The following is a 230686-nucleotide window of genomic DNA, read 5'->3' as shown; positions in this document are numbered from 1 at the left end:
TTAAAAGGAACATTAACTGAAGGAGAATAAAAATCTTCATTAGATATTTCATTAATTTTTTTATTAACCGAATCTTCTTTTAAAAATATTTGCTGATTTTCATTTATATTGTTAATTAAATTATTAACATCATTTTCCATCGTTTGTTTAAATGAATATTTAAAATTAAAACTAGAAAACATTTTTGCTTTGACATTATTATATGTTATTATTGTTGATACAAATAATATTTTCCCATTTGCTACATAAATATCATTAATATTTTCATAAGTAAATGTATCTTCATAAGTGAATAAATTGTTTTTATCAGTAATAAAAATATCACTTTTTTTAACTTCAAAAGCATTTCTGTCTAAAGCACTTTGCTTAATTTGGATATTTCCTATTTGCTTATTATTATAAGCATTTTGCAAAATTATCTCATCTCGTTCAATGTGTTCTTCTATTTTTTTATTAATGTTATTAATTATTTTATCATTTGATAATTGATCGTGTGTAATTGAATGATTTAAATTATTAATAATGGAATTTATTTTTTCTAATTCAGATGGATTAGTTTGTTTATCATTAACTTTATAGTCTATATTATATTGAGGGAAATTGCTAGAATTATTTAATCATTCAGGATTTAAAATATATTTTTGTTCTACTTCACTTAATAAATTAGTAATAATTTCCTCTTTTTCTTGAATAGAAAGAGTATTAATTAGTTTTTTTTCTTGAATATAATAATTATCTTTGTTTATAATTTCTAAATAATTATTAATTAAATTTTTTAAACTAGTTTCAATAATATTAAAATTTAAAATTAAAATATCATAATATCTAATTTTTTCCGATTCTTGTTGAGTTGGATAAACTGTTTTTAATTCATTAGCAAGTTTTTGATTAATTGTTTGCTTAATTTTTTGATTAATTTCCTCAATTTTAGCTAATGATTGAGTTTTTAAATCATCATATGAATTAGCATAGGAAACAAATGTTGCTGGCGCTATTATAGCTATTGGAAGATTTATTAAAGGTAAATAGCCAATTTTTTTAATTAATTTCTTGTTCTTTATTTTCATTTTTTAAAACCAATTTGTTTCCTTTCATCATTTTTAAAATTACTAATTCATTTTCTAATTTATTTTTATCAATTAATTCCTTTGCTGTTAATCCTAATTTGGATTTTCATAAAAAATATCTATAATCTTTTTTTAATGATTTTATTTTTTTAATCATTGATTTTCAATTAAGATCATTTTTAGTTTTAACATAAATTGTTTCTACCGATTCTATCACATTAATTTTAATTATTTTTTCTGAACTAGATGCATAAATTTTTTTAGCAAGCAAATAAACTGGTTTTTGCTTTTTGTCTTTAAAACTTATTTTTAAAATTGCTTGCTCTAAAATTGAAATTTGATTTTTTAAAAAAATAAAATTCAATTTTTCGTTTTCTAAAACCAGAGTTAAATAAGCATCATTGTAAGCGATTTTTTTACTATTTGGCAAATAAAATTCAATTTTAAAAAAATTATTTTTGTTTTTATTTTTAATTCAAAAAAATTTATTCATTTTCATTTTCACCTTTTATAGTTTGTGATAAAAGCATAATCTCTTCGGTTAATTCTTGTCTTTTTTGCTCATTTATTTCTTTTTTAAATTCCTTGATTTTCTCATCAAGTTCATTTAATAATTTAATTTGAGATAGCAATTTTTGTTTTAATTTAAAAAAGTGCGATTCTTCAACCAATGATGGAATTAAAGAAAATAAATAAATGGAAAAATATGAATTGATAGAATCTGCAACAGCGGGGAAAAAAATTTTTTTACTAAAATCTTCGTTTTCTAATTTAAAGGAAGAAGAATTTGGTATTAATTGCATTTTTTCCATCGGCAAAATGGTAATTTGATTATTTTTTGAACGGTTAGTATTTAAAACAAAAATAACTTCATTTACTTCTCGTTTTAAATATAGTTGATAAACTAATGCATAAATTTCATTAGCAATATTTTTCCGATCTCTTTCATTTGTGGAAAAAATAATATTAAAATTATTATCTTTAGCAAATTTAATTGCTTCATCTCCTGAAACAAATAATAAATCATTTTTGGCTACTTGGTTTTTTAAATTGTGATTTATCTGATTATAATTAACTCCTTTAATTTTAATATCTTCAGATAAATAAATTCACAATTTTTTTTGATTTTTTTTAGAACTGAGAAACTCAGAATTTAATTTATATTTTTCTTTTAAATACAAAAATGCGTCGCGAATTTTTAATGAATAATTCAATTTTTGCTCAAAATCTTTATTTACTAGCGAAATTTCTGAAATTGTTTTTAATTTTGAAATATTTGTCAGTGATTTTAAACTTTCAAACATTTGCAAACTATTTTCAATTTTACTCATTAGATAATTTTAACCACTTTTTCATTGAAAAACACTTTAAAAACATCTTCTTTTTGCTTGTAAATGAGCAAACCATCGGCAAGTAAAAAAATGTTTTCTTGATTAAGAATATCAAAAATCATTTTTTTAACTATTGGAATTAAATTATTAAATTTTTTATTATTTTCATTTTCATCTAAATAAAATGTCTTTGAAACATTTACTTCTCTGCCCTTGATTACGGGATAAACAATTTTATTATTTTTTAATCATATAATTGAAAAAGAACCAAAATTTATTTCTATATTATTTTTTATACATTTTTCAAATTCATTTTTAAGTTCTTTTCATGAAGGATCATCATATTTTAAATTTAAAAATAATTTAACATTATTTTCAATATCATTTAAGGAATAAACATTATATGATTTTAAAAAATTATTATAATTATCAGTCACGGAATATAAATGTCTATCTTGTTTTAAAATTTTTTTAATCTTTTTTAAATTATCAGTTTTAAAAAACATATTGAGTTCCTTTCTTTAAATATTTAATAATCATAAATTGTTTAACTATTGAAATTAGTAAAAATAATAAAATAATAGCAATAATAATTGTGAAAAATATTACTTCAATATTTAATAATTCATTAACAACTCAAAATAGTCCATTACTTTTTAAATAAATAACCATCGAATTAGCAATAATTACTAAAGTAATAAAAATTTTAATGAAGGTATTTTCCATTTTTGAAATTTTAGGATTTTTGTATAAAAATAAACCAATGATAATAAATGAACAAATATCAACCACTAATAAATTTACATCAGTAATTGATAAATTAATATCATTATTTTGTGAACTTTTAAAATCAAAAATAACTCTGATTAAATAGAAGGCAATTCAAATTAAAAATAGTGATGTAATCATAATAATCGTTTTCATTTGAACTGAAGCAAAAATATTTTTTGCAAATAAACTATTGATAATTGAAATAATTGTTACAATTGCTGAAAAAATAATAAAAAATGTATTAAATTGATTATATGTAAATTTATCTTTTAAAACAATTAAAAATCATAAAATAGTTGATAATAAACTAGTGAGCGAAATTCATAAATACATTTTATATAAATCACTAATTTTTTTACCGGGCTCTCAAAAATTAATAAAACTGATAATAAATGGATATAATGTCCAACTAAAAATTAATATTATTAAAATTTTAGCAACAGTAATTCAAAACGATCATTTAAATAGGAAAAAATTAATCAATGGATGAGTATATATATTTTCATTAAAAATAAAAGTATATTTATAAATTCAAAAGTATATTGAAAAAAATAAAACAAAATATAATAGTTTACTTACGGTTGAAATAATACTTCATTTTGATTTAAATTTTATTTTAATATTATGTTGTTCACTTGTTGTTAATAAATAAATATTAAAGCCTAAATTAACTAAAAGAAAAAATAAAATGTATGGTCAAAGTCAAAAAACATTTAAAACCAGTTGTTTAACTTCCGTTTGCCTATTTTCTTTTGTTAAATAAAAATTAGAAAAAAAATAAAAAAATAATGAAAATAGCAAAAAAGAAACAAATCATATTAAATAATAATAAATTTTTAACATCTGTTCCTGAATATTGACATATGCTTTAAATAAAAAGTAATAAGATAAAGAATTAATAATTATATATTCAATTGTAAAACTTATTTTAGCATTATCAAAAAGAGATTGATTAGCATTATGAACATATTGACTATCAATTGTTAAAAAAGTAGTTAAATTATAAGCAAAGAAAAATAAAATTACAATTCATTTTAAAACAAAAGAAATAACTCTTTGTTTTTTAAAAACATCGAAATTGACATTTTTATGAAATAAAACTTGTTTTTTAAAAAATAAATTCATAATTAATCTCAATAAGATTTTTTAATTGGAAAATTTTTTGTTAATTCTAAAACTTGTTTTTTTAACCCTTTTAATATTGACTTATTATCCTTATTTTTTAGTGCTTGATCAATAATCAAAGCTAGTTTTTTAAATTCTTTTTCTTTAAAACCCCTTGATGTCATAGCGGCTGTTCCTAATCTAACGCCAGAAGTAACAAAAGGCGATTCTTGATCATTAGGAATTGTGTTTTTATTAACGGTAATATTAATTTGTTGTAAAATCGACGAAGCATCTTTTCCAGTTACATTGTAAGATTTTTTAACATTAATTGTAAATAAGTGATTATCAGTTCCGCCCGAAACTATTTCTGCACCAAAATTTTGAAATTCTTTTGCAAATGCTTTAGAGTTTATAACTATTTGCTTACCATATTCTTTAAAAAATGGTTGTAATGTTTCGTTAAAAGCAACGGCTTTACCCGCAATAGAGTGAAATAACGGTCCGCCTTGATAACCTGGAAAAACTCAGCGATTAACTTTATTAGCAATTTCATCAATATTGGTCATTATAATCCCCCCGCGAGCTCCTCTTAATGTTTTATGAGTAGTCGAAGTGATTATATGAGCATATTCTACTGGGGATGGATGTACTCCTGCAGCAATTAAACCGGCTATATGGGCTATATCCGCCATTAAATACGCTCCCACTTCATCAGCTATTTGACGAAATTTTTTAAAATCAATCGTTCTAGAATAAGCTGAATAACCACAAATAATTAAATTTGGTTTAATTTCTTTTGCTAATTTTAAAATATTATCGTAATTTAACAAACCCCTTTCATCCACATCGTATGAAAATGACTGATAAAATTTTCCTGAAAAATTAATTCCATAACCGTGAGTTAAATGTCCTCCTGATGAAAGTGACATCCCCATAATTTTTCCATTTGGCTCAACCAAAGCAGCAATTGCCGCCGCGTTAGCGGTGGAACCAGAATAGGGTTGAACATTTGCATATTTTACATTAAAAATTTTTTTTAGCCTTTCGATTGCTAAATTTTCAACTTTATCAACATTTTCACAACCATCATAATATCTTTTTCCCGGATATCCTTCACCATATTTGTTTGTTAAAATACTTCCCGTTACTTTCATAACCTCTTCTGATGCATAATTTTCCGATGCAATTAATTCAATGTGATTCTTCTGCCTTGTCAATTCGTTGTTAATTGCATTTTCTATTTTTTTATCTTTTAATTTTATTTTTTTATACATACTTCTCCTTAATAAATAATATAAATTATAATATTTTTTAAAATTATTAATAATATAAAAATAGAATATTTAAATTTATTTAATGTTATGACAGAAAAATTATCTTTTAAATATTTAAAATCATATTTTTATAAAAAATTTGTCTTAAAAAAGGATTAATAAAAATAGCGACAACCTTTTTTAAATTGATCGCTATTTAAATTTAATTTTCATATTTTAATTTATTTTATAGTTCATTATTGATATCTTTTTTCTTCCAATCAAACAATGTTTTGATCGTTTTCTAGTAATTTAAATGCTTCATCTTTTTCTATTCTTTTTACTTCAAATTGATCTTTTGATTTTGATTTAGGTATTAAAAATAATTGCATTATCGGATCTCCGAAATCAACAGCAGGAACAATTAAATCTGCTTTAAATACAGAAGAATCAGTTTCCAATAGAAAAATCTTATCATTTTCCATTTTTAGAGCAAAAACCGATTGTTGATTTTGTCGTTCGATAAATCAATTGGTTGAAGTAAAGTAAATTAATACATTATAATCATCTCAAAAGTTAGATTTTAATTTAGCTATTTTATTTAATTCATCAATTCAAAAATTGCTTGATTTTTTAAATTGATTCATTTTTTCTTTAAAAGTATTTTCATTTTTTACTAAATAAAAACAATAACGACCATTTTTTCAACATTCACTTTTTTCTATAAAGTCATTTTCTTTTGTGTTTTCTTTTAAATAAATAGCTGAATTTTCCTCGTTTTGCTTTTTCTTTAATTCTTGTTGAAATTTTTCAAAAGCTATTCGATTTTCTTTTACCATTTTTTCTTTTTCTGATATTTGTGGTTCATCTGATTGAATTTGCTGAATTTGGTAATTGCAAGAAGTTAAAAAGGCTATTAAAGAAACGGGCATAATTAAAAAGATTTTTTTAAATTTATTTTTCATATCTTTTTTCTTTCAATCAAACAATGTTTTGATCGTTTTCTAGTAATTTAAATGCTTCATCTTTTTCTATTCTTTTTACTTCAAATTGATCTTTTGATTTTGATTTAGGTATTAAAAATAATTGCATCATTGGATCTCCTAAATAAACATCAGGAGCAATTAAATCTGCTTTAAATACAGAAGAATCGGTTTCCAATAGAAAAATCTTATCATCATTTTCCATTTTTAAAGCAAAAACTGATTGTTGATTTTGTCGTTCGATAAATCAATTAGTTAAACTAAAATAAATTAATACATTATAATCATCTCAAAAGTTAGATTTTAATTTAGCTATTTTATTTAATTCATCAATTCAAAAATTGCTTGATTTTTTAAATTGATTCATTTTTTCTTTAAAAGTATTTTCATTTTTTACTAAATAAAAACAACTGCTTTGTTTATTTCAACATTTACTTTTTTCTATAAAGTCATTTTCTTTTGTGTTTTCTTTTAAATAAATAGCTGAATTTTCCTCGTTTTGCTTTTTCTTTAATTCTTGTTGAAATTTTTTAAAAGCTATTCGATTTTCTTTTACCATTTTTTCTTCTTCTGATATTTGTGGTTCATCTGATTGAATTTGCTGAATTTGGTAATTGCAAGAAGTTAAAAAGGCTATTAAAGAAACGGGCATAATTAAAAAGTTTTTTTTAAATTTATTTTTCATATCTTTTTTCTTCCAATCAAACAATGTTTTGATCGTTTTCTAGTAATTTAAATGCTTCATCTTTTTCTATTTTTTTTACTTCAAATTGATCTTTTGATTTTGATTTAGGTATTAAAAATAATTGCATTATCGGATCTCCGAAATAAACATCAGGAATTTTTAAATCTGCTTCAAATACAGAAGAATCAGTTTCCAATAGAAAAATCTTATCATTTTCTATTTTTAGAGCAAAAACCGATTGTTGATTTTGTCATTCGATAAATAAATTGGTTGAAGTAAAGTAAATTAATACATTATAATCATCTCAAAAGTTAGATTTTAATTTAGCTATTTTATTTAATTCATCAATTCAAAAATTGCTTGATTTTTTAAATTGATTCATTTTTTCTTTAAAAGTATTTTCATTTTTTACTAAATAAAAACAATAACGACCATTTTTTCAACATTCACTTTTTTCTATAAAGTCATTTTCTTTTGTGTTTTCTTTTAAATAAATAGCTGAATTTTCCTCGTTTTGCTTTTTCTTTAATTCTTGTTGAAATTTTTCAAAAGCTATTCGATTTTCTTCTGCCATTTTTTCTTCTTCAGATATTTGTGGTTCATCTGATTGAATTTGCTGAATTTGGTAATTGCAAGAAGTTAAAAAGGCTATTAAAGAAACGGGCATAATTAAAAAGATTTTTTTAAATTTATTTTTCATAGTCATTATTCCACCAAATAGCTAAAAGAAAGAATATCATTTACTGATTGATTAAATAAAATATTTTGATATTTAACAACTTTAATTCTATAAATGCCACTTTTTTCAACTTTTTCATTAATTAAATCAACATTAGAATTGTATGAAAAGGTTTTTGAAACAACTTCTCATTTATTATTATTTTTATATTCTAAAATTAAATCGTAATCAGTAAAAAATTTATTTTTTTGTAATTCTAATATTTTGTTAAAAGTAAGTTTCTGTCCATCTAAATGATTGTCTTTTCAGTTTGTTTTTTCTAAAATTTTATCTTTCATTCACCAAAGTAATCAATTAGCTCAAGAAGGAATTACCTCTGGTTCTTTCAATAATCCAGCATTAAAAGTTCAAGATGCTGCCGCTTTTATATTTTGATCTTTTAGTAAATATAATTCATCGGTTTGAAACACAGTTTGATTACTTATGTTTTTATCTATTTCTATTGTTTTAGTGTTGCTAGATGCTAATAACATTTTTTCAAAATCAACCATTCCAGTACCGACTTTATTATGTAAACCATTTCTATTTAAATTATTATCTTTATATTGACTACTTAAGTAGGAAGAAACGGCTAAAATAGATTTTATAGCAGTTAATCTATCTCGATCATTATTAATATGTTCTTTTTCTTTTAATAAAAGCGATATTATGCCTGTTACAAGCGGGGCAGAATAACTTGTTCCATTTTGAAAACCATTTTCTGTTTTATAATATTCTCCAGGTGCTACAACAAGCGGTTTTGGCAATTCGTTATATTTTTGGAACTTTTGTCAATTTGAAAAATCAGATATTAAATAATCTTTTTTTAAATTTGTTGAACCTACTACAATTGAATTGAAGCTGATTTTATCACCATTTATTCATTCATTTTTTTCAGCAGGTTTATTTTGTCCATTACCTGCTGAAAAAACATTAATAACACCATATTTTCTTGACAAATAATCTAAAAATAAAACATTATCATTATAATCGTCATAATCTCCTTTAGGTCCGTAACTATGATTTATTATTCTAACGCCATTATCAATAACCATTCATTCTAGCTTTTTAATTCATTCATTACTATTTAAATGTCCAGTAAAATAAATTTCAGCATTTTTATCAACACCAGAAATTCCGCCTATTATTTTAGTAACATTGGTTCCGTGAGAATTTTTCATATATGTTTCATTGTTGTAAATATTTATTCAATTTTTTTTAAAAAAGTTAGAAGTATTAATATTTTTATTTGCTCATTCCATTATTCCTATTTTTCCTTCTCTTCCATTTAAATTAATGTCTTTTTTATTTACATAATTATAAACATTTACTATTTTAAAATGCTCTTTATAAATATCTTTTTGACTTCAATCAATTTTTTCTTCTTCTTTATATTTATTATGGTTATAACTACTATAAAGATCGTTACCAGGTGGCAAAGTTATTGGAACTTCTTCGATTGGGATCATTCTATTTGGTTGATTTTTTGGAAAATTATTTTCATATACTTTTACTTTCCCCACAAAATCAAACATATTTAATTTTGCTAAATTATCAGCTTTTCTATCCCAGTCTTTAAATGTTAGTCAAATAACCGGTGATAATCTGCTATAGTCTATTTCAGTTACATCATATAAATTACCTTTTAAATAATTAGCAAACTCTTGATTTAAAAATTTAAAAAATTTTACATCTTCTTCAATTGTTTTAAAATTATAAATTTGATATTTTAAATGAATTTCCATTTTATATTGAATTTTATCAGTAACATTAGTTTGTGTTTGATTATTAGAAGCAAAACTAATGTTACTAAAAATTGGAATTATTGGTAATAAACTACTTGTTAGAAAAATTTTCTTTTTTATTTTTTTCATAGTATCTCCACTTATATTTAATTTTATATTTAAAAATAATAATTTTATTTTTTAGCTCATTTTAAATAAGTGCACTAGTTGATGAATTATTTGCAGAAGAGCTTGATTTTTTAATAAATGTATCTAATTCATTAAAGTTTCATAAACCATTAGTATCTTTAGTTAATAATTCAACTAACGGCATTGCTTGTTCAACTTCATCACCTGATTGATATCAAAATCCAGATAGTGTTTCATATACCTCTTGGTAAAAATATCCTTCAATTAATGCCTTTTCAATTGAAAATAATAATCTTGAAATTCTCAATTTATAAATTTTAAATGAAGCTTCTTCCAATTGGTTTTTAAAATCATATGTTTCGTATTTTTTAGGCTGTTCACCAAATGTTGTTTTGCTTGCTAGAGTATAAAAGTTTTTGATTATTCTTTGTTTTAGTGAAAGTAATTTTTCCTGAATTTCTCTATCTTTTTCAGAAAGTGTGAATGTACGAATAAGTGGCGGTTTTAAATTGGAAATATAAAAACTATCTTTAGAAGTATTTACTCGAACTCCTACTTCATTAGTTTTAGTATTAGACACATCATCAACTTTAGAATATGAATAATAACTAGCTGGGAAAATAACTTCTAAATTAGCAATTTGTTTTTTATCTTGATAATTATTTTGATCAGTTTTAACTGGACTTACATATGGTTTTAAAATAATAAATGGTTTAAAGGATCTTGCTTGAGTTCTTATTTGTTCTAAAAGTGCATTTAAAGTATCAATATCATATAAAGAATTTAATAAAAATTCATAACCAACCGCTATTTCTTTTGTAGCTATATCTACATTAGGATTATCTACAAGTTCATTAACTCATTTAAGTGCATCTTTTTTAATTTTATCTGCCCGTTTTTTTAATTCAGGAAGTAAATTATTATCAAGCACATTTTCTAATTGGGCGAAATTTTTATTGGCATTTTCTATCGCTGTTACAACTTTTTCTTTATCAGTTTTTTTGCTTATTTGTTCGCTAACTAATAATAATTTTGCTTTAAATGCACTAATTTGTTGTTCATTTGGATTGCTATTATCACTTTTGATTTTATTGAGAATTTGTTGATATTCTTCAACTGATTTATTTTCTAGTAATTCTTTAGAGATTTTTACTTGTTCACTTTCACTTAAAATTGAAAGATAAATATTTAATTTATTTTTTATATTAAATAATTCTTTTTGATCTAAAAGTGCTTTTTCTTGATCATCAACAGCTTTAGCTCCCGACATTTCTCTAGCGAAATAAAGTAGGTCATAGTAAGTTGTCATTTCTTCTAGTTTTACTAAATAAGTTTTCTTTCTAGATTCATTACTAAAGGTATTAATAAGATTTTTGATTTCTTCTTTTTTATTATTAAATGAATTTGCATCAGCACTATTAACATCAGCTTTTAAATCATTTTCAAATTGAGCAATTTCATTTTGAGATTTTAGTGCTTCTAATTTAACAAATCATTTTTCTTGATAATTAGAATGTAAAAATTCTTTTAAATTATTTTTTAGATCATTTTTGATTTTACTTAATGCTTCTTGAACTTTTAAACCAAAATCTTTAACTTCTTGTCATTTATTAGAAATTTTTAACTGCAACAATTGACCTTTTAATTCATCTTTTGTAAATTGATCATTAAAAGTAGATTCAATTAATTTTACTTTCTCATCATATAATGCTTCATTTTCTTTATTTTCTTTTTCTTTATCAGTTTCTCCCGGAGTTTTTGTACCATTTAATTCATCTGGTTTATTTGTATCAGTTTTTGCAACCGTATTACCACAGGATGATACTATTAAAGGTAAAGCAAAACTAGTAGATAAAATTATAGGAAGAATAACTTTTTTCTTTTTCATATTATCAATTTCCTTTCATTCATTTTTTTACTTCCTCATTAGTTCCCAAAACAAAATGATCATCGTTAATTTTTACTCATTCTGGTTGATTATTTTCAGAATATTTGTGCATATTAATATTATAAACATAACCTATTAAACTGCCTTTTTTACTTTTAATAGAAGGTACAGCTCCTAATAAACTTCTTGTATAAGGATGTAAACTATTTTTCATAATTTCTTCAGTTTTTCCAACTTCTAAAATTCTTCCTTTATTCATAACTGCAATTCGATCAGAAATATATTCAACCATTCTTAAATCATGTGCAATAAATAAAATTGTTAAATTATATTTTTCTTTTAAATCATTAAAAATGTTAACAACTTGAGCTTGAATGGAAACGTCAAGCGCTGAAATAGGTTCATCCGCCACTAGAAGCTGAGGTCTTAAAACAACAGCACGAGATATTCCGATTCTTTGTTGCTGTCCTCCGGAAAATTCTAGTGGATAACGACTTAAAACTGTTTCATCTAATCCTACCGATTTTAAAATTTCTCTAACTAATAATTTTCGACAATCTTTTTCACTTAATTTATTTTCTATTAGTCTTTGTTCTTTTTCTTTTTCTAACATTAAAACAAGTTCATTTAAATTATTTTCTTGAAGTTTTTCTAATAAATTTTCATACAGCGCATTAAAAGCGACATTTTCGTTAGTGAAAATTTTTTCATCCAATTCTTTTTCATATTGTCCAAAAAAACTGGCATTTTTTTCAAGATCTTGTTTTAAAACATCGTATAAATTATTTTTTACAACTTGATCAAAATTCAATAAATAAATTTCTTTAGAATTTTTAGTATTCATCAATCCTTCAGAAACGATTTTTTCAACATTTGCATGAGGATTTAATGAATTGGCAGGATCTTGAAAAATCATTTGTACTTTATTTACTAAAAAATTTTCAATTTCTTTATACTCTTTTAACTTATTTCCCATTTTTAGGCCACGAGATAATTTTTTTGGAAGAGTTTTATCTAGTAATTTAATTTCCCCAAAACTATAAGGTACTAACCCCACTAAAGTTTTACCAATAGTGCTTTTTCCAGAACCCGATTCACCTACTAGTCCTAGAACTTCTCCTTTATAAATATTTAAATTTATATCAGATACTGCTCTAAATTTTTTAAATCCCGAACCATATGAAATGTCAACATTTTTCATTTGTACCAAAATTTCTTCATTGTTTTTTGGTCTTAACATCTCAGATGTACCTTTTAAATCTCTTCTAGTTATAACTTTTGTTCGAAAAGGAAATTTCTTTACAACATATTGAAATTCATCATATTGATAACTATCTTGACTATTAACATCATTATCAAAATTTAAATTTTCATTTTCACAATTTTGAGAAAAATTATCTTGATGTTTATTTTTCATTATTATCTAAATATTCCTTTCATAATTTTTCTATAACTTTTGGCGGATTATATTCAGGTGCTTGTTCATCTAATAATGCCGATTTAACACGATGAGTTTCTGAAATATAATAAAAATCAGGTTCAATTTCAAAATCTCTTCCAAGTGCATAGTCATTTCTAACTGCAAAAGCATCACCTTTAATATCATTTAAATTTGATGGTACACTTCCGCGAATTGTTAATAATCTTGAACCATAATTTAAATCAGGCATACTAGAAATTAAACCTCAAGTATAAGGGTGCTGAGGATAATTTAAAATTTCTTGGGCTGTTCCCTCTTCAATTATTTGACCTGCATACATAATGGAAATATAATCTGCAATAGAAGCAACTACTCCTAAATCGTGAGTAATAAACACTATTGATAATTTTAATTTATTTTGCAAGTTTTTAATAACATCTAATACAAGTGCTTGCACAGTTGGATCTAAAGCTGTTGTCGGTTCGTCCATAACTAATATTTTTGGTTTTAAAGCAACAATAGCAGCTATAACAACCCTTTGAATCATTCCTCCCGACATTTCGTGAGGATATAATTTCATAACTGCTTCTGGATCGTTAATTTTTGTTAATTTTAAAAAGGAAACTGCTCTTAAATATGCTTCTTTTCGATTTTTAACGACTTTATTAATAAGCATTCCTTCCATAATTTGTTTTCCAACTTTCATTGTCGGATTTAATGTAGACATTGGATTTTGAAATACAGCCGAAACAACTCTTCCTCTGTATTTAGATTTTTCTCAATCTCTTAAAGAAAATTTTTCAACATTATTATTATAAAGTTTAATTTCACCGCTATCGATAACTGCATTATCTCCTGTTAGCCCATAAAATAAAGAAGTTATAACTGATTTACCAGAACCCGATTCACCGATAATAGCATGAACTTTTCCTTCATATATTTTTAAAGATGTTCCTCTTAAAACCTTATTTTTTTGTCCCGGAACTGCTGGATTAGTAAATGATAAATGAATATCATCAATTTGAGCAACAATTTTTAATTTGCTTCCATCGCTAAAAGTTTGATATTGAACATTTTCCTCGAATTTTTGCCAATCAAATAATGACTTATTTTTTTTATTTTTTAATAGCAAGTGATTTTTTTTATGAACTTTACAATTTTTTTTCCATCTTTTATATCTTGAACGGATGATTTTTACATCTTGTCTTGGTTTACTAAATTGTTTTATCATATTTTCCTATCTTTGTCTTCTTAATGCATCTTGTACACTAGAACCAATTAATTGAACACTTGCTGTTATTAAAATTAAAAATGATGAAGGTACAAATACATATCTTAAATATGTAGGGAAGATTTTTTGCCCTTCAGAAATTAAATTACCTAATGTTGGAACATCTTCAATTGCTAATCCAATAAATGATAATGATGTTTCTGATAAAACGACACCAGGAATTGTAAATACCAATTGGGTAATTAAAATGGGTAAAATTACAGGAATGTAATTTTTTAAGATTTTATATGTTGGAGTTCCTAAAACTTTCGATGCAGAAACTCATTCAAAGTTTTTCGCTCTTTTTACTTGAGCACGAATTTGATTAGCCATTCCAATTCAGGAAGTTAGCGATAAAGCTAGGGCAATTACTCAAAATGTTGGGCTAACAATAATAGTAATTAAAATCAAAATAATAATTGTTGGTACAACTGAAAGAATTTTTATTAAAAATGTCATTACTTTGTCAAATTTATTAAATTGACCCATCATAATTCCGATTGTTAGTCCGATAATAACTTCAATAAATGTTACGACAAAAGCCAATGATAAAGAATATCTTAATCCATGTCATAATCTCGCTCAATAATCTCTACCTAAATCATCAGTTCCTAAAATATGATAAACATTATTAGAATCAGTTTGATTAAAAATTAATGAACGATTATCCGAATCGGTTGTATTAGGGTTTTGAGTAAAAAATGGAATAAAAAGTGCTAGGATAAAAATAGTTAAAATTATTACAAATCCTAAAACTCCTCAAAAATTATTTGAATAACGATAAACAAATTCTTTAAACTGTTTTTGTTGCGGTTTCATTTGTGAATCGGTGTGATAATCAAATGTTTTGCCAACTATTTTTCACGCTTGATATTGAAAGGGTTGCAAAATAGGATTTGGAGCCATTCATGCTGTTTGACGATCGATTTGATCTTCTAAAAGTAAATTTTCTTCTTTTTTATCTTTTTTTCTTGAACGTTTAGCCATTAATCTATGCCCCCTTTCTTCTTATTCTTGGATCAATTATTTCATATAAAATATCTCTAGCTGCATATGAAACAATTGTTAATAAAGAAAAGATTATTATTAAAAATAAAATTACATTATAATCTTTTGTTTGAATTGCTTGTAATAGTGTTGCTCCCGATCCTGGTATAAAAAATATTTGTTCTATAAAAATACTTCCTATAAATGAACCAAAAACAACTGCTGGGAAAAATGTTGCTATTGGAAATAGCGATGGTTTAAGTGCATGTTTTCACACAAAAACACTTTTTTTCAATCCTTTTAAGTATGCAAATTTTGCATGAACAGAATTTAATTCACGATTTAATTCTGTTCTAATATATTTAATATAAACGATTATGCTTCCTAATGAAAGTGCTAATCCAGGTAATATATAAGTCAATAAATCTCCGCTATTAAAAATATAAGGTAAGTTGATTAATCTTCCTAGAAAAACTAAAATTAAAGCAAAGACAATTGAAGGAATTGATGAAAATATCGAAACTAAAACGGTTGAAACATTATCAACAACTCCATTAGGATTTTTTCCTACTCATATTCCTAAAGGAATTCCAATTCCCACTGTTAAACAAATGGAAAAAATTCCTACTAAAAATGATTTATAAAATCTAATTCAGATAAATGAATTAATTTCTTGTCCTGGAAATAGTGAAAGTGATATTCCAAAATTTCCTTGAAATATACCAGCTAAATAATTTAAATACCTTTGAAATAATGGAAGATCAAGCCCATATTTACTTTCAACAGCTTTTCTAGCCGCTTCATCTAAGCCTGCTGTTAAAGTATTAGAACCCGGAACTGCATTGATTAAAAAGAATGTAATTGTGATAACAATTAGTCCTATAATGAAAAATTCAACAATTATTTTAAACAATCTTCACAAAGTTTTTATAAATGGCGAATCAAAACTTAATAATTTTTCTTTAAAAGATAAATCAGTCGTTCTTTTATTAGAAAATGAAACTAAATTATCATCATAATAATGTTTTTTTGTTAAATTTGATTTAATTAATTGCATTTTTATTTAACCTTTCTTGGCAATCCAGCTTTAGGTGGATTTGTCACATCATATGCATATTGAAGCGCAAATCTATATAAGCCATCAACACCACCAACTCTTGAAATTTCTCAGTTTGTATCTACTTCCATTAATGGAACAACAATTGCTGAATCTCTAATTACTTTTTCTAATTGACCAATTAAAACCATTACTATTTCTTCGTTTCATCCTAGTTTTGATTCACTAGATGAAAAGTTAGCTGAGAAAAAGGAGTTGATTCTATCTGTGTAATTAGTTAATGATTCATCTTTTTTTACTAATGCTAATTCAATGAATTTTTCTCATAAATTAATATTAGTTCTTTTTTCTGGTTTAACTAAATCTTCAAAATTTAAACGATTAGCTGTATCTCTTGTTAAATCAGCAATTTCTTTTACTGAATAATTATTAGTTACATAATTTATATAAGCTTTTTTAATTCTTCCTAATTTAATATTGCTATTATTAGTTACTAAATATTCAATTATTAACCGAATAAATGATGAATTATATATTTTAGCATTTTTAGTAACTAATTTATTAGTTAAATCATTTAATATTAAAGTAATGAAATTTCCTAAATCATAACTTGATTGACTTTTAATAATTTCATCATATTTAGCTTTTCATTCACTATTTTCATTAATTGCATTTTCAATTTCTTTTATATATTCACTTAATACTTGTGTTTCTGTAACTGGTTTATTATCTAATAAAGTTTTTTCTAAAACTAACGAAGCTACATAATCACCATATGTATATGAACCAACGGGATTATCTTTAAATCCAATTGTTTTTCTTGTTAAACTATCAATTTCATCTCTTTTGAAAAAGACAGCAACATTATCATGAGCACTTGCTCCTCCAAGTTTATCGTAATTTTGATAAATAATGTCATATTTACCTTCTTCAATAAAACTTGCATAAGTATTTTCTGGTAAAGATTTTGTTTCTAAAATAACAAATCCATCAAACGCTTTATCTAATGCTTCTTTTAAAAATGTTCCCGCTTTTTTATGTTCATCTGTAGAATTATTTAAAAATTTTAAAGTAACATTTTGTAAATCAGGATATTTAGCTTTAAATCTTTCAATGTAAAATTTAGCTGTTTCTACATCATATGATAAATCTCTTCTTGAAGTTTTTTCAAATGTAAATGCTTTAGAAGTATGTTGTAAAAAGTCATAGTTTTGTAAAACAAATTCTTTATTATTTTTCGCTTTTGTTTTCATACTTTCAAAATAAAGTTCTAAATTAGTTCCATCAGAAGTTTTATATTGACCATATGATGTTCATGTTGTTACAGGAAAGGAAAAATCTCATCCAACAAATTTTAAAACATCTGAACGATTAACTGCATAGTAAATAGCATTTCTTAAATCCTGATCTTGTAAATAACTTGAGCCATTTGTTTCAAAATCTAAATTAAAACCAAAAGCTAATGTTCCATATCCTTGATTTTTATTTAAATAATCACGATAACTAGGATCTGCTCAATAGCTATTTAATTTATTTGCAGGGATATATGTTTGAGAAATATATCCATCTTCAAAAAATGTAGCATTGGTGTTTTTATCACTTGAGAAAAAGATTTTAATTTTATTCGATATGGTATTTACAGCATCAAAATAATCGTGTTCTTTATGTAAAATAATTTGCCCTTGCGGTCCTAAAACTAATTCTTCAGGATTAATTTTAAATGGTCCACCTGTTAAAAAATTAGATGCAGAAGTTCCAAAATTATCAAATCCTCCCGCTTCTGTTTCGATATATTTACGATTTACTGGATATAAACTAGTAAGTACATGAGAAACTAAATAAGAAATTCCTGGAGTTTTATTTTTATCAAAAATTAGTGTAAATGAATTTTCGGAATTAGCTAAAGTATTATAAGCGGTAACAATTTTTTTCTTACCATCTACTTCTTTTACTTCATATTTTTGATAAGGATTTTTAAAAGCATTGGGTACTAATTTAATAACCTTACCTTTATCTTCCTCTTTTTCTTTAATTGTAAAGTTTTGTACTTCTGTTGCATCAATTTTAAAATTAACATTTTCTTTTCAATTTAAATTATCATTAATTAATTTATTAGAATAATCTAAAAATAATTGTCCTGTAAAAAAACCAAAATTTAATGCCGCATTTTTAATTTCATTAACTTCTTCAATATCAATTGGTTTGTTATTTGCATCAAAAGTTTGTGATTGTCATACCTTTTCACTTGGATCTTGAATATAATCATTTTTTTCATCATTTAAAATGTATTTTCTTCGTCCTCAAGGATTAACATAGTTTTTATTAAATTTAGCCGAATAGGCTTTTTGTGCATCAACAAATCTTTCAGCTGATTCAATTCCTCATTTTTTAATTTCATCTAATTTTTGCGAACCGTTATTTAAATCTAAAATATATTCTAAATAATCTCTTAAATCTTGAGCGCTCATAAAATCTTTATTACTTCATTGATTTAATTGCGCATTTACAAATCCAGTAACTGCACTGTAATTATTTTGATTTTTAGGGTTTCTAAAAGCAAACATTGTTGTCGATTCATTTCCTTCTCCGATAGTTGGACTTGCTAGTCCACCTGTTAAATTAAATGCATCAAAATCATAAAACGAACTACTTGTCATTCCATATCCATCTTCTTTAGCTAATTCGCCTTCAAATGTTCTAAAAAAGTCGCTAAATGCACTGGATTCTACACCGTTTTCATCTTTAGGAATTTGCGATTCCATTAAAGAAAATTTTATTGATTTTTTACCTAATAGTGATTTTAAACTACTACTTGGTCCGTTTTTTATATATGGATCAACTAATGAAGGTAAAATTTTATCCATTGATTTATATTTAACATAATTTAAATTATTAATTGGATCAGTTGCTAAACCAAAATCATAATCTACTTTTGCCTTTGAATCAACAGCAGTACAAGAAGCGAATGTAAAAATAGATAAAGGAACTATTCCTAAACCTGTAAATAAAATAACTTTTTTATTTCTTTTTTTCATTTATTCTCCTATCCTGTAATGTTAAATTGATAATCAATTTTTAACACTGCTTTTTCCTCGATTTTATCTTCTTTTTTAAATTCTGTTTTTTCTAAAGTTATTGGAGCTTGTAAATCGGTTTTTCCATTTTCTGAAATAAATTTTAAATCCCCCATTGACATATTTTTAACAAAATTATCATTTTCATCAACAAATTCTACTAAATAATTATGTTTTGGTTTTAGTAAAGCATCACGATATTTAGCCATAATTTCATAATCTGACACTCATGATGAATAACCAAAATCAGCAAGAGTTACTTTTGAATTTGGATCTCCCAATTTTGAAAGATAAAATAGATTATTTGTTCCTTGACTATTAATTTTTAGATATTTAACTTCATTTGTATTTAAATCAGTAAATTTAATCTTTTTAATTTTAGCAAGTTCTTCTGTTTTCATAAATCCATAAAATGCAACAGCATCTTTTTCTTTATTTCTAAATATTCCTGAAATATCACGCGAACCCACACCGAAGGTTTTTAGTTGAGAAACGAAAAACGCTTTAGCTCTTGTATTGATTTTTTTGCCATCTAAATCGGTCAATCTAATTGAATCATCTTTATAGTCATTTCCATCTTTATCATATAATTCCATACCAATAATTTCTTTTTGTGAAATATCTTTAAAATATCCATTATTTTTAGTCATAAAACGACCGAAATAACTTGATTGCAATCTAAAATTACGAGTATTAGCTATTTTTTTATTGTAAAATGCTCCATAAACTTCTTTTCTTATTTTAGAAACTTCATCATTTCTCTTTTTAATTGCTTCATTATATAAATCAAATGCTGTTTTTTCAAGTTCTAGATATTTGGCTTTTTCTATTGGATCATTAGTTTCTCTACCTTTTTTAAGCATACTTTGATGATAGTCTTTTGCTTCTTTAATATTATTATCATGTTCTTTATAAGTATTTCATGATTTTCTTAAAAATTCATCTGTTTTGGAAGCTTTTATTGCTAAATCAATAGATTGAGAAACGGCATTAATATCATTTTTTCTACTATTTCAAATTTCTAATTTAGTTGCATCGACTATATAATCCAGTCCTGAATTAGCTTCTGATAAATTACTAATAAATTCGGGTAAATTTCCAAAAGGTTTTGTATTAGGAACATATGTTGTAATTACATAGTCTCTTGTTAATGTTTCTGCAAAATTAAAAATATAATCAGTAAATTTATCTGCCAATTGCGATTCAACTCTAGTACTATTGTAATTAATAATATCACTTGATGGTCTTCCATCTGAGAAGAATGGCATTACAAAATTTTCAAAAAGTGGTTCAAATATTTTTCCCTGATCTTTTATTACAACTAAATTACCGATACTTCTCATTAAATCTTGACCACCAACATACTCTTTAAATTCATCAGTATAATTTTCTTTTCCCACAATTGATGTTAAATAATTTACTAAAACATTATTTTGTAATTGTTCAACATCAAATTTAGCAGTTTTTTGATCTTCTGGCAAGGCATTAACATCGTAAACTAAAGAATTTTTAAAAATATCAGAGTGAATGTCAATTCCGTATTGTTGAGAAAAAATGGCTTGGTTTTTAACTAAATCTTTTAATGGATTAAAGTTTTTAACAGCTATAAAATAATCTGATTTAACAAATCTTGCCATAATTTCATTAGCAATTTCTTGATCTCCGCTATTTACTAAATTTTTAATAGCTTGAGTTTCAAAATGTGAATCTAAAACAGAATTTTTAAATTTTTCAAAGTTAAATTTCGATTTTACATAGTTAATATCCCAATCAAAAGATGCATATTGATTTCCATTAGCATCGGATATAACTTTTGTTCTTGTTGCTTTAGAATAATCAACAGAACCAAATTCATATAATTTTGAAAGATTATCAAATGTTAGCCCATTTAAATTATCTGCAAATGATTTATAAAGGGAATTATCATTAAATTTATCATCAAGATTATAACCAATTTTAGAAACATTAAACACATATCTTTGTTTATTAGTGGTATATGTAGCATTTTGCCCAGTTAAAAAATTGGTATTTCCGTCACTTGCTAATAACCTTATGTGAAGGTATAAATCATTAGGTTTAATAACTTGATTTTGCTCATTATAAATAACAAAATTAGCTCTTTTTGCAGGTAAATTATTTCCATATGTTAAAGAAGGAACATTAGCAGCGGATATTCCTAATCCTTCAAATAAAAATGTTAAATTAGGATTGATTTGCAGATCTCCAGGATTTCCAAAACCAAGTTGATTACCTACTGATTTAATTTGTGAATTAATAGAATCATTTATTGCATAACCGGCATTTAATAAATAAGCTTCTTTCTTTTTAGGGAAAAAGTAACTTTCAGCAATATTAAGAGTTTGGCCATTTAAATTAACAAATTCTAAAGTTGTTCCGTTATTTGCAACTTCTATAAATCCACTATATCTGTTATTTTGATATTCTAAAACTTGATTAAATCAAGCGTTTCACATTGTTGCCAATTGAACTGCTAAATTGTTAGATGAAATAGCAGTAAATTCATTAGATGTACGATAAACTGTATTGCCACTATTTCAAATTAAATTTAATTGAGGATAATGTTCAAAAACTTTTGATCTATTTAATAAATTATTAGCAAGTCCTTGTTTAACATTATCAAATGCTGAAAATGGTATTTTAAAGTAGGTAGATGGTTCTCCTCCCATAAAAGTTTCTCTATTATTTCATCCACTTTGTCCAAAAGTTAAATCACTTAGTGAAGAAATTGCGTTTGAAATAGTTTCAATTTTTTTATCTTTATATTTTGCTAAATCTTCATCTAATAATTGTTGATTTTCATTACTATATAATGGGACATTGACAATAGGAGAATTGTCTTTATTGAAAAAATTATTTTTAACTACTTTATTTTTATCTACAACAACATTTGGTTGCTGGTTTTCGGAATTACTTTCTTCTTTAGTTCCGTATTCTAAGAAATTAATTTTTGATAAAGTATTATTAGTGTTTCATTCGGCTTTATCATTAAATTTATTTCCCTTACCATCTTCTAAAAATTCAAGAATTTTTTTAAGATCACTATTTTCTAGTTGATAAATTACACTTTCACTACCATCAGCATTTTTAACTGTCTTTTTGACAAATAATTTATTAGGACCAAAAATTTGTGGATTTAATGTTCCTGAATTTTCGTCAAGTGAATTTGCAATAAATAAATCTCCTAAATTTACATTTCTTAATTGAGCAGCCTCTTTTAAGCCGTCAAAAGTTTGTAAAAATCTTCTCCTTTTATTAGCTAAAGTTGTATGTAAAATATTACCTTTTCTATCTAATGAACCTCAAATATCTTCTTCACTTTCAATAACAGTTTGTCCATCTTTTGTAATGAATTTAAATCTTATGAATTTTCCATCAGGAGTTGGAATTCCATTAACAGATACTCTTTCAAAATCTAAATTGGTACGAGCTAATAAATAATTTCTAACAGCATTTTCAGCATAAAATGAATTTTCAGCAATTCCTGCACGAACATTCATTCCTCCAATTACAACCCCTTGATCACCAGTATTTCAAGCATTAGCTTGATCTAATGTTAAATGGTGTCCATATTCATGGGCTGCAACATATCTTAAAAAGTCGGTTGAAATTCCTTCGAAATTATCAATTGTAGCAGCCAATAATAAAGGAAGTCCAATTCTATCATCTTCACTAAATCCACGATATTGACCATCCACTAATTCATATTCATAATATCCTTTATCGTTAATTTTTTTCTCTAAATGCGGACCTTGCTGAACTTTTAATAAGTGCGGGAATTTTTTAACTACTTTTTCAATTAGACCATTATAAACTTCATATAAAACTTGATAGGATCTAGTTGCTAATCCTTCTAATTTATTACCATTTTCATCTTTTAAATTAGGATTTTCCTGACTGAAATTCAATGTTACTGGAGTAATTGCTCCGTTATATCCAAGCGCTTCTTTTAATTCAAAAAATTGATCATTTTGCTCGCTAGTCATTGATTTTGAATCAAATGAAAATTCTTTAACAGTTTTATTATCTTGTGATTGCGATTCTAATACTAGTTTTAAAATACCATCAACTACATCAATTGATTTAACTGAATATTCTTTTAATTTATCTTTTTCAGTTTGTGATAATTGATCATATGATTTAAAGACATTAAGATTTTCCAATGCTGCTGATTTAGATTTGAAAAATCTTTTTTCTTTTTCATTTTCATAATAGAACAATTTTTTATTTTCATAAAATTTAACCCCATAAAAATCTAAAAAGTGAACCATTTTAGCATTTAAATCAGTTTTTAAAATTGAATAAGTTAAATTTCAATTTTCTGTCGCATCAGCTTCGTTCATTTTAAAAGAAACTTCATAAGTTTTATTATTTACTACTGGTTTATCTTTATCTTCATCTAAAAGTAAAGTCAATGTCAGTGCTGGAGCACTACCTGCAGAACTGGAAACATTAGTAATTGTACCTTTTTTAAATTCAGAAAACGGATATAATTTTTTATCAACTTTATATTTTTCAAGTATTTCATTATATAATTTTTCATCAGCATTTTCAGGAAGTAATAATGTACCCTTACCGTTTTCTTTTTCAGTTTTATTAACTCACATTAAATATTTTTTATTAATTAGTGATTGAGGATTAATTAATTCTAAAAATGAATTGTTGGTTTCATTGTAATGATTTTTTATAACCGAAGAAACAGGAAGATCTTTTAAAAATTGATCTAACACTTCCTTGCTTTGCAGATCAGAAAATGCTTTTGTTGCTAATGAATCAACGGCATTTCCTTCTCCTCCTAATTGTGAATAAATAGGAAGTGATCCAAAAAATGCATCTGGAAAGAATTTTATTTCGCTAACTTCTTTATGTTCGGTAGAATGTGAACCTAATGTTATGGAATTACCATTTTGCTCAACACCAGGAACTAATCTAAAAGTATCAAGAGTTAATAAATCCGGCCCTCATGAAACATTATCAAAAAACCATTTAGTAAATTCGACAAATTCTTTCGGTTTAACTGCTAGAACATATTCGTTGTAAAAGTTAAATGAACCATATTTTACTTCTAAATAAAAACTTTCTTGATATTTTTCATAGTATTTAGCAAAAAAATCATCAAAATTATATTTTGTTTTTTCATCATCTAAAAATCAAAACTCACTTCCTTGTTCATTAATTTTAGCAACCGCTTTTTCCTTTAATGGATCAACAATAGAAATAATTGGTTGTAACTTCCCGTTTTCATCTCTTATTTTAGAAAAATCATTTGATTTAGCTTCGTTTGATAATCCCGATAATTTACCGTGAACTGCATCGGAATTATTTGCGTATAAAAACATCGAACCAATAGCAGCACCAGAACCAACGACAATTATTCCTGCTGAAATTAATAATTTAGCTGTAAGACTTAATTTCTTTTTTACCATAGTTACCTTTCTTATTTTTTATAATATTTTTAAAATAAAAAATCTTTTATTAAACTTAGATTTTTACCTAATTTTAATAAAAGATTTTTTATGTTTCTAATATTATTTTAAATTAAATTTATCATTAAATTTAAAGACTAGGCAAAAAACAAAATACATCATTTTTAATAATGGTATTAAAAATGTTTCTATTGATTCAAATCATTCTAGAAAATGTATTTTGCATTTTTTTCCTTTCTTTTTATAAATTTAATACATCTATTTTACCATAATTTTCCTTAATTTAATTTTTTTAAACAAAAATAGGGTAAAAAATATTTTTTAATTAAATTTTAAAAACAAAATATTAAATTACTATATTTGAATTATTGATTTTATTTAAAATTTAATATTTAAATTGTATCATATTTTTTATATTAATCTAAAAAAATATTTTTAAATTTTAAAATTAAAAGTTTTTTCTATTAACTACAAAAAATTTAACTATAAATTTTAAAAAAGAAACTAAAATTATTTTATGAAAAAAGAATATACAATAGATGAATTAAAAGTCATTTTTAAAAAAGTTTTTGAAATCAAATCCAGAAAGGAAGAGGAAGAAAAACTTTCCTGCGGTTTTAAAAAATCATTTTATCATTTTAAAAGTTATAATCAGAAAACAAAAATTATTAATTACATCGCAAGTGAAAGCGATGATCCTAATAATGAAAATGTATTTTTTTATAATATGGAAATTTCGATCGATGATCTTTTAAAAATGGAAAATGAATAAAAAAAAATGGTGGAGATGCCGGGAGTTGAACCCGGGTCCACACATAAACTCATTTAGCATTTTACAGTTTATTTAATTTTAAATTAGTAAATATAAATATAAAATTAACAAAATTTTTTCTATTTACCTAACAAAATTTCTTTAGATATAAGTTAGATCAATCTAAAATAGCCTTATAACAACAAAAATATTAACTAAGACGATTAATATTCTCGACTAGCTTCATATTAAGCGAATGCTAGATTTGCTGAGTTTGAATTAGCTAACATATTAAATGTTGCTAATTCTTTTTTATTTGATTTTCCGTTTAAAGAAAGCCTAGTAATAATTATGGTCTATCACACCACTGAGCTCTAAAATCATTTATATATGTCGAATCCCTTACACCCCCGCTTAATATTTATATTTTACCAAATTTTATTTATATTTTAAAAAAGTATGGTGGTATAATAAAAACGAATGTAAATTATAAAGTAAAAACTCTGAAATAGTTTTATAAAATGAGTTAAAAAAAGTGCGAAAGGTAAAACTATGTCATTTTCCAAGCAAAAAGAAATAAAAGAATATATAAAAGCTAAAAAAACTTTAAAGCCCAGAGAAATTGAAAGAAAGTTTGATTTAACAAAAAGTACTACTAGAAGATATTTGGTAAAACTGGAAGATGAAGGTTTTATTAAAAGACCTTTTGGTGAAGTTGTTTTAAATCAAAAAGGAAACTACATTGATAAATTAGCAGTTGAAGAAGTTAAAGTAAATGTCGAAGTTAAAAAAGAAATTGCAAAAACTGCATCAGTTTTTGCAAAAGATTATATAAACGTTTATGTTGATGGTGGTTCAAGTTGCTTTTACTTATTAGAATATTTGGATTTATCAACTAATGTTTATACAAATTCCATTTATAATGCAATGCATGCTATTGATTTAGGTTTTCAAAATGTTAATATAATTGGTGGAAAAATTAAAATCAAAAGTTTATCAACTCTTAATACTGATTTAAGATCATTGGAAAATTTAAAATTTCAAATTGCATTTTTAGGTGTAAACGGAATAGATGAAGACGGTAATTTAACAACAACTCAAGTTGAACAAGGTTCGATGAAAAATTATATTGCTCAACATTCAGATTTAGTTGTAGTTTTAGCAACCAAAGAGAAATTTGGTTATGGAACATTTTATAATTTTACTCCTAAAAATAAAACAGTTTTAGTTGTAACAGATTATGAGAAAAAGAAAGAGTTTGAGCAACTAAATTTAATAAGAATCAAGATGAAAGAGGAACAAAATGGAAGAAATTAATAAATTAAAAAAATTACAAGCTAGTTTACAAGTGTTTTATCAAAAAATTAACAATATTCATTGAAATATTAAAGGACTAGAATTTTTTGAAATTCACGAAATAACTGATAAATTAAAAGATGATGTTTTAAATTTTGTTGATGAAGTAGCTGAAAAAATAGTTATGAAAGATGAACTAGCAATCGGTTCTTATTCTGAAATATTAAAATATTCGTTTTTAAAAGAAATGGAATCGAAATACTTTGATTATAAAATTGCTATTTTTTCGATAGTTGAAGATTTAAATCAATTATTAACATTTGTTGAAGATGAAAATTGAAGTGCAAGAGTACAACCGATTTTAGATGAATTGTTGACATCTTTTGATAAGTGAAAATGACAATTTTCAGCACTTGCTAAGTAAATAATAATAAAATTATATATTTTTCTTTTAAAAAAGTTTTTTTATTGTAAAATATTAATACTTTATTAATTATTTATCAATTAAATAAAATAAATTTAAATAAAATTATTAAATAGGAGGGAAATATGGCTATAGTACCAAAGAGAAAAACTTCTAAACAACGTAAACGCAAAAGAAGAACTCACGATGCATTACCAGTACAAAATTTAGTAAAATGTTCAAATTGTTCTAACGGAATTCAACAACATAGAGTATGTAAATTCTGTGGTTTCTATAAAGGACAAAAAGTTCAAGGGTTTACAGCATTAAACGATTAAAATAATTTTAGTTAAAGTAAAATTCGATTAATAAATCGCTAAAAAACGGTTTTTAGTGATTTTTTTATGACTTTTACTTAAAAAGTTTTATAATTATATTGCTAGGAATATTGTTAAATGGGGTATGATACATTATTTCTAGCAAAAACACAATATATTTGAAATCGTTGTTATTATAGTCGTTCTATTATGTAAAATTTATGCTTATTTTAAAAAATTATTAGTTTTATATATTTAAAAAACTCTCTTTTGTTCGTGTGGTTACTAGTTATTTTTCATTTAAACACACTTTGTGATAGAAAAATCTTTAATATAGTTTGTAATAAAATTTAATATCTAAAATTATAAAGATTCATATCCTCCTTTCTGATAAAATCAACTTTTAGGAGACTTTTATTATTTTGTGTATTAAATAATAAAAATACACAATAAAATTGCGCAATTATATCCACTGCATTAATAATTAATGTAGTGGTTTTTTATTAAATAAAAATTATTGACTTAAATAAGTTATTTTATTACTTTTATTAAAATAAATAATATAATTTAAATAGTATGTATGAAAATAAAAAAAACATTTTAAATTTTTGTAATGAAACCCATTACAAATTTCGATTTTTAAAAGAATTTAAGGAAATTTTAAATTTAGCACAAAAAGAATTTAATATTAAAAAAAATATTAGTGTTGATTTATTGTTAACAGATAATGAAAATATTAAACAAATATCAAATACATACAGAAATAAAAATAAACCTACTGACATTTTATCATTCCCAACTGATTGAAATCAATTAAATTTTTTGGATATTTTACCAATAGGAGAAATTATTATTTCGTATGAAAAAGTCAAAGAGCAAGCAAAAGAATATGGACATTCTATAAAAAGGGAATATTGTTATTTATTTGCTCACGGTATTGCTCATTTATTTGGTTTTGATCACTTAACAAAAGAAGAAGAAGATAAAATGAATTATTATGTAGATAATATAATGAAAAAAATGGAGATTAATAGATAATGCACAAAAAATTACAAGAACTTTTAAAAAATTCTTATTCACCATATTCAAAATTCCCTGTAGCAGCTATTGTTGTAGATAAAAATGGCAAAGAATGAAAGGGAGTGAATGTAGAAAACGCAGCTTATCCTTCGGGTTTATGTGCGGAAAGAAGTGCTCTTTTTGGAGCGATTTCTCATGGATTTAAACCAATGGAAATAGTAGAAATTCATATAATTTCTAAAAAAGAAGAGTATATTTCTCCTTGTGCCGGATGTAGACAAGTTATGACAGAATTTATGCCTGAAGATGCTAAAGTTATTCAATATAAATATAATAGTGGTGAATATAGAACTAATACAATTTCACAAATGGTGCCATTTCCTATAAAAATGGTGGATATTAAATAATGAAAGTTTGCTTTGTTTCGATTATAGGAAGACCAAATGTTGGTAAATCTTCACTTTTAAATGAAATTTTAAACTATAATTTATCAATTGTAACAGACACACCTCAAACTACAAGAGATCAAATTAATGGCATTTATAATGAAGATAATTATCAAATTGTTTTCATTGATACTCCAGGAATTCACAAAAGCAAGCAAAAGCTTGGCGAGTTTTTAAATCATAACTCATATGAATCTCTTAAAAATGCGGACTTAATTTTATTTTTACAACCGGCTAATGAAAAAATTGCTAAAGGCGATTTAATGATTATCGATAAAATTAAATCATTTAAAAATAAAATTGCCATTATTACTAAAGTGGATTTAGAACCTAATATGGAAAAATTAACTGAAAAATCACAAGAATTAAAAAAACTGGGATTTGATTTAATTCTAGGAACATCTACTTCTAATAAACTAAGAAATACTGTTGATGAATTGATAGATGAAATTAAAAAATATACATACGAATCAGAACCTTTTTACTTAACAGATGATATAACTGATAAAAGTATGCGGTTTTTAGCTAAAGAAATTATAAGAAAAAATGCTATTAATTTATTAAAAGACGAATTGCCACACAATATTGCTGTTATGATTGATGATTTTATCGAATATGAAAATCATATGGAAATATCTTGTACAATTTATGTTTCAAAAGATTCGCAAAAGGGAATTTTAATAGGAAAAAATGGAACAATGATTAAAAAAATTGGAATGAATTCTCGAAAAGAACTTGAGCAAGCATTTTATAGTAAAATAATTTTAAACACTCATATTAAAGTAAGTAAAAATTGAAATAATGACGAAAAACAAATAAAAAAAATGGGGTATTAAAATTAAAAAAAGTATTAAGCATCTTTATTTTAAGGATGTTTTTTTTATTATTTAAAATCATAAATCTTTAGGAAAAATCGCATGTTTTTCCTAAATTTTTCCATTTTTTGACAAAAATAGCAAAAATATTACTACAGTTACTGAAAAAGAAGCATTAAAAGGTCTTCGAAAATTTAAAAAAATTGAGTGAAAAATTTTAGAAAATAGTCAAATAAAATATATAATTATTGGAGAAGGGAGTGAAATGAAAGAAGAGAGAAATAGAAAGAAAAAAATTACACTTGAGCAAGTTTATGATCTTGTTGTAAATATGCAAGTTGTACTTTTGGATGTGCAAAAACAAACAAACGAAAATTCTAAGGATATTAAGATTCTTAAAGATGTTCAACAAAAACAAGGCGAAGAAATTAAGAAAATAAATATTAGACTAGATAAAATAGAAGAAACTCAAGTTAAACAAGGGAAGGACATTCAAGAAATTAAAAAAGTTCAAACACAACACAACCAAAATATTGAAAAAATAAATATTAGACTAGATAAAATAGAAGAAACTCAAGTTAAACAAGGGAAGGACATTCAAGAAATTAAAACTGTTCTAAATCAACATAGTCATGACATTAAAGAAATTAAAGAAGATGTAAAAATGCTAAAATCTTTTCACGAAGAAGATATAAAAAAATACAAAAATAATAAAGATAATAAATAATTTAGATATTTAAAAAAATAAAATCGACTTTTTAAAATAAATAAAGTCGATTTTTATTATTTATAAATTTATTCATTTAAATTTTAATAAATAAAAAAACATCTTTTTAGATGTTTAAAATATTAATTATTATTTTTAATTTTTAAATGATTAATTACTAATTTTGTATTTCCATTATATGTTGAAGGTAATTTAAAATTAAATTCATAATGTTCTGGAACTACCTTTTCTTCACCTTGCTCTGTAATTGTTGTCTTTTCGATAAATTTTGATTTTCCAATTAATAAAATGGTAGGTTCATTTTCGTTTTTTGGACTTCCATCTTCATTGACTTCGACAAGAATTAATTCAAAACTTTGATTTGGATTTAAAATTTTATTATTTTCACTTTTTATAAACGCTTTATAAATGAGTCATCCATCTTTGAATTTAGGTTCTGAAAAAGTTAATTGTAAATTTTCAAATCCTTCATCATTAATTGTGTAAGTCAATGATTTATCACTTTCTTGACTTCAATTTACTACTCTATTTTGTCCCTGAGTGTTTAAATAATTTCTTTCTGCAGGTTTATTAACTTTATTTTTACTATTTTCGCTCATTTTCTCAAGCAATTTTAAATTATTAATATGTTGCTCTCTAGTTAATTTAGGAACAGGTTTTATAAATGTACTTTCTTCTCTTTTTTCTTGACTATCACTTTTAATTTCTTGAGGAGCCTGTACATTATTTTCCTTTAAATTATCATTTTTTTGAATTTCATCTTCTTTTTGCTGATTGCTATTTTCTGCAGTTGTACTAGTATAATTTTCACTTGAATCTACAACTGGTGAGTTTGGATCACCTGTTTTTTCTACTGTTTGAACAGTGCTAGCAATTGGATTGATTGTTGGTGTTTTATTAGTTGAATTTAAATTATTTTCATTGCTTTTTGCTTGATTATCACTTTTTTGTATCACATTTTCACCACAAGAAATAAAAGATAATAAGGGCAACGAAAAACTTGTTAATAATAATTTTAACTTTATTGATTTTTTCATTGTAATCTCCTAATTAATATGATTTATTTTTATTTAATTCCTAATTCTTTATCTGTTGGAATATTTAAATTTGATCCGACATAACTAAAAATTTCTGGACTTTGATTAATGTACTCTCCATTAATAATTCTTATAACCGATTCGACTGTATCTTGTAATGAAACAAAAACCCCTTTTTCCTTTGTGAAATGTTCAGTCATAAAGAAATTTTGTGAAAAAAAGTTTTCCAGTTGTAAAGCTTTTTTTACGATTTTTTTGTTTTCTTCATCAAGTTCATCAAATCCTAAAATTAAAATAACATCTTCTAGATCTTTATAAGTTTTTAATATTCTTTTAACCTCAATTATTGCATCAAAATGTTTTTTTCCAATTATTTTTTCATTGACTGAATTTGATGAACTAATTAAAGGATCGAAAGCTGGAAAAATATTTTTTGCCGCTTGCGATCTTGATAAAACTAAATTACCATCTAAATGGTTGAAAACAGCCACGGCACTTGGGTCGCTTATATCATCCATTGGTAAAAAAACAGTTTGAAATGATGTAATTCCAGCATTATTATTTTTAAATAATCTTTCTTCTACATTGGCCACATCACTTTCTAATGTTGATTGATAACCACCAACAGATGGTTTTTTACCAAGTGATGCACTAACTTCATTTTCCGCTTGAACAAAACGATAAATATTATCTATAAAAAGTAATACATCTCTTTTTTCAATATCTCTCAAATATTCAGCAGCAGTTATTCCTATTGGGACGATCGACATTCTCGCCCCCGGTGATTCGTTCATTTTTGAAATATACATAGAAGATTTTTTCATTAAATTAGAATTTTCTAATTCGTTAAATAATTCTATTCCTTCTCTTGACCGCTCTCCGGAACCGATAAAAATATTTGATGTTTTTTCGTTGTTTTTATTGATATTAAAAATCATTTCTTTCATTAAAACAGTTTTACCAACTCCAGCTCCACCGAATATTCCTAATTTATATCCTTTAATAATTGGCATAAAAAAGTCAATTGCCTTAATTCCTGTTTCAATAATTTCAATTTTTGAATCTAAAACTCTTTCATTATTAATAGTAGAATTCATTTCTACGTATTTTAATGATGGATTTCTATTTTCTAATAATGGTTTTCCTTCAAAACTATAAATATTATTATGAGATGTAACTCCGACAGGAACCATAAAACTTTTGTTTGTATTAAATACTAATTCATTAATTTTAATTTCTTTATAGGCATAAATAACAGTTGCACGAATTATTTTGTCATTTACTAATCTTTTTACCAATAAAAAGGTTTTTCCATCATGCAAAGTTAAAATTGTATTTATTTTTGGCAAATTACTAATAAATTCAACTTCAACTACATCAGTTCAAAATTTTATTATTTTTCCGTTCATTATTTATCCCCTGTTAATTTTAATAATTTATCCATATCTTCTTTTTTAAAATCAATGAACTCATGATCCACTTTAATATTTCAATTTAAATTTAAAGCATTTGAATATTGTAATAAAGCATATGAGAAAAAGTTTTTCACAATATTTTCGTCATATTGAAAATTATTTTGAATTTTTTGAAAAATATCATTTGCTTGTTGATTATTATCAATTAAAATATTTAAAAACATCATTGCTTTTTGTTCATTTTTAACATTTTTCAATGTTCCTCATAAAATTAATTTTGACATTAGTAAAACAAATCTAGGTGAATAAAGTGAATAACCTCTTTGTAAAAACATTTTTTCAATCATCTCACCTTTATAAAGTAAGTTTGTAGTTTCTTTATTAAAATCAAAATCTAATAATGCTAATTTTAAATGTCTTTTATATGCTCTAAAAATTTTTCCTATTTCTCCCGCTACTTTAGTTATTGTTTTTGATTGCACCGAACTACCTGTTCTTGAAACTGATAAATCTATATCAATTGCAGGCAATTTACCACTATCAAATAAATCTGAACTTGTAATAATTTGTCCATCAGTAATGGAAATAATATTAGAAGAGATTAAACTAGTAATGTCGCCATCAATAGTTTTTAATATAGGTAAAGCTGTTATAGTTTTTCTATCTTTAAAAGAACCTGCTCTTTCTAACAAGGAAGAATGAGCGAAAAAAATATCTCCCGGCATCGCTTCTTTTCCAACTGGTTTATCTGTTAATAAAGCCATTTCTCTAAAAATATTTGCATGTTTAGTTAAATCATCGAAAATAATTAATACATCGTCTTTTTTCGATAAATTTTCCGCATGTGCCATACCGATGTAAGGTGCTAAATACTGTTCATAGGCACTTGTTGCTGGAGCATCAATAATTATTGTGTTATTTAAAGCGTTAAATTCTTTTAATGTTTGATATAAACGTGATAAATCTTCTCGTTTTTGCCCAATGGCTACATAAATACATTTAATGTTATTTTTCGCTTGATTTAAAATTGTATTAACAACTAAATGTGTTTTTCCTGTTTGACGATCGCCGATAATTAATTGTCTTTGTCCTTTTCCGATAGGAATTAATAAATCAATAGAAGTAATTCCGGTATAAAGTTGTTCATTTAATGTTTTAACTTTCATTAGTTCATGAACAGTACCAAAAATTTTGGCACTATTTTCAATAATTTGATCACTAACTCTTTCTTTATTTGGAAAAATAATATTTCCATTAATATCAATTATTTTTCCAAAATGTAATTTGCTAGTAAATACATTATTTTCAACGTGTAATTCCTTAATTTCATCACCAATTTTTAAATTTTCAACTATTTTACTATTTGCTAATAAAAATGCCTTATCTTCAGTTGCACTAAGAACCATCATTTTTGATCCTAAAACATTTTCAACATAAAAATTTTGTCTTTGTCGATAGTCATATTTACCAGTCACTTCAACTACATAGTCAAAAATTGCACTAATTTTTGGATTGTTGTTATTCATATTATATTCCTCCTATTATTCCTAAAGCTAAAAGTGCAATTGCTAAAACAATTACTACTGCTGATAATAAAATAATTGCTAAATTTGTTTTTAATAGAGAATTATTTTTATTTTTTTTGTTTTTTAAATAATTATTTGTAGATAAAGAAATTCCGATTAATGAAGCGGTTGCTAAAATCGAACTTAAAATAACTAAAAATAAATTTTGACTTTTTTTCTCACTTTTTAAATAATCATGTGCAAGTTGATATTGAGCTAAAAAGTTTTTTTCTTGTGTTTCTTGCATTTCTTTTTCTTCAGTTGGTTGTTCATTAGTTAATAAATCTCTTAAAACTGAAAATTGACCGCTTATTTTTGTTAATAAATTTATATATTCATCATATCAACTTAAAATATTGAAAGTTTTGGCATTTGCTAATTTAATAATTAAAGAAATGTCTTTATCTAGTGTATTAACAAGTTTATTAATTATTACTAAATCAGCATTATATTTTGCAAATTTTTCTTGTAATTTATTTAAATTTCCCTCTTTTTTCAGTATTTCTTTATAAGCATTTAAACTTTCTTGATATGCTTCTGGTAAATAAGAAAATAAAGGCATAAACTTAATTCTACTTGCTTTTAAACTTACTAATAATTGCGCATCTAAAATATCTGTTAAATTAGAAATTTGATTATCATTAATTTCTTTATCAGCAATATTTTTTATGCCTTGATTAATAATGTTTGATTGTTTAGAAACAAAATTTTGAGTGTAATATAAATCTTTTGAAATTACTCCGATTAATTCACTTAATTTTGTTTTAATATTTTGATTTTGCAATTTATCAAAATCCAATTTTTCATCTAATTGAACTGCTTTATATAATTTAGTAAATTGGTTTTTAATAGATGAAACATAATTTTCATAAACTTTTTGAAAATTATAATTAGTATCAGTTGTCAAATATGTTTTATAAAGACGAAAAATTTCTGGATCATTTACATCCTGAATTTTAACTGTTCCTAAAAAATTATTATTCTCGGTTTTTTCAATGCTAGTAATTGAATATTTATATCTAGTATTAATTGGATTATTAAAAAAGAAAAATAGTTCACTATCAGGAGAAGATTCAAATAAAACTAAAATTTCATCTAAAGATCTATTAACATATTTTGCTAAAAACTCCGGTTGTAAAGGCGGAAGTTTTTCGATAAATGTTTTTGTATCAAATGGTTCACCTGGATTTGTGAGTTTATCTAATTCATCAAATTCAGGCAATTTATCAATTTTATCTTCTGGTTTTTGATTGTTATTTTGACTTGGTTCTTCTTCATCAATGGTTTTATTTTGTTCTAAATCAAATGCGGTATATCTATCTTTGTATCTACTTTGAATATATTCATCTCATGATTTAAAATTTTCAGGCGGATTAGAAACCAAGGCACTAATACTAGTTCCGTCATTTTTGCTAATTGTTTCTGGATCTAAAAAGATTTTTTCATTAATTTTAGGAATATCATTTTCATTATAAATTATTGAATAAAGTTGTTCTTTTAACGAATCTTGATATTTACTAATAAACGTTTCAATTTCCGATTTAGTAAAAACATTTTTTTCTTCGCTAGATACTTCTTGCCTTCCACCATCACCTAAAAGGGGTAAATAATTTGTTAATTGATCATTTTCATCAAAAATAACATCGTTATATTCTTTATTTTGAAAAACGACTTTCCCTTTTTTATAATTTTCTTTAAGCGAAAAAACATTGGGAAAAATAACATTAAAATTATATGCATTAGGATTTGCAATAATTTTTTCTTTATTTGTTTTTAAATAGTTACTTAAAATTTCTAAATAATAATTTTTTTCCAATTTAGTTTTAAATTCTAATTCATTATTATTTTTTAACTTCAATTTCTCTTCTTCTAATTTTGCAAGTACATCATTAATTGCTAAATCAAAAATGAGCTTTATTTTTTCGTCCTTTATTTTTGCAAAGGTGTCAAATTCTGGACTTTTTTCTTTCTTTTTGTTAGCTGAATTATTATTGTCATTATTATTATTATTATTTGGTGTTTCTACATCAGCACTTATAAATATTGGCAATACCGAAATAGGAGTTAATAAAGAAAGTGAACTAATAATTTTTTTGCCTTTAGTTTTCATTTCACTCCTTTTCTATTAATTTAAATTCATTAATTAATTCTTGTTTATATTTGTTTGTAATTAATTGACTTTTAACTATTAAATCATCTAATTTAGTTTTTAATTTGCTATTTCACTTAATATCTGTTAATTTTTCATTAATTTTCTTTATATTTTCATCATCAAATTTTGTTTTTTTACTTTCTTGATAAATATTTTTTAAATTTAATGAATTGATAAATACTTTATTATTTAAAATGATCATATTACAGTTTTCAAGAAAAATATAACTTATTTGTTTTGAAGTGGTATCTGTAATTTTTATTAAAATATTTTCAAAACTCACTAGCGAATCTTGCTCTAGAGAAACTCATTTAAATTCTTCTTTTAAATAAAATTCAATGTGACTTTTTCAAAAATTAAATTTAAAATTATTTATAAATCTAATTTCTATATGAAATAATTGTTTATTAATATTTTTCATATTACTTTTTCGCCTCATTTGTTAATGAAAAAGATTTATTGTTTCTAGTGAGCATAACGATTTCTTCAATTTCCTTTTCTCTTTTAATTCTTGTTATTTTTTTTGAAACACTTAAAATTTGCTCATCTAAATCTTTTAAAATTTTATTAGTTTTTACTAAACTGTTTTTAGCATTATAAAAACCAGATTCAATAATTAGTGATTGAACAATATTTTCAATATAAATATTAGTACTAGTTTCAAGATATTGAGAAATATTAGGATAAATGTTGAAATTATAATATTTATTAACATCTAAATTTTTTAATGAAAATTTTTGACTATCAAAATTATTCATCGGCAAGATTGTAAATGGCTCATTAAAACTTTTATTGGAATTAATTACAAACTTAATTTTAGAATATCTTTCTTCTTTATATAAAAATTTGATAATCGCTGATAATGTTTTAACTAAATTAACATCATTTAAATTGAGTTTTTTAACTATATTTAAATTATTTGATGTAAAAAAATCATTTGCTTTTTCACCTAAGGCAATAAAATCTATTTTATTTTTTTTACTATTTTCAAGCATTAATTTTTCATATCTACTATATGAATCGGTTGCGTATTTTTGTTCTTCTTTTAAATAAATTCATAATTCTTTATTTGAATTTATTTTAATTAATTTATGAAGTTTTTGCAATAAATTAATGTTTAATTTACTAAAATTTTGTTCAATAAATTCATTTTGAATGTGATATTTTTCATCAAGTTGTTTAATAATTTCCTTTACTGAAAGGGCATTATTAACAAAAAAGTTTAATTGTTGATTTAATTTCATAATTGAAATTAATAAAATGTTTTTTTCGCTATTAACTTTTAAATGAATTTTTTGTAAATTATTTTTTTTCTGGATTATTTTTTTTAAGTGCATAATTAATTGATTTGACTAATGTTGCTTTTGCTAAAAAGTAATTTAGGCAGTTTAAAATCTTGAAAATTATAAATAATTAATCCAGGAAAAAGTTCAATGTAACAATTTTTATTTAAAAGTTCTTGAATTTGAAAATTTAACTTTTCATAAAAAACTGTCTTTTTATTAAAATTAACTGATTGATTGTTAGAACTGATTTTATCAGTGGTTATAGGAACTAAAAATTTATGTCCATATTTTGGATCAACATTATATGAAATAACAAAATTTTGAAAAATAATTTCTTCTTTTTTCTTTAATGCTTGCTCAAATTCTTTTGCATATTCAAGAATTTCTTGTGATTTAAATCCTAAACTACTTTTTAATAAAACGGTTGCCATAAATTTATCATATTTAATAAAAAGATTGCTATTTCTTACATCTTCATATCTTTTGTACAAATCAAAAAAAGGAAACATTAAAGAATTTTCTTCTTTTTTCTTTTTAGATAAAAACCATTTAAATTTTTTCATTATTTTTTATTTTTCCTTTCTTAGAAATTTGTATTTTTTTGAAATCTATTTTTAATAAAATTATTGATAATTCTATAAAAATACTAATAATTGACAATATAGTAAGTGAAATGATTAAAATTAAAAATAAATCATATGTTGATAAATTTTCATTGATTGCTAATAAATGATAATTATCATTCGAAACTAAAATTAAAATTAATGATTCGATAAATAAAAAGCTTATTAATAAACTTAAAAAGATAAAAACAAAAAATATTTTATAAAAATCAATTTTTTTATTTTTCTTAAAATAAAAGAATATTGCAGTTATTGAAAATAATGAATTAAATAATAAAAGTAAATTTTGTTCTTTTTGATAATATAAATATTTACTGAAAACAAATAACGAACTTCACATTATTAATAAAACTATTAAAAAATATAAATTTTTCATTAATTGATTTTTAATTTTAATTTTTTCAATATAAAAACTTATTATATAAATTGCGGTTATTAATAAACTTAAAATAATTTGACTAATAATAATGCTTATTGTAAAACTATCAACATTGTCAATTGTTTTATAAAAACCTCTTTCACTAGAAATAATAATTATAAATCAAAGTAAAATTGTAGTTAATATAAAAGTTAAAACAACTAATAAATTTTTAAAATATTTAAGAGCATTTTCCTTTTTAAATAAAAAGAGAATACGAGAATTGTTTGCAAAAATAAATAAAACTGAAACGATTAAAACTGAAAAAATAATTACTAAAATATTTTTATAATTTTTAACAGGAAATAACTGCTGTAAATAATTATAAAATTCTCCTTGATTTAAAATTGTGCTAATTTGACCTTCTTTTTCAATTAAATTTCAAAAAATTAAAGCAAAAAATAGAAATAAAATAGCTTGACTGCTAGTTGAAAACGCTAAAGAAATTCAGTGATTTTCTTTTAATTTATTTTTATTTTTTTTACTAAAATAAAAGTAGAAACTATAACTTATATTAATTAAAATTATTATTAATAAAATAAAAGTTAAGCCAAAATATTTATAAACTAAATTAGGATCATTTATTGCATTATTAAATTCTTTATATGGATTAAATGCAAAAAACAAAATAAAAGAAGTTATTGTCAATAAATAATAAAGAAAATACCAAGGTAAGTAAATTTTAACAATTTCCCTTTTAAAATTTAGTTCAAAATAATTTTTAATCAACGAATAAAAGAACGTGAAAAATAAAATTACCGTTTTTGTCATTAATAAAAAATTAAATTGCCTTGTAATTGGTAAATTAAAATTAAAAAGTAATTGTGCCCCTTGATCGTGGCCTAACAAGGTAAAATTTTTAAATAAAAGGATAAAAAATAGTCCAATAGTTAATGAAAATAAAAGATTATATTTTAGTAGCAAAAACATTTTATTAGTTATTTTAATGTTTTTTCAACTAAAAAATCTAGCTAGCTGATGGTGTTGAATTGCCATTTTGTTCCTTTTGAGTTTCATTAGTAAATTTAAATTCTTCCGGAATTTCATTTACACCATTTGGAAATAAATTAGTTTTAAAACTGCTATTTGATTGATATTGAGACAATAATGCTTGACGATAGGAAGTTTTTTGATCTTTACCACCGCCGTAAATTAAATCATATTGTGGTAAATTATATGTTCCTAATGCCCCTTTATAATCATAACCTTCTGATCTAAATGCTACAGCTAATCCAGTTCTTGCAGTTGAATTAGCAGCATGATAAACTGCCACTAGCTCATTATTTTGATTTCTAACAGACGAACCCGATGCTCCTCCTCCTGGCGCATAATGTTTAGGTAAATAAGCAAGTCCAGAAGCAATAAATTTCGTTCCATCAGGAGCGGTGTGAAGATCTTTACCTAATCTATGAACAGCATAAAATTCATCAGTTACCCCCGGCTTATCGGTGTAAGTACGATATCCAATTTGATAAGATAGATAGTTACCTTGATTAATTTCTTTTTCACTGAAATTAATAAAGTTGTTTGTTACTGGATCGACTTTAATTGCATCATAAAATTTACGATCAGCATTTGTTCATAAACTAAATTCCATTCCGTATTTTCCAGCTTCAATTTGATCGGCATCAGCATACATATCTAGAAGGTAATCACTTTTTGAAGCTGGATAACCAACGATGTATAAATCATCTCCATTATAAGTTTCATTTTTATTTAATGGACGATCAATTTGACTGTAATTTTTTAAATATGAAGTTTTTAAAAATTTAATATGTTTATCTGTTTCGGTTGCATAATCATTTGTAATTAACTTAACTAAATCTTCTCTATTTTCAGTTTTAAATTTATCAGCTCATTCATAATGTTTACTTGATTTAGCTACATCGGCGCTAATAGATTCTTTTGCTGGTTTGCTAAAATCAATTTCAATTACTGCAAAATCTACAAATTCTTCATTGTCTTTAAATTTTTCTTTTTGCTCAGTTGCTAAAAAGTCGCTTGGTTTAGAATTTAAATAATCTTTTCCTGAATAAATTGTTTTGATCATTGGATCTCCTAGATTATTTTGGAATGTGAATCTAGTGAAATTTTCATCAAAACCAACTACTTTAAATTTAGTTCTAATTCCAGCATCTTTATTTAATCTAGCGATTGAAAAACTTCTTGTTTTATTAGTAATAGCTTCTGCAACATGGACATTGGTTCCAAAATATCATTTAGTTGGATATTTTCCATTTTCAGGTTTTTCAAAGTCCATAATTCACATTGTTCCTGAAGTTGAAGTTGATGTTTTTTCCTCTTCAGATAATGTGTTAGTAAAAAGAACTTGGAATGTTTGCAATGCTGCATCTTTTCATTTTTGATTTACTAAATATCTTGGAACTCCTTTAATTTGTCATTGATCTCTTCCTACTGCATCAACTCAAGATGGGCCTTTTACAACTTCTGGACGATCATTTAATAAAAGACCTTCAACTTTACCTTCTTTATATGTTGGTAAAGTAAATCCCTTTAATTTAGCATCATCATATGAATCGATTTTTGCTTCTTTAGCTAGTTCATCATATTTTTTCTTTTCTTCTTCGCTTATTTTTAATTCTGTTCTTATATCGTTAATATCAAATGGCTTATCGAAAGTAAATTGTCTTTTTAGTGTTTCAACATAATCTTTATTATCGCTTTCAAATCTTTGTAATTGATTTGCTTTTATATATTTTTCTAAAGTATTCTCTTGAAGTTCTTGAACATTTTCAATCGGAATGCTTCCTGAACTATCGGTATTAAACGGATTATGATTAAAACCTTCAACAAGATAATTTTTAGTTATTTTAACTTGTGGATTATCTTTTAATCAAAATTCTAACGTAAATGTTCCTTTACCATGAAGATTAGAAACATTTAAATTATTTTCTTTTTCTCTTTCTGGGATTAAAGCGATTATTTTACTATCGATTTTATCAGAATTTTCTCCCTCTAATTGATATTCCATTTTTGATGTTGCTAAATTTAATTCAGTAAAATAAGTTTCACTTTTAGGAACTGGTATTCCAAATGAATTACTAAATTTTCAAGAATCATCTTTAATAGTAATTTTTTCTATTATTTCACTTAATTTTTTAGTATCAGATTTTTCTTTATCTTCAAAAATTTCAGAAGCTTTTTCATTGCTTTTACTTTCATTACAAGAAAGCAAAAGTGGAATGGGAAGTAAAATTGTACTATTTAATAGCAAAAATTTCTTTGTTTTTTTCATTTTTTCCTTTCCTATAGAAAATCTATAGCACTATCTGATGTATCATATTGAACATTTTTACCAAGACTTTTTAGTTGATTATAAAGGGCGCTATCTCCTTTATTAACTAGAAAAACAGTATTTGATCCAAAATTCCCATCATTAAAATTTAATAAAATATCTAAATTCCTAATTCCTTCACTATTAATTGTTTTGGTTTGCTTAGTTGAAACAATTTTAATTTTTTTAGTTTCAGAACCATTACTAAATATTATTTTACTTCTTGGCATCTGTGGCATAGTAGTATCTAAGACAGTAAATTGAGCATTATTTAATTCATCTGTATCTAATTCATATGTTCCACCTGAATTAAATAACACAATTCTTTTTAATTTTCTTGAACCATTTTGAGGTTTTTCAATGTCATTAAATTGTAATCCTCTTAATGTTTTTAACGAAGGAACTCTACTTAAATCAATTCCAATTGGATAACTATTTCCCTTTTCTTCATAATCTGGATTAACACCACCACCAAATGAACCTTGGAAAATTCCTTCATTATTTCTAACTCAATATGCCATTCTTAAACCGGCATTTATTCTATCAAGATTTTTGTTAGCGCCAACATCCGATTCTTCAAATGCAAGTGAATCGAAAACAATTCTTCCAGGAACTGGTTTTCCATAATTTACACCCGATGTATAATCAACTGTATTAACTCAAGCAACATTTTTTAAAGCTCAAGGGTTAATACTTCATTGATCAGATAATTGATCTCCTGTAGATAAAAGTGAAAGTTCGTCAATTTTTTTATTTTCAAGAGCAATTAATGCTGAAGTATTTTTACTTTCAAAAAATAGTTCTAGTTGTGGTAAATGCTCAGGCAGTTCTTTAAAAATTTCATAAAATCTTTGATTTGCATCTTTTGAACCGATATTTCTAAATCTATATGTAGTAATTTCTAAATTATTTTCTTTAGCTTGTTTTATAAATTTCAATGTTTTTGCATATCCAGAAGCATTTGCCATATCAATTTCAACAACTATTCCTTGATTTCTTTTTCCTTCAATTGGTTCATTTCTAGTTAATTCGCTAATTGTAAATCCGTCAGCTTTTGAAATGTTATAATTCTGAAATCTTTGATCAGAAGTAATGTCCTTAGCGGTTCAACCATCATAAACACCCTTTCCGATATTAGCTGGATATCTTCCTCTGTAACCAGAATTACCAAAAACCCTTTTTTCTGAATTATCTTTAATTAAACGTGCTTGAACTGTGTTTAACAATGGCGAATATGATCAAGAACCTAAATTTCCATTTTCGTCAACATAAATATTTTGATTATCAGGTTCAATAACTTTTCCTTCAGCTAAAAACTCTAATACTTCAGGTCTTAAAGTTGTAAATTTACTTTGATCAATATAAGCAATTATTTTAGCTCATCTTACTTCATCTTCCTTAATTGGTTTTAATTCACTATAATAAATTTTTTTACCCTCATCAGTTAAAAATTCATAAACCTTATCACCATTTTGTAATAGTCTTTTATATTTTTGCAATAAATATGGTCAATAAAATTGTTGAACTTTTAAAAAGTCTTTTAGATCCTCAGGTTTCATTTTCTTATACTCATTTAAAGTATTTTGTCAAGCTCCTGCTGTTAAAATAGAAAGTCCTTTTACTGAATTGGCAGTATTTTGTTTAATAACTTCTTCTGTAACTTCAATTGAAACAACTTCAGAAATAACTTGAGCACGATACTCTTCTCTATTAGTAATTCCTTTGTCAATGTCATTTTGACTTTGAACTCTTTCTTTCGGTCTTTTTACAATTGCCTTAACAGTTAAATTACCAAATTTTAAATACTCAATGTTTCCATCACCTAAATTAGGCGAAGGATTTGGTTTAGGTTCAGGAGTGGGCTCGGGTGTTGGAGCAGTTTCTAAAACAGGAGGTGGAGGAGTTAGTTCTTCTGGTTGAACTTCTTCGAATTTAGGACTTGGAGCGGTTTCTTTAACTAGTGTTTCTTTCTTTTCCTCTGGTTTTTGCACTTCCTCTTTTTCTACCGGCTTTTCAACATTAATTTGTTTATTATCTTCAACTTTTTCTTCCTTTTTAATTTCCTGCTGATTATTATCACGGCTAGAGATAAAACCATCACTAAAATCTAAATTATTTTTAGCATTTAACTTAATTGTATTATCTTTAAGTAATTTCGATTTATCAACACTATTTTCGCTACTTGTAGTAGCAAAATAAAGTAATGATGAAACAGATGCTGGCACAACAGCAGCAATAGCAATTGTTCCAATCATCTTTCTATTTTTAGATTTTTTTAAAAAATGCTTCATATTAATCTCCCTCGGTAGTTATTAATAGATATTAAAGATTATACTTTTTTTTTTTTTTTTTTATAGCAAGAAAAAACGAAATATATTTATTTTTTTAAAAAAAATAATAAAAAAAACATACATTTTAGCCAAATGTATGTCATTTAGTAGTTTTAAAATACATTTTAAAATGTATATTTTTCAATTTTATCGTTTTCAACAACAACAAAATTATCACCCTCAACAGCCCCATATGGTATTAATGCTTCTTTTGCTTTAAGAGGATCTTGCTTAATTTCTTCAAATAATGAAAGTGAATTTAATGAAGTAAATACTGATGATGTTACCCCGAATCCGCCAATCATTTTTTCGTTTTCTAAAATACCAATAATTGCTGTATTTGGTCTAAATTTAGCAACCATTTTTAATAACTCACCTGTTCTTGATAAAACAATAGCATATTTAATATTTTCATCCATTGTCAAATGTGCTAATTTATGAGCGATTAATGCTCTTTTACCAACTGATGTATTAGTAATTGTTGCTAGTTGAACTTTGTAAAATAGTTTATTATAAAATTCTGATTCCGCTCTTTTGCTGATTGTTGCCATAACTTGAACTGATTCAAGTGGGAAATTTCCTTGTGCAGATTCACCAGATAACATTGTTGCATCAGCACCAAGTTCAACCGCTCAATAAACATCAGTAACTTCTGCTCTTGTTGGTTGTGGAGAATTTTCCATTGAATCAAGCATTTGTGTTGCTACAATTACTGGTTTTCCAGCTAATCTACATTTTCTAATAATATTTTTTTCATGATATGGCACATCTTGATAAGGAATTTCTAATCCTAAATCCCCTCTAGCAATCATAATACCATCAGATGCTTCTATAATTTCATCAATTCTTTCAATTCCTACATGGGATTCAATTTTAGAAATAATTTGAATGTGTGAACCACCATTTTCATTTAATAATTGTCTTAATTCATGAACATTAGCTGCAGAATTTACAAATGAAGCCGCTATGTAATTAACACCTTTTTCAATTCCGAATTTAACATCATTAATATCTTTTTCAGCTAAAAATGGTAATGAAAATTCAACACCTGGTAAATTAATTCTTTTATTTGATTTTAGTTTATGAGAGTTAGTTACTCTAACTACAACCTTCCCTTCTTCCACTGATTCAACAACTGATTGTAATTTTCCATCATCAAATAGAACTCTATCACCAACTTGTAAATCTCTATCCATTTCATATGAAACAGAAAATTCGGTTTTTGTTCCGTAAAAATTAGCAAAAGCTTCTGCGCTTGTTCAAATTGTAACTTCTGAATTTGCTTCAATAACTTGTGCACCATCAGTCATTTTTCCTACTCTAATTTCTGGACCTTTAGTATCAAGTAAAATAGAAACTGGAATTCCTAGTTCTTTAGAAACTCTTTTAGCATTTTCGAATTTAGCATTTTGCTCTTCAAAATCACCATGAGAAAAATTAGCTCTAATAGTTGTTACACCATTTTCAACTAATTTTTTTAATAATTCATAGTCCTGAGTTGAAGGACCAATTGTTGCTATAATTTTTGATCTTTTATCTGTTATATTCACCGTTTTCTCCTTATTAGACTTAATTTTTATATAAGGTTTATATACTTATAAATTTTACTATTTTTTTAATTTTTTCATTGAAAAAAAAGAAATATTTAAAAAAATAAAATAAAGCCATTTTTTGGTTTTATTTTTAACTTTTTGTTGTAATTATGTATTTTGTTTTAATTTCTGAATTCAAGCTTTCACCTACTGGTGCAATGAATTTATAATTAATTTCATAAATTTCTTCTTTTAAAGTATTTTCATCAGGCTCTAAACCATAAATTGTTTGAGTTTTTTGCTGAGATTTATATATATTTTTAGCTAATTTTGAGTAATTAGAAGTTGTTTCAGTTAAAATGTTTTCTAATAGCGGATCATCTTTTAAAATTTCACCGTTTTTATTTAATAAAACATTATATCCTTCTTCTTCATCTGAATTAGTTTCTTTAACAACTGTTAGTGCATCATTAAAATAAAATTTTTCAAAATATTCATATGAAGATTTAAATGAAGGAGTGTAATTAACAAAATCAAAGTTAGCTAAATTTGGTAAACTTTCAAAATTTAAAATATATGCTCTACCTTTTTCTTCAACTAATCGATCATCTTTTTGCACATAATTATATTTAACATTTTCTGCCGATTCAAAAATTAATTGATTAAGAGTGTAATCTTCACCTTTGTAGATATTTTCATATAAATCATCTAATAATTGATTTGCCAACTCATCATCAATGTTTTTAGTAATAATTCATCCGTCTAATAAAGTTAAATTATTTTTTGGTCTAATGATTTTAATACTTGTACCATCTTCGATATAATCAAAATTATCATTTCCATTTAATGCATCTAAAGCATCTCCATTATAAATAAATCCAACTTCTTGTTTTACTCCAATATCAATTAAAGCTGTTAAAAGTTCTAATCCTGAACTTTTAACAGAATTGACTGCAGTATCCGATAATGGTTTTCCTGATGTTTGTTCCACTAATTCTAAAAATTTTTGAATTTGTTCTTGATAATTTTGTTTATCAACTATTCCTGTATATCCATTATTAGTAAAATTAGGATTATTAACTAATTCACTTCCTGCTAGTAAATTGTCTCTCATCGCTTCGGTTCATTCAAAATATTTATAACCATTTTCTCTTAAGGTTTTACCAATAGAAACTAAATCTTGTTTTGTAAATTTAATTCCTTTTTCACGAATTGTTTCTTTTTTTTCTTCACTTCAAGAAGCAATTGAATCTTTTAATGGTTTATTACCATCACCATAATTTGCATCACCAACAGTGTATGCAATAACTTTATCTTGTATATAATAAGGAATTGTAAATTCTCAAAGTTGATCTTGAATTCCATCATTATCAATATCAATAATTCCTTTATTTTTATCACCTAAAATATACATAAATTGATTGTAATTATCTAAATGATCTAATGTTTCTTTTCTTAATAATTTAGCAATTGCTGCTCTTCGTTTTTCTAAATTTTCTTGAGCACTTAAATTTTCATCATTACTAAATTCTTTTGATAAACTTTCATTAGCTTTAAATAAACGAGCAAAATCTACTTTTCTAATTAATTCTTTTTGAGCCATTCTAACAATTTGAAAATCTGAGCCAACTCCACCCACTACACGACTATCTTCAATTGCTTTAGAAAATTCGGATACATCTCCAAATTCTTTGTAGTCAAAATGTTTTTCAATTCCTGATTTTGAGGACTCTGAAATATAGTTTTGATAGTTCATTATTACAGGTTTAAATTTGTTATTTAATTTAATGTGACTAACAACCGCAACAGTTGGAACGATAATAGCTGCCGAACCTGCTAAAGTTCATAATGCTTTTTTAGACATTGCCATTTTTCACTCCTTTTTTGCTTCTATATGTTTTATAAGAAATATAAGCTATATTTCCAACAATAGTTACAACTAACATAATTGCTCCAAGTGCTAGTGCTCAAGTTTTAAATGTTCCTTGATACAATTCAACTCCAATTGTAGAAGTGTTGGAAGTAATTCTTGTTATGATAAAATCATCAAAAGATAAAAAAGTTACAATAACAAAGACAAAAACAATTGCCGGTATCATGTATGTTAAATAAATTTTAAATCATGTTTTTATTTTTCCATATCCTAGATCTTGCGAAGCTTCAAATAAATTTTTAGAAAATTTTTCGCTTCTTGGAAACATTAACATAATTCCATAAGGCAATGTCATTGTAACATGAGAAACAATTGCTCGAATCATTCCTTCATCAGTTGCTCTTAAAACTCCAAAAAGAGTTGTTAGTAAAATTGCTAATGAAATTGCAGTAATAATATCAGGATTAATTAATGGAATATTAGAAGTAGAATTAACATAACTTTTTACTGACTTATTTTTTTGTTTTCATAAAGCGAAAACGGTAATTAATGAAATAATAATTACAATTATCGAAGTTGAAATGGCAATAATGAATGAATTAGCTAGTGCTAGTAATTTTCCTTGAGTTTTTAAATCTTCATAACCTTTTCAACTAAAAGTATTTCAAGTAGTAGAAATTAAATCTTTATCTGATGGTTTGTTGAAAGAATAAACTAGTCCAAAAAATATTGGAATGTAAAAAATAATTAAAATGATTCAAATATAGCTTTTTCTAATTATTTCATTTTTCTTAAAAAATTCTATTATCTTAGACATTTTTAACTCCTTTCAATTTTAAAATTAAAATAGGAAAGAAATAAACTATAGCATAAATACCCAACATAACTAAAATAGTAATTAAAACAAGTGAAGACGATCTTGCTAAATCAAATGGATTTGATGGATTAGCATTTAAATTAATTAAATTACCAATAAGTTGATTTTGACCTCCGTTTGGTAGCAATTTATCAGAAATAATAATTGAAGTTGCCGCCATTAAAAAGACAAGAGCAATTCCTGAAAAAATCGCTTTTAATCCATATGGTAAAACCACTTTAAATAATGTTTGTAATCTGTTATAACCCAAATCTGCTGATGCTTCTAAAATATTTTTAGGCATATCTTTAAATACAGTATATAAAGGGATAATCATAAATGGTAAATTTAAAAATACCAATCCCACTAACATAAATCAATAACTATTTAAACTTGCTTCATCAAACATTGTTACAAAAAGCGCTCTTAAAGAAAATGTTTTAGCTATTGTAAAAATAATTAATGGAGAAACTATTAAAGAAATTGAATAAATTTTAAATGCTCTGGATTTGGAAGTTGAAACATAAAATGCATAAGGCAAGGCTATAATTAAACAAATTAATGCCGTTACTAAACCAATTGAAACCGATCTTCACATTATAATTCAAGTTCCAGGTTGTTTAATTAATAAATAATTATCAAAAATCTCTTCTTCATCAGTTTTTAATGGAGAAACTGCTTTAACCAAAAGTAAAACCATTGGCAGTAAAATAAAAATAATGGAAAAAATAATATAAACTAATGAAAGCGATAATCTTGGATTTAAATTAACTTTCGCCTTAGAAATAAGTTTATTTATCATCGCCTGTAAATCCTTTACGATCCTTTTTCATTAAATGTAAAGACGATTTAGTTCAATGAATATAAACTTCTTCACCTAATTCAAAATTTTCAGTTGTTTCTGCTAATATTATTTTTTCTCCCACTTTAACATCGATAAAGTAATATGATCCTTTATAAACGCTTTTAATAACTTTTCCATGATAGTGGCTTTTTGCATTTCTAGATAAAATAATGTCTTCAGGTCTTACTAGACCATCTAATTTTTCATTTTCTTCAAATTCAGTATGAATTGTTTCAATCATATGATTTAAAATTTTAACTCTACCAGGTTGAACAAATTCAGCATCGAAAAAGTTTGCATCACCGATAAAATTAGCAACTCATTTATTTACTGGATAGTCATAAATGAATTTTGGAGAATCATATTGTTCAACTTCACCGTCTCTAATAACCGCAATTTTATCAGAAAGTTCAAGTGCCTCATCTTGATCATGAGTAACAAAAACGAATGTAATTCCTAATTTTTTTTGTACCGATCTTAATAATTGTTGCATTCTTTGACGAATTTTAGCATCAAGTGCAGAAAGTGGTTCATCTAATAATAAAATTTCAGGTTCAATAACTAATGAACGTGCTAGTGCTACTCTTTGTTTCATCCCACCAGAAAGTTCGTTAATGTTTTTGTTCTCATTGCCTTCTAAACCAACGATTTTAATAATATTTTGAACTTCTTCTTCCATTTCTTTTTTAGTAATTTTTCTAGTTAAATGAATTTTTTCAAAATGTTCAATTTTAGAATTTACATAATTTTCTCAATATGAGTATTTAAAATCAGAATCATCCAATCATTTTTGAATTTTAGCTCTTTTAATTTTGGATAATTGTTGTTCGTTTAATTTTTCAGTATATTCCTCTTGTTGTTTATCTAACAATTCCATTTTTTCTTTAGCTTTTTGAGTCCATTTTTCAACATTTAATTCAAGTTTTTTTAAAACTGTTTCTTTAATATCGTTTTTAGGATAACGTTTTAATCTTAATCCATATTTAATATTTCCTGAAACTGTTAAATGCGAAAATAAAGCATAATCTTGAAAAATGGTTGATACATCCCTTTTATTAGCAGGAAGATCTTTAATATCAAGTCCGTTGAATTTGATTTCACCTCTAGTTGTTCATTCAAATCCACCAATTAATCTTAAAATTGTAGTTTTTCCAGATCCTGATGGTCCTAAAAGTGTTACAAAATCACCTTTTTTAATTTTTAAATTAACATTATTTAAAACCTTTTTTGTCCCAAACTCTTTATCTACATCAACTAATTCAATAAGAGTTTTCTGTTTTTCTATTTTCATTTTAATAATAAAACCCTTCTATATTTTTTAAGTTGTAAATACCTCATTATTTAAAGGAAAAAAATCCTTCTCTAATGAAGAAAAACGGGGAAATTATCAAATAAATGTTGAGAAGTTTCAGTTGGAATAAAACTTAAATCTGCATAAACTAAACTAATTAGTTTATACAATTTTATTCTAAAACTTCCTGTTCTTAAAAATTTCATAGAGTAATTTTACCAAAATTACAAAAAATATTAATAAAATTTTTGATTTTTTATTTATGAAATAAATAGCTAAATAATTTGAATAAATAAAATAGCAAAAATTAACTAATTTTATAAAAATTTAAATTTTATTTATTAAAAAAACCAACATAAATGCTTATTATGTTGGTTATAATAAATATTTTATTCTACTTCGCCAAAATAGAGGTGAGGATATTTTCATCCAAATTTTAAAAGATCGCTTGATTTCATTGAAAGTACATCTTCTCAAGTTGGCATATTTAATTTATAATTACTTTTTTCAATTGTTATTAATGACTTTTTAACAAGGTCATAATGATTTCATGAATTAGTATTTTCATTATAAGTTTGAGCCATAATTGTTTTTTTATCAGGTAGAGAAATTGAATAAGTATTTCTTACACTTTCAACTCATTTAATAAAATCGATTTTATTTTTTCATCAATCCATTAAAGAATCATCGAAAGTTAATATTTCTCTTCTTGAAGGTAAATTAATATCTTGATAGCTGTTTTCTACTATATTAATTAATTCAATTTTTTCTTTTAATTTAACAAAATCGCTTACATACTTGAACTCTTCTATTTCTGAAATATTAGGTAAATAACTTTTATCACCAGTTTGATCCATAACATCAAGTAATTGAGCTTTTTCTTTTCAACCGCCCACTCCTCCTGAAGATATAATAGATTTTCTTTTTGGTCAGTTAGTTTTATTATCTACTGTTTGCATAAATTCTAATAATTCGATTTTTTGTTTTCACAATTTGAATTTTTCATCTTTAAAAGTCATTATTTCTTTATAAGTTGGTAAATCTGCTTTATCTTGGATTTTATCTAAAGTAAGTAGTATATTTAGTCTTGAAACTCAATTAATAATAATTTTTTCAACTTCTTTATATTTCATATTTTTAAATTTATAAGCAGAAGGGTGCATTATATCTTGATAATTGATAATTATAGAATTTAATACTTCATTATAAGCATCTCAATAATTTGCAATAAGATTTAGCTTTTTAACACTTTCTTCATCATTTGCTTCCATAATTTCTTTTATTGTAGGATAGTTTACTTGCTGTTTATATTTAGACTTTTCTATATTAATAATTGCTTTTAATTTATTTTCTAGTAAAAAAACTTCTTTAGATCCGTCTAGTAATAAAATTTGATTAATATTTGGTAAAAGTGATTTATCTTGGATTAGATTCATTAATTGCATTATTTCAACTCGACTTTCTTCTCAAGACATACTTTCTAAGTTTATAACATTATTTCATGCTAATTCATCGATTTGATTTGCTATACCAAAATCTATTAAATATAATTTTTCTTCTAGATAATTTAATTTCACATAATTTAAATTTAATATTTCTTGTCAAGTAGGTAATTTAGATTTATCTTTATAATTGCTAATAAATTTTAGAAATTCAATTTTTTCTTCCATTGAATACAATTGTTCAAAATTTAAGTCATAAATTTCTTGTAAACTTGGTAAATAACTTTTATCACTTTGACTTATTACAAATTCTAAAAGAAGTTTCATATTATCTAATGATACAGGAGTTAATTTTAATACCTTATCTCAATCAATAAAATCTATTTCAGATTTTGAATTAGCAAATCTTAAAAATTTAATTTTACTATCTACATTTTTCAGTTTACTAAAGTTTAGAGTTAATACTTGCTGTCAGGTTAATAATTTAGATTTGTCATTTTCTTTAATGATAAAGTCTAACATAGCAATTTTTAAATCAATTGGATGTAATTGATTTGGATTTAAATTAGATATTTGCTCTAAAGTTGGAAGTGAATTTTTATCACTTTGATTTAAAACAAATTCAAAAAGAAGTTTCATATCATTTAAAGAACTAGAATCGAAATTTATTACATTATCTCAATTAACAGAAGTGATTTCTGTTTTTGAGTTAAGAAATTGCATAAATTCAATTTTGTCATTAGTGTTTTTTAATTCTTGTGAAGTTAAATTTAACACTTGTTCTAATGATGGTAATTTCGTTCTATCTTCTTGATTAATAACAAATTCTAAAAGAGTTTTCATTTTTTCTAATGTTATAGAATCGAAATTAAATATTTTATTTCAATCAACAGAAATGATTTCTGTTTTTGAGTTGGCAAATTGCATAAACTCTATTTTATTAGTTAAATTTTCTAATTGCCCTCAAGTAAAATTCATCACCTGTTCTCAAGTAGGTAGTTTAATTTTATTATCTTGTTCAACAATAAATTCTAATAAAGTAATTTTAGAATTTAGATTTTCTAATTGTTCTGTAGTTAAATTAAATACTTGTTCTAGTGAAGGTAAATAATCTTGATCTTTTTGTTTTAAAATAAACTCTAATAAACTGTTAGTTCTTAATAATTTATTAATTTCTAAATTTAAAATTTGTTCTAAATTAGGTAAATTAGTTTGATTTTCTTCATTTAAAATAAGCTCCAAAAAGTATTTTCTAGTTTTTAAATTATATAATTGTGAAAAATCAAAATCAAAGATTTTTCTTCAAGTAATGGATGGAGAATTATCTTCTTTTCTATTTAAAAATTTTAAAAAAAGAATTTTATCATCTAAATTTCATAGTTGACTATAAGTTAAGTTCATTATATCTAATCAAGTTGGTAATTTACTTTTATCTTCTTGAGTAATGATAAATTCTAATAAAGTAATTCTAGAATCTAAATCTTCAAATTGTTTTGGTGTTAAATTAATTATTTCAGATCAATTTGGCAATTCTATTTTATAGTTCTGGTTAATAACAAATTCTAATAAAGTTATTTTAGAATTTAAATAACTTAATTGATCCAAACTTAAACTCATTATATCCGATCAAGTAGGTAATTTAGTTTTATCATTTTGTTTGTTGATAAATTTTAATAAAGCAATTTTATAATTTAGATTTAATAATTGATCGGAATTTAAATTCATTATATCAGATCAAGTTGGTAATTTACTTTTTTCTTCTTGAGTAATAACAAAATTTAAAACTCGAATTTTTAATTGAATTTCTGATAATTGCTCTGTAGTTAAACTAAATACTTGTTCAAAAGTTGGTAAATTGCTTTTATCTGTTTGATTAATGATAAATTCTAAAAGAAGTTTCATATTATCTAATGAACTAGAATCTAAATTAAAGATTTTATTTCATTCAACAGAAATGATTTCTGTTTTTGAGTTAATAAATTGCATGAATTTGATTTTATTATTTAAATTATTTAATTGATCAGAAGTTAAATTCATGACATTAACTCAAGTAGGTAATTTAGTTTTATCATTTTGTTTATTAATAAATTCTAGTAAAGTAGTTTTAGAATTTAGATTTTCTAACTGATTTGAAGTTAAATTAAATACTTGTTTTAATGAAGGTAAATTGCTTTTATCGTTTTGTCTGGAAATGAATTTTAATAAATAGTCAATTTTTAGTAGTTTATCAGAATTTAAATTTAATATTTGTTCTAAATTTGGTAAATTGCTTTGATTTTTTTGATTTAAAATAAGATTTAACAATTGTTTTCTTGTTTCTAAATTATCTAGTTGAGAAAAATTAAAATCAAAGATTTTTCCTCAATTCATAGATTGTGATTGATCTTCTTTTCTGTTGAAAAATTTTAGAAAAAGCATTTTAACATCTAAATTATTTAGTTGATCGGAAGTTAAATTCATTATATCAGATCAAATTGGTAATTTACTTTTTTCTTCTTGAGTAATAACGAAATTTAAAACTTGAATTTTTAATTGAATTTCTGATAATTGCTCTGTAGTTAAACTAAATACTTGTTCAAAAGTTGGTAAATTGCTTTTATCTGTTTGATTAATGATAAATTCTAAAAGAAGTTTCATATTATCTAATGAACTAGAATCTAAATTAAAGATTTTATTTCATTCAACAGAAATGATTTCTGTTTTTGAGTTAATAAATTGCATGAATTTGATTTTATTATTTAAATTATTTAATTGATCAGAAGTTAAATTCATGACATTAACTCAAGTAGGTAATTTAGTTTTATCATTTTGTTTGTTAATAAATTCTAGTAAAGTAGTTTTAGAATTTAGATTTTCTAACTGATTTGAAGTTAAATTAAATACTTGTTCTAATGAAGGTAAATTACTTTTGTCATTTTGTCTGGAAATGAATTTTAATAAATAGTCAATTTTTAGTAGTTTATCAGAATTTAAATTTAATATTTGTTCTAAATTTGGTAAATTGTTTTGATTTTTTTGATTTAAAATAAGATTTAACAATTGTTTTCTTGTTTCTAAATTATCTAGTTGAGAAAAATTAAAATCAAAGATTTTTCCTCAATTCATAGATTGTGATTGATCTTCTTTTCTGTTGAAAAATTTTAGAAAAAGCATTTTAACATCTAAATTATTTAGTTGATCAGAATTTAAATTCATTATATCAGGCCAAGTTGGTAATTTACTTTTATCTCCTTGAGTAATAACAAAATTTAAAATATAAGTTTTTAACTGTATTTCTGATAATTGCTCTGTAGTTAAACTAAATACTTGTTCAAAAGTTGGTAAATTGCTTTTATCTGTTTGATTAATGATAAATTCTAAAAGAAGTTTCATATTATCTAATGAACTAGAATCTAAATTAAAGATTTTATTTCATTCAACAGAAATGATTTCTGTTTTTGAGTTAATAAATTGCATGAATTTGATTTTATTATTTAAATTATTTAATTGATCAGAAGTTAAATTCATGACATTAACTCAAGTAGGTAATTTAGTTTTATCATTTTGTTTGTTAATAAATTCTAGTAAAGTAGTTTTAGAATTTAGATTTTCTAACTGATTTGAAGTTAAATTAAATACTTGTTCTAATGAAGGTAAATTGCTTTTATCGTTTTGTCTGGAAATGAATTTTAATAAATAGTCAATTTTTAGTAGTTTATCAGAATTTAAATTTAATATTTGTTCTAAATTTGGTAAATTGTTTTGATTATCTTGATTTAAAATGAGATTTAACAATTGTTTTCTTGTTTCTAAATTATCTAATTGAGAAAAATCAAAATTAAATACTTCTTTTCGAGTAATTGATTGTGATTGATCTTCTTTTCGATTTAAAAATTTTAGAAAAAGGATTTTATCATCTAAGTTATTTAGTTGAACTCAATTTAAATCCATTATATCTGATCAAGTTGGCAATTTAACTTTATCTTCTTGATTAATAATAAAATTTAAAACTTGGGTTTTTAATTGAATTTCTGATAATTGCTCTGTAGTTAAACTAAATACTTGTTCAAAAGTTGGTAAATTGCTTTTATCTGTTTGATTAATGATAAATTCTAAAAGAAGTTTCATATTATCTAATGAATTAGAATCTAAATTAAAGATTTTATTTCATTCAACAGAAATGATTTCTGTTTTTGAGTTAATAAATTGCATGAATTTGATTTTATTATTTAAATTATTTAATTGATCAGAAGTTAAATTCATGACATTAACTCAAGTAGGTAATTTAGTTTTATCATTTTGTTTATTAATAAATTCTAGTAAAGTAGTTTTAGAATTTAGATTTTCTAACTGATTTGAAGTTAAATTAAATACTTGTTCTAATGAAGGTAAATTGCTTTTATCGTTTTGTCTGGAAATGAATTTTAATAAATAGTCAATTTTTAGTAGTTTATCAGAATTTAAATTTAATATTTGTTCTAAATTTGGTAAATTGTTTTGATTATCTTGATTTAAAATGAGATTTAACAATTGTTTTCTTGTTTCTAAATTATCTAATTGAGAAAAATCAAAATTAAATACTTCTTTTCAAGTAATTGATTGTGATTGATCTTCTTTTCGATTTAAAAATTTTAGAAAAAGGATTTTATCATCTAAGTTATTTAGTTGATCAGAACTTAAACTCATTATTTCAGATCAAGTTGGTAATTTACTTTTTCTTCTTGAGTAATAACAAAATTTAAAACTCGAATTTTTAATTGAATTTCTGATAATTGCTCTGTAGTTAAACTAAATACTTGTTCAAAAGTTGGTAAATTGCTTTTATCTGTTTGATTAATGATAAATTCTAAAAGAAGTTTCATATTATCTAATGAATTAGAATCTAAATTAAAGATTTTATTTCATTCAACAGAAATGATTTCTGTTTTTGAGTTAATAAATTGCATGAATTTGATTTTATTATTTAAATTATTTAATTGATCAGAAGTTAAATTCATGACATTAACTCAAGTAGGTAATTTAGTTTTATCATTTTGTTTATTAATAAATTCTAGTAAAGTAGTTTTAGAATTTAGATTTTCTAACTGATTTGAAGTTAAATTAAATACTTGTTCTAATGAAGGTAAATTGCTTTTATCGTTTTGTCTGGAAATGAATTTTAATAAATAGTCAATTTTTAGTAGTTTATCAGAATTTAAATTTAATATTTGTTCTAAATTTGGTAAATTGTTTTGATTATCTTGATTTAAAATGAGATTTAACAATTGTTTTCTTGTTTCTAAATTATCTAATTGAGAAAAATCAAAATTAAATACTTCTTTTCAAGTAATTGATTGTGATTGATCTTCTTTTCGATTTAAAAATTTTAGAAAAAGGATTTTATCATCTAAGTTATTTAGTTGAACTCAATTTAAATCCATTATATCTGATCAAGTTGGCAATTTAACTTTATCTTCTTGATTAATAATAAAATTTAAAACTTGGGTTTTTAATCTTGCATTATTTAGATATGAAGAATCGAAATTTAATATTTGCTCAATTGTAGGAAGTGAACTTTTATCTTTTTGATCTATAACAAATTCTAAAATAGTTTCCATATCTTCTAAATAATTAGAATCTAATGCAAATACTTTGCTTCAATTAACAAAAGTTATTTGAGATTTTGAATTAACAAATTTCATAAACTGTATTTTGATATCTGGATCTATTAATTGATGAAATTGAAAGTTCATCACCTGTTCTCAAGTTGGCAGTTTACTTTTATCACTTTGATCTTTTATATAATCTAAAATTTTGATTTTATATTCTATTCTTGATAATTGATATGGATTTAAATTTAATATTTGTTCTAAATTTGGTAAATAATTATTATTACTATTATTATCAAAAACAAAATTTAAAAGTTTTGTCATATTTTTTAAAGATTCAGAATCTAGATCTATAATTTTTTCTCAAACAGTAGTTGTTGTATTTTTTATAGAATTAACAAATTTAATTAATTCTATTTTTTTCTTTAAATTTTCAGATTGATAATAAGTGAAATTAAAAATTTCTTCCGCTGTTGGTCAATCATTTTTATTATTTGATTCCTGTTTGTTAATAAATCTTATAAAATCAATTTTAACTTTAGTTATTTCAGTTTCATTCTTATCTATTTGATAAATTCGTTCAGTATTAATGTTATAAATTTTTTTCTCTTCCTGTAAATAGATTCAATCTAATATTTCAATTTTATCTAATCAATTTTGTACTTCTGATTCATCAAAATTAATCACTTCCTTAAAACTAGGCAATTTACTTTGATTTGTTTTATCTAAAATTCATTTTATTATTTTCGCTTTATTCTCTCATAATTCAACTTTTTGATAATTCATTTTATTAATTTTAGATCAAGTTGGTAAATCAGAAACAAAATCTATATCTAAAAGTGAGTTTATTAATTTTTCATAATCAGATCATCTGTAATAATCTTCTGATTTCATGTTAAAAACTTCTTCTCATGTTGGCAGAGAATTAAATGCTAAAGATTCATAAGCTGAGCCTTGCGAAATTAATCTTAAAATTGCCTTTTGAGTAGAAAAATAATGTGTTATTTTTAAATCCATAACGTCATTTCAACTAGGCATTTTAGGGCTACCCATTTTCTTATTAACAATAATATCTAGAAGTTCAATTTTTTTAGTTTCCCATTGTTCTAATTGGTGGGATTTTAAAGATAAAATTTGTTCAATAGTTGGTAAAAAATGACTTCACTTTTGTTTGGTTAGTCAATTAATAATTTCAAATATTTTTGCAAATTTATTTAATTGATCACTATCCATTTTATTAATTTCTTCTCAAGTAGGTAAATCTTTAATTCCATTTAAAGTAATTAATACATCAAAAATTTTATCTTTTTCGTCATAGTAATATTCAAGTTTAAGATTATGAATTAAATAAATTTCATCTTCACTTGCTAAAAATAGTTTAAATTTTAAACGATCTATTCACTCTTGTGATACATTTATTTCAAAATTTAAAATATCTTCTCTAATAGGTAAATTTGATTTATCTTCTGATTTAGATACTAATTTTAATAAAAATAGTCTATTGTATCATTTATCTATTCTTTCATCGTTCATTTGAAAAACTTCTGCTACCGTAGGAAAGTCCGTCTTATCAATATTATTAGAAATCAGCGCTAATAATTCAACTATTTTTTTAGTTTTTTCAAACTCTTTTCTATTCATTTTCAAAATGTTTTTAACATTTGGAAATTCATAAGTTTGCTTTTCAATAAAACTAATTAATGTAATTTTAGAATTTCAGTTTTTTAATTGTGAAAAATTCATTTCATTAATCTGTTGTTCGGTAGGAATTCATTCTTTATTTTCTTGCGAATTAATTCAACTTATTAATTCGCTTTTCATTTCCGAAAAACTTTTATCTTCAACTAAAACATTTGAACTTTCATATGGCTTAACAGGTTGTTTTTGCTTATCATCATCTGCTGCTTTTTCAACTTCATCTATTAATTTATTAAGCATTTTTTCATCATTATCTTCATTACAGGAAATTGTTGTTAAAACACCTGCAACTGATGCAGAAATTGCAAATGTTTTAAATATAATTTTCTTTTTTATTTTTTTACTTTTTATCTTCATATTTAAATTTTAATTAAAATATGTTCTTAGCCAAAAAAAAAAAAAAAAGTGCGGTTTTTCCAGTTTTTTTCGCTGGTTTTTTCAAAATATTTTTTTAGAAAAATAAATAAAATTTTTCTAGAGAAAAAAACAAAATCTATTATTACAATTTATAGATTATTAATTAAAATTTATAATGATTTTATAAACTTAAATTTCAAACAAAAAATATTCGGTTTTAGAAAAAAAGAATCTGAATTATTCCAGATTCTTTTTGCATTTATATTTGTTATTTATAAAGTTTTTCTTCTGATGCATTAACTACATCTTGAAATTCCGCTCCTGAATTAGCTAGTACATAAGCAGCAAAACAATTTTCAACAATTGCTCCTTTACTTACGTGGATTTTTTTATTATTTACCATTAAAGCGATTGACGAAGCTGCTAATGTTGCGCTTCCTAAATCACTGAAAATAAAGATTTCATTTATGTGATCGTTATTTTCAATGATTTTTAATATTTCCATTGGTTCAGTTCCAATTTCTTGTCCGGAATTAATACCTCCAATTGCCTCGATTTTAATAAAATTTTCATCAATATCCATCATTTTTATTAAATATTCTTTAATAGTTTTTGCTAATTGATAATAATGACTAATAATTATAAATAATTTTTGCATTATAGTAAAACTTTAATAATATTTTCTAAAATAATTTTACTGCTATATGATCCAGGGTCAATTGTTCCTAGTGATCTTTCTTTTAAATAAGAAGCACGTCCTTTAGTAGCTTGCATATCTTTAGTTTTTTCTACTAAAATAGCTATTTTTTCTAAAAGTTGCTCTTTTAATTTTAAAGAATTTTGCTCAGTTAAAGAAAATTGATTAACAAAATCTGCAAGTGGTTTTCACACATCAAACATTGTTTTTTCATTTTCATTTACTTTTCCAAGCATTTGTAATGTGCTAACAAAACTATTAATTAAAATTTTTAGTTCATTAAATGAAAATTCAGTTACATTTTTTAAATTAGTTGATGCATTTATAAATGACATTCCATATAATGGTCCTGATGCACCACCTACTTTTGCCATCAATGTTCTTCCTACTAACATTAAATATTCACTAATTGATAAATTATTGCTATTAATATTTAAAACTTCAGTAAAACCTCTGACAATATTAAAGCCGTGATCTCCATCACCAATTTGTTGATCTAGTTGTGAAATATAATCTTCATCTTTTTCTAAATCTTTTTTAATATTTTGAAAAATTGTTTCTAATTCGCTAATTGTTATTTTCAACTTTTAACCTCAGTTGGTTCCATTAATAATTCTTTTAATTCATCATCTAGTTTTAATAATGAAATGGAAATTCCTTGCATTTCTAATGAAGTCATAAAATTACCCACATTAGATGTATAAACATTAACATTTTTTTCTTTTAAGTAATTATGAGCATCATTTGCAACGATAAATAATTCCATTTCAGGTGTTCCACCTAAACCATTAATCATTAATGCAACTTCTGAATTTTGATAATTATAATCTTTTAAAATTAAATCTAGCATTTCTTGTACTATTAATTTACTTGATTTAATTGCTTCTCTTTTAATTCCTGGTTCACCATGAATACCTAAACCAAATTCAATTGTATTTTCATCTAATTCAAAAGATTTTTTTCCAGTTGTTGGAATATAAATAGAATTTAATGATATTCCAAAAGTTCGAACATTTTCAATGACTTTTTCAGCAACTCTTTTAACTTCAGAAAGTGAAGCGCCTTTTTGTGCCATTGCACCAGCGATTTTATGAACATAAATAGTTCCGGCAATTCCTCTTCTACCAATTGTTCAAGTAGAATTTTCTACCGCAACATCATCATCTACTAAAACAGTTTCAACTTGTTTATTGTTTGCACTTGCTAATTGTGCTGCAATTTCAAAATTTAATTTATCACCAGTATAATTTTTAATAATTAATAAAGTTCCAGCATTTGAATTTAAATGATTAATTGCTGCTTCAACTTGATCTGGAGTAGGTGATGTAAATACTTCTCCAGCAACAGCTGCACTCAACATTCCTTGACCAACAAACCCCATATGGGCAGGTTCATGTCCAGAACCACCACCTGAAATTAATGCGACTTTATTTTTATCATATTTTGTATCATAAATAACATTAAAATTATCAACTCTTTTTACACTTTTATTTGTTTTTAAAATTCCTTGAATCATTTCTTCAATGATATTATTTTTATCGTTAATTAATTTTTTCATTTTAACTTCTTGTATTTGTATTAAATTATATTAAAGCAAATCCGCCAATGATTGCCCCTGCAACTAATGGAGAAACAACTGGAATTCATGAATATCCTCAATTTGCTCCAACAAATTCTTCTTTTCTACTTTTTAGTACAGTTAATTCCATTAATCAGTAAATAATTCTAGGTCCTAAATCACGAGCCGGATTCAATGCATAACCTGTTGATGAACCTAATGACATACCTAATCCAACAATTAATAGTGTTACAGGAATTGGTCCTAACTGTGATAATGAAGTAACATTAGCTCCTTTAGAAGTGGCGAAAATTAAACCAATTAATGTTAGTGTAGCAACTAATTCATATGAAAAGTTAAATATAGTTGCTTTTTCTTTGTTAGCAAAAGCAGGACCTGTACAGTGATTTCCTCTAACTGTTGCTAAATCAGTTTCTTTAATGTGTTTTCAGTTAATGAAATTTAAAATAATTTGTCCAGCAAATGCTCCTAAAAATTGAAATGGAATAAATGCTAAATGATATGCATCTTTATTAGCTATTGCACTAAATACTGATACGGCAGGATTTAAATGACCAAATCCTCCTAATGATGCTGAAACAATTACTCCCATACAAACAGCAATTCCTCAACCGAAGGTAATTACAACTCATTTTCCAGGTTGATTACCAAACATTCTTTTTGCTGATGTTGCATAACCAACACCATTACCTAATAAAATTAAAACTAGTGTCCCTAAAAATTCGGACAATAATAATAAACTATCCATAATTTCTCCTATTCAATATCTTTAGTTCAATTTAAAGTTTTTTTAACAGCAGTGTTTCATCCTTTAATTAATTTATCAATTTCAGCTTGTGATAATTGTGGTTCAAATACTTTATTGCTACTATTAATTTTTTTAAGTTCTTCAACATCTTTTCAATATCCTACAGCTAATCCTGCTAAATATGAAGCACCTAGTGCAGTAGTTTCAATATTTGATGGTCTTTCAACTTTTAAATTAGAAATTGACGATTGAAATTGCATTAAATAATTTGAATTTGATGCACCACCATCTACTTTTAATAAAATAATTGGTTTTTCTAAATCTTTTTCCATCGCTTTAATTAAATCATTAGATTGATAAGCAATTGAATCTAATGTTGCTTTAATTAAATGTTCTCTTTTAGTACCTCTTTCAAGTCCAAAAATTGCTCCCCTAGAATATGAATCTCAATATGGTGCTCCTAATCCTGTAAATGAAGGAACCACATAAACTCTTTGATCATCTTTTACTAATGAAGCGAAAAAATCTGATTCAGCTGCATTATATAAAATTCTTATTGAATCTCTTAATCATTGTAATGCAGCTCCAGCAACAAAAACTGATCCTTCTAATGCATAAACAACTTTTTCTTTACCTAATTTTCAAGCAATTGTTGTTAATAGTTTATTTTTACTTTTTACTGCTGTTGTTCCTGTATTAACTAAAGTAAAACATCCAGTTCCATATGTATTTTTAACCATCCCAACTTCAGTACACAATTGTCCAAATAATGCTGATTGTTGATCACCTGCTACTCCTGTAATTGGAACTTTACCAACAGCTTTATTTGATCAATAATGAGGACTTACATATCCATAATGTTCAGAAGATGCTTTAACTTCTGGAAGTATTTCTCTTGGAATTTCTAATAAATCTAAAATTTCTTGATCTCAATCTAAAGTGTGAATATTATATAAAAGAGTTCTTGAAGCATTTGAAACATCGGTAGCATGAACTTTACCATCAGTTAATTTTCACATTAATCAAGTATCAATAGTTCCTGCTAGTAATTTATGTTCTTTTAATTTTTGCTGTGCTTCTGGAACATTTTTTAAAATTCATCTAATTTTTGTTCCACTAAAATATGGATTAATAATCAATCCTGTTTTATCAGCAATTTTTTCTGCTAAACCAGATTGAGATGTTAAAGTTTCACAATATTCAGAAGTTCTACGATCTTGTCAAACAATTGCATTATAAACTGGTAGTCCAGTTTCTTTATCTCATAAAACAACTGTTTCCCTTTGGTTTGTAATTCCTAAACCTACAATATCAGTTGATTTAATTTTAGCTTTATGTTTTGCGCTTTGCATTGTTGAAAGTTGAGTATTTCAAATTTCTAATGGATCGTGCTCAACTCAACCTGAATTAGGGAAATATTGTGTAAATTCTGTTTGACTGCTTGCAACAATATTTCCGCCGTGATCAACTACTAAAGAACGACAAGAAGTTGTTCCTGAATCAAGTGTAATAATGTATTTATCTTTCATTTCACTCCTTAAAATCTAACTTTGTATTTTGCATTGTAATTTGGATTTTTTTCTAATTTTAATCCAGCTTTTTCTACCAATTTTGCAATTTCAATCGCAATTGCTGGTGCTGATGCCAGTGCTGGTGATTGCATTCCTGCTGCATTAATGAATTTAACATTTTCTTTTGCTGATCTAATAACAAAATCATTTGTTTCTATATCAATTGGACGAGAACCTGCTAAAGTAATTTCAGTTTTTTCCAATCTAATTGATGGAATAATTTCTTTTCCAATTTCACCGATTAAATCAAATTTTTCTTTTGTCACTAATCTAGTATCTTCTTTAGCAACATTTTCTTGAGCGGTTGGGCCAACTAAAACACGACCGTCAAGCATTGGTGCAACAATTACACCTTTTCCATGAATAGTGGGAACTTTAAAACAAATAGAATTTACAATTCCAGCTTCTGATCTTGATAAAATTCGATACTCTCCACGTCTAGTTGTTTGTTTAAAATCACCATATCCAGCTTTTTCTGCTAAAACATCTGCATAATGACCTGCTGCATTAATTACTACATTTGCTTGAATTTTTTCATTTGATTTTAATGTAATTGTAAATTCATTTTTTTCGTATTTAATATCAGTTACTTCACTATTATTTTTTAGCTCTACACCATTTTGCTCACTTGCTCCTAAAAATGCATAAGTTGCTCGAACCGGTTCAATCGCTCATGAACTTGTACATAATAAAGCTCCAACAACATTAGGATTAACATTGGGCTCTCTTTTTAAAACTTCTTCCTTTGAAATAATTTTTAAAAACTCTTTTGGAACTTTATTAGTCAACCCTCTTTCATAAAGCATATGAACATGTTCCATTTCTTTTTCGTTAAATGCTAAAATCAACGAATCAACTTGTGCTTTAGGAAAATCTAAATCTTGAAAAATTTTTTCTCTTCAAAGTTGATTACCTAAAACATTTAATTTCGCTTCGATTTTACCAGGATCTGGATCAAATCCTCCGTGAATTGCCCCTGAATTTCCCTTTGAAGTTTCATCAGCATACACGGGATTTTTTTCTAATAAAAGTGTTTTTAATTTATATTGTGATAATTCATAGGCGATGGAAGCTCCGATAATTCCTCCACCAATAATTACTATATCGTATTTATGTTTCTGCATCTTCCTCCTAAATTTTATTTATAAGTAAATTCTACGAACAAAAAAAAAAAAAAAACAAGTAAAAAAAATGAAATTTGAATAAATTGCCATTAAAATGGTTCAATTTATTCTTTTTATTATGAATGATTTGAACTATTTTTCGTTAAAAGTAGTTCAAATTAGTTCATTTAGTAAATTTTATATAGTTCTCTTTATAAGTTTAAGTTTAATAAATTAACTAAAATATAAATAATTTTACATTTTTTATTTAAATAAATGATTTTGATGAAACAGTTTTCGTTTTTAACATTTTAAATAAAAAAATCCTATTTTATAATAGAATAGAAAAATTTATCATAAATTTTCGTTAGTCAATTTTCTTAAATTTCATAACCAATTGAAATTGATTTTAATGTAAAAATAATTAATATTTTCTGCATTTAATGATAATTTTTTTAGGAAAAATCGCCTGTTTTTCCCAAATTTTTCCATTTTTTAACAAAAGTGGCAAAAAATTGACATTATATGTGGAGGTTTGTATGAAAAATAATAAAACTTTAGTTTCATTAAAAGAAGCAACTAAAATTATTAAACAATATGAAAAACATCAATGTAAAATCGATTTTAAAGATGAAAAAAAGTGTAGAATTATAATGGAAGGAGAAAAATTGAAAGCACAAGATACTAACGAGAAAAAAATCACACTTAAATCTTTATATAATTTAGTTCTTAATATGCAAAATGTGCTTTTGGATGTTCAAAAACAAACTAATGAAAATTCTGCTGATATTAAAGAAATTAAGGTTGTTCAAGCAGAGCATAGTAAAATTTTGCAAGAACACAGCCAAGATATCAAGGAAATAAAAGTTATTCAAGCACAACACAGCCAAGATATTAAAGAAATCAAAGTTGTTTTAGCAGAACACAGTAGAATTTTGCAAGAACATAGCCAAGATATTAAAGAAATTAAAGCTGTTCAAGCAGAACACAGCCAGGATATCAAAGAAATTAAAGAAGACATTAAAATGTTAAAATCTTTCCACGAAGACGATATTAAAAAATATAAAGATAAAAAGTAATTTAAAATTGATACATTGATTTTTATAAAATAAATGCTTTTTTATAGCAAAATAAAAATAAATTGACTGATAGTTTTTCTTCAGTCAATTTTTCTTAAATTTCATAGCGAATTAAAATTGATTTTAATGTAAAAATAATTAATATTTTCTGCATTTAATGATAATTTTTTTAGGAAAAATCGCCTGTTTTTCCAAAATTTTTCCATTTTTTAACATAAATGGCAAAAAAATGACATTATATGTGGAGGTTTGTATGAAAAATAATAAAACTTTAGTTTCATTAAAAGAAGCAACAAAAATAATTAAGCAATATGAAAAACATCAATGTAAAATCGATTTTAAAGACGAAAAAAAGTGTAGAATTATAATGGAAGGAGAAAAATTAAAAATGCAAGAAACTAACGAGAAAAAAATCACACTTAAATCTTTATATAACTTAGTTCTTAATATGCAAAATGTACTTTTAGATGTGCAAAAACAAACTAACGAAAATTCTGCAGATATTAAAGAAATCAAGATTGTTCAAGCAGAGCATAGTAAAATTTTGCAAGAACACAACCAAGATATTAAAGAAATCAAAGTTGTTTTAGCAGAACATAGTCAAGACATTAAGGAGATTAAAATCGTTCAAGCAGAGCATAGTAAAATTTTGCAAGAACACAGTCAGGATATCAAAGAAATTAAAGAAGACATTAAAATGTTAAAATCTTTCCACAAAGATGATATTAAAAAATATAAAGATAAAAAGTAATTTAAAATTAATACATTGATTTTTATAAAATAAACGCTTATTTTATAGGGAAATAAAAAATGACTGGCATTTTTTATCAGTCATTTTTTTAAATGTTATGATAAATTCATACTAATTATTAAATTTTAAATACATAAAATATTACTAAAAATTTTAAAATAAGTTTTATTTTTTTAAAAAAAATAGCATTAATTAATATGCTAATAATTTTATACTATTCATTTTCCTTACTTTTTTGTTTAGGTTTATATACTTTTTTATTGCCAAAATATTTCAATTCCGGATCTTCTTTCATATAACGACATTCAGGAAATGAAGAACAACCAATAAATCTTTGTCCTGTTTTTTTATTATAACGATAAACAAGTGGTGCATTATTAAAAGGACAATCTTCATTTACTTGTTCTAATTCTAAAGCTGTTTTTGATAAATTTTCTGCTGATTCATTTACTGAATTTTGAAAATTCATTCAAAAATCTTCCATAATTTGTTTATAATTAGCTTTTCCATCTGCTATTAAATCTAATTTTTCCTCTGTGGAAGCAGTGTATTTTTCATTAATAATTTTAGGAGTTGCCTCAAGTAATTTATTTAAAACTATTTTTCCAAATTCAGTTGGTTTTAGAGCTTTATTAATAGTTTCAACATAAAATCTGTCTTTTATAATATTAACAGTGGATGCAAATGTTGAAGGTCTTCCTACTTTAATTTCATCTAATGCTTCAATTAAACTACCTTCATTATATCTACTTGGAGGTTGAGTTTCTTTTGCATATGAATTATATTTTTCTATAGAAATTAAATCACCTTTTTGGTAAACTGGTAACTCTTTTTCATTTTCATAACCAGTTAAAATATGATAACCATCAAAAACAATTGTCGATCCAGTTAATTTAAATTTATGATTGTTATTATTACATTCATATCTTAAAATTTTTCTGATTGGCACAGCCATAATTGCTTGTAAAGTGGTGTAATAAATAATAGAATAAATTTTTGATTCTATTGCTGATAAATTATATTTTGCTTCAGCCATTGCAGGAGTTAAATTACAATCAGTAGGTCTAATAGCTTCGTGAGCATCTTGATCACCAGCAATTCCTTTAATTGTTGTTGATAAATATTTTTCACCGTATTTTGATTTTATATATTTTTGTGCTTGTTTAATAAAAGTTTCACTTAATCTAGTTGAATCGGTTCTTGGATATGAAATTAGTCCTTGATCGCCAAAACCTTCATATAGTTTTTGTAAAACACTTTGGACACTAGAAGCTGCTAATCCAGATTTTTTAAATAAAACTGATTGTTTTAATGGCTCAATTTTTGGATCTGCTTTTGTTGTCGTTTTAACATCATCAACAACTAGATCGCCTTTTAATTCGCTCATTATTTTATCAATATCTTCTGGACTTACTCATTCAGAATTATTATGAAACTTTTTATCTTTATTAAAATAATTAAATATTAATTTATCTTTTGAAAGCGCTTCGATTGTAAAATATTGAACTGGAATAAAATTTTCAATTTCTGTTTCACGATCGATCACTAACTTTAAAGCAACAGATTGTACTCTTCCTGCAGAAGGTTGCACAGGGGAGTTAACTATTTTAGAATTTAACAAATTAGAAAGTCTAAATCCGATAATTCGATCTAACATTCTTCGAGATTTTTGTGCATTTACTAAATTATCATCAATTTTTAAAGGTTTAGAAATTGCATTTTTAATTGCTTCTTCAGTAATTTCATTGTATTTAATTCTTTTATATTTATCATTAATTTTTAAAATATCAACTAAATTAGCTCCGATCGCCTCACCTTCACGGTCGGGGTCAGTTGCAATATAAATTTCATCTGCTTCTTTGGATGCATCTTTTAATTCTTTGATAATTCTCTTTTTGGAAGGATCTTCTTTATATAAAGGTTCTCAATTTTCTAAATCAATACCAAAACCATATTCGCCACTTGTTCTTAACTCAACTATGTGTCCCACAGATGCTAAAACATCATAGTTTTCACCTAAATATTTTTTTATACTTTCAATTTTATTAGGCGATTCGACTATAACTAATTTTTTCATATGCTATAAATTATACAAAAATTAACTAAATTTTATAAATCATTAAATTCTTTTTTGTTAAAAATTCCGATATATGGTAAATTTCTCAGTTTTTCTTTTACATCTAATCCAAAGCCAACTAAAAATTCATCAGGTACATCAATTCCGTATTTATCGGCATTAAAATTATTTTTTCTACCACTTTGTTTATTTAACAAAGTCAATGTTTTTAAACTTTTAGGTTTTTTAGCATTTAATAAATTGACAACTTTTTCAATTGTAATACCCGAATCGATTATATCTTCAATTATTAATACATCTTTATTATAAATATCATATGCTAAATCCATTATTACTTTAACTGATCCAGAAGATTCTTGCATTCCATCATACGATGAAAGTGTCATAAAATCAATAATATGATCTACCTTTACATCTTTTATTAACTGAGCTAAAAAAGGAATAGAACCTTTTAAAAGTCCTACTATTACCAAATCATTTGAATTTTTATAAGTTTCATTAACTCACTGAGCAAGTTCATAAATTACTTTTTCAATATATGCTCTATCATATAAAATTTTAGTTATTCTTTTATCTTGTTCCATTTTTCCTCCTAAATTAAACAAAAATTAGGAAACTGTCCTAATTTTTTTATTTTATTTATTTTTTTGTTGCAGAAGCCACTTGTGCAGCAACTTCAGCTGCAAAATCGCTTTCTTCTTTAGTAATTCCTTCACCAACCTCAAAACGAACTGCATCAATTAAAGCTAATTTTTTAGATTTTAAATATTCACTAACTTTAAATGCTGAATCCATTACAAATTCTTGTAATTCTAAAACATTTTTAGCAAGTTCTTTTTCAACTCTTCCTTTAACCATCATTTCTTTAATTTTTTCTGGTTTGGAAGCATTTTTTGGATCGTTTTCAATTTCAGATTTAATTTCGCTAGTTAATTTAGTTAATTCTTGTTCTGATACTTGCGAAACTAAAGCATATTCAGGATTCATAGCAGCAACATGCATTGAAACATTTCTTGCAGTTTCCGCATCTTTTCCTTCAACTAAAACTAATGATGCCACTCTTCCGTTTGTATGAACATATGCACCAACACTTTGATTATCTGATAAACTAACTTTTTTAACTCTTCTAAATGCGATTTTTTCCCCAATTGTTGCAGTTGCATCTACTGTGAGTTCTTCAATTGTTTTACCATTTTCATCTTTTAATGCAAGTGCTTGTTCGTTTGTAGTAAAATCATTTACTAATAAAATTTTTCCAATTTTATTTACTAATTCAACAAATTGATTATTTTGGGCAACAAAATCAGTTTCTGAATTAACCTCGAAAATTACAGCTCCTTTTTCGTCGGCAACAGCTGATACTAATCCTTCAGCAGCGATTCTTCCAGCTTTTTTAGCTGCTTTTGCTTTTCCATTTTCTTGTAATCAAGCAATCGCTTTTTCAACATTTCAATCAGAAGATTCAAGAGCTTTTTTACAGTCGACCATTGGAGCATCTGTTCTTTCTCTTAATTCTTTAATTAAAGCCATTGTATTTGGTTTTTGCATAATTACTCCTTATTTACTTTCTTTTGTTTCTTTTACTTTTTCTTTTACTTCTTTTGCTTCTTTATTTACTTTATTTTTATTGTTGTCTCTGTTTGAGTTATAAAAATTTCTTTTTGATTGATTTGAAAATTATTTTTTCTCTTTTTCAGGATCTTCAGGTAAAACAACTTTAGCATCTTCTTGATAAGCAAATTGTGCTTTTCCGTTTTTAGCTGTAACAATAGCGTCAGCTAAAATTGTTATAATTAATGTTAATGATTTAACAGAATCGTCGTTTGCAGGAATTCCAAAATCAACTAATGTTGGATCAACATCTGTATCAATAATACCAATAACTTTAATTCCTTTTTTACGAGCTTCTTTAACCGCGATAATATCAGCTTTAGGATCAGCAATAATCATAACTTGCGGAAGTTGTTTCATATTTCTAATACCATTTAAATTTTTATGTAATTTTTCTAGTTCTTTAGTTTTTAAAACACCTTCTTTTTTTGTATAACCTTCAAAATTAGTTTCAGCTAATTTTTCTAAATCTTGCATTTCTCTAACTCTAGAGAAAATTGTTCTACTATTTGTTAATGTTCCACCTAATCATCTTTCTGAAACAAAAACTGAATTCGTTCTTAAAGCTTGTTCTTCAATAACTTTTTTAGCTTGTCTTTTTGTACCAACAAAAATAAATGATGCTCCTTTAGAAGCAAATTTTTGAATTAATTTATAAGCAAATTCTAATGCTTTTTGAGTTTTTAAAATGTCAATAATATGTGTACCCATTTTTTTTGTATGAATATATGGTTTCATTTTTGGGTTTCATTGAGAAGCTTTATGTCCAAAATATGTACCTGCTTCTAATAATTTTTGCTTAGAAACTATTTCTTTTTCTGCTGAACTAGTTTCTTTTGCTAATAATTCTTCGTTTTTTTCTGTCATGTTTTTCCTTTTTATTTTGTATTTGTTATTCTTCCTATAGTTTCTAACAATCAGCACCCTTCTCAGGCACACCCAATTGAATTCACTATAGTGCTTTTTATAAAATTTATATATAAATTGTATCATTTTTATTTTAAATAACAAATATTCTTATTTAATTAATAATTTTGTAATTAAAATTTAATAAAAAAGTAGAAATCGCAAAATTTCTACTTAAATTATTAAATATTGTAATTATGGAGTGATATTTTTAATTGGTGTTATTTTTATCATAACATCATCATAATTTCTTTCATCAACTAAAACAGGGAATACTTTATTGTTAAAATCGAATGCTTGAGATCATAAACCGATAAATCTTACGGTTTTTCCAACCGGAATTTCTTCATCGTCTTTAATATTTAATGTTGATGGTTTTAAATAGAATGTATTTGTATTTCCATAAATTTGAACACCATCTCCGTTTTTATCTCCTGCAAAATATAATGTACCAGTACTTTGATCAATAAACACTGCATAAACATAATGTCAATAAGAACCGGTTCCATTATTAACACTTGATTGTTGGGTTCCATAATTTACAGTAAATTGATTAGTATTTGGATCGAAAGATGTTTTTACTATTCTAAAATAATCATTATTTCTATCAGTGTGATTATTAAGTGATCCGGGTCTTTCTATAACATTTATTTTACCATCTTTGCTGGATACAACACCCTTAATCGCATTTAACGAAACACCTCTACCTGAAACAGTATTACTATTTCCTGTAATTCCGTCTAAAGTTGGATGAGTTGGGTTAACATACATATAATTTTGATCTCTTAATTTATCAGCTAATAAAGTAATACCATCACTTGTATCGGATATATTCGAATTAGAATTGTGAGTTGGAATTTGCATTATTAAGGCTGAAAATTCATCAGGATTAATTCTCAATAATCTTCCTGCTAAATTGTTATTATTCATTACTGCTGAATCATCAAATCTAAAAAAGATTGAAAAATTAACATAATTTTGATCAGAAGTTTCTCTTTTTACAGAAATTCTATCAACTGATGGATTTAATTCCCTTCAAATTCTGCCGTTTTGAAAAAAGGAATGGTCTTGTTTTAAATAGAAGTTAGATAATGTTTTTTGATGTCTTTTATCTCAATATTCACCAACAAATGCACCATCAGAATTATCTCCGATTTTAGTTCCATTACTATTTTTTTTGAAATTATCGCTTCCAAATGCTTCAATTGTTTGGAAGGTAAAGTGAGTTGGATATGGACTGTTAGTTCGATCTCAAGTATTTGCTGAATTAAATGGACCGTTATTAATTGGTGTATCAGCAAGGACTCTCATCGGATCATAAACTCTTAGCGCTATACCTAATCAATTATTTCCACTATATCTTGGATAAGAAATTTCATCAACAATTAATTGTGCTTTTAATAAACTATTTAACTCATTACCTTTTTCATCAACCGAAACGCTAAATTGTTTTGCTACAGTATTATCAGTTTTTTCCATATATGTAATATTAGAAAAACTAAATGAAAATTCTTTTCCAATATATTCTTTAATATCTCTAGTTGCAAATTCAACAATTAAATTCGGATCGTTGCTTCCTGGTTTTTCTTGTTTTAATCTTATTGCTCTAGAATCAATTGTACCTTGACTCACAATTGTTTCAGTTCCTTGAGCATCAAATTGTTTTTGTTTTCAATTAATAGAAACATTTCAATTACTTATTGTTGCTCAATGTAAAGAATTTTTTGGATCGTTAAATGTAAATCTAAATTTATTAATATATGCATATTCATTGTTAGTACCATCAACTGTTAATTCGTTAGTTGTTAATTTTTCAGATTTTAATGGACTAATAGTGGAAATTGTTGGTTGTTTTCTTAAAGTTGAAAACTGATTATTTCCCGTTAAGTTGAATGTAACTCTTTCATATGCTTCTGATAAATCTTTAACAGCAATAATTCGATAATTTGTTCCTGGCTTTAAATTTTCATATCTACCTAAAATAAACTCAAAATTATGTTTATTTTGCTCGTCGATTTTAATATTAACTGCCGAAGTTTTTAATTCTCCAGTAGGAACTGAAGTATAATCTAACTCTTGATAAACTAAATTTAAAGTTTTACCTACTAAAATGTCATTAATTTCAGGATTTGCGCTGAATTTTACCCTTGAAATTAAATAATCATCTTGATAGTTATAACCTAAATCTCCAGTATCTTGATTACCATCATATACTTGTTGAATATAAGTTAAATCAATATTGCTAATTTTAGTTCTAAAACTTTTACTTGTTTCATATTTTTGACCTTGATCAAATAAATGAGAAAAGGCGATTTGCTCATTACTATCAGCATCGGTCAATGCTTGAATTTCATATTCGGTATTTTTTTGTAAACCAGTAATATTAAATTCAACTTTTGCATCGTTTGTTTTTATTTGAGTAACTTCGTGTGCTAAAGGATTAGCTTTATTTTTTTCAACAACTCTAATTTTTACACGTCTATTATTTAAATAATTACCCATATCAACGAAACTAACAGTAACTTTATGGTGATTTTCACTAACTGGCGTATTAGTAATTGTTGCTACTTGAGCTTTAGTATAGAAACTGTTATTTTTTTGTTGTAAATGGCTTGGTTCAACACTTACAAAGGCAGGTAATACAGTTATTCCAATAATTTCATATTGCATTCCGCCTTCTAAATTATTTAAAGTGAAAATAGCATTTTTATCATTATATTGAACATTAGAAATTTCACTTTTAAAAATTCTTCCAGAACCATCTTTTGGACTATAAATAATTCAAGCACGCTGATTATGACGAATAAATTCATCATTAAATGGAACAGTAACTGTTGCTGAACTGGCACTAATATTAGAATAACTAATATTTTCAGTTTCTCTTAAATATGTTTTTTCAATAAAGGCATTAAATTCCATTTGATTATTATCAGATTGCACATCTTGATTAAAGTTAATATTACTATTATTTGAAGTTCTTCTAATTCATTGAATTCGATATTTAAATCCTGGATATAAATCAGCAAAATTGAAAATAATTTTGGAACTATTGTTATTATTATCGACAACAACATTTGCAGTTGCTGTAGTTGCATGTAAATAACCTAAAGAAACAATTTGATCAGTTGTAATAACTGAAACTCTTAATTGTTCATTATCTGTTAAATTTAAGTTTGTATTATCAAAATTTACTTCCATAGTTGCACGAGAGTTATTTCCATTTTGAACATCATATGGATTAGTAATAACATGTTCATTAGAAATGGTAGAAATTCTAGAAACAGCTGCTTGAGTATTAACTAGTGCTGCTGGTTGATCGTTATTTAATAAAACAGCTGAAATATAATTATTTTCATTTGCTTTAGTAAAAATTACTTCAGTTATTTTATAACTTTCTCCCCCTTTTAAATTAGAAACATCAAATACAGCTTGTTTATTAGAAATTGTTTTAGCATTTGGATATGAAACAATTTCGCTAATTGTATTTTTTGTTGTATATTTAATATTTACATTTCATCCATCATTTAAAAAATCATCATACTGTCCAAAATTTAAAGTAAATTGTCCTGTTGTTGCTTGTGCATCAACATTTGATGTTATTGTTACATCAGCAGTTTGGAAACTTGTTCTAAATCTTTTATTAGTTTCATCATCATTTTCACTAGTAAAATTGTATGTTTGATTATTAAATGAAACAGAAACTATTTCATATTCTGTATTTTTTAATAAATTGTCTAAATCGACAGTAAAGCCCTTATTATTATTATTATTATTATTATACACAAAGGAATGGGTTAATAAGGTTGCATCATTAACCTTTTTATAAGTTAAAATTCCTTGTTCATTTGCATTAATAGTATTGTTTTTATCAATTAATTCAATGTTTAAACTAGCAGTTTTTTCAATTGAAGTATCAGCAATAACTGTTCCTAAAGCTGCTTTGGTTTTAAAAGTTAAATCTAAATTTTCTTTGAATTTAACTTTTACATGGTTATCAGCAATTATTCCACTTTCACTTTCAGTTAAACTAACAATTGAATAAATATCTCCTGCTTTTAAATCAGTTAAATTAAAAGTAACTTGATAGTTATTATTAACATTTTGCACAGTTGCTGCTTGACTTTTAAATAAAGCACCAGTGGTATTAGATGAATAAGTTAAATATAACTGCTTTGCACTTACATTAGGGGTAACTGTCGAAGCTCCTGCCATAAACTTATCTACTGCATCAAAGCCTAAAGTAACAGTTGCACTTTCCGCTTCTAATGTAGTATTTAATGTTTTGGATGTAACTGTTGCATTTTTGTATGTAGTACTAAATGTTTTTTGCTCTTGAGTTACTTGAGCATCAAAAGGCATTTGGTTATTATTTAATAAAACTTTTTTGATTTTATAAGTTTGTGCTTTTTCTAAATTATTTAAATAGATAATTGCTTCTGAATCTTCAGGATTTTTAGCAATTGTCATATTAACTGGATCACTAGTAATTTCAACATCCGATCCATCAACTGTATAAACGATTTTAGTTTCTAGTCCAAGATATGTTTGGGAAATGTCGCTAATTTTTACTACTACTTGAGCACTTTGATCTTCGCTAGTAGTTTCAATTGATTTAACATCAGGAACTGTTGAAAAGTATTTATCAGCAATTGCGATTGTATCACTTAAATAAATTCTTACATTATAAGGGTTATTAGGATTAACATTAGAGGAATTGAAATTATCATTTTTAAAAGTAACGGTTGCAATTTCATATGAACCTTGAGTAAAATTATCTTGATTTACTGTAAAACTAAAATCAGCTTTTAATTTATTTTCATTTTGCACATAAGTTACAGTTGCATCTTTAGTTAAAATATTCTCTTGTCCTTTTAAACGATAATTTAAAGTTATTTGATTATAAGAATCTAAATAATTTTTATTTTCTAGATCAAAATATAGTGAAAAATTAACCTGATTAGTTGTTGAAACTTTATTAGAAATTTCACTAACTGTTAATTTTTTAGGAATTACTTTAAATCTTTTTTGATTATCATCAACTGAATCTTCTCATTCTAGAGCAACATCTTGATTATTTTTCACTAGTGTTAAACTAGTAATTTTATAATCAACAAATTCTTCTAAATCGTTTAAAACAAATATTGCTTTATTTAAATTTATAGTTGAAGGAGTGGAAGTAAAAACAGTGTTTGGTTGATTTTCTTTAATATAAGAAATTTTTAATGATTGTTGATCAGTTGTTGATTTTAAATCTTTTAAATCAACTTCAACTGTTCATTTTTTCTCTAGTTCGTGTTTATAATTTCTTATTGCTCGTCCAGTTGGTAAGGTATTAAATTCTTTATTATTTGTAGCACTTAAAGCATTATAAACAATAATATTATCAATTAATTCTTTTAAAATTCTAATATTAGCCCCATGGCCTAAATTATTTAAATTATATGTATAAGTTACTCAATTACCTTCTACAATGGCATTAGCTGGATCTGAAATAGTATTACTTTGATGATCGCTGCTACGATATTCAATTTTCATTGGCACATTATTTTCTACTAAGAAAATATTTTCTGATTTAGAAAATTTTAATTTTACTGTTCCAGAATTATTAGTAATATTAGAATATTCTAATTCACTTAATGATGCAGTTTTAGGTACGACAGTAAATTCTTTAGTTGTTCCTAAACTATCATTTCATACTAAATCAGTTTCAACATTTTGATCGTTTAAATAAGTAATTCTACTAATTACATAAGTTTTATTTCTAACTAGATTTTGATTAATATTAAAATCTACAGTTGAAAAATTAACTCTGGCACTAGTGCTAAATACTTGTTGATCATTAGTTTTTTCATAATAATAAAGTTTTAGTTCTTTATTATCAAAAGAATCAGGATCAGAAGATCCTGATAGTGGATCTTTTAAAATAACATTAACTTTATAATTTAATTCAGTAACTGCAAATGGTGAAATTGCCGAAATTTCAGGATTAGTTACAATTCTTTTATCATTGTCGCTTATTGAATTATCAAATACAGTTTTGTTGATTGAAGTGCTAACAACTTCGTTAATTGAATAAACCGATCCTGCTTCAAGACCATTTAAATTAAATGTGGCAGAAACTTCTTTTGTTGGACCGTTATTTGTTACAACATAATTAGCTGTGGTCTGCTGAATGTCATTCGATCCTTGTTTTCTTCATTTTAAAACAACTTGTTGACCTTCTAAAAAGCTATCACTTTCTGGTAAAGTAATTTTAACAGTTGCACTATTGTTAGTTGAACTAGTAGTAATTGTTTGCACACTAACAGTTGTTGGAACTAATGTAAATTGCTTGCTTTGAGCAGTAACTGATGTTTTTTCAGTTATTACATTATTAAATGTATTTCCTGATGCATCATCAGGAATTTTAATATTTTCAATTACATATGATCCTGATTTAACTAAGTTAGTTAAATTAAATACTACTTGTCCATTATTAATAGTTGCAACATCTGATTCTATTACATTATTACTATTAGCTAATTTATAAAATAATTTAGCATTATAGTTATTTTTAACTCTTGGTAAATCAGTTAATGATACAACAACTTTAACACTAGTATCTGAAGTTTGAAAAATTTGATAATTATCTACAACTGTGTCAGTGTAAAATATTCTTTGAGTTAAAGTTTGATTTAATACAGGTTTATAATCACCAATTTCAAAATCAATAATTTCATAACGATTACCAGGCAGTAAATTATTAATATTTACAGTTGCTTGATTATTATTAATTACAACTCCGGGTCTTATTTCTTTAATTTCAGTTGAATCTAAACTTCGATATTTTAATACAACTGTTTGTCCGTTAACAAAAGCATCTTTATCATCAAATTTTAATGTTATATTAGCATTATCATTTTGCTTATTAATTACAAGCTCTTTAACTGTTACTGAACTAGCTTGAGTTTGGAAAAAGGAATTTTGATCTAATATTTTCCGTTTTTCAACATCATTTTCTCAAGCAATTGGTTGATCGTTAGTAGTTTTAACACTAACAACCTTCATTTTTTTAGCTTTAGGTAAATCTTTAATGTTAAATACATATAAACCAGTATTGGAATTTGCACTTGTTGAATAAATTTTACCAATTGGATTATTATTTTGATCAACTTCTTGTAATTCGATTTTTAATTCTTGATTTATTATTTCTCTTTGTGAATCGTTAAATCTAGCATAAATGGTTGCTGATGCTTCTTCTAAAGTTTCAATTTCTAAAGAAGCTAAAGTCGCTAGTGTTGAAAAACTTTTTTGCTCTTCAGTTAAGTTAGTTAAATAAACAGTAATTGGTTTATTGTCAATTAATTCGATTGTATCATTATCTTTAGTTTTTAAATCAAAACCAGTTATATAATATGTTGAACCATCTTGTAAATTATTTAAATTAAATGTATATTTTTTAGAAGTTGAATCAATAACTGCTTCTACTTCTAAATCAACTGGATCAACTTGTCCTCTTAAACGATATTTCATTTTTAAAGGGAAATTGTGTTTAAACATCGCTTGATCTAAATCATTAAATGTAACTTCTAAACTAGCACTAGAAGTGGTTTTTTGCACTTGATTAATATTTAAAACATTGGCAGTATCGAAAGTAGTTCAAAATGTTTTATTTGCTTCGGTAATTGAGTGATTGAAAGTAAGGGCTGAAGCAACACTATTTTCTATTACTTCAACTTTTTCAATTACATATTTACTTACTTTATTTAAATTGGTTAAATCAAAAATTGCTTTATTGTTAATATTATCGACTAAAGAACTTTCAAGTGTTTGCTCACCTGTGTCATTAGTTGTTTTATATGTTAATTTTAATTGTTTATTAGTAAATTCATTTGATGCATCAGCTAAAGCAACAATTACTCTTGCTTCTCGCTCTTGAATATTATCAAATTCAATGGCTTTAATACCGTTTTTAGTAGCAAAAACTTTATTTATTTCTTGAATTGTAGTTGGATTATAGTCGATTTTCGGTAGTGGTTTACCGCTATTATCATTAGCATTTCTTTTAATTTCTAAGCTATGAATAATATATTTTGTACCAATTTCTAAATTATCAAAACTATAATTTACTGTTGATTGATCGTTAATAACCGCTTCTTTAACATCGTTTGAAACAATTGATGAGCCTAATTTACGATATTTTAAAATTAATGTTGAATTATTAACAAAACTAGATTGACTATCAAATTGTAAAGTTAAATTAGCTTGTGTAATCGAAATTGGTGTGAAAGAAATATTATTAACTAATGCTAAATTAGCAGTAGTGAAAAATCTTCTTTTTTCTTCAGTTATTAATGGTGAAACAGTTAATAATTCACTGTCATTATTGGAATTAAGATGATTTTCTACACTTACAGATTTAATTTCATAAACTTTACTTTGAACTAAATCTCTTAAATTAAATGTGGCAAAATTATTTTTAATAGTTGAACTTGCAACTTTAAGTTCATTAGTTGGATCTTCAACATCAACATATTTAATTGTTACTGTTTTATTTTCAAATGATAAATCATTATCATATCCATTTTTAAATACTAGCGATAAATCAACTGAAGTATCATCACCTTTATAAAAAATGTCATTTAATGTTGCTTTAGTAATAAATCTTCTTTTAATTCCATCCATTAAAGAAGAGAATTTTAGTTGTAAACTGTTTTCAACAATATTTTTACTTGGATCATCATCTAATGTTATTTCATTAACATTATATATTGTTCCTCCTGATAAATTATTAACAGTAAATTGAGCGAAAATTCTTTCACCCTCTTTTTGGATAACAACTCCATCATTTTGCTTATCAGGAACAATATTTTCAACATTTGTTCCAGCTTCAGAATAATTCAATCTCACTTTTCGATTTACTAAAAAATCTTGTGATTTAGCAAAATCAACAGTAATTAAAGTGCTATTTTCACTTGTTTTTTCTATATCATAATTAATATCATCGATAATAACATTAGAAATAGTTGGAATAAAGTGCTTTTGACTTTCTTGGAAAGTTTCTTTATATTTAAATGGAACTTTTTCATTATTTATTTCTGTTCCAATTTCAGTAATTGAATAATCAACTAGCCCCTTTAAATTTAACAAGTTAAATCTTGCATAATTTCCTACTATATCAGCAAAAGCAACTTGAGTTTCGCTTTCATTATCAGGTTTATATTTTAAATAAGCAATTTTATTGTTTTCTGTCATTAAATCATCTTTTAATTTAACTACAATATATGCTGATTTTTCAGCCTCGGTATTAACAGAAATATTTTCAACAACCGCTTTAGTTGAAAATGCTCATTTATCAGGAGTTTCCCTGCCGATAGAAATTTGAACAATTTCTGATGCAATTGCTAAATCAGGAGAGTACATATTAATAATTTCATAGGAAGTTCCCGGTGATAATTGATTTAAGTTTAATGATGCTTTATATACATCAACTTCCTGATTATTTAATAATTCTTTTGCTTTAACAATTTGAATTTTTTTCATAAGCGGTTGTTTATAACTTATTGATTGATCTAAATTCTTAACTCTTTCAGCAAAATAAACATCGATAAATTTATTTTCAATGTCTTGGTCTTTTTTATCAAAGTAAAAATCAAGATCTAATGAAGTTTCTTTAACATTTAAAACATTCATTTTCTCTAAAGTACTTTGAATAATTGGTGTTCTAAATTCGTTATTTACCTTTTTATTTATGTCAATTAAACGATTGTTAACAATTATTTTATCGACAAAATAATCGACATTTCTTTCAAGATTATCAAAAGTAGCATCTAAAGAAATTACCGATTGTTTTTTTGCCACTTTATCTAATTCGCTTGTTAATTTAATTGTTGATTTAACTTTATGTTCCACTGATTGATCAGCTACTTTTTTAATAATAACTTCGGCTTCTTGATCCTTTAATGCCATTTCTTCATCGGCAAAAGTCATTTTAAGATTTGCTTGTTTTTGATTAAATTCATAATTAATGGAATTTACTTCTGGTTTGGTGATGATAAAAGAAGAGTTTTTATGAATATCGAAGGTGAAATTTACCTTTTTTAAGTCTAAAATTTGAAATGTATAAATCTTACCAGCTTCAAGATTTTTTAAATCAATTGAATAAGATTTTTTATTTGCATTATATTTAACAGTTTGAGTATCAAAAATTCGATTTGAAAAATGTTCTAAAATATTAATATTTAAATCGGGTTTATTTTCAAGCGATTCACGAGCAACATTAGACATTGAATTATAATCTAATTTAAAATCAATTGTTGCTCCGTTTTCAAAAATATTAGTACTTTGAAACTCTTCCACTTTAATTAATTCATTTTTTTCAAACTTATTTAATAAAAGCGGAATTAAACCGAGCGATGTTCCTAATGCAGAACCGAATGTCGCTCCTAATATTAATCCTTTTTTATTTTTTGCTTTCTTCATATGTCTTCCTTTATTTTATGTAAGTAATTTCTTGATATGCATTTTCTAACTGATATCAATTAAAAAAGTAAATGTGTTCCGCTAAATGACCGATATCTTGTGAATATGGTGTCCCAAATACTCCAACAAATCTTAATTTTTCATTATTTTCTGGTTTTTGATCGTCTGGAATTGAATTAGTAGTTAAATCGAATGTATATTGCATATATGATGGAACAAATTTTTGAGAACCACCAGGTTGAGGATGATATTGACCATAAACTTCGTGGTTTAAAATATCAACACCTTTTCCATCTGAACCACCAAAAATAAATAAATCACCTTTTTGGTTAATAAACATTGCAAATAATTGAATTGGCGCAGAAGTGATTCTTTGAATAATATTTGTATCATTTTCACTTTGTTTTGGTAAATGAACTTGAACAAGATATTTTTTGTTATCTTTTGTTATTTCAGAATTTCATAGTCCTATTGCACTATTATCTACATCACCATTTTCAGCTCTAATTACTGGTGCAGGTCCAATTTCAAATCTTTGTTCTTTACCACTTGTAAATTGAGGAGATGTGGCTGAACCTAAAAAGTTTTTTCCACCACCGGTTATTGTTTGAGTTTGATAAACTTCTCATGTTTTAGCAGTATTTCTTGCAAATAAAACATTTTGATTTTTAATTTTTAGTCTATCTAAATCCAATTTTATGATTTTAGATACTAAAAAGTTGGTTTTTGCTGAGTTGATGTGAATTTTTACTTCAACATAATCTTGATCCGATGGATCTCTTTTAATAAAAGTAACATCACGAACTAAGTGATTTGAAATGTTGTATCAATCGGCATCATTTGTAAATTTTCATTTAGCAACATTAGGTAATAATAATTTAGGATCTGCACCTGTATTTGCTCCATAAGTTGGTGATACTTGATCGTCTTTATCTGCAAATGTAAAGCCTTCTTCTCATTTAGTAAGTTGATCTAGTTTTTCTCATTCAGGTGTTCCTTGTTGTGGAGCCGCTGCATTAAAGTTATATGATCAACCTCAATTTTCTAAATAATTATTATTGTTAAGACCTTTTCCAGATCTTCCTCCACCTTTACCTTTTAAATTTAAAATCGATCTTTTAGCATCAACTTCAAAATAAAAGCCATCTGTTCCTAGTTTTTGAATTGTACGAGTACCGCTATCAACAACACCATCACCGTTATAGTCGAATCCTCCATATCTTTCACCCATATCTTGTAATTTTCTTCTTGGATCATAAACTCTCATTGTTCATTCAAAGTCAAATCCTGTTGAAAGAATTCCGTTTACTGAATCAATTAAAAAGTCTTGAGCAATAGTTACAATTAATTTATTAGTATTAGTTGCTGCAACATTGGGATCTCCTTTAACTGTTACTACTGCAGTTTCAACACTGATTGTTCTATCTAAATCATTAAAGTATGTAAATTTATTAACAGCTAATTCATTATCATTTTTCATAAGTTTTTTAACATCACCTTTAATGTCAAAAAATACTTTTGTTTTTCCTTGTGCATCATCTCTTTCAGCACGACGATTAATATAAGTAAATGTTCCTTTATTATGATTTAATACTTCAAATTCTCAGTCATTAATTAAGTTAGTATTAACAATGTATTTTGGATCATTAAATGTTAATTCAACAGTTGATAGATAACTATCTTCTAATCCTTCAGGATTTGTTGTTGATAAAATTCTTACTGATTCAATTTCCGGTTGAGTTACTCTTGTTTCAAAATACTGCGAGTCGGGATTGGTATTAACTAAAATTGATGATACTGCATAATTAATTGCGCTTGAATCTGGTTCAGATACTAAATTTACTACTTGATATTTTTTAGCACTAGATACTTCAGGTTGATTTAAAGTAAATTCAACATATGCTTTATTTTGATTATCAAGCATAATAGTTGCTACTGTTGTTGAAATTTGCTCTTGTGCATTATTATTACCAACTTCTTTATATTTTAATTTTACTTGCTTATTTTGTAAATATTTATCAACATTATCAAAAGTTAATTTAATTTTAGCGGAAGTTGTAGTTGATTCTAATTGACTAATAGTATCAATAGTTGCACTATTTCCTAAAGTGGTAAATTGTTTTTTACTCTCAGCACTAGTTGTGAAATTTAATTCTTTATTATCAATTGTAATAGTATTAATACTATAAGTAGTTTCTTTATCTAAATTTAGGGCAACAAATGAAAATGAACGATTTCCTTCAACAATTGCATTATATGTTTCACTTGTTCCATTAATTGTAATATTAACATTTTTTGAAACACTTCTTTTTAAATCATTATCTTGTAATTGAACAGTAATTGTTGCAAATTGTTCACTAGTAGTAATTCTAATATCAGAAACAATAGAATATGAATGGAAAATTTTATGAACTGCTGGATCAATTGAAATAACTGATGCTTTAGCTGGAGCAGAAACATTGACATTGACTATTCTTTCAATAATATATGATTTTCCATCTTCAATGTTGCTACTTAAATCAAAAGTAGCAGATCCGCCAGTTACAGTTGCACTGCTTTTTAATTCTGCGCCAGTTGGTCTATTTTGATCATCTAATAAACGATAGTAAATTTCTAATTCGCGATTGTTCATATACACATCATCGCTAATAAATGATGCTGTAACTAAAACGGAATTATTAACTTGTGGCTTACTTGGTCCATTAACTACAAAAGTTAGACCATTAACATGTGAAGTTTCACCGATGGTTTTAAATTTATTTTCATCAGGTGTTACAGTCGCTTTTCATTCATATAATTTTGAATTAACATTTAAATTTAAAACTTTATATTCAATTTCTTTTTCTAAATTGTTTACAACAAATTCAATTGAATTATCAGCAACATTAAAATTGCCATCAGAAACAAATGTTAATAATGAATTAGCATCACTGATTTTTGAAATACTTACAATTGCATTTGAATTTGTTAAATTAGAAATATCTCCATTTAAAGTTACTTTTATTCGCATTGAAGTTTCACTAATATTAGTTGCCTGGATTCTATCAATTACTGCTCTTGTATTAAATGATTTTATAACACCGTTTTTATATAAAGCACTACTTGAACTTGAATCTGGAGTATTTCCGCTTCTTGATGAACCGCTAAAAGTGAAGTTAGTAATTTCATATAAACTTGCATCTTTTAAATTATTTATAGTAAATTCAATTTTTTTCGATTGAGGATTTACATATAAATTATTAAATGTTTGACTTTCATTAGAATTTGCTTTAGTGATTGTAACACTAGCACTACGATTAGTTCTTAAAATATTTTCATTAGCAGCCACTAGTGAAACAAGTACTTTATATGAACTTTTTGATTGTTCAATAAATTCAATATTAGAAACAGTAACTTTATTTCCTTTTGTATCAAATGCTTCAACTGTATTTACTCCACCATAATAAACTGGCGATCTAAATACAGCTTTGTCATCAATGAAGGTATTGTGAATTTCATATCTTGCTTGTTTTTGCAATTTAACTCTAAATTCCACACGATAAAGTGTTTCTATATTATTATCTAATTTTCTTACAGTAGTTGCATCAAAATTTTCATAAACATTAGAAATCAAGTTAAATAAAGCAATTTGAATTTTATTTTTATCCATTGCTGTTAAATCTTCTGTAGTACGATATGTTGCATAAATTAATGCATTAAAGCCGTCTTCATCCTCATCTTGATCACCACGACCAGGATCAACATAATAATCGATAACTGATGCTGGTGTAACAAAGAATTTTTGCTCAGCAGTTATTGAAGGATTTCAATTAATTGCTATATTTCCTTGCTGATCTGGTTTAGCCATTTCTACCGATTCAATTTGGTATTTAGATCCTAATATTAGTCCTTTGAAATTAGCATTTGTTTGGAAAACACCATTATTAAATGTACTTGTGTGTAATTGTTTATGAGTTGCATTTGAATCGTTGTTAATTGCATCTCCAGTTGCTGGATCAACTAATCCTTGAAGTTCAAATTGTACAGTTGAACCTCTAACGATAATATCAGTTGAATCTTTTAATGATACAACGATGCTTTGAGTATTGGCTGTATCATAATTTGACTCAATTCTTTTATATGTAAGTTTAAGAGCTTTATTATTCATAAACGAATCGACATTACTATCGAAAGTGAAAGTAACAAGCATTTTAGTTTTTGAATCATCTGCTCATTTATATGTCATTGAAGTAATGGTTGCTGATGATGGAACTGTTCTAAATGATTTATCACTTTCACTAATAGAACTAGCATAATCTAAAAAGGCAGCTGTTGGTCTTTCAATGGAAATTCCTAAAACAGAATATGGTACATCTTTTGCTAAATTAGTTAAATTAAAACTAACATTAAATGATGAGTCAATATTTAATTCACTTTCTTGTTGTAAAATCTCATTTGTTTCTGAATTTAAATAAGTAATAAATGCTTTTTTAGATTGTAATGTACTATCTTGACTATCTAAAGTAACTGTAGCAGTTAAAGAATTTTCAGTTTTATTAGAATAGCTAATTCCATTAATAATTGAAGCAGTTGAAAAAGTTGTTGGACTAATTGTAATATTTGTTCTAGTATCAACATTATCTTCAGATTTTACCTCGATACTATTAATTGTATATGTTTTACCATAAGTTAATTGCGAACCATTAGTAATAGTATCATTTGATAAAATAAATTGCGCCGCTCCTTGAGAATCGATTGTTACATCATTAGATACAAATTGCTTATTATCACCTGAAAAATTCATTTTAATGCGTTTATTTAATAAATATCAATCAACAATTGGATCAAATAATACTTCCACTACTACCCGATCTTTTGTAAAATCAATTACCCGAATTTCTTTTACAGTAGCACTTGAGGCGGTGGTTTTAAATAAACGTTGCTCTTCAGTTAATGTTGATGCAAGCGGAACATCAGCGCCACCCACTTCAACTCTTTCTAATACATAAGTGTTAAATTTATCAAATACTGGTGCTGATGAAATATTATTAAATGATGAACCATTAGCAATTCTTGCTGAATGAGTGAAAACAAACGATTTTCCTGTTTCTTTAGAAATAAAATATGATTTAATTTCTTGATTTTCTAACGATCTAGAATCATCATTTAAACTAACGGTGTAATTATAAAGAACTTGATCGCCTGTTTGTCCATAAATAATCGATTTTACAACCGGAGCTGTTGCAAACTTTTTATTAATTGTTTGAGGAATTTTAACATTTACATTATCAATGTTAATTGAATGAATTTCAAAACCGTCTCCTTCAGGTAAATTATCTAAATGGAAAATTGCCGAATTGCTTTCACTATCAATTACTTGAGCAACTTGAGTAGTAATTAGTTGATCAGGGGTTTTTAAATTTTTATAAGTAATTGTCGCACTTTTATTAGCTAAATATGAATCTTTAATTTTATTAAATCCAATTGCTAAATCTAAACTGGTTGTAGTTCTAGTTGTTGGCGAAACATCGATTAAAACAACTTCCGCTGTATTTGCAACGGTTGTAAAATTATTAACTTTTGATTCCTGATTGCCATCACCAAATGAATCGCTTAAATTAATGGTTTGATATTGACCACTATCATCTTGTACTTGCACTTCGTGGAGTACATATTTAGTAATTTTTTCAAGATTATCTAAATTAAAAGTAACACGATTATTATTTACAGTTGCACTAGCACTTTTTGTAGTTCCGTTAAATTCGGAAATAAATTTAATAATTGCATTTTTGTTTTCAAATGAATTGTTAGGATTTTGATTTTTAAATTCAACATTTACAGTAGCACTAGTTTCACCAATATCATTAATACTCATTTTATCAACAACAGCAAAAGTGTTGAAAGTTGTTTGATAATTTTCAATTGTTTGTACACCATCAATTGCTAAATTAGTAATATTAAAATTAGTTCCTTCTTCTAAATTATTTAAATTAAAATTAGCAACTAATGCTCCTTGATTTCTGGTGATTAACACAGTTTCAGTAGCGCTGACTGTTTGATTATTTTTTTGATACTGATAAGTAATTGTAGCATTTTTGTTTTCCAAATATCAATCTTGATCAGAGAAAACATAAGATAAATTAGCACTATTATTAGTTACATTTTCTATATATTTATTAGTAATTGCAACATTTGTTGCTGTAGTAGTAAATTCTTTAACTAACGATTCTAAAATAGCAACTGTTTCATAAACATCATTTGCTTTTTCAACTTTTATAGATATTAATTTATAAGTAGTTAATTTATCTAAATCACTTAACTGTAAACTTATAGAATTATTTTCAATTACTTTATTAGGTGTTAGTGTTTTAGAATTAATTTCGGTTGTTGCTTTAGTTTTATCATTAATTAAAGTAATTAAAAAGTGTTTATTATTATATTGATTTTGCACATCTCCAAAACCAATTTCCATTGTAGCACTAGTTTCACCGATATTTTTAAATTCAATTTTATTTACAAGCGGAGCTGTAAAAAAGTATTTTGAATCATTATTAATAGAACCTGCAAAATCTAAGGCAATATTTTGGTTTTGTTCATTTGTTGCACTAATATTAGTGATATTAAATTTACTTCCCGGTGGTAAATTATCTATTTTAAATCTTAAATTACTATTATGATCAACTGTTGCTTGTACTGTGTGAGTTTCAAGAGTATCGGCATTTTGATACTCTAAAGTCACAGTTTTGTTGTTCATAAATGAATCAACATATGGATCAAATGCCATTTCAAAAGCAACTGAATTTTTTGAATTGCTTATTTGGTTAAAGCCAATAATTGTTGCACTAGATGCTGCTGTTTTAAAGCTGTTATTATCTTCACTAAAATCATTTGCTCTTTTAATAAATTCATTATTTATTGATACTTTTTCAATTGTATAAATATTATCTTTTTCTAAATTTGCTAAATTAACAGTAAAAGTTTTATTATTTAATTGACTTGTAGTAACTGTTGTATTATAAACTTGACTAACGCCATTATTTGATAAATAATAAATTGCTACAGGCACATTAGCATTTGTATCTGTAAATAACTGATCATTTTTAGTAGTTAAATTAACTTGCACATCAGCTGAATTTTGCTTAATATTTTTAAAAGCAAAACTATTAATTACTGGTTTTGTAAAAAATGATAAATTATTTTTTATTTGATCGTTAAAAGTAAAATTATAATTTTCATTATTATTATCAAGCACTTCAATGTTTGTTATAGTATATGAAGATGCTTCATTTAAATCAGTTAAATTATAATTAATTTCACCAGTATCATCAATAGTAGTAGTAAATGATTTTACTACTGGATTAGGTTCTAAATTTTCTTGATAATAAACTTTTACTTGTTTATTTATTAAAATAATATCTGTTTTTAAATCGAAATTTAAATTAACATTAGCACTATTGTAACTAATATTATTAACTGTTGCATTTGCTACTTCAAAATTTTGTGCTAAGGTAGTAAATGTAGTGTCATTTCTTCCTAAAATATCTTTTTTATAGAAAGTGGAGATGTCAGGATATAGCTGAATATCAGTAATTTGATATTGTCCACCTTTTACTAAATTAGTTAAAGTAAATTCAACTTCATTATTTTCATTAATTGTAACCAGCTCTGTTGATGCAGGTGAAAGATTTAAATTTAAAGAATTATAAAAAATCTTAGCTTGTCTGTTTGTTCTAGAATTTTGATTATTTAAATTATCATAAATTAAACTATTAGTTAAATCTAAAAATTTCACTTTAACTTTAATGCTTGTTTCGCTTTTATCAGAATAACTAATTTGATCGATTTTTAAAAAAGTTGTAAATTGCTTATCTTCTTCACTGTTTGTTACAATTTGTAAATTAACATTAGCAAATTGCGAATCTAGATTTTGATTTTTATCTGCAAATTCTAAAGAAATTAATTGATATTTAGTTCCTGAATCTAATGGTTGAATTGATTGTTGTTCTTGATCTTCGTCCTGAGAATTTGGATCTTTAATTACAATATTATCTCCACCTAATTTAAAATTAACATAATTACTTTCGGCAGTGGCACTAACACTGTAAATTTCTTCTGAATTAGGAACGATTTTACGATATTTTAAAACTAATTTATGTCCATTAATAAAATCATTATCAGGATCATAAACAAAATTTGCTGTTGCTGAATTGTGATTTGCAACAATATGACCTTGTAAAAATAAATTAGCTTTAGAAATTGGTGTAGTAAATGATCTAGAACTTTCTTGACTAGTAAAATCATTAAATTCTAAAGTTTGTTCTTTTTCTAAATTATCTGCTTTTCAAATAGTTATTTTATTGATTAAATAATCTTTTCCTTGTAATAAACCTTTAACATCAAATGACGCTGTATAAATATTTGCATCATTATCTTTTTTAACTACTTTTGTTCTAGTAACAGCAACATTTGGCTTATTTGGATTATTAATTTCTAAAGAAATATAAGAATTTTCGATGTTATCCTTATTTTCTTGATTAATAATTTCAACTTTTACTTTTGCACTAATGCTATCAACATCTTTAATTTCTATTGAACTTACTGCAACTGGTGTATTTAATAATAATTGATCTTTATTAAGTTTTTCATTGAATTCTACTATTGCATCTTCAATTTCAAATCCAACAATTTCATAAATACTTCCTGATTTTAAATTAGTTAATTCAAAATCTGCAACACTATTTTTAATAAGTGATTCTTTTATTAAAATTTCGTCATTATCTTTTAGTTTATATTTTAGTATTACTTTTCTTTCTTTATTATTTAAAAGATCATCAATTATTTCACCATTTTTTTTACTAAAAATAATTGATGTATTAATTTTATTGCTTTGAGCAACATAATTAATGCTAGAAACAAAAATTGGTGTTTTAGGAGTTGCTAATTTTTCCTCTCCTGTAAATATATCTTTTGAAATTGATGAATCTCATGGAATAGTAACTGGACTGTCATTTACCACTCCATTATTTTCTGCTGAATTAATATAAGAAACAGTTTCAATTAAATAATTTCTTGATGGAAGTAAATTTTCAAGAACAAAAACTGACTCACCATTTTTAATTAGTGAGCGTTGACTTACTGTTTCTTGATTTTTCACTACATTACCATTACCATCATCAGTTAAATAATAGTATTTTATTTCTGCTTGTCTGTTTTCTAATGATTTAACATCATCAGCAAATTTTACTTTTACTTCTTTTTCTGAAGGACTTAAAGTTTTAAAGTCAAATGATAAAACATTTGCCTTTGTATGCATAATTTGTTTGTTTTCGTTTAAAATTTTGAATTTTTTAAATTCATCTTCCGAAACTACATCAACTTTATATTTTTGTCCTGCTTTTAATTTATTAACTAAATCAGATTCAAATTCTCATTTTCTTAATCCTGAAACATATTTGGCAAATCCAGTTTGCACAATTTTTTCATTTTCAGAATTTGGATTTTCTAAAATGTTAACTTTAATCTGTTTTTTTTCTAAATCAAATGATTGTTTATCACTGAATTCAAATGAAAAAGCCAAACTAGTATCAGTAGTTTTATCATTATTCTGGTTAATGTCTAAAATTTCATAATATTGAATGGTTTTTCAGTTTCGTAAAATAAACGGAATAATTGTAGCGGAACCGATTGCAGCTCCTGTTATCCCTAAAGTTATTATTGCGATTAATTTTCTTATTTTTTTGCTTTTCCTTTTTTGCATATTTATTCCTAATAAAATATTTTTGTTTTATAATTGTATCTATTTTTTAGTATAAAAAATGCCGAAAAAGCAAAAGATGCAAAACACCTTTTTTTTTTTTTTTTTAGCACTATTTGCTTTTTTGCTTTGAAAAAAATAAAAATATGATATATAAAAACTATTTTAATAATTGCCAAAATGCATTTATTAAAAATTTTTATTTTGTTTTATATTATATTGTCTATATGATATCAAATTAATTTTAAATTTATTTATTTTCCTTTAAAATAACTAATTTTCTTCATTCTAGTAATATATTATTTGTTTTTTGTAAATAATATTGATATTTTTTATCAGAATTTAAAATGTAATTAAATAAATAATCTAGAATGACTAAGTGTGAAATTTTTGATGAAAGAGGGACTAAATTTTCCAAATTAGAAATTTTTGAATAAATTATTTTAATATCAATTAAATTAGCAAAAATGTTTTCATAATTAGAAGTAATAACAATTGTTTTTGCACCTAATTCTTTAGCTTTATGAATGGCAAAATGAATTTCATTGTTATTAAAATTATTTGATAAACAAATTACTACATCATCTTTTTCAATTGTTCCTAAAAGTGGAAAAATTGAGTGAAAATCCATATCAAAAATTGAATGAATTGATATTTTTTTTAAATTTACAGCAAATTCAGACATTATTTTTGCACTAGTTCCTAAAGCAAAAAGAAAAACTTTATTTGCTTTTTTAATATATGATGTCGCTAATTTAATTTTAAAAATATTTTCTTTTGAAAGCGCTGAATTAACAGCATATTTTTGTGTTTCATAAATATTTAAAAAACCCTTTTCATTTTTTAGATGATCAATAGAATTTTCTAAAAATTCAATTTCTTTAATTCTTTTATTAATATAAATAGTTAATAATTTATATGAATTAAAGCCATATTTTTTTGCAAATCTTGAAATTGAAGCTTCAGAACAATAAATAATTTGTGACAATTCCTTTTGTGAAAAATCAAATTCTTTTTCATGAAAAAGATTTATAAAATCTAAAATTCTTTTTTCTACATTAGTTAATGAATTAATTCTCTTTAATATATTGTTATCCATAGCAAAATTATAAACAATTTGAAAATTAATTGAAAGAAAATGTCAAAATTATATTAAATATCTTTCAAAAATTGTAAAATATGATTGGATAATAATGGAGGTTTTATGAAATATTCTCAAAGTGTTTGTGCATTAAATTTATATTCATCGCTAAATATTATCGATGAATTAGTTGCAAGCGGAATGAAATTTATTCATATCGATTTTATGGATAGCTTCTATGTTGAAAATTTTGGATTTTCTTATGAAATGGCTGAATTTTTAATTAATAGATATCCTGAAATTAATTTTGATGCTCATTTAATGGTTAAAAAACCGCTTAGATTAATTGAAAAATTACAAAATATAGGTTTTAAAACAATTTTTTTACCAGCAAACGAAATTAATCAAAATGATTTTATAAATACATCTAAAAATTATCCAAATTTATCTTTTGGAATAATGCTTGAAGCTAAAAATAATCCACAAGATTATAAAAACTTAATAATAAATTCTAAAAAAATACTTTTAATGACTATTAATAAAATAGGCGGAACTGGAGTTCAATTAGATCAAAAATTATTTGAAAAAGTTAAAGAAATTAAAAATATTAATCAACATATAACAATTTATTCAGATGGTGGCTTAAGAGTTAATAATTCTGATTTATTTTACAACAATGAAATTGATATAGCAGTTGGCGGTTCGATTATATTTTCATTTGAAAATCCAAAATCTTTTTATAAATGATGGAAAGAAAAATATGATTCTTAAAATTGCAATAATTTCTCTTTCTTCGGTTTTGGGTTTGATTTTAGTTGGTGTTCTCATTTGAAGATTATATGACTTTTTATCAAAAAAAGACACACAAAAACAAAGTACTAAAGTCGGTTATATTAGCAAAAAAACTATTGAAAAGCTAAATTTTTTAAATTCATTGACTAATGAAAAAATTTTAATTAATATATTAGTTAAAAATAATTTTGCAAAGAAAAAATTTTCACTTTTTTCAGGTATTGCTATTAATCAAGAAAAGGTTTATGTACTTTCCGATATTATCAGTAGTAGTAAAGATAATCAATTACTTATTAATTCTAAAGGAGCTTTTTGAATTAATGAGAAAAAAAGGAAAAAAATTGATAATTGAGAAACCCAATGGCTAGAAGAGCAAAAAAGATGAATTGAAAAAAGATTTAATAAAAATTTTGAGATTTTTATTTTAGTGGATGAAAATATTAAAAAGGACAACATTAAAAATGAAAGCGAATTTAAAGCAGTTAATATTTATGAATTAAATGAAATTTTAAATTCCAAAAAAGAAAAGAATTTTGTGCCTGAAAAAGTAATTCAAATTTTTACAAAAAATAATGTTTTTAAAGAAAGAAAATAATGTTTGAAATAAAATTTAATTATTGAGGAATCGCTGCATTAGTTTTACTATTAATAATTCAATTATTTTTATATTTTATCATTAGAGAAAACATAAAAATAAAGTATTTAAAAGTAAATTTAAATTGCAAAATTAAACCACTATCTGTCGTTAGAAATACTTTAAAAAAGGAATTTAATAAAGATTTTTACCTTAATAGTAAAAAAAACTATTTTTCTAAAAATATAAATTTTAAAAAAGCAACTTTAATAATTGATACAAATTCAATTGACGATTCTATTTTTTCTACTGTTAACCTTTTATATTTAAATAAAACTATTAACAGTAAATTTATTAAAAAAGAAACACTAATATTTATTTGAAAAATTGTTTTTGTATCTTTAATAACTATAATCTTTTGTTTTATTACACTTAATTTATGAATTATTGCAATGGCAATAATCATCTTACTATTAATTGTTATTTTTATTGAATTTCTATTAACTTACAAAAGCGAAAAGCAAAACTATATTTTGCTAAAAAATTATTTTATTGAAAATTTTTATGATCAAAATTTAAAATTAATTTTAAAATATGCAAAATATAAAAGATTTTATTTGTTTGAAAAATATTTATTTTTTTATGTACAAATAATTAAAGATCTTGTTATTTTATTTAAAAATTGAGGTAATAATGAATAAAACAGAAAGTGAATTAAAAGAAATACTTAATTATAAATATAAATTTGAAATTGAGTATTTAAATAAACTAACTTATGAACAATTACAAGAATTATATGATCAAAAAGAAAAGGAAGAAATTGCACTTGCAAAAAATCCAAATAAATTTTGATACATTAAATCCTTGCCCGTTCCTAAAGAAGTAAAAACAAAAACTTCTTCTAAGGCAGGAATTTGAGTTTTTGTTGCCTTTTGTTTAGTTTTATTATCAGTTTTTATTATATTTATGGTCTTAGCTTTTTGGAATTAGAAAGGAAAAATGAAATTATTTGATGAAAATATGATGCAATGAGTTGAAAATCCAAAAGATTGAAAAGAAGTTGTTCATCAAGCTGTTCAATTACTAGTTGAAAATAATAAAGCAACTTGGGAATTAGAACAAAAAATTTATGAATCAACAGAATTATTTGGTGCTTATTATGTTTTAGAAAAGGGAATAGCATTGGTTCATGGTCCTGCAGGCGATCATTGTAAACAAGCTGCAACATCAACTTTAATATTAAATAAAGAAATTGAATTTAATAATCAAGAGGATAAAACAGCTAGAATTATCGTTACTTTATCAGCGCCCGATGCTAATACTCATTTATCTTTAATTCAGCAATTTGGACATTATTTTATGAATGATGAATTTAAACAAAAAGCATTAAAAGTTAAAAGTTTAGAAGAATTTTTAGCATTAATTAAAAATTATGAGGTTTAAATATGAATATTAAATGTGTATGTGGTTCAGGATTGGGTTCATCTTTATTATTAGAAATGAATGTTAAATCCGTTTTGGATAAATTGAAAATTCAATATGATTCTGTAGAGCACACAAATATTTCTTCATTTTCCAAAAATGGAGTTGATTACGTTGTAGTAGGTGCCGATGTTGCACCTGCACTGGATTTTCCTAAAGAAAGAATGATTGTATTATTAAACATCTTATCTAAAGATGAATTAGAAACAAAAATTAAAGAAATTATTAAAAAATAAAGGAGTTAAAATGGATTTTCTAAATTGAATGTTAGAATTTTTAAAATCATTTGTCGGAACTCCAGCCCTATTGGTTGGAATGTTCACAATGATTGGGGCATTAATTTTGAAAAAGAAATTTTCCCAAGTTATTATTAGTTCCTTTAAAGTAACAGTTGGATTTTTAATTATGGGCGCTGGTGCTGGTGCACTAGTAGGTTCATTAAATAAATTCCAACCATTATTTAAAGAAGCTTATAATTTGGATGGAATTATTCCAAATAATGATGGTTTTGCAGGAATGCTTGCATCAGGACTTCCAAGAATAGCAACATTAGGTTCATTAATTATGCTATTAGGAATGATCGCTAATTTAGTATTAGCTGCAACATCAAGATTTAAATATGTATATTTATCAGGTCATGTTCTTTATTATACATCTTTAATGCTTTCAGCAGTAATGTATGTAATGGGATTTAATTTTGAAAACAATATAGGCGATTTTGTTATGGCATTAATAGCAGGAGCAGGAATGCTATCGATTTATATGGTAATTTCTCCTGCGGTTCAACAAAGATATATGAAACAAATTATCGGTTCTGATGAAATTGCTTTAGGTCATACAGGAGGATTTGGATATGCACTTTCAGGATTAATTGGTGAAGGAATATCCAAAATTTCTAAAAAAAGAATTTTATCAACAGAAGAAATAAAATTCCCACAAGCTTTATACTTTTTCAGAAACACTCTTGTTTCTATTTCGATAACTGTATTTGTATTTTATTTATTTGCATTTTTACCTTCCGGTATTAAATATGAAATGGGTAAAATTGCTAAAGGAACAGAAGCTGCTATGATTCTTTCTGATGGAAACTGAATTATAACAATGATTGTTCAAGCATTTACATTTACCGCCGGAGTAGAAATAGTTTTATCAGGGGTTAGATTATTTGTTGGTGAACTAGTTCCGATGTTTAAAGGATTTAGTGATAAATTAATTAAAAACTCAAAAGTAGCAGTTGACTGTCCTGTGGTATTCCCTTATGCACCAAATGCAGTAGTAATTGGATTTATTTCTTCATTTGTGGCTGGAATAATTGGGATGTTTATTACTATTGGTTTAGGATATGGAAAATTAATTCCAGCAGTTATTTTACCTGGGTTAGTACCACACTTTTTCTTAGGAGCAACAGCTGGAGTATTTGGAAATGCCAAAGGTGGAATTTGAGGTGCAATAGTTGGACCATTTGTTGGTGGAATTATTATTACATTTGTGCCAGTATTTTTTGCTTTAGGTAAATGAACACCTGTTGAAGGAAGTCAATTGGCAATATTAGCACAAGAAAAAGGTCAAACATTAAATTTAAATTCCTTAAATTGAGGAGATACAGATTATTTCATTGGATTTATTCCAGGAATTATTGGATTAATTCCAAAGGCAGGAAAATATCTTGCACTTGCTTTAATTTTAGTTGCATATATTGGATTAATTATTGATGGAATTGTTGCAAATATTTTAAAGAAAAATAAAAAACTTAAAGCATAATGTCATTAAAAAAAGAAAATAAATTAAAATTAATATCAGCAATGCGTGGCATTGCTCTTGATTCCATCAACAAAGCTAAACAAGGGCACATCGGAATGGCATTAGGTGCTAGTGAAATTTTTTACTCTTTAATTTGTGAAAATTTAAAATTTACTGAAAAAGAGCCAAAATGAATTAATAGAGATCGCTTTGTTTTATCTGCAGGACATGGTTCGATGGGAATGTATGCTGCATACCATTTTATGAATTTACTTTCTGTAGAAGATATGAAAAATCACAAAGAATTTAATTCCAAAACTCCCTCGCATCCTGAAATTGATAAACTTAATTTAGTTGATGCATCTACTGGACCATTAGGGCAAGGAATAGCGATGGCGGTAGGAATGGCGATAAGTCAAAAATATTTAGCAAACAAATATAATAAAGACCGCTTGGAAATCATTGACCATAATGTTTTTGTACTCTGTGGCGATGGCGATTTACAAGAAGGTGTAGCACTAGAAGCAATTCAATTAGCTGGTACTCAAAGATTAGGCAAATTAATTATTATTCATGATTATAATAATATGCAAATCGATTCTAAAGCCGATGAAGTTAACAATCTAGATTTTGAAAAATATTTTAAAGCGCATAATTTTACAACTATTATTTTAAAATCCAATGATATTGACGAAATAAATAAAGCAATAAAACAAGCTAGATTAAGAACAAAACCAACTTATATTCAAATTCCTACAACAATCGCTTATAAAACAAAAATGCAAAATTCTTCCAAAGGACATAATGGAATATTAAATGAGCAAGATACAATTGAATATAAAAAATCTCTTAAATTAACCGATTTAAATCCGTTTGAATATTCAAAAGATTTTTATCAACTGGGTAAATATTGACTAAATAAAAAAGAAATATTTTTTTCACGTTGAAAATCAAAAATGGATAAATATCGTAAAGCATATCCTGAATTAGCAAACGAAATTGAGCAATTAAAAAACAAACAATATAATTTTGATTTTAGCAATTTTAAATTTAATCAAACAAATGTTGCAACAAGAAATTATATTGGCGAAATTATGAATTACATTGATAATAATTTTAAATTTGTAATGGGAGGATCTGCTGATCTTCGAGCGGCAACAAAAGTAGGATTTGATAAAGATTTTAAAAATATTAAATACGGAATTAGAGAATTTGCAATGAGTGCTATTAATAATGGAATCTATCTTGATAGCAACATTAAAACAATCGGTTCAACATTTTTAGTTTTTTCAGATTATGCAAAGGCAGCATTAAGATTGGGAGCATTAATGGAAATTCCATCAATTTCTATTTTTACTCACGATTCATATCAAGTTGGAGGAGACGGACCAACACATCAACCAATTGAACAATTGACATCATTGCGTTCCATTCCGAATTACTTAGTTTTAAGACCGGCTGACGAAAATGAAATGTTAAATGCATTTAAATATGCATTAAATTCTAAAACAACACCGGTAGCTATTATTGCTTGTCGTCAAGAACTAAAATCTTATAATTTACAAAAAACTGAATTTAAAGCTGCATATTTTATTAAAAATAGAGATAATTTCGATATTTCAATTTTAGCATCAGGATCTGAAGTGCAACTAGCAGAACAAGTTGCTAATGAGCTAGAAAAAGAAAACATTATTGCTAATGTGATATCGGTTCCAGCACTACAATTATTAGTAAATGATCAAAAATTAGTTTTAGATTTAAAATTAGATTTAAAACCAATGTTTGCCATTGAGGCATCAAACGATCATCTTTGATACAAATTATCTAAATATAATAAATTTGATGCATATTTAGCTAAAGATTTTGGGCATTCAGCTCCTGGACAGTTTGTATACGAGCACAACGGCTTTAATAAAAATAATTTAGTTAATTTAGTTAAAGAATTTTTAAAAAAATAATTTATATAAAAAAATGAATCTCTTATGGGATTCATTTTTTATAAAATTTAATAGTAAAAATAGTGAATTTTTAATTAAAATTAACATAAATTTATTTAAAATTTAACAAAATTAACCGACAAGAAAATGCTGGTCAATTTATTTTATTTTCTTATAAAAGAAGTATTTTATAAAAATCAATGTATTAATTTTAAATTACTTTTTATCTTTATATTTTTTAATATCATCTTCGTGGAAAGATTTTAACATTTTAATGTCTTCTTTCATTTCTTTGATATCCTGGCTGTGCTCTTGTAAAATTTTACTGTGTTGTGCTTGAACGGTTTTAATCTCCTTGATATCTTGGCTGTGCTCTTGCAAAATTCTACTATGCTCCGCTTGAACGGTTTTAATCTCCTTGATATCTTGGCTGTGCTCTTGCAAAATTCTACTATGCTCCGCTTGAACAATTTTGATTTCTTTAATATCCGCAGAATTTTCATTAGTTTGTTTTTGCACATCCAAAAGCACAATTTGCATATTAAGAACTAAATTATATAAAGATTTAAGTGTGATTTTTTTCTCACTAGTTTCCTGCATTTTCAATTTTTCTCCTTCCATTATAATTCTACACTTTTTTTCATCTTTAAAATCAATTTTACATTGATGTTTTTCATATTGTTTAATAATTTTAGTTGCTTCTTTTAATGAAACTAAAGTTTTATTATTATTCATACAAACCTCCACATATAATGTCAATTTTTTGCCACTTTTGTCAAAAAATGGAAAAATTTGGGAAAAACAGGAGATTTTTCCTAAAAAAATGACTATTATATGCTGAAAGTAAAAATTATTTTTGCATTAAAAATAATTTAAATTTATCTTAAAATTTAATAAAAATTGTAGAGGAAATTTAACATATACAATACTTTTTTCAATAATTTTTTAATATAAAAAGCATTTTGTATGTCCTATCCAATTAAAAAATATTAAAATTTTGAATTTTTTTCATCGATCATCTGTTTTTTATTAAATATTTAAAATATAAATTTATAATATTTTTGTAAATAAAAAACAAAAAGGAGAATTTAAAATGTTAAAAGATGTTACAAAAGCAACATTAGCTGATGAAATTAAAAAAGGGAAGGGTTTACAATTATTAAATTTCCACGCGACTTGATGTGGTGTATGTAAAATGCTTTCACCTGTATTAAAAGAAGTATCAGAAAAATTAAATTTAGATGTTTATAAAGTAGATGTCGATCATGATGAAGAATTCGCAAAAGAAATGGGCGTTAGTGGAACTCCAACTACATTCGTATATAAAGATGGAAAATTAGCAACAAAATTTGTTGGATATAGAGCATTAGAACAAATTAAAGAACTATTAGAAACATTACCTGAAGTTTCGGAAGGATCAAGTTGTTCTAAATCTGAATCTTCTTGTTCATCTAAACCTTCTTGTTCAAAAGAAGAAAAAGCATGTTCTAAAGCAGAATCAACATGCGCTTCAAAATCAAGTTGTTCAAAAGAAGAAAAAGTTTGTCCTAAAACAGGTTTAAGTTGTTCTAAATCAGAATCATCTTGTTCAAAAAATGAAAAAGTATGTTCAAAATCTGAATCAACATGCGCTTCAAAATCAAGTTGTTCAAAAGAAGAAAAAGTTTGTCCTAAAACAGGTTTAAGTTATTCTAAATCAGAATCATCTTGTTCATCTAAACCTTCTTGTTCAAAAGAAGAAAAAACATGTTCTAAATAAATTTTTAAATTAAAATCAGCACATAAATGCTGATTTTTTTATTTTTTTAAAACTTTAATTTACTTAATTTTGGTCAAATACCAATAGAAGCACATTTAAATCCTGTATGAATTAAAACTGTAGCGGAAGAAATTTGATCTTTTTCTATTTTTGCTTTATATTCGTTTAATGCTTTTTGAGCTTCATTAAACATTTCTAAATCACCAGCATATGAAAATTTAAATTCATAATTTTCTAAATAAGATAATCCGCCAATGAATTCAATTAATTTCTCAATAACTTTTTCGTATGATCCTTTTAATGTTCTTTTTAATCCTCCAAAACTTATTCCTTCTTGACTTACTTTTAATAATGGAATTAATTTAAAAGAATTTAAAAGAATTTTTTTCATTCCAGTTAATCTTCCTCCTCTTATTAAAGAAGTTAAATCTTTAACAATTAAATAATTCAAACTTTTTTCATTAACTTGTTTTACAAATTTTATAAGTTCATCAATAGTTTTACCTTCTGCAGCTTTTTTTACTAAAAATTTACTAATTTCTAAAGCTTGGTCGGCGAAAAAATGATTATCAACTAATTTAAATTTATCGCCATATTTTTTAGATTCAACCATTACTGTTTGAAAAGTTGAAGAAAGGGCGGAAGATGTTAATAAAACTATTACATTTTCGTACTCTTTTGACATTTGTTCTAAACGTTCTTCAATTGTTGCGAGAGATGGTAAAGAAGTTTTTGTTTCTTCACTAGTTTTAACCAATTCAGAAATTTCTTTATTCGACAATTCTGAGCCGTTGTCTATATAGTCTTTTCCGTCAATTGAAAATTGCAAAGGAATCATTTCAAAACCATTTGCTTTAATCTCTTTTTCGGAAATACCACCGAACGAATCTAATAAAATTCCTATTTTTTTCATAATGTTAAATTATATAACAAATGCATAATTTTTTTCTAAAAAAAAAAAAAAAAAGCAGTCAATCTGCTCTACTTTTTTATTGTTATTTAATAAGAAAATGATATTTACAGCCAATTTTTTCTAATACTTTTTGATCTTTTTTCATATCAGTTTCATAAATTAATGTTATATTGTTTGCTTTTGATATTTCATACAAAGATTCTAATGATAATAAAATTTTATCTTTATTTAGATTATCTGTAAGTTCTTTACTAATGATTAAAAAATTAGGTGTCATATTTCTTATTGCTGAAAATAAATTTTCGTTAATTGTTTTTAAAGAAAACCCTCAACGTTCTAATTTTCTTTCACTAGTTTCACTAATGCTTAAACATTCTTCAGTGAATTTTAAATAATCATTAGTCATAACAATTAAATTTGATAATTGAGTGTTTAATTTTTCAAAGTTTTTTAAAACAGATGAATCATCTAAAAATAAAAAATCTGTTTTTGTGCTATTTTCACTATATTGTCAAAATAATTTTTCAATTATTTTATTTTTCTCTTCACTAGTCAAATATAAAAATATTTGTTCATCAATATTAGCAGTAATAATTTGACCAATTTTCTGGTTATTTTTTTTAATTAATGAAAAAATATAAGGAACTTGCTCATTATTAATTAAGTTTCGATATTTATCTTTATTTGAATTATAAATTTCCAATTCATTGGCATAATCAACAAAAAAGGGAGTTGAAATATCGAAAACTGTTTTAGTTTGTTTTGATTTTCATAATGAAAAATTAATTATTTTATTAATTTTACTAATAAAATTTTTATCATTATCTTTTTCAGAAATGATTATCGCCTGTTCATTAAAAAAGAAGTTATTTTTAAATTTTTTAAATTTATTTAATAATCATTTTTTGTAAAAAATTAATGTTTTTTTATCTTTATTATTAAACACAAAAATTAACTTGTCTTTTTCATAATAAATTTCTTTAATTAATAGTAAAAGAGATAAATTTTGAGTAAATAAAATTTCCATTAATTTCCTTATTCCTTTTTCACTATTAAAATGTTCTTTGAGCGAAAATGCATAAAACATTAAAAAATTTTTAGTAACTTTCATATTTGACAAACTTTTAATTTTGATTTTATTTGCTAAATTATGAAAAACTTTAATATTGTTAGGAATATAATTATTTTTATAAATAACTAATGTTTTTTCTTCTTCGCCAGTAAAAATGAAATTGTATTTCTTTTCAACTGATTTTTGATTATGTTTTTCAATTATTGATATTTCAAGATTACTATGATCTCAATTTTTAAAATTATTAGATAATTTTTTACGATCTTTTTTAGAAATTATTTCTAAAAATTGATTTATTTGTATTCAGTTTCCTGAATAAATATTTGGTTTATTTTTAAAAATAATTAGGGCACTATCATAATATTTAGAATCCATCATTCTAATTCGATTTAACTCTTGATCATAAAGCATGGGAACAATAATTGAATTATTTTTTTTAAGTTTTTTGATAATAAATAAATAATAAATAAAACATAAAGTTGTTAGCAAAATGAATATCATAATTAAAATGGTTAGTAAAATTATTCCATCATTTTCTAGTTGCATTTTTCTCCCTTAAATTAATTTATCTTTTCAATTGATTTATGATTTTTCATTATATTTTTAACTTCATTTGTTTTATAAAACTTAATTGTGGCAACTTCATCATTTATTTCTAAAACAATCCCTTCACCAAAAACAATATGATTAATAATGTCTCCAACAATTAGTGGAGAATTAGCATTTTCGTGTTTATAATTTAATTTACCTTCAGGATTTAATCTTGTAAAATTCAATAATTTCTCTGATTTTATCCCCATTTCAGAAACAAATCTCGAAGTTTGAGAACGAGTACCTAAATCAAAGTAATTTCCTCCCGAATCAGAAATAAATAATCTTTCTTTCGCCCTAGTTATAGCTACATATGCTAATCTTCTTTCTTCCTCAAGCCCCTCACTTTGAATAACACTTTTTTTACTTGGAAAAATTCCTTCAACCATTCCTACTAAAAAAACATTTTGAAATTCCAATCCCTTAGCACTATGGATTGTCATTAATGTAACTACTGAATTTAAAGAATTTTCATTAGAATCTTCATACATCAATGCAACTTCATTTAAATAATCAGTTAAATTTAATTCAGCATTTTTCGATTCTTTACTTTTTAAACTCTCATAAAAGCTAGCAATATTAACTTGTGCATCGTTTTTTTCAATTGGATTTTTAATTGATTGTAAATATTTGATTTTATCTAAAAATTTTTCTAAAACTAAAGAAATGGAATTTTTATTTTTAATCATCTTTCTTGCTCAATTAATATTATTTAAAAAATCAACCAATTCTTTTTTAATAGAATGACTTAAAGGTAGTTCAACAAAATCTTTTGAATTTTTATAGTCTTTTAAATTTACAAAATAATCGATTAAAGCATCAAATAAATTCATTTGCTTTTGATTTGCAAAATCGATCATTTTTTGCACGGCAACTGGACCAATTTTTCTTGAAGGCACATTAATAATTCTCATTAAACCAATTGTTGAACCATCATTAATAACTTTTAAATAAGAAATGACATCTTTAATAACTTTTTTATCAAAAAACTTTTGCCCACCGACTATTTGATAAGGAATATTTTCTTTAATTAATGCCTCTTCAAATTCTCTTGAATAAAAATTAGAACGATAAATAATTGCAATATTTTTTAACTGAACCTTTTTCTTTTTTAAATTGTTAATTTGAGTAACGACTCATCGTGCCTCTGCTTCAATATTAAAAGCATGAAAAAATTCGATTTCTTGCTCTCCCTCAATTTCAGTAAATAATTTTTTTGGCAATCTTTGTTTATTATGTTCAATTAAAGAATTGGCTGCAGATAAAATAATGTTAGTTGATCTATAATTTCTTTCTAATGTTACAGTAATTGCTCCTGGATAATATTTATCGAAATTTAAAATTAATTGAGGATCAGCTCCACGTCAAGTATAAATAGTTTGATCTGGATCGCCAACAATTGTTAAAATAGCACCATTGGAAGTTAAAATTTTAATTATTTCAAATTGTAAATCTGAAGTATCTTGAAATTCATCAACTAGAATTCTTGAATATTTTTTGCTTCATTTTTCCCTAACGCTAGGAAATTCCCGAAAAATTTTAACAGTAAAAATCATAAGATCATCAAAATCTAATGCTTTAATTTCTTCTAATTTTTTACAATATAAATCATAAACAGAATAAATAGTTTGATATTCTTCCTCTAATTCTTGTTCATTAATATCTTCTGGTTTTTTTTCTAAATTTTTTCATTTAGAAATATAATCTAAAACCGTTGAATAACTGAGATCTCGACTGGTTATATTTAATTTACGATAAATATTTTCTAAAATATTTTTTTGATCAGAAGGATCTAAAATATCGAAATTGGAAGAATAATCTTCTAATTTATTAATTTCTCTTCTTAAAATAAAATTACAAAGTGAATGGAAAGTGGAAATCATTGTATTTTTAGCTTTAATACCGACTAAATCAAAAATTCTTTCTTTCATTTCGTTTGTAGCTTTATTAGTAAAAGTAACTGCTAAAATTTTTTCAGCTTTAGCAATTCCGTTTTCAATAATATAAGCAATTTTTTTAGTTAAAACTCCCGTTTTACCACTTCCAGCACCAGCAATTATTCTTAAATGATTTTCATTAGCAACAACCGCTGCTTTTTGTTGAGCATTTAAATTTAATAATATTTTATTATTGATTTCATTTTTCATAATTATCTTCCTCTTCTTGCTGCCAAATTATGATTTCTCAATTTAAATTTTCGGGAGCTAAATTTATATCCACTTTTTTAACTTCTTGATTTTTATTTAAATAAACAGTTCTTGTTTCAGAATATAAATCAATTATTGAAATTTTAGTTTTAGAAAAACAAGTTAACATTAAAATCATTTCAATAATAATATTTAAATTCGCAATTGATAAAACTGTTCCAACTAAAAATTTTTCTAATGAATTAAATGTTTCAATTTCATTAATTTTATTTTTTAAAAGATTTTTATTTTCGATTAATTTTGATGCCAATGATGGCTGAATAAAAATTAAGAAAATAAAAAGAAAAATAATTCAGTTAATTGAAAAACACAATTCTTTTTTTAAAATATTGTTAAAAAAACTTTTTTTATTTTTAGTTGTACTTAATGAAATTACTTTAAGTCGCAATATTCATTTTCCAATTGTATAACCATTTGTGAAATATTGCATCATGACTTGTAATAAAAATATTAAAATGGCATTAATAAAAAATCAAATATAATAAAGTATCTGATAGTATTTTCCATCATCAATAACATAAAACAAAAACCACGTTATAAATAACGAGATACATAAAAAAATTATGGCATCAATAATTCCTGAAAGGGTTCTAATTCAAAAACCGGCTATTTTTTTCAATTAAAATTTTCCTTGTAATGAGTTTCATTTTGATGGTGGTAAAGAATTTGTTACTAATTTACTTTCATCAGTATTTAAAAATATATATTTATTAACTGATGTAATTAAATTAAATTCTTCTTTTCTCATAATTTTAAGTTTATCGTAGTATTTTAAAACTAGTGGAGAAAATTGTTCTTGATGTCTTAATAATCTTTTTAAAAGCGATTTTTTAGTTACTCCTAAAATTGTTGGAACAAATACTTGTAAATGAAATAATTTAGCATATGCTATTTCTTCTAAAAAATCTGGTTTATTTTCTTTTGTAAAAATTTCGATGTTTTTTCAATCTCTAATTATTTGAGTTGGATTATTAATGCTAATGTCATTATTTCATTCATTAACAATCACTTCATCGATATAAACATAAGTTTGAAAATATAAAATGGTTTTATAAACAATGTCAATTAAATATTTGGTATTAGCATCTTTAAAAGTTTTATTTTTAATTATTTCAATAAATTTTTTACGGTTATAAAATTTATTGAAAATTGTCGGAAAGGTAAATGCTACAACTTTTTTATCTTCTTGAATATTAAAAAGTTGTTTTTCCTCTATTCTTTTTCGAGGTTCTAATTTAAAAAATCCTTTAAACTTAGGTTTAAACTCCAAAATATCAGGAGTATATTCTTTTTCATATTCTAAAAATTTTTGAACAAACACATCCTTTAAATTTGTTTCAGGATAAACAACGATAAAATATTGACCAGTTGCTAAATGAAGCATCTTAAAAATATTTTTCACTACACTTTGCCTTCTTGTATTAAAAATAACTTTTAAACGGTTTTCAAAAATATTTTTATATTGTTCTAATAAGTTCATTTCATCTGTTGATGGAGTATTAACAGTAATCAAAACTTCATAATCATCATATTTTTGCAATAAACAAGAATCTAAAAGCGATTTTAGTTCGTTTTTTTGATTATAAGAAGGTACAATAATAGAAAGTTTCATTTTTCTCCTTTTACATTTTTAAATTATTTGGTGTTCTAGGAAATGGAATAACATCACGGATATTATCAACCCCTGTAACATACATAATTAATCTTTCAAATCCTAGTCCAAAACCTGCCGATCCCGAATCGCCAAATCTTCTTAAATCTAAATATCATTTTAAATCATCAGCCGGAATTGAAAGTTCATTAATTCGATTTAATAATTTATCATATCTCGATTCTCTTTGTGAACCACCAATTAATTCACCTATTCCTGGAACTAGTAAATCAAAAGCAGCCACTGTTTTATTATCATCATTTTGATACATATAAAATGCTTTAAAATCCTTTGGATAATTAATAACAGCAACTGGACCATTAAACAATTTTTCAGCAAGATATTTTTCATGTTCTGTTGCTAAATCCAAACCAAATTCAATGTTTTTTTCTTCGAATGTATCTTTAACTTTTTTAAGTTCTTCAATTGCTTGTTTATAATCAATGATTGATAATTTTTTATTTAAAAATAAATTTAATTTTTCTCTTAAATTACTGTCATAATTTTTTTCTAAAAAGTCAAATTCCAATTTGTTAACTACTAATGTTTTAGAAATAACTTCTTTAAGCATTTGATCAGCAAGTAAAATAATGTCATTTAATTTATAAAATGCAACTTCTGGCTCAACCATTCAAAATTCAGCTGCATGTTTTTTAGTATGTGATTTTTCAGCTCTAAAAGTTGGTGCAAAAGTATAAACTTTTTGCATTCCAATTGCATATGCTTCAGCATGCAATTGTCCTGTAACTCCTAAAGTGGCTTTTTTGCCAAAAAAATGTTCTTTACTTTCATCATCAACAACGAATGTCTCTCCAGCACCTTCACCATCGTTTGATGTAATAATTGGTGAAGAGACATATAAAAAATTATTTTTAGCGAAAAAGTTATGTATTTCTAAAGCTAAAGTTGAACGAATTAGCATTACCGCTTTAATTAATCTGGTTCTATGCCTTAAATGCGGAATTTCTCTCAAAACTTCCATTGAAATTTCTTTCTTTTGAATTGGAAAATCTTCATCAGTATTTTTTAAAAGTTCAAATGAAATAGCGTGTAATTCAACACTTTGTTTAGCATCAGGGGTGTATTTTAATAATCCGGTAATTGAAATAGATGCACCTTCTCTTGCTTTATCAACAATTTCCAAATCAATATTCTCTTTTTTAAGAACTACTTGTAAATTAGCCACTGTGGAACCATCATTTAATTCTAAAAATTTAATGTTTAAATTTCCTCTTAAACTAAAAATTCATCCGCTAATTGAAATTTTTTGTCCATCATAGTCATTTGCATTTAAAATTATTTGTTTAATTGTCATAATAAATAACCTCTTTATATTTTATATATAAATTTTACTATAAAATCAAAATTTAAAATTTTAAATTTATAAAATGGCATAATTTGAATTATTTACCTTATTAAAGTAAATTAAAGCTAAATTTTATAAAAAAATAAAAAACGGATTTATCGAAAAAGATAATCCGTTTTTTGATTTTAATTTAGTATTTTAACCTTCATTAAAATTCTTTTATTACATAATTCATTTCTATTTGTTGCATGAACAACTGCAGTTGCATGACATTTGGCATGAACATTTTGAACATGTGTTCATTGAGCATTTTTTATGTTCCATAAGCACCTCCTATTTTTTGTTCAAAATAATTATATATAATTTAAATTGATAAATATACAAATATGTAAAAATTGTAAAATTTAATTTTTTTTCATTTTTGAGCTAAAAAAATATAAAAAAATCATTTTTTTGTTATATAATACACCTTTTTTTAAAATTAATAAAAAAAATGCAATTACTTTGCATTTTTCATTGAGCGCATAACTGCTTTAATTTGTGTTTCGGATGCTTTTCTTCCCATTTGTAAAAACATTGCTCTAATCATTTTTTCATTAATTGGCGGATTTTCTTTTAATTGCTTTTCAAACATTTTTTTCGAAACTATCATTCCAATAATTCCTCCAGCAATAAATAAAATGATAGCTACTGCTATTACAATTCCAATTCATCCGCCTAAACCTACTCCACCAGCTTCGTGCACGATATTTTGGGTTGTTTCATTAAAATTTTTTAACATTTTTCTCCAATCTTAAATAATTATACTTTATTTTAAAGTTAATACTATTAAATTTTCAATATGATATGTTTTAGGAAACATATTGAAAATTTCAATATAATCAATTTGATAATATTGTTTTAATTTAGCTAAATCACTAGCTTGAGTCGCTACATTACAAGATAAATAAATAATTTTATTAGGCAATAATCTTATTAACTGATTTAAAACCTCTTTTTTCAATCCTGTGCGATCAGGATCGACAACAACTGTGGATTTTAATTCTTTTTCTCTTGCTAAAAATTTCGATACTTCTTCATTAACAATTTTTAAGTTATTTAAATTATTTATTTTTTTGTTATAAAGTGCATCTTTATATGAATTTTTATTTATTTCAACTGCTATTACTTTTTGTGCCTTTTTAGTTAAAAAACTACTAATTGTTGCTATTCCTGCATATAAATCGTAAACAACTTGTTCATCTTCATCAATAAAATCTAAAATTTTTTGATAAATTTTTAATGCTACTTCTTTATTAACTTGATAAAATGAACCAATGGATACTTTAAAAACCAAATCTTCCATTTGATCATATGTATATAAATTATCAGTTTTTTTGCCTTCAATTAAAGTGTTTAGTTTTCTAATTATAATTTTGCCTTTTTTATCTGTTTTAGGAATAATATCAGTTAACAAAAAGTCATTTAAATAGTATATTTCATTAGAATTTTTCTTTTTTAATCCGCCATCAAATAAAGTAATTTTATTTCTATAGCGATATTCTTTTTCCCCTTGAAAATAATTAATATTTTTATCTTCTAAATCAATTTTAGCAATTTGTTTGAAAATTGATTTTAAAGTATAAATTTTATATTCCTTTTCTGCTTGCAAATTCATATGCATTAGTTCATATCCGCCAATAAATTGATAATTTTCTGGTAAATTATCAATTCTATTATTAGATTTTTCAATAATTTTTACAGCAGTTCCTTTATAATAATTTTTTTCTTGGCTAATCACTTTAAATTCTACAATTTCATTTAATATTGTAAAAGGCAAATAAATTGGTTTATGATTATAAATTCCAACCCCTTCACCCTTTTGATTATAAAATAAAATTTTAGTTAAATTTTGCATTCACTTTTTCCTTGATTTCTTGAATAATTAAATCTTTATTAATTAATCAATTAAGTTTTTTGATTTTCATCAATTGGTATCCGCTAGTTTTTAAATAGTTATTTTTATCTTTAAATAAAATATATTCTTCATAACTAGAATAATTTGAATAATCATCTAGTAAAAATCCAAGTAAATAATTATCAAATTGATCAACAATTGCTAAATCGATTTTTTTACTTCCAATTGAATAATTAGTAATTGTTTTTAGTGAATAATTTTCAAAAAAGTCGCTATTATTTAATACTTTTGCAATTTCAAGTGCAAATTCAGAAACAGGAATATCTTTTCGTTTCTTTTTCACTGCTTCATTTTCTAAAGTTAAATAATTTGTCTTTTCTTGATTAGATAATTCTAAAAACAATAATCAGTTTCTAAATAATAAAATATCATCATTAACATTTCAAGTTTCTATTTCTTCAGCTTTAATTGATTTAATAACAATGATTTTATCTCTAGCACGAGAAATAGCAACATTTAATGCATTTTTACCACCTGGTCTAGAAACATATGTATTATATAATGAAGTGGTTTTATCATAAGTTACTGAAACAATTAATAAATCTGCTTCATCCCCTTGAATATTTTCAATATTTTTTAATAATACTTTTTCACTATTAATTGCTTCTTCCAATTCTGTATGATTATGAAAAATTAAATTTTCAATAAGTTCACGTTGCGGAGTGTTAAAAGTTAAAAGAATAATTTTATTATAATCATTTAAATTTTCTTTTAACTTTTCAATTGCAAATTCTGCTTCAACTTTATTTGATTTATCTTCTCATTTTCCATCTACTTGAAATACTTCAATTGGATCAATTTTATTAGCATTAAATTTATCTATAACATCAAGTTGCGACTCATAAAAATGTTTAGAAGAAAAAGTCATTAGTGCAGCAGAATTAGAACGATAATTTTTATCTAATAAAATACTGTAAACACCTTTAAAAACAGCATAATTTAAAATTGATTCAATATTTCCCAGTTCAATATCTTCAACATCACTACGAACCGAAAACCAATTTGTAGGTTGCATTTGTTTATCATCTCCAGCTAAAACTTTGATTTTACCTAAATATAAAATAGGGAAGGCTTTTTCAATAAAAATTTGCGATGATTCATCTAAAATTACATAATCAAATTCATTTTTATTTCACTTACTTAATTCTGTATCAACAGAAGAAATGATTATAGGAAAAAGTTCTTTAATAATTTTTTCATGTTCTAAAACAAATTTATAAGGATCGCGATGTTTTGTTCTAGCAGCTATTACAAATTTAAAATAAAGTTTTTTCATTTCTTTATCAAAATTATCAATTTTTTTAAATAATCTATAAAAAACAAAGTTTCTAATTGAATCTTCGTCGCTAACTTCAACCTTTTGATCTTTAAAAACAAATTCATAAAAATCATTAATATCTTTTAAGCTATCTAAAGAAATATTTTCAATTTTCTCTGTTATGGTATAAATATCACCTTTAAAATTGGCTAAATCATTAAAAATTATTTGTGCATCATTTTCAGTTTCAGGACTAAATTTTATAAATAATTTTTTTAATGGATTAATTTTTTTGTTAAGCTGAGATTCTAAAATAGCAAATTTTAGTTTTTTCATATTTTTAGGAATATTTTCAGCTTGCAAATGAATATTTTTGCTTAATTTATAAATTGATTCAATTGTTTTAATGGAAAAATTTTCAATATTTCTTTTTAAATAAGAATAACTATCTAAAATTTGTTCGTAATTTTCTAAATTATGAAATTTATTAAAAATGTCAATATATTGTTTTTCATCATCATAAATTACTTTTAGTGGCTCAGGATTTGCATCTTTTTGGAAATTTTCCAAAATCTCAATCAATTTAATTATCGGTTCATAAAAAGCCGATTTATTCATACTATTATCATTTAAAATAAATAAACAGAAAATTGATAGTTTATTCATACGACTTTTTAAAACATCTAAAGCCGCTTTTTTCTGAGAAACAACTAAGCCAGTTTTATTAAAGAAAATAATATTAGCAATAATGTTGGAAATTGTTTGAGATTTACCTGTTCCAGGTGGGCCTCATATAATTGTATTTTGTGTCATTGCTGAAACTGTTGCTTTATCTTGAGAAAAATTAGTTTTATTAATTTTTACAAAGTTAAATCTTTTTTCAAAAATAATATCATGAATTCTTTTGCGGTATTTATTTTTATTAAATTCCACTTCTAAAATCTCATCTAATTCATCATTTTCAATGATTTTTTCCATTATTTTTCTTTGGTGACTTCCAAATGAATTGAAAATTCCAAGCACCATTCCTTCATGAAATTGAATTCCTGTATTTATTTCATTTTCATTAATTTTTCGACAGTTGTTTTTAAAAGTCTTGATATTATAATTTGGTCAAACTTCTTTAATTGTTTTTTCCAATTCTCTTATAGAATAATTGGAAACATCGATGTCAATTTCAAATAAAAATCCAGCTTTTTCTAAAACTCAAACAAGTTTTTCATTAATTTTAATTTCTCCATCAGAAAATAAATATGCTTGTGAATTACTAATTTCAATGTTAACTTCTTTAAAAAATAAAGGAGCAAAGATTTTTCTTTTTTCAATTTCAACTGAAACAAAAAGCATTCCAATTTGCATTGGTCAAATATTTCTTTCACTATTAATATTTTTTGCTCTTGCTAAATATTTTTTTCACTTATAGTTATTTTTTTGAAACTTTTCTTGAAAATCATCAGAAATCTTTTTAATTTCGTTTTCAAAATCTAATTCTAAGCGTTTTTTATCTTCTTCAGTTAAAAAATGATTATGATTAGTGAAAAGGGTTTCTAATTCTTCAATGTTTTGTGCTTTTTTAACTTCCTTAGCAAGTTTTTTTAAATTCGCTTCTGCTAAAGGAATTTTAAATCTAGGGTTGTTATAAAGTTTTTCAAAACTTTTTTCATCTATTAAACGATATATATCAATAAAATCAAAATTATTTATATTAACAAATAATGAAGTATCAAATTTATCAATATAAAATAAATTATCTAAAATTCTTTTATAATTTTGTTTATTTTTTTTAGCTAATTCAAAATTTGTTTCCATATACTATTTTTCCAACTTTCTTTTTACTTCATTTGCTAAATGTTCTGCAACATTACCAACGATAATTTCAATATATTTGCTTGATACTAATGTTCCAGAAATTCCCTTCATATTTTGAACTTCATTAGCATTAACTTTTTTACTATCATTTAAATATAATTTAACTCTTTTATGTGAATTGGTTAAACTATCAATGTTTGTTTTTCCACCTAAATTTTCAATTAATTTATCTAAATCAACAACCATTTTAGTTGTTTTTGAAAGTTCATTTTCCTTATTATTTTTCGCTTTTTGCTTTCAGTATATTCATATAAATCCTAATGTGATTATAGTTAAAAAAACTATTAATATTTTATCTTTATTTTTCATTATTTCTCCTTGTGTTTTTCTAAAAGTACATATAGCATTACTCTTTTTATTCTGCTTGAAGTATAACGTCTAGAAGTGCATATTTCAACAAATTCTTCATAACTTTTTGCATCAATATTTTTTTTAAATAAATTTTCCATACCTTCTGAAATCATCGGATTTTTCGAAAGTTCACTGGCAGGTGTTTCTCTAACGATTTTTTGAAATTTCGCATAGTAATTTTCAATTCTATCAGGAAGAAAATTAAATTTCATTGGTGTATATTCGCTAACATCTTGGTTGGCAAAAATCATTTTTCTAATCAAAGAAGCTGAAGCAAATTGATTATTTGTTTCTTGAGAATGATAGGCAACTGTTCTTTTTAAAGTAAAGGGAGTAATTTTATAATTATTAAAAACTATTGCCTTTACATATTCTAAACCTAAAATATCATTGGGATAGATGATTTTTTCTCCCGTTAGTTCCGAAAGAGCTTTAGAACTAGCATTAGGAAATGAAAATCCATTTTTTAAATTTGCTTTTAATAATTTGTTGTAAACTTGCTCATTAAAATAAATTGTTTCAGCTATTTTAATTAAATTATTAACATCATTGCTTTCGCTACCAAAAATAATTTTATCAATTTTTAAATCGTTAATTATTTTTAGTGCGCCTGATGCAAAAATGTGTGCAGCCTGAGTTGCATATTCAAAAGGAAGTTCAACAACATAATCAGCACCATATTCTAGTGCTATTTTTTTTCTCTGTTCGAAACTAGCGACTGCCATTTCGCCTCTTTGAACATATTTTCCAGATAAAATTACAAAAATTTTATCATTAGGAAAATTTTTTTTAACATATTCCAGTTGATAAATATGACCATTATGAAATGGGTTGTATTCCGCTATTATTGCTATTGCCATAATTTAATTTTATTAAATTAATAAAAAAAGCAGAATAAATTTTTTATTTTTTTTATTCCACTTTTGATGTATTAAATAATCCTGTTGTTTCAATTACCGGTTCAAGTGATATTCATATTTTAGGATCTATTTGTTTTAAATGTCTTAAAATCGGCTTTACTTCCAATAAAAGCGTTATTGTTTGTACTTTATAAATATCATTTCCTGTATATCCTGAAGTTCCTTTTCAAATACTATATGAATGTCAATAGTTAATATTTTTTAAATGTGCAGAAATTTTTTCTGGTTCAGTTGTATAAATTGAAATGCAAACTTTTTTATATTTAGGATAAATTATATTCACTATTGAAGAGGTCATAAAAATATAAATTAAAGTTGATATTAATTGAACACCAAATAATCGATAAATTTTACCACTACCAATATTAAATGCACCTAGTGAACCAAAAATTATCAACGAAGAAAAGGCAATTGAAATTGAAATAATAAACAAAAGTCTACCTATTGGTTTTTTCTTTTTAGTAGAATAAAAATAAGAAACAATATCAGTTCCACCTGTTGAGCCTCCGAATTTTCAAGCTATGCCAATTGAAAAACCAACTAAAATTGAACCTAGTACAGAATAATAAATTATTGGTAATAGATCGTCATTTGCGAGTAAAACTTGATCAATATTTCATGATGATTTTATAGATATATGATAAACAAAGAAATTATGAATATTTCCTCATTCTCCTATTGGTATCATAAAAAATAATGCTCACAAATTTTGAAAAATAATTCATAAAAGTGTTAAATACAAAAAACTTTTTTTAATTTTTTTTCAAAAAATAATAAACATAGGTAAATTAAGTCCAAAATACATTAAAGTAAAATATGGAGCCGTTGAAGGGGCGATATAAGTAATAAGTGTTGGAATAGCTGTTAAACCCGAAGGAATGGTTTTGGATTGAAATAAAACAATAGAAATTCCAAAAGAAAAAATAAATGACGAAATAAGCATCATAAAAATTGAAAATGGTCTTTTTTTAATTATTTCAATTAAATTTTTTGGCTGATTTTGATTTTCAATATTAATTATTTCTTTAGAAATTGCATCGAAATTTATTTTTTTCCCAAATTTTAAATTTTTCTCTCTTTTTTTAAGTTCTTTTATCTCTGAACAATCTTTTTGACAATTTTCTTTATTTTCCATAGTAACTCTCTTTTGCTGATATAAAATAAAATTTTATATTATTTTGTTTTAAATATATTCAAAAAAGTTAAAAAAAAATAAAATTTAATATTTTGATATTTATTAAACATTTTTAATTATTTTTTAAAAATTTTGCTTTTATATATTTGAAAAATTTTATATATTTAAATAACAAGATTTTTAAAATAGGAGGGATAAATGATTATAGGAATAAGCGGAATGATTAGTAGTGGAAAAAGTACATTAACTACTAATTTAGTAAAAAAATTTGACAATTCTGAAATGCTTTTAGAATTTAACGAAAACGATGAAGTTTTCAATACATTTTTAAGGTGATTTTATGAGCAAAAAGAAAATTTAACCATTGGTTTTCAAACATATATTATCGAAAACCATTCAAGTATTTTTGTTAAAAAAATTAGCGAATTTCACGAAAAAAACAAAAAAAACAAAGTAAAGGGACACTTTTTTTTAGATCGTTTTTCTTTAGAACATTATATATTTGCTAAGATAAATTTGGCACATAAAGAAGAAAAATATATGAGAGCATATGATTTAGCTTTCAAAGAGCTTATAACAGAAAGTGAATTACCTGATTTAGCAATTTTTCTTGATTTAAATTTTGAAACATTTAAAAAACGCTTTTTTAAAAGAGATCGTTCTGTTGAGACTGATAATTGAGAAAAAAATAAAAATTATTTTGAAACTTTATATAAAAATTACAAAAGCATTTTTATTCAATTATGTAAAGATTACAATTTAAAATATGAAATAATTGATACTAACAATTTAACTGAAGAACAAGTGCAAAAAGAAGCGGAAAAAATTATCAATTATTATGCAAGCAAAAACGAAACTAATAATTAAACTAAATTAATAAAAAATAGACCGTTTATTTTAGATGGTCTATTTTTTTAATTGTTTAATGAGCGTGATTGTGATAATGAGATCCATTTTCATTATCTATATTAATATTATTATTTATTATTTTTATATCACTTTCATATAAATTAAATGAAAGTAAAAGTAAAGTTATTATCATTGCCAAAGCTAAAAAAATTAATGTCAAATATCACTCTTTTTTTGATTTATTTCTTAAATGAATAAATTCATAAATAAATTCAGTAATTACAACAAAAACTAATATCGTTCCTGCTGTTGATTTAATTAAAGGAATTAATCATCAACCAGAATTTATAATTGAATTTAAAAATGCACCAATAAACATTGATAAAATAAATAATGATACAATTGATAGATTATAAATAATTGCTCTTTGTTTTGATTGTTTATATTGAATTTGCCGGTAATAAATTATTAATAGTTCAACTAGCAAGAGAAAATTGAATGTAATCAATAAACTAATGTTCATTGATTTATTTACTGATACATTAGCAATAATTGTCCCTAAAATAAAACCAGAAATTATTTTATAACAACCAAATAATAAAACTGTTAATACTGATGATTTATTTTTTGTTATCTGATCATTATTTTTTTGTAAATTGCTTTTTTTATTTAATATAAATTTTAAATAAATAAATCTAATTAAAAACATTAATATAATTCCAAATAATGAACCGCTTGCAACAATAATCATTATTATAAATTGTTCTAATGAACTATTATTTGTAAATAACTGATTTTTATGAATAACAAATTCTAAATCAAAATAACTATCTTTTAAAAAACCAACCGTAGCAACAATTAATAACATTCCTGAACTAATTGCATATAAATAAATATTGGATGTGTTTTTGATTTTAGGTTTAATAATTATTATTAAAAAAAATAAACACATTGGAATTATTAATAAGATGGTTGAAAAAATTAACAAGTTTATAAAAACAGTTAAATAGTAATTATTTGCAAAATCTTCTAATTTATAAAACATACTTTCCTTTCTACAAATTTCTAAATTCTACCATCAAATAATTTAATCAATAGCCATTACTTTTAGTTAAAATTTCAAAATTTTCCATTGAACTAGTAATAGCGATTTCAATTGTTTGCTGAGAATAAATGTTGCTGCTTGTGTGATACATAATGTTATGTCTAATTTCTTGAAATGGCTTTAAAAAAATCTTTTTATTAGCTGATGTGGTTCAAATTTCATTAGGAATAGAAATAATTTTTATATCTGTGACTTGATCATTTTTATCTTTAATTAGCTTAAAACTTAAACTTGTGAAAAAATAATCATTTAAACGAATGTAAAAACTTCCAATTTCTGATGAATGATGATCGTTCATTATTTCAATTGAATCTGCTTCTTTAGTGAGTTTACTAAATTTTTCAAAACCTGAAAAATTATGTTCAATTTTCTTTTTATTATCCAAAAATTCTTGAGAGTGCTGTCATTTACTATTTGTTTTTTCAATAATTTGATTTAAAGAATCATTAACATTTAAATATTGGTATGAAAATTGGTGTAAGTTAGTAAAATATCAATATCATTTTTCTTTTAAAAATTCATTAAAATCGTGTCATTGTTTAGAATTAAAAATTTCATTTAAATTTTCAGTTGTTGGTTGATTTTGATATTGTCGTAATTTTCAATTAAAATCATTAGCAATTTTTGTTAAAAACATTCTTTGTTCATTATCGATTGTTTGTTTATCTTTAAATTCACGAATATATTGTTGATTATTATTAAAAATAGTGTTAATAAAGCTATTAAGAGTAATTTTTTCTTGCTTACGAATAATATTATCTTTAAAAATAACTTCCTTTTCATTTACAAAATTGTAAGAAGAGCAACTAGTAGTTATTATTGATAAAAAACTAGCACAAGTGGCATTTGTTATTAAAAATAGTTTAAATTTATTTTTCATAATTTTTTTTATGCTCTTTCAATTTTTGAAAATAAAACTCTTCTAAATTACTATTTTTTAAAAAAGGACCTGAATAAATAATATCTCCTAGATGAATAATTGTTACATAATCAACAAATCTACTAATTTCAAATAATTCATGAGTTGAAATAAAAATGGTGTTTCCTAGCTCTTTATAACTATTTAAAATTTCAAATAATTCCCTTCTTGCTAAAGGATCTAAATTGGCTGTCGGCTCATCCATAATTAAAATTTTAGGATCGTTAATTATTGACTGTGATAATAACACTTTCTTCTTTTGTCCGCTAGAAAAATTAAATGGCTTTAAATCTTTTAATTTTTCTAATTTAAATTGTTTTATTAATTTATCGACCTTTTCACTTGCTTCTTGCTTATTATAATTTAATAGTGCAAATGCATATAAATAATCTCAAGTAGTGAAAAATGGTGGAAATTTAGGATGTTCGGGAATATAACCAATTAAAGATTTGGCACTTGCATTTGTATTTAAAATACCGTTAATTAAAATCTCGCCTTGAAATTTTGAATAAGCATTAACAAGCGATTTGATCGTAGTGGTTTTTCCAGAACCATTTGAACCTATAAAAGCATGAAATTTGCCTTCATAAATATCAAAACTAATATTTTTTATTCCTGATTTTTGATCATTATACAATTTAGTTAAATTTTTAATTTCTACAATTTTTTTCATTATTTAAAATCCTTATTTTTATAAATATAATAGACAACTATTGCTAAAATTATAGTAATTGATGATCAAAAAATAACTAAATTGTAATTGGCTAATGTATCAACATTTCTTTCAATTTGATAAACATTTGAAACTTTTGCAAATAATTGAACATTATCATCAGAAATTAATTTTACCCTTGCTTTTAAGTTATTATCAATTCCCGAATCGTTTGTTCCTTGCATCGTTTCAGGAACAATTGCTTCTAGTGTTGGAATATAAGCGCTATAACCACCAATTTGATAATTTCTAATTTCTCCATCCGCCATTGATATAGGAACTAAAAATCTTTGTTGTTGATATTGATTATTTGAATTTAAATTATTTGCATTTACTAACGATTTAAATAATTGCGAATTGGCATCAAAATAAAAAATATAATAGAAAATTGCTGTATAAATGTAAATTTGCTTTTCATAATCTAAAATATTAATTTCAGAATTAAATAATTGTTTATTTGCTAAATCAACTAAAAAGGTTAAAGTTTTAATTTCAGCTTTTATTAAATCAATAAACTGACTATAACTTAAATTATTATCTAAATTATTTTCAACTATTTTTTTAATTTGTAAATCAAAATTTGAATTTCTAATAATTCAATCAATAATTGGTCATTTTAATTTACCAGCAAAATCTTGTACAGAAGTAAAACCGTAAGAATCTTGTGGTAAACTAGTTTTGGTTTCAGCTTTTTCTCAAGCATAAATAATGTCGTTAGTTGCTCAATTTTCTTGAGCATAATTAACATTATCAGTAATTAAAGGAGCATTTGGAACTAAATAAAAAGTTCCGTTTTTATCTTGAAATTGATTTAACATTGAATTTTTTGTTAGTTTATAAGTATATCTTGTATCATCATTTTTAGAATAATTAATAATATTATTTAAAAAATGAGAAGCAACTATTTTTTTATGATTAAAATAATCGGTTCCATAATTAGAATTTAAAATTCCAAAGGCATATGGAGCACTTGTTCAACCCAGAATTTGTGAAGCAATTGCATTATTTTTAGTTGAATTAAAATAATTATTTAAATTATTTTCAAATTCTAATAATTTCTTTTCTCGCTTTTCTTTTTCGCCTATTTGATCATTATTAATATTAAATAAATTTGAAGTTTCATCACGAGAGACAATTAAATATGAATCATTCATTTTCTTTGTTGCAAAAGCATAAGGTTTTATTTCATGAAAATTATTATTTAAATGTTTTGAAAAACTATTGATAGTAGTTTGCGAAAAATAACTAGAAAAATTTCCTATTAATAATAATGGTGTAAAAATTAAGCTTGTAAAAGCAATGGCAAACCGACGTGATACTTTGGAAGCGATAATTGCAGCTATTAATGCAAAAAGCATAAAGCAAAGAAAATTTGTTATCAACGAACTAAAACTAATAATTAAATATAAAGATGAATCTATTATCTTAATGGAAGTTAATAATCCTAAAATAAAACTGAAGAAAATAACTATACAGTTAATAAAAGAGAAAATCAGTAAAACCAAAATTCTAGAAAAAATGATTTTTTGCCTTGAAATTGATTTAGAACTAAATAAAAGTTCTAATCCCTCGCTTTCCATACTTTTAAAAATGGTAATTGCTAAATTACTTCCATATACAGAACTAGCAAATAAAGAAAAGAAAATTGGTGCAATTAAAAATAATTTTGCTTGTTCTTGGCTATTAGCGATTTTAACTAGCATTGTTAAAATCATCATTATTAGTAAAACTACAATTAAAAAAGAAAAGGTAAATTTCTTTTTTAATAAATAAAATCATAGAAACTTAAAAAAATTTCATTTATTTTGATACTTCATCTTCTTCCTTTCATAAAAATCCTGCAATATAATATGGAATTAAATTTCCATATTCACCTTCAATAACATATCTTTTTCTTTGTGATAAATTTTCTACTGCATAACTATCAATATCAAATAAAGTAAAATAACGAGCAATATCAGCTAAAGCAAAAGTTTGTAGTTTTTTATTTTCAACATTTTGTAATACATAAATCTTTTTATTATCCATAAAAGTCATTTTTCTTACTATTTCATTAGTTTCGCTATCTAATTTTTGTGTCATTGTTAAAGTAAATAAACGGTTATTTACTTTAAGATAAAATATTTTATTAAAATATTTATAATCAAAATTAAAATTATCAAATCTTATATTTTTTCGATCCTCTAAACTATTTATTTCCTTATTATTAACCATAAATGGACTAACTTGAGATTTACCATTTTCATCTTCATAAGAGCGAGCTATAGTAAAAATTAATAAATCGTCAATTTTATTAGAATTAATTTTAGTAGTTCAAGGAACAAATGTTGAATATTTTAACCCAAAATCTCCACCTGTACCTACTTCTAAATCTGCTGTTCCAATAAACTCAAAATAATGCAATAAATATAACATCGTTAATCAGTTTTGATCTAATAAATCTAAAAAAGCATCTTTAAAATATTTATTTAACACATTTCGATTTTTCTTTTTATTAAATAAAGAAAAAATTAAATTATCTGTCGGAAAACTTGATGATTTAGGAATGCTATAATAGTTAAGAACTTTCACAAACTCTTTAACTGTTTTATTTACTTTTTCATCATCATAAATCTGATCATAAATAAATTGTTCTTTTTCCTTTTTTAATTCCGCTTCAGTTTTATTAATATAAGGACTATAAGCAAAATATTGATTTAATATTGTCTGAATATAATCTTGTTTTATAAACTCATTTTTATCTAATATATTTATTTTTTTGACATTATCATCAGTTTTTTCATAAACATTTTCATTTTTTAAATTAACTTTTTCATTTACTTTTACCGAACTTAAAACATAAGTTAAAATGTTGCCGTTTTTCTCTGTAAATTCTTGATAATTTTCTTGTGATTTATAAGCATTAGCAAAATCTTTTAATTTTACTTGTTTATTAATTGTCTGGTTTTTTGATACAACATAAATAGTTGGTTCAAAATAAGAAATTGCATCTTCTTTGTCTTGGCCTTCAATTTGATAATTTATAAATAATTCCTGATTTAAACAAACAATTGTTCCATCGCTATATTTAACTCAAATTTTACGATGATTAACTTTTTCTTTTTTTTCATCAATTAATTCAACATCAATATTATCAATATAATAATCTATTACTTGTGTGCTTAATTGATCTGAAATAATCAATTTTTCATTAGGATAAACTTCTTGAAATAATTTATTTGGATCAACCATAGGATCGCTATGTCTGAAAAAGCCAATTCAGTTAAACAAGTTTCGATGTTTTAACATAAAGTATCAATTTTTTACAATAAAATTTTTAAATTGCTTATAAGCATCACGATTATCTTGTTTACTAATTTTTTTATCAACATAAAGTCTGATATTTTTATCTAAATAAAAATTAACTCCGTTAAAATAATAAAAGTAGTATAAAAATGATGAAACATCATATTGAAAAAGATGTTCAAATCTTTCTTGAGAACTAATAAAACTTATTACTTCTTTTTTAAATTCCTCGTAATTAGAAATTTTGCGATTAAATGATAAAAAATCTGCACTAAGCTGATTAGTTAAATCACTTTTAAATAAATTTTGCGATTTTTTAACATCGATATTATTAATGATTTGTGAATTTTTTATAATTGTACTTTCATTATTTTGATTATCGCAAGCAATAAAATTTAGCGATAATGAAAATAATGCCATTGCTGTACAAAATATTTTTTTATTCATTGTTTCTTTCTACTTACAAAATAATATATTTGTAATTTTAATTTTATAAATTGGATAAAAACTAGCAAAATGATCAACTAAAATAACTTTAATTAAAGCAAAAATACCATTTAAAAAATGGCTTTTTTATAAAAAATATTAAATATTTAAAAATTTGATTAACTAAATTTGACGATTTAAGATTCATTAATCATAACTTTCTACATAATTTTATAAAATTATTTTAGTAATATTTATCATTTTATTAATTACTAGTATTAATATTATACACATTTTTATTGTTTTTTTAAAAAAAATAGTTATTGCTAGTTAAAAATTAAGAATTGGCCTTTTGATAAATTATAGAAATTTAAGTATTTTTAAATGAACTAAATATTTTTGAATAGATTTTATTTTTAATATCAATTACATTAGTTTTTATCAATTTTTAACTTTTTGATAATTGTTATCTTTTCCTTTAATTTTTTAAATATTAATTTTTAGATTAAAAAAACACCAAAAGGTGTTTAATAATTTTTAATATCATTTTTAGATACTAAAGTTTTTTGATAATCTTCATACATATTAACTAATTCTTCAAATGATTTATTTAATAATTCATCTTGAGTTCAATTATGAGTTTGAAGCATTTTTTGTATATATATTTCTCTTCTTTCTGTTTGTGATTTATCAACTAAACTAGCATCACTTTTTAAGAACTTAATATTAAATAGGTTTTTTCTTTTAGTAAATACATCATTTTCTTTATCTACTCAAACATATTCTTCTAATCATTTTTCAAGTTCGCTAATCGCTTGCTCTCTGCTCATATTTAAATCTCAAATATCGTCGGTATTGTATTTTACAGTTAGAGCAATTTCTAAACCATCTTTATTTAAGTGGCTATAGTCAAAAAAGTGTTCTTTTTGTTCTTTCATTATTAAAATAGCAAATTCTTGATTATTGGTTAATGATATTTTAACATCGTCTGCTAGGCTAAATAATGCACCAATTCTAGCCATTTCATAAAATTTGTTAAATGTTAATACAGAATCGTTGTTTTTATAAGTTTTATCATTAAAAAATGGAAAATCTAGTGAAAATTTAGGAACTTCAGGGTCGTTTTTAGGATTATAAAGTGGATCATATCTTTTCTTTGATTTAATATACTCTTGTGTTGGTTTGTATGTTTTTTCTTTATTATTAATAAATTGCCTTGAAAATTCAGAATTGTCTAATTCACTAGTGCTTATTGATAGGGCGGGGTATAAAAACGGATTTAAAATATTAGTATATATACCAAATTGTCATAAACCTCCAAAATTTTTTATATTTTTAATTTGTTCATCTAACAATAGTGTATTATCTCACTCAAAAGTAGTGAATATTTTCAGCCATTCATCCAGTTCATTTTTGGGTTTTAAAATAGGATTTAATAGTTCTTTAAATAAATTAAATCAACCTTTAATTGAATTATGAACTGTTTTTACATATCTATAAAATAAAGGTAACTCTGCTTTTTTCATAATGAAATTTTGATTTTTCAAACTAGCTATTTTACTTTCATAATCCGGATCACGTTCTGAATGTCATTCAATTCTTTCATCGATGTTGTCTTTATTAAGAAACATTCTATCATAATCGTTCATTATAGAATCGAAGGCAGATGAGTCTGCTTTTCATATATTTTTATCTTTCATATCTTGATTAAATTTTTCTGTCAGTTTTTTAAACTCTAAATTTACTCTATCTATGTCAAAAACATCATCCAATTCGTTTCTATTGCCTTCATAATTAAAATAATTTTTTAACGTAAAGTTAGTAATTTCACTATCTTTTGGATTTACTGAAGTGCTATTATTTCGTTTATATTTTTCCACTTCTTTTTTATATGCTAAAATCGGAAGATTATAAATTCAAGCAACTAATTTTCCTAAATTTTCGTTAGTTTTAGAATTAAATCTTGGAATGTCATAGAAAGATAAATCATCATAAACTCCATATTTACTATCAACTTGTTTTTCTACTTCTGTATCGCTTGGATTTTCAGGTTCTAAACCGTTTGGATTAGTAGATGCACTTGGCTCTGATTTAGAATTATTCGGTTTTTCTGGTTCAGGATCTAATTTTCTCTTTTTGATTTCATTATTACTTATTGCCTTATTACAAGAAATAACTGATAAAGGCAATAATAATACCGGAAGTGAAAATAAAATTTTTGCTTTTTTCATTAAACTCCTTATGTTAATTTATATATAAAAATTATATCATTATATTTGTGTGAAAATTTTATTAAAAATTTAATTAAAAATAAAAAAAACACCAAAAGGTGATCATTGGTAGATGAAAATCTATGGTATCACCTTTTTTAAGGTTGCTTATAAAAATTATAGCATCTTTTTAAAAATAAACCAAATATTTTTTAAGAAATTTTGTTTTTTAATAATAATTACTGATTTTTATTGCTATTTGGCTTCTATATTGTTAAATGCTCAATTGTTAATTTGGTTTTTTTGGTAAATATTAGATTTTTTACATTGTTTTAGATTTTTTGTTGCTAGTTAAAGTTATTGCTCTAATTTTTCATTGTTTTATTGGCTTTTATAATGCTTAATGGTTGTTTAATAGTTTGGCTTTTTAATAAATAATAATGTATATTTTAGTTTTGGTAAATAAATTTGTCATTTTTAGTAAATTTTTTAACCGTCAGTTTAAATAATTGCTTATTTTGCTTCTTAAATGCCTTAAAAATGCTTGCTTTTATGATAGTTTGTTAGAGAATTTCTTCTCTGTCAGTGTTTTCATCCTATCAATTAAGGCATAAAAAAGTTTTTTCATTTCTTTAATGAAAGTTTTTATTATTTAGTGATGATAGTTTGCTAAAGAACTTCTTGATTGATAGATGATAGTTTGTTAGAGAACTTCTTTATTTTTAGATGATTTATATAAAGTATAAATCCCAAAGTATTTATACTTTATTCTATACTGACCAATCACTGGACTTATATTAAATAACGAATGTTTTTTCTGATTTGTATTTTAGAAAAAAGAACTAAAGAGCACCAAGATCTCGCAAATCCCAAGCATTTAACTTTTTTATTTTTTATTATAGTTATCACTCAGTGCTTCTTAAAATTATTATAGCACAATATTTTTCAGTTTTTATTTTTTTATTAAATATTTTCACGACAAAATATTAAATATTGGCGAAAAAGATTGAAAATGGCGAGAATAATGCTGATAAATGTTAGATAAAAATATAAGTATTATTTGGCTTTTCGTTTAATTTTAAAATTGCTCTTGCAGTTTTTTGTGAAAAAGTAGAAAATCTTTTAATTATAAATTTTTTTAAATAGTGCGACACACTAATTTCTGTGTGTGTTCCTTGATAACCGTTTTTTGGTAAGTAATTTTCGGTTTTTAAATCATTTTTTATTAAATAATTGATTAATTTTTTTATTTGTGTAGTTTTTTGCTCTGACAATAATGCACCAGCATTTGATAAAATGTTTTCCAATAACTCAATTACTTCTTGAAATTTAAATTCTAGAACTAATTTTTTTATATTCTTTCATAAATTTAATATTCAATTTTCTTTCGGCTTTTTAAGTTCTTCTTTATTGCTTTTATATTTATTTCAATAATAACCTAAAACTTTATTACCGTTTGCTAAAATGTGATAAATATCTGTTATGTATGTAGCATCTAAACCTTTTGCTATTCTTTTAATTCAACTTGCTCCATCACCCATAACTAGAATTTTAAAATTTTTATTACCATATTTTTCTTTTATCACATTTTTAGTTATTTCAATTAATTCTTTTACTGAATGACATTTTTTGTCTTTGTGCTCTATCTTCAATAATAAGTGATAAATTTTTCATTTCTCTTTTTCATTTAAACCAGTGGAAATAACTAACATACGATGTTTAAATTTTATTTTCCGATTATTCTTTTTCAAAGATAAAAAAGTATCATCTAAATTAATGTAAAGTATGTTTTTATCTTTACTTTCTTCAATGAAATTCTTTTCTTTTACTTGTTCTGCTTTAGTTTTTACTAAATTTATTATATAAGTTCTTGAAACATCAAATTTTGATGCTAGTTCGGTTGCAGAAATGCCTTTTATAACTCAATTAACAAGAAGTTTTTGCAAATCAACTTCTATTTGATAATTTCTATTTTTTAAGTAAAAATCATTTTCAAATTGCTTTGTTTCAATTTTACCATCTTCATTTATTCTTTGATATTTAGTAATTTTAAAAACTAAAAGTCCAAAAATCGTTTTTAATTTTCTTTCAATTTTCTTTTGAACTCTTCATTTATCTTTGCGATATTCGCCTTTAAGACGATATTCTTCATCTTCTTTTTCTATTTTCTCTTTCATTGACTTTAATCAATATGAGTTATTTAAATCGTCAGATTCATAAAAATTCATTTTTTCTTCCTTTTCTTTTTCTTTAAATATTATATCTTTCATATAATTTATTTACATCACTTCAATTTTAAAAAGCAAAAAAAGCCACTATAAATAACTTTTATTAATATTTTTTGTATTTTTTATAAAAATAAAAATTCAATGATTATTTTTTAACTATGTAATTAATTTTTCTGCTAAATTCCTTTTAAATTTATTAAATGTCATATTTTTTATAAAAAAACACCCATAAAAGGTGTTTTCATTTATTAAATTAATAGTTATTTATAGTTTGGCAAGATTTTTCATACATCTAACATATTTTTTCAAGAACCTTTTTCATTTCTTTCAAATATTTTAGGAAGTTCGTTAATATCTTCATTAATGATAGCATTATTAATTTCTTCTAAAATTCTTTTTCTTTCTTCTTTTGACATTTCTTCCATAATTTCTCCTTTTTATATTATTATAATTCAATTAAAAAATAAATTAAAATTCTTGTGTTTTATTTAATTTTTGATAAAATGCTTTTTTTATTTGTTGTCCTTTCTTAAAAGGTTTTTTTATTGTATTTTGAATCCTCTTTTATTTCTAAATATTCTTCAACGATTTCATATTTATCATTTTTCATATCGTTGTTTGTAATTATTTTGCCAACTTTTTTCATATCATAATTATTTTTTCACGAATGCAAATTATGTGATAAAACTATCAATTGTTTTTTTAGTAAATTTGCCCATACTTTCTCAAATAAAAACATATAATCTACTAATTTGCTATTTAAATTAAAATCTTTAACAATATTATGTTTGATTTCCTTCTGGTCGCTTTTTTCAACATCATCTATTGTTCAATATGTTTGAAATCTTGATAGTTCTATAATTAAAGGACCGTAATGATATGCTCTAATTTCATTAGAAAATAAAGCAATGTTAAATTTTTTTAAAATGGCTCAATGAGTAAAAAACAGCATTTTTTGTTGTCAAGTTCTTAATTCTTTATCTTTAAAATTCCTATTTTTACAAAATTGTAAAAAATAAGGAAATAAATCTTCTGCTAATATTGATTCAAAACTTTCCATTTTTTAACAACTCCTTTTAAATTATTTAATATCTAAATATTTTTCTAAAATATCTAGATTATCTTCCTTCATTTTATTGTTTGTGATTGTTTTGCCAACACTGTTTTCATCATAAATATCTTTTCAAGAATTTAATTGATGTGCTAAAATTACCAACTCCTCTCTTGTTAAATTTCCGAGTTTATTTCAAACAGATAAAATGTAATCAATGATTTTATCTTCAATGTTAAATTTATCGCTTAATTCCCTTTTTATTTTGCTTTCTGTAGTTTTTTCAATATCTTCACTTTTAAAAACAGTATATTTTTGTTTTCAAAACACTTCTAGAATGTTTGTTCCAAAATAAAATGCTTTAAATTCTTCTTTAAATAGTGAAATATCAAATTTCTTTAAAACTGCTCAGTGAGTAAAAAACAGCATTTTCTGCTGTCAAGTAAGCAAATTTCAGTCCTTAAACTTTTTTAAATTACAATATTTTAAAAAAGTTTCAAAAAACAATAAAGCAGATATTGGTTTAAATTTGTTCATTTTAATTTCTCCTTTTACATCGTTATTTTAATTCAATTAAAAAATAAATTAAAATTCTTGTATTTTAATTAAATTTTGATAAAATACTTTCATTTTTTATTTAAATAATAAAATATGTTTTTATTACTATTTTTTCTTTATGTTTAGTTTAATTAATTGTTGATTTTTGAATAAAAAAACACCAAAAGGTGTTTAATAATCAACAACATTTTTTGTCTGTTGTCTTCTTTGATAATCTTCATACAATTTAATTAATTCGCTAAATGTTTTATTTTCCAATTCTTTTGCACTTCAATTTTTACTATTAATCATTTTTTGTTTATATGCTTTTTCTCTTTCTTCTAATGTTTTGTCTTTAATGACAGTATCATAATGTGAAGAATCTAATTCTCGCCTATCAGTTTGACTATTTGTTGTATAAAATCTATCAGTTTTTAAAAATTTGATGTTAAATAAATCTTTTCTTTTAGTATAAATACCTCTTTTTTTATCAACTCAAACATATTGTTCAAATCAATTTTCTAATTCTATTAATGCTTCTTTTCTAGTCATATTTAAATCTCAAATATTGTTGGTGTTATATGGAATTGTTGTGGCAATAACATTACCGTTTTTATCTAAATGACTATAGTTGAAAAAATGTTCTTTAGAAATTTCTCTTAATTTTTCATTTTCTAAAAAATCACCGTTAATATATTTTTTTCGGGAGGTTCCTTCTGGATTTGCAACCTTATTAAATAACAATCCAATTCTAGCCATTTCATAAAATTTGTTAAATGTTAATACTGAATCATTTTTTGGGTATTTTTTATCACTAAAAAATGGTAAATCTAAAGTAAAAGTATTGGTTGTTCCGAATATACTACTGATTTTATCATCATTTAATTCTCTAGAAGTTTTTCTATTATTATTAATAAATTGTTCTGAAAAACCGTATTCTAATAATTCTGGCTCTGCCAATGTTACTGCGGGATAAAGAGTTGGATTTAAAATATCGGTAAAACTATAAAAATGTCAAAGATCTTTAAAATTGTTAATTTTATCTGCTTGTTCTTCCAAAGTTAATTTTTCATCTCATTTATAAGGAATATTTTTTTCATATCAACTATTTGGATCTTCTTTTTTAATTGGATTTATTAATTTGCTAAAACTAATATATCAATTATCAATAGTTTTTTTTAGTTGCTTAACATAGTTAAAAAATAAAGGTTCTGCTAGTTCTTTCATTAATACTTGTCCAAATATTTTCATTTCCATTATTTTATAATATGCATCCGTTCCTTTTTCGGCTTCAATTTTTGATTCATCAAATTCATTAAGATTAACAAACATTCTATTTAAATCTTTAACGACATTTTTAAATGTCGGAGCATCGCCGATGCCTAAATTGCTTTCTCTCATTTGACGATTAAATTCATCAACGGCTTCATTAAATTTTTTATCTACATTATCAATATCAAATGATTTTTTTAACATTCTTTCATTTCTACTATCAGAAAAGAAAATATTAAAGTATTTATTCGGAATTGAAACATATTGTCCATCAAGTGATATTGATTTTTCTCTTTCATAATCTTCTAAAGATTGTTTATATGATAAAACTGGAAAATTATAAATTCAAGCCATTAATCTTCCTAAATTTTCTTTAGTTTTAGCATTGAATTGAGGGGTTTGAAAATATGTTAAATCATCATAAACTCCATAATTTGAATCACTTTGTTCAATTGGTTGGTTAACATTATTTCCAGGTTCTTCCTCAATTGGAGAAACTTTTGGTTTAGGTTCTTCGGGCTTGGGATTATATTTTCCATTAAAACCACCTGGTCTATTTCCGTTATGGTTTAATCTAATAGAACAAGAAATTACTGATAAGGGCAATAATAAAGCGGGAAGGGAAAATAAAATTTTTGTTTTTTTCATCAAACTCCTTTTGTTAATTTTTATATAAAAAAATCGTTCAAAAATTAGAACGACCTCTTTGTTCGTTGGCGAATTTACAAAATCGCTTAAGGCTGGCTCAACTTTTAAAGAGTTAGTAGTAACTTAATCTACTATTATATTCTAACACATTTTTATATTTTTCAAAGAAAAATACACCTAAAGGTGTATTAAAAGGTTTTAAAATATAAAAATACAATATTTTTAAAGTAATTTATGAACTAAAATGAAAGAAGTTTAATGAGATATTTAAGTGATAATAAAAAAATAAAAATGATAAAATAAAAGATAAATTTTAAAAAATATTGTATAATTATATTGTAATGTGCTAGCCCTTTGGGGTTAGTTTTTTTATATTATTTTTCTTCGTCTAATATATAACACATATCCACCATAAGAAGAAAAAGTTATAGTTATTAATAAAACACCAGAAATTAAAAGAATATTGCTTGTTTTTTTTAAATCGTCTAATGATTCAAGTGCCGATTTTATTTGTTCTCCATCGTTTGTTTTATTATTCTTTCCTTTATAGAAAGGAGAATGAATAATGTTTAACAAATCATTAGTTATAGTAATTTTGGCACTTCCTTTAAATTTTCTTCCATCCGATAATTCTTTCATTTTAGGAATTAATGTTGCAACAATCGAATTTAAAGTTTTAGGTTTTAATAGAGCATCTATAATATCTTCTTCTTTTTCAATTTCAATCAATTCTTTTATGTCATTATTTCCAAAATATTTAGTTGTTTGTTTTACTAATTCTCTAAAAATTTCATCTTTTAATATTTGTTTATCAATAATTTCTTTAAACGAAATTGTTTTAAATATCATTTTAGAAAAATCAGTTTCTGCAATTTCTGTTGGATTTATTGATGAATTTTCATTTTTATCATCATCGTCATTTTGATTTTTACTTTTTTGAAAATCTTCGTTTTCTTTTTTCTTATGTTCAGGTGATTCATTTACATCTAACATATTATTAGTTACATTAACAGTTGTATAACCTATAAATTTTTTATCATCAGATAACTTTTCAAATTTAGGTTTAATAATCAGTTTTTCAACATTTAGTGATAGTTCTTTTACTAAAGAATTAAGAATTTTGTCAAAATTTTCAATTTCAATTAAATTCGATACATTATTATTTCCAAAATATTTTTCAAATTGCTTTTGTAAATTTTCGTAAATTTTAATTGATAATTCTTTTTTGTTTGTTAATTTTTTGAAAAACATATCTTCTAATTTCATTTTAGAAAAATCAGTTTCAGTAATTTGAGATGTATCTATATTTGATCCATCCCCATTATCATCACTTCCGTTTCCACCATTTCCGTTATCTCCATTTCCACCGTTTCCGTTTCCGTTGCTTCCGTTTCCGCCGTTTCCATTTCCACCATTTCCATCTTCTCCATTCCCGCCGTTTCCGTTATCTCCGTTTCCATTTCCACCATTTCCATCTTCTCCATTCCCGCCGTTTCCGTTATCTCCGTTTCCATTTCCACCGTTTCCATCATCGCCATTTCCGTTTCCACCACTTCCGTTTCCGTTGTTTCCGTCTTCTCCATTTCCACCGTTTCCGTTATCTCCGTTTCCGTTTCCATTGCTTCCGTTTCCATCATCGCCATTTCCGTTTCCACCACTTCCGTTTCCGTCGTTTCCGTTATCTCCGTTTCCGTTTCCACCACTTCCATTTCCGCCACTTCCGTTTCCGTCGTTTCCGTCGTCTCCATTTCCACTGTTTCCGTTATTTTTATCTTTTTCATTATTGTTTTCTTCAACTTTATAAGGATTTTCGTTTGTAGAAACTTTTAATTCTAAATAAACAGTGTATTCTTTGTCGTTGAATTCTAAACTACTAATAATTTTTTTTCTAAAATTAAATGTTAATATTGCTCTTTGATTTTCATTTGATTTTTGTTCAAGTTTATTAACTCTAGCACTATAAATTTCTAAATTTTCATATGTTAAATCATCAAAAAAATTATTGTCTTTATTATTTAAATCTTGTATGGTAATTACTTCTTTATTTTTTCAATAAAAATCATTGATTTTATTTGTATTAACTTTCGGATTAAATAATTCGCTTTCTTTCATTCAATTACCCGAAATTGTAATTGTTTTAGTATTTAAGTGAATAAAATTACTTTTTGTAGAAAAATTAAAATGAATTTTATCATCAATATTTTCTGATTGATTAAAACTATTTATTTTAAAATCTTCATTAATTTTTTGATTAAATAAAATTAAAGACAATTTATAGTTGTTATTAAATGTATTAGAAGTTAATAAATTGTCATTTAAATTTGATAAAAATATTTTAATTTTAGAATTTAAACTATTTTCTTGTTGATTTTCCGCGGTTTTTTGACTTTCTAAATAATTAATTAAAATATTTCTATTTTTAAGAGTGTTATCAATTTCTTTAATTGCTCATTCTAAAAGTTTAATATAAGTTTTATTACTGTTATTTGATTTGGATTTTAAATTTTCTAAATTCCCACCTAATAATGATTTTAATATTGCTTGAGGTTGAGAAAGTAATAACATTTGAGAAACCAAATCACCTTCTTGATTATCAATTAATAATTGAAAGGTATTTAAGTTAATAAAATCATTTTTTATTAATTCAATAGCATCTTTTGCTTTTTGATTTAATTGCTTTATTAATTTATTAATTATTTCAGTTTCACTTTCAAATTCAATGTTTAAATCAATATATTCAGAGTAAGGAAAAGAAACAAATTCTTTTAATTTTTCTCGATATTTATTTTTAGTTTCTTTATCAATTGGATAAGGATTATATTCCATAAAATTTTTTACATCTTTTCAACTAACAATTGGCAAAACATCAACCAATGAAGTTTCTAATGTTGCAAAGGCATAAAATTCTTTTCAATAATTTAAAATTTCATCATAAGAAAGTATTTTGGCAATATTTACATCTAAATTATATTTAGTTTTTAAAAATACTAATAATTGCTTTCCTCAATAATGGTCTCATAAAGGAGTGATATTATCTTTTAAATAAACAAAGTTAGAATTTTCTTTAATTGATTTAGAAAAAAATTCATCATTAATTTTAATATTTTGTCCGTTATTTTTTTTAATATAAACTAATTTATGTTTTGCTTGCCCATCATCTCTATTTGCTACTATTTTAAAAAGTCCCGCATCTCCGATGACATTTTCTTTATTTTTATAAAAATTTAAATTATTACTATAAAATTCTTGTTTATCCCATTCTTTGGTTTTTTCATTATATTTTCAAACATCAAAGCGATTAATTCCATCACTTAATTCTAATTTTATTCCCCCATAAACAACATGTGCTTCATAAATATTTGTAATTTCATAAACATTATGTGTTTGATTTAATGTTTTAATTTCCCTTTTTTCTCCTTGAGCATTTAAAGGATTAAATAAAATAAATTGATTATTATGATTATAAATTAATTTTAAAGTGGCTTTATTTCCTTTTTCAATTGGCACTCTAATTTCATCAGTTAATATTACATATTCTAAGTTAGTTCCCGTTTGACTATTAATAAATGGATTATATTTTGGATTAGGAATTCTATTTTTATTTTTATCTAAAATATAATTACCTTTAGGATCTTTTAAAAATTGTTCTATAATTTCTCTTTGCTCGGGATTTTCGTTTGGATTTCAAGCAAAAAATTTGACATTAAATAAAATGTCTTTTTGCGATTGAATTAATATTTTTTTTCTAAATACAGTTTCCGTTGCTTTAGTTTGAGCATCAAATTTTTTCACCTCTATTAAATAAAGATTGATATTTTGATATTGATTTAATGTTTTTTCATATTCCTTTTTTAACTCTTCATCATTTGTTAATTTATACTTTTTTTCCACATCTAATAATTTTGCCAATAATGTATTTGTTTTAGGATCATTGAATTTATCTTTAAATTGATATTTATAAATATTGTTATAAATCGGAATTGCTTCATTATTAATATATAAAATTTCGTTTTTTTCTTTAGGAGAGAAAAATTCAAGTGTTGGGAAATTATAGTAAATATCAATTTCTTCAATTACTTTTTCATTTTCAACCATAAATTCTCTTGTTATTTTGGTGGGAACTTCACTTTGAAGTGGACTATATTCAGTTGAATTTGTTTTATCAATATAAGAACTTGGTTTAATTTTTAATCTTTTTTCAATTTTATAATCAACAAAATTATCAATTCTTTCATAATTTATTCTATCAAACACTATAATTGAAGAATTATTACCATTAATATCAATATAATTGAATTTTAAAATGGAAGTGTTATCACTATCATTATTTTCAAATTTTGCATTAATATTTAATTCATTATTTTCACTAACAAATTGTTTAATTTCCTCTTGTTTTTCTAAAATAACTTTATAATTAGATTTTTTATCTAGTATTTTAGTTTTATCAAATGCATCTACAAAATTGGTTTCTGAATTATAACTTATTGTTCCGCCCGGTGTTATTCAACCATTTTCAACTAAACTTAATTTTAATTTATTTAAATTTTCAATTAATTCTTGATTTTTAGCATTTAAATCATTAATTTCTTGTTGTTTAAGTTTTTTTATTTCAGAAAAATCTCAATCAAAACTTATTTTTACTTTAAAGGCAGTAATTCTTGAATCAAAATGTGCTTCATCTTTTCAATAATTTACAAATTTAAAATTAACATCAATATTTAAATTTTTAATTTTAACTATTTTATTAGCATTTTCATTTGTTTTACTTGATATAAATTCCAATTGTTTTTTATAACTTTCAATTATTTTCTTTTTAATTTCTTCTCCAATTTTTTTTGATTTTTGATTTTTTAAAATTGAATAATTTTTATCATAGTTAAAAATATTATTTTCCAAAACATTCATATCATACAATATATCAGATATATTTCATTCTTTATTTTTAATATCTTTAATTTTCGTATTTCTATCTTGCAAATTTATAGAAGAATTATAAAGTTTTATGTCTAAATTATCAATTCACTGATTTAAATCTTTTTCATTTTTAATGACTTTTTCATAATCGGGTTTTTCATACTTTGCTCATTTTCCATCATCTGCTTTATATGTTTTGTGACCAAATTTATAATTTATTGTTTGTTCTGGTTTAAGAGATAAAAAGTTTTTCCAGTTTTTTGTTGAAGTTTTTCATAAATTTTTATTTGCCCCAAATCAACCGTTAGAATCATTTTGTTTTTCTTTTGATAAATTAACATCATCAGAATAGTCCAAAATACTAAGATTTTCCTCAAATGATCCATAATTATAATTTTGACCTCAAGCATAAATCTCTTTTGGTCTATTGACAGTTTCTATTCCATCAATTGTAAATTTCATCATAGGTAAAAAATTTTCATTATTTTTTCATCTTTGGTCTTTTGAATTATTTTCTTTAATTCCAGATTGAAATACAAAACCATCTGTTGAAATGAAAGTTTCAGCTTCTGCAGAAAAACCTATTTTATTATTTGTATTAATATTTATGTCGCTTTTGTCTTTAGGAAGTTGCTCTAATCATTTTGGATCGTTTATTAAATATGAATAATTACTATTATTTGATGAATTTGTTGTTGAATTATTAATTTCGGTTTTTTCTTCATCGCTTGCAAAATTATATTTAAAATCAAAATTTATTGATAAATTAAATTGGGTTTTCGAATTCTGATAACTTTCAATTATTTCAATATTATCAAATTCAATATTTTTTATATTTTCTGTATGTTTAAAAATTGATAAAAATTCAATTGGCAATTCATTTAAACCTAATTCTTGGACTGATGATGGCAAATTGTCGCTATGAGCAAAAAGTTCGTTAAAATCATCAAAATCGTAAATTTCATTTGAATTTAAGTCAGTGAAAAAATCTTTTAAATCCTTTTTTATTGTATTAATTAATTGTCTTTTTTGATTATCGTTTAAGTTTTTATCAAAAGTTGATAAATATGTAGTAAAATTTATTTTTTCAATTTTCTTGCCATTTTTATCTGTGTTAGATAAACTATTTTTTTTCAAAAATTCATCAATAGGAGCAAGTGATTTTTTTAATTTCAATGGTAATTGATTTTTTGAACCGTCTTTTATATTTATATAATTAAGGTCGAATGATATTTTTAAATTTTTTTTACTATTATCTATTTTTGATTCGATAATGAGATTATTAAATTTAACATTTTTTATTATATTGTTAGTAAATAATTTTGGTAAAATGAATGTCTGAAAAATTTTATTTAATTCTGAATTTCATTTTCATTTTTCGTTTCAATTATCAGACATAAATTCTTGATTAAAGTGCATATTTTTAATATCGGTAAAGATTTTATTATATTTATATTTTGCATCTTCAATTAAATCATTATTAGATAATGAAACATAATGATTAATTTTGATATTTTCATTTGTTTCTACTTTATTATTAACATTATTTATTGGATTTGAATTATTAATATTTATTTCATCTATTTCATAACTACACTTTATATGAATTAAATCTATTATTTTTTCAGGTTCTTTTTCGTGAAATATATCCTCTTGGCGATAAATTTCTTCAGTGGAATATGTAAATTCAAAATTAATAGTTTTAAAAAATTGAGTTTCACTTATTTTTTTCTTCAAATTATCAAGAATTTTAGTTTTTACTGATTTATTAATTATAAAATTTTCAAGTTGTTTTTCCAATTTATTCATCGTTATATTTTCATAACTTTTTGTTTTAACATTGTCAGAAAAAGAATTAAATATTTTTTCGCTATATTCAATTCGGTTAATTTCAAATTTTCCTGATATAACTTCATTATTACTATTAGCACTTATAAAAAATGGCAAAGTAAAAACTATTGGTATTGTTGATAATAGCAAGTGAAATTTAGTTTTTCTTTTCATAATCCTCCTTAATTTGTTTTATTGTTGATATTTTAATTTTCAAGTTCATTTGTTGTTTTAAAATGTAATTTAGCAATTTTATCTAATTTATTAAAACCGTAGATTTTTAAAAACTTTTGGGCAGCCACTTTAACATTAGCACTTGCACCTAGAGGGAAATTAAATTTTCACAGTTGCTCTTGTTCTTTCATTTTTTCTAGTAAAAAATCTCTTGCTAAAATGGAAGCACAAGCAACTTCTAAATACTTATCTTCGCTATGAATTTCTAATGTTAAAGGTGAATTAATTTTTTTAACTTTATATAAATTATTTGATGCTAATTTTTCCATATAAAGTAAAATTGTTTTTTCGGTGGAAAATTGGTCAATTACTATTTCATCAACTAGTAAATTTTCTTCCATATAATTAATATTTTGCAAATGAATTAACATTTTTAATTCATTAGCATTTAATTTTTTATTTAATTTATTATATTCTTGTTGTGATAAATAACTGATTTTATAAATGCAATATTCTTTTAATTTTTGGGCAAGGTTTTTAATTGTATAATCAGAAAGTTTTTTTGAATCTTTGATATTTAATTCTTTAATTATAGCTAAATTTGATTTAGGAATATAAACAGCACAAGCGACAATTGGTGTTAAATAATCGCCAGTGCCCACTTCATCACAACCAACCCTTTTAACAGTGTGTTGTTTATTCATTTTGCTCCTTTATTTGTATTTAAAATTTTTTAATATCTTCTTTAATTCTTTCGGGAAAAGAAAGTTGCTCGGTTTTTATTTTTGTATCTTCTTTGAAATTAAAAGAATTTGGCTCACGAAGAAGTTCTTTTATATATTCTGATAGTTGATAATCACCCAATTTATCAAATTCTTTAGCAATTAAATATGCTTCATTTTTAAAATTTAAATCATCTTTTTCAGAGTAGTATTTTATTAAATTAATTATGTTGCCTTTTTTCATTTTGTTCCTTTTTTTGTGTGTTTTTAGAACTTAAGTAAGTTTTCATCTTCATTTAATTCATCTTCTGTTTCTTCAATTATTTGCTTTAATTTTTGTATATGCTCTTGTAAAAGGTTGTTTGAATTTTCTTTTATATAGTTATATAAAATTAATTTCGTTTCTATTATATTTCACATTAAATAATATTCATCGTTTTCAGTAATTCTGTATATAAGGGAAATATATTGAACATCATCATTTTTATCAATTAATTTATATAAAGTTTTAGTTAAAAACTTTTTAGCATTATAGTTTAAATTTGAACTAGTAAATCCAATACCATAATCATTATAATCTGTATGTTTATGAATATAATTGGCACCTTCAAGTTTATGTTGATAAAGAATTTTTTAATTTCTTCAACTGTTCAATAAGATAATTTATTGTCATTATAAAATCGTCATTTATCAAAATCTAATACTTTATCATAAAGATTGTTTTCAATCATATAATGCTTAATTTTTTCCACAAGTCAATTTTTTTCTTTTTTAATAAAACTTTTATCTTCATCTTCTAGTTTTGCAAGAGTTATAAATTCTTTTATTTTGTCAATATATTTTTGCTTTAATAAACTTTGTTTTCAAGTTAAAAATAATGTTAAATGCTCTGAAAAAGATGAAATTTCTCATTTATCTCAAGATTGCTTTAATTTCATACTTTTAAGTAAATTTTTATAACAATCATTTTTATAACTTCAATTTTTTATTGAATAATTACTAATGTTTTTAACAAAATCAATTCCCGATAACTTTTTAGTTATTTGATAAAAATTGAAAAAGATTTTTTCTCTATTTAAAAAAACAGTTTTTGATTTTTTATAATTAAAATAAGATGTAAGATTTTCAATGCGGGCTTTATAATACTTTACACTTTTAATGGGACTATTATCATAAAAATCTCAATAGACAGTTTTTAAATCTTTTTTATCTTCAAGATAATTAAAAAATTGATAATAAACTGCTGATTTAATATTATTTTTAACTGTTTGTTGCTGTAAAATATCTTCCATATTTTTTCCTTACTGCTGTTTTTTAATCTAATATTTGCTTTAATAAGTTATTTTTTTGTTAATGTTCCAACTGATTATTGTTCATATTAATAATTTCCTCTAATAGTTTAATTTTTCCCTTTCAATGTTTTAATTGACTATCATTCATATTGATTATTTGCTCTCAAGTTGGCAAGTTAGTTTTATCATTTTGTTCTAAAATTAATTCTAGTAATAAATATTTTTTTAATAAACTTGGCAATGGAATATTTTTTGTATTAAAAGCAAGAATTTGCTTTCTAATTGGTAAATTAGTTTTATTTTCTTGTTGTAAAACTAGATTTAATAAATTTAATTTCCATTGTCAATAAAATAATTGATTATTATTCATATTAAAAATCTGCTCTCAAGTTGGTAAATTAGTTTCATCTTCTTGTTCTAAAATTGATTTTAGTAATTTGGCCTTTGTAACTCAAGATTTTAATTGTTTTTTACTTAAATTAAAAATCTGCTTTTTAGTTGGTAAATTCTTTTTATTATTTTGGTCTAATAAAAAATTTAATAGATAAAATTTATTTACTCAATTCAACAATTGATTTTCGTTCATATTAAAAATCTGCTCTCTAGTAGGTAAATTACTTTTATCTTTTTGCTCTAAAATTAATTTTAATAGTTCAACTTTTCATTCTTCATCTATATTAAAAATTTGCTCTCAAGTTAGCGAGTTAGTTTTGTCTTTTTGCTTTAAAATTATTTTTAGTAAATCAATTTTAAATTTTCAATGATTTAATTGATTATCATTCATATTGATAATTTGCTCTCTGGTTGGCAAATTACTTTGCTTTGGCTTTAAATCTTCAATTTTTTTAACCATAATGTAATATTCCTTTATATGTTTAAATAAAATAGTTTTTTATTTTAAAAATCAATAATTATGTTTTTTAAGAACTTAACATTTGCTTTAATAATTCAATTTTTAAATTTAAATTATTTAATTGATTATCGTTCATATTAAAAATCTGTTTTCAAGTTGGTAAATTGCTTTTATCTTCTTGATTAATGACAAATTCTAATAATTCGATTTTAATATATAAACAAAATAATTGATTACTATCCATATCAAAAATCTGCTCTCTAGTAGGTAAATTATTTTTGTCTTTTTGCTTTAAAACAAATTTTAATAACTCAATTTTGTCATTTCAACTACTTATTTGATTATTATTCATATTTAAAATTTGCTCTTTATTAGGTAAATCGGTTTTGTCTTTTTGCTTTGAAATTAGTTTTATTAAATCTAACTTTTTTTGCCAATTATACAATTTATCAATATCCATATCAAAAATCTGCTCTCAAGTTGGTAAATTGCTTTTATCTTTTTGTTTAATGGTAAATTTTAATAAGTTAGTTTTTTTATATAAATAAGATAATTGATTATTATTCATATTAAGAATTTGCTTTTTAGTAGGCAAATTAGTTTTGTCTTTTTGTTTTGAAATTAATTTTAAGATTTCTATTTTGTCATTTAAATTCAATATTTTAGTATAATCCATATCAAAAATCTGCTCTCAAGTTGGTAAATCAGTTTTATCATCTAACTCTACAATCAATTTTAATAAATCAAGTTTTAGAAAAAAGCAGTTTAATTGATTTTCACTCATATTAAAAATCTGCTTTTTAGTAGGTAAATAAAAATTATTTTTATACTTTAAAACAAATTCTCATATTCGTTTTTTGATTATTAATTTATTTATTTCTCTTTCGTCCATATCAAAAATCTGTTTTCAAGTTAATGAACTAATTTGTTTATTTTCTAAATTATTAAATTCTTTTATCATAATGCAATATTCCTTTATATTTTTAAATATTTTTTATCTTCACTACTGATTTTAAGAACTTAACATTTGCTTTAATAATTCAATTTTTAAATTTAAATTATTTAATTGATTATCGTTCATATCAAGAATTTGTTTTGTAGTTGGTAAATCAGTTTTATTATTTTGATTTAAAACAAATTTTAATAACTGAATTTTTCTATTTCAATTATTTATTTGACTATCATCCATATTTAAAATTTGCTTTTTAGTAGGCAAATCAGTTTTATCATTTTGCTTTGAAATTAATTTCAATAAATCTAATTTTTCTAGCAAGTTATGCAATTTATCAATATCCATATCAAAAATCTGTTTTCAAGTTGGTAAATCAGTTTTATCATCTAACTTTACAATCAAGTTTAATAAATCAAGTTTTATGTTAAAATCCTCTAATTGGTTGTCATTTATATTAAGAATTTGCTTTCTAGTTGGTAAATTAGTTTTATCTTTTTGATTTCAAACAAATTCTAGTAATTCAATTTTGTCGCTTCAATTATTTATTTGATATTCATCCATATTTAAAATTTGTTTTTTAGTAGGTAAATCAGTTTTATCTTCTTGTTTTAAAATTGATTTTAGTAATCAATATTTTTCATATAAATTTGATAATTGATTATTTTCCATATCAAAAATCTGCTCTCAAGTTGGTAAATCAGTTTTATCATCTAACTCTGCAATTAATTCTAAAAATTCAAGTTTTGGAAAGAGATTATTTAATTGATTATCATTCATATCAAAAATCTGTTTTCAAGATGGTAAATTGCTTTTATCTTTTTGTTTAATAGTGAATTTTAATAAATTAGTTTTTTTATATAAATAAGATAATTGATTATCATTTATATTAAGAATCTGCTTTTTAGTTGGTAAATTACTTTTGTCTTTTTGCTCTAAAATGAACTTCAATAAATCTAATTTATCTAGTCAATTATGCAGTTTATCAATATTCATATTCAAAATCTGCTCTCAAGTTGGTAAATTGATTTTATCTTTTTGTTTAATGACAAATTTAAATAATTTAGTTTTTTCATATAAGTGTTTCATTTGACTATCATAGATATTTAAAATTTGCTTTTTAGTAGGTAAATTACTTTTATCTTTTTGCTCTAAAATGAACTTTAATAAATCTAATTTATCTCATCATTTATACAATTTATCAAAGTCCATATCAAAAATCTGTTTTCAAGTTGGTAAATCAGTTTTATCATCTAACTCTGCAATTAATTTTAATAAATCAAGTTTTAGTAAAAAATAATTTAATTGTTTATGATTTATGTTAAAAATCTGTTTTTTAGTAGGTAAATCAGTTTTATCATTTTGCTTTAAAACAAATTTTAATAACTTAATTTTTGCACTTCATTTATTTATTTCTCTTTCGTCCATATCAAAAATCTGTTTTCAAGTTAATAAACTAATTTGTTTATTTTCTAAATTCTTAAATTCTTTTACCATAATGTAATATTCCTTTATCTTTTTCAACTTTTTTATTATTTATCACTATTTTTATAATTAACACCATCTCAAATTTGAATTTGTTTATTAAAAATTTTGCTTGTTATTCACATACTAGCAAACGAGGGTCTTTGTAATTTTTTACATCATAATTTAAATAATCCTTTGTAAAGCACATTCGCCTTTTTAAATGAACATATTCAATATTGCTAAATTTTTGTAATTCATTGCAAAATCGTTCGCTATTTAATGCTTGAATGCCAAAAATTAATGCTCAAGGTTTATTAAATTCCAATAATCTTACTAGTAATTTATTTTTATTTTTAAAGGGCGGATTACTTACAATAATGTCTCATTTTTTAGGTTGGTATTTATAAAAATCTTTTTCATTATTAATGTGAGAATGAACAACTTTATAGCCATTTTTTCTAAATGTTGTTACGAAATTAGAATTTTTTAAATCAAAGGGACATCAAATAATTTTATTTTTATTTATATTGGCATTATCAATAAAAAACTGCACATCTTCTTTTGTTGTATATCATTCATCATCGTTGTTAAAATTGAAAAAATTTCGCTTTTTATCTTTCTCCATTTTTTACTCTTTTTATTTTTTATAGTTTTTAATGGCTACTAATCGCTTTTATTGAAACTTTTCCATTAAATCGGTTAATTGATTTTTAAATGTAATTTTAAATTTTCACTTTCACTATCATTAATTTTTTCATTTTCAAAAATTTGGTAAATAACATCTATCATTTGAGTTTGTAAATCTTGTTCGATAAATTCATCCATATAAGCATTTAATTGATAAATTTTTTCATCATCTAAATAGTAAATTTCACTATTAGTTGTTTTACCTAATAATCAAGCACTATTAATTCCATATTGTTTTAAATTACTATGAATATATGCTTTTAATTCATCACTATTTAATAGTGCTTCTGTTTCTATATGCTCATCAAAATCACTACCATTTAATTCCATTATTTTTTATCTAGTTTGACTTCCACAAAGTCATTTTGAGCATCATTAACTTTAAAAAGTAATTTCCGTGTCTTAAAAAATCAACGGCGACCAATTTTCTTTGTAGATTTTTAAAAATATAAATATAATGAGAACTTAAACCTTTTTCTTTTAATTCATCATCAATTAAATATTTAAAATCTTTTCCATAAAATAACGAATGTTCGCTATCTAATTCAATGCTATATTTGCAAAGTTTATATCCATTTTTTTCTAAATTTTCTATTATATTTAAAAATTGACTATAAAAATCTCAAATCTTTTTAGGGTCTAGATTTTCTATATAATTTATAATTTTTGTTTTAAAATTTTCCATAATTTTCCTTTATAATTTTTTAATTATTTTTCATAATGCTTTTTTATTTTTTCAATTTAAATTGTTTTCTTTAATATAAAAACTTAAAGTTGTTTTTAGCGATAAATGAACTCAAATAGAAGGGAATTCTTCATCTTTTAAAATAAATTCATCTTTATCTAAATGCTTTGTTTGTTGATAAAAGTTTTGAATTTCAGTAAATTCTTTTTCACAATCAAAAAAACGATTTAAAAATTTAATGTCGGCAAATCAAAGGAATTTTCAAATTCACTTACTGATTTTATTGCCGGTAAATTATCTGTTTTTCAATTACTAAAACTTGGTAAATGGTGATTATCAATGTATGTAATAAAATTTTGAAAAAACTTCTTGTTCTTTATCGCTCATTTTAATAACATAAATTTAAATCGCCCATTCCTTTTTTCAAAACGATAAGCGAAAATAATTTTTAAAGCAGTTTGAAATAGCATTTCGTAGTTCCCATTTAATGTCATTTTAGATAGTGCTAGTGTAATTTCTTCTTCACTACAATCAAAGTTTGCTAAACTTTCTTTAATGCGAATTAATAATTTATTTTCCATTATTATTAAAGTTTTTAAGTATTGCTTTTGCTTTTCTATATTTTGTTAATTCAAAATTTAAAAAATAAATGAAACAATAAAAACAATTGTTTGAAAGATAGAAAAAATTAATAGCCCTATTCCATAATCTTTAAAATAATAACTAAAGCCAAAAACCATAAATATGCAAGATAAAAAGCAAATTAATCCGTAGTTTTTGAACTTTTTAAAATGTTTATTAACTGTTTCCATTTTATTTTTTCTTAAACATTTTGATAACAACTTCTAGTGCTTTAATTAATTTATTATCATTAGAAAAACTTATTAGAATATCATTATTAAAATCGTTAATTAAATCAAATTTTTGTAATTGATACACTTTATATTCATCGTGTAAATAAAATAATTGCTCATCATCTTCATTATCAACTAAATTTTTTAAATTCAATCTTACATAATCTGAATTAATACCTTTTTCAACTAAATCTTTATTGATTTTAAAAATTCATTTATAACATTCTAAAAGATGTTTATTTTGCAAATAATACTTTAATTTTACTTTTCTATTAAGTAGTTTTAATAGTTTATCTTTTTCCTTGCTATTAGCATTTAAAACTAATTCATTTCAATTTTTAATAATAATTTCCATTTGGTTTTTTGTTAATAAATTATTTTTCATTTCTTCCTTTTAAATATTTTTTTCTATTAGTGCTTTTTCTAAAGTAATTCTAGTTTCATCAAAAACTTTCATTCATCTTAAATAACGATTATTAGCATATTGATTAACCGGTTGATATTGACTTTTATTTAAAGATTGAAGTTCTTGATTTTCATTATTAAAGTGCTTTTTAACTTCTTCTTTAGATTTTTTAGTAAATTTTCAACAGCCATAATATTGACCTAAAGATAAAATTAAGTTAATTTTTTTATTTAAATCAATTAAATTATTTGTATAAATCCTAATATTTTGAAAATATTTTTCTTGTTGTTTTAAAGGCAATTTTGACAATTGCTTAGTTTTAATAATATTTTTGATATTTGATTTTTCAAATCTATTTAACAACCGCTTAATCTTTTTAATTAATTTTTTTATTGAAAGTAAATTTTCAAGAAAATCAGTAGTTTTTTTGCTATTTTCGTTTGAAATTAATTCAAGTAAATTATTAAGTAAAAAGTTGTTTGCCTTTTCTTTACTTTCATTAAAAGCACTTTCTATTTCAATTAATTTATTGTCTTTAATAATCATTTTTTCCTTTCTTATTTTTATATTTTCATCTGTTAGCAACTTTCATTATTAACAGATGAAAAGACAAAAATGTCTTTTTCGAAATTATTAAAATTAATCTAATGATATTTGATGAAGATTGTTATCATCATTGACTTGTTCACTTTTATCATTAGTATCAAAAAGTTTATAATTATTATTTTTGATAATTTGGATACTATTAGCAATAATTACAATATTTTTATATTCTTTATAATTGTTAGAAGTAATTTTTCCATTTATTAAAAGATAATCATCGTTAGAAATTTTTTCAATTGTTTTTACTAATCTGCCTCAAACATTGATTTCAATAATATTTTCAGTTTTATTTTCATCTAGAAGTTGCAAGCAAAAAACGGCATTTTCTACATCTTTATCTTTAAATTTAATCTTTTTATATTTAGGTTTTTCCACCATTTTTCCCGTTATTGTTAATTGATTAATGCTAAACATTAGTTTCCCTTTTGCTGTTAAAAAATAAATCTATAAAATTAATTTTTCACTTTTTAATTCCAAGAATTATTTCTAAAATTAAGGAAATTAATATTAATATCACTGAAATTCATACAATAATAAAAAGTGTTAAATATATTTTGCTTATTTCAAGTGCTATTTCCTTGCTTTCAATTAATATTTGACTATCGGAAGTTGAAGTTGAATTTCATCAAATAAAAAGATAAGTTATAATAAATGCTTGTAAAAGTAGCAAAATTGAAAAACCTATTTTAAAAACAATATTAATAATATTTAATGCTTTTTTCATTTTTTCCTTTCTATTGTGATTGCTGATTCTTTTTAAAGAAAAATTCTTGCTCAAGTTGATTGTAATTAACTTTTATTTGAAATCTTCTTAAAGGTGAGACAATTAATAAACACTCACCTTGTCTAAATAAAGAAATATTGCTTTTTTCGTTTTCTGAAAGACCACCAATACTTGAAAAGAAACTATCAATTTTAGATAATGAATCGGCTTTAATACTAAATAAAACTAGATATTGACAACTTTCTATAATTGAACGACCCATTGAAGCAAGAGCATCAGTTCTTGTTAAATCGTGAACTTGTTGGGTTGTTAAAATACAATTAGAACGGAATTTTCTTCCCTCTTTTGCCATTGAATAGATAAAGTTAAAAATCATCATATTATCGCTTTTTACATACTTGTGAAATTCATCAAATACTAATCAAATAAAATTCTGTTTATCTGATTGTAAAGATATTTTTCCTTGTAAATAACTTACTAATAAATAGAAATACGAATCCAATAAGTTTTTATTTTCAGAATTTATTAAAGAAGAAATATTAAAACAAATTACCTTATTATTTAATTCAAGTGTTGAATGATTATTAAAACTTTTGGCGAATTTTCCATTATTTTCAAAATCTAATTTTAAAGTTCTTAAAACATTGATTTTGGTTTTATTATCAAAAGCGATATTTGATTTTTTCATTCCCTTTTGAATGTGTTTAATTAAATCGGAAACTATAGGATATTTTTCATTTGGTAATTGACTTAAATTTTCATTTGTGTCATAAAAACCTAATGATTTATATAAATCTTTTAAATAATAGATAATCATATCTCTTTCATTAACACCTAATTTATCACCATAAAGCAACTTTAATCAAACTTCCATAAAATTTTCTTGTTGAATTAAAAGTGATTCATTATTAAATTTATATTCTTCTTCTGTTAAGGGTCTTGGATTTCAAAAGTTTCTTATTTGTAAAGGGTTAATAACAATTTCATTATCTGAACCTAAATTAATCATTTGACCATTTAATTTTTCTACAAAATCAGTAAATTCGTTTTGAGTATCAATTAAAATGATTTCATCACCTTTGGCTAAATTAGATAACATTATCTTTTTAGTAAAAGTTGTTTTTCCTTTTCCAGGTTCTCCAAAAATAAACATATTATGGTTTGTTCTATCTGATTTTTTTAATCTTGGATCAAAAAAGATGGGAACATTATTATTTTTATCTATACCTGTAATTGGAAAAGTTCCATCATTAAATTCTTCAATTACAAATGGTCATCCATATGAAATGTTTGACACTGCTTGTTCTTGAAATTCTTTTAATAAATCGTTTTTAATAAATAAACTTGCTGAAAATCCTTCAAATTGACGGTAAATTAAATTATCAATTTTAGAATTAATACTTGATAAATTTCTTTCGTTAATCGTTTTAACTTTTTTAATTGTTTGTAAATTAGTGGCTTTAGTTAAAAATATAATTGTGCTTTCAACAATATTTTCTTGTCCGCTCATAGCAGAGTCAACTATTTCTTTAATCGCCTCTATCTCTTGATTCATTTTTCTAGATTTGGGACGATTTTTTTCTTCAAAAGCATTCATTTCGGCATTAATTTCTGTTCTATTAATATTATTTAAAAAGGATTCGATATCAATTGTATTTATATGTCATATAACAACACTAGGAGTATTAAAAATTTTTCAAATTCAATCATTTTTTAATAATGTTGCATATTCGTGTATAGTTTGTGTTGAATAAAAATTTCCATCAATTTTAAAATAATCTTTTTTAAAATTTACCTTATTAATATCTAGAATTTTGTTTTCTTTTTCAAATAATGAGAAATTAAAATTGGGATTATGAATATAAATTTCGTTTATTAATTTTGTTAATTCTTGTATATTTAGTATTTCTGAACTAATTTTGCAATTATTTAATTCTCTTGATAAATCATTCATTTCCGATTTTAATTTATCTTCATCCTTTTCATAAATTATTAAATAATATTCACTTTTTAATTTTTCAGAAAAATCATCTTTTATTTCACGATTTCATTCATCATAAAACTTAGATAAATTAATGTAATTTTCTTTATTATTTTTAATTGAATTAAGATTCTTAGACAAATCTTCTTTAACAGGTAATTTAACTATTGTTGCTTTCATTTTGATTTTATTAAAAAAATCAGTCAAATTTCTCATTAATACTAGTTGGTCATTTTTAGATTCTGATGTTATGTTTTTACCAAAAATTTTCAATGCTCCAAAAACACTTTTATTATCCTTGTTAATAATTCCAATTTTTCCTTTTTTAGAATAAGGAATAATATTTTCTATATTTCCCTTTTTATTTTTTGATTTAATTCGTTTATATTTTTTATTTGAAGAAACAAATTTAAACATCCTTATTAATATTTGATAACCTTTTGCTTGGTGTTTTCTATATTTAAAAAGCAAAGGAACGGAAAATAAGGAAATTATAAAAAATAATGATATTTTTAAAATTCAATTTTCTTGGATAAAAATGATTGGAAGCGATGCTATTGCTATAATTATTCCTAAAAATAAAATATCTACAATTGTTAAACCTTTATAAATAATTATCTTATTTTTTCTTAATTTTTTAATTTGATATTTCATAATTAACTTTGTTTTCCTTTAAGTTCCTTTGTGGGAATAATAGAAGATTCTCCTTTATTAGTTTTAAAAGAATTTCAAAAGTCAGTTTTAGGAACGGAGTTAAAGTTATTATTTTTAATTACATCATTTTTTACAGATGGTAAATTGCTGGTATTATTAACACTATTAGAACTCATAGTTTTAAGTCCTTGATTTATCATTGCAGGATTTTTCATCACTGCTCCTGTTGCTACACTTTTTGCTCCTTTAACAACATTTGACATAGTAGGAGATGTTGCTTCCATTTTTTTTATAAATTGCATTACTCCAAAACTTGCTCCAGCCAATGAAATTATTTTAAAAATAAAGTTAGTATAACTAGCAAGAATTGGAATATTATTTACTATTTCAAAATTCATTGCAAAAGAGATAAATAAGACAAAAACACTATAAAAAAACTCGGCAGAAATAACAGTAGTAATTGAATTTTTAATTTCTGATTTAAATTTAGAAAATTCTTTTTCATTATCTAGCATTATTAAACTAATAAAAAGAGGAGCGATTATCATATATATAAACATAATTATTAGTTTTTTACCTAAATTAATAAGCATTCAACCTTGAAAAATCAAGAGAATTATTGTTGCAATTAAAAAAAGTAAAATAATTTGCGAACCTTCTCCTCAATCTAAGTTATTATATGAATTTCTTATTTTATTTGCATCAGAAAAATAAGATTTAGCAAATTCATATCACTCGTTTTGATTAATTTTGTTTGGTCTTAATTGTAAAAATATATTTTGAGTTTCACTTAAATTATTATCTGAAAAAAATAATTGTCTAGTTAATTGGTCAATAGCATCTAAAATTAATAAAGATAATAAATAAATTATAGGTAATGAAATTAACAAAATAAATGTTTTAAATGCTTGTTTTAGTAATTCCTTTGTATTATTCTCTTTTAATGAAATAGCATTTTTAAAAATAACTACACATAAAACAATAATAGAAATTGCAACTGATATTGATGAAATGATTAAAAATAGTGTTGGTACTTGTAAAAAATTGATTTCATTTGTATCGCCGAAAAATAATTTTTTAGCAAAACCAAAGCCAAAAACACCTTTTATAGCAACCAATGCTTCTAGCATTAAATAAATTGGTGTAACACTCGCTACTCAAAGAACACTGAAAAGAATAAAAGCAATTGGATTTAATAATTGCTTTATTAATCAACTTACTATTGATCCCATAAGTTTTAAAATATTTTAGTTTTTAATTCGAACCCCATCCAGGAATTAATTGACTTGCTAAAAGTGGCATCGCTACAACTACAATTATTGCTAAAATTAAAGATGAAATTAAAGTATATTTTAATTTATTTTTATATTTTTCCGCATCTCCCGGTCTTATTCCCATCATAAAAACCAAAGCAGCCGAACTAATCAATAATGTTAAAAGACCTATAGTTAATAACGGTGTTAATCATTGATTTATTTGTTCAAAAAAATTTTTTGTTGTTGAATTAATTTTATCCACATTTGTTGAATTAAATAATTGTATTACTTTACTATTCGTCATTTTTTATTACCTCCAAATTTTTTGAATCAGTATTTTCTGATAGTTCTTTTCGTTCTTTTTTTGCTTTTAAATTCTTTCTTATTTTTTTAGAAATTGGAAAACTAATTATTAGCAAAATAATACCAAGACCAACTGTTAATCATATTGGTCAAAAAAATCCTAATAAACCCATTTTTATTTATCGCCTTTCTTTGATTTTTTTATAACTTTTTTTACTTCTTGTTCTTCTTTATCTTCTATTTTTTCTTTTTTATCTTTTTGCTTTTTTTCTTCTGTTTCTTTTTTATTAGATTGAAAACTTTCTTTTATTTCCAGTCATTTTTTAGGAAAAAATAATCTAATAGTAATAATTGCAATAAGTAAAGCGATAATCGCAAAAATTACAATATGAATTAATATTTGTATTAATTGCTCACTCATATTTAACTTTCAAAAATTTCTGAATTAATTTGTTTTTTAATTTTTTATTTACAGAAAATTTAAGTTTTTTATAGTTTTCATATTCATCAAAAGTAGAGGTTGTGAAATTATAAAACTTGTATTTTTCAAGGTTTTTTATTTTAAAAGTTCCTAGATGTTTTAATTTAACATCTTCTCCTTTTTTGATTTTTTCAACAATTTCTAATAAAAAATCTTCAATTATCCTTTCTTTATCTTTTTAGATATTTGATTCATTCTGTTCATTTTTCTCCTTTTTTACTAATATACTGAATTAAATGAGTTTTTTAAATTGTTTTCAATGATTAAATTCATACTGTGTTTTGTATAAAAATGCTGTTTAATTTTAGAAAATTTATATAAAACATTTATGGACATTATTTTTAGTTTATTAGTAAAATTATTTAATAATTTAATAAAAGAATCTGAATTGAACTTTCTTTTAATGTATGTAAAATGAAGTTTTGTTTTACTAAAAACAGAATAGAAAAAATTGAATTTTAATTCAGTTTCTTTTGTTTGGTAGAGACAATTTTCTCTACAAAATCGTTGATTATTAGTTATTTTCAACTTATAATGAATAAAATCATTATGTTTTGTTTTTGTTTTCTCTTTTACTTTTTTAGTTTTCTTTTCAATTATAAATTTGGAAAAAGAAACTAAAATTAACTCTTTAGGAGTGATTTTTCCAATATTTTCAAGTTGTTTAATATCGCTAATTAAAATAAATGGGCTTTTTGATTTAGTTTTTTCAATTAATGAAATTTGTCCATTTTCAAATTTAATAATTTCTTTATCAATTAAATTTTTTAGTGAAAAATAAAAACTTGATTTAGAAATATTTACAATATTTTTTAGTTCAACTGAATTTATTGTTTTTGTTTTAGAAATTTTTAAAAGTTTTAAAATAACTAATATCAAAAGCGAACTTTTTTGATTTTTTAGCAGATTAAGAGTATCAAAACTTATTTTAATTTTGATTTTATTTTCATTTTTAAAATTTGTTAATCACTTCATATTTCTCCTTAAAATAAAAAAGTTGCTTTTTTAGCAACCGATTTATTGTGATACTCTTAAATTTCGCGAATCTAATGTGTAAAATTTGATCAAAAATAATTGGAAAAAATGCCATTTTTGCTAAACTTTTCCCGTTGTTTGTATAAATTTTGTTCACTTTTTGGCTTTTTTTTCATTTTTTCGACATATATAGTGGTATGAAGATAAGAAAACAAGAAGATATAAAAGATTGCGGATTGGTGGTTTTTCAATCGATTTATCACTATTTTAACAATCAATGGATCTCTTTATCTGAACTTAAAAAAGATGTATTTTTTAATTCGGATGGAATAGTTATAAAAAATTTACAAAATCTAGGAAAAAAATGAGGCATAGCATTGGAGGCTTATAATGGTGATTTTCAATCACTTATTGATTATGATATTAAAGAGCCAATAATTATAATAATAAATGAAAATGATATGAATCATTATGTTATACTAGAAAGAAAGGATAAAAAATATTTTTATTTACTTGATCCATTAGTTGGAAAAAGAAAAGTTAAATATGAAGAATTTAATAAAATATTTCAAAACATAATTATCACAACTCAAAAATTGTTTGATGTTAAGATTGAAAAGAAATATAAAAATTTACCATTAATTTCATTTATAAAAGAACCAGAAAATTATTTTGTAATTTTTTTAATTGTAATAACATCAATCCTAAATTTTTCCAGTGCTTTTTTCTTAAAAAGTGTCATTGAAAAATCTCTTGCTTTTAAAAATATCGACATACTAATAAAAATTACACTTTTGTTTTTATGAATTTTTATTTTCAAATTTATTCAGAATTTGATAAAAAATTTATATACAAAAAAACTGCAAAATAATATTGAATATAAAATATTAAATAATTTTCTTTATTGTTTAAAAGTAGGTAATAATAGTCAATTAATTAAGCTAGAAACTAGTGATTATATAAAAAGATTTCAAGCAATTTCTAGTTTTAGTTCATTTGTTGCTAATTTCATTTTTTCACTATTTGGTGAATTAACTACCTTAGTTTTTTCAATTGTTATTTTGCTTTATCTTAATTTTAAGTTGTTTTTAATTTCCTTAATTATTGCAGTAATATTTTTATTAATTTCATTTATTTACAAAAAATGTATTAATAAAAAATATAATAGCATTATAAAAAGAAACTCAGAATTAAATTCTAGTTACTTTGATTTTATTAATAATTTATTCAACTTAAAAAATGAAGATTTTTACAAACTTTTAAATCATAAGTTTATGGAAAAATTTTTTTCATTAAAACAAGAAGATGATAAATTATGAAAAATTTCTTTTGCATTTAAATCATTTCAAAAATTTTTAACTGAATTTATGCCTATTTTAATTATTTTTATTTCTAGTTTGTTAGTAATACAAAATAATTTTCAACTAGCTGATATGATTTTGTATATTACATTTTTTAATAGTTTTATTAGTCCATTAAATAATATTAGTGATTTAATTAATTATTATCCTATTTTTTCAAATGAATACGATCTTTTAAAATTTATTTTATTTATTCCAAAAGAAAAAAATGGTATTAAAATTATTGATAAAATTAATAGCTTTGAAATTGAAAATTTAGATTATAAACCAAATAATATTATTTCAATTTTAAAAATTAAAAAAATGCAAATCAATGAAAATTTGCATATTATCGGTAAAAATGGAACGGGTAAAAGTACCTTGTTAAAAATTTTAAATTTAGAAAATGAAATTGATCAAAATTTTAAAATTAATAATTTAGAAATAAAATATATAAATAAGGAAGAATATCGAAAAAGAGTCATATATATTTCTAGTAATTTAAATTCTATTTCTAGTGATTTATTAACTTATATTACTGATGGAAATTACGAAAAAATGCAAACATTTTTTTCAAATATTCAATATTATAATTTAAATCCATTTTTAAAAAATGTTAATTTAGAATTGACAAAAGAAATAAAACAAGGATGGATAAATTTTTCAAGTGGACAAAGGCAAATTATTTTACTACTTAAATTATTTACAAAAAAATATGATTTAATTTTGCTTGATGAGGCATTTGAAAATATTTCTCTAGAAAATTTCCAATATTTAAAAACCTTAATTAATGATTATCAAAATGATGCAATTTTTTTAGAAGTTTCTCATTCTAAAAAGTACATAAAAGAATCTAAAGAGGTTGATATTGAAAAATTATAAAAATCCAACTTATTTAATTATAATTTCCTTTTTATTTTTAATTTTTTTCATAACTACATTGTTTTTATTTTATAAAGTTAAAATGCAAGAAAGTATTTGAATTAATATCAATATTGATGAAAAAAAGGAATTAAGTTTTGAAATAAATTCAAGTATTTATTACAATATTAAAAATAGTTCTTTTATTATGATTGATAAAAAATTTTTTGATGGAAAAAACGATGTAATTTTAAAAATTAGAGAAATAAAAAACATTAAAGAAGACATCTTTAATGTAAAACTAGTAAGTGGAGCGAGGTTAAACGTTGTGCCAAATTCCACAATTCCTGCTCAATTAATATTTACTACAAGTAAAAATATTTTTAATTTTATTATTTAATTCTTTCAAATAAAAGCGAACCTTTTTCAACTATTTTATCATTAAATAAATTTCAATTTCCAATATCATCAAAGTTGATTGTTGTTAAATTCAACTGCTTCAATACTTCTTGAGTTTTTTCTTTAAAAACACAACTCATAAAACAAGTTATAGCATATAAACCATTTAATAAAGTATTTAAAACAACCTCTAAACGCTCTAAATTGTCTTTTAGTGTTCAAGGCAATGTTAGATCAATATAATTATTTAATTTTTTAGATAAATTTATAGCTTCTTTAAAAGCTTTATCAATTTTAAAATTATTCATTTCATCTAAATAAATTTCTTTGGTTTGTAAAATTGAATTGAAAATTTCTTTTTCATATTTTTCAATTTTATTTTCACAATATTTAACTGAACCTGTAAATGATTGTTTAATCATTGCGATTGTTCTGGATAATAAATTACCATAATTATTTGCTAAATTTGAGTTATAAACATTAATAAAATGTTCTTCATCGAAATTAGCATCCTGACCCATTATTATTTGTGTACTTAAATAATATTTAACTGGCTCGGCACCATATTTATTTATTAAGTAAATTGGATCAACAACGTTATTTAAACTTTTTGACATTTTTCTACCATTAGCATCTCTTATTAAACCATGAGATAAAATAGTAGTTGGTTGCTTGAGATCTAAAGATTTAAGCATAATTGGTCAATAAATGCAGTGAAATCTAGTAATTTCCTTTCCTACTATATGAACAATTTCATCACCATTTTTTCAATATTTTAGATAATCTTGATCATCATCTAAACTAAAGTTTAAGGCACTTAGATAATTAAATAGCGCATCCAGTCAAACATAAATAACATGTTTTTTATCATTTGCTAAAGGAATTCCTCATGTAAAAGAAACTCTTGTAACTGATAAATCCTCAAGACCTTTTTCCAAAAAATTATTTTCCAACTCTTTTATTATTTGCTGAGGGTAGATTCAATTTTCTTTTTCTTTTCATGAAGATAATAATCAATCTTGGAATTTAGACATTTTTAAAAAATAAGATTCCTCTTCCACTTCTATTAATTGATCTTCACTAACAGGGTGAAAATATTTTCCGTCTTTAAATTTTGCCTGTGTTGGTGTTAAAAATTCTTCAGCACTCACTGAGTAAAGACCTTTATAAATACCTTTATAAATAATTTCTTTTTTTAACAATTGTTGAAATACATTTAATACAACTTTAGCATGATTAGCATTTGTAGTTCTTGAAAAATAATCGTAATTTATTTTTGCTAATTTTCATAATTCTTTAAATTTAGCACTTTGAATATCAACATATTCTTGCGGGCTTAAATTCATTTCTTGAGCTTTTTGCTGTATTTTTAAACCGTGCTCGTCAGCGCCGGTTAAAAATTTAACATCATAATTTAAATTTTTCTTATAATTAGCAAAAACTCAAGCTAAAGTTGTTGTATACAGATGACCAATGTGCAAATTTCCAGATGGATAATAAATTGGTGTTGTAATAAAAAAAGTTTTTTGTTTTTTATTCATATTATCTCTTCACTTTCTTTGGTTTATAAAGTTCTTTAACTTCATCGCGATATTCGTGCTTAAATTTATCATTTAAATGTAAATAAATATTTTTATCAAAAAATGTCCCTCACCCAGTTGCAAATCTTGATTCAATTAAAACTAAATTTGATTTTTCATCTTCACGAGGATAAATCATTTGAACTCTTTTTGGTTCAAAATTATATTTTCTTAATAAAGTTAAACAATCTACCATTCTTTCTGTGGGAATTACAAAACTTAAATATCCTTTTTGTTTAATAATTTTTGCACTACCTGAAATAATTTGTTCTAAGTTTAACTTAATTTCATGAGTTGCAATTAATAATTCTTGACTTGCATTTTTCCTTTTAATATTGGCTTCCACTTTATAAAAAGGAGGATTGCAAACAATTGCATCATATTTAGGTAATTGATTTTTACTATGCTCTTTATAAAAGAGATTAAAATCATTTAAAATTAATTTAATTTGATTATTTTTTTCATTCAACCTTACATTCATTTTTGCTAATTCAATTGCTTTTTCTTGAATTTCTATTGCATCAATTTTTAATTTTTCATCTCTTTCAGCAATAAAAATTGATAAAGCTCCGTTATTAGCACCTATTTCCAATAAATAATTAACTTTACGATTTAATGTAATAAAATTACCTAATAAAATAGTATCAACAGAATAGTTAAACATTTGCTTATCTTGATAAACATATAAATTTGAATCGTATCCTAATGAATTTTTAATAATTTTTCTTGACATTTTATAATTTAATTAATTTGGGATTATAAGAATAAGCCCTTCCTTCTTTTGCTAATAATTTTCCATTAATTTTAGTAGCATCCGCACTAAATGTATTTGTAATGGTTAACATATACTCACCAACACCATAAGAATCAACAGGTGCTTGTTCATTTTCAAACCACTTTATTTTTTCTGGATCAAAACCTGATGAAACAATTATTTTAACATGTTCACCTCCGTTTTCATCAAGTGCTTTTCTCAACCTTTTAATTTGATTCGGTGTAACTCCATATTCTTTTTCGCTTCTAGCAAACATTTTATCCATAACACCCTTAGAAGTATCAACTCTCACTCCAAATAATTTATCTTTAAATTCTTTTAGTACCTTTAGTGAATCTTCAATTACATTGTTGTGAAAATCGACTAGTGCAATTAAAGGTTCATTTGGTCATAATTGATAATAATACTTCATTACTTTAACTAAATCACCTTCAAAATTTTGAATTAATGCATGAGGAATTGAACCAAAAACCACTTTTTCATTACCTCTAGAACCCGCATTAGTTGAATGTGATTTAATTCCTGCTAATTCAACAGCAATTCCGTCTCTTTCTTGATTTAAATAGTGATCGGAACGATCGCCCATAAAAATTATTTCCTTACCATTAGCTGCATCAATGCATCTTTTAGCATTTGTTGCAATTGATGTGCTTCTTGCTAAAACACCGTCGATAATTCCTTCAAAAATACCAAATTCTTTATATTTACCTTCCAATTCTAGAACAACCTCTTTACTATTTATTAAACTTCCTTCTGGTAAATATTTAATTGAGTATTTTGAAGTATCACTATTTTCTTTTAATATTTTTATTGCTTCATTAATCCCGCCTAAGATTGAATTGTCTTGTCTTTGGAAAAATTGTAATGTAACAATCGCATCAGGATTAAACTTTTCAATTATTTCTTTTGCTTTAAAAAAATAATTAGCAGCATAATAATCTATCTTTTTATTCATAACATTCCTTTTATTAATTATTTTTAAGTTTCACTGTATTTAACTACAATCAAGATTAACATTGAGTAATAACTATATTCAGACTTTACTGTCGGCTCAGGAATTCCACCTGATCATGCTCAAAGAGTACGATGGCTTTTACATCCGGTTGGGTTATAATCCCAGTCAGGAAACTACAAACAAATGTTTGCTATTAAATTGTACTAAAAACTATTAAAAAGTTGATATTATTTAATAAATAAAAAAATTACTATATTTTAAAAATTACAACATTTTTTATTATAAATAGTAAAAATGTTGTGCTACACTTCTTTGATGTCTTTATTTTTTTAATAAAAAAAGTTGATCCAATTACAGCGATCAACTTTTTTATTAATATTTAATATTTTAAAATAATAAATAATTATTGATATTTAATAGAATCAAGCATTTTTTGATCAAATACTTTTAAAAATTCTACCATTAAATTAATTAGTGCTTCCATATCTGAAAGTGATGCAACTCCTAGTGGTGAGTGTAAATATCTTTGTGGAATTGAAAGACAAACTGTAAATGCTCCACCTTTTGCATATTGTAATTCAGCAGCATCAGTTCCTCCTCCTTGAGCAACATATTTATAAACTGGTATGTTGTGTTTTTTAGCTAAATCAACTAAAACATTAACTAATTTTGGATGCATCATAGTTTCCATATCTTGCATATTAATAGCAACTCCAGCACCTAATTTTGGAACCCCGGTAATAGCACCATAGGTATCGTGAGATGCTCCTGTATCAATTGCAAAAGCAATATCTGGTTCAATCATTGATACAGAAGTTTTTGCTCCTCTAGTTCCCACTTCTTCTTGTACAGTTCCTACAAAATAAGGTTGATTAGGTAGCTTTTCATCTTTTAGTCTATTAATTATTTGATCAATAACAGTAACTCCAGCACGGTTATCCATTGCTTTTCCCACTACTAAATCTGGATTAAATAATTTAAATGTTTCACCATGCATATAAATTCTATCTCCTGGTTCAATTCCCTGAGATTGTGCTTCTTTTTTATCTTTAAAACCAAAATCAACAAATAAATCTTTAATATTAACAGATTTTTCTCTTTTTTCTCTTTCTAAAATATGAATAGAGGTATGACCAAAAATTCCGTATAACTCTTTATTAGTAGAAGTTATAATTTTAGCTTTAGTTCCAATAACAACATTTGGTCATACTCCCCCTATTGTTACAACTCTTACTTGACCGTTGTCTAAAATATCTAAAACTGCAAATCCCACTTCATCCATATGAGCTGCTAACATAATTTTTGGACCAGAATGATGATCTTTTTTAGTCATTATTAAAGAACCCATTCTATCTCTTGAATATTCTACATTTGCATCTTTAGTATTTTCTTTTAAAGCTGCAACAACTTCATCTTCATAACGGGAAACACCTTCAATTTCCATATATTGTTTTAATCTTAAAAATAATTTTTCTTTTTTATTATCTTGCATTTTTCTCCTTATTTATATTGTATTTCTAAATACTTTTCACTATCCATTACTTTTAAAAATTCAGTTAATAAATCAATTACAGCAATTAAATCATTTAAATCACAAACGCCTAGTGGTGAGTGTAAGTATCTTTGAGGAATAGAAATAGTTATGGTAGCCGCCCCGCCTTTTGCATATTGTAATTCAGCAGCATCAGTTCCTCCTCCTTGAGCAACGAATTTATAAACTGAAATATTTTTTTCTTTTGCTAAATTATAAATAAATTTAACTAATTTAGGATCCATCATTGTTCCGCCATCTTGAACTCTAAGGGCGACTCCTAAACCTAATTTTTGTACCCCCTCAATCGCTTTGTAAGTATCGTGAGATGAAGTTGTATCAATAGCGATTGCAATGTCAGGATTTACTAGCGAAACGGAGGTTTTTGCTCCTCTAGTCCCCACTTCTTCTTGTACCGTTGCGACAAAATAAGGTTGATTAGGAAGTTGTAAATCTTTAATATTATTTACTATAAAATCTAAAACAGTTACTCCCGCTCGATTATCCATCGCTTTTCCCACTACTAAATCTGGATTAAATAATTTAAATGTTTCACCATGAATATAAATAATATCTCCCGGTTTAATACCAACTTCTTCCGCTTCTTTTTTATTACTAAAACCAAAATCAACAAATAAATCTTTTTCACTTACCGCTTTAGTTATTTTCTCTCTTTCTAAAATGTGAATAGAAGTATGACCAAAAACTCCGTATATCTCTTTTCCTAAAGAGGTTTTTATTTTTGCTTTAGTTCCAATAATGACATTAGGTCATACTCCTCCAACTGTTACAACTCTTACTTGACCATTGTCTAATATATCTAAAACAGCATAACCTATTTCATCCATATGAGCAGTTATCATAATTTTTGGACCTTGATTATGCTCTTTTTTGCTTATAATTAATGAACCAAAATTATCATAACTATAATTTAGATTTTCACTTTGAGTATTTTTGATAATTGCTTTAGCAACATCGCTTTCATTTCTTGATACTCCCTCAATTTCCATATACTCTTTAAGTTTTAAAAATACCTTATTTTTTAATGAGTTTTTTTGATTTTTCTCTTCATTTTCTCTCTTCATAATAAATTCTCGCTTTTTCTCTTTTTATTAAAGTTTCCATATTATCCCAAAGTTCATCTGGATCAATAACTTCAAATATACGATCTAAAAATCATTTTTCCAATTTTTCAATTACAATATCAGCTCTTTCTGGGTTGTTATAAAATTTGTCTATTATAAATTTTTTCGATAGGCGCAATTCATCTTCAAGTGCTTCGCTGATGTGATATTTTGGATTTAACATATATTTACCATTTTCAATTGAAAAAATACTATTAACTTCATTTTCTATTAGTAACATAAAAAAATATTTTTTAAAACTTAAGGGAATTTGTTCATTATCAAAAACCGATTGTACTTCTTTAACATTTTCTTTATTTCATTTAATGATTTCAAGCGCTGTTAAACCTATTTCATTTAAAATGAAATTTTTTTCAATTAATAAATCAACAATGGTTTCCAAATCTAAATCAATTTTAAATTTTCAGTTTTTTCTACCTGAAAATTTTGAAAAATATTTATAAGAGTTTTGATAGTAATCGATATATTCGAGTACGGCTTTAAATTTTTTTTCATATTTTTCTGGAATTCAAGGTGAATTCAATTCATCATTAACAATTATTTTAATCTCATCTTCTTTACATTGTAAAAATAATTGCTCAATTTTCTTTTCAATTTTTTCGTAATAATTTAATTTCTTACTAATTTTTTTTATTGCCGCCATTCTTACCTTTGTTTTTTATGTAAAATAAAAAATAGATATTAAAAAATATCTAAATTTTAATATGTTATTTTTTTCTTCTAATTTCTTTAAGTCTTGCAGATTTTCCTTTTCTTTCTCTCATAAAGTAAAGTTTTGCTCTTCTAACTTTATTAGAACGCACTACTTCGATAGAAGAGATTGTTGGTGAATTAACTGGAAAAGTTCTTTCAACACCAAATCCATAAGACATTTTTCTAACTGTAAAAGTTTCTCTAGTTCCTGAATTTTTTCTTGCAATAACTAATCCTTCAAAAATCTGAATTCTTTCTTTATTACCTTCTTTAATTCTAACATGTACTTTAACATTATCACCTTGTCTAAATGCAGGCAAATCTTTTCTAATTTGCGAACCTTCAACAATAGTCATTAATTTATTTTGCATCTTTAATCCTTTCTATAATATCTGGTCTATTTTTTAAAGTTTTTTCAATTTGTTTTTCTTTTTTCCAATTTTCAATATTTTTATGATGACCACTAAAAAGTACTTCAGGAACTTTCATCCCTTTATATTCTCTTGGTCTTGTGTATTGTGGATAGTCTAATAAATTATTTTCAAAAGATTCATTTGTATGCGATTCTTCTTTTATTACTCCATCTACTAATCTAATAATTGCATCAGCAATAACCATAGCAGGTAGTTCTCCACCCGTTAAAACATAATCACCAATTGAAATTTCTTCATCAATTAAATAATCGATAATTCTTTCATCAAATCCTTCATACCTTCCGGCAATTAAAGTTATTTCTTTTTCCTTAGAAAGTTCTCTAGCAAGTTTTTGATTAAACACTTTACCTTGAGGGCTTACTATAATTTTTTTTCCAGAAACCGTTTGCAACGCTAAATCAATCGGCTCTATTTGTAAAAGCATTCCTTTACCACCGCCATAGATTTGATCATCGACTTTTTTATGTTTATTTTGACTAAAGTCTCTAATATCAACAATGTTTATTTCAATCAATCCTTTTTCTATTGCTTTACCAATTATTGATTCATTTTTAAAACTATCAAAATAATTTGGAAACAGAGTTAAAAAATTTATTTTCATTAATTATTTTTTGAACTAGCAAATTCTTTAATAATTGCTTCTTTTTTTAATAAGTTTCTAACTGTATCAGTTGGTTTAGCACCGATATTTAGTCATTTTAAAACTAACTCTTTTTCTAATTTTAATTCTTTAGAACGTGGGTTATAATGTCCTAAAACTTCGATAAATCTTCCATCTCTAGGTGCTCTTGCATCAGCAGCAACCACTTTATAAACAGGATTAAATTTGCTTCCTAAACGTTTTAATCTTATTTTAACCATTTTTTCCTTTCGTATCATTAATTATTAATATCAATTCTTAAAAATTTAATTAAGAATGAATAAATTTTACCAAAAAAAATCTAAATGTCAAGCAAAAATACTTTACACTTTAAATAAAAAAATCCAGATTTTATATTGATTTAATCTGGATATAATTTTTTATTTTAAATTAAAATAATTTTATGGTAAAATAATCTTACTGTAGAGGTGTAGTTCAATGGTAGAACAACGGGCTTCAACCCCGTGTGTTATGGGTTCGAGTCCTGTCACCTCTGCCATTTTTTATGCCTTTTTTGAGTGTTTAACTTGATTTTTTTCAATAAAAACACTAATATTATCATTTTTATTAATAGTTTGACTAACAATTTCATTTGCTAAATATGTTTCGATATTTCTTTTTATAAAATGTTTAATAGGTCTGGCTCCATAATTAATTGAATCAGTATTTTTAACTACATATTCAATTACATCAGATTCAAATGTTAAATTAATATTTAGTGAATTTTTTAATCTTTCTGCTAATTTATTTAGTTCTAATTCAGTTATTTTTGCCAAAATTTGATCATTTAATGGTTCGAATTTAATGATTTCGTCAACTCGATTTATAAATTCTGGTTTAAAAAATTCCAATAATTTTTCTTTTATTTCTTCCTGATTAATATTAGGATTTTCTAAAATATCTTTTGAACCTATGTTAGTTGTCATAATAATTATAGTATTTCTAAAATTAATTTTTCTTCCTTTTGAATCGGTTAAAAAACCATTATCTAAAATTTGTAATAAAATGTTTACAACATCATAATGAGCTTTTTCAATTTCGTCAAAAAGTATAATTGAATATGGATTTTGTCTAACTTTTTCTGTTAATTGTCCACCTTGTTCGTATCCAATGTATCCAGGAGGCGAACCGATTAATTTAGATACCGAATGTTTTTCCATATATTCGGACATATCTAATCTAATTATTTGCTTTTCAGAATCAAATAAATAGTAAGCAACCGCTCTTGCTAATTCAGTTTTTCCAACTCCAGTTGAACCAGCAAATATAAAAGAACCAATAGGTTTATTAGGATCGTTTATATTCGCCTTAGATCTTAAAATAGATTTATAAACTAAATCAATTGCATTATCTTGTCCTTTAATTCTTGATTTTAAATTTTTAGCTAAATCAAGAATTTTATTTTTTTCTTTTTCAATCAATTTATCGACTGGTATTTTAGTTCACTTTGCAACAATTTTTGCAATGTCTTCTTCAGAAACGGTATCTTTTAAAAATAAACTTGCTTTTTCTTGTTTTTCAATTTCTTTAATTTTTGTTTCTAACATAGGAATTTGATTATATAAAATTTCCGATGCCTCTTTAAATTTACCTTCACTTTGATAAATTTTAAATTTATTATTTAAATTATCTAAATCATTTTTATATTTTGAATGTAAAGAAATATTATTTTTTTCTTGCTCAAAAAGTTCTTTATATTTATTAATTTCTTGCTTTGTTTTAGCAATTTGTTCATTTAATTTATCTATTTTTTCTTTATTTTCTGGCTTTTTATCTTTAGCTAATGAAAATTTTTCCATTTCAAGTTTTGCAAATTCTTGCTTTAACTTTCCAATAATTTCAGGTTGATAATTCATCTCTACCTTAATGTTAGCACTTGCTTCATCAATCAAATCAATTGCCTTGTCAGGTAAAAATCTATCTGTTATGTATCTTGAAGATAATTTAACTGCAGAAATAAGTGCATCATCTTCAATTTTAACATTATGAAAAGTTTCTAGACGATCTTTAATTCCTCTTAAAATTGTAATAGAATCTTCAATATTAGGTTCATTAACATCTATTTTTTGCATTCTTCTTTCTAAAGCCGCATCTTTTTCTATATATAATTTATATTCTTCTAAAGTAGTTGCACCAATTAATTTTATTTGCCCTCTTGCCATCATTGGTTTAATAATATTTGCCGCATCCATTGGAGCATCGGAAGTTTTTCCAGCGCCAATTAATAAATGTATTTCATCGATAAAAACAATAATATTACCATTTGATTCTTCTATTTTCTTTAAAATCTTTTTCAAGCGATCTTCAAATTGTCCATGATAACTAGCACCTGCAACAATCGATGATAAATCTATTTCTCAAATTTCTTTATTTTTTAAATCCTCTGGAACTTGTCCTTCAATTATCTTTCTAGCTAATCCTTCAATTATTGCTGTTTTACCAACTCCAGGCTCACCAACTAAAACGGGATTATTTTTAGTTTTTCTAGATAAAATAGTTATTATTCTCCGTATTTCATCATCACGATTAATTACTGGATCCAATTTATTAGATTTAGCTAATTCGGTTAAATTTTTTCCAAATTGTTCTAATGGATTTTTATTATTTTCTTGTTCTGTAAAATTCATATATACCTCCAAAATTTATATTTATAAAATAATTATAGCACAAAATTTGGCACTCTCAATAATAAAGTGCCAAATTTTTATCATTTATGTTTTATTATAAAAAAAGACACCTAAAGGTGTCTTGGTCATATAAATATGAAATGGCTGCCCCAGTTAGATTCGAACTAACGCATCGCGGCACCAAAAACCGCTGCCTTACCGCTTGGCCATGGGGCAATATGGTGGGGGGGGAGGGATTCGAACCCCCGAATCGTTAGAAAGTGGGTTACAGCCACCCGCGTTTGGCCGCTTCGCTACCCCCCCATAAAGCATAAAAATTATACTATATATTTTCTAAAAAACAAATAAATTTTATACTTTTTTTAATAAATCTAAAAATTCACTTTCAGTTATAGTTTTAATATTAAATTTTTTTGCTTTTTCTAATTTATTAGTTCCAACATTTTCTCCAACTATTAAATAATCAACTTTGGAACTAATAGCATTAGAAAATTTACCTTGATTTTTTTCGATTATATCTTTATAATATTCTCTCGGATTAGATAATGTTCCTGTTATTACAAAACTTTTATTTTCTAAAATATTTGATTCATATTCGTTTTCATTATCTAAAAACTCAAAATTAATTGTTTTTAACCTATTTAAAAATTCAATATTTCTTGGATTAGCAACGTAATTTTTTAACTCTTGAACCATAGTTTCGCCAAATTTATCTATTTCAATTAATTGTTCATAATTAAAATCAATTAATTGATCAATGCTCTTGATTTTTTTTGATAAGATTTTTGAAAAATTAAGACCTATATTTTTAATACCTAATGCATATATAAATCTAAAAAAGGGAATTTTTTTAGCATTATTAATTGCTGATAATAGTTTTATCATCGAAGTTCTTTTAAAACTATTAAATTTTTCATTATCATTTAATTCATTTATTTTAGCAATTTGATTTTCTAAAAAAAATACATCAATTTCGTCTTTTATTAATTTAAATTCAAAAAACTGCCTAACAGTTTTATCAGAAAGATTTTCGACATTTAGTGCATTTTTTGAGAAAAAATGAATGATTTTTTGAATTTTAATTTCTGGACAATCTTGATTAATACAAAATTGTTCTTTGTCAGTATCTAATAAATCAAATTCGCATATAGGGCATTTTTTAATTATCTCTATATTTGTTGAATCAAAATTTTTAACCGAAGAAATAACTTGGGGAATTATTTCTCCTGATTTTTTTATATAAACCTCTTCATTTAAGCGAATTTTTAAATTTAAAATATTTTGATGATTATGTAAATATGCTTTTGAAACAATTGAACCATTTAAATTAACAGGTTCTAAAATTGCAACATAAGCAATTTTTCCAGTTCTTCCAACTTGATAAACAATATCCTTTAATTTAGATTTAACAACTTGATCATAAAATTTATAGGCAATGGCTCCTCTAGGGAATTTAGAGGTACTTCCTAGTTTATTATAAGAATCATAACTATTAACTTTTATTACCACTCCATCAATTTCATAATCTAATTGTTCTCTTTTTTGTTCAATTAAATTAATATGTTCTTCAATTTCAGCACTATTATTTAATAATAAACCTAAATCATTTGTCACAAATTTTTCTTTATTTAAAAAATTAATTGAATCACTTACATAAAAAATCTGATGCTTTTCTGGATCGATTATTTGATATCAAAATGCTTTTAATTTTTCTAATTTGTCATCACCATCTTTTTTTCTTCTAATAATACCTGCTGCTGCATTTCGTGGATTTAAAAATTCAGTTTTTCGATATATTTTTGTAGTTTTTTTCTTTTTTAACAGTGATAAATTTTGATTTTTTCTTAATTCGTTTTCTTGTTTAATTAATTGATTTTCTTTTTCAATTTCTTGATATAGAAGATATTCGTTTTTAATTTGTTCATTCATTTTTAAAAATGAATTTTTATCTAAATAAATTTCACCACGAATTTCAATTTTTTCTTTGTAATTAATTTGTTTAGGAACAATTTCATCTTTTAGTTTATAAATATTTTCAATAACATCTTCTCCTTCTTTTCCATCTCCTCTAGTTAAAGCTGATACTAAATTACCATTTTCATAATGGAGCGCCATTGAAATTCCGTCAATTTTCGGTTCTACATAAAATTTATTGTTTTTTCCAACTTTAGTAAAAACATCATTTTCAAATTTTACTATTTCACTAATTTCATAGGCTTTATCTAAAGATAGCATTGGAGTGTTGTGCTTTATTTTATTAAAAAGACTCATTTTTAAAGGAGCCATTTTTTCAATTGGTGAAGCCATTATTTCTTCAAGCGAAAGTAAATGAAAATATTTTTCTTCTAGTCTTTTTAATTCTTTGAATTTACTATCATATTCATAATCACTAATTTCAGGTTCATCTTTTTCAAAATATAAAGAATCATGATATTCAATTTCTTTTCTTAAATCAAAAATCAGCTTTCTGATTTTTTCTTTTTCATCATTGCTCATATAACTCCTAAAATAGTTGTGCTGTGTATAATCAAAATTGAGGCAATTGACCAAAAACATTTTGTTCAATTAAAATTACAAAGATAATAAATGCAACTAAAAATAGCATAAATAAATAATCAAATCATTTTAAATATAAACGACGATATCTAGTTCTTTTTTCGTAAGGAACATAGCCTCTGACTTCCATTGCATTTGCTAAATCTTCTGCTCTTGAAAATGATAAAACAAATAAAGGGATTGTTAAAGTTATCATCGATTTTACTTTATCTTTGATTTTTCCATGCTTAAAATCTACCCCTCTTGATGCTTGAGCTTTTATAATTCTATTTGCCTCTAATAACAATGTAGGAATAAATCTAATTGAAATGGAAATAATCATTGCAATTACACTAGTATTAATTTTAATTAATTTTAATGGCGAAATTAAATCTTCAATTGCTTTAGTTAATAAAATAGGTTTAGTTGTATAAATTAAAAGAGTTGTAATTATAAGCATACAATAAATTCTTAAACCTAAAACAAATGATCTAATAAAAACTAAATTTGTATATCTAAATTTAAAATAAATTTCAAAAGAAAATCATTCGGTATCAACAAAATTAAAAGAATCTAAATGTGCCTGTTTTTTATCGTTAATACTAAAACCATTAATTATAAAATTTTCATTTTCTTTTAAAGAAGAAGTGTCATACAGTAAAAAACCATATAAAACAGACATAAATAAGAAAATAAAAATTGGTAATTTTGCCATTTTTAGTAAATGAAGTGGTCTTTCAGTAGTTAAAATAAAAATGATTAAAGTAGGAATAATTAAAAATGAAAGTGTAAATAAATGAGTTACTACAAAAAAGAAAATAATAAAAAGAATATTAAAAATTAACTTTAATCTTGGATCTAATCGATGTAAAAAAGTATTTTTAGGAACATATTTTCCAACAACAATATTCATTATTCCTCCATATTTTTATTTATTTTTTCTGCTAATTCATCAATATTTGTAACTCTTCCAATTTTCATTCCTCTTCTTTCTAATTCGCTAGCAAAAGAAAGAAGTTTAGTAGGTTGCATACGGTTGTTTTTCAAAAATTCATTATCGCTAAGAATTTCATATGTATCACCATCTTTGATGATTTTACCATTTTGAAAAACAATTGTTCTTTTTGTTCATGTTAAAGCATTATCTAAATCGTGTGTAGCAATAACAATTGTTTTTCCAGATTTATTTAATTTATCAAAAATTTTTAATGTTTCTTCAATTCCGGCAGGATCTAAACCTGCTGTGGGTTCATCAAAGAAAATAACATCAGGTTTCATCGCTAAAATTCCTGCGATTGCTACTCTTCTTTTTTGGCCTCCAGATAAATCAAAAGGAGAACGTTGTAAAAAACTTTGATCTAAACCAACTAGTTCAATGATTTCTTTAGCATCTTCTATTGCTTGTTTTTTTGGTATTCCCATAGATATGGCACCAAAAATAATATCTTTTTCAATTGTTTGCTCAAATAATTGATATTCAGCAAATTGAAAAACAACACCCACCCTTTTTCTAATTGATTTTAAGCCCTTAACTTTTCTTTTGAAAAATCTTTTTTTACTAATAACGATTTTTCTTTGAAAATCCTGATTTGTTTTTTTATCTACATCTGTAAAAACAAATTCAATTTCACCGGCATCAGGAAATATTAAACCGTTCATATGCTCGATAAATGTAGTTTTACCACTACCAGTTTGTCCAATTATTGAAATAAATTCTCCTTGATTTATTTGTGCTGAAACACCGTCAATAGCATTAAATTTTGATGGTAAATCTTTATCGTAAATTTTAACAATATTATTAACTTTTATTTGCATATTTGCTCCAATAATTCATTTGCATCATATGTTGGACTAATCCCTTTTAATTTACTTGATAATTTATAAATAAAAGGAGAATCAATTTTTGCTTTTTCAATAATTTCTTTGTTTTTTAAAATTTCTTGAGGCGATCCTTGGGCAATAACTTTTCCGTTCGATAAAACTAATAATTCATCAGCTAATATTGCTTCATCCATATCGTGAGTTATAGAAATAAGTGTTTTTTCTCTAGTTTGTTGAATATCGCGAATTAAAGTTAAAACATCACTTTTACCTTTTGGATCAAGCATTGATGTAACTTCATCAAAAATAATGATTGAAGGATCGAGTGCTAAAATAGAGGCAATAGCAACTCTTTGCTTTTGTCCTCCTGATAAATTTTGTGGCTCTCTTTCTAAATGTTCAAACATATCTACTTTTTTAGCTAAATCATAAATAATTTCTCTCATTTTTTCAGGTGACATTCTTTTATTTTCTAAGCCAAAAGCAATATCATCTTCAACCGTCGCCCCAACAAATTGATTGTCAGGATTTTGAAAAATAATACCAATATTTTTTCTTGCCTCGTTTAAAGTTTTTTTTGATAATAAAATATCTTTAATTCAAACTTCTCCTGATGTTGGTTTAATAATTCCTGTTAAAATTTTTGACAAGGTTGATTTTCCTGAGCCATTATGACCTAAAATAGCAATATATTTTCCTTTTTCAAAACTTACATTAATGTCATTTAATGCAAGTTTTCCCCCTTCATTATAAGCAAAGGTAACATTTTTAACTTTAATCATAAAAAAAATTATACAAAAAAATAATTAAAAACTTTCAAATAACTAAAAATTAAAAATAGTAATTGTAAAATTGTTATTAAAATAAAATAAAAATAAAATAGATCATCTATAAATTCTAGACGATCTATTGATTTTAATTATAATTTATTTTATTTTAATAATTTCAACATTTGAAAGAAAATCATTAGTTAATTTTTCTGTTCCTAACCACTTTGAAAAAACAGTTCCAATTGCAGCTGAATTAGCTAATTTAAAGGCACTTACTGCATCTTGGTTTAGAAAGTAATTAGCGCTAAAAATAGAAATCATTGTATCACCTGCACCAGTTGCTGAAACTACTTTAATTGGTTTAATAACTGCTTTATAAATTTCATTTTTATCAGTTAATAAATATGCACCATTTTTATCAAGTGAAATAATAACATTTTCAGAACCTAAATTTTGAATAAAATAAAGACTTTCAATTAAATCATTTTCATTTTTAATAGTAAGATTAAAATTTCTTTCCAATTCATCTTTATTTGGTTTTATTAATAATGGTTTATAGTTTAAAAATGTTTTTAAATTTGGTGAATCTATGTCTAAAACAAATTTAATTTGCTTTTGCTTTAATAAATCTAAAATTTCAATAATTAAATTTTCATCAGAAGTACCCATAATTAATAATAAATCATCACTAGTAATTTTATTTAATTCACTAAATAATTTTTCTTTTAATTTTTTATCAATTATTGTTCTTGCACCATTTAATTCAAAATTTGTATTATCACCATAAAACTTTATATTAATTCTTGTACTTTTTTCCGTTTCAATGTTAATTAAATTTAAATTTTCTTTATTAAAAAAAGAAGAAAAAGTATATAAAGTATTTTTATCAAAAAACGTAATTGCTTTAGTTTGAAAATTATGGCGATTTAAAATTATTGAAGCATTAATTCCCTTTCCTCCTGGTAAAAGTGTTGAATTTTGGTACCGATTGACTTGATTTAATTCAAATTGTCCATCTTCAATCAAAAGATCAATTGAAGGTGATAAAGTCAATGTATAAATCATTTTATTTATTTGTTTTTACTGCTTTTTTAGCAAATATTTTTGTTAGTACATAAATTAGTGCTGCTTGAGTTAAAGCACCAATTAAAATTGCCGCTAATCAAATTATGATTCCCACTGCAATTGAAGCACCAAAGTTAGCTACTAAATTTGTTTTTAATAAAAATGCAACAAAAATTCCTCCATGTGGCGCTGCGATTGTAACACCTAAAACTGCTGAAATTAATCCCGCCACAGCTGCACCTACCATATTAGCTGGAATTAAAATTTTTGGTTTTTTGGATGTATAAGGAATTGCTCCTTCACTAATAAATGATAATCCAAAAATAATGTTTGAAATTTTTCCTGCTTCGATTTCTTCTTTTGTTCATAGTTTTTTGTTAATGAACATTGATAATGATATTCCTAATGGAGGAACCATTCCAGCTGCCATTACTGCAGCCATAGAAACCGATGAATGAATTGGACTTTGAGCTAATGTAAGTGTTCCGAAAATATAGGCAGCTTTATTAACTGGACCTCCTAAATCGAATCCCATCATTAATCCTAAAATTATTCCTAATAATCATGCTAAATACGGATTATCTTGCATTAATGATAAAAATAATACTAATCCTAAATTAATAAAAATTAAAATTATATTTACTGCTCAGAAAATAATTGCAATTGTTAATGTTGCAATTAACGGAATAAATAAAATATTTTTTATTCCTTGCATTGTTTTTGGTAAATTTCCAAAAACATATTTTGAAAAAATAATAATCATAAAGGCAGCAAAAAAACCACCACCAATTGCTCCTACAAATCCTGATCCCGTTGATAAAAAGCCACTAGCATCAAAACTTCCATTAGCATTACTAATTGCCGGGCTTAAAAATTGGTATGAATTTGATAATTTTCCGCTCGCAATCGCTCCAACAACAAATCCAGGTAATAATCCTTGTCTTCCTACTATTGCAAAAGTGATATAAGCAGCTAAAATTGGCACAGCTAATCCCATTGCTTGATCACCAATACTTTTAATTATATTAGCAACATAACTATTGCTTCCAAAACTTTGTAAAAATTTTGCTGATTGTACATCGGTTCCTGATGCACTTTCAATTATAATATCAAAAATGAAAGCTAAAGCAATCATTATTCCACCAAAAACAATAAATGGCAACATAAATGAAATTCCAGTCATTAATGAGCGATACATTCTTTTTCCAAATCCATTAAATGAAATTGATTGTTCCTCTTCATTGAGATTATTTTTGGATTTTGAAACATTTAATTTAGTTCCTTTTTTGTCTAAAATTTTTTGAATTTGCTCTTGTGGATTATGAATTGCTTTTTTAGTAGAAATTTCAATTACATTATCTGATAAAGCGAATTTTGATCTTTCAATTTCTCTATCAACCGCAATAATAACTCCTTTAGCATTTTTTATTTCAGCTTCGGTTAAAGCATTTTTAGTACCATCAGCACCTTGGGTTTCTACCTTAATTTTAACATTCATTTTTTGTGCTTGTTCTAATAATTTTTGCTCCGCTAAATAAGTGTGAGCAATTCCTGTTGGACAAGATGTAACAGCAACAACATCATAAACTTGATTAAAATCATTATTTTTTTCAGGTTTTAATGTGGATTGAAATTTACTAATTAACTCTAAAAACTCATCACTAGTTTTTACTTGATTTAATTGCTTAACAAATTCACTGTTAATTAATAATTTTGATAAATTTGCCATTGTTTGTAAATGTGAATTTTCTCTTTCGCTTTTTGAAAAAGCAATTGCAAAAACAAAATTTACTGGTTGATTATCAATAGAATTTCAATTTAAATCCGCTACTCTAGCAAATAATAGTGTGCTATTTTTAATCACATCATCACTCATGTGTGGTATAGCAACTTTATCACCAATACCAGTTGAATCTTGATTTTCTCTAGCTAAAAACGCATTATAAACTGTTTGTTTATCACTACTAAAACCTTTATCAACTAATTCACTAGCAAAAAAATCTAATAATTGTTCTTTAGAATTGAATTTTTTATCTAGATAAATTAGATTTTTATTTTTAAATAAACTTTTAATATCCATTTTTTCCTTTCTGTTTTATAGATAAATTTTAATATATTTTTTTTAATATAAAAGAGATAAAAAAAGAAATAGTAAATATGAATATTAAATAGATTGTTAATATTTTAAAAATTATTTTTTTATTTAATAATTTGTAAATAAAAAAAACCACTGTAAAAATGGTTCAATTTTATAACTAATTAAGTTTATTTAAATTGTTTTTATAAATTAAATTAGCACAATTAACATATGTTCTTAAAAGGGTGGAAGCTCCTAATTTTATGCCTCCATAATATCGAACCACCACTATCAAACTGTTAATTTCATTTTTAGTTTGTAATAAGTTTAATAATGGTTTGCCCGCTGTTCCTCGCGGTTCTTTATCATCTGTCATTCCATAGTGGATAATATCGTTTTCTTTAACTATAAAAGCATAACAAATATGTTTTGCTTTTTTATTTTCTAATCATAAATTTGAAATTATTTTTTTAACTTCTTCTTTTGAAAAAACTTTATAGTAATAGCAATAAAATTTTGATTTTTTAACTTCTAGCAAATTATCCATTATTTAATTTTAAAAAGTAAATTTCCCTCTGCTATTACATGATTTTTCATTTTGTTTAAAACATCTCCTAGAGTAATAACATCAAAATCTTGACGCTCATTAAATTGAATTTTTTGATCTAGTGCATAAACTGTTAATGTATAAACTCCAGTTGGCTCACTAATGTTTGGTAATTTAATTAATCCATAATCATTACTAATAAATCTAAAAACTTCATTACTCATATTAAACATATTTGCGATTTTAGGAGCAAAATGAGAGCCAAATGTATTAATAAAATGAAATTTTTTATTATTTGAATAAAACTGTTCATTTATTTCTTTTGAATTTATAATAATGGTTTCTTGTAAAGTTGGTTCAATATCGGTTTTTACTCAAAAAACAGTTGGCGTTGCAAATGTTTTTACTTCGGCATTTCCTAATAATGCTACTACATAACTTTTTGCTTGTTTTATACTTGTAAATTCTAATGGCATCGATTTAGCAACAAAAAAATTGTTCTCAAGTTTTCCAACATATTCTTGATTTAAATAATTAATGCCGTTTTCTTGATAAATTCCACTAGATCTTACATTAATTTTTTCAAAAATATTATTTTTATAAAAAAACTCTTGATTTTTATCTAATGGAGCATTTAATTGTTCAACACTTTTATTATTGGGTACAATTTGTCCATTTTCTACTTTAAATTTTGTTCGATATAAAAAGGTGTAAATTCCTTGATCGATAACTTTATTATGAATTAAATTTTGGAAATCATCAAAAAATAAAGGTTTAGATGTTTTATTAAAATTTTTAGGTAAAATTGATTCAACATTTAATGCTAAAACACGAAGTTCATAATTATGATCGCTTTCAATTGGAAAAGGTCCGATAAAAACTCCTGGTAAAGCATTTTTATGAACACGATCTAATATGTGATTTTTCGCAAAATGAGTCATTGAATTTTCAAATTGCAAAATATTATCTTTTTCTCTAAAAGAAAAATCTCAATCTAATTTATTTTTTTTCAAATCAGCAATTATTCAGTGAATAAATGGCACTCCAAATGCTTTAGTTGCTTCTTTATCTACAAGAGTTATGGCATATGATTTAGCATTTTTTACTTTTTCTCATTTAATTGGAAAACTAACTGAATTATTTTCATAATTTCCATTTCCATATTGAGTATCTAATACTCCATTTTTTACAGCTTTTATTTTTATTTTCATTTTATAATTTTACCAAATAAAAAAACCTTGCAAGACAAGGTTTTTAAATATTTCAAAAAAATGGTTTATTTATTCAATTTTATTAATATTTCAATAAGTTTTTCTCGCGATAAACTTTCATATCCTGAAATTTGAAATTTCTGAGCAATTTTACGAATTTGTTCAGTAGATAGTGATTGTAATTTTTCGCGGTATTCTTTTGATTTTAAATCTTCTTCTGGCTGATTTTGAACATTTTCTCCAGTCGCACTAGCTGTTTGATTAGGGTTTCTAGTTGCATTTGGACCAAATGCTCCAAAATTTCCAAACATTTTTTCAAAATCACTATTTTTTAACTCTTCAGCTACTTTTTGTGCTCTTTCATAGTTTTCAGCAATTAAAAACATTCTTTTAATTAATTTCACTTTTCTTTGTGGATAAATAGTTAAAAGTGAAATAAGAGTTAAAGTGAATAACATAATTCCTGTTATGCTTTTAAAATTTTCCAATGTTTTTGAAAAATCTTGAAATAAAAGTGTTAAATATGAAATTATGTTCATAAATGAAATTATTGTGAATATAAATAATGTAAATCCGCTTATAAAAGCAAACGACTTATTTTTATAAGATTTATAAACTGTTAAAAAGTAATTAATAACTGTTCAAGAAACTAGTAAAAAGTTTGCTATTGAAAATATCAATGGAGTTGTAAATTGATTTTGAGACATAAGTTCTTTATTATAAGTAACAATTGCTAAAATTCACTGTGTAAAATTTAATAACAAAAATAATGATAGTAAAATACCATATAGAAAGATTCAAATTCTATATTCTTTTTTTTCTTTTTCTCAAAGTTCTGCTTTTAAAAATTCTGGTTTTTGTAAATAAAACATTTTTCCTCCTTATTTTAAAAAATAAATGTAGTTATCTAAATTATAACACTTTTTTTATTTTGGCACTCAAATATTCTAATTGCTAATTTCAAATTCCTTTGGTAGTTCAGTTGTAAATTTAAGATTTTGTCCATTTGGATGGGTAAATTCAATTTCATATGCATGTAATCTTTGGTTAAATTCATCCACTTTTTTATCATAAAGAGGATCTCCGAAAACCGGATGTTTTATATAAGCCATATGGACTCTAATTTGATGAGTTCTTCCTGTTTCTAGTTCACATCTAATTAATGAATATGGCTTATCATTGTAATTAAAATGTTTTTCTAAATAAACATGAGTGATAGCATTTTTGGAATTTTGCTTAATTACACTCATTTTTTGACGATTCATAGGATCTCTTCCAATTGGTAAATCAATATGGGTTATTTCATTTTGAACAAACCCTTCAACTATTGCTTTATATTTTCTTTTTATTAAATGATCTTTTAATTGCTGTGCCAAAAAAGTGTGTGCTTTATTGTTTTTAGCAACTATTAATAATCCCGATGTATCTTTATCAATTCTATGTAAAATTCCAGGTCTCATTTGTCCATTTACATCTGATAGATTTTTTTGAAAATGATATAAAAGCCCATTTACTAATGTGCCTTTTAAATTTCCTGGCGCTGGATGAACAACCATTCCTGATGGTTTATCGATAACTATTAAATCTGAATCTTCATAAACAATTTTTAAATCAATTTTTTCAGGAATAATATCAGTTACTTTAAATGGTATTTCTTTAATTGAAATTACTTGATTTTCACTTACTATAAATTTAGGTTTATTAACAATAATGCTATCATTGATTATTACATTTTTATTTAAAATTAAATCTTTTGCATCATTTCTAGAAATATCTGAATTATCACTAATATACTTATCAATTCTTTCTTTATACTTTACTTCTATAACTAAGGTTTTATTCATAAAATTAATTATATTAAAAATATTAAAAAAATAAAATAATAAATTAATTAAAACTTTCAATATTATTTTATTAATAAAATTAGACACCTAAATGCAAAAATGATTTAAGTGTCTAATAAAATATTTTCTGTAAAAATTATAAATAATATTAGTTTTGTTGAGCTTTAGCTGCTGCTTTTTTGGCTTCTTTTCTAATTTTTTCAACTCTTTTCGCTTTTCTTTCAGCCATTTCTTTTCTTCTAATTTTTCTCATATTTTCCTCCTATGCTTGATTTAATTTATTGAACTTAATTGTTTTAGCTTTATTACTTTTTCTTGGCGCCTGTAATGCTTTGAGAATTGGAGTTGCAACAACATCACTATTTGTAACTCCAATTGCAATTCCTGATTTTCCTTCTTTAAGAAAATCGACTGCTTTAATACCCATTAAAGTTGCTCAAATTCTTTCCTGTGCCGATGGTCTTCCACCTCTTTGAATATATTCTAAGGCCATTGCTCTAGAAATTACATTAGTTTTTTCTTGAACATATGCTGCAATTTCTTTTAAGTTAGGATATATAAACTCACTTACGATTGCAATAACACTTCTTTTACCTTTTTCATATATTTGATTTTTAACAACTTCAGCAATTTCTTCTTTAGTCATAGTTTGTTCATTTGTAATAATAATTTCCGCCCCGGTTGCTAATCCAGAATATAATGCTAAATCACCAGAACCATGACCCATAACTTCAACCATTAAAAATCTATTATGTGAATCGGAAGTGTCTCTAATTTTTTCTACAGCATCAACAATTGTATTTAATGCAGTATCATAACCAATAGTAAAATCACTTGAAGTAATATCGTTATCGATTGTTCCAGGAAGTCCAACAGTTTTAATTCCTAATTCGTGCAATAATTGAGCACCCATATATGAACCGTCGCCACCGATAACAACCAATGCATCAATTCCCATTTTTAAAAGATTATCTTTTGCTTTTTCTCTTGTTTTTAACTCTTTAAATTCTGGAAATCTAGCAGAATAGATGAATGTTCCGCCTTTAGAAACATAGGCATCAACATTGATGTTTTTGGCAGAAACGATATTTCCATAATAAAGTCCTTTATAACCTTCATAAACTAAAAAAGGCTCAATATCGTTAGCTAATGCTTGTTTTACAACAGCTCTAACTGCATTGTTCATACCTGGAGCATCACCACCAGAAGTTAATATAGCAATTTTTTTAATTTTAGTTTCCATTTTTCACCCATTTATTAAATTAATAAATATTATAATAAATTTTTTTAAAAAAAGTAAAATAATTTTATTATTTAGAAAATATTTTATAAAATTAAAAAATATTATATAATTTATGTTATTAAAGGGGTAATACTCAAGAGGCTGAAGAGGACGCATTGCTAACGCGTTAGGGGCTTAACCGCCCGCGCAGGTTCAAATCCTGTTTACCCCGCCATTTTTTTTATTGCTTTTTTTATTTGATATAATTTATTTATGTACAAAGCATTTTTGAAAGATAAAACAAATGAATTTTTTACACTTGAAGATTTGTTAAGTAAAATAAAAGAAGAAGATGGAAATTTAAAAAATTATAAAAAATATAACAAATTTTTATTTTGTGAAAAATGTCCTAATGTAAATTTGGTAGTTGCGTTAATAAGTTAAACACATTAAAGATATAAAAAAAACTACCATTTAATAGTTATTCCTATATTGTAATATAAAGTCCAACACTTATAAAAATTATATATTTTTGAAATATTTTTTTGAAAAAATAATTCGCAATATTACAAATTACCCTCTAATTAGAGGGTTTTTACTATTTTTAAAATATTTGAATTTAAATTAATTAAATAATGTTATCTTATTCGTCGTCATCTTTGATTATTTTCTTATATTAATAACTACTCATTCAATTAAAAATTTTTATTGGCATATTGTTGATTTTTTCTTGTATTTCTAAAATTTCCTTATCAGAAATAGTTGAGAAATCTGTCCCCTTTTTATAAATTCTTCTGATTAGCCCGTTAGAATGTTCATTCGTTCCTCTTTGATACGAAGCATAAGGTTCGCAAAAATAAATTTTACATTTTAATCAACTTGCTAATAATCCATTTTTTTCAAATTCTATTCCATTATCAATTGTTATAGTTTTAACATTTAAATTATTATTTTTAATTAAACTATATAAAACTTGATTTACTTTCATTGGATTTTTAGACTTTATTTTTTGATAATAGTTTTCTCTAGTTTTTCTTTCAGTTAGTGAAACCAAATTTTCAAAACCATTTTCTCTTTTTCCGATAATTAAATCTGCTTCTCAATGACCATATTCCTTTCTTAAATCTACATATTTCAGTCTTGTTCATATCGGAAAAACAAATTTATTTTCAAATTTTGAAAAAATACCCTTCTTTTTTTGCCCTTTTTATAATATTTTCTTAGTTTATCCGTTTTTTTTAATTCTCATCTATTAGATTTAAATCAATTAAAAATTTGTCTACAAGATGGGATTTTTATGTTTGGATAATTTTTCTTAATAAATTGATAAGTCGCTTCAATTCCATGAAAATTTTTATCATATTTACTTACAAAAATTTTAGTAAATTCTTGATATTTATAAAATAAACCAGCATATTTATGATAAGATCTTCTTTTACTTTTTTGGTGTGCTTTATGTGCCAAATTCATCAGAATTTCTTTTCAACTCTCTAGAAATAGTTGATTTATTTCTTTTTAAATTTTGAGCTATTTGACTTATGCTTTTTTTCTCAAAATAAAATAAATAGTTTATTAAATGTCGTTCTTCGTTTATAATATGTTTGTACATTTTTTCTCCCTATTTTTTGGGGAGGATTTTTTTATTTTTCAAATATTTAATTAAATAAAAAATGCAACCCCCTTATTTTAATTTTAAACCAAAACATTTTTTCATTGGTTTAAAGAGTGTTGCACTTTATATTTCAATTTGGGAAAAACTACCAAATGGTAGTTCTTTTATTTTTCTAGATTATCATATTCCAGCACTTTTAAAGTGGCATCATATTCTTCTTTGACCATTTCCAATTTATCATAATTCGATTGACTATTATTAAAAGGTTTTTTTAAGAGATTTTCTAGTTCTGCAAAGGTTTTATCAGTATAGAGTTTACTTTTATATTTTTCCATTTGTTCCTTTTGGTCGGCTAATCTTAACTCTTTTAACCTCACACCCCTAGTGCTACTTTTAAGATTAATATCGACTGTTAAAGGAATAGTTAGAAATTTGGAGATTGGTTGATTTTGATATTCGATATCAAATGACAGTTCTACAATAATATCACCGCCATTAATTTGCCGGTAGGACAATTGGGGGTTTTTAAATTGGAAATCTTGATGTTGATGAGTGAATTCTTGGAGTTTTTGTTCAATAATTGGTCTTAATCTAGTTTCGAGAAATTCTATTCGATGTGCAAAACGGACATCTTCTTTTGAACCATATGGTCGTTCCCTAGGAAAAGTTTTAGAAGAAACATTAAATTCATCCAAAGGATTTTGTGATCTTCAACTGTTAAACTCTTTGATGATTGTTAAAACTTGGTGATAAAACATTTGCTCAGGTTGTAAAGTATCTTCTTTTACTTTCAAATACATATCATAATAGATTTCCCGGTCAGTAGTTAAATATTCAAAAGTTAAATTCTCAGGTTTATATCTGTGAATTTGATTATCAAAAAAGGTTTGTAGATCTTGATATAAACCAATATAAGCCTTTTCAAAGTCATTAAGATGATTAATATTACCCATTAAGTATTTTAGTTCTTTTAAGTTGAGTTTTAACCTTTGCTTTCTATCTTCAAGATAGGCTGGTAATGGTGCTTTTTTAAAGGTGTGCCACATTATTTCCTTTGCTTGTTTATATTCTGAATAATCTGGATAATCACCATATTGAAATTTCATTAAATTAGGTGCTAGTTCCATCGCTCGTTTTCACTCTTCATTATCTAATCTGATTTGTTTTTCAATCTTTGTTTCCTCTTTTGGTGGTTGATTGACTGCACAACTAGCAACTATTGGTAAAGTAGCACTAGTAGCCATTAGTGGTAAAAATAATTTGTATTTAATGTTCATTATGTCTCCTTGATTGTGATACTAGTATTATAACATATAAGACGATAAAAAAGATCCTGCGGTTATATTTCATTCTTTAAAATGTGCAGTTTATTTTTCCAGCTCTGAAGCTATATGTTTAATACCAAAAATTAAAAAAGTTCAACAAGAAGCCAAAGAAAAAAACAAACAAATATTTATAATGTTTTTTTCAAAGTTTACAAAAATTAAAAACAATTTTATAAATTTTAATGTTAAAAATTCAAATTTTTTTTATATTTTTGCTGTTAATGATGATTTTCAAAAATAAACATAAAAAAAGCAAGCTAATTTATGTCTTGCTTTTTTATTATTAATTATTTTATATATAATTTAATTTTTTTATCAATCTCTTTTTCTTTTTCGCTTTGTCTTTTATCTGCTTTATTTTTACCTTTAGCTAATACTAATTCAATTTTTATTTTGCTTCTTTCATTTCAGTAAATTGATAAAGGAACTAGTGTATATCCTTGTTGTTTTTGCTTTAATTCAATTCTTTTTAATTGATTTTTATGCATTAATAATTTTCTAGCTCTTAATTCATCACCTTTAACTGCCATATAAAGTGAAATATGCATATTAGATAAAAATAGTTCACCATTTTTAAAACTAGCAAAAGAACCTTTTAAATTAACGTTTTGAGCACGAATTGATTTTACTTCCCAACCCATAAGAGAGATGCCACATTCATATTTTTCGATAATTTGATAGTCAAAATTAACAATTTTATTTTTTTGAATTAATTTAGGCATCTACTCGGCTTTTAATCCTCGTTTTCATATTTCGCTTATAGCTTGCTTTAAAGTGATATTACCTAAAAGTATTTCGTTTAAAGCGAAAACAATGGGTAAATCAATTTTTTTTCTTTGGGCAATTTCTAAAACTGATTTAATAGCCGTTAATCCTTCAACAGTTAATAAGGTGTTTAAAGCTTCTTTTCCTTTTTTAGCAAATTCTTGACCAAAACTATAATTTCTAGATAAAGGTGAAAGTGCTGTTACTATTAAATCACCAATTCCAGTTAATCCCATTAATGTAATTTCTTTTCCGCCCATTTGTTTATTAAATCTTCTTGCTTCAGCAAGTCCTCTAGTTAATAAAGCTGCAACTGTATTAATTCCATAACCGCTACCAAAAAGCATTCCTGATGCAATTGCTAAAATGTTTTTATAAGCACCGCCAACTTCCGAACCGATTTCATCTTCTTGTAAATAATTTCTAAAATAATCATTGCTAAATAATTTTTGAACTTTTTTAGCATTTTCCATTCCATTTTCAACTAACGAAACAACAGTTAATTGTTCTTTAACTATTTCTTCAGCATGAGATGGACCTAATAAAGAAACTACACCCATTACTTTTTCATTATCTTTTGAAGCTTGTTTTAATCCTTCTTGTAAAGACAAATTACTATTAGGATAAAATCCTTTTGAAACATTAATAATAATAACTTGTGAATTTAAATTTTTTAAAATATCTTTACAAACTGAATCAACAAATTTTGATGGTACTGCTATAACTATATAACTCGCATTATTTAGTGCATATTTTAAATTATCAGTAGTTTGAAAATGTGGTAGTTTTGTGTCTTGAGGAAAATATTTTAAATTTTTACCTTCTTTCAATTGCGAAAGTTCAGTTTTGTCAATTCCATAAATTACAATATTTTTGTATCCAGAATCATAAATAACTTTTGCAACAGCACTTCCCATTGCTCCTGAACCAATTATGGTAATTTTGTTCATTTTACACCTCTTTTTTATTGTTCAATTCTTTTTGCTTTTTCTCAATTTGTTCAATTGATACAACATTTTCGATTGTTCATTTTCTCGATGAACTCAATGCTGCACCTATTAGGCTTTTTGTGGCATAATTTTTAATTTTTTCTTTACTTAATGTTTCTAAAGTTTCATTATTTTCCACTAAATATAAAGCAATAAAACTTATTAAAACATCATTAAATTGTTCGTATTCGTATTTTTTGATTTTAGGAGCCTCAACAATTCTAACTTCATCGTGTTTTTTATCCATAATGAATATTTCTTCTTTGGCTAAAATAATTAAATAACGATATTTTCATTCTCTTATATCACGAATTGCTTCGTTTAAATTCTCTTTTTTCGTTAATGAAATTGCATCATTCACCGATAAAAAAGTAATGGTTGATTTTGCTATAAAAAACTGAATTTTTTCAATAAAATTATAATCATTTTCACTTATCCACTCCTTTTGGATGGACGGCGAAAATAAAGAAATTTTTTCTTCTTCAACTGCTTTTTCAATAAATTTTAAGTATTTATCATGCAATGCTTCATCAAAATAGGTAATAAACGATGGAAGAATTAAAATATCAAAATAAATATTTTTTACAGAAAAATCAACTGGTTTATTATCTGTTTTAATAACAGATAAGCTCTTTTGACCTTTTTTATCAATGATAGTTTCATTAATTAAAGTTTTTTTATTTTCGACAACAAAAAGATATTTGGTATTTAAATTTCTTTTTATAAATTCATTTTTAATAATTTTAGTATATTCATCTAGGCCGATGGTTCCTAAAAAATTAGCATAAATATTATTCTTGTTCAAAGTCGACGTTATGTCAATCGCCGATCCTAGCAGCTTTTATTTCTGCTTCTTTTTCATCATTTTTAACATTATCAATAAAAACTTCACCTGAAACCAAAACAATTTTTTTATAGTTTCAATCAACTTGAATTGGTTTTAGATAAAAAATATGATTATCATTTAAATTATTTGTTTTTATCGATAAATCTCCTGAAATAAAGTATTTAGATGAAAATACATATTCACCGTGGTTAATGAAAATTTCGATAATTGATTTATCTAAAAAGATTTCCATAAAGTGGATATTTTCAATTTTGATTTTTCATTTTTTACCAAATTTTTTGTTTAAAACAATATTGTTTTTACTTTTGTCAACCACTAAAGTATTTTTATGGTAAGAAATTTTCATTTTTTGTTTACTATCATTTTGTAAAACAACTTCAAAATCTCCTTTTATATTTCTAAATACTAAATTGGATAATCTTGATTCTAATTTTGCTTCGTTTTCTAGTTTTGCATATTTATTTCTTAAATTGTAAATATTAGGATGAATTTTTTGAGTTATCTCACCATTTTGATAATTTAAAATTCTTGGCAACGAAAGATTGTTAATTCAATTAGGATCTAAAAAGTGACTTTCATTATCTACCGATTGTCCTATTTTCCCCATCATAATTTTTTCATCTAAATTAGAAAATAATTGTGGTGCATAAAAATCGAATCCAAGATCAGCTTTTTGAACTTTTTCAATTTCAAAAGATAGATTTTTTCAATCCATATTTCCAATCAAGAAGTAAGAATTATTTAAAGTTTGATATTTTTTTCATCTTGATTTAACTTCTTGTGTTGAAAATAAAAATACATCTTTTTCACCAATTCTGAAAAAATCTGGCGATTCATACATTAATGCTTCTCATAATAGTAATGGATCGCTTAATTTAATTTCCCCTTCATAGACAAAGTCTTTATCAGGAAAATCTGATGAATATAAAACAAGTGCTGCTTGACTATTGTATTTTTGTGCTCCGTGAAGTAAATAAAATTTACCATTAATAAATAGCGGTTTAGGGTCGCTAAATTTTTCAGTATATCTATTTCTATCAACTGCAAATAAAACTTTTTTACTTTCTTCAATTACATTATTTTCCGAATCTAATTCAACAACAATAGTGTATGAATTATTTTCATCTGCATCGTGTTTATTATCTTTGTCAACTTTACCAGTGTAATATAGATAAAATTTACCATCATGTTCAATTGAACCACCTGAATAAATTCCATCTATATCTTCTTTAATCGCTGGTTTTAAAACTAAATCATTATTAAAGTATTTTACAAAATCTTCTGTATAAAAATGTCCTTTATGCATTAAAGAATTTTCTGATATTGAATAAGGATTTCATTGATGAAAAATATGAAATTTATCCTTGTGAACACCTAACCCATTAGGATTGCTAATTATTCCCGCAAATCCTGATAAATGTAAGTTATTGTAATATTGATCTTGTAGCATTTCTTTATGCTTTAACAAAATTTCATCATAATCATTTTTCGGATCATAAATTCTTTCGTAATTTTTTTTATTTTTTGTTGCTTTTTTGTGTTTTTCTTTTTTAGAAGTATTGTCGTTTAATGTTTTCATATTTTCCTTTATATTTTTATATTTTATATAATAAATTATATTAAAAATAACAGTAAAAAGGAAATTATTTTTATTAACTATTAAAGAAACAGTATTAAATTAAAAAATAAATAAGTTATTTTTGAAAATAATTGTATAATTTTAAATATAAATTAATAAATGTTGTTTTTAATTTTATAAAATAGTTTAAAATTATTAAATAATTAATAAATTTTAGGAGGAAAAATGCCAAGAGAAGGTGTTACATTAAGATGTTCAGAATGTAAAATGGAAAATTACATTACAACAAAAAATAAAAAAACTCAAACTGAAAAATTAGAAATGTCAAAACATTGCCACAAATGCAATAAACACACATCACATAAAGAGAAAAAATAAAGTCTCTTTTTTTTATTTAGGAGAAAAATGAATAGAAAATATTTAGATTTAATAATCAATGAAAATAATTTAGATGCTATTATTTCATATTCACCTCAAACAAGATTATGACTAACAACAATTCAATCAACAGACGGAATGGTTGTAATTGAAAAAAGTAAATCATACGTTTTAGTAGATTCAAGATATATAGAATATGCACAAAAACAAGTTAAAAATGCTGAATTGATTTTGTTAACAGCCGATAATTTGAAAAAATTATTAGAAAATAAAAAATATCAAAGAATTGGAATTGAAGAAGATTATTTAACTTTAGGTGAATTTAATAGAATTAAAAAATTCTTTCCTAATGCAGAATTTGTTGAAATTTCAGGGCAAAAATTAAGAATTTTAAAAGATGAAAATGAAATTGCTAATTTACAAAAAGCGATTGATATTTCTTTGGAAGCTTATAATCAATTAATTGCAGAAATTAAAGAGGGTCAAACTGAAAGAGAAATCGATAGAAGATTAAACTTTTTAATGAAAGAAAAAGGCGCTCAAAAAGAATGCTTTGATTCAATCATTGCTACAGGAAGTAATTCGGCTATTCCTCATCATCATCCAACTGATAGAAAAATTAAAAAGGGAGATTTATTGAAAATCGACTTTGGAGCAGTTTATAACGGATATGGTGCTGATATTACTAGAACATTTATTTTCGGCGATAAAGCAAACGATCCTAAAGCGGAGGAAATTTTACAAATAGTTAAAGAAGCTGCACAAAAAGGAAGACAAATGGTTAAACCCGGAATTAAAGCTTCAGAGGTTGATAAAGTATGTAGAGACTACATTCAATCTAAAGGGTATGGGAAATACTTTTTACATTCTACAGGACATGGATTAGGAATTGATGTACATGAATTACCTAATGTTTCTTCATCTTCTGATTTTATTTTAGAAGAGGGAATGGTTATTACTGTCGAACCAGGAATTTATATTGAAGGTTTAGGCGGAGCAAGAATTGAAGATGATTTACTTGTTACTAAAACAGGTTCAATTACTCTTTCAAGAAAAGGCGAAATTAACGGTAAATAAGATAATCACTTTTTATTATAATCAATGAAAAAAATGTGAAATTTAGCATTTTTTTCATTGATTTTTTATTTTTTGAAAAATATTTAAAAAAAATAATATAATTTGTTCAATAAATTATTTAAGGAGAAATATGTTCGTAAAAGATGTTACAAAAGCAACATTAGAAAATCAAATTAAAGATGGAAATGGAGTTCAACTTTTAAATTTCCACGCAACATGATGCGGTCCATGTAAAATGATGGCTCCAGTTTTAAAAGAAGTTGCTGATAAATTAAATATTCAAGTTTTTAAAGTTGATGTTGATCAAGATATTAACTTCGCTAGAGAAATGAAAATCTCTGGAACCCCAACAACTTTTATTTATAAAAATGGTAAATTAGCTTCAATGGAAGTTGGTTATAGATCATATGATCAATTAGCTAGAATTTTAAAATCATTTATGTAAGATTATTTATTTATGCAAATAATAATTAACAAAGGGAATTCATAAATAAAATTGATAGTTTAAAATCTTTGGCTAAATTAATATTTTGAACAAATATTGTAAATTTTATGCTTGGACTTATAACGGTTATTTGCGCTATTGTTTTTATTATAAATTTTATTAATAATTTTAATAATGAAAATTTTATCTTATTTAATAATACGTTTATAGTTATGAGTACTTTTTTAGTATTTTTACTAATTACAATTATAAAACTATTTATATTGCAAATTATTTTAACTATTAAACTTTCACCATTAAAAAATGCTAAAAGTCACTATATTTTAGCATTAATTGGGACTTTTGTTTCCGTAGTTGATTTTATTGGTGCAATTTTACTTTTAAAAGAAATTAAAACTTCAAAAATGATTAAAATAAGTTAGCAAAAACTGATTAAATACAATTTGGCATTTATATTTTAATTAATATAAATGTTTTTTTTATTTTAAAATAAAAAAAACATACATTATTATGTATGCTTTAAATGATTTTCTACTATTAATAATAAGTACTTTTTATTTTATGATAACTATCATAATTATTTGTATCATATCGCTTTTTCAATTTAATTAAAATTGGTGTTAAGGAAATTAAAAAGACACAATAAATTGGAATTGTAATTAATCCCTTTAAAATTATTGGAGTTAAATAAAAGTAAAAGTATTGATTAATTTCTCTTAATTTATTATTTTTAATTCCAATAAACCGATTGTAATATTTGATAAAAGCATACGGTCCTCATAATCATCTTAATAAAATTACAATTGTTAGTACAACAGAAAAAATAAAAATAATTAAATAATAAATTTCTTTTTTAGTTTTAAAATACAAAATTGAAAATGATATTAAAATTATTAATGAAATTGAAGAAAAACTTATTATTAAAATTAAAACTAATTCTTTGGTAAATATTTGTCTAATATCTTTAGATAAATTTTCAATTTTTACTTGATTTGCACCATTTATTACTTCAGAAAAATAAATTATTATCAATGTGCTAATCGTGATGATAAAAATTGAAAATATCGTTATAAAACTTAATTTATTTTTTAATTGGTAAATATAAAATAACAATCAAGATAAAATTGCTGTAAAAGGCGGAATAATCGCATATTCAATCATTCATGTAGCAATTGATGAAGTTATTAGTAAATTTAAAGTATCAGCTAGTATTGCTAAAAAAGCGCCTTTAAATGGTCCTAAAATCAATCCGAGAATTATATTAAAGGGAATTTCAAAACTAACATTTAATTTTTTAGTTAAAATTGTTAATCTTAATAAAAAACTTAACCCTAAATAAATTGCCAAAAGAATTGCGCTTAAAGTAATATCATATGTAGTTATTTTAAAAATTTTACTATTTTTTAAATAGTTAATAAAACTATTTTGACTTTTAATTGAGTTTGTATTAACGTCCTAAATTAGTTTTTGGATTCTAAATTAAAATGTTTTACTACATATTTTTTAACTGAATCATAATCTAATTTAATTTCTTTATAAACTAAATCTCCAGGTGCTGAATATCCAAAGCAATTATGCCCAATGTTGTGACGAGCAACTTTTGATCAACCAAATGTTGAAGATGCTTCAATTGAAATTGCTTTTGAAGGATTTCATAATACTCTATTATCTCAGTGAGATGCTGAAATAACATTTAAATTCAATTCTTGCCCTATTTTTAAAGCATTGGCTAATTCACTTCCTGTTGCAATTAAAGCATAAGGGGAATCAGTTTTATGAATTAAATAACTTCCTTTTTTAAATAATTCTTTATCAGTTGTTTCTAATGAAACGATATTTTGTCTTGTTAAAACAATTGCATGAGGTCTATTTATAGCATTAATTGCTAATTCATATGCTCCAAGCACTTCTTTTTCATCAGCTGGTCTTAAAACAATTAATCCAGGAAGAGAACGAAGCATTGCAAGTTGTTCAATTGGTTGATGAGTTGGACCATCTTCACCTACAAATACTGAATCATGAGTAAAAATATAAGTAACTGGTAAATTCATTAATGAAGATAATCTCATTGCAGGTTTAATATAATCTGAAAAGACAAAGAATGTTGATACAAACGGTCTTAAAACAGAGTGTAGCGCAATACCATTTGCAATTGTTCCCATTGCAAATTCTCTAACTCCAAAAAGAATATTTCTTCCTAAACGATTTTCTTTTGAAAATACTCCATCAGCTCCACCAACTTTTGTTGATGCTACTAAATCAGCTGAACCTCCAATTCAATGAGGAACTACAGTATTTAAATGTTTTACAACTGTTCCTGATGAATTACGAGTTGCATCATTTTTCTTCAATTCTAAATCTAAACTAACTGCTTTTGAAGCATTTGCTAAATAATCTCTTAATTCTTGAGATTCAACAAAGTTATTAAATGCATCTTCACCACGAACAAAAAGTGTTTCTCTGTAGTAGTTTTCCACTTCCTCTGGTAATTCAAAATCACCATATGTTCATCCTAAATTTTCTTTAACAGTTTCAAAATCTTCTCCTAAAGGTGCTCCGTGAACATCACTTGTTCCTTGTTTTGTTGCTCCTTCTCCAATAACTGTTCTAACTTCGATAAATGAAGGTTTTTTAGATTTTTTAGCTTTTGCAATTGCTTTTGAAATTTTATTAACATCATTTTTTACTGAAAAGTATTTAAAGCCTAATGATTCCATTTTTAATCTTAAATCATCAGCACTAACTTCATCAACTGGTGTATCTAATTGAACTTCATTAGAATCGTGTAAAACAATAAGTTTATTTAATTGTAATTTTCCTGCCAATGATAATGCTTCATTAGCAACCCCTTCTTGTAAATCACCATCACCACAAAGTACATATGTATAATGATTAATTTCAGGGAATTTAGCATGTAAATGACTTTCAGCTAATGCTAATCCAACCCCCATTCCAATTCCTTGCCCTAATGGTCCAGTTGTTGCTTCTACACCTAGTGTATGTCCATATTCAGGATGTCCTGGTGTTAATGAATTTAATTGTCTAAAGTTTTTTAAATCATCTTCTGATAATAAACCTAAAATTCTTAATTGAGCATATAGTAATGCTGATCCATGACCTGCTGAAAGAATAAATCTATCACGATTAATTCATTTTGGAGACATTGGATTAAATACTAAATGTCTTGAAAATAAAGCATGCATTATTTTTGCTGCTCCTAAAACTATCCCTGGATGCCCTGAATTAGCTTTATTAATTGCTGCTACTCCATTAACTTTTAGAGTGTTAACGGATAACAAATCAAGATTTTTATTATATTTCATATTTTTTCACTATTTCTTTCTATTTAATTTTCCTAAATAATTCATCGAAATATTTTCGACATCTACTCTTATTAATAATTTGACTGCATCTTTTATTTTTTCGATTAAATTAGTTAATCGTTGTGAAAACTCATTTTGACTTTGGTAAGAGTAAAAATCAAATTCAATTGAAACATTAGTATTAGTACTATTAACAATAATCTTTAAATTTTTACCTAATTTAAAATTTGTACTTTTACTAAAAATCGCTTCCACTGTTTGCTCAAATGTTTTTTTGTGAACTGTATAAATTTGGTTTAATCCATAATTTACTATAACATAGTCCATTATTTTCCCGCTCTTCCAACATATTTACCAGTTTCACTAGAAACCACAATGATTTCTCCCTCTTTGATAAACATTGGAGTTTCAACTTCAAATCCAGTTTCTAAAACAACTTTTTTTTGTGGGTTAGTTGTAGTATTTCCCTTTACAGCTTCAGGAGCTTCAATCACCTTTAATTCAACATTGATTGGTAGTTCAATATCTAAAATTTCATTTTCAAATTTTCTAACAATAACTTTTTGTCCGTCTTTAAGAAAATTCATTTCTCATTCAACTTTAGAATTTTCAATATTAATTTGTTCAAATGTTTCTTCATCCATCAAAACAATTGCAGTGCCGTCATTATATAAATAATTCATTCCTGTTTTTTCAATGTGGGCTTTTTCTACTTTATCACCACCTGTATAAGATTTGATTGTTGTTGCGCCTGTTCGTAAATTTTTAACTTTTGCCTTTACTGTCGCTTGACCTCTTCCTTGTTTTGAGTGTTGTGATTCTAAAACAATAAAGATTTCTCCGTTTTCCTGATAAGTTATACCAGGTTTAAAATCATTGACATTAAACATTTTTCCTCCTAAAAACTATTTAAATTATATAATAATTTTTAAAAAATGTTTATAATTATAAGTATATGATATTAAAACTTTTTGAAAGCACAAGCAAAGTTGCACCTTTAAGACCGAATGATTATTCAGGATTACCAAGTTGAATGAACTATTTATTTGGTAGTTTGTTTTTAATTTTGGGAATTGCAATATTTTTTCTGTATTCAAAAACTAAAAGTAATGCTGAAAAATATAAAAACAAACAATTGATTGAATATAAAAAGCAAAATAGAATTAAAGAAAGTACAATAGTTAAATACGAAGATACTAAAATGTATTTACCAATTTGAGAAAAAACTAAACAATTTGCTCCAATTATCGGCGGACTAACTTTATGTATTATTGGTATTGCATGAATAGTTGGTAAATCAATTTTATTATAATTTTAAATAAAAAACAGAATCAAGTGGCGATTCTGTTTTTAAATTACTAATTTAAATTATGATCATTTTTAAAAATGTTACTAACTAAAAATAATTATTTGTTAATTGTGTTAAAAATGTATTAAATTATAATATAAAAAGTAAAAAAATAACAAAATAATGATATGCTATATAGTTTTTTTTTTTTTTTGATTTTATAATTTAATATATCAAAAAATTTATATTACTAATGTCTGGAAATAAATATAATTATGTTGTAAATATTTAATAATAAAATTATTTTAAATTTACATTTTAATGAACAAAGGAGAAAACCAAAATGAAAAAAACAACCGGAATTTTTCAATGAATAGCAACTTTTTTTCTTGTAATTTACATTTTAACATTTGTATTAGGTGCCAATATAAATGATAAAACTAAAACTGTTGGTTGATTAGTGTTTCTTATTTTATGATCGGTTTTATTAAATGGTATAGGTTTGACATTTTTAATTTTATTTATAATTAATTTAATAAAAGTTATCAATTTTAGAAATAAAAACAAAGAAAATATTCAGCTTTTAAATTTGCCTGAAAATAAATTAATTAATGCCATTTTCCCTATAAAATACACATTTATTAAAAAAGAGATAGCAATTTAATGAAAAATAGAGAAACAAATATTAATAAAAACTTATCAATTGCAATTATAGTTTTTGTAATTTTTGAAATAATATTTGCACTAATTGCAACTATATTGTTTTTTATCGGTCTTATTCAAAAAATAAATTTTGAATTTAATAATAAAGAAAGTGCTATTGTACCTAAAGAAGAGATTTTTCCGCTTTTGTTAGAAACAAGTGAATTATTATTTAAATTTTTATCAGCAAATATATTAATAGTTTCAATTTTAAGTGCTATAGTAATTTATAATTTTTACAAAGAAAAAGAAATAGATAATAGCCTTTATATAAAACTATTTTTAATTGGAATGTTTATAAGTTTAGTTTCAATGATAGCAGCTATTAAATATATTTCAAGACCTTTAATAAAAATAGAACAAAATCAATAAATAATTAAAGTAGATAATCTTAAATTATGATTATCTACTTTTTTTATCTAATATTAATTTAAATTTTATTTATTTTAACCATCACTTATTTATAAATATCTTTAAATCTAAAATTTATTAGTGATAAAAATAAACTATTATTTTGTTTTATATTATTGTTATTTAAATAAAAAAATACCACAATAAAGTGGTATTTATAACTTTAATATTACCGTTTTGACTTGTCGTATGGTTGTCCAGCTGCAGCCGGTCCTTGAACTCGTTTTGAAGAGAAAATTAATACAACAAATGTTAATATATAAGGAATTGTATTAATTAATTTTCCATATTCTTTTACCGTTTCAAATATTCCAGCACCAGTTCCGATCACGGAAGCAAGACCTAATATTAATGAGAAAAATAGTGCAAAAACTAAAATTAATGAAGATTTTCATCGTCCCATAATCAATATAGTTAAAGCGACAAATCCCATTCCATCTGCTGAACCACTAAAGGACACTCCTTTTTGTTGGAAAAGAACTCCTCCTGCTAATCCTGCTAATATTCCAGAAATGATAACTCCTTGTCATTTAAAGAAATTAACATTAATTCCAGCTGCATCAGCTGCTTGAGGATTTTCACCAATTGCTTTAAATCTTAATCCTCATTTAGTTTTATTCATTAAAATAATTGCTGTTACAAAAACTAAAATAACAATTAATAATTTTAAAGAAATAATGTTTTGTCAATCGTTAATTGAGTTTTGTGATAATGCTAATTCTTGAACTGATGATTGAATTTTATTTGCATTTCCAAAACGTTTTAAAACAAATATTGCTATTGCTGGTGCTAATAAATTTAATGCAATACCAGAAATAGTATGATCCCCTTTTAACTTAATAGTAACAAAACCGTGAAGCATTGAAAACAGTCCACCAGCCAATGCCGCTATTAAAAATAAAGGAATTTGCATTCAAGGCGAAGAAACTTTAAATATTTGTCCAAATATACCGTAAAATGTTGCCCCGATAATTATCATACCTTCAATTCCAACATTTACTATTCCGGCTCTTTCTGAAAACATTGCCGAAAGAGAAGAAATTGAAAGAATTACAAAATAAACCAATGAAGGGATTAATATTAATCAAAATATACTCATATTAGTTTACCTCCATTTTAAGTCATTTATATCTTTTTTGAATTTCACTAGCAACTTTATTTTTATATTCTTTATAATCTGATTTAACTTCAATTATAAGTGATTTATGTTGCTCTTTTAAGATTTTATTATCGTAGTATCCTAATTCAGTTAACTCACGATTAATAAGTCTTTTTTTATCATTAATTTCTTTATATAAATTAAGTTTATTTAAATCTTTATTTTCATTTAAATATTTAGTAATGTCGTTTAATTTTAATGAAAATTCTTCATTAATAAGATTAAAATCAACCTCTTGATCAGGCATTGAATTTAATAATGTTTGTTTCTCTTTTAGTAATTTAGATGAAATTTCATTAACTTTTTTAATTGAAATTTGTTCATTTTTATATAAATTTAATAAGTTTTCAATATTTTCATCGATTAAAGAATTTTTTTCTAATAAAAATTGTTGATCAGTTTGGAAATCTTCAGAATTTTCTTTATATTTTTCCTCTAATAATTTAACACTTTCATTATATGAATTGAAAAATTCTTTAAATGATAATTTTGATAAACTGCTATTTTTTTCTGCTTTTTTGAAAAAGTCTTCTTTTAACTCATTTTTAAGTTCTTTTCATCTTGGACGATTTTCAGCATTAGCAATGTTAATAGCTTTTTTAGAAATTTTATATTTCGATTTTAAAAGTTTTTTAATTAATCAATATGCTTTAAATCCGCTGATTCTTCTTTCTTTATATAATTTAGATAAAGTATCTGCATATTGAGTAATGATTAATGATTTTTTATTTAAATATTTAACATCATTGTTTTTATTACTATCTTGAGCAAATTCCGATTCAAGTAAATTAATATTATTTAAATATTTTTCTTTTTCCTGTTTAAATAAATTTCCAGAATCTTTATGTTGAGATTTTAAATGTTGTGTAAATGATTCTAAAAATTTAATATCATTTTCTAATTTTTCCGAAATTTCTCTATTATCTTTGTATTTACTTTTTAGTTTTTTAATTTCTTGTAGTTTAGTTTTATATAAATAATATTCATTTTCATTATTTAAGAAATAGTAACTTTTTAATAATAGTAGATATTTTACTGATTTAGAAATTGGTCTAAATTTAGCAAAAACAACCGAAATTGCTGCTAAATAAATAATGGTTCCTGAAATCATTTGAATTGCTTCTTGATTTAATTGTTTATTTAAAACTTCAACACCTTCAAATCCGATAGTAATAAATCCATAAAATATACCAGTAAAAATTGAACCTAAAGGAGAATTTTGTGCAATTAATGAAATAGCAATTGAGTCAAATCCAATTGCATCTGGACCAACTCCTATACTCATTTTCTTAAAGGCAAATAAATATCATAAAAATCCAGCAACACCCGCAAGAGCACCTGAAAAGGATAAAACTGAAACTATTAATTTTTTCTCGTTTGTTCCTGAATATTTAGACGCATCTTTATTAACACCAGTCATTTTTATTTTATAACCGATGGATGTTTTTTTCAATACAAATCACATTCCAATTGCAAATAAAATTGTTATAGCTAAAACTATATATCCAAAAGAAACTGATCTGAAAAATGGATTTGAAAAGATTATTTCTTTACTTGTTGGTGTGTTAAATGTACCATTAGGTACAGCAAAGTTGCTTTCTCCTATACCTTGAAATAATTGAAAACAAATAAAGTAAATAATTCAGTTTAATAAAATTGTACTAATAACTTCATTTATGTTTAAATAAGCTTTTAAAATACCAGCAATAAATCCAACTATCATAGCTGATGCCACACCCGCTAATAATGCCGCTAGTAGTGTCGGACTAGAAACTTCAATTATCGAATTTTGAACTGGATTTAAATAAGATAGGACAATTATCGAAACTAATCCCGATGTCATCATCTGACCCGGTACTCCAATATTGAACATTGAAGATTTAAATCCGATACCGACGGCTATGGCACTAAAAATAAACATCGATATTGTTATTAAAAATTTAGTTGAATGTCTATTGGAAGAGACAATGTTTATCATTCTTCTAATAATAGTTAAGGGGTTAGAACCTAATAAGTAAATGAATAAAAGTGCAATTAAAATTCCGATAGTTAATGCTCATAAAGATCTAAAAACTTTTTTTCTAGCAGAAATATTCTCTTCTTCATAAAAGAATTTAGAAATTTTTGTAAATACATTATCTTTTTTAATTTCTTGATTATTCATTTTTAACTCCTGCCATTAATAGACCTATTTCATTTCTAGTAATGTTTTTAATTGATCTTTTTTCCGAAACTTCACCTTTATTAATAACTATAACAGAATCCGCTAAACTTAAAATTTCATCTAATTCATATGAAATTAATAAAATTGTTTTTCCTTGTTTTTTTTCTTCTAATATTTTATTGTGAATTGAATTGATAGCCCCAACGTCAAGTCCTCTTGTTGGTTGAATAATGATAATAAAATCATGATCGGTTAGCATTTCTCTACCAACAATTGCTTTTTGCTGATTACCACCAGACAGAGAACGAGCTAAAGATGATCCGTTTCTACCGCCCCTTACATCAAATTGACTTTCAATTTCTTTATAAAAGTTTTTAGTTTTTTTATTTGATAAAATTCCAAATTTATTAAATTCTTTATCATATAATCTTCTTATTATAGAATTTTCACCAATTGAAAAATCCAATATTAAACCGTGTTTATGTCTATCTCCTGGAATATAAGAAATTTTTTCCTTAGATTTTTTCATAACTGAAAATTTAGTGATATTTTTGCCAATATTTTCACCATTTTCATTTTTCTTATAGATAAGAACTTCACCCGAAGTTGGTTTTAACATTCCTGATGCAACAAATTCAATTTCTTCTTGACCGTTTCCTTCAACACCAGCAATTGCTAAAATTTCTCCACGATTAATAGCAAATGAAACATTATTAATACCTTTTAAATGTTTGGCACTAACATTTTTAAATTCAAAACCTATTTCATCACTTATCGGCTCTTCTAAATCGTTTTTAGGCATAACAACTTTTTTACCAACCATTGCTTCAGACATCATAGAAGAAGTAACATCTTCTAATGTTTCGAATTTTTTAACAACTTCACCGTGTCTAATAACTGTTGCTTCGTCTGCTACCGCCTTAATTTCATTAAGTTTATGAGTAATGAAAATGATTGTTTTACCACTTTCTTTAAAAACTTTCATTGTTTCTAATAAACCATCAATCTCTTGCGGATTTAAAACGGCTGTTGGTTCGTCAAAAACTAAAATCTCCGCATCACGATAAAGCATTTTCATAATTTCTACTTTTTGTTGTGTAGAAACTGTTGCATCCCCGGTTTTTTGATTTAAATCAAAGTGTAAATTATATCTATTTTGAATCGTTTTAATTTTTTCAATAGCTGTTTTTTTATCTAAAAATCCTTTTTGGACAAATTCATCACCTAAAATAATATTTTCTAAATTAGTATATGCCATAACTAATTTAAAATGTTGATGAACCATACCGATACCCAGTTCATTAGCTTGGTTAGGATCTTTAATGTACATACTGTGACCATTTATTTTAATATTTCCACTTGTTGGAGAATATAATCCAAACAATATAGACATTAACGTACTTTTTCCAGCACCATTTTCTCCTATAAGAGCATGAATGGTACCTCTTTTAATGTCGATATTTATATTTTTATTGGCAATTATTGTTCCAAACTGTTTTGTAATATTAATAAACTGGACAGCAAAATCATTATTTCTTTCCATTTTTTCTCCATATTACAATTAAAAAATAACTCATAACAAGTTATTTTTTAAATTTTTATTATTGTGCATTTATTTTAGCTGCTAGAGCATTTAGTGCTTCTGCATTTTTTGGATCAGGACTAATAGTCATTACAGGGATATTAAATTCTTTTTTAACATCAACTTTTTTATTATCATTTTCATATTTGCTTTTTACAGCTTCAACTTTTTGAGTAAATTTTTGTTTTGCTTTTTCAATTGATGCTTTTGCTACTGTTTTATCAGTTTCTGCTAGTGTAGTTTCTGATAAATCAACAAAGCCATTAAAATATCCATCTCTAATTGCTGCATTTGATGTGGCACTAAATCCTGATAATATATCTGAATTTGCGCCTTTTTGTAATCATAAATCAGTTAATACACGGTAAAGTGTAGATCCTAATCTTTTTTCTACGGAAGTGAAGAAGTATTTTGCATCCTGTTCAAATGCTTTAGATTGGTCAGTATCCACTCCGATAATTAATTGACCTTTATTTGCTTTTTTAATTGCTTCTAATGCAGTTCCTGATAATGAACCAGCTACTGGAAACACCGCTTTTGGATCCTCTGAAGACACTGTTACTTCAACTTTTCTTACATTTGAAGCATCTTGAGCATCAAATCCAGTTGATAATTCTAAGTTGCTAGTATTTAATTTAGTTTTTTTAGAATTTCCGCTTTCAGCATTATAGTCATGAATACCTTGTAAATATCCAGCTATAAAATCAAGAACACCAGCTCCAGTTCCTCCACCAAATGTTGCAACTTTTCTTTTGTTATCATCTTGTTCTTTTGTTGATAAATAGTCAGCAATTGCATAACCAGCCATTCATCCTGCTTCCTCTGTTTTATAATTTAAAGTAATTAATTTTCCTGGAGAAACTACACCATCAGGCAATGATCAGTCAACACCAATAACTGTTATATCTCTAGAATCAAATGAATCTTTATTTTGTTTATATCATGTTTCAAATGCTTCTGCTTGTTGGAACCCTGTTAAAACTCAAACATTTAAATTAGTCCCCATAAATGAATTATATGTATTTGCTAATTTATCACCAGGGCTATTTACTGATCTATTTCAAGTAGCACCTACTTGTAATGAATGCTGTGAAACAGCTTCTCACATTGATTGGTTAAATGATTTATCATTAACATCACCACCTGCAGTAACTAATCCAATTCTCAATTCTTTAAAAGTATTTTCAGATTTTGCCTTTTCAACTTCTGCTTTTTTACTTTCAACTAATGAACTAATATTTGAATAATTAGTTTTATGGTAATGTTGCGATTGATCTTGTTGAGCTTTAACATCAACAATTTCTTCTTGACAAGAAACAACCATTGCAACTGTCGAAAGACCAGTTAAAGTACTTCCTAGTCCTAAAAATAGTTTTTTATTTAATTTCATATTTCACCTTTTTTCTTTTATTTGAATAAATAAATTATAATAAAAATTCTTAATTTGTTATTAAATTCATTTTTTTATTAAAAATTGTTCAAAAATATTTAAAATTTTTGAACAAAATGAATTTATTTTTACTTTTCTTTTACTAATTCTAAAACACTATGAGAAAAACTTGTAGGAACTTTTTTACCAAATGCTTCAATTTCCACCCAAGATTCTCCTAAACGATCATCAGTTTCAATTACTCTTCCAATTTCTCCTGCAAAACTACCTTCTAAAATTTTTACCATTACATTTGGTTTAAATGGCGAATCGATAATTCCTAAATTGAATTTTTCTCAAACTTTTTTTTCTGCTTCAAACATCTTTTTAATTTGACGCTCAGAAACTGGAGTTGGTTTTGCTCCTTTTCCTGAAGAACCGATAATACCTGTTACATACTGGGTATTTCTGATTTTAAATCAAACATCATCAGCCATTAATACTTTAACGAATATATATCCTTTATAAAGATTTTCTTTTTTAACTTTAAAAGGTTCACCTTTTATTTTCTTTTCAATTTCTTTTTGACTAAGATGTGGTGCTTCAAAAATTTTGATTTCTTCAAATAGATCATCTAATAACTCTGATTTAACGACATTATTTAATGACTCGATTACCTTGTCTTCTTTTCCTGAAACTGTTGAAACCATATATCATTTAAAATTTTCCTTTTCCATTAAAATCCTACCCCCATTTTTGCTCAAATAAATGTAACCACAAAAGTTATTATTAAAAATAAAATTGCAGTTATTACTGTAAATAAAATAATTAAAAAGAAATTGCTTCCAGATGTTTTGGCATCTGGTCATTTAACTCTTTTTATTTCTTTAACCCAGTTTCTAAAATAATATTTTTTCTCTTTTTTCGCTATTTTCTTTTTCGCCATTATTTTTCTTCCTTATGAAGAGTTTTTTTATTACATTTTTTGCAAAATTTATTAATTGTTAATCTTAAAGCACTAACTGATTTATTTTTAACATAATTTTTCGATTTACATTCTTGACAACTTAATGTAATTTTCTCTTTAGACATAGTTTTTTAATTATATCATTTTTAAATTAAAATTAAAATTCTTGATAAATAGCGGCCATTTTTTTAACATTATCAATAATTTCATTGACTTTCTGTGAGCTCATATTAAAAGCTGCTGATATTTTACTAGTTGATCATTTATCGACAAAAAAACGATATAAAATTTTAAAATCTTTTGTTGGTATATTTTTTAAAAAATCATGATATTCCATTTTTAAAAAATTATCATAAAATTCTTCTTTTTCTCTTTCGTTAAGAAAATTATCACTATATTCATATGAAAAATTTAAAAGCCGATTATTTTGGTCGGTAAAATTTCTGCATATTGATAACATTGTATAATAAACTCATTTATATAAATATGATTTGTATTTTTCTCCTTTTAAACGTTGTTTATTTGCTCTTTTGACAATTTCGCCTAAATTAGAAAGTCCTTCAATAAACAAATCATCATAGCTTAAAGGAACAGATCTAAATTTTTTTAAAATTGCTTTTGCCGCTATTGAAACCAGTTCTTGATTTTCTAGTAATAATCGATTAATTTTCTTTCTTTTTCTAATAATTCACCTTCTTTTTCTTTTTTTGATTATATTTTAAATAAAATAATACCTGCTGCAACTGAAACATTTAATGATTGAACAGTTCCTTGCATTTTAATGTAAAAATTTTCGTCACATAAATTTTCAACACTTTTACTAATTCCTTTAGATTCTGAACCTAAAACCACAGCTAAAGGATAGTTAAAATGCATATCATTAATTTCTTTAGCTTTATCGTTTAAAAGCGATCCATAAACTCAAAAACTATGATTTTTTAACTTAGTAATAAATGCTGAAATTGAAGCAACTTTAATAAACTTCATATTCACAAAGCCACCTGAAGATACTTTTAATACTGTTGCATTTAAATCAACAGAACGATCTTTTGGAATGACAATGTGTTTGATATTAAAGGCGTTAGCAGTTCTAATAATTGCGCCAAAATTATGAGGATCTTGAATATGATCTAAAATTAAAATTTTTTGTGGTTTATCTTTAAAAATAATTTCAGGATCATCAAAATCAATATTTTTTATTTCTGCAACAAATCCCTGATGATTTTCCTTAGTCAATTTATTTAAAAAGTTATTATCAACTTCAATTAATTGATAATTATGTTTAATTTTAATTTCTCTAATTTTTGAACTATAAATTTTAATTATGGGCAATTTATTTTCAATTGCTTCTAAAACTGAATTTTTACCACAAATATATTTTTTCATTTTTATCCTTTATATCAATTTTTTTAGTGCCAATTTTTCTCTTAATCGATCTGCTAAAACATATTTTTTTTCATTCCGTGCTTTTTTTCAACTATCATATAATTCGATTTCTTGATTATCAATCACATTAAATGCAAATTTAAAACCTAAAATTCTTCAAATTTCTATTAAAGTTTTACTATTATTAAAATCTTTTAGTAAATTGTTAATTTCTTTATTAGCTAAAGCAAAATCTAAATTTAAAATTGAATTTAAAATTTTATCTTTTAAATTTTCATCTGATTTTAAATCAAATTTTTCTAAATAATATTTATTATAAATTCTTTTAAATTGTTCTATTTTTTTACTATTTTCTTCTATTAATATTTTAGTTAAATTTAAAGGACTAGATAAATTGGTACTTAAAATTAAATGACGAAAAACATCAGGATCATTTTCAATTGCAAAATCTTTAGCTAATAAAACATTACCTATAGATTTAGACATTTTTTGTCCATCTTTATTTAAAAAACCGGAATGCTTTCAAAAGTGAGTAATTGGTTTATCAGTTAATGAAAAGTGCTGAGCATTTTCATTTTCATGATGAGGAAAAATTAAATCAATTCCGCCACCATGAATATCTATTGTCTGTTTATTAAAATAATAGTAGATCATTGCTGAACATTCAGTATGTCATCCAGGTCTTCCTAAACCAAAAGGAGAATCATATTTTATGCCTACATCCGTTTTTTTTCACAAAGCAAAGTCTTGCGGATTTTTTTTATTAAAATTTTGATCAATCTTATCTTCACTGTTTTCTAAATCTCGATTTGAAATCATTCCATATTTATTAAAACTAGAAACATCAAAAAATACATTTTCATCACTTTTATATGCACTATTATTTTTCATTAATAAATCGATATATTCAATTATTCAGTTTAATTTATCAGTTATTTTTAAAATCGTTGTTGGTTTTTCGATGTTATAAATTTCAAATAATTTTAAATATTCTTGATAGTAATATTCACTAATTTCTTTTTCGCTTTTATTTTCTTCAATTGCTTTTTGAATTATTTTATCGTCTATATCGGTAATATTATGTAAATAATTAATTTCGTAGTTAAAATGTTTTTTAACCCGATTTCATAAGTCAAAAAACATTAAAGAACGAATATTACCAATATGAACATGGTTATAAACAGTCGGACCGCATAAATATAAATTTTCTTTTTTCATTTAATTAAATTCCTTTTTATTAAGTTTTTTAGTTAAAATTTGATAATCTGGACAAAATTTATAAACAATTGCTCAAAATTTTTTAGAATGATCTCCCCAAAAACAATGTGATAATTCATGAATTATTACCGATTCGATAATTTCTTGCGAAAAAGCTCATAGATTTTTGGAGAAAATAATCTTTTTTTGCTTAATGTAGTTAGTTCCTCAGGTTGAGTTTTTTTCTCTTAATGCAATTTCATTTTCATAATTTATTTCCATTATCTTTTCTCAATATCTAACTTTTGAAGTTAAATATTTTAAAAATTCTCTTTCTAGTAACTCTTTTAGTTTATCTTTTATTTTTTCCTCTTCGTTATTTCTGAAAGTATATTTACTTAAAAATGTTGGTTTAGAAAAATAAAAAGATTGTCCCTTTTGAGCAATTTGATAATCATATTTTTGACCTAAAAAATAAAAATAAAGATTATCAAAATCAATTCTTTGTGCTTTTAAATGATTTTTAATATTTTCTGAAAAAATTTTTAAAAGTGTTTCAATTTCTTTTTCTTGTAAAGTTTTATTATGTAAAACTAAAATTTTATTACTTGTTATTTTTAAAGTACAAAAATGTTTTTTACTAATTCTAAAAAATACTTCCACTTTTTGATTTTCGATTTCAAAAAGATACTTTTTTTCTTTTTTTCTCGTCGGTGGCTTTAATGGTTTTTTTTCTTTTAAAATACTATTTTTCATTCGAAAAAGCCTTTAAAGTTAAATAATCTTTTTTTTCCTGTGTTATATGCTTTTCAAAAGAATTTTTAATATTTAAAAGCATTTGCGAATCTAATTTAACATCTAATTGAGAATTTAAATTATGCAACTCTTGTTCGATTTGCGATTCTGTAATTATTACTACATGATTTAAATTATTTTCAATTTCCAATTTTTCAACACGATTTGAAAAAATAATTAATGATAAAATTGGAAATCTTCCATTTAACATTTTATCAATATGATAAATGTGTTTATCGTTTTGATAAACTGGATTAGTTATTGGATATTTTCTTTTTCCTAAAATTTTTAATAACTTTTTATCACTTGCATTTCCTTTAATTATTCCGTTAATAGATTTAATTTCCACTATTATGACAGCTTTATCAGTTAATAAAACTCCATCAACCTCAAATAATTGTCGATCGCCGTATTTAAATAAATTGCTAAAAATAAAGAAAAAATTATGTCTTTTAGCTCAATTATTTAAAATTTCATTTATTTTTATTTCGGCTTGTTTTCCTAATTTTTCTTGTTGATTTCATTTTCTTAAATAATTTATTTTAAAAAAAACTACAAAACAAAAAACAAGTAAAACAAAAAACAACCCTAAACTTAATCCTACAATCATTAATGTTTGTTCTTTACTCATTGTTTCCTTTCATTAAAATAATTATACTTTTTTTATAAACAAATTTAAGCAAATTAAACAATATTTAAACAACTAAAAGAAATAGTTTAAATAAGAAATAAATTTTTTTAAAAAAAATAAATAAAAAACGGATTTTCAATTGTTAAAAATCCGTTTTTACCAAATATAATTTTTATTTAAATTCTTCTGAAACTAATTTTAATTCATATGGTTCAAGTAGTTCATATATAATATCTTGATTTTCTCTTTCAACAATAAATGTATATTTATTATCAACTTTTGTACCTTTAACTGTAACAGTATTGCTCTGTTCATTTATTTGTCCGTTTTCATTTTTTTGAGCAAATTTTAAATAAATTTCATTAATTTTTTTTGCTTGTAAAACATTTGATTCTAAATCAAATATACTATTTCCGTTTTTAACACCTTTATAAATTGTAAAGTCTCAGTTTTCAAAACCAACTTTTTTTGTACTATATAAACTTCACATTTCATCTTTTAAATATAGTGGTAATACCGTCGTAACCATCTCAGTAGTTTTTTTAACTGGTTCTTCTGTATTTTTAGGTGGTTCAACTTTATTTACATCATCCTTTTTATCTTTTGGATTTTCAGATGGATTTTCCTTATTTTTATTAGGCGAATCTTTGTCATTTAAATTTGGATTAACTATATCATTTTGTTTTTCTGTGCTTTCTGCTTTTTTACATGAAATAGAAAGGCTAGCAAATGAAAAAATAGTAGTTATAGATGCAAAATAAAATAATCATTTTTTCAATTTTGTTTTCATAAATATCTCCATTTATAAAATTAATAACATCCAAGCGAATGTTATTAATTTATATATCTATTTTTTGGTTTGTTTGTATTTTATTTATTTGCTAATTTAACAACTTCAATATTTTTAAATCCTAATGATTCAAAGTTTCCAGAAGCAGTTGTTGAAACTTTAAATGAATAATGAGCAGGAACTGTTAATTCTTTGTCCATAACTTTTGATGTTTTTTCTTCAACATATGTTCCTGTTACTTCAAATTTTTGTCCACTTGATTTTTCGCTTCCATCTTGATTTAATTCATAAAATGTAATTTTAAATTGTTCATTTTCTGCTAATTTTTTATTTCCGCTTAAATATAAATCATAAACCATTGTTTTTGTAGTAGTACTTCCTGAAACTTCGGTTTTTGATGAAGATTTTTCGAATTTAAAATCAACATTAGCAAAATCAGAGTCGGTTGTAGTGAAAATCATTTCTTCTCTATTTTTTTCCACTAATTGAAGTACTTTGCTTGTTGAAGCAACTGGAGTGCTAGGAGTACCAGGATTTTTAGGATCCTCAGATTTAGGTGTTTTATCTTCCTTAACAGTATTTCCACATGAGATTACCATTGATACTGCAGAAGCAGTTAATGCTAATGTCCCCAAACTAAATAATGTTTTTTTAAATTTATTTGTCATAATTTCCTTTCGTTTTAAATTTTAAAAATTATGGAAACATTTTACATTATTAATATTATTATTTAATTAAAAAAATAAATTCATAGCAAAAACGGCGATTTTTTAGTTAAAAATTCGCCTTTTTATATATTTTTATAACAAAAGTATTCTTTTTTGATATGAAAAAAGATAAATTTATTTAAATTTTATTTTTAATTTAAGTTAATTAATTTATTTTTTAAAAATTAAATTATAAATTTTTTATTTTGCTTCTGTAGAACTTGAAGATGTTCCTGTTGCTTGAGAATCTTGTGATTGTTCACTGCTTCCTGTTGTTGAAGAAGTTGATCCTTCTTGACTTTGTTGTCCTTCTCCGGTTGAGTTTTCTTGTCCTTGAGTTGGTGAAGTTTGACTTCCTTCGCTTGAAGTTTCTCCCTCTTTTTTAGAAGCCTCTTCTGATTTTGATTCTGAACTTGAAGTACCATTTTCATTTTTAGATGCTTGTGCTTCAGAACTTGAATCTCCTTGTTCTGGAGATTTTGAAGATTGAGTTCCGTTATTTGAATCCTGTCCTTCAGTTGGAGTTGTTGTTTGAGTTCCGCCTTTTTCTGAATTTTCTCCTTCTTTAGGTGCTGTTGTTTGATTTCCACTAGTTGAACCTTGACCTTCGGCTGGAGTTGTTGTTTGAGAACCGCTTTGTCCTGGATTTTGTCCCTCTTTTGGAGTTTCTCCTTCTTTAGGTGTTGTTGTTTGAGATCCTCCTTGGCTTGGATTTGTTGATTGATCTCCTCCTTGCCCTGGAGTTGTTGTTTGAGATCCTCCTTGACTTGGAGTTTCAGTTTTTTTAGTTTCTTCTTTGGTTTTATCTCCACATGAGATTACCATAGATAATGTAGAAGCACTTAAAGCTAGTGTTCCTAAACTAAATAATGCTTTTTTGAATTTATTTGTCATAATTTCCTTTCGTTTAAATAAAAATAATTTTAAAAGAAAATCTACTTTTTTTTTTTTTTTTTGATATATCAATAAAAAGAGTTGAAAAATTGCTAGTTTTTACACTTTTTTACTAAATTTTGTAATTTTATAGCTGTTTTTTGCTAAATAAAATATAAAAAAATGCCCAATTTATATAGGCATTTAATTAAATTATTAAATTAAATTATATCTCTGACATAAATCATTTAATTCTTATCAAAATTAAATAATATAAAATTTCACTATTTTAAATTTAAAACGAAAACAAATATATAAATAAATTCAAAATTACATTATTTTATTTTAATAAATTAATGAATGCAGTAAAAATAATTTAAATTAAGTTATTAAACTGTTTTTTGTGTTAATGTTAAAGTTGTTTCACTTGAACTACTACTACTACTACTACTACTACTATCCACTACTGAAAGTGATTTAATTCCTAAAACACTAAAATCCCCTTGTTTTGAAGTTGTGTTAACTTTAAATGAATAGTGAGCAGGAACTGTTAAATCTCTTCCCATAAATTTAGATGTTTTTTCTTCAACATATGTTCCTGTTACTTCAAATGTTTGACCATTTGTTTTTGCACTAGTTCCATTTTGTTCCATTTCAACTAAAACTAATTTAAACGATTTATTATCAGCTAATTTTTTATCTCCAACATATAAATCAAATGTTATAGAGTCTGATGTTACTGAAGATCTTTCAAAATTAAATGTTCAATCTTTATAACTTTCTGTACTTGATGTTATTTCGGGAACTTTTGCATTTGGTTGTCCTGAAATATCGTCTGATTTCATAATTTCAGTTATAACAGGATCATTATGTTGATACACTTTATTATCTACTGGATTTGTAGGATTAGCTGGAGTGGTAGATTTTGCTGGATCTTCAACTTTTTCTCCTTTTTCATCTTTTTTAACTGTATCACCGCATGAAACAGCCATTGCCAATGTAGAAATAGTTGTTACTGTTCCACCTAAAGTGAATAATAAGTTTTTTAATTTGTTTGTCATAATTTCCTTTCGTTTAATAGAAATAATTTTAAAAGAAAATCTACTTTTTTTTTTTTTTTTGATATATCAGGAAAAATGGTTAAAAAATGCAGTATTTTTATCATTTTTAACCTATTTTAATTAAATTTTCAAAATATAGATAAGAAAAAATAAAAAATCTCCTTAAAATTAAGGGGATTAAAATTTTATTTAAATTATTTAATAAACAAAATATTGGAAATAGCACTTTCATTTAATTGATAATCGTATGCTTTAACAAAAATGTGTTTATTTAATAAATTTTTTTTATTAATAATAAATTGATTTTTAGTTGAATAATATTTAAGCTCATTATCAACATAAAGTTCATAGGCAATTGCTGAATTTTGGTATTCTTGCTTTTCGAAGGTGGAAGATATTTCAATTTGATTTTCATTATTAATTTCATTTGTAAAATTAATTTTTATATTTGTTTTTTTATCAAAAATTTTTAAATTTTGATAAAGTTTTTTAATAGCACTAATTGAATAATATTCAATTTTTTTGTCAATAATTGGATATTGACTAGTAAAATTAATCACTTCTAAATCAATATCAAGAAAATTAAAACGAGAAAAGATGTTAGCAAAATCAAATCCGCTAGCAATTGTAAACATTAAAATTAAGCGATTGTATTTATCAACTTTATTAAACAATTTGTCAATATTTAATTGCTTTAATAAAGTATTTTCTCTTAATATTCTTTGCGATAAGCCGAAAATACCAAATTTCTCTTTTAATTCATTTAATTCACTAAAATATAAATTATTAAATTGATAATTATAATTTTGATAATTTAAATTATTTAAATATTCTGTTGTTAAAAATCAAAATGAAAGTAAATTAAATGATTTATTATCGTTATTATATAAAAATGATTGAGCATCTTTTTCATTTTTATATAACTTATTAAAATATTGTTCATACATTTTTTGGGCTTTTAAAAACCTTTTATCCATTATAACATTTTCAATTAATTGATTTACTTTTAATGAATTTTGTCCATCAAATTTTAATTCTTTTTTCATTCAAATTATATTTGCATATAAGACATATAAATTATTTGTTTGTTCAGAAATTTCTATGTCTTGATTATCAATTAAATGCCCCTTTTCATGGTTTAATAAGCGATGATATAAATACATTGGATTTTCTAAAAATTTATCTACAAAATCAGGTGCTAAATGAATGAATTGATACCAAGCAAAATATGGAGAAGGATTTTTAATGTTTTCAGTAGCGATTATAAACATTGGTAATGTTGTTAATTTATTTTGAAAATCATTTTTATCAGTAGTTTGTCCATTGTATAATCCCAGTTCATCCAATCACTTAAATAATGTTTTAGTAAAATAATTTTCTAAATAATATTTTGCATCCTCTTCTTTTTTATCTAATTGAAAATGGTCGATAAAAAGTGATTTTACTTGCTTTGATCCTACATAAATTTGAATTCCGCCTTTTAATGGATCGATAAATTCTAAAAATGTTACAGGCACTTGTTGATAGTTTTCCTTTAAACTATTAATATAAATTAAAAATGAAGATAGATCATTTGGTTTATATTGATAAAAACTCATATTTTTTCATCGATTAAAAGTGGATAAATTTTCGATTTTTAAACTAATATCTTTTTCAGTTAAATTGTCAAAAAATAAACTCGTTCCATATTTATTATTAGTTAAATCAAATGTAATTTCATTTACCCCTTGTTTTAATCATCGAGCATTTTTAGCTAAACTTCTAAAATCTGCTTTAAAACTTTCATTTTTATCAACTGGATCAACATAATAACTTTGCAATGAAAAAATTGATAAACTATTTTCTTCAATTTTTTCATTAATAGTTATTTTGAAATTATAAATTTTTTGAGGATCTAAATAAATACCTGAAACTTGTGTATTAGAAAAAGTTCCACTATGTGATTGTTTTAATCTTTGTGCTTCTTTATTTGCAGAAACTCTTTTTTCTAAAGTTAAATTAATAATTTGATTAACTTCTTTTTGTTGTTTATCATCATTTATTAAATTTATATTATTATTAAATTGACTATCGCTGTTTTTATTTTTGTTTAAATCTGAATTTAAAATATTGATATTGATATTATCATTTTTATTTGAATTGCAAGAAAATGTAAAAAAGATAAAACTAAAAACTAATAAAAGTTTTCAAAAAAATAACTTTGGTTTGCTCTTTTTCATTTAATGCCCCTTTTTAGCATTATACTTTTTTTTTTTTTTTGGAAATAAGAGGCATTTTTTGCATAAAAAAGTGAATTTTAGTAATTTTTTGCATAAAAAAATAAGTTGCTTTCCAACTTATTTTTTTTATAAAATATTAATTTATAAATTATTTTCCTAATCTGTTAGTTAAAATTTTTCCAGCAATACCACCGTCATTTGTAGCTGTAATAATTTGACGAATTTCTTTTTGAGTAATATCTCCAACAGCATAAATTCCTTTAACTTTGGTTTCTTGGAATTGATCAACTTTGATAAAGCCATTAGGTTCAACAATTCCTAAATCTTTAACCATACTTGATGCAGGAATAAATCCTATGTATGGGAAAACAGATGCAACTTTTAATTCTTGTTGTTTTCCGTCAATTTCTACAAGTGCTTTTTCAAGTGAGTTAGTTCCCATTAATTTTAAAACTCTCGAGTTGAAATGAACCTTAACATTGTCTCTAGCCATTAGTTCTTCAACTAGTTTTGGTTCTGCTATAAATTTTGCATCACGAACGAAAACATGAACTTCAGAAGCGATTGAAGCTAAAAATGCCCCTTCTTCAACTGCTGAATTTCCACCACCAATAACAATGGCAGGATTTTTTCCATATAATGGTCCATCACAAATTACACAATAAGAAACACCTTTATGTTCAAATTCTAAAATTCCTTCAACATCCATTGGTTTTCTTTCGTTCATTCCAGTAGCAATAACTACTGATTTTGCTTTTAATACATTTCCTGATTTTAAATGAACTTCTTTTTCAAACTCCGAAAGTGATTTAACTGTTTCTACTTCTCCGTATAAATGTTCTGCACCATATTCAATGGCGTGTTCATACATTCTTAAAGCTAAATCAGCTCCCATAACCATTTTATCTCCAGGCCAGTTTTCAATTTTTGATTGAGCTACCATTTTTCCACCTGGAGCACCTTTTTCAACAATTGCTACTGATAAATTACCTCTTGAAGCATAAATTGCAGCTGATAATCCTGAAGGTCCAGCTCCAATAATGATTACATCATAAATTTTTTCCATTTTTTCTCCTTTATTACATTTTGTTTGTATTTTTTTCTAATTTTAGTTGCTTTTGAGCGTCTGTTTGTTGCTCTTGAATTTCATAATTAATTCTTTCATAAAAAATTCAATAAGCTTTACCAATTGGTTTTTTCTCTGCTTTATATCTTTCTCGTTTTTCAATTTTAAGTTTTTTATCAACAATTTTATAAACATAATTACCAAAAAACTGGTAATAAACGGAAAGAGCGATTCCGAAAATGATGTAAAAAATTGCTAATACAAAGTAAATTACATATGATTCTTCTCTTAAAAATTCCATCGATGATCTAACTATACCGTACCATATTAAATAAAATCCTGCTGTTACTCCCGGTTTTAATCAATTGAAGAAATTTAAAATTCAAACAATAATTATATAACCGATTAATGAAGTTAAAAATTCATAGAAAAATAGCGGAATTCTTAATGCTCCATTAGGATAAACAGCATCACTAATAAACATATTTTTGGAAATAATTGGCCCCAATCATAATGTTCATTCTCCAGTTAAATCCTGTTTTCCATAAACTTCGTGGTTTGTAAAATTACCTCATCTACCAACTGCTTGTCCAATTAAAACTGTTGGCAAAATAATTGATAAACATTTACGATAATCTAGTTCTTTTCTTTTTATAAAAACATAAACTAAATCTAAAGAAGCGGAAAGAATAACTCCTCATTGAATCGAAAGTCCTCCACTTCGGATGTTTCACCAATTATCTTTTAATGAACCACCATTTCCAACAGATATTTGTTCAAATATAAATCCTAATCTTGCACCAATAATTGATGAAGGGATTGTAATGATAATTAAAACAAATAAATGATCAAAATTAAGATTTTCACGTTTTCAGAAAAAGGCAATTGTTAAAATCGCAAATACCATTCCTAAAAAGATCATAAAACTATAAACTGGAAATCCAGGAAATATTTCATAAGCTTCACCGACTGAAAATGGTCTGCCGAATTTTTCAATTAATTCTTGATTATTCATTTTCTTTTAATATCCTTTCTTGAATTTTTTGTAACGGATCTAAACCATCTTTTCTTACTAAATAAGCATTTACTGCTGCTACAACTAGAGAAGAAATAGTTCTCCCTTGCTTAACGGGGATTTGTATTTTTTGAATTGCACCGTCTAAAATATTATACTCCAAGTCTCATTTTCCTAGACGATCAAAAATAATATTTTCATTATCTGGTACTAACTCTAAAACTAAATCTATGTCTAATTTTGCTCTAATCATACTTGAACCATAAGTGTGTCTTATATCAATCAAACCTATCCCTCTTACTTCTAGAAAATCTTGAGTAATTGTGGCTGGTTTACCGATAAAGCGATTTCCAAGTCGCGATATTACTACTGTATCATCAGTTACAAATGTGTGTCCTTCTTGAATTAATTCCAAAACGGCTTCCGATTTACCAGCACCAGAAGGGCCAATTATCATTACCCCTACTCCATTTACTAAAACAGCACAACCATGAACAGAAACAGTTTTTGCAAAATATTCAGTTAAATAACTACCGATATTAGCAATTAATGTTGATAAATGTTCTTGACTTTTAACAACTTGAACTTTATATTTTTCAGCAATTTGTAATACTTCTTGATATAAATTTGCTGAAAAACCAATTGATAATAATAACAGTGGCGGCAAGGCACCAATAACTGTTTTTAAAGCTTTTTTTCTTTTTTCTTCGCTTAATGAAAGAAGAAATTCTGATTCGTTAGTTCCTCAACCAACAATATTTTTTGTTAAAGTTTCTCTTTTAAAATTACCACCTAATAAAAGTCCCGCCCGATTAATAGATGGTCTTTCAATAAAAGCATTAGGAAATTCATTAAGTTTAATTAAATAAAAATCTTTAATTATTTTATCGACACTAACTCTTTTTTCCATTATTTAATAATACTCCTTTTAAATATTGGCCAGTAAATGAATTTTCATTTAATGCCACTTGCTCAGGTGTGCCTGTTGCAACTATTGTCCCTCCATTAATACCACCTCCAGGTCCTAAATCAATTATATAATCACTAACTTTAATTAAATCTAAATTATGTTCGATTACTAAAATTGTTTCACCTTGATCTGCTAAACGATTTAAAACATCAATTAATTTTAAAACATCAAGCGAATGCAATCCTGTAGTAGGCTCATCTAGAACATAAAGTGTTTTGCCAGTTGGTTTTTTTTGTAAAAATTTTGCTAGTTTTACTCTTTGCGCTTCACCGCCTGACAAGGTAGTTGCTGATTGACCTAAAGTTATATAATCTAAACCAACATCCATTAATGTTTTTAGTTTTTGAGCTATTTTAGGACGATTGGAAAAAAAATCATAAGCATCTTCAACTGTCATATTTAAAATATCTGCAATATTTTTGTTTTTATATTTAATTTCTAATATTTCACTTTTATATCTGGTGCCTTCACAATGATCGCAAGTTATATAAACATCAGGTAGAAAATGCATTTCAATTTTTAAAGAACCATCTCCTCAACATTTTTCGCATCTTCCGTCAGAAGCATTAAAAGAAAATTTACCTTTTAAATAACCACGACTTCGTGATTCTTCTAAATTAGCATAAACATCTCTTATATCATCAAATACACTAGTATAAGTAGCGGGATTAGATCTAGGTGTTCTACCAATTGGAGACTGAGTAATTTGAATAATTTTGTCAATATTATAAATTCCTTCAATATCTTTATGCTTACCAGTTTTAACTGGTTCTTGAGAAATTTTTCTTTCAATTCCTTTAACTAAAATTTCATTTATTAAAGTACTTTTACCAGAACCAGATACCCCTGTTATAGCAACAAATTTACCTAAAGGAATTTTTACATCAATGTTTTTTAAATTATTTTCTTGAGCTCCTTTAATAACAATGAATTGATTATTACCTGCTCTTCGTTTTGCAGGAATTTTTATCTGTTTTTGACCAGATAAAAATTTACCAGTTTCTGATAAAGGACTATTAATAATATCTTCAACTGTCCCTTGAGCAATTAATTGTCCACCATGTTTACCTGCTAAAGGACCTATATCAACAATATGATCAGCTGATCAAATTGTTTCTTCATCATGCTCTACAACAATTAAAGTATTTCCAATTTCAACCATCTGTTTTAGTGAATCAATAAGTTTTTGATTATCTTTTTGGTGCAAACCAATTGAAGGTTCATCTAAAACATATAAAACTCCAGTTAGATTGGAACCGATTTGTGTTGCTAATCTAATTCTTTGCGATTCGCCACCTGAAAGAGTTTCTGCTTTTCGATGTAAAGATAAATACTCAAGGCCAACATTTTTTAAAAAGGTTAAACGGGATTGAATTTCGTTAACTACCATTTGAGAAACTTCTTTTTCAAATTCGTTAATATTTAAATTTTCAATCACTTTTAGTGAATCTTCAATTGATAAATTAACAAATTCAAAAATATTTAAATCATTAATTTTTACAGCTAATGCATATTTATTTAATCTCGATCCATTGCAAGCGGAGCAATCAAATTCTGACATAAATTTTTTATATCAAGTTCTTAAATCTTCGCTACTAGTAGATAAATATCTTTCTTCAATTCTATCAATAATACCTTCAATTCTTCTTTCTCTTTTATATAAATTTCCACTTTCAGAAACAATTGAATAGCTAATTTCTTTATCAGCACCGTATTTTATAATTTCGAGTTCATCATTAGTCATTTTATAAATTGGTTTATTAATATCAATATCATATTCATTCATTAATATTTCAAATTCTTTTCATTCAATTGATTTTTTATTAATTGGAGTTCCAAAAATTTTTACAGCTCCTTGCGCTAAAGATAATTCTTTATTAGGTACTAATAAATGAAAATCACCTTTTAAAGTTATTCCAATTCCCTTACATTCAGAACACATTCCACTTGGTGCATTAAATGAAAATAATTTTGTATCAATTTTTGGCATATTAAAATCACCAAAATGGCATGCTTGTAATTTAGAAAAAGTTATTATTTGCTGATCAATTATTTCAACATTAACTATCCCTCCTGAATAGTCAGCAGCTAAATCAATTGCCTCTGTAATTCGATTGCGATTATCTGAATTTAAAATTAAACGGTCAACCACGATTTCAATACTATGTTTTTTATTTTTATCTAATTTAATTTCATCATCTAATAAATAAATTTCGCCATCGATTTTAACTCTAATAAATCCTTCTCTTTTTAATTTTGCTAGAACTTGCTGCTGAGTTCCTTTTTCATTGACTACAATTGGAGAGAGAATATAAAGTTTTGAATCAACGGGAAATTTATAAATAGCATCAACAATTTCTTTAGTTTTTTGATTTGTAATTTCATTTTTATGTTTAGGACAAAAAGGGCGACCAACTCTCGCATATAATAATCTTAAATAGTCATAAATTTCAGTAATCGTTCCAACTGTTGAACGAGGATTATTATTGGTGGTTTTTTGCTCAATTGAAATAGCTGGTGAAAGTCCATCAATTGACATAACATCAGGTTTTTTAGTTCCTCCTAAAAATTGTCTTGCATAGGAACTAAGCGAATCAACATATCTTCTTCGTCCTTCTTCGTAAATTGTGTTAAAAGCTAAAGAGGATTTTCCAGATCCAGATACTCCTGTAAAAACAACTAATTTGTTTTTAGGAATAACAACATCAATATTTTTTAAATTATTTTCTCTTGCACCTTTAATAGTGATAAAATCGTGTGTATTTTTCATGTCATAATTATACAGAATAAAAGAATTTAAATTCCAAATAAAAGTAAAATCAGCAGTAAAAAATGCAAAATTTTAAGTTTTTTACTGCTGATTGACTTAATTTTGTAGTTTAAGAATGCATTTTAATAACTTTTTCAATCTCGCTAGCGATTTTTTTTATTACCGAAACTGAAACTGAATTACCCGCCTGCTTATATAAATGAGAATCTGCTATGTTTGCTAATTTATAATTTTTATCAAATCCTTGAAACAAAAAACACTCTTTAGGAGTTAATTTTCTAATTCCATAATTAGTTAAAATTAAAGGAACATTATGACCGCCAGTTCCCATATTTGCTGTTAAAGTCGGACAAACTGATGATTTATTTTCTCTCACATATTGTCTTCTTCATTGATAAACGGTATTAAATTTTACTATTTGTGATTTTAAATTTTCATAATATTTAAAATTTGTTTCTGTATAAAAATATTTAGGATTAACTCTTTCGTTTATATCAACAATATCATTAATTGTAATTTTTAATTGTTCTTTTTTAGGAAAAGTAAAATTGTCATAATGATTTTTATTTTTAAATGCTACAATATAAATTCTTTCTCTGTTTTGAGGAATATTGCCATATTCCATGGTATTTAAAATTTGATATTTTACATAATAATTTTCTTGTTCTAAATGCTTAATAATCGTTTTAAATGTATTGCCTTTATCATGGGAAAATAAATTTTTAACATTTTCCAAAAAAATTATTTCTGGCTTTTTGTTTTTAAATATTCTTTCTAGTTCAAAAAATAAATTACCTCTTCCTTTTTCATCTTCAAAACCTTGCCTTTTACCAGCAATCGAAAATGCTTGACACGGAAAACCTGCTAACATAATATCAAAATCTGGAATTTTATTTTCGTCAACTTCTTTTATATCTTTAAAATCAACTTTTAAAGGAAAATTTAATTCATATGTTTTAATTGAATTTAAATTATATTCATTTGCATAAACAATTTCACCTATTTCTTGAAAACCCAAATCAATTCCGCCGACTCCCGCAAAAAAACTTGCTATTTTATATTTTTTCAAAATTTCTCCTTATATTTATTTAACTTCACCTGTTTTCACATCAATCACTGCATAATGATTATATTTTTTATTATTTTTTCTATTATAGAAAATCTGGGTTTTTGACCAGTAAGTTGTTTTTCTAAATATTATTTTATAGTTATTCAAATAATTTTAAATCAATTTTAGAAAAATAGAATTAAAAATTATTTACTTTTTTAGCTAAATAAAATGGCTAAAATCGACTTTTTTTTTTTTTTTTTTAGCTTATTTTATTTTGCATATAATTAAAGTATGAAAAAAGAAAGAAATAAGGAAATTAAAAGGAAAATTTTATTAAGTTCACTAGCATTTTCTGCTATGTGTGCATCGATTTACAGCACAATTTCATGTAATTCAACTAATGAAAATGAAATTTATGATAAAGCTTATCAAAGAGCTTATCAAAATATTTTAAATTCAATTAAAAATGGAGAAATTACTGTAAATCTTATAGATAAAAACAAAACAAAAACTGATGGTCCAAATACTAAAAAAGGCGATCCAGATAAAAACAAAACAGAAACCGATGATCCGAATACTAAAAAAAATGATCCTGATAAAAACAAATTAAATGGTTCTGGTAATGTAGAAGAGGAAAAAAATAATAAAAACAGCATTGACACCGATACAGAATCAAAAAATATAAATTATACTTATTCCAGATTTGACCAAATTAATGATGAAAAAATTAAATTTGCTTCTACTTTCGGTAGCACAAGTGTGCTAAAAACCGCACTTGATGCTGTAATTGAAGCATGAAACAACAAACAAGAAGTAAAAGATAAAAAAGATGGATATTTACCAATCGAAATAACTCAATTAAATGGCGGATACCAAGAATTAGAAAGTCAATTAAATACAAAATTACCTGCAAAATCAAAAGATGATTTATATAACTTAACATTAAATTATCCAAATGTAGTTGCAACATTATTAAAATACAATATGCATTTAGATTTAGCCGGTGAAACCGAGGCGCAAAAAGCAGTTGGAGTATTGGAAAAGGCTAAAGAAATATTTTCAGATCAATTTTTAGCTTCTAACTATCAAATTGCTGGTTTACAAAGCACAGAAAATGGAAGAGATCCAAAAAGTTCATTATGATTAATTCCTTTTAATAAATATTCACAAGCTATAACAGTTAATATGCCAGTTTTTGCTTATATTATCAAACAAGCTACTGAACATAATGGGATTAAAGCAACAATTAAAACTTCAGATCAAGAATTTTTCAACAAAATTAAAACACAAGGTACAGCTGATGAAGTTTCAGTAGAAGAAATTTGAGGAGAATATAAAGCTGTAAATAAAGAAAATGGCGGATTAGCTGGTTTTGAATTTTCAAAAGAATCATTTGAAAGTTATGATGGTCTATTTGATTTAGCTTCAAGAATTAAAAAAGCATTTCCAGATGCCGATAAAGCTGGAAAACCAATTAATAAAAAAGCTGATTATGTACTAGGTATTGATACAATTTCAAATGTTTTATATAAAAATGCATTATCTGATGTTGATGGAGACTATAGCAAATTTATTTTTGGACTAACTGATGATAAAACCTCAGTTAACTATAATGATGTTAGAAAAAAGGGAACAGAACAAAATAAAATCTTTGAGAAAAATTTTAATAAAATTGCTAAATTATTAAATGAACAAGCATTATTTATTAGAACATCAGCAGATTATTCATCCAGTATGTTAAAAGCACACAAACTTGCTTTTGCTATTAACTCAACAGCCGGGTATGTCCATAATTTCTATCGAAATAACGATAAGTCCTATAGCTGAATTTTTACATCAATTGATGAAAAAGGAAAAATAATTGAAAAAATAGTCGATGCAAAATATGCTTATGAATTGATAGCACCTACCGCCGAAGATAAAAATAAAGGGGCAATTGCTTATATTAAACCAGTAAACAGAGAATGAAAATATACATTATTTTTTGGATCTGAAGGTAAAAATAATTTTAAACCCGAAGGAAAAGAAAATAGTTACGATTATAAATATAATGAAGAAGCGGATGAAAAAACAAAATTAGAAGTTGAAAAATTAACACAAGGAAAAAGTGCAAATACAGTTGTTGGATATTATTCAACCGATGGTGGATTAAAACCTGATCAAATGGGTCAAAAATTTAAAAGTTGAATTATCCCAGCCGGACAACAACGTGGTTATGATATATATCTTATAGATGCTAAATGATTTAAAGGTGATTATGATCCAAATTCATTAACTGAAAGTGGATTTAGAGAATACCAAGCAAATAATACAGAAAAATTACAAGAAAATGAATTATTGTCACTTAAAGATGCGTTTATTTCTGAAAAAGATGATAAACAAAATATCGTTTTATCACAAGGTCCATCATTAATACCAATACATGCAAATGAAAAAGAAGATTTGGCTACAATAAACTTTGTTAAATGATATATTTCAGAAAAATTAGATTGACAAATCGGACATAAAGAATACAATCAACTAACTCCTTTAGAAGTTTTTGCAGCTCACGCAAGTTTTATTGTACCAACTAAAGATGTTTTATTACAAGAAACACCATCTTGATACAATGATTTTAACAAAATAGCATTTGAATCATTTAAATTGGCTTCAGATCCTAAAACAAAAGCAAAATACACCATCTATGAAGATCCGGCTGATTCAAGATCGCAAACATTTAAAAGATCAATCGATGAAGCATTTGGAGCATATATGAACAAAACTGCAGACGGAGAAGCACCTGAAACATTTGATGAATTTATAAGAGTATTAAATATTACATTAGGTAATAGTTTTAAAAATTAGTTATAAAAAAACAAACTATCGAATTTTAGTAGTTTGTTTTTATTTATTTAATTTATCAAGATTAATTACATAATCAAATAATTGTTGTTCCTGTTCGTCAATATGATGCGAAACGTAAATAATTGTTTTATCACTATCAATTAATTTATTTAGTAAATTATTTGATAATTTTTTATTTAAATTAGAAAAAGATTCATCTAATAAAAGAAAATCTTTTTCATAAAATAATAATCTTGCAAACGCTAGTCGTTGTTTTTGCCCTAACGATAACTGATTATAACTATCAAAATTATAATCAATAATTTCTTTTTCTAGTTCCTTATCAAATTCAATAAATTTTAAAATTTTATCAATTTTTGTTTCATCATTTTCTCATAAACTTAAATTGTTTTTGATATTATCGTCAAAAACAAAGTTTTGCGAATCTAAATAACATAAATTGCTTTTTAACTGCTTATAATCAATATTTTTAATATTTAATTGATCAATTTCAATTGTTCCTTCATAATTTTCTAGTTCATTTAATATTAATTTTAATAAAGTAGATTTTCCGGAGCCAGAATGTCCTATTATTAAATATTTTTTGCCTTTTTCAAATTTGTAATTGAAATTATTAAAAATAATTTTTTCGCTTGTTTTATAATTTAAATTTTTTATTTCAATTGTATTAAATTCTAAATCAATAGATTCTTTTGTTTCTTTTTCTAATTTTAAATCAAAAGCATTTACAAGTTTTTTAGATGCTAAATAAACTCTAAAAGAACTAAATACTAAAGTAAGTTCATTACTAAATTTTTCATTTAAAATATTTCTAAAAATAAATAATGAACTTAAAGATATTCCATAATCACCTTTTAATATTAAAATCCCTAATACCAAAGTTCCGCCATATTCTATTGCCTTTAATATTCCTGATGAAAAAAACGAATTAACAGTTTCTAAACGATTTTTAAGATAATTTGTTTTATGAAAATCATAAATATATGTTGCTAAAAATTTTTCTAATAAATGTTCTTTATTTGCGTAATAAAGTCTAGAATAACCGTTTAATAAATTATCAGTTTTTTCTAATAATTTTGCAAATTTTTCCTGTAATTCCAGTTGATATTGCTCTGTTTTTTTAAATGAAATTATATTAGGAATTAAAACTAAAATCAAAGCAACTAATAAAATTACAAGTGCCATTCAACTATCAATTGCTAAAGTTATTAATGAAATTGTTAAAATTAAAGAAGAAGAGATAATATTACTAAAATTATCAAAAATAGAAGTAAAATAATTGTTAGAATTTTGAAATACATTTGTAAAAAATTCTGAAGAATTATAACTTTTTATTCCTTTAAATGTACTTTCTTTATACTGTTTTACTAAATTATTAGCAATATTTTTAGCAAAAAGAATTTGCATTTTATTGCTTAAAGAATAATAAAAATAATTATTTATTAAATCTAAAATATATGTAAAACAAACTATTGCAATAATTATTAAAAATCCGTAAAAAGGTTCAATATTACTAATTGTTTTTTCTTTAATTAGCACATCAATTGCTATACCAGTTAAAATAATAATAGCAAAAGGCAATAATGAAATTAAAATTTTAAATAATAGTAAAAAAATGCTTGTGCTGAAACTAGATTTAAAAATTAATTTCATAAATCCTCCAAGTTAATTACATAATCATATTTTTGTGGTTCTTTTAAATGGTGAGTAACATTAATTAATGTTAGTGATGGATCTTCTAGTAATAAATTTTCAATATTTATAACATTTTCTTTATCTAAATTAGCAAGGGCTTCGTCTAAAAAAAGAACTTTTTTGTCTCTAAAAAAATGTCTAGCAAAATTTATTTTTTGTCTTTCACCAGTTGATAAATTAATGATTTTATCAACATTATCGTTTATATCCACATTTTTTAAATTAACTTTTATAAGTGCTTCTTTTACTTTCTCAAATTTGTTTTCTTCTCACAATGAAACATTGTTATAAACAGTATCGTTAAAGATAAAATCTTTTGAATCTAAATAGGTAAAACTATTTTTTCAAACTTTTAGATCAACATTTTTTAAATCTTGATTATTAACTAGAATTTTACCTTGATATTCTTCTATTTCTTTTAATAGTATTTTTAAAAAAGTAGATTTACCACTTCCAGATGGTCCGATAATAGCATATTTTTTTCCTTTTTCAAAAACAAAATTGAAATTTTTAATTATTTGTTTATCCTCGTAATTAAAATGAAGATCTTTAATTTCTAGTTTATTAAATTCCAACAATTTATTTTCAATTTTATGTTCTTTTACATCAGCAAATAATTTTATGTATTCTTTAGTTGAAACATACTGCTGGAAAAAATAAATAGTAATTCTGAAAAAATAAATTAAAGTTGAAAAAACTGATGGGATAGTAAATAAAAGACCAATTCCTGCATTTTCATAATAAATGTAATATCCTAAAACTATAAAAAATGATATATCAGCAATCAATAAAAATGATGAATTTATAATTTCTAACAAAATAACTTTATTCTGTTTAGTTTTTACTAAATTTAAATTTTTTTCAAAAATTTGATTAGCTCTTTCGGTGAATTTATCCTCTTTGTTTAAATAATAAAGCATCATAAAACTATCAAAGCAATTTTTTAAAGATGAAATATTTTTTTCACTTTCATCATTAAATTTAGCGTGCAAATTTCCAGCAAGCGATGAAAGAAATAACGGAATAAATGCACAAACTATTGTAATAGATAGCCCGATTAAGGCGATTTTTCAACTTAAAAAAAATAAAACAATAAGTGAAAATAAAAGTGAAAAACTCATATTAATAAAAGTAAAACCTAAATCAAAAATTGTTTGTGAAATAATTTGCGATCTTTGTTTTAATCAAAATAAATATGTTCCTGATTTATTTGTTTCAACTTCTTTAGAACTTAAATTAGAAATTACATTTGTAATATTTTTGTTTAATTGAACATTAAATTTCATTTTTAATTTATCTTTTAAAAAGTAAGATAAATATAAAAATAAAATGCTTAAAACACCTAAAATTGCAATTATTATAATTGAATTATTTTCAAAGTCAGTAATTTTATTTAATGTAACATTATCGATAAATATTGATATAAAATAAATTAAAACCGATGGCAATGCAACTGCAATTAACGAAACAACAATTGCAAAAAATAATAATAACTTAGCATTTTTAAAATATTTAGTCATTATCTCTCCTTTCTATTTTTGTATAAATGATATAAAAAAATATAAAAAATAAAAGAAATTGAACTAAAAAAGCATAAAAATCCAAAAATAAGAAGTTTATGCTTTTTACATATGTATACTTTTTCTAATTTGCCTCAAGTGCTTTTGCTTCCGGATTTGCTTCTTGAGGAATATTAACAACTTGTTTATTAAATAATGTTCCTGTTAAATAGTCGCTTAATTTGTGACCATATAATGCTTGACTTTCTTCTTGAGTTAATGAATCTTTAGAATAAATTTTAGCATATTCAATTAAAGTTTTAATATATTCATTTCCTTCATATGCTAATTCTGCTTTTTCGTTAGCTTTTGAAATATCTAGCATTTTATAACCATCACCACCTGCTAAAATAAAGTCATTTGTAACAATGTAGTAATATTTATTATTATCAATTGCTTTATCATTAATTTTAACAGATGATTCATCTAATTTCCATACTCAATTTGTTTGATTGTCTTTTTCTTCTTTTTCTACATTGATTGTAAAGGAAACATTACTACTTCATTGACCGTAAGCTCCACTTTTTCCTTTAGAAGCACCGTGTTTAATTACTTCTAGTAAAGTATCACCTTTAACTCTTACGGCAGAAATTCTGTTTCCAAATGGACTAATTCCTAAAATATCACCTCTAGAAATTTGCCCTTCTTTTAAATCTGTTCTTAATCCACCACCATTAGTTAGTCCAACTAAATTATCTAATGTTGCAGCTTCTCAATTACTTTTTGCTTCTCATGATTTTTGTTTTACAAATTCTCATGCAAGAGCATTAGATGCCAAAACCCCTAAAGATGTCGGCTTAATTCTTCCTATTCAATAAGGTGTTTGTCCAATAATTTGACTTTCTACATGTTTAAAATGTCCAGGAGAAGTAAATTGAATTACTTTATTTATTTCATTAAATTTTTTCTCTAATTCTTCAATTCATAAATCATTATTATCCGCTGTAGCAACAGTAATTTGATAAATATCTCTTAATTGTTGTTTAACATCAACAATTGTTCCTGTTTCTGTGTCAAAAGTTAAATCAATATCGCCTAAATATTTAGTATAAGCTTCCGTTTGTGTTACTTTAACTTTTGTTCCTTCAACATCGTGAATTTTTACATAAGTATGACTATGACCGTCGATTACCAAATCAACTCCTTCAACATTTTTAGCTAAATATTCTGAAGTTCATTCAACTGTATTTCTTCCTGTTCCTAAATGGGAAGAAATAATTACAAAATTAATTTCTGGATGAGCAACTTTAAGTTCTTCAATAGCCTTTTTAGCTGCATCAACCGGTTCAACAAAATCTACCAATTCTGAATTTTTTGGATGGGAAGTATAACGAGTATCTGGTGTAGTTAAACCGATAATTGCAACTTTTAAATTGTTATCTAATTCTTTAATAATTCATGGTTTAAATACTCTTTTTCCAACATTTTCTTGACTATAACCATCTGGTTTAGTTTCTACATCTTTAAAATCTTTTCAAACGATGTTTGCAGAAATAAATGGCATTGTTCTACCAAATTCTGATTTTGATGTTTGTTCATTTAAATTTCTAATATGATCTAATCCATAATCAAATTCGTGATTTCCTACTGTTACTGAATCATAACCTGTGTATTTAGCAATTTTGCTAATTGTTTCACCTTTATCCGAATCTGATAGTGGCAATCCTTGAATCATATCTCCAGCAGAAATTAATAAATCTCGGTTTATATTTTTTAAATATTTTCCCGTTCTTTCCATTCCTGAATATAAATTATATTTACCAGCATCATATTTTAATCTTCCGTGTTCGTCGTTAGTATGGAAAATTTTTACTGTTTTAACTTTACTATCTTTTTCAAGTTCTTTAAGTTTTTTAAATAAATAGTTAATCTCTTGAACTAAAGGGGTTAATTCTACTTTAGCTTGAAAATAAATATTTAATAACTCTTGATTTAATTTGTCGATATTATTTTTATCTTTTTCTTTATCAAGTTTTTTAAATATTTCTCCAGTTTTTTTTGATAACGCTTCTAATAAATTATTGTATTGATCATTAGTAGAAAAATATAATTCTCTAACTTTAGATGCATCTAGATTTTTAGTTTTTTGCTCTAAAAGTTTAAGTTTTTCTTCTAACTCTTTAATTTTCTTTTGCGAATCTTCTGTATCTGTTTTTTGACAACTAGCAATTAAAAAAGGGATTGCTGCAACTGATGAAATTGATCCTAATGTTAAAATTTTTTTAAAGTTTTTCATATTCTATCTCCTTATTTTTTAAATTTTATAAATAAATTATATAAAGTTATTATTTAAATATTTTGATTTTTAAATTAATTTATAAAATAATAGAAAATTATGAAAATTTAGTATAATTTTTATAGCTTATTAAGGAGATAAAAAATGAAAAAACTTACTATTATTGGTAATTGAAAAATGAATAAAAATTCTCAAGAAACAAAAGAATTTTTAGATGTTTTTAACACTGAATATTTAAATAATAAAGAAAAAATTAGTGATTCAATAGTTTTCGGGATTGCTGCACCTTTTACTAATTTATATTTATTTAATAAAAATGATAAATTAAAATCTGTAGCACAAAACTTTTCGAATTTTAGTTCAGGAGCATATACTGGAGAAATATCAGCAAGTATGCTTAAGGATTTAAATGTTTCAATGGTCGTTTTAGGACATTCAGAAAGAAGACAATATTTTTATGAAACAGATGAAACTGTTAATTTAAAAACTCACCAAGCATTAAAAGAAGGGATTACACCAATTGTTTGTGTTGGAGAAACTTTAGAAGAGTATGAAGCAGGGAAAACTAAAGAAGTTATTTTAAAACAATTGAAAGGATCATTAAAAGATGTTAATGATTTTTCAAAAATAATAATTGCGTATGAGCCAGTTTGAGCAATAGGAACAGGAAAAACCGCTACTGCCGAAATTGCACAAGATGTTTGTGAATTTATTAGAAAAAATACTGCAGCAAATGTTACTATTCAATATGGTGGTTCAGTTTCGCCGGCCAATATCCAAGAATTGATGAATCAAAAAGATATTGACGGGGCTTTAGTTGGTGGGGCTTCATTGAAACCAGAATCATTTATTAAATTATTAACTCTAAATAAATAAAAAAATATGTTATAATTATAAAAAAATTTTCTCTCGGTTTAAACAGTGTTCGAGTTTTTGCTGGGGTTAAATATTAAATTTAAGGAGAATCATAAATGGTTACAAAAGAACGTAAAAAAGCATTAACTGTTGAATTTGGTGGAAATGAAAAAAACACTGGAGCAATTGAAGTGCAAATCGCTATTTTAACAGAAGATATTGAATCTTTAAAAGGGCACTTTACAGTTAATAAAAAAGATAAACATTCAAAACGTGGATTTATGGCAAAAGTTAATAAGCGTAAAAAATTATTAGCTTATTTAAAAGAAACTAATTTTAATTCATATAAATCTACAATTGAAAAACTAAAAATTAGAAAATAATATTAATAAAAAACTCTTATGGAATTTAAATAATTTTATTTGAGTTTTTTTTTTTTTTTTTACAATAAAAATAATAAAAAAGCACAATTATTTGTGCTTATTTTTGATTATAAATAATGGGTTCACTCATTAAACTTTCGTTTAATTTGTGATCATATGCTTTTACAGTTATTTTCTTACCATATAAATCCTTGTTAGTATCGTGTAAAACGATTTTATATCCACTATTTATTGATTTTAAAACACCATCAACATACAATTCATAAGCAATTGCACTATCAATATCAGTTTTATTTTCAAATTCAACATCTAACACAATTGCTTCATAAGAATATTCATATTTAATTACTGGTTTAGTATCTTTATTAAAAGCTGGTTTATTTTCTAATCAAAATAATTCACCATTGGAATTATAATATTCGATCTTTTTATCTAATTTAGGATATTTAGAGGTGAATTTAATAACATCAGGATTAATATCATCTTGACCGTATTTAGTAAAAATATCTGAAAAATCATAACCACTAACGATTGTAAAAAGATAAGGGAATAAATCTTCTTTTGATATTTTATTAATTAAATTATCAGAATCATATTTTAAAATATTTTTTTGATCCCTTAATAATCTTTGCACAGCTCCTCAAATTCCATATTTTTCAAGAATTTTTGCATCTTCTTCTGTAAATGGACTTGATCTATAATCATATGTTTTATAGTCTAATTTATTAACAAATTGTGATGTTATAAATCAAGAATAAACGGGATAAAATGGAGTATTGTTTTTTGATGATTTTTTTACAAACGGTGTATTAATCGGTTTATTATCAAATTTGGAATTTAAATATCTATATAAAATATTGTGTTGTGTTCAAAAATTACTATTGAATACAGAATTATAATCTTTTTTATGATTGTAATTACCTTCATCTATTAATTTTTTTAATTTTAAATAAGATGCATATAATGCATACATATTATTTGTTACTTCTAAAATAACGATTCTTTGTTGGTCAATTGTATGGCCTTTTTCATGGTTAATAATTCAATCATAAATTTTCATAGGTTCAACAAGAATATCTTTCACCAATGCCGGTGCTAAATGTATGTAGTTAAAATAGGCATAGTATGAAGATGGTTGAACGACTGTGTCGCTAGCTGAAATAAATAATGGTAAATTTGTTGATTGTTGTAATTCATCTTCATCATCTACAGTTAAACCATTATATAAATCTAATTCTGTAACTCAATTTTTGATAACTGAATTAAGATTTTTTGCATATTCAGTTGCTTTTTGTTCTGTATCTAAATTTAATTTTTCAATAAATGTTGATATTGATCATTTTAAATTTCACGAAATTTGCAACCCTCCATTAATTGGGTTGGAAAATTGTAAAAAGGTTGCTGGAGCTTTTAATTGTGTATCTTTTTTACCATCTTTACCATCAACAATGATAACTTGTTCTTTTATTTTTTGAATGTATTGTCAAAAAAGTTCAGGATGATCTTCATCGTGAATGTAAAAAGGATATTCAATTCAAGAATTTTCATTATTTAAATTAGTGATTTTTACAGATAGAGGCTCATTTGAAAAATTACTTAAAAATACTGCATATCCGTGTTTATCTTTAGTTAAATCAACAACGATTTTGTTTTCTAATTGACTTAAATAATAGTTTCTCGGATTTAATGAAGTGAAATTACTGTTTTCAGTTAATCCAACCTGTTTTAAATAAAGTAAAACGCTACCACTTGATTTTGGAACTGAACTTAAAGTAACTTGAAATTCATATTTTTTACCCGCTTCTAAATAATAACCAGTCGGAACGGCATTTGAATACCCAAAATACTGAGATAATCTTCTTTTTTCAGATTCATAAGATTTTAATGTAGATAAGTGAATAGTTTTATCTTCATCATATTTAGGAGCTCAATACGGATTAATTTCAACTTTTGATTTTACTTTGTCTGAATTTTCATCCTTTTTTTCTTGGTTTTCTTTAGCTGTTAAATTATTATTTGATAATTCAGGATTTTCAATTTCAGTTTTTGTTTTTAAATTCTCATTAGTTTCTTGAGTGTTTTTATCTTCAGAACTAGAACTGATTTGATCAGTTTTCGAAACTAAATTACTATCTTTATGTTCTTCTTGATTATTAATTTCATTGGCGTTTTCTTTTTCTATTTTAGTATTTGAATTTTCTTTGCTTTCAATTGATTCTTTTTTATCGCTACTATTAGTTTCTTGTTTTTCTTCTAATTTTTCGTTATTATCTATATCAGG

At 24.4% G+C, this 230686-nt stretch carries 184 protein-coding genes, 4 tRNA genes, 1 other RNA gene and 1 pseudogene (2 of these 190 cut by a window edge); 35 read left to right on the top strand and 155 right to left on the bottom strand.

What is annotated here, in order from left to right; genetic code table 4:
* The 17 genes from QEG99_RS01970 to QEG99_RS01890 form a co-directional block, all read right to left on the bottom strand.
* On the bottom strand, positions 1-1067 hold the 5' end (the start) of the coding sequence (locus QEG99_RS01970; RefSeq protein WP_280102334.1) for a hypothetical protein. It extends 1285 nt beyond the left edge of the window; only the first 1067 of its 2352 coding nucleotides appear in the window; the start codon lies at positions 1065-1067; its stop codon lies beyond the left edge, outside the window.
* Positions 1039-1560 (bottom strand): MSC_0621 family F1-like ATPase epsilon subunit, encoded by a 522-nt coding sequence (locus QEG99_RS01965; protein WP_280102333.1) that lies wholly within the window; start codon positions 1558-1560, stop codon positions 1039-1041. The genes QEG99_RS01970 and QEG99_RS01965 overlap by 29 nt, the downstream gene beginning before the upstream one ends.
* A complete protein-coding gene (locus QEG99_RS01960; protein ID WP_280102332.1) occupies positions 1553-2398 on the bottom strand; it encodes an MSC_0622 family F1-like ATPase gamma subunit in 846 nt (281 codons plus the stop codon). The genes QEG99_RS01965 and QEG99_RS01960 overlap by 8 nt, the downstream gene beginning before the upstream one ends.
* Positions 2398-2904: an MSC_0623 family F1-like ATPase-associated protein gene (locus tag QEG99_RS01955; RefSeq protein WP_280102331.1), complete on the bottom strand. Its 507-nt coding sequence runs from the start codon at positions 2902-2904 to the stop codon at positions 2398-2400. Before QEG99_RS01955 ends, QEG99_RS01960 begins: the two co-directional genes overlap by 1 nt.
* On the bottom strand, positions 2894-4294 hold the full coding sequence (locus QEG99_RS01950) for an MSC_0624 family F1-like ATPase-associated membrane protein (RefSeq protein ID WP_280102330.1): 1401 nt from the start codon (positions 4292-4294) through the stop codon (positions 2894-2896). Before QEG99_RS01950 ends, QEG99_RS01955 begins: the two co-directional genes overlap by 11 nt.
* A gap of 2 nt (positions 4295-4296) precedes the next feature.
* On the bottom strand, positions 4297-5550 hold the full coding sequence (glyA, locus tag QEG99_RS01945; protein WP_280102329.1) for a serine hydroxymethyltransferase: 1254 nt from the start codon (positions 5548-5550) through the stop codon (positions 4297-4299).
* Positions 5551-5786: 236 nt separating this feature from the next.
* Positions 5787-6494 (bottom strand): hypothetical protein, encoded by a 708-nt coding sequence (locus tag QEG99_RS01940; protein WP_280102328.1) that lies wholly within the window; start codon positions 6492-6494, stop codon positions 5787-5789.
* Positions 6484-7197 (bottom strand): hypothetical protein, encoded by a 714-nt coding sequence (locus QEG99_RS01935; protein WP_280102327.1) that lies wholly within the window; start codon positions 7195-7197, stop codon positions 6484-6486. Before QEG99_RS01935 ends, QEG99_RS01940 begins: the two co-directional genes overlap by 11 nt.
* On the bottom strand, positions 7187-7897 hold the full coding sequence (locus tag QEG99_RS01930; RefSeq protein WP_280102326.1) for a hypothetical protein: 711 nt from the start codon (positions 7895-7897) through the stop codon (positions 7187-7189). The genes QEG99_RS01935 and QEG99_RS01930 overlap by 11 nt, the downstream gene beginning before the upstream one ends.
* 5 nt (positions 7898-7902) lie before the next feature.
* A complete protein-coding gene (locus QEG99_RS01925; protein ID WP_280102325.1) occupies positions 7903-9789 on the bottom strand; it encodes a S8 family serine peptidase in 1887 nt (628 codons plus the stop codon).
* 61 nt (positions 9790-9850) lie between these two features.
* Entirely contained in the window at positions 9851-11677 is a 1827-nt protein-coding gene (locus tag QEG99_RS01920) for a hypothetical protein (RefSeq protein ID WP_280102324.1), read from the bottom strand.
* 1 nt (position 11678) lies between these two features.
* Positions 11679-13094 (bottom strand): ABC transporter ATP-binding protein, encoded by a 1416-nt coding sequence (locus tag QEG99_RS01915; protein WP_280102323.1) that lies wholly within the window; start codon positions 13092-13094, stop codon positions 11679-11681.
* A complete protein-coding gene (locus tag QEG99_RS01910) occupies positions 13084-14328 on the bottom strand; it encodes an ABC transporter ATP-binding protein (RefSeq protein WP_280102322.1) in 1245 nt (414 codons plus the stop codon). The genes QEG99_RS01915 and QEG99_RS01910 overlap by 11 nt, the downstream gene beginning before the upstream one ends.
* A 6-nt stretch (positions 14329-14334) precedes the next feature.
* A complete protein-coding gene (locus tag QEG99_RS01905; protein ID WP_280102359.1) occupies positions 14335-15273 on the bottom strand; it encodes an ABC transporter permease in 939 nt (312 codons plus the stop codon).
* 85 nt (positions 15274-15358) lie between these two features.
* Positions 15359-16411 carry an ABC transporter permease gene (locus QEG99_RS01900; RefSeq protein WP_280102321.1) on the bottom strand — a complete coding sequence of 351 codons (1053 nt, stop codon included), beginning with the start codon at positions 16409-16411 and terminating at the stop codon, positions 15359-15361.
* 2 nt (positions 16412-16413) lie between these two features.
* On the bottom strand, positions 16414-19446 hold the full coding sequence (locus QEG99_RS01895) for a periplasmic substrate-binding domain-containing protein (protein ID WP_280102320.1): 3033 nt from the start codon (positions 19444-19446) through the stop codon (positions 16414-16416).
* Positions 19447-19454: 8 nt separating this feature from the next.
* Positions 19455-24929, bottom strand: coding sequence for a PDxFFG protein (locus QEG99_RS01890; protein WP_280102319.1), 5475 nt, complete (start codon positions 24927-24929; stop codon positions 19455-19457).
* Positions 24930-25446: 517 nt separating this feature from the next.
* Between QEG99_RS01890 and QEG99_RS01885 the strand changes: the two genes are divergently transcribed.
* Complete coding sequence (locus QEG99_RS01885) at positions 25447-25701, top strand: hypothetical protein (RefSeq protein WP_280102318.1); 255 nt, start codon at positions 25447-25449, stop codon at positions 25699-25701.
* A 7-nt stretch (positions 25702-25708) separates the two neighbouring features.
* Here the strand turns inward: QEG99_RS01885 and ssrA are convergent.
* Positions 25709-26092, bottom strand: a transfer-messenger RNA (tmRNA) gene (gene ssrA, locus QEG99_RS01880).
* A 140-nt stretch (positions 26093-26232) separates the two neighbouring features.
* On the opposite strand from ssrA, the gene QEG99_RS01875 reads away from it, so the two are divergent.
* From QEG99_RS01875 to QEG99_RS01845, 7 genes are all read left to right on the top strand, one after another.
* Positions 26233-26997, top strand: coding sequence for a DeoR/GlpR family DNA-binding transcription regulator (locus QEG99_RS01875; protein WP_280102317.1), 765 nt, complete (start codon positions 26233-26235; stop codon positions 26995-26997).
* Positions 26984-27400, top strand: a complete 417-nt coding sequence (locus QEG99_RS01870; protein ID WP_280102316.1) for a Dps family protein — start codon at positions 26984-26986, stop codon at positions 27398-27400. The genes QEG99_RS01875 and QEG99_RS01870 overlap by 14 nt, the downstream gene beginning before the upstream one ends.
* 125 nt (positions 27401-27525) lie before the next feature.
* A complete protein-coding gene (rpmF, locus tag QEG99_RS01865; protein WP_280102315.1) occupies positions 27526-27717 on the top strand; it encodes a 50S ribosomal protein L32 in 192 nt (63 codons plus the stop codon).
* Between the two features lie 555 nt (positions 27718-28272).
* The gene (gene ybeY / locus QEG99_RS01860) at positions 28273-28734 is read left to right on the top strand and encodes an rRNA maturation RNase YbeY (RefSeq protein WP_280102314.1); all 462 of its coding nucleotides are present in this window, start codon (positions 28273-28275) and stop codon (positions 28732-28734) included.
* Entirely contained in the window at positions 28734-29123 is a 390-nt protein-coding gene (cdd, locus tag QEG99_RS01855) for a cytidine deaminase (protein WP_318034616.1), read from the top strand. Before ybeY ends, cdd begins: the two co-directional genes overlap by 1 nt.
* On the top strand, positions 29123-29998 hold the full coding sequence (gene era / locus QEG99_RS01850) for a GTPase Era (protein ID WP_280102313.1): 876 nt from the start codon (positions 29123-29125) through the stop codon (positions 29996-29998). Before cdd ends, era begins: the two co-directional genes overlap by 1 nt.
* Positions 29999-30242: 244 nt before the next feature.
* The gene (locus QEG99_RS01845) at positions 30243-30704 is read left to right on the top strand and encodes a hypothetical protein (RefSeq protein WP_280102312.1); all 462 of its coding nucleotides are present in this window, start codon (positions 30243-30245) and stop codon (positions 30702-30704) included.
* Between the two features lie 122 nt (positions 30705-30826).
* On the opposite strand, the gene QEG99_RS01840 is transcribed toward QEG99_RS01845, so the two are convergent.
* From QEG99_RS01840 to glpO, 24 genes are all read right to left on the bottom strand, one after another.
* On the bottom strand, positions 30827-31741 hold the full coding sequence (locus QEG99_RS01840) for a hypothetical protein (protein WP_280102311.1): 915 nt from the start codon (positions 31739-31741) through the stop codon (positions 30827-30829).
* 29 nt (positions 31742-31770) lie between these two features.
* Positions 31771-33150 (bottom strand): MSC_0618 family F1-like ATPase beta subunit, encoded by a 1380-nt coding sequence (locus QEG99_RS01835; RefSeq protein ID WP_280102310.1) that lies wholly within the window; start codon positions 33148-33150, stop codon positions 31771-31773.
* A complete protein-coding gene (locus QEG99_RS01830; RefSeq protein WP_280102309.1) occupies positions 33150-34682 on the bottom strand; it encodes an MSC_0619 family F1-like ATPase alpha subunit in 1533 nt (510 codons plus the stop codon). The genes QEG99_RS01835 and QEG99_RS01830 overlap by 1 nt, the downstream gene beginning before the upstream one ends.
* 1 nt (position 34683) lies before the next feature.
* Complete coding sequence (locus tag QEG99_RS01825) at positions 34684-36831, bottom strand: MSC_0620 family F1-like ATPase-associated subunit (RefSeq protein ID WP_280102308.1); 2148 nt, start codon at positions 36829-36831, stop codon at positions 34684-34686.
* A complete protein-coding gene (locus QEG99_RS01820) occupies positions 36821-37294 on the bottom strand; it encodes an MSC_0621 family F1-like ATPase epsilon subunit (protein WP_280102307.1) in 474 nt (157 codons plus the stop codon). Before QEG99_RS01820 ends, QEG99_RS01825 begins: the two co-directional genes overlap by 11 nt.
* A gap of 1 nt (position 37295) precedes the next feature.
* Positions 37296-38210 carry an MSC_0622 family F1-like ATPase gamma subunit gene (locus QEG99_RS01815; protein WP_280102306.1) on the bottom strand — a complete coding sequence of 305 codons (915 nt, stop codon included), beginning with the start codon at positions 38208-38210 and terminating at the stop codon, positions 37296-37298.
* Positions 38211-38212: 2 nt separating this feature from the next.
* Positions 38213-38722 (bottom strand): MSC_0623 family F1-like ATPase-associated protein, encoded by a 510-nt coding sequence (locus QEG99_RS01810; RefSeq protein ID WP_280102305.1) that lies wholly within the window; start codon positions 38720-38722, stop codon positions 38213-38215.
* A complete protein-coding gene (locus QEG99_RS01805; protein ID WP_280102304.1) occupies positions 38709-40196 on the bottom strand; it encodes an MSC_0624 family F1-like ATPase-associated membrane protein in 1488 nt (495 codons plus the stop codon). Before QEG99_RS01805 ends, QEG99_RS01810 begins: the two co-directional genes overlap by 14 nt.
* A complete protein-coding gene (gene mip, locus QEG99_RS01800; protein WP_280102303.1) occupies positions 40168-42456 on the bottom strand; it encodes an Ig-specific serine endopeptidase MIP in 2289 nt (762 codons plus the stop codon). The genes QEG99_RS01805 and mip overlap by 29 nt, the downstream gene beginning before the upstream one ends.
* An 11-nt stretch (positions 42457-42467) precedes the next feature.
* Positions 42468-44786, bottom strand: a complete 2319-nt coding sequence (locus tag QEG99_RS01795) for a putative immunoglobulin-blocking virulence protein (RefSeq protein WP_280102302.1) — start codon at positions 44784-44786, stop codon at positions 42468-42470.
* A 164-nt stretch (positions 44787-44950) separates the two neighbouring features.
* A complete protein-coding gene (pyk, locus tag QEG99_RS01790; RefSeq protein ID WP_280102301.1) occupies positions 44951-46375 on the bottom strand; it encodes a pyruvate kinase in 1425 nt (474 codons plus the stop codon).
* 133 nt (positions 46376-46508) lie between these two features.
* Complete coding sequence (locus QEG99_RS01785; protein ID WP_280102300.1) at positions 46509-48227, bottom strand: type 2 periplasmic-binding domain-containing protein; 1719 nt, start codon at positions 48225-48227, stop codon at positions 46509-46511.
* The gene (locus QEG99_RS01780; RefSeq protein WP_280102299.1) at positions 48214-49047 is read right to left on the bottom strand and encodes an ABC transporter permease; all 834 of its coding nucleotides are present in this window, start codon (positions 49045-49047) and stop codon (positions 48214-48216) included. Before QEG99_RS01780 ends, QEG99_RS01785 begins: the two co-directional genes overlap by 14 nt.
* Positions 49040-49888 (bottom strand): ABC transporter permease, encoded by an 849-nt coding sequence (locus QEG99_RS01775; protein WP_280102298.1) that lies wholly within the window; start codon positions 49886-49888, stop codon positions 49040-49042. The genes QEG99_RS01780 and QEG99_RS01775 overlap by 8 nt, the downstream gene beginning before the upstream one ends.
* Entirely contained in the window at positions 49878-51221 is a 1344-nt protein-coding gene (locus QEG99_RS01770; protein WP_280102297.1) for an ABC transporter ATP-binding protein, read from the bottom strand. Before QEG99_RS01770 ends, QEG99_RS01775 begins: the two co-directional genes overlap by 11 nt.
* A 71-nt stretch (positions 51222-51292) precedes the next feature.
* Complete coding sequence (locus QEG99_RS01765) at positions 51293-51427, bottom strand: hypothetical protein (protein ID WP_280102296.1); 135 nt, start codon at positions 51425-51427, stop codon at positions 51293-51295.
* Positions 51428-51610: 183 nt separating this feature from the next.
* Positions 51611-57328 (bottom strand): hypothetical protein, encoded by a 5718-nt coding sequence (locus QEG99_RS01760; protein ID WP_280102295.1) that lies wholly within the window; start codon positions 57326-57328, stop codon positions 51611-51613.
* A complete protein-coding gene (locus tag QEG99_RS01755) occupies positions 57328-60285 on the bottom strand; it encodes a hypothetical protein (protein WP_280102294.1) in 2958 nt (985 codons plus the stop codon). The genes QEG99_RS01760 and QEG99_RS01755 overlap by 1 nt, the downstream gene beginning before the upstream one ends.
* Positions 60286-60553: 268 nt before the next feature.
* Positions 60554-60943, bottom strand: a complete 390-nt coding sequence (locus tag QEG99_RS01750; RefSeq protein WP_280102293.1) for a PTS-dependent dihydroxyacetone kinase phosphotransferase subunit DhaM — start codon at positions 60941-60943, stop codon at positions 60554-60556.
* Positions 60943-61566: a dihydroxyacetone kinase subunit DhaL gene (dhaL, locus tag QEG99_RS01745; protein ID WP_280102292.1), complete on the bottom strand. Its 624-nt coding sequence runs from the start codon at positions 61564-61566 to the stop codon at positions 60943-60945. The genes QEG99_RS01750 and dhaL overlap by 1 nt, the downstream gene beginning before the upstream one ends.
* Positions 61557-62540 (bottom strand): dihydroxyacetone kinase subunit DhaK, encoded by a 984-nt coding sequence (gene dhaK / locus QEG99_RS01740; RefSeq protein ID WP_280102291.1) that lies wholly within the window; start codon positions 62538-62540, stop codon positions 61557-61559. The genes dhaL and dhaK overlap by 10 nt, the downstream gene beginning before the upstream one ends.
* Before the next feature lie 25 nt (positions 62541-62565).
* Positions 62566-63309 (bottom strand): MIP/aquaporin family protein, encoded by a 744-nt coding sequence (locus tag QEG99_RS01735; RefSeq protein ID WP_280102290.1) that lies wholly within the window; start codon positions 63307-63309, stop codon positions 62566-62568.
* 8 nt (positions 63310-63317) lie between these two features.
* Complete coding sequence (gene glpK / locus QEG99_RS01730; RefSeq protein ID WP_280102289.1) at positions 63318-64838, bottom strand: glycerol kinase GlpK; 1521 nt, start codon at positions 64836-64838, stop codon at positions 63318-63320.
* Between the two features lie 8 nt (positions 64839-64846).
* On the bottom strand, positions 64847-66004 hold the full coding sequence (glpO, locus tag QEG99_RS01725; protein WP_280102288.1) for a type 2 glycerol-3-phosphate oxidase: 1158 nt from the start codon (positions 66002-66004) through the stop codon (positions 64847-64849).
* A 518-nt stretch (positions 66005-66522) separates the two neighbouring features.
* Between glpO and QEG99_RS01720 the strand changes: the two genes are divergently transcribed.
* Together QEG99_RS01720 and QEG99_RS01715 are read left to right on the top strand one after the other, a co-directional pair.
* Positions 66523-67062 carry a hypothetical protein gene (locus QEG99_RS01720; protein ID WP_280102287.1) on the top strand — a complete coding sequence of 180 codons (540 nt, stop codon included), beginning with the start codon at positions 66523-66525 and terminating at the stop codon, positions 67060-67062.
* 253 nt (positions 67063-67315) lie between these two features.
* A complete protein-coding gene (locus QEG99_RS01715) occupies positions 67316-67813 on the top strand; it encodes a hypothetical protein (protein WP_280102286.1) in 498 nt (165 codons plus the stop codon).
* A gap of 214 nt (positions 67814-68027) precedes the next feature.
* On the opposite strand, the gene topA is transcribed toward QEG99_RS01715, so the two are convergent.
* The 7 genes from topA to QEG99_RS01680 all read right to left on the bottom strand — a co-directional run bounded on the left by topA (position 68028) and on the right by QEG99_RS01680 (position 93700).
* Positions 68028-69890 (bottom strand): type I DNA topoisomerase, encoded by a 1863-nt coding sequence (gene topA, locus QEG99_RS01710; protein ID WP_280102285.1) that lies wholly within the window; start codon positions 69888-69890, stop codon positions 68028-68030.
* A gap of 32 nt (positions 69891-69922) precedes the next feature.
* The gene (hpt, locus tag QEG99_RS01705; protein WP_280102284.1) at positions 69923-70474 is read right to left on the bottom strand and encodes a hypoxanthine phosphoribosyltransferase; all 552 of its coding nucleotides are present in this window, start codon (positions 70472-70474) and stop codon (positions 69923-69925) included.
* A gap of 55 nt (positions 70475-70529) precedes the next feature.
* Positions 70530-71438 (bottom strand): translation elongation factor Ts, encoded by a 909-nt coding sequence (tsf, locus tag QEG99_RS01700; protein ID WP_280102283.1) that lies wholly within the window; start codon positions 71436-71438, stop codon positions 70530-70532.
* Between the two features lie 129 nt (positions 71439-71567).
* Positions 71568-72368 carry a 30S ribosomal protein S2 gene (gene rpsB / locus QEG99_RS01695; RefSeq protein ID WP_280102282.1) on the bottom strand — a complete coding sequence of 267 codons (801 nt, stop codon included), beginning with the start codon at positions 72366-72368 and terminating at the stop codon, positions 71568-71570.
* Positions 72369-72602: 234 nt separating this feature from the next.
* Positions 72603-82868 carry a DUF1410 domain-containing protein gene (locus tag QEG99_RS01690; RefSeq protein WP_280102281.1) on the bottom strand — a complete coding sequence of 3422 codons (10266 nt, stop codon included), beginning with the start codon at positions 82866-82868 and terminating at the stop codon, positions 72603-72605.
* Between the two features lie 10 nt (positions 82869-82878).
* Complete coding sequence (locus QEG99_RS01685) at positions 82879-92604, bottom strand: hypothetical protein (RefSeq protein ID WP_280102280.1); 9726 nt, start codon at positions 92602-92604, stop codon at positions 82879-82881.
* 247 nt (positions 92605-92851) lie between these two features.
* Positions 92852-93700 (bottom strand): MurR/RpiR family transcriptional regulator, encoded by an 849-nt coding sequence (locus tag QEG99_RS01680; protein ID WP_280102279.1) that lies wholly within the window; start codon positions 93698-93700, stop codon positions 92852-92854.
* A gap of 105 nt (positions 93701-93805) precedes the next feature.
* Here QEG99_RS01680 and QEG99_RS01675 point away from each other — a divergent pair, with 105 nt between their 5' ends.
* Genes QEG99_RS01675 through QEG99_RS01640 form a run of 8 tightly spaced genes read left to right on the top strand, consistent with a single transcriptional unit; the run spans position 93806 to position 100228 of the window.
* Positions 93806-94453 (top strand): beta/alpha barrel domain-containing protein, encoded by a 648-nt coding sequence (locus tag QEG99_RS01675; protein WP_280102278.1) that lies wholly within the window; start codon positions 93806-93808, stop codon positions 94451-94453.
* Positions 94443-95069 (top strand): hypothetical protein, encoded by a 627-nt coding sequence (locus QEG99_RS01670; protein ID WP_280102277.1) that lies wholly within the window; start codon positions 94443-94445, stop codon positions 95067-95069. The genes QEG99_RS01675 and QEG99_RS01670 overlap by 11 nt, the downstream gene beginning before the upstream one ends.
* Positions 95069-95749, top strand: a complete 681-nt coding sequence (locus QEG99_RS01665; protein WP_280102276.1) for a hypothetical protein — start codon at positions 95069-95071, stop codon at positions 95747-95749. Before QEG99_RS01670 ends, QEG99_RS01665 begins: the two co-directional genes overlap by 1 nt.
* Positions 95742-96038 carry a hypothetical protein gene (locus QEG99_RS01660; protein ID WP_280102275.1) on the top strand — a complete coding sequence of 99 codons (297 nt, stop codon included), beginning with the start codon at positions 95742-95744 and terminating at the stop codon, positions 96036-96038. Before QEG99_RS01665 ends, QEG99_RS01660 begins: the two co-directional genes overlap by 8 nt.
* A 9-nt stretch (positions 96039-96047) precedes the next feature.
* Positions 96048-96491: a PTS sugar transporter subunit IIA gene (locus QEG99_RS01655; protein WP_280102274.1), complete on the top strand. Its 444-nt coding sequence runs from the start codon at positions 96048-96050 to the stop codon at positions 96489-96491.
* 2 nt (positions 96492-96493) lie between these two features.
* Complete coding sequence (locus tag QEG99_RS01650; protein ID WP_280102273.1) at positions 96494-96766, top strand: PTS sugar transporter subunit IIB; 273 nt, start codon at positions 96494-96496, stop codon at positions 96764-96766.
* Positions 96767-96776: 10 nt separating this feature from the next.
* Positions 96777-98291 carry a PTS sugar transporter subunit IIC gene (locus QEG99_RS01645; RefSeq protein WP_280102272.1) on the top strand — a complete coding sequence of 505 codons (1515 nt, stop codon included), beginning with the start codon at positions 96777-96779 and terminating at the stop codon, positions 98289-98291.
* Positions 98291-100228: a transketolase gene (locus QEG99_RS01640; RefSeq protein ID WP_280102271.1), complete on the top strand. Its 1938-nt coding sequence runs from the start codon at positions 98291-98293 to the stop codon at positions 100226-100228. The genes QEG99_RS01645 and QEG99_RS01640 overlap by 1 nt, the downstream gene beginning before the upstream one ends.
* Positions 100229-100423: 195 nt before the next feature.
* Here the strand turns inward: QEG99_RS01640 and QEG99_RS01635 are convergent, their stop codons facing one another.
* On the bottom strand, positions 100424-100942 hold the full coding sequence (locus QEG99_RS01635) for a hypothetical protein (protein ID WP_280102270.1): 519 nt from the start codon (positions 100940-100942) through the stop codon (positions 100424-100426).
* Between the two features lie 358 nt (positions 100943-101300).
* Here QEG99_RS01635 and QEG99_RS01630 point away from each other — a divergent pair, with 358 nt between their 5' ends.
* Positions 101301-101966: a thioredoxin family protein gene (locus QEG99_RS01630; RefSeq protein WP_280102269.1), complete on the top strand. Its 666-nt coding sequence runs from the start codon at positions 101301-101303 to the stop codon at positions 101964-101966.
* Positions 101967-102012: 46 nt separating this feature from the next.
* Here the strand turns inward: QEG99_RS01630 and QEG99_RS01625 are convergent, their stop codons facing one another.
* The 12 genes from QEG99_RS01625 to QEG99_RS01570 all read right to left on the bottom strand — a co-directional run bounded on the left by QEG99_RS01625 (position 102013) and on the right by QEG99_RS01570 (position 117196).
* Positions 102013-102879: a DegV family protein gene (locus QEG99_RS01625; RefSeq protein ID WP_280102268.1), complete on the bottom strand. Its 867-nt coding sequence runs from the start codon at positions 102877-102879 to the stop codon at positions 102013-102015.
* Between the two features lie 82 nt (positions 102880-102961).
* A complete protein-coding gene (locus QEG99_RS01620) occupies positions 102962-104497 on the bottom strand; it encodes an MHO_4530 family protein (RefSeq protein WP_280102267.1) in 1536 nt (511 codons plus the stop codon).
* 14 nt (positions 104498-104511) lie between these two features.
* Positions 104512-106689, bottom strand: a complete 2178-nt coding sequence (locus QEG99_RS01615) for an ATP-dependent helicase (protein ID WP_280102266.1) — start codon at positions 106687-106689, stop codon at positions 104512-104514.
* The gene (locus QEG99_RS01610; RefSeq protein WP_280102265.1) at positions 106670-107182 is read right to left on the bottom strand and encodes an RDD family protein; all 513 of its coding nucleotides are present in this window, start codon (positions 107180-107182) and stop codon (positions 106670-106672) included. Before QEG99_RS01610 ends, QEG99_RS01615 begins: the two co-directional genes overlap by 20 nt.
* Before the next feature lie 186 nt (positions 107183-107368).
* Positions 107369-108361, bottom strand: coding sequence for a glycosyltransferase family 2 protein (locus QEG99_RS01605; protein WP_280102264.1), 993 nt, complete (start codon positions 108359-108361; stop codon positions 107369-107371).
* A gap of 10 nt (positions 108362-108371) precedes the next feature.
* A complete protein-coding gene (gene asnS / locus QEG99_RS01600) occupies positions 108372-109715 on the bottom strand; it encodes an asparagine--tRNA ligase (protein ID WP_280102263.1) in 1344 nt (447 codons plus the stop codon).
* A gap of 490 nt (positions 109716-110205) precedes the next feature.
* Positions 110206-110487, bottom strand: a complete 282-nt coding sequence (locus QEG99_RS01595) for a YneF family protein (RefSeq protein WP_280102262.1) — start codon at positions 110485-110487, stop codon at positions 110206-110208.
* 27 nt (positions 110488-110514) lie between these two features.
* Complete coding sequence (locus QEG99_RS01590; RefSeq protein ID WP_280102261.1) at positions 110515-111603, bottom strand: class I SAM-dependent RNA methyltransferase; 1089 nt, start codon at positions 111601-111603, stop codon at positions 110515-110517.
* Positions 111587-114730, bottom strand: coding sequence for a DEAD/DEAH box helicase (locus QEG99_RS01585; RefSeq protein WP_280102260.1), 3144 nt, complete (start codon positions 114728-114730; stop codon positions 111587-111589). Before QEG99_RS01585 ends, QEG99_RS01590 begins: the two co-directional genes overlap by 17 nt.
* Before the next feature lie 3 nt (positions 114731-114733).
* The gene (locus QEG99_RS01580) at positions 114734-115099 is read right to left on the bottom strand and encodes a PTS sugar transporter subunit IIB (RefSeq protein ID WP_280102259.1); all 366 of its coding nucleotides are present in this window, start codon (positions 115097-115099) and stop codon (positions 114734-114736) included.
* A complete protein-coding gene (locus QEG99_RS01575) occupies positions 115099-116001 on the bottom strand; it encodes a nucleotidyltransferase (protein ID WP_280102258.1) in 903 nt (300 codons plus the stop codon). The genes QEG99_RS01580 and QEG99_RS01575 overlap by 1 nt, the downstream gene beginning before the upstream one ends.
* A 52-nt stretch (positions 116002-116053) precedes the next feature.
* The gene (locus QEG99_RS01570; protein ID WP_280102257.1) at positions 116054-117196 is read right to left on the bottom strand and encodes a YitT family protein; all 1143 of its coding nucleotides are present in this window, start codon (positions 117194-117196) and stop codon (positions 116054-116056) included.
* Positions 117197-117394: 198 nt separating this feature from the next.
* Between QEG99_RS01570 and QEG99_RS01565 the strand changes: the two genes are divergently transcribed.
* Entirely contained in the window at positions 117395-118063 is a 669-nt protein-coding gene (locus tag QEG99_RS01565; RefSeq protein ID WP_280102256.1) for a deoxynucleoside kinase, read from the top strand.
* Positions 118064-118118: 55 nt separating this feature from the next.
* Here QEG99_RS01565 and QEG99_RS01560 read toward each other — a convergent pair whose 3' ends face one another.
* The 34 genes from QEG99_RS01560 to QEG99_RS01400 all read right to left on the bottom strand — a co-directional run bounded on the left by QEG99_RS01560 (position 118119) and on the right by QEG99_RS01400 (position 154248).
* On the bottom strand, positions 118119-119090 hold the full coding sequence (locus QEG99_RS01560) for a hypothetical protein (RefSeq protein ID WP_280102255.1): 972 nt from the start codon (positions 119088-119090) through the stop codon (positions 118119-118121).
* Between the two features lie 10 nt (positions 119091-119100).
* The gene (locus tag QEG99_RS01555; RefSeq protein ID WP_280102254.1) at positions 119101-120030 is read right to left on the bottom strand and encodes an aromatic motif membrane protein; all 930 of its coding nucleotides are present in this window, start codon (positions 120028-120030) and stop codon (positions 119101-119103) included.
* Positions 120020-120742 carry an ABC transporter ATP-binding protein gene (locus QEG99_RS01550; RefSeq protein ID WP_280102253.1) on the bottom strand — a complete coding sequence of 241 codons (723 nt, stop codon included), beginning with the start codon at positions 120740-120742 and terminating at the stop codon, positions 120020-120022. The genes QEG99_RS01555 and QEG99_RS01550 overlap by 11 nt, the downstream gene beginning before the upstream one ends.
* The gene (locus tag QEG99_RS01545; protein ID WP_280102252.1) at positions 120742-122598 is read right to left on the bottom strand and encodes an ABC transporter permease; all 1857 of its coding nucleotides are present in this window, start codon (positions 122596-122598) and stop codon (positions 120742-120744) included. The genes QEG99_RS01550 and QEG99_RS01545 overlap by 1 nt, the downstream gene beginning before the upstream one ends.
* Positions 122582-124513, bottom strand: a complete 1932-nt coding sequence (locus tag QEG99_RS01540; protein WP_280102251.1) for a hypothetical protein — start codon at positions 124511-124513, stop codon at positions 122582-122584. The genes QEG99_RS01545 and QEG99_RS01540 overlap by 17 nt, the downstream gene beginning before the upstream one ends.
* A 506-nt stretch (positions 124514-125019) precedes the next feature.
* Positions 125020-126723, bottom strand: a complete 1704-nt coding sequence (locus QEG99_RS01535; protein ID WP_280102250.1) for a hypothetical protein — start codon at positions 126721-126723, stop codon at positions 125020-125022.
* Between the two features lie 1016 nt (positions 126724-127739).
* On the bottom strand, positions 127740-128972 hold the full coding sequence (locus QEG99_RS01530) for an Mbov_0401 family ICE element transposase-like protein (protein WP_280102249.1): 1233 nt from the start codon (positions 128970-128972) through the stop codon (positions 127740-127742).
* 218 nt (positions 128973-129190) lie between these two features.
* The gene (locus QEG99_RS01525; RefSeq protein ID WP_280102248.1) at positions 129191-129355 is read right to left on the bottom strand and encodes a hypothetical protein; all 165 of its coding nucleotides are present in this window, start codon (positions 129353-129355) and stop codon (positions 129191-129193) included.
* Between the two features lie 104 nt (positions 129356-129459).
* Entirely contained in the window at positions 129460-129990 is a 531-nt protein-coding gene (locus QEG99_RS01520) for a type II toxin-antitoxin system antitoxin SocA domain-containing protein (protein WP_280102247.1), read from the bottom strand.
* Positions 129991-130011: 21 nt separating this feature from the next.
* On the bottom strand, positions 130012-130518 hold the full coding sequence (locus QEG99_RS01515) for a type II toxin-antitoxin system antitoxin SocA domain-containing protein (RefSeq protein ID WP_280102246.1): 507 nt from the start codon (positions 130516-130518) through the stop codon (positions 130012-130014).
* 192 nt (positions 130519-130710) lie between these two features.
* A complete protein-coding gene (locus QEG99_RS01510; RefSeq protein WP_280102245.1) occupies positions 130711-132438 on the bottom strand; it encodes a hypothetical protein in 1728 nt (575 codons plus the stop codon).
* Between the two features lie 369 nt (positions 132439-132807).
* On the bottom strand, positions 132808-139356 hold the full coding sequence (locus tag QEG99_RS01505) for an Mbov_0399 family ICE element protein (protein WP_280102244.1): 6549 nt from the start codon (positions 139354-139356) through the stop codon (positions 132808-132810).
* 32 nt (positions 139357-139388) lie between these two features.
* Positions 139389-140060: a ribonuclease HIII gene (locus tag QEG99_RS01500; RefSeq protein ID WP_280102243.1), complete on the bottom strand. Its 672-nt coding sequence runs from the start codon at positions 140058-140060 to the stop codon at positions 139389-139391.
* Positions 140061-140079: 19 nt separating this feature from the next.
* Positions 140080-140322, bottom strand: coding sequence for a hypothetical protein (locus tag QEG99_RS01495; protein WP_280102242.1), 243 nt, complete (start codon positions 140320-140322; stop codon positions 140080-140082).
* 23 nt (positions 140323-140345) lie between these two features.
* Positions 140346-140498, bottom strand: coding sequence for a hypothetical protein (locus QEG99_RS01490; protein ID WP_280102241.1), 153 nt, complete (start codon positions 140496-140498; stop codon positions 140346-140348).
* A 116-nt stretch (positions 140499-140614) separates the two neighbouring features.
* Positions 140615-141370: a hypothetical protein gene (locus QEG99_RS01485; RefSeq protein WP_280102240.1), complete on the bottom strand. Its 756-nt coding sequence runs from the start codon at positions 141368-141370 to the stop codon at positions 140615-140617.
* Between the two features lie 58 nt (positions 141371-141428).
* On the bottom strand, positions 141429-142223 hold the full coding sequence (locus QEG99_RS01480) for a hypothetical protein (protein ID WP_280102239.1): 795 nt from the start codon (positions 142221-142223) through the stop codon (positions 141429-141431).
* 67 nt (positions 142224-142290) lie between these two features.
* Entirely contained in the window at positions 142291-143184 is an 894-nt protein-coding gene (locus tag QEG99_RS01475) for a hypothetical protein (protein WP_280102238.1), read from the bottom strand.
* A 51-nt stretch (positions 143185-143235) separates the two neighbouring features.
* The gene (locus QEG99_RS01470) at positions 143236-144669 is read right to left on the bottom strand and encodes a hypothetical protein (protein WP_280102237.1); all 1434 of its coding nucleotides are present in this window, start codon (positions 144667-144669) and stop codon (positions 143236-143238) included.
* Between the two features lie 103 nt (positions 144670-144772).
* Entirely contained in the window at positions 144773-145264 is a 492-nt protein-coding gene (locus tag QEG99_RS01465; RefSeq protein WP_280102236.1) for a hypothetical protein, read from the bottom strand.
* A 74-nt stretch (positions 145265-145338) separates the two neighbouring features.
* The gene (locus QEG99_RS01460) at positions 145339-145656 is read right to left on the bottom strand and encodes a hypothetical protein (protein ID WP_280102235.1); all 318 of its coding nucleotides are present in this window, start codon (positions 145654-145656) and stop codon (positions 145339-145341) included.
* Positions 145657-145666: 10 nt separating this feature from the next.
* Positions 145667-146011, bottom strand: coding sequence for a hypothetical protein (locus tag QEG99_RS01455; RefSeq protein ID WP_280102234.1), 345 nt, complete (start codon positions 146009-146011; stop codon positions 145667-145669).
* A 227-nt stretch (positions 146012-146238) separates the two neighbouring features.
* A complete protein-coding gene (locus QEG99_RS01450; RefSeq protein WP_280102233.1) occupies positions 146239-146592 on the bottom strand; it encodes a hypothetical protein in 354 nt (117 codons plus the stop codon).
* Between the two features lie 232 nt (positions 146593-146824).
* A complete protein-coding gene (locus tag QEG99_RS01445; RefSeq protein ID WP_280102232.1) occupies positions 146825-147250 on the bottom strand; it encodes a hypothetical protein in 426 nt (141 codons plus the stop codon).
* A 9-nt stretch (positions 147251-147259) separates the two neighbouring features.
* Complete coding sequence (locus QEG99_RS01440; RefSeq protein ID WP_280102231.1) at positions 147260-147817, bottom strand: hypothetical protein; 558 nt, start codon at positions 147815-147817, stop codon at positions 147260-147262.
* 93 nt (positions 147818-147910) lie between these two features.
* Positions 147911-148288, bottom strand: coding sequence for a single-stranded DNA-binding protein (locus tag QEG99_RS01435; RefSeq protein WP_280102230.1), 378 nt, complete (start codon positions 148286-148288; stop codon positions 147911-147913).
* Positions 148281-148598, bottom strand: a complete 318-nt coding sequence (locus tag QEG99_RS01430; protein ID WP_280102229.1) for a hypothetical protein — start codon at positions 148596-148598, stop codon at positions 148281-148283. Before QEG99_RS01430 ends, QEG99_RS01435 begins: the two co-directional genes overlap by 8 nt.
* A gap of 10 nt (positions 148599-148608) precedes the next feature.
* Complete coding sequence (locus tag QEG99_RS01425) at positions 148609-151233, bottom strand: Mbov_0397 family ICE element conjugal transfer ATPase (RefSeq protein ID WP_280102228.1); 2625 nt, start codon at positions 151231-151233, stop codon at positions 148609-148611.
* Between the two features lie 2 nt (positions 151234-151235).
* The gene (locus QEG99_RS01420; protein ID WP_280102227.1) at positions 151236-152465 is read right to left on the bottom strand and encodes an Mbov_0396 family ICE element transmembrane protein; all 1230 of its coding nucleotides are present in this window, start codon (positions 152463-152465) and stop codon (positions 151236-151238) included.
* A 22-nt stretch (positions 152466-152487) separates the two neighbouring features.
* On the bottom strand, positions 152488-152793 hold the full coding sequence (locus tag QEG99_RS01415; protein WP_280102226.1) for a hypothetical protein: 306 nt from the start codon (positions 152791-152793) through the stop codon (positions 152488-152490).
* The gene (locus QEG99_RS01410) at positions 152783-152965 is read right to left on the bottom strand and encodes a hypothetical protein (protein ID WP_280102225.1); all 183 of its coding nucleotides are present in this window, start codon (positions 152963-152965) and stop codon (positions 152783-152785) included. The genes QEG99_RS01415 and QEG99_RS01410 overlap by 11 nt, the downstream gene beginning before the upstream one ends.
* A gap of 2 nt (positions 152966-152967) precedes the next feature.
* Entirely contained in the window at positions 152968-153213 is a 246-nt protein-coding gene (locus QEG99_RS01405) for a hypothetical protein (RefSeq protein ID WP_280102224.1), read from the bottom strand.
* On the bottom strand, positions 153131-153436 hold the full coding sequence (locus QEG99_RS04330; RefSeq protein WP_416388967.1) for an HU family DNA-binding protein: 306 nt from the start codon (positions 153434-153436) through the stop codon (positions 153131-153133). The genes QEG99_RS01405 and QEG99_RS04330 overlap by 83 nt, the downstream gene beginning before the upstream one ends.
* 56 nt (positions 153437-153492) lie before the next feature.
* Entirely contained in the window at positions 153493-154248 is a 756-nt protein-coding gene (locus tag QEG99_RS01400; protein ID WP_280102223.1) for a hypothetical protein, read from the bottom strand.
* Between the two features lie 197 nt (positions 154249-154445).
* On the opposite strand from QEG99_RS01400, the gene QEG99_RS01395 reads away from it, so the two are divergent.
* A complete protein-coding gene (locus QEG99_RS01395) occupies positions 154446-156470 on the top strand; it encodes an Mbov_0121 family peptidase domain-containing ABC transporter (protein ID WP_280102222.1) in 2025 nt (674 codons plus the stop codon).
* Positions 156457-156849, top strand: a complete 393-nt coding sequence (locus QEG99_RS01390; protein WP_280102221.1) for an MAG1140 family protein — start codon at positions 156457-156459, stop codon at positions 156847-156849. The genes QEG99_RS01395 and QEG99_RS01390 overlap by 14 nt, the downstream gene beginning before the upstream one ends.
* Here the strand turns inward: QEG99_RS01390 and metG are convergent.
* The 9 genes from metG to rpsP form a co-directional block, all read right to left on the bottom strand.
* Positions 156842-158389 (bottom strand): methionine--tRNA ligase, encoded by a 1548-nt coding sequence (metG, locus tag QEG99_RS01385; RefSeq protein WP_280102220.1) that lies wholly within the window; start codon positions 158387-158389, stop codon positions 156842-156844. The genes QEG99_RS01390 and metG overlap by 8 nt on opposite strands.
* A 1-nt stretch (position 158390) precedes the next feature.
* Positions 158391-159161 (bottom strand): tRNA1(Val) (adenine(37)-N6)-methyltransferase, encoded by a 771-nt coding sequence (locus QEG99_RS01380; protein ID WP_280102219.1) that lies wholly within the window; start codon positions 159159-159161, stop codon positions 158391-158393.
* Position 159162: 1 nt separating this feature from the next.
* A complete protein-coding gene (locus QEG99_RS01375) occupies positions 159163-160158 on the bottom strand; it encodes a nicotinate phosphoribosyltransferase (protein ID WP_280102218.1) in 996 nt (331 codons plus the stop codon).
* A gap of 403 nt (positions 160159-160561) precedes the next feature.
* Positions 160562-161650: a M42 family metallopeptidase gene (locus QEG99_RS01370; protein ID WP_280102217.1), complete on the bottom strand. Its 1089-nt coding sequence runs from the start codon at positions 161648-161650 to the stop codon at positions 160562-160564.
* Positions 161651-161658: 8 nt separating this feature from the next.
* Complete coding sequence (locus QEG99_RS01365; protein ID WP_280102216.1) at positions 161659-162774, bottom strand: M42 family metallopeptidase; 1116 nt, start codon at positions 162772-162774, stop codon at positions 161659-161661.
* Positions 162725-163477 (bottom strand): hypothetical protein, encoded by a 753-nt coding sequence (locus tag QEG99_RS01360; protein ID WP_280102215.1) that lies wholly within the window; start codon positions 163475-163477, stop codon positions 162725-162727. Before QEG99_RS01360 ends, QEG99_RS01365 begins: the two co-directional genes overlap by 50 nt.
* A 64-nt stretch (positions 163478-163541) precedes the next feature.
* Complete coding sequence (gene rplS / locus QEG99_RS01355; protein WP_280102214.1) at positions 163542-163898, bottom strand: 50S ribosomal protein L19; 357 nt, start codon at positions 163896-163898, stop codon at positions 163542-163544.
* Complete coding sequence (gene trmD / locus QEG99_RS01350) at positions 163888-164562, bottom strand: tRNA (guanosine(37)-N1)-methyltransferase TrmD (RefSeq protein ID WP_280102213.1); 675 nt, start codon at positions 164560-164562, stop codon at positions 163888-163890. The genes rplS and trmD overlap by 11 nt, the downstream gene beginning before the upstream one ends.
* On the bottom strand, positions 164562-164822 hold the full coding sequence (gene rpsP, locus QEG99_RS01345) for a 30S ribosomal protein S16 (protein ID WP_280102212.1): 261 nt from the start codon (positions 164820-164822) through the stop codon (positions 164562-164564). The genes trmD and rpsP overlap by 1 nt, the downstream gene beginning before the upstream one ends.
* 203 nt (positions 164823-165025) lie before the next feature.
* Between rpsP and QEG99_RS01340 the strand changes: the two genes are divergently transcribed.
* Positions 165026-165100, top strand: a tRNA-Trp gene (locus QEG99_RS01340).
* 4 nt (positions 165101-165104) lie between these two features.
* On the opposite strand, the gene QEG99_RS01335 is transcribed toward QEG99_RS01340, so the two are convergent.
* From QEG99_RS01335 to pfkA, 14 genes are all read right to left on the bottom strand, one after another.
* Positions 165105-167228 (bottom strand): ATP-dependent Clp protease ATP-binding subunit, encoded by a 2124-nt coding sequence (locus QEG99_RS01335; RefSeq protein WP_280102211.1) that lies wholly within the window; start codon positions 167226-167228, stop codon positions 165105-165107.
* Positions 167229-167369: 141 nt separating this feature from the next.
* A tRNA-Gln gene (locus QEG99_RS01330) sits at positions 167370-167444 on the bottom strand.
* A 3-nt stretch (positions 167445-167447) separates the two neighbouring features.
* Positions 167448-167531 (bottom strand) — tRNA-Tyr (locus QEG99_RS01325).
* A 48-nt stretch (positions 167532-167579) separates the two neighbouring features.
* Positions 167580-169724 carry an NAD-dependent DNA ligase LigA gene (gene ligA, locus QEG99_RS01320; RefSeq protein WP_280102210.1) on the bottom strand — a complete coding sequence of 715 codons (2145 nt, stop codon included), beginning with the start codon at positions 169722-169724 and terminating at the stop codon, positions 167580-167582.
* Between the two features lie 7 nt (positions 169725-169731).
* Positions 169732-170676, bottom strand: coding sequence for an energy-coupling factor transporter transmembrane component T family protein (locus QEG99_RS01315; RefSeq protein WP_280102209.1), 945 nt, complete (start codon positions 170674-170676; stop codon positions 169732-169734).
* Positions 170676-171578: an ATP-binding cassette domain-containing protein gene (locus tag QEG99_RS01310; protein ID WP_280102208.1), complete on the bottom strand. Its 903-nt coding sequence runs from the start codon at positions 171576-171578 to the stop codon at positions 170676-170678. The genes QEG99_RS01315 and QEG99_RS01310 overlap by 1 nt, the downstream gene beginning before the upstream one ends.
* On the bottom strand, positions 171569-172366 hold the full coding sequence (locus QEG99_RS01305; protein ID WP_280102207.1) for an energy-coupling factor transporter ATPase: 798 nt from the start codon (positions 172364-172366) through the stop codon (positions 171569-171571). The genes QEG99_RS01310 and QEG99_RS01305 overlap by 10 nt, the downstream gene beginning before the upstream one ends.
* A gap of 144 nt (positions 172367-172510) precedes the next feature.
* Positions 172511-173419: a 1-phosphofructokinase gene (locus tag QEG99_RS01300; protein ID WP_280102206.1), complete on the bottom strand. Its 909-nt coding sequence runs from the start codon at positions 173417-173419 to the stop codon at positions 172511-172513.
* A gap of 1 nt (position 173420) precedes the next feature.
* The gene (locus tag QEG99_RS01295) at positions 173421-175499 is read right to left on the bottom strand and encodes a PTS fructose transporter subunit IIABC (protein ID WP_280102205.1); all 2079 of its coding nucleotides are present in this window, start codon (positions 175497-175499) and stop codon (positions 173421-173423) included.
* Between the two features lie 175 nt (positions 175500-175674).
* Positions 175675-176043 carry a YigZ family protein gene (locus QEG99_RS01290; protein WP_280102204.1) on the bottom strand — a complete coding sequence of 123 codons (369 nt, stop codon included), beginning with the start codon at positions 176041-176043 and terminating at the stop codon, positions 175675-175677.
* The gene (locus tag QEG99_RS01285) at positions 176043-177254 is read right to left on the bottom strand and encodes a YbhB/YbcL family Raf kinase inhibitor-like protein (RefSeq protein WP_280102203.1); all 1212 of its coding nucleotides are present in this window, start codon (positions 177252-177254) and stop codon (positions 176043-176045) included. Before QEG99_RS01285 ends, QEG99_RS01290 begins: the two co-directional genes overlap by 1 nt.
* A 65-nt stretch (positions 177255-177319) precedes the next feature.
* Entirely contained in the window at positions 177320-178126 is an 807-nt protein-coding gene (locus QEG99_RS01280) for a hypothetical protein (protein WP_280102202.1), read from the bottom strand.
* A 75-nt stretch (positions 178127-178201) separates the two neighbouring features.
* A complete protein-coding gene (locus tag QEG99_RS01275; RefSeq protein WP_280102201.1) occupies positions 178202-179098 on the bottom strand; it encodes an RluA family pseudouridine synthase in 897 nt (298 codons plus the stop codon).
* 262 nt (positions 179099-179360) lie between these two features.
* A complete protein-coding gene (gene pfkA, locus QEG99_RS01270) occupies positions 179361-180341 on the bottom strand; it encodes a 6-phosphofructokinase (protein WP_280102200.1) in 981 nt (326 codons plus the stop codon).
* Between the two features lie 123 nt (positions 180342-180464).
* Between pfkA and QEG99_RS01265 the strand changes: the two genes are divergently transcribed.
* Positions 180465-180555 (top strand) — tRNA-Ser (locus QEG99_RS01265).
* A 38-nt stretch (positions 180556-180593) separates the two neighbouring features.
* Entirely contained in the window at positions 180594-180764 is a 171-nt protein-coding gene (locus QEG99_RS01260) for a hypothetical protein (RefSeq protein ID WP_280102199.1), read from the top strand.
* A gap of 232 nt (positions 180765-180996) precedes the next feature.
* Here the strand turns inward: QEG99_RS01260 and QEG99_RS04350 are convergent.
* From QEG99_RS04350 to QEG99_RS01220, 6 genes and pseudogenes are all read right to left on the bottom strand, one after another.
* Positions 180997-181929, bottom strand: a pseudogene (locus tag QEG99_RS04350) (IS30 family transposase).
* Between the two features lie 167 nt (positions 181930-182096).
* A complete protein-coding gene (locus QEG99_RS01240) occupies positions 182097-183209 on the bottom strand; it encodes a hypothetical protein (RefSeq protein WP_280102196.1) in 1113 nt (370 codons plus the stop codon).
* Positions 183210-183544: 335 nt separating this feature from the next.
* A complete protein-coding gene (gene smpB / locus QEG99_RS01235; protein ID WP_280102195.1) occupies positions 183545-183979 on the bottom strand; it encodes an SsrA-binding protein in 435 nt (144 codons plus the stop codon).
* Entirely contained in the window at positions 183980-184972 is a 993-nt protein-coding gene (locus QEG99_RS01230) for an NAD(P)H-dependent glycerol-3-phosphate dehydrogenase (protein ID WP_280102194.1), read from the bottom strand.
* Position 184973: 1 nt separating this feature from the next.
* Complete coding sequence (locus QEG99_RS01225; protein WP_280102193.1) at positions 184974-185816, bottom strand: PfkB family carbohydrate kinase; 843 nt, start codon at positions 185814-185816, stop codon at positions 184974-184976.
* On the bottom strand, positions 185803-187437 hold the full coding sequence (locus QEG99_RS01220; protein ID WP_280102192.1) for a glycoside hydrolase family 32 protein: 1635 nt from the start codon (positions 187435-187437) through the stop codon (positions 185803-185805). Before QEG99_RS01220 ends, QEG99_RS01225 begins: the two co-directional genes overlap by 14 nt.
* 225 nt (positions 187438-187662) lie before the next feature.
* On the opposite strand from QEG99_RS01220, the gene rpmG (QEG99_RS01215) reads away from it, so the two are divergent.
* The 4 genes from rpmG (QEG99_RS01215) to QEG99_RS01200 all read left to right on the top strand — a co-directional run bounded on the left by rpmG (QEG99_RS01215) (position 187663) and on the right by QEG99_RS01200 (position 189759).
* Positions 187663-187815 carry a 50S ribosomal protein L33 gene (rpmG, locus tag QEG99_RS01215; protein ID WP_280102191.1) on the top strand — a complete coding sequence of 51 codons (153 nt, stop codon included), beginning with the start codon at positions 187663-187665 and terminating at the stop codon, positions 187813-187815.
* 27 nt (positions 187816-187842) lie between these two features.
* Positions 187843-188892 carry an aminopeptidase P family protein gene (locus QEG99_RS01210; RefSeq protein WP_280102190.1) on the top strand — a complete coding sequence of 350 codons (1050 nt, stop codon included), beginning with the start codon at positions 187843-187845 and terminating at the stop codon, positions 188890-188892.
* Between the two features lie 130 nt (positions 188893-189022).
* The gene (locus QEG99_RS01205; protein ID WP_280102189.1) at positions 189023-189337 is read left to right on the top strand and encodes a thioredoxin family protein; all 315 of its coding nucleotides are present in this window, start codon (positions 189023-189025) and stop codon (positions 189335-189337) included.
* Between the two features lie 212 nt (positions 189338-189549).
* Positions 189550-189759, top strand: coding sequence for a hypothetical protein (locus QEG99_RS01200; protein ID WP_280102188.1), 210 nt, complete (start codon positions 189550-189552; stop codon positions 189757-189759).
* Positions 189760-189874: 115 nt separating this feature from the next.
* Here the strand turns inward: QEG99_RS01200 and QEG99_RS01195 are convergent, their stop codons facing one another.
* The 4 genes from QEG99_RS01195 to efp form a co-directional block, all read right to left on the bottom strand.
* Complete coding sequence (locus QEG99_RS01195) at positions 189875-190684, bottom strand: ECF transporter S component (RefSeq protein WP_280102187.1); 810 nt, start codon at positions 190682-190684, stop codon at positions 189875-189877.
* Between the two features lie 113 nt (positions 190685-190797).
* A complete protein-coding gene (locus QEG99_RS01190; protein WP_280102186.1) occupies positions 190798-192660 on the bottom strand; it encodes a transketolase in 1863 nt (620 codons plus the stop codon).
* 9 nt (positions 192661-192669) lie between these two features.
* A complete protein-coding gene (locus QEG99_RS01185; RefSeq protein ID WP_280102185.1) occupies positions 192670-192987 on the bottom strand; it encodes an MMB_0454 family protein in 318 nt (105 codons plus the stop codon).
* Positions 192987-193550 carry an elongation factor P gene (gene efp, locus QEG99_RS01180; protein ID WP_280102184.1) on the bottom strand — a complete coding sequence of 188 codons (564 nt, stop codon included), beginning with the start codon at positions 193548-193550 and terminating at the stop codon, positions 192987-192989. The genes QEG99_RS01185 and efp overlap by 1 nt, the downstream gene beginning before the upstream one ends.
* Before the next feature lie 65 nt (positions 193551-193615).
* On the opposite strand from efp, the gene QEG99_RS01175 reads away from it, so the two are divergent.
* From QEG99_RS01175 to QEG99_RS01165, 3 genes are all read left to right on the top strand, one after another.
* Positions 193616-193972 (top strand): hypothetical protein, encoded by a 357-nt coding sequence (locus tag QEG99_RS01175; protein WP_280102183.1) that lies wholly within the window; start codon positions 193616-193618, stop codon positions 193970-193972.
* 319 nt (positions 193973-194291) lie between these two features.
* A complete protein-coding gene (locus QEG99_RS01170; protein WP_280102182.1) occupies positions 194292-194612 on the top strand; it encodes a hypothetical protein in 321 nt (106 codons plus the stop codon).
* Entirely contained in the window at positions 194612-195022 is a 411-nt protein-coding gene (locus QEG99_RS01165) for a hypothetical protein (RefSeq protein ID WP_280102181.1), read from the top strand. Before QEG99_RS01170 ends, QEG99_RS01165 begins: the two co-directional genes overlap by 1 nt.
* A gap of 208 nt (positions 195023-195230) precedes the next feature.
* Here the strand turns inward: QEG99_RS01165 and QEG99_RS01160 are convergent, their stop codons facing one another.
* The 22 genes from QEG99_RS01160 to dcm all read right to left on the bottom strand — a co-directional run bounded on the left by QEG99_RS01160 (position 195231) and on the right by dcm (position 218851).
* Positions 195231-196160, bottom strand: a complete 930-nt coding sequence (locus QEG99_RS01160; RefSeq protein WP_280102180.1) for an ABC transporter permease — start codon at positions 196158-196160, stop codon at positions 195231-195233.
* Position 196161: 1 nt separating this feature from the next.
* The gene (locus QEG99_RS01155; protein ID WP_280102179.1) at positions 196162-198384 is read right to left on the bottom strand and encodes an ABC transporter permease subunit; all 2223 of its coding nucleotides are present in this window, start codon (positions 198382-198384) and stop codon (positions 196162-196164) included.
* The gene (locus tag QEG99_RS01150; protein WP_280102178.1) at positions 198377-199927 is read right to left on the bottom strand and encodes an ABC transporter ATP-binding protein; all 1551 of its coding nucleotides are present in this window, start codon (positions 199925-199927) and stop codon (positions 198377-198379) included. The genes QEG99_RS01155 and QEG99_RS01150 overlap by 8 nt, the downstream gene beginning before the upstream one ends.
* Before the next feature lie 58 nt (positions 199928-199985).
* A complete protein-coding gene (locus tag QEG99_RS01145; protein WP_280102177.1) occupies positions 199986-201356 on the bottom strand; it encodes a BMP family ABC transporter substrate-binding protein in 1371 nt (456 codons plus the stop codon).
* Positions 201357-201484: 128 nt separating this feature from the next.
* A complete protein-coding gene (gene nusG, locus QEG99_RS01140; protein ID WP_280102176.1) occupies positions 201485-202072 on the bottom strand; it encodes a transcription termination/antitermination protein NusG in 588 nt (195 codons plus the stop codon).
* A complete protein-coding gene (gene secE, locus QEG99_RS01135; RefSeq protein ID WP_280102175.1) occupies positions 202072-202281 on the bottom strand; it encodes a preprotein translocase subunit SecE in 210 nt (69 codons plus the stop codon). The genes nusG and secE overlap by 1 nt, the downstream gene beginning before the upstream one ends.
* Positions 202281-202427, bottom strand: a complete 147-nt coding sequence (gene rpmG, locus QEG99_RS01130) for a 50S ribosomal protein L33 (protein ID WP_280102174.1) — start codon at positions 202425-202427, stop codon at positions 202281-202283. Before rpmG (QEG99_RS01130) ends, secE begins: the two co-directional genes overlap by 1 nt.
* 32 nt (positions 202428-202459) lie before the next feature.
* Complete coding sequence (locus tag QEG99_RS01125) at positions 202460-202873, bottom strand: hypothetical protein (protein WP_280102173.1); 414 nt, start codon at positions 202871-202873, stop codon at positions 202460-202462.
* Between the two features lie 140 nt (positions 202874-203013).
* Complete coding sequence (rlmB, locus tag QEG99_RS01120) at positions 203014-203688, bottom strand: 23S rRNA (guanosine(2251)-2'-O)-methyltransferase RlmB (protein ID WP_280102172.1); 675 nt, start codon at positions 203686-203688, stop codon at positions 203014-203016.
* A gap of 9 nt (positions 203689-203697) precedes the next feature.
* Positions 203698-204906, bottom strand: a complete 1209-nt coding sequence (gene cysS, locus QEG99_RS01115) for a cysteine--tRNA ligase (protein WP_280102171.1) — start codon at positions 204904-204906, stop codon at positions 203698-203700.
* Positions 204907-205641: a YgjP-like metallopeptidase domain-containing protein gene (locus QEG99_RS01110; protein ID WP_280102170.1), complete on the bottom strand. Its 735-nt coding sequence runs from the start codon at positions 205639-205641 to the stop codon at positions 204907-204909.
* Positions 205631-206311, bottom strand: coding sequence for a nuclease-related domain-containing protein (locus QEG99_RS01105; RefSeq protein ID WP_280102169.1), 681 nt, complete (start codon positions 206309-206311; stop codon positions 205631-205633). The genes QEG99_RS01110 and QEG99_RS01105 overlap by 11 nt, the downstream gene beginning before the upstream one ends.
* A gap of 172 nt (positions 206312-206483) precedes the next feature.
* On the bottom strand, positions 206484-207101 hold the full coding sequence (locus QEG99_RS01100; protein ID WP_280102168.1) for a hypothetical protein: 618 nt from the start codon (positions 207099-207101) through the stop codon (positions 206484-206486).
* 80 nt (positions 207102-207181) lie between these two features.
* Entirely contained in the window at positions 207182-207769 is a 588-nt protein-coding gene (locus QEG99_RS01095; protein WP_280102167.1) for a hypothetical protein, read from the bottom strand.
* Between the two features lie 240 nt (positions 207770-208009).
* Complete coding sequence (locus tag QEG99_RS01090) at positions 208010-208702, bottom strand: hypothetical protein (protein WP_280102166.1); 693 nt, start codon at positions 208700-208702, stop codon at positions 208010-208012.
* Between the two features lie 368 nt (positions 208703-209070).
* Positions 209071-209742, bottom strand: a complete 672-nt coding sequence (locus tag QEG99_RS01085; RefSeq protein WP_280102165.1) for a hypothetical protein — start codon at positions 209740-209742, stop codon at positions 209071-209073.
* A gap of 194 nt (positions 209743-209936) precedes the next feature.
* Positions 209937-211961 carry a hypothetical protein gene (locus QEG99_RS01080; RefSeq protein WP_280102164.1) on the bottom strand — a complete coding sequence of 675 codons (2025 nt, stop codon included), beginning with the start codon at positions 211959-211961 and terminating at the stop codon, positions 209937-209939.
* Between the two features lie 148 nt (positions 211962-212109).
* Positions 212110-213027, bottom strand: coding sequence for an NAD(P)/FAD-dependent oxidoreductase (locus QEG99_RS01075; protein ID WP_280102163.1), 918 nt, complete (start codon positions 213025-213027; stop codon positions 212110-212112).
* A gap of 13 nt (positions 213028-213040) precedes the next feature.
* Positions 213041-214042: a prolipoprotein diacylglyceryl transferase gene (gene lgt / locus QEG99_RS01070; RefSeq protein WP_280102162.1), complete on the bottom strand. Its 1002-nt coding sequence runs from the start codon at positions 214040-214042 to the stop codon at positions 213041-213043.
* Positions 214035-214952: an HPr(Ser) kinase/phosphatase gene (hprK, locus tag QEG99_RS01065; RefSeq protein ID WP_280102161.1), complete on the bottom strand. Its 918-nt coding sequence runs from the start codon at positions 214950-214952 to the stop codon at positions 214035-214037. Before hprK ends, lgt begins: the two co-directional genes overlap by 8 nt.
* Positions 214936-217782 carry an excinuclease ABC subunit UvrA gene (gene uvrA / locus QEG99_RS01060; RefSeq protein ID WP_280102160.1) on the bottom strand — a complete coding sequence of 949 codons (2847 nt, stop codon included), beginning with the start codon at positions 217780-217782 and terminating at the stop codon, positions 214936-214938. Before uvrA ends, hprK begins: the two co-directional genes overlap by 17 nt.
* Before the next feature lie 109 nt (positions 217783-217891).
* Positions 217892-218851 carry a DNA cytosine methyltransferase gene (gene dcm / locus QEG99_RS01055; RefSeq protein WP_280102159.1) on the bottom strand — a complete coding sequence of 320 codons (960 nt, stop codon included), beginning with the start codon at positions 218849-218851 and terminating at the stop codon, positions 217892-217894.
* Between the two features lie 273 nt (positions 218852-219124).
* Between dcm and QEG99_RS01050 the strand changes: the two genes are divergently transcribed.
* The gene (locus QEG99_RS01050) at positions 219125-221677 is read left to right on the top strand and encodes a P68 family surface lipoprotein (protein ID WP_280102158.1); all 2553 of its coding nucleotides are present in this window, start codon (positions 219125-219127) and stop codon (positions 221675-221677) included.
* Between the two features lie 39 nt (positions 221678-221716).
* On the opposite strand, the gene QEG99_RS01045 is transcribed toward QEG99_RS01050, so the two are convergent.
* From QEG99_RS01045 to QEG99_RS01035, 3 genes are all read right to left on the bottom strand, one after another.
* Complete coding sequence (locus tag QEG99_RS01045; RefSeq protein WP_280102157.1) at positions 221717-223330, bottom strand: ABC transporter ATP-binding protein; 1614 nt, start codon at positions 223328-223330, stop codon at positions 221717-221719.
* A complete protein-coding gene (locus QEG99_RS01040) occupies positions 223321-224892 on the bottom strand; it encodes an ABC transporter ATP-binding protein (protein WP_280102156.1) in 1572 nt (523 codons plus the stop codon). The genes QEG99_RS01045 and QEG99_RS01040 overlap by 10 nt, the downstream gene beginning before the upstream one ends.
* Positions 224893-225016: 124 nt before the next feature.
* Positions 225017-227167 (bottom strand): 5'-nucleotidase C-terminal domain-containing protein, encoded by a 2151-nt coding sequence (locus QEG99_RS01035; RefSeq protein WP_280102155.1) that lies wholly within the window; start codon positions 227165-227167, stop codon positions 225017-225019.
* A 144-nt stretch (positions 227168-227311) separates the two neighbouring features.
* Here QEG99_RS01035 and tpiA point away from each other — a divergent pair, with 144 nt between their 5' ends.
* Positions 227312-228043, top strand: coding sequence for a triose-phosphate isomerase (gene tpiA / locus QEG99_RS01030; RefSeq protein WP_280102154.1), 732 nt, complete (start codon positions 227312-227314; stop codon positions 228041-228043).
* A 95-nt stretch (positions 228044-228138) separates the two neighbouring features.
* Positions 228139-228405, top strand: a complete 267-nt coding sequence (rpsO, locus tag QEG99_RS01025) for a 30S ribosomal protein S15 (RefSeq protein ID WP_280102153.1) — start codon at positions 228139-228141, stop codon at positions 228403-228405.
* A 97-nt stretch (positions 228406-228502) separates the two neighbouring features.
* Here the strand turns inward: rpsO and QEG99_RS01020 are convergent, their stop codons facing one another.
* Positions 228503-230686 carry the 3' portion of a hypothetical protein gene (locus QEG99_RS01020; RefSeq protein ID WP_280102152.1) on the bottom strand. 687 nt of this gene lie beyond the right edge of the window, so 2184 of the gene's 2871 nt are visible here — the last part of the coding sequence; its start codon lies off the right edge, out of view; its stop codon occupies positions 228503-228505.

The organism is Mesomycoplasma lagogenitalium, from assembly GCF_029854295.1.
GTDB classification, from domain to species: Bacteria; Bacillota_I; Bacilli_A; order Mycoplasmatales; family Metamycoplasmataceae; genus Mesomycoplasma_A; species Mesomycoplasma_A lagogenitalium.
Note: the sequence above shows the minus strand (reverse complement) of the source record. Positions and strands in the feature narration are given on the sequence as shown.